This window comes from Nonomuraea sp. B10E15 (genome assembly GCF_039871615.1).
Taxonomy (GTDB): domain Bacteria; phylum Actinomycetota; class Actinomycetes; order Streptosporangiales; family Streptosporangiaceae; genus Nonomuraea.
Genome location: NZ_JBDPMB010000011.1, coordinates 1 through 228,787, shown reverse-complemented (window position 1 = coordinate 228,787; position 228,787 = coordinate 1). Strand labels below are relative to the sequence as shown.

Annotated in this window: 206 protein-coding genes, 1 other RNA gene and 1 riboswitch (1 of these 208 cut by a window edge); of the genes, 108 read left to right on the top strand and 99 right to left on the bottom strand. The window is 71.2% G+C overall.

Annotation, left to right across the window (positions count from 1 at the left end; translation table 11 throughout):
* Positions 1–68, top strand: the 3' end of a protein-coding gene (locus tag ABGB14_RS28685) for an excinuclease ABC subunit UvrA (protein ID WP_347646928.1). It extends 2,164 nt beyond the left edge of the window; 68 of the gene's 2,232 nt are visible here — the last part of the coding sequence; the start codon falls outside the window, past its left edge; the stop codon is at positions 66–68.
* A 242-nt stretch (positions 69–310) separates the two neighbouring features.
* Complete coding sequence (locus ABGB14_RS28680) at positions 311–856, top strand: hypothetical protein (RefSeq protein ID WP_347646927.1); 546 nt, start codon at positions 311–313, stop codon at positions 854–856.
* A 152-nt stretch (positions 857–1,008) separates the two neighbouring features.
* Here the strand turns inward: ABGB14_RS28680 and ABGB14_RS28675 are convergent, their stop codons facing one another.
* Positions 1,009–1,191 carry a hypothetical protein gene (locus ABGB14_RS28675; RefSeq protein WP_347646926.1) on the bottom strand — a complete coding sequence of 61 codons (183 nt, stop codon included), beginning with the start codon at positions 1,189–1,191 and terminating at the stop codon, positions 1,009–1,011.
* Between the two features lie 75 nt (positions 1,192–1,266).
* On the bottom strand, positions 1,267–2,244 hold the full coding sequence (locus tag ABGB14_RS28670) for an aldo/keto reductase (protein ID WP_347646925.1): 978 nt from the start codon (positions 2,242–2,244) through the stop codon (positions 1,267–1,269).
* 96 nt (positions 2,245–2,340) lie between these two features.
* Between ABGB14_RS28670 and ABGB14_RS28665 the strand changes: the two genes are divergently transcribed.
* Positions 2,341–2,817: a GNAT family N-acetyltransferase gene (locus ABGB14_RS28665; RefSeq protein WP_347646924.1), complete on the top strand. Its 477-nt coding sequence runs from the start codon at positions 2,341–2,343 to the stop codon at positions 2,815–2,817.
* 187 nt (positions 2,818–3,004) lie between these two features.
* Here the strand turns inward: ABGB14_RS28665 and ABGB14_RS28660 are convergent, their stop codons facing one another.
* Positions 3,005–3,292 (bottom strand): hypothetical protein, encoded by a 288-nt coding sequence (locus ABGB14_RS28660; RefSeq protein WP_347646923.1) that lies wholly within the window; start codon positions 3,290–3,292, stop codon positions 3,005–3,007.
* Positions 3,293–3,495: 203 nt separating this feature from the next.
* On the opposite strand from ABGB14_RS28660, the gene ABGB14_RS28655 reads away from it, so the two are divergent.
* From ABGB14_RS28655 to ABGB14_RS28625, 7 genes are all read left to right on the top strand, one after another.
* A complete protein-coding gene (locus ABGB14_RS28655; protein ID WP_347646922.1) occupies positions 3,496–4,806 on the top strand; it encodes an MFS transporter in 1,311 nt (436 codons plus the stop codon).
* Entirely contained in the window at positions 4,793–6,832 is a 2,040-nt protein-coding gene (locus tag ABGB14_RS28650) for a molybdopterin-dependent oxidoreductase (protein WP_347646921.1), read from the top strand. Before ABGB14_RS28655 ends, ABGB14_RS28650 begins: the two co-directional genes overlap by 14 nt.
* Positions 6,829–8,223: an FAD-dependent oxidoreductase gene (locus tag ABGB14_RS28645; protein WP_347646920.1), complete on the top strand. Its 1,395-nt coding sequence runs from the start codon at positions 6,829–6,831 to the stop codon at positions 8,221–8,223. The genes ABGB14_RS28650 and ABGB14_RS28645 overlap by 4 nt, the downstream gene beginning before the upstream one ends.
* Complete coding sequence (nirB, locus tag ABGB14_RS28640; protein WP_347646919.1) at positions 8,220–10,652, top strand: nitrite reductase large subunit NirB; 2,433 nt, start codon at positions 8,220–8,222, stop codon at positions 10,650–10,652. The genes ABGB14_RS28645 and nirB overlap by 4 nt, the downstream gene beginning before the upstream one ends.
* Entirely contained in the window at positions 10,649–10,969 is a 321-nt protein-coding gene (gene nirD / locus ABGB14_RS28635; RefSeq protein WP_347646918.1) for a nitrite reductase small subunit NirD, read from the top strand. Before nirB ends, nirD begins: the two co-directional genes overlap by 4 nt.
* 64 nt (positions 10,970–11,033) lie before the next feature.
* A complete protein-coding gene (locus tag ABGB14_RS28630) occupies positions 11,034–12,035 on the top strand; it encodes an iron-containing redox enzyme family protein (RefSeq protein ID WP_347646917.1) in 1,002 nt (333 codons plus the stop codon).
* Positions 12,032–13,249: a glycosyltransferase family 2 protein gene (locus tag ABGB14_RS28625; RefSeq protein WP_347646916.1), complete on the top strand. Its 1,218-nt coding sequence runs from the start codon at positions 12,032–12,034 to the stop codon at positions 13,247–13,249. The genes ABGB14_RS28630 and ABGB14_RS28625 overlap by 4 nt, the downstream gene beginning before the upstream one ends.
* Here ABGB14_RS28625 and ABGB14_RS28620 read toward each other — a convergent pair.
* On the bottom strand, positions 13,231–13,929 hold the full coding sequence (locus ABGB14_RS28620; RefSeq protein ID WP_347646915.1) for a response regulator transcription factor: 699 nt from the start codon (positions 13,927–13,929) through the stop codon (positions 13,231–13,233). The genes ABGB14_RS28625 and ABGB14_RS28620 overlap by 19 nt on opposite strands.
* On the bottom strand, positions 13,926–14,981 hold the full coding sequence (locus ABGB14_RS28615) for a histidine kinase (RefSeq protein WP_347646914.1): 1,056 nt from the start codon (positions 14,979–14,981) through the stop codon (positions 13,926–13,928). Before ABGB14_RS28615 ends, ABGB14_RS28620 begins: the two co-directional genes overlap by 4 nt.
* Positions 14,982–15,068: 87 nt before the next feature.
* Between ABGB14_RS28615 and ABGB14_RS28610 the strand changes: the two genes are divergently transcribed.
* Entirely contained in the window at positions 15,069–16,133 is a 1,065-nt protein-coding gene (locus tag ABGB14_RS28610; protein WP_347646913.1) for a hypothetical protein, read from the top strand.
* A 406-nt stretch (positions 16,134–16,539) separates the two neighbouring features.
* On the top strand, positions 16,540–17,184 hold the full coding sequence (locus tag ABGB14_RS28605) for a class I SAM-dependent methyltransferase (RefSeq protein ID WP_347646912.1): 645 nt from the start codon (positions 16,540–16,542) through the stop codon (positions 17,182–17,184).
* A 19-nt stretch (positions 17,185–17,203) separates the two neighbouring features.
* On the opposite strand, the gene ABGB14_RS28600 is transcribed toward ABGB14_RS28605, so the two are convergent.
* A complete protein-coding gene (locus ABGB14_RS28600) occupies positions 17,204–17,863 on the bottom strand; it encodes a FadR/GntR family transcriptional regulator (RefSeq protein WP_347646911.1) in 660 nt (219 codons plus the stop codon).
* Between the two features lie 283 nt (positions 17,864–18,146).
* On the opposite strand from ABGB14_RS28600, the gene ABGB14_RS28595 reads away from it, so the two are divergent.
* Complete coding sequence (locus ABGB14_RS28595; RefSeq protein ID WP_347646910.1) at positions 18,147–20,069, top strand: Xaa-Pro dipeptidyl-peptidase; 1,923 nt, start codon at positions 18,147–18,149, stop codon at positions 20,067–20,069.
* A 42-nt stretch (positions 20,070–20,111) separates the two neighbouring features.
* On the opposite strand, the gene ABGB14_RS28590 is transcribed toward ABGB14_RS28595, so the two are convergent.
* The 5 genes from ABGB14_RS28590 to ABGB14_RS28570 all read right to left on the bottom strand — a co-directional run bounded on the left by ABGB14_RS28590 (position 20,112) and on the right by ABGB14_RS28570 (position 25,303).
* Entirely contained in the window at positions 20,112–21,482 is a 1,371-nt protein-coding gene (locus ABGB14_RS28590; RefSeq protein ID WP_347646909.1) for a hypothetical protein, read from the bottom strand.
* Between the two features lie 55 nt (positions 21,483–21,537).
* A complete protein-coding gene (locus tag ABGB14_RS28585; protein WP_347646908.1) occupies positions 21,538–22,713 on the bottom strand; it encodes an NAD(P)/FAD-dependent oxidoreductase in 1,176 nt (391 codons plus the stop codon).
* A complete protein-coding gene (locus ABGB14_RS28580; RefSeq protein WP_347646907.1) occupies positions 22,710–23,501 on the bottom strand; it encodes a hypothetical protein in 792 nt (263 codons plus the stop codon). Before ABGB14_RS28580 ends, ABGB14_RS28585 begins: the two co-directional genes overlap by 4 nt.
* Before the next feature lie 79 nt (positions 23,502–23,580).
* A complete protein-coding gene (locus ABGB14_RS28575; RefSeq protein WP_347646906.1) occupies positions 23,581–23,796 on the bottom strand; it encodes a hypothetical protein in 216 nt (71 codons plus the stop codon).
* 766 nt (positions 23,797–24,562) lie between these two features.
* Positions 24,563–25,303, bottom strand: coding sequence for a hypothetical protein (locus tag ABGB14_RS28570; RefSeq protein WP_347646905.1), 741 nt, complete (start codon positions 25,301–25,303; stop codon positions 24,563–24,565).
* 221 nt (positions 25,304–25,524) lie between these two features.
* Between ABGB14_RS28570 and ABGB14_RS28565 the strand changes: the two genes are divergently transcribed.
* Together ABGB14_RS28565 and ABGB14_RS28560 are read left to right on the top strand one after the other, a co-directional pair.
* Positions 25,525–26,796 carry a Scr1 family TA system antitoxin-like transcriptional regulator gene (locus ABGB14_RS28565; RefSeq protein WP_347646904.1) on the top strand — a complete coding sequence of 424 codons (1,272 nt, stop codon included), beginning with the start codon at positions 25,525–25,527 and terminating at the stop codon, positions 26,794–26,796.
* 166 nt (positions 26,797–26,962) lie between these two features.
* A complete protein-coding gene (locus tag ABGB14_RS28560) occupies positions 26,963–27,796 on the top strand; it encodes an SAM-dependent methyltransferase (protein WP_132603089.1) in 834 nt (277 codons plus the stop codon).
* 221 nt (positions 27,797–28,017) lie between these two features.
* Here the strand turns inward: ABGB14_RS28560 and ABGB14_RS28555 are convergent, their stop codons facing one another.
* Complete coding sequence (locus tag ABGB14_RS28555; RefSeq protein WP_347646903.1) at positions 28,018–28,836, bottom strand: DUF4253 domain-containing protein; 819 nt, start codon at positions 28,834–28,836, stop codon at positions 28,018–28,020.
* Between the two features lie 128 nt (positions 28,837–28,964).
* On the opposite strand from ABGB14_RS28555, the gene ABGB14_RS28550 reads away from it, so the two are divergent.
* Positions 28,965–29,543, top strand: a complete 579-nt coding sequence (locus ABGB14_RS28550; RefSeq protein WP_347646902.1) for an HAD-IA family hydrolase — start codon at positions 28,965–28,967, stop codon at positions 29,541–29,543.
* 67 nt (positions 29,544–29,610) lie between these two features.
* On the opposite strand, the gene ABGB14_RS28545 is transcribed toward ABGB14_RS28550, so the two are convergent.
* Complete coding sequence (locus tag ABGB14_RS28545) at positions 29,611–30,732, bottom strand: TIGR03118 family protein (RefSeq protein WP_347646901.1); 1,122 nt, start codon at positions 30,730–30,732, stop codon at positions 29,611–29,613.
* A 119-nt stretch (positions 30,733–30,851) separates the two neighbouring features.
* On the opposite strand from ABGB14_RS28545, the gene ppgK reads away from it, so the two are divergent.
* From ppgK to ABGB14_RS28530, 3 genes are all read left to right on the top strand, one after another.
* Positions 30,852–31,571, top strand: a complete 720-nt coding sequence (gene ppgK, locus ABGB14_RS28540; protein WP_347646900.1) for a polyphosphate--glucose phosphotransferase — start codon at positions 30,852–30,854, stop codon at positions 31,569–31,571.
* Positions 31,572–31,686: 115 nt separating this feature from the next.
* Entirely contained in the window at positions 31,687–35,595 is a 3,909-nt protein-coding gene (gene hrpA / locus ABGB14_RS28535) for an ATP-dependent RNA helicase HrpA (protein ID WP_347646899.1), read from the top strand.
* Positions 35,592–36,245 (top strand): HAD family hydrolase, encoded by a 654-nt coding sequence (locus ABGB14_RS28530; protein ID WP_347646898.1) that lies wholly within the window; start codon positions 35,592–35,594, stop codon positions 36,243–36,245. The genes hrpA and ABGB14_RS28530 overlap by 4 nt, the downstream gene beginning before the upstream one ends.
* Before the next feature lie 49 nt (positions 36,246–36,294).
* Here the strand turns inward: ABGB14_RS28530 and ABGB14_RS28525 are convergent, their stop codons facing one another.
* The 5 genes from ABGB14_RS28525 to ABGB14_RS28505 all read right to left on the bottom strand — a co-directional run bounded on the left by ABGB14_RS28525 (position 36,295) and on the right by ABGB14_RS28505 (position 39,800).
* The gene (locus ABGB14_RS28525) at positions 36,295–36,618 is read right to left on the bottom strand and encodes a DUF5709 domain-containing protein (protein ID WP_347646897.1); all 324 of its coding nucleotides are present in this window, start codon (positions 36,616–36,618) and stop codon (positions 36,295–36,297) included.
* Between the two features lie 69 nt (positions 36,619–36,687).
* The gene (locus ABGB14_RS28520) at positions 36,688–37,005 is read right to left on the bottom strand and encodes a MerR family transcriptional regulator (RefSeq protein ID WP_347646896.1); all 318 of its coding nucleotides are present in this window, start codon (positions 37,003–37,005) and stop codon (positions 36,688–36,690) included.
* Positions 37,006–37,058: 53 nt separating this feature from the next.
* Positions 37,059–37,490: an Hsp20/alpha crystallin family protein gene (locus tag ABGB14_RS28515; RefSeq protein ID WP_347646895.1), complete on the bottom strand. Its 432-nt coding sequence runs from the start codon at positions 37,488–37,490 to the stop codon at positions 37,059–37,061.
* A gap of 102 nt (positions 37,491–37,592) precedes the next feature.
* Positions 37,593–38,567: an MFS transporter gene (locus tag ABGB14_RS28510; protein ID WP_347646894.1), complete on the bottom strand. Its 975-nt coding sequence runs from the start codon at positions 38,565–38,567 to the stop codon at positions 37,593–37,595.
* Positions 38,568–38,771: 204 nt separating this feature from the next.
* The gene (locus tag ABGB14_RS28505; RefSeq protein WP_347646893.1) at positions 38,772–39,800 is read right to left on the bottom strand and encodes an amidohydrolase family protein; all 1,029 of its coding nucleotides are present in this window, start codon (positions 39,798–39,800) and stop codon (positions 38,772–38,774) included.
* 158 nt (positions 39,801–39,958) lie between these two features.
* Here ABGB14_RS28505 and ABGB14_RS28500 point away from each other — a divergent pair, with 158 nt between their 5' ends.
* Entirely contained in the window at positions 39,959–42,064 is a 2,106-nt protein-coding gene (locus tag ABGB14_RS28500; protein WP_347646892.1) for a M6 family metalloprotease domain-containing protein, read from the top strand.
* Positions 42,065–42,159: 95 nt separating this feature from the next.
* Here ABGB14_RS28500 and ABGB14_RS28495 read toward each other — a convergent pair whose 3' ends face one another.
* Positions 42,160–43,032, bottom strand: coding sequence for a hypothetical protein (locus ABGB14_RS28495; protein ID WP_347646891.1), 873 nt, complete (start codon positions 43,030–43,032; stop codon positions 42,160–42,162).
* 72 nt (positions 43,033–43,104) lie between these two features.
* On the opposite strand from ABGB14_RS28495, the gene ABGB14_RS28490 reads away from it, so the two are divergent.
* Positions 43,105–43,887 carry a tyrosine-protein phosphatase gene (locus ABGB14_RS28490; RefSeq protein WP_347646890.1) on the top strand — a complete coding sequence of 261 codons (783 nt, stop codon included), beginning with the start codon at positions 43,105–43,107 and terminating at the stop codon, positions 43,885–43,887.
* Between the two features lie 74 nt (positions 43,888–43,961).
* Here the strand turns inward: ABGB14_RS28490 and ABGB14_RS28485 are convergent, their stop codons facing one another.
* Positions 43,962–45,002 carry a Gfo/Idh/MocA family oxidoreductase gene (locus tag ABGB14_RS28485; protein WP_347646889.1) on the bottom strand — a complete coding sequence of 347 codons (1,041 nt, stop codon included), beginning with the start codon at positions 45,000–45,002 and terminating at the stop codon, positions 43,962–43,964.
* A gap of 28 nt (positions 45,003–45,030) precedes the next feature.
* Positions 45,031–45,930, bottom strand: coding sequence for a PAC2 family protein (locus ABGB14_RS28480; protein ID WP_347646888.1), 900 nt, complete (start codon positions 45,928–45,930; stop codon positions 45,031–45,033).
* 664 nt (positions 45,931–46,594) lie between these two features.
* Between ABGB14_RS28480 and ABGB14_RS28475 the strand changes: the two genes are divergently transcribed.
* A complete protein-coding gene (locus ABGB14_RS28475; protein ID WP_347646887.1) occupies positions 46,595–47,494 on the top strand; it encodes a hypothetical protein in 900 nt (299 codons plus the stop codon).
* A gap of 10 nt (positions 47,495–47,504) precedes the next feature.
* On the opposite strand, the gene ABGB14_RS28470 is transcribed toward ABGB14_RS28475, so the two are convergent.
* Positions 47,505–49,625, bottom strand: a complete 2,121-nt coding sequence (locus tag ABGB14_RS28470) for an ATPase (RefSeq protein ID WP_347646886.1) — start codon at positions 49,623–49,625, stop codon at positions 47,505–47,507.
* Between the two features lie 241 nt (positions 49,626–49,866).
* On the opposite strand from ABGB14_RS28470, the gene ABGB14_RS28465 reads away from it, so the two are divergent.
* The 3 genes from ABGB14_RS28465 to glpK all read left to right on the top strand — a co-directional run bounded on the left by ABGB14_RS28465 (position 49,867) and on the right by glpK (position 52,810).
* Positions 49,867–50,325, top strand: a complete 459-nt coding sequence (locus tag ABGB14_RS28465) for a GNAT family N-acetyltransferase (RefSeq protein ID WP_347646885.1) — start codon at positions 49,867–49,869, stop codon at positions 50,323–50,325.
* Positions 50,326–50,463: 138 nt separating this feature from the next.
* The gene (locus tag ABGB14_RS28460; protein ID WP_347646884.1) at positions 50,464–51,291 is read left to right on the top strand and encodes an MIP/aquaporin family protein; all 828 of its coding nucleotides are present in this window, start codon (positions 50,464–50,466) and stop codon (positions 51,289–51,291) included.
* A 1-nt stretch (position 51,292) separates the two neighbouring features.
* Positions 51,293–52,810 (top strand): glycerol kinase GlpK, encoded by a 1,518-nt coding sequence (gene glpK / locus ABGB14_RS28455; protein WP_347646883.1) that lies wholly within the window; start codon positions 51,293–51,295, stop codon positions 52,808–52,810.
* A 26-nt stretch (positions 52,811–52,836) separates the two neighbouring features.
* Here the strand turns inward: glpK and ABGB14_RS28450 are convergent, their stop codons facing one another.
* Both ABGB14_RS28450 and ABGB14_RS28445 read right to left on the bottom strand, forming a co-directional pair.
* The gene (locus ABGB14_RS28450; RefSeq protein WP_347646882.1) at positions 52,837–53,682 is read right to left on the bottom strand and encodes an ABC transporter permease subunit; all 846 of its coding nucleotides are present in this window, start codon (positions 53,680–53,682) and stop codon (positions 52,837–52,839) included.
* The gene (locus ABGB14_RS28445) at positions 53,679–56,342 is read right to left on the bottom strand and encodes a CocE/NonD family hydrolase (RefSeq protein WP_347646881.1); all 2,664 of its coding nucleotides are present in this window, start codon (positions 56,340–56,342) and stop codon (positions 53,679–53,681) included. Before ABGB14_RS28445 ends, ABGB14_RS28450 begins: the two co-directional genes overlap by 4 nt.
* A 69-nt stretch (positions 56,343–56,411) precedes the next feature.
* Here ABGB14_RS28445 and ABGB14_RS28440 point away from each other — a divergent pair, with 69 nt between their 5' ends.
* Together ABGB14_RS28440 and ABGB14_RS28435 are read left to right on the top strand one after the other, a co-directional pair.
* Positions 56,412–57,206: a class I SAM-dependent methyltransferase gene (locus ABGB14_RS28440; protein ID WP_347646880.1), complete on the top strand. Its 795-nt coding sequence runs from the start codon at positions 56,412–56,414 to the stop codon at positions 57,204–57,206.
* Between the two features lie 54 nt (positions 57,207–57,260).
* Positions 57,261–58,445, top strand: coding sequence for a hypothetical protein (locus ABGB14_RS28435; RefSeq protein ID WP_347646879.1), 1,185 nt, complete (start codon positions 57,261–57,263; stop codon positions 58,443–58,445).
* A gap of 52 nt (positions 58,446–58,497) precedes the next feature.
* On the opposite strand, the gene ABGB14_RS28430 is transcribed toward ABGB14_RS28435, so the two are convergent.
* The gene (locus ABGB14_RS28430) at positions 58,498–59,538 is read right to left on the bottom strand and encodes a CopD family protein (protein WP_347646878.1); all 1,041 of its coding nucleotides are present in this window, start codon (positions 59,536–59,538) and stop codon (positions 58,498–58,500) included.
* Complete coding sequence (locus ABGB14_RS28425) at positions 59,535–60,305, bottom strand: copper resistance protein CopC (protein ID WP_347646877.1); 771 nt, start codon at positions 60,303–60,305, stop codon at positions 59,535–59,537. The genes ABGB14_RS28430 and ABGB14_RS28425 overlap by 4 nt, the downstream gene beginning before the upstream one ends.
* 49 nt (positions 60,306–60,354) lie before the next feature.
* Between ABGB14_RS28425 and ABGB14_RS28420 the strand changes: the two genes are divergently transcribed.
* Positions 60,355–61,119 (top strand): class I SAM-dependent methyltransferase, encoded by a 765-nt coding sequence (locus ABGB14_RS28420; RefSeq protein ID WP_347646876.1) that lies wholly within the window; start codon positions 60,355–60,357, stop codon positions 61,117–61,119.
* On the opposite strand, the gene ABGB14_RS28415 is transcribed toward ABGB14_RS28420, so the two are convergent.
* The 3 genes from ABGB14_RS28415 to ABGB14_RS28405 form a co-directional block, all read right to left on the bottom strand.
* Entirely contained in the window at positions 61,116–62,096 is a 981-nt protein-coding gene (locus ABGB14_RS28415) for a diiron oxygenase (RefSeq protein ID WP_347646875.1), read from the bottom strand. The genes ABGB14_RS28420 and ABGB14_RS28415 overlap by 4 nt on opposite strands.
* Positions 62,097–62,171: 75 nt before the next feature.
* A complete protein-coding gene (locus ABGB14_RS28410) occupies positions 62,172–62,771 on the bottom strand; it encodes a TetR family transcriptional regulator C-terminal domain-containing protein (RefSeq protein ID WP_347646874.1) in 600 nt (199 codons plus the stop codon).
* Between the two features lie 146 nt (positions 62,772–62,917).
* Positions 62,918–64,255 (bottom strand): HAMP domain-containing sensor histidine kinase, encoded by a 1,338-nt coding sequence (locus ABGB14_RS28405; protein WP_347646873.1) that lies wholly within the window; start codon positions 64,253–64,255, stop codon positions 62,918–62,920.
* Between the two features lie 157 nt (positions 64,256–64,412).
* Here ABGB14_RS28405 and ABGB14_RS28400 point away from each other — a divergent pair, with 157 nt between their 5' ends.
* The 3 genes from ABGB14_RS28400 to ABGB14_RS28390 are packed head-to-tail and all read left to right on the top strand — an operon-like array spanning position 64,413 to position 68,133.
* Entirely contained in the window at positions 64,413–65,600 is a 1,188-nt protein-coding gene (locus ABGB14_RS28400; RefSeq protein ID WP_347646872.1) for an acyl-CoA dehydrogenase family protein, read from the top strand.
* Entirely contained in the window at positions 65,597–66,625 is a 1,029-nt protein-coding gene (locus ABGB14_RS28395) for an acyl-CoA dehydrogenase family protein (RefSeq protein ID WP_347646871.1), read from the top strand. The genes ABGB14_RS28400 and ABGB14_RS28395 overlap by 4 nt, the downstream gene beginning before the upstream one ends.
* Positions 66,625–68,133, top strand: coding sequence for an AMP-binding protein (locus ABGB14_RS28390; RefSeq protein ID WP_347646870.1), 1,509 nt, complete (start codon positions 66,625–66,627; stop codon positions 68,131–68,133). The genes ABGB14_RS28395 and ABGB14_RS28390 overlap by 1 nt, the downstream gene beginning before the upstream one ends.
* Here ABGB14_RS28390 and ABGB14_RS28385 read toward each other — a convergent pair.
* The 6 genes from ABGB14_RS28385 to ABGB14_RS28360 form a co-directional block, all read right to left on the bottom strand.
* Positions 68,094–69,212: a C45 family peptidase gene (locus ABGB14_RS28385; RefSeq protein ID WP_347646869.1), complete on the bottom strand. Its 1,119-nt coding sequence runs from the start codon at positions 69,210–69,212 to the stop codon at positions 68,094–68,096. The genes ABGB14_RS28390 and ABGB14_RS28385 overlap by 40 nt on opposite strands.
* A gap of 45 nt (positions 69,213–69,257) precedes the next feature.
* Positions 69,258–70,217, bottom strand: coding sequence for a YafY family protein (locus ABGB14_RS28380; RefSeq protein WP_347646868.1), 960 nt, complete (start codon positions 70,215–70,217; stop codon positions 69,258–69,260).
* A 49-nt stretch (positions 70,218–70,266) separates the two neighbouring features.
* A complete protein-coding gene (locus ABGB14_RS28375; protein WP_347646867.1) occupies positions 70,267–71,700 on the bottom strand; it encodes an Nramp family divalent metal transporter in 1,434 nt (477 codons plus the stop codon).
* 34 nt (positions 71,701–71,734) lie between these two features.
* Complete coding sequence (locus tag ABGB14_RS28370; RefSeq protein WP_347646866.1) at positions 71,735–72,541, bottom strand: GNAT family N-acetyltransferase; 807 nt, start codon at positions 72,539–72,541, stop codon at positions 71,735–71,737.
* A 90-nt stretch (positions 72,542–72,631) separates the two neighbouring features.
* The gene (locus ABGB14_RS28365; RefSeq protein WP_347646865.1) at positions 72,632–73,693 is read right to left on the bottom strand and encodes a M20 family metallopeptidase; all 1,062 of its coding nucleotides are present in this window, start codon (positions 73,691–73,693) and stop codon (positions 72,632–72,634) included.
* Positions 73,690–74,718: a membrane dipeptidase gene (locus ABGB14_RS28360; protein ID WP_347646864.1), complete on the bottom strand. Its 1,029-nt coding sequence runs from the start codon at positions 74,716–74,718 to the stop codon at positions 73,690–73,692. The genes ABGB14_RS28365 and ABGB14_RS28360 overlap by 4 nt, the downstream gene beginning before the upstream one ends.
* A 187-nt stretch (positions 74,719–74,905) precedes the next feature.
* Between ABGB14_RS28360 and ABGB14_RS28355 the strand changes: the two genes are divergently transcribed.
* On the top strand, positions 74,906–75,673 hold the full coding sequence (locus tag ABGB14_RS28355) for a MerR family transcriptional regulator (RefSeq protein WP_347646863.1): 768 nt from the start codon (positions 74,906–74,908) through the stop codon (positions 75,671–75,673).
* Between the two features lie 80 nt (positions 75,674–75,753).
* On the opposite strand, the gene ABGB14_RS28350 is transcribed toward ABGB14_RS28355, so the two are convergent.
* Positions 75,754–77,208, bottom strand: coding sequence for an NAD(P)/FAD-dependent oxidoreductase (locus tag ABGB14_RS28350; protein ID WP_347646862.1), 1,455 nt, complete (start codon positions 77,206–77,208; stop codon positions 75,754–75,756).
* A 117-nt stretch (positions 77,209–77,325) separates the two neighbouring features.
* Between ABGB14_RS28350 and ABGB14_RS28345 the strand changes: the two genes are divergently transcribed.
* The 4 genes from ABGB14_RS28345 (at position 77,326) to rnpB (ending at position 80,687) form a co-directional block, all read left to right on the top strand.
* Positions 77,326–78,126: a Nif3-like dinuclear metal center hexameric protein gene (locus tag ABGB14_RS28345; RefSeq protein ID WP_347646861.1), complete on the top strand. Its 801-nt coding sequence runs from the start codon at positions 77,326–77,328 to the stop codon at positions 78,124–78,126.
* A gap of 2 nt (positions 78,127–78,128) precedes the next feature.
* Positions 78,129–78,869, top strand: a complete 741-nt coding sequence (locus ABGB14_RS28340; protein ID WP_347646860.1) for a C4-type zinc ribbon domain-containing protein — start codon at positions 78,129–78,131, stop codon at positions 78,867–78,869.
* On the top strand, positions 78,866–80,161 hold the full coding sequence (locus ABGB14_RS28335; RefSeq protein ID WP_347646859.1) for a bifunctional RNase H/acid phosphatase: 1,296 nt from the start codon (positions 78,866–78,868) through the stop codon (positions 80,159–80,161). Before ABGB14_RS28340 ends, ABGB14_RS28335 begins: the two co-directional genes overlap by 4 nt.
* 139 nt (positions 80,162–80,300) lie before the next feature.
* Positions 80,301–80,687: RNase P RNA component class A (gene rnpB / locus ABGB14_RS28330), an RNA gene on the top strand.
* 86 nt (positions 80,688–80,773) lie between these two features.
* Here rnpB and ABGB14_RS28325 read toward each other — a convergent pair.
* The 6 genes from ABGB14_RS28325 to ABGB14_RS28300 all read right to left on the bottom strand — a co-directional run bounded on the left by ABGB14_RS28325 (position 80,774) and on the right by ABGB14_RS28300 (position 88,452).
* Positions 80,774–81,310, bottom strand: a complete 537-nt coding sequence (locus ABGB14_RS28325) for a nuclear transport factor 2 family protein (RefSeq protein WP_347646858.1) — start codon at positions 81,308–81,310, stop codon at positions 80,774–80,776.
* 137 nt (positions 81,311–81,447) lie between these two features.
* Positions 81,448–82,425, bottom strand: coding sequence for a serine hydrolase (locus ABGB14_RS28320; protein ID WP_347646857.1), 978 nt, complete (start codon positions 82,423–82,425; stop codon positions 81,448–81,450).
* 233 nt (positions 82,426–82,658) lie between these two features.
* The gene (locus ABGB14_RS28315) at positions 82,659–83,672 is read right to left on the bottom strand and encodes an NAD-dependent epimerase/dehydratase family protein (protein ID WP_347646856.1); all 1,014 of its coding nucleotides are present in this window, start codon (positions 83,670–83,672) and stop codon (positions 82,659–82,661) included.
* A 4-nt stretch (positions 83,673–83,676) separates the two neighbouring features.
* Positions 83,677–85,917 carry a SulP family inorganic anion transporter gene (locus ABGB14_RS28310; protein ID WP_347646855.1) on the bottom strand — a complete coding sequence of 747 codons (2,241 nt, stop codon included), beginning with the start codon at positions 85,915–85,917 and terminating at the stop codon, positions 83,677–83,679.
* Between the two features lie 77 nt (positions 85,918–85,994).
* Entirely contained in the window at positions 85,995–87,740 is a 1,746-nt protein-coding gene (locus ABGB14_RS28305) for a PT domain-containing protein (RefSeq protein WP_347646854.1), read from the bottom strand.
* Between the two features lie 184 nt (positions 87,741–87,924).
* Positions 87,925–88,452, bottom strand: a complete 528-nt coding sequence (locus ABGB14_RS28300; RefSeq protein WP_347646853.1) for a YbhB/YbcL family Raf kinase inhibitor-like protein — start codon at positions 88,450–88,452, stop codon at positions 87,925–87,927.
* A gap of 621 nt (positions 88,453–89,073) precedes the next feature.
* Between ABGB14_RS28300 and ABGB14_RS28295 the strand changes: the two genes are divergently transcribed.
* Entirely contained in the window at positions 89,074–89,595 is a 522-nt protein-coding gene (locus ABGB14_RS28295) for a PH domain-containing protein (protein WP_347646852.1), read from the top strand.
* A 28-nt stretch (positions 89,596–89,623) separates the two neighbouring features.
* Complete coding sequence (locus ABGB14_RS28290; RefSeq protein WP_347646851.1) at positions 89,624–91,309, top strand: PH domain-containing protein; 1,686 nt, start codon at positions 89,624–89,626, stop codon at positions 91,307–91,309.
* A 49-nt stretch (positions 91,310–91,358) separates the two neighbouring features.
* Here the strand turns inward: ABGB14_RS28290 and sepH are convergent, their stop codons facing one another.
* Complete coding sequence (gene sepH, locus ABGB14_RS28285) at positions 91,359–94,445, bottom strand: septation protein SepH (RefSeq protein WP_347646850.1); 3,087 nt, start codon at positions 94,443–94,445, stop codon at positions 91,359–91,361.
* Positions 94,446–94,605: 160 nt separating this feature from the next.
* Positions 94,606–95,565 carry a protease inhibitor I9 family protein gene (locus ABGB14_RS28280; RefSeq protein WP_347646849.1) on the bottom strand — a complete coding sequence of 320 codons (960 nt, stop codon included), beginning with the start codon at positions 95,563–95,565 and terminating at the stop codon, positions 94,606–94,608.
* A 90-nt stretch (positions 95,566–95,655) separates the two neighbouring features.
* On the opposite strand from ABGB14_RS28280, the gene ABGB14_RS28275 reads away from it, so the two are divergent.
* A complete protein-coding gene (locus ABGB14_RS28275) occupies positions 95,656–96,492 on the top strand; it encodes a hypothetical protein (RefSeq protein WP_347646848.1) in 837 nt (278 codons plus the stop codon).
* Here the strand turns inward: ABGB14_RS28275 and ABGB14_RS28270 are convergent.
* Genes ABGB14_RS28270 through ABGB14_RS28260 form a run of 3 tightly spaced genes read right to left on the bottom strand, consistent with a single transcriptional unit; the run spans position 96,468 to position 99,775 of the window.
* Positions 96,468–97,745: a D-arabinono-1,4-lactone oxidase gene (locus ABGB14_RS28270; RefSeq protein ID WP_347646847.1), complete on the bottom strand. Its 1,278-nt coding sequence runs from the start codon at positions 97,743–97,745 to the stop codon at positions 96,468–96,470. The two genes, ABGB14_RS28275 and ABGB14_RS28270, sit on opposite strands and share 25 nt — an antisense overlap.
* Positions 97,746–97,788: 43 nt before the next feature.
* Positions 97,789–98,517 carry a polysaccharide deacetylase family protein gene (locus ABGB14_RS28265; protein WP_347646846.1) on the bottom strand — a complete coding sequence of 243 codons (729 nt, stop codon included), beginning with the start codon at positions 98,515–98,517 and terminating at the stop codon, positions 97,789–97,791.
* A 55-nt stretch (positions 98,518–98,572) separates the two neighbouring features.
* Entirely contained in the window at positions 98,573–99,775 is a 1,203-nt protein-coding gene (locus ABGB14_RS28260; RefSeq protein WP_347646845.1) for an MFS transporter, read from the bottom strand.
* Positions 99,776–99,868: 93 nt separating this feature from the next.
* On the opposite strand from ABGB14_RS28260, the gene ABGB14_RS28255 reads away from it, so the two are divergent.
* Positions 99,869–101,068, top strand: a complete 1,200-nt coding sequence (locus tag ABGB14_RS28255) for a lytic transglycosylase domain-containing protein (RefSeq protein ID WP_347646844.1) — start codon at positions 99,869–99,871, stop codon at positions 101,066–101,068.
* Here ABGB14_RS28255 and ABGB14_RS28250 read toward each other — a convergent pair.
* A complete protein-coding gene (locus ABGB14_RS28250; protein ID WP_347646843.1) occupies positions 101,059–102,018 on the bottom strand; it encodes a ferrochelatase in 960 nt (319 codons plus the stop codon). The two genes, ABGB14_RS28255 and ABGB14_RS28250, sit on opposite strands and share 10 nt — an antisense overlap.
* Positions 102,019–102,267: 249 nt before the next feature.
* On the opposite strand from ABGB14_RS28250, the gene ABGB14_RS28245 reads away from it, so the two are divergent.
* Both ABGB14_RS28245 and ABGB14_RS28240 read left to right on the top strand, forming a co-directional pair.
* Positions 102,268–104,220, top strand: a complete 1,953-nt coding sequence (locus ABGB14_RS28245) for a prolyl oligopeptidase family serine peptidase (RefSeq protein ID WP_347646842.1) — start codon at positions 102,268–102,270, stop codon at positions 104,218–104,220.
* Complete coding sequence (locus ABGB14_RS28240) at positions 104,220–105,008, top strand: inositol monophosphatase family protein (RefSeq protein WP_347646841.1); 789 nt, start codon at positions 104,220–104,222, stop codon at positions 105,006–105,008. The genes ABGB14_RS28245 and ABGB14_RS28240 overlap by 1 nt, the downstream gene beginning before the upstream one ends.
* Before the next feature lie 72 nt (positions 105,009–105,080).
* On the opposite strand, the gene ABGB14_RS28235 is transcribed toward ABGB14_RS28240, so the two are convergent.
* Positions 105,081–105,245 (bottom strand): hypothetical protein, encoded by a 165-nt coding sequence (locus ABGB14_RS28235; protein ID WP_165974805.1) that lies wholly within the window; start codon positions 105,243–105,245, stop codon positions 105,081–105,083.
* 234 nt (positions 105,246–105,479) lie between these two features.
* Here ABGB14_RS28235 and ABGB14_RS28230 point away from each other — a divergent pair, with 234 nt between their 5' ends.
* The 4 genes from ABGB14_RS28230 (at position 105,480) to ABGB14_RS28215 (ending at position 108,914) form a co-directional block, all read left to right on the top strand.
* Positions 105,480–106,133, top strand: coding sequence for a response regulator transcription factor (locus ABGB14_RS28230; protein WP_347646840.1), 654 nt, complete (start codon positions 105,480–105,482; stop codon positions 106,131–106,133).
* Positions 106,130–107,437, top strand: a complete 1,308-nt coding sequence (locus ABGB14_RS28225) for a HAMP domain-containing sensor histidine kinase (protein ID WP_347646839.1) — start codon at positions 106,130–106,132, stop codon at positions 107,435–107,437. Before ABGB14_RS28230 ends, ABGB14_RS28225 begins: the two co-directional genes overlap by 4 nt.
* Before the next feature lie 309 nt (positions 107,438–107,746).
* Positions 107,747–108,046, top strand: coding sequence for a DUF4193 domain-containing protein (locus ABGB14_RS28220; RefSeq protein WP_090929286.1), 300 nt, complete (start codon positions 107,747–107,749; stop codon positions 108,044–108,046).
* Between the two features lie 16 nt (positions 108,047–108,062).
* Positions 108,063–108,914 (top strand): hypothetical protein, encoded by an 852-nt coding sequence (locus tag ABGB14_RS28215; protein ID WP_347646838.1) that lies wholly within the window; start codon positions 108,063–108,065, stop codon positions 108,912–108,914.
* On the opposite strand, the gene ABGB14_RS28210 is transcribed toward ABGB14_RS28215, so the two are convergent.
* The 3 genes from ABGB14_RS28210 to paaI are packed head-to-tail and all read right to left on the bottom strand — an operon-like array spanning position 108,903 to position 111,173.
* Entirely contained in the window at positions 108,903–109,499 is a 597-nt protein-coding gene (locus ABGB14_RS28210; RefSeq protein WP_347646837.1) for a TetR/AcrR family transcriptional regulator, read from the bottom strand. The genes ABGB14_RS28215 and ABGB14_RS28210 overlap by 12 nt on opposite strands.
* Positions 109,500–109,503: 4 nt before the next feature.
* Positions 109,504–110,808, bottom strand: a complete 1,305-nt coding sequence (gene paaK, locus ABGB14_RS28205; RefSeq protein WP_347646836.1) for a phenylacetate--CoA ligase PaaK — start codon at positions 110,806–110,808, stop codon at positions 109,504–109,506.
* The gene (gene paaI, locus ABGB14_RS28200) at positions 110,805–111,173 is read right to left on the bottom strand and encodes a hydroxyphenylacetyl-CoA thioesterase PaaI (protein WP_347646996.1); all 369 of its coding nucleotides are present in this window, start codon (positions 111,171–111,173) and stop codon (positions 110,805–110,807) included. Before paaI ends, paaK begins: the two co-directional genes overlap by 4 nt.
* A 99-nt stretch (positions 111,174–111,272) precedes the next feature.
* Between paaI and paaN the strand changes: the two genes are divergently transcribed.
* Genes paaN through ABGB14_RS28170 form a run of 6 tightly spaced genes read left to right on the top strand, consistent with a single transcriptional unit; the run spans position 111,273 to position 118,965 of the window.
* Complete coding sequence (paaN, locus tag ABGB14_RS28195; protein ID WP_347646835.1) at positions 111,273–112,919, top strand: phenylacetic acid degradation protein PaaN; 1,647 nt, start codon at positions 111,273–111,275, stop codon at positions 112,917–112,919.
* Between the two features lie 21 nt (positions 112,920–112,940).
* Complete coding sequence (locus ABGB14_RS28190; protein WP_347646834.1) at positions 112,941–114,101, top strand: thiolase family protein; 1,161 nt, start codon at positions 112,941–112,943, stop codon at positions 114,099–114,101.
* The gene (locus tag ABGB14_RS28185; protein ID WP_347646833.1) at positions 114,098–114,910 is read left to right on the top strand and encodes a 3-hydroxyacyl-CoA dehydrogenase family protein; all 813 of its coding nucleotides are present in this window, start codon (positions 114,098–114,100) and stop codon (positions 114,908–114,910) included. Before ABGB14_RS28190 ends, ABGB14_RS28185 begins: the two co-directional genes overlap by 4 nt.
* 30 nt (positions 114,911–114,940) lie before the next feature.
* Positions 114,941–115,888, top strand: a complete 948-nt coding sequence (locus ABGB14_RS28180; RefSeq protein WP_347646832.1) for an MBL fold metallo-hydrolase — start codon at positions 114,941–114,943, stop codon at positions 115,886–115,888.
* 41 nt (positions 115,889–115,929) lie between these two features.
* On the top strand, positions 115,930–117,513 hold the full coding sequence (locus ABGB14_RS28175) for an FAD-dependent oxidoreductase (RefSeq protein WP_347646831.1): 1,584 nt from the start codon (positions 115,930–115,932) through the stop codon (positions 117,511–117,513).
* Between the two features lie 18 nt (positions 117,514–117,531).
* Positions 117,532–118,965 (top strand): trehalose-6-phosphate synthase, encoded by a 1,434-nt coding sequence (locus ABGB14_RS28170; RefSeq protein WP_347646830.1) that lies wholly within the window; start codon positions 117,532–117,534, stop codon positions 118,963–118,965.
* Here the strand turns inward: ABGB14_RS28170 and ABGB14_RS28165 are convergent.
* On the bottom strand, positions 118,898–119,182 hold the full coding sequence (locus ABGB14_RS28165; protein WP_347618039.1) for a DUF4235 domain-containing protein: 285 nt from the start codon (positions 119,180–119,182) through the stop codon (positions 118,898–118,900). The genes ABGB14_RS28170 and ABGB14_RS28165 overlap by 68 nt on opposite strands.
* A 107-nt stretch (positions 119,183–119,289) precedes the next feature.
* On the opposite strand from ABGB14_RS28165, the gene valS reads away from it, so the two are divergent.
* The 7 genes from valS (at position 119,290) to ABGB14_RS28130 (ending at position 126,013) form a co-directional block, all read left to right on the top strand.
* On the top strand, positions 119,290–121,770 hold the full coding sequence (gene valS / locus ABGB14_RS28160; RefSeq protein ID WP_347646995.1) for a valine--tRNA ligase: 2,481 nt from the start codon (positions 119,290–119,292) through the stop codon (positions 121,768–121,770).
* A gap of 210 nt (positions 121,771–121,980) precedes the next feature.
* Positions 121,981–123,294, top strand: coding sequence for an AI-2E family transporter (locus ABGB14_RS28155; protein WP_347646829.1), 1,314 nt, complete (start codon positions 121,981–121,983; stop codon positions 123,292–123,294).
* A 216-nt stretch (positions 123,295–123,510) separates the two neighbouring features.
* Positions 123,511–123,762, top strand: coding sequence for a hypothetical protein (locus ABGB14_RS28150; protein WP_347646828.1), 252 nt, complete (start codon positions 123,511–123,513; stop codon positions 123,760–123,762).
* Positions 123,759–124,211: a dUTP diphosphatase gene (dut, locus tag ABGB14_RS28145; RefSeq protein ID WP_347646827.1), complete on the top strand. Its 453-nt coding sequence runs from the start codon at positions 123,759–123,761 to the stop codon at positions 124,209–124,211. Before ABGB14_RS28150 ends, dut begins: the two co-directional genes overlap by 4 nt.
* 74 nt (positions 124,212–124,285) lie before the next feature.
* Entirely contained in the window at positions 124,286–124,924 is a 639-nt protein-coding gene (locus ABGB14_RS28140; RefSeq protein WP_347646826.1) for a DUF3710 domain-containing protein, read from the top strand.
* 29 nt (positions 124,925–124,953) lie between these two features.
* A complete protein-coding gene (locus tag ABGB14_RS28135) occupies positions 124,954–125,340 on the top strand; it encodes an OB-fold nucleic acid binding domain-containing protein (RefSeq protein WP_347646825.1) in 387 nt (128 codons plus the stop codon).
* Between the two features lie 4 nt (positions 125,341–125,344).
* Positions 125,345–126,013 (top strand): DUF3159 domain-containing protein, encoded by a 669-nt coding sequence (locus ABGB14_RS28130; RefSeq protein WP_347646824.1) that lies wholly within the window; start codon positions 125,345–125,347, stop codon positions 126,011–126,013.
* A gap of 54 nt (positions 126,014–126,067) precedes the next feature.
* On the opposite strand, the gene ABGB14_RS28125 is transcribed toward ABGB14_RS28130, so the two are convergent.
* Positions 126,068–127,798, bottom strand: coding sequence for an HAD-IIB family hydrolase (locus ABGB14_RS28125; RefSeq protein WP_347646823.1), 1,731 nt, complete (start codon positions 127,796–127,798; stop codon positions 126,068–126,070).
* A gap of 153 nt (positions 127,799–127,951) precedes the next feature.
* Here ABGB14_RS28125 and ABGB14_RS28120 point away from each other — a divergent pair, with 153 nt between their 5' ends.
* A complete protein-coding gene (locus tag ABGB14_RS28120; RefSeq protein WP_347646822.1) occupies positions 127,952–128,179 on the top strand; it encodes a hypothetical protein in 228 nt (75 codons plus the stop codon).
* 46 nt (positions 128,180–128,225) lie between these two features.
* Here ABGB14_RS28120 and ABGB14_RS28115 read toward each other — a convergent pair whose 3' ends face one another.
* Both ABGB14_RS28115 and ABGB14_RS28110 read right to left on the bottom strand, forming a co-directional pair.
* Positions 128,226–128,885: a TrkA family potassium uptake protein gene (locus tag ABGB14_RS28115; protein ID WP_347646821.1), complete on the bottom strand. Its 660-nt coding sequence runs from the start codon at positions 128,883–128,885 to the stop codon at positions 128,226–128,228.
* A complete protein-coding gene (locus tag ABGB14_RS28110) occupies positions 128,885–129,550 on the bottom strand; it encodes a TrkA family potassium uptake protein (protein WP_347646820.1) in 666 nt (221 codons plus the stop codon). The genes ABGB14_RS28115 and ABGB14_RS28110 overlap by 1 nt, the downstream gene beginning before the upstream one ends.
* A gap of 102 nt (positions 129,551–129,652) precedes the next feature.
* Between ABGB14_RS28110 and ABGB14_RS28105 the strand changes: the two genes are divergently transcribed.
* Positions 129,653–131,695 carry an APC family permease gene (locus ABGB14_RS28105; RefSeq protein WP_347646819.1) on the top strand — a complete coding sequence of 681 codons (2,043 nt, stop codon included), beginning with the start codon at positions 129,653–129,655 and terminating at the stop codon, positions 131,693–131,695.
* Here ABGB14_RS28105 and ABGB14_RS28100 read toward each other — a convergent pair.
* The gene (locus ABGB14_RS28100) at positions 131,682–133,319 is read right to left on the bottom strand and encodes an alpha/beta-hydrolase family protein (protein WP_347646818.1); all 1,638 of its coding nucleotides are present in this window, start codon (positions 133,317–133,319) and stop codon (positions 131,682–131,684) included. The two genes, ABGB14_RS28105 and ABGB14_RS28100, sit on opposite strands and share 14 nt — an antisense overlap.
* Before the next feature lie 109 nt (positions 133,320–133,428).
* Here ABGB14_RS28100 and ABGB14_RS28095 point away from each other — a divergent pair, with 109 nt between their 5' ends.
* Positions 133,429–134,658, top strand: coding sequence for a class I SAM-dependent RNA methyltransferase (locus ABGB14_RS28095; RefSeq protein WP_347646994.1), 1,230 nt, complete (start codon positions 133,429–133,431; stop codon positions 134,656–134,658).
* An 80-nt stretch (positions 134,659–134,738) separates the two neighbouring features.
* Here ABGB14_RS28095 and ABGB14_RS28090 read toward each other — a convergent pair whose 3' ends face one another.
* The 4 genes from ABGB14_RS28090 to ABGB14_RS28075 are packed head-to-tail and all read right to left on the bottom strand — an operon-like array spanning position 134,739 to position 138,594.
* Positions 134,739–135,338, bottom strand: coding sequence for a response regulator transcription factor (locus ABGB14_RS28090; protein WP_347646817.1), 600 nt, complete (start codon positions 135,336–135,338; stop codon positions 134,739–134,741).
* Positions 135,335–136,441: a histidine kinase gene (locus tag ABGB14_RS28085; protein ID WP_347646816.1), complete on the bottom strand. Its 1,107-nt coding sequence runs from the start codon at positions 136,439–136,441 to the stop codon at positions 135,335–135,337. Before ABGB14_RS28085 ends, ABGB14_RS28090 begins: the two co-directional genes overlap by 4 nt.
* Positions 136,438–137,553: a histidine kinase gene (locus tag ABGB14_RS28080; RefSeq protein WP_347646815.1), complete on the bottom strand. Its 1,116-nt coding sequence runs from the start codon at positions 137,551–137,553 to the stop codon at positions 136,438–136,440. Before ABGB14_RS28080 ends, ABGB14_RS28085 begins: the two co-directional genes overlap by 4 nt.
* A gap of 51 nt (positions 137,554–137,604) precedes the next feature.
* Complete coding sequence (locus ABGB14_RS28075; protein ID WP_347646814.1) at positions 137,605–138,594, bottom strand: hypothetical protein; 990 nt, start codon at positions 138,592–138,594, stop codon at positions 137,605–137,607.
* Positions 138,595–138,713: 119 nt separating this feature from the next.
* Between ABGB14_RS28075 and ABGB14_RS28070 the strand changes: the two genes are divergently transcribed.
* Genes ABGB14_RS28070 through ABGB14_RS28055 form a run of 4 tightly spaced genes read left to right on the top strand, consistent with a single transcriptional unit; the run spans position 138,714 to position 145,158 of the window.
* Positions 138,714–139,631 carry an LLM class F420-dependent oxidoreductase gene (locus ABGB14_RS28070; RefSeq protein ID WP_347646813.1) on the top strand — a complete coding sequence of 306 codons (918 nt, stop codon included), beginning with the start codon at positions 138,714–138,716 and terminating at the stop codon, positions 139,629–139,631.
* 42 nt (positions 139,632–139,673) lie between these two features.
* A complete protein-coding gene (locus tag ABGB14_RS28065; RefSeq protein ID WP_347646812.1) occupies positions 139,674–141,245 on the top strand; it encodes a 3' terminal RNA ribose 2'-O-methyltransferase Hen1 in 1,572 nt (523 codons plus the stop codon).
* Positions 141,229–143,703 (top strand): polynucleotide kinase-phosphatase, encoded by a 2,475-nt coding sequence (locus tag ABGB14_RS28060; RefSeq protein ID WP_347646811.1) that lies wholly within the window; start codon positions 141,229–141,231, stop codon positions 143,701–143,703. The genes ABGB14_RS28065 and ABGB14_RS28060 overlap by 17 nt, the downstream gene beginning before the upstream one ends.
* 54 nt (positions 143,704–143,757) lie before the next feature.
* Positions 143,758–145,158 carry a sugar porter family MFS transporter gene (locus ABGB14_RS28055; protein WP_347646810.1) on the top strand — a complete coding sequence of 467 codons (1,401 nt, stop codon included), beginning with the start codon at positions 143,758–143,760 and terminating at the stop codon, positions 145,156–145,158.
* 61 nt (positions 145,159–145,219) lie between these two features.
* Here the strand turns inward: ABGB14_RS28055 and ABGB14_RS28050 are convergent, their stop codons facing one another.
* Positions 145,220–146,017, bottom strand: coding sequence for a CAP domain-containing protein (locus ABGB14_RS28050; protein ID WP_347646809.1), 798 nt, complete (start codon positions 146,015–146,017; stop codon positions 145,220–145,222).
* A 509-nt stretch (positions 146,018–146,526) separates the two neighbouring features.
* Here ABGB14_RS28050 and ABGB14_RS28045 point away from each other — a divergent pair.
* The 5 genes from ABGB14_RS28045 to ABGB14_RS28025 all read left to right on the top strand — a co-directional run bounded on the left by ABGB14_RS28045 (position 146,527) and on the right by ABGB14_RS28025 (position 152,059).
* Positions 146,527–148,284, top strand: a complete 1,758-nt coding sequence (locus ABGB14_RS28045; RefSeq protein WP_347646808.1) for an ABC transporter substrate-binding protein — start codon at positions 146,527–146,529, stop codon at positions 148,282–148,284.
* Positions 148,285–148,357: 73 nt separating this feature from the next.
* Positions 148,358–149,353 carry an ABC transporter permease gene (locus ABGB14_RS28040; RefSeq protein WP_347646807.1) on the top strand — a complete coding sequence of 332 codons (996 nt, stop codon included), beginning with the start codon at positions 148,358–148,360 and terminating at the stop codon, positions 149,351–149,353.
* A complete protein-coding gene (locus ABGB14_RS28035) occupies positions 149,350–150,234 on the top strand; it encodes an ABC transporter permease (RefSeq protein ID WP_347646806.1) in 885 nt (294 codons plus the stop codon). The genes ABGB14_RS28040 and ABGB14_RS28035 overlap by 4 nt, the downstream gene beginning before the upstream one ends.
* Positions 150,231–151,172 carry an ABC transporter ATP-binding protein gene (locus ABGB14_RS28030; RefSeq protein ID WP_347646805.1) on the top strand — a complete coding sequence of 314 codons (942 nt, stop codon included), beginning with the start codon at positions 150,231–150,233 and terminating at the stop codon, positions 151,170–151,172. Before ABGB14_RS28035 ends, ABGB14_RS28030 begins: the two co-directional genes overlap by 4 nt.
* Positions 151,172–152,059: an ATP-binding cassette domain-containing protein gene (locus ABGB14_RS28025; RefSeq protein WP_347646804.1), complete on the top strand. Its 888-nt coding sequence runs from the start codon at positions 151,172–151,174 to the stop codon at positions 152,057–152,059. Before ABGB14_RS28030 ends, ABGB14_RS28025 begins: the two co-directional genes overlap by 1 nt.
* A 22-nt stretch (positions 152,060–152,081) precedes the next feature.
* Here the strand turns inward: ABGB14_RS28025 and ABGB14_RS28020 are convergent, their stop codons facing one another.
* From ABGB14_RS28020 to ABGB14_RS28010, 3 genes are all read right to left on the bottom strand, one after another.
* On the bottom strand, positions 152,082–153,023 hold the full coding sequence (locus tag ABGB14_RS28020) for an NAD(P)-dependent oxidoreductase (RefSeq protein WP_347646803.1): 942 nt from the start codon (positions 153,021–153,023) through the stop codon (positions 152,082–152,084).
* 192 nt (positions 153,024–153,215) lie between these two features.
* A complete protein-coding gene (locus ABGB14_RS28015) occupies positions 153,216–153,692 on the bottom strand; it encodes a DUF1707 domain-containing protein (RefSeq protein ID WP_347646802.1) in 477 nt (158 codons plus the stop codon).
* Positions 153,693–153,748: 56 nt separating this feature from the next.
* Positions 153,749–154,474 (bottom strand): PadR family transcriptional regulator, encoded by a 726-nt coding sequence (locus ABGB14_RS28010; protein ID WP_347646801.1) that lies wholly within the window; start codon positions 154,472–154,474, stop codon positions 153,749–153,751.
* Positions 154,475–154,785: 311 nt separating this feature from the next.
* Between ABGB14_RS28010 and ABGB14_RS28005 the strand changes: the two genes are divergently transcribed.
* Positions 154,786–155,514 (top strand): metal-dependent hydrolase, encoded by a 729-nt coding sequence (locus tag ABGB14_RS28005; protein ID WP_347646800.1) that lies wholly within the window; start codon positions 154,786–154,788, stop codon positions 155,512–155,514.
* 319 nt (positions 155,515–155,833) lie between these two features.
* On the top strand, positions 155,834–158,575 hold the full coding sequence (gene acnA / locus ABGB14_RS28000) for an aconitate hydratase AcnA (RefSeq protein ID WP_347646799.1): 2,742 nt from the start codon (positions 155,834–155,836) through the stop codon (positions 158,573–158,575).
* A gap of 308 nt (positions 158,576–158,883) precedes the next feature.
* On the opposite strand, the gene ABGB14_RS27995 is transcribed toward acnA, so the two are convergent.
* The 3 genes from ABGB14_RS27995 to ABGB14_RS27985 all read right to left on the bottom strand — a co-directional run bounded on the left by ABGB14_RS27995 (position 158,884) and on the right by ABGB14_RS27985 (position 160,284).
* Positions 158,884–159,657 (bottom strand): neutral zinc metallopeptidase, encoded by a 774-nt coding sequence (locus ABGB14_RS27995; RefSeq protein ID WP_347646798.1) that lies wholly within the window; start codon positions 159,655–159,657, stop codon positions 158,884–158,886.
* A gap of 83 nt (positions 159,658–159,740) precedes the next feature.
* Entirely contained in the window at positions 159,741–160,073 is a 333-nt protein-coding gene (locus tag ABGB14_RS27990) for a type II toxin-antitoxin system PemK/MazF family toxin (RefSeq protein ID WP_347646797.1), read from the bottom strand.
* On the bottom strand, positions 160,054–160,284 hold the full coding sequence (locus ABGB14_RS27985; protein WP_347646796.1) for a hypothetical protein: 231 nt from the start codon (positions 160,282–160,284) through the stop codon (positions 160,054–160,056). Before ABGB14_RS27985 ends, ABGB14_RS27990 begins: the two co-directional genes overlap by 20 nt.
* A gap of 192 nt (positions 160,285–160,476) precedes the next feature.
* On the opposite strand from ABGB14_RS27985, the gene ABGB14_RS27980 reads away from it, so the two are divergent.
* The gene (locus tag ABGB14_RS27980; protein ID WP_347646795.1) at positions 160,477–161,211 is read left to right on the top strand and encodes a sulfite exporter TauE/SafE family protein; all 735 of its coding nucleotides are present in this window, start codon (positions 160,477–160,479) and stop codon (positions 161,209–161,211) included.
* Positions 161,212–161,371: 160 nt separating this feature from the next.
* Here the strand turns inward: ABGB14_RS27980 and ABGB14_RS27975 are convergent, their stop codons facing one another.
* Positions 161,372–161,917, bottom strand: coding sequence for a GrpB family protein (locus tag ABGB14_RS27975; RefSeq protein WP_347646794.1), 546 nt, complete (start codon positions 161,915–161,917; stop codon positions 161,372–161,374).
* Positions 161,918–162,091: 174 nt separating this feature from the next.
* On the opposite strand from ABGB14_RS27975, the gene ABGB14_RS27970 reads away from it, so the two are divergent.
* Genes ABGB14_RS27970 through ABGB14_RS27955 form a run of 4 tightly spaced genes read left to right on the top strand, consistent with a single transcriptional unit; the run spans position 162,092 to position 166,523 of the window.
* Positions 162,092–163,204, top strand: coding sequence for a substrate-binding domain-containing protein (locus ABGB14_RS27970; RefSeq protein ID WP_347646793.1), 1,113 nt, complete (start codon positions 162,092–162,094; stop codon positions 163,202–163,204).
* A 57-nt stretch (positions 163,205–163,261) separates the two neighbouring features.
* Positions 163,262–164,026 carry an ATP-binding cassette domain-containing protein gene (locus ABGB14_RS27965; RefSeq protein ID WP_347646792.1) on the top strand — a complete coding sequence of 255 codons (765 nt, stop codon included), beginning with the start codon at positions 163,262–163,264 and terminating at the stop codon, positions 164,024–164,026.
* Positions 164,023–165,285, top strand: coding sequence for an ABC transporter permease (locus tag ABGB14_RS27960; protein ID WP_347646791.1), 1,263 nt, complete (start codon positions 164,023–164,025; stop codon positions 165,283–165,285). Before ABGB14_RS27965 ends, ABGB14_RS27960 begins: the two co-directional genes overlap by 4 nt.
* Positions 165,286–165,320: 35 nt before the next feature.
* Complete coding sequence (locus tag ABGB14_RS27955; RefSeq protein WP_347646790.1) at positions 165,321–166,523, top strand: ROK family transcriptional regulator; 1,203 nt, start codon at positions 165,321–165,323, stop codon at positions 166,521–166,523.
* Between the two features lie 21 nt (positions 166,524–166,544).
* Here the strand turns inward: ABGB14_RS27955 and ABGB14_RS27950 are convergent, their stop codons facing one another.
* The gene (locus ABGB14_RS27950) at positions 166,545–167,177 is read right to left on the bottom strand and encodes a neutral zinc metallopeptidase (protein ID WP_347646789.1); all 633 of its coding nucleotides are present in this window, start codon (positions 167,175–167,177) and stop codon (positions 166,545–166,547) included.
* Positions 167,178–167,310: 133 nt separating this feature from the next.
* Positions 167,311–168,162, bottom strand: a complete 852-nt coding sequence (locus ABGB14_RS27945) for a neutral zinc metallopeptidase (RefSeq protein ID WP_347646788.1) — start codon at positions 168,160–168,162, stop codon at positions 167,311–167,313.
* 169 nt (positions 168,163–168,331) lie between these two features.
* On the opposite strand from ABGB14_RS27945, the gene dxs reads away from it, so the two are divergent.
* Together dxs and ABGB14_RS27935 are read left to right on the top strand one after the other, a co-directional pair.
* A complete protein-coding gene (dxs, locus tag ABGB14_RS27940; RefSeq protein ID WP_347646993.1) occupies positions 168,332–170,236 on the top strand; it encodes a 1-deoxy-D-xylulose-5-phosphate synthase in 1,905 nt (634 codons plus the stop codon).
* Positions 170,237–170,297: 61 nt separating this feature from the next.
* On the top strand, positions 170,298–171,770 hold the full coding sequence (locus ABGB14_RS27935; RefSeq protein WP_347646787.1) for an amino acid permease: 1,473 nt from the start codon (positions 170,298–170,300) through the stop codon (positions 171,768–171,770).
* Positions 171,771–171,805: 35 nt separating this feature from the next.
* Here ABGB14_RS27935 and ABGB14_RS27930 read toward each other — a convergent pair whose 3' ends face one another.
* The 5 genes from ABGB14_RS27930 to ABGB14_RS27910 form a co-directional block, all read right to left on the bottom strand.
* Positions 171,806–172,189 carry an SSI family serine proteinase inhibitor gene (locus tag ABGB14_RS27930; RefSeq protein WP_347646786.1) on the bottom strand — a complete coding sequence of 128 codons (384 nt, stop codon included), beginning with the start codon at positions 172,187–172,189 and terminating at the stop codon, positions 171,806–171,808.
* A gap of 100 nt (positions 172,190–172,289) precedes the next feature.
* A complete protein-coding gene (locus tag ABGB14_RS27925) occupies positions 172,290–174,377 on the bottom strand; it encodes a 3-hydroxyacyl-CoA dehydrogenase NAD-binding domain-containing protein (RefSeq protein ID WP_347646785.1) in 2,088 nt (695 codons plus the stop codon).
* Positions 174,374–175,537, bottom strand: a complete 1,164-nt coding sequence (locus tag ABGB14_RS27920) for a thiolase family protein (RefSeq protein ID WP_347646992.1) — start codon at positions 175,535–175,537, stop codon at positions 174,374–174,376. The genes ABGB14_RS27925 and ABGB14_RS27920 overlap by 4 nt, the downstream gene beginning before the upstream one ends.
* Positions 175,538–175,598: 61 nt before the next feature.
* Positions 175,599–176,339, bottom strand: a complete 741-nt coding sequence (locus tag ABGB14_RS27915) for a hypothetical protein (protein ID WP_347646784.1) — start codon at positions 176,337–176,339, stop codon at positions 175,599–175,601.
* A gap of 170 nt (positions 176,340–176,509) precedes the next feature.
* Positions 176,510–177,241: an SDR family oxidoreductase gene (locus ABGB14_RS27910; protein WP_347646783.1), complete on the bottom strand. Its 732-nt coding sequence runs from the start codon at positions 177,239–177,241 to the stop codon at positions 176,510–176,512.
* A gap of 84 nt (positions 177,242–177,325) precedes the next feature.
* On the opposite strand from ABGB14_RS27910, the gene ABGB14_RS27905 reads away from it, so the two are divergent.
* The 6 genes from ABGB14_RS27905 to ABGB14_RS27880 all read left to right on the top strand — a co-directional run bounded on the left by ABGB14_RS27905 (position 177,326) and on the right by ABGB14_RS27880 (position 184,845).
* The gene (locus ABGB14_RS27905; RefSeq protein WP_347646782.1) at positions 177,326–177,889 is read left to right on the top strand and encodes a TetR/AcrR family transcriptional regulator; all 564 of its coding nucleotides are present in this window, start codon (positions 177,326–177,328) and stop codon (positions 177,887–177,889) included.
* Between the two features lie 156 nt (positions 177,890–178,045).
* Positions 178,046–179,323 carry a hypothetical protein gene (locus ABGB14_RS27900; protein ID WP_347646781.1) on the top strand — a complete coding sequence of 426 codons (1,278 nt, stop codon included), beginning with the start codon at positions 178,046–178,048 and terminating at the stop codon, positions 179,321–179,323.
* A gap of 150 nt (positions 179,324–179,473) precedes the next feature.
* Complete coding sequence (locus tag ABGB14_RS27895; protein WP_347646780.1) at positions 179,474–180,466, top strand: LacI family DNA-binding transcriptional regulator; 993 nt, start codon at positions 179,474–179,476, stop codon at positions 180,464–180,466.
* Positions 180,463–181,236: a sugar phosphate isomerase/epimerase gene (locus ABGB14_RS27890; protein WP_347646779.1), complete on the top strand. Its 774-nt coding sequence runs from the start codon at positions 180,463–180,465 to the stop codon at positions 181,234–181,236. Before ABGB14_RS27895 ends, ABGB14_RS27890 begins: the two co-directional genes overlap by 4 nt.
* 29 nt (positions 181,237–181,265) lie before the next feature.
* A complete protein-coding gene (locus tag ABGB14_RS27885) occupies positions 181,266–182,165 on the top strand; it encodes an alkaline phosphatase family protein (RefSeq protein WP_347646778.1) in 900 nt (299 codons plus the stop codon).
* A 79-nt stretch (positions 182,166–182,244) separates the two neighbouring features.
* On the top strand, positions 182,245–184,845 hold the full coding sequence (locus ABGB14_RS27880; protein ID WP_347646777.1) for a PEP/pyruvate-binding domain-containing protein: 2,601 nt from the start codon (positions 182,245–182,247) through the stop codon (positions 184,843–184,845).
* Between the two features lie 61 nt (positions 184,846–184,906).
* On the opposite strand, the gene ABGB14_RS27875 is transcribed toward ABGB14_RS27880, so the two are convergent.
* From ABGB14_RS27875 to ABGB14_RS27855, 5 genes are all read right to left on the bottom strand, one after another.
* Entirely contained in the window at positions 184,907–185,809 is a 903-nt protein-coding gene (locus ABGB14_RS27875; RefSeq protein WP_347646776.1) for a sugar phosphate isomerase/epimerase family protein, read from the bottom strand.
* Positions 185,806–186,972, bottom strand: a complete 1,167-nt coding sequence (locus ABGB14_RS27870; RefSeq protein WP_347646775.1) for a dihydrodipicolinate synthase family protein — start codon at positions 186,970–186,972, stop codon at positions 185,806–185,808. The genes ABGB14_RS27875 and ABGB14_RS27870 overlap by 4 nt, the downstream gene beginning before the upstream one ends.
* On the bottom strand, positions 186,969–188,114 hold the full coding sequence (locus ABGB14_RS27865) for a Gfo/Idh/MocA family oxidoreductase (RefSeq protein WP_347646774.1): 1,146 nt from the start codon (positions 188,112–188,114) through the stop codon (positions 186,969–186,971). The genes ABGB14_RS27870 and ABGB14_RS27865 overlap by 4 nt, the downstream gene beginning before the upstream one ends.
* A 140-nt stretch (positions 188,115–188,254) precedes the next feature.
* Positions 188,255–189,475, bottom strand: coding sequence for an HRDC domain-containing protein (locus ABGB14_RS27860; protein ID WP_347646773.1), 1,221 nt, complete (start codon positions 189,473–189,475; stop codon positions 188,255–188,257).
* A 111-nt stretch (positions 189,476–189,586) separates the two neighbouring features.
* The gene (locus tag ABGB14_RS27855) at positions 189,587–190,168 is read right to left on the bottom strand and encodes a DUF3000 domain-containing protein (protein ID WP_347646772.1); all 582 of its coding nucleotides are present in this window, start codon (positions 190,166–190,168) and stop codon (positions 189,587–189,589) included.
* 740 nt (positions 190,169–190,908) lie between these two features.
* On the opposite strand from ABGB14_RS27855, the gene hemE reads away from it, so the two are divergent.
* Positions 190,909–191,937: a uroporphyrinogen decarboxylase gene (gene hemE / locus ABGB14_RS27850; RefSeq protein WP_347646771.1), complete on the top strand. Its 1,029-nt coding sequence runs from the start codon at positions 190,909–190,911 to the stop codon at positions 191,935–191,937.
* A gap of 32 nt (positions 191,938–191,969) precedes the next feature.
* Here hemE and ABGB14_RS27845 read toward each other — a convergent pair whose 3' ends face one another.
* The gene (locus ABGB14_RS27845) at positions 191,970–192,944 is read right to left on the bottom strand and encodes a DUF4349 domain-containing protein (RefSeq protein WP_347646770.1); all 975 of its coding nucleotides are present in this window, start codon (positions 192,942–192,944) and stop codon (positions 191,970–191,972) included.
* Between the two features lie 151 nt (positions 192,945–193,095).
* Between ABGB14_RS27845 and hemG the strand changes: the two genes are divergently transcribed.
* The 3 genes from hemG to ABGB14_RS27830 all read left to right on the top strand — a co-directional run bounded on the left by hemG (position 193,096) and on the right by ABGB14_RS27830 (position 196,283).
* On the top strand, positions 193,096–194,499 hold the full coding sequence (gene hemG / locus ABGB14_RS27840) for a protoporphyrinogen oxidase (RefSeq protein ID WP_347646769.1): 1,404 nt from the start codon (positions 193,096–193,098) through the stop codon (positions 194,497–194,499).
* The gene (gene hemQ, locus ABGB14_RS27835; RefSeq protein WP_347646768.1) at positions 194,496–195,206 is read left to right on the top strand and encodes a hydrogen peroxide-dependent heme synthase; all 711 of its coding nucleotides are present in this window, start codon (positions 194,496–194,498) and stop codon (positions 195,204–195,206) included. Before hemG ends, hemQ begins: the two co-directional genes overlap by 4 nt.
* A gap of 105 nt (positions 195,207–195,311) precedes the next feature.
* Positions 195,312–196,283: a hypothetical protein gene (locus ABGB14_RS27830; RefSeq protein WP_347646767.1), complete on the top strand. Its 972-nt coding sequence runs from the start codon at positions 195,312–195,314 to the stop codon at positions 196,281–196,283.
* Between the two features lie 182 nt (positions 196,284–196,465).
* Here ABGB14_RS27830 and msrB read toward each other — a convergent pair whose 3' ends face one another.
* Positions 196,466–196,867, bottom strand: coding sequence for a peptide-methionine (R)-S-oxide reductase MsrB (msrB, locus tag ABGB14_RS27825; RefSeq protein WP_347646766.1), 402 nt, complete (start codon positions 196,865–196,867; stop codon positions 196,466–196,468).
* Positions 196,868–197,193: 326 nt separating this feature from the next.
* On the opposite strand from msrB, the gene ligD reads away from it, so the two are divergent.
* Positions 197,194–198,201: a non-homologous end-joining DNA ligase gene (gene ligD, locus ABGB14_RS27820; RefSeq protein ID WP_347646765.1), complete on the top strand. Its 1,008-nt coding sequence runs from the start codon at positions 197,194–197,196 to the stop codon at positions 198,199–198,201.
* Positions 198,202–198,282: 81 nt separating this feature from the next.
* Here the strand turns inward: ligD and ABGB14_RS27815 are convergent, their stop codons facing one another.
* Entirely contained in the window at positions 198,283–199,092 is an 810-nt protein-coding gene (locus ABGB14_RS27815; protein ID WP_347646764.1) for an MBL fold metallo-hydrolase, read from the bottom strand.
* A 179-nt stretch (positions 199,093–199,271) separates the two neighbouring features.
* Here ABGB14_RS27815 and ABGB14_RS27810 point away from each other — a divergent pair, with 179 nt between their 5' ends.
* Together ABGB14_RS27810 and ABGB14_RS27805 are read left to right on the top strand one after the other, a co-directional pair.
* Positions 199,272–199,730, top strand: a complete 459-nt coding sequence (locus ABGB14_RS27810; RefSeq protein WP_347646763.1) for a hypothetical protein — start codon at positions 199,272–199,274, stop codon at positions 199,728–199,730.
* 1 nt (position 199,731) lies between these two features.
* The gene (locus tag ABGB14_RS27805) at positions 199,732–200,418 is read left to right on the top strand and encodes a class F sortase (RefSeq protein WP_347646762.1); all 687 of its coding nucleotides are present in this window, start codon (positions 199,732–199,734) and stop codon (positions 200,416–200,418) included.
* On the opposite strand, the gene ABGB14_RS27800 is transcribed toward ABGB14_RS27805, so the two are convergent.
* Complete coding sequence (locus ABGB14_RS27800; protein ID WP_347646761.1) at positions 200,419–202,833, bottom strand: acyl-CoA dehydrogenase; 2,415 nt, start codon at positions 202,831–202,833, stop codon at positions 200,419–200,421.
* A gap of 292 nt (positions 202,834–203,125) precedes the next feature.
* On the opposite strand from ABGB14_RS27800, the gene ABGB14_RS27795 reads away from it, so the two are divergent.
* The 4 genes from ABGB14_RS27795 (at position 203,126) to ABGB14_RS27780 (ending at position 204,941) form a co-directional block, all read left to right on the top strand.
* Positions 203,126–203,485: an RNHCP domain-containing protein gene (locus ABGB14_RS27795; protein ID WP_347646760.1), complete on the top strand. Its 360-nt coding sequence runs from the start codon at positions 203,126–203,128 to the stop codon at positions 203,483–203,485.
* On the top strand, positions 203,485–203,883 hold the full coding sequence (locus ABGB14_RS27790; protein WP_347646759.1) for an RNHCP domain-containing protein: 399 nt from the start codon (positions 203,485–203,487) through the stop codon (positions 203,881–203,883). Before ABGB14_RS27795 ends, ABGB14_RS27790 begins: the two co-directional genes overlap by 1 nt.
* Positions 203,884–203,964: 81 nt before the next feature.
* Complete coding sequence (locus ABGB14_RS27785) at positions 203,965–204,531, top strand: alpha/beta hydrolase (RefSeq protein WP_347646758.1); 567 nt, start codon at positions 203,965–203,967, stop codon at positions 204,529–204,531.
* A 20-nt stretch (positions 204,532–204,551) separates the two neighbouring features.
* Positions 204,552–204,941, top strand: a complete 390-nt coding sequence (locus tag ABGB14_RS27780; protein WP_347646757.1) for a VOC family protein — start codon at positions 204,552–204,554, stop codon at positions 204,939–204,941.
* Positions 204,942–204,982: 41 nt separating this feature from the next.
* On the opposite strand, the gene ABGB14_RS27775 is transcribed toward ABGB14_RS27780, so the two are convergent.
* Both ABGB14_RS27775 and ABGB14_RS27770 read right to left on the bottom strand, forming a co-directional pair.
* A complete protein-coding gene (locus ABGB14_RS27775; protein ID WP_347646756.1) occupies positions 204,983–205,858 on the bottom strand; it encodes a tetratricopeptide repeat protein in 876 nt (291 codons plus the stop codon).
* A 19-nt stretch (positions 205,859–205,877) separates the two neighbouring features.
* Positions 205,878–207,311: an aldehyde dehydrogenase family protein gene (locus ABGB14_RS27770; RefSeq protein WP_347646755.1), complete on the bottom strand. Its 1,434-nt coding sequence runs from the start codon at positions 207,309–207,311 to the stop codon at positions 205,878–205,880.
* 167 nt (positions 207,312–207,478) lie between these two features.
* Between ABGB14_RS27770 and ABGB14_RS27765 the strand changes: the two genes are divergently transcribed.
* The gene (locus ABGB14_RS27765; RefSeq protein ID WP_347646754.1) at positions 207,479–208,522 is read left to right on the top strand and encodes a class I SAM-dependent methyltransferase; all 1,044 of its coding nucleotides are present in this window, start codon (positions 207,479–207,481) and stop codon (positions 208,520–208,522) included.
* 48 nt (positions 208,523–208,570) lie between these two features.
* Here the strand turns inward: ABGB14_RS27765 and ABGB14_RS27760 are convergent, their stop codons facing one another.
* Entirely contained in the window at positions 208,571–209,500 is a 930-nt protein-coding gene (locus tag ABGB14_RS27760; protein WP_347646753.1) for a U32 family peptidase, read from the bottom strand.
* A 205-nt stretch (positions 209,501–209,705) separates the two neighbouring features.
* Between ABGB14_RS27760 and pgeF the strand changes: the two genes are divergently transcribed.
* Positions 209,706–210,413 (top strand): peptidoglycan editing factor PgeF, encoded by a 708-nt coding sequence (gene pgeF, locus ABGB14_RS27755; protein ID WP_347646752.1) that lies wholly within the window; start codon positions 209,706–209,708, stop codon positions 210,411–210,413.
* On the opposite strand, the gene ABGB14_RS27750 is transcribed toward pgeF, so the two are convergent.
* The 5 genes from ABGB14_RS27750 to ABGB14_RS27730 all read right to left on the bottom strand — a co-directional run bounded on the left by ABGB14_RS27750 (position 210,410) and on the right by ABGB14_RS27730 (position 215,456).
* Positions 210,410–210,757 carry a hypothetical protein gene (locus tag ABGB14_RS27750; protein WP_347646751.1) on the bottom strand — a complete coding sequence of 116 codons (348 nt, stop codon included), beginning with the start codon at positions 210,755–210,757 and terminating at the stop codon, positions 210,410–210,412. The two genes, pgeF and ABGB14_RS27750, sit on opposite strands and share 4 nt — an antisense overlap.
* A gap of 26 nt (positions 210,758–210,783) precedes the next feature.
* The gene (locus ABGB14_RS27745; RefSeq protein WP_347646750.1) at positions 210,784–212,028 is read right to left on the bottom strand and encodes an ATP-dependent DNA ligase; all 1,245 of its coding nucleotides are present in this window, start codon (positions 212,026–212,028) and stop codon (positions 210,784–210,786) included.
* The gene (locus ABGB14_RS27740; protein ID WP_347646749.1) at positions 212,012–212,743 is read right to left on the bottom strand and encodes a pyrimidine reductase family protein; all 732 of its coding nucleotides are present in this window, start codon (positions 212,741–212,743) and stop codon (positions 212,012–212,014) included. Before ABGB14_RS27740 ends, ABGB14_RS27745 begins: the two co-directional genes overlap by 17 nt.
* A gap of 55 nt (positions 212,744–212,798) precedes the next feature.
* Entirely contained in the window at positions 212,799–214,919 is a 2,121-nt protein-coding gene (gene glgX, locus ABGB14_RS27735; protein WP_347646748.1) for a glycogen debranching protein GlgX, read from the bottom strand.
* A gap of 111 nt (positions 214,920–215,030) precedes the next feature.
* Positions 215,031–215,456, bottom strand: a complete 426-nt coding sequence (locus tag ABGB14_RS27730) for an OsmC family peroxiredoxin (RefSeq protein ID WP_347646747.1) — start codon at positions 215,454–215,456, stop codon at positions 215,031–215,033.
* A 179-nt stretch (positions 215,457–215,635) separates the two neighbouring features.
* Here ABGB14_RS27730 and ABGB14_RS27725 point away from each other — a divergent pair, with 179 nt between their 5' ends.
* The 4 genes from ABGB14_RS27725 to ABGB14_RS27710 all read left to right on the top strand — a co-directional run bounded on the left by ABGB14_RS27725 (position 215,636) and on the right by ABGB14_RS27710 (position 218,619).
* Positions 215,636–216,193, top strand: a complete 558-nt coding sequence (locus ABGB14_RS27725) for a sigma-70 family RNA polymerase sigma factor (RefSeq protein ID WP_347646746.1) — start codon at positions 215,636–215,638, stop codon at positions 216,191–216,193.
* The gene (locus tag ABGB14_RS27720) at positions 216,193–217,086 is read left to right on the top strand and encodes a maleylpyruvate isomerase family mycothiol-dependent enzyme (protein ID WP_347646745.1); all 894 of its coding nucleotides are present in this window, start codon (positions 216,193–216,195) and stop codon (positions 217,084–217,086) included. The genes ABGB14_RS27725 and ABGB14_RS27720 overlap by 1 nt, the downstream gene beginning before the upstream one ends.
* A gap of 302 nt (positions 217,087–217,388) precedes the next feature.
* Positions 217,389–217,784 carry a hypothetical protein gene (locus tag ABGB14_RS27715; RefSeq protein WP_347646744.1) on the top strand — a complete coding sequence of 132 codons (396 nt, stop codon included), beginning with the start codon at positions 217,389–217,391 and terminating at the stop codon, positions 217,782–217,784.
* Positions 217,785–218,031: 247 nt separating this feature from the next.
* The gene (locus tag ABGB14_RS27710; RefSeq protein WP_347618137.1) at positions 218,032–218,619 is read left to right on the top strand and encodes an HD domain-containing protein; all 588 of its coding nucleotides are present in this window, start codon (positions 218,032–218,034) and stop codon (positions 218,617–218,619) included.
* 6 nt (positions 218,620–218,625) lie between these two features.
* Here the strand turns inward: ABGB14_RS27710 and ABGB14_RS27705 are convergent, their stop codons facing one another.
* Positions 218,626–219,975: an ankyrin repeat domain-containing protein gene (locus ABGB14_RS27705; protein ID WP_347646743.1), complete on the bottom strand. Its 1,350-nt coding sequence runs from the start codon at positions 219,973–219,975 to the stop codon at positions 218,626–218,628.
* Positions 219,976–220,152: 177 nt separating this feature from the next.
* Between ABGB14_RS27705 and ABGB14_RS27700 the strand changes: the two genes are divergently transcribed.
* Entirely contained in the window at positions 220,153–220,872 is a 720-nt protein-coding gene (locus ABGB14_RS27700) for a DUF1707 domain-containing protein (protein WP_347646742.1), read from the top strand.
* 34 nt (positions 220,873–220,906) lie between these two features.
* On the opposite strand, the gene ABGB14_RS27695 is transcribed toward ABGB14_RS27700, so the two are convergent.
* The 5 genes from ABGB14_RS27695 to ABGB14_RS27675 all read right to left on the bottom strand — a co-directional run bounded on the left by ABGB14_RS27695 (position 220,907) and on the right by ABGB14_RS27675 (position 224,639).
* Complete coding sequence (locus ABGB14_RS27695) at positions 220,907–221,698, bottom strand: sirohydrochlorin chelatase (protein ID WP_347646741.1); 792 nt, start codon at positions 221,696–221,698, stop codon at positions 220,907–220,909.
* Positions 221,680–222,408 (bottom strand): phosphoadenylyl-sulfate reductase, encoded by a 729-nt coding sequence (locus ABGB14_RS27690; protein WP_347646740.1) that lies wholly within the window; start codon positions 222,406–222,408, stop codon positions 221,680–221,682. Before ABGB14_RS27690 ends, ABGB14_RS27695 begins: the two co-directional genes overlap by 19 nt.
* Positions 222,405–222,575 carry an Insertion element protein gene (locus ABGB14_RS27685; RefSeq protein WP_132595212.1) on the bottom strand — a complete coding sequence of 57 codons (171 nt, stop codon included), beginning with the start codon at positions 222,573–222,575 and terminating at the stop codon, positions 222,405–222,407. The genes ABGB14_RS27690 and ABGB14_RS27685 overlap by 4 nt, the downstream gene beginning before the upstream one ends.
* A complete protein-coding gene (locus tag ABGB14_RS27680) occupies positions 222,572–224,260 on the bottom strand; it encodes a nitrite/sulfite reductase (protein ID WP_347646739.1) in 1,689 nt (562 codons plus the stop codon). Before ABGB14_RS27680 ends, ABGB14_RS27685 begins: the two co-directional genes overlap by 4 nt.
* A gap of 253 nt (positions 224,261–224,513) precedes the next feature.
* Positions 224,514–224,639, bottom strand: a complete 126-nt coding sequence (locus ABGB14_RS27675; RefSeq protein ID WP_347646738.1) for a hypothetical protein — start codon at positions 224,637–224,639, stop codon at positions 224,514–224,516.
* A 55-nt stretch (positions 224,640–224,694) separates the two neighbouring features.
* Between ABGB14_RS27675 and ABGB14_RS27670 the strand changes: the two genes are divergently transcribed.
* The 4 genes from ABGB14_RS27670 (at position 224,695) to glyA (ending at position 228,515) form a co-directional block, all read left to right on the top strand.
* On the top strand, positions 224,695–225,471 hold the full coding sequence (locus ABGB14_RS27670) for a TIGR03084 family metal-binding protein (protein ID WP_347646991.1): 777 nt from the start codon (positions 224,695–224,697) through the stop codon (positions 225,469–225,471).
* 55 nt (positions 225,472–225,526) lie between these two features.
* Positions 225,527–225,901 carry a YccF domain-containing protein gene (locus tag ABGB14_RS27665; protein WP_347646737.1) on the top strand — a complete coding sequence of 125 codons (375 nt, stop codon included), beginning with the start codon at positions 225,527–225,529 and terminating at the stop codon, positions 225,899–225,901.
* Positions 225,902–226,042: 141 nt separating this feature from the next.
* Positions 226,043–226,981 (top strand): YihY/virulence factor BrkB family protein, encoded by a 939-nt coding sequence (locus ABGB14_RS27660; RefSeq protein WP_347646736.1) that lies wholly within the window; start codon positions 226,043–226,045, stop codon positions 226,979–226,981.
* 175 nt (positions 226,982–227,156) lie between these two features.
* Positions 227,157–227,239: riboswitch (ZMP/ZTP riboswitch) on the top strand.
* A gap of 25 nt (positions 227,240–227,264) precedes the next feature.
* Entirely contained in the window at positions 227,265–228,515 is a 1,251-nt protein-coding gene (glyA, locus tag ABGB14_RS27655; RefSeq protein WP_347646735.1) for a serine hydroxymethyltransferase, read from the top strand.
* Positions 228,516–228,787 lie beyond the last annotated feature (272 nt).

Sequence of the window (228,787 nt, the reverse complement as noted above, 5' to 3'; positions counted from 1 at the left end):
TCCTCTTCGAAGGCCGCGTCGCCGACCACACCGACCGGACCACCCCCACCGGCCGCGCCCTCGGCTGAACATTCCCTATCTCCGGAAAGTGCACCCACAAATTCAGGGGTTCGCCGCAGGAAGGCGGGATGTACGCCGCCCGTTATTTCGGCGCAAGTTGATCCTGGGGCGGTGTGTGGCTCCTGATGAACCAGCCAAGCTAACTCCTGGAAAATATCGGGAGCAAGGCTTTCGAAAGCTCCGGTCTGCGTCGATAGTGGGGAGGTCGGCCTCCGGTCATTGATTCCTGGACACAGGGGGAAGGAAGTCCATGCCCAATTACGAGGAGCTCAAAGGCAGGCTTTATTCGGAGATCCAAGCGCTGGAAGCTCGCACGCAGGCGGCGAAAGAGCTGCAAGATCACTTCGGTGAAGGTGGCTGGGACGAGAGCGTGACCGGCGTGCTCAGCGGCTATCACGATGGTGCCGCGGACTGGCAGGTCCGCCTGTCATCGGTGCTGCGCAGAGTGGAGCAGCGGGAAGAGGAAGAGCGGAGCAACCCTGGTTTCGTGTTCGCGCGGTTCGCCGCTGATCTCGACGATGCCGGCGAGCGCATGGCGAGCGTGCACGAAGAGGTGGCGAAGCAGATGACGATCGCCCAGGAGGAGCTGGCGAAGCGGCTGACCGCTGCCCAGCATGCGCTCGGACAAGAAAGCAGCCAGATCTTCCATGAACTAGCCGACCGTGCGCGGGACGCCGGATCGGCATTCGATGCGGACACTCATTCTGGATCCGAGCCGGAACAGAGTCCGGCCCAGCCCGACGATAACCGGGACGATGAACTGCCGGAAGGTCCGGACCCCTGGAGCAAAAGTTAGGAAGCCTGTCCGTCGGCGGTTGCCGAGGATCTGGAAAGCGCTCTTATTGGTTATGAAGAGCAAACGGCCAACCGGTCGCGTTCGCTAATCGCCGCGGTGAATCGTCCGCAACGTGATGGGCGTTGCGGACGATTCACAGCAACACCGGGACGTCATGCGGCCACGTGGTGCCGCTGGCCGGGGGCGCAGGGTGGCGCCGGATCGGGCTCGGCGGCCAGGGCACGGAGCTGGTCGGCGAAGGCGAGGGCCTGCTCGGCCGTCAGGCGCGGCTCGGCGCCGACATAGAAGACCACGATGTCACCCGCGGGCGATCGCACGGCGTTGAAAGGAGTCATGATGCCGACGATTCTGCCCGACGGGACCGACAGTTTCCGGGCGCGCGGGTTCAGGCAGGGACGGGACCGGATGTCCTACCAGCGGTGGTGCACCTGAGGGCGGATCAGGTCGTCGTAGACGGCGCGGACGGCCGCCAGGGTCGCGGCGTCCAGCGGGGGCAGGTCCGCGGCGGCGGCGTTCGCGGTGGCCTGGGCCGGGTTGCGGGCGCCGGGGATGACCACCGAGACGCCCTCCTGGTCGAGGATCCAGCGGAGCGCGAACTGGGCCATGCTCGCGCCCGGCGGCACCAGCGGAGCCAGGAGGCGGACCGCCTCCAGGCCGGTGGCGAAGTCGACGCCCGAGAAGGTCTCGCCGACGTCGAACGCCTCCCCGTGCCGGTTGAACGCGCGATGGTCGTCCGGGGAGAAGGTGGTGTGCTCGTCGTAGCGGCCCGACAGCAGGCCGCTGGCCAGCGGGACACGGGCGATGATCCCCACTCCGGCCGCGCGGGCGGCGGGCAGGACCCGTTCCAGGGGCTTGAGCCGGAAGGCGTTGAAAATGATCTGCACCGTCGCCACGCCCGGCCTGGCGATCGCGGTCAGCGCTTCCTCGCATGTCTCCACGCTCACGCCGTACGCGGCGATCTTCTTCTCGGCCACCAGCGTGTCGAGGGCGTCGAACACGGCGTCCGCCGAGTAGACGGGCGTCGGCGGGCAGTGCAGCTGCACCAGGTCGAGCGTGTCGACGCCGAGGTTGCGGCGGGAGCGTTCGTTCCAGGCGCGGAAGTTGGACATCACGTAGTTGGCGGGGATCTGCTCCACCCGCCGCCCCATCTTGGTGGCCACGGTCAGGCCAGGACGATCCTTGACGAAGCGGCCGATGATCTGCTCGCTGCGCCCGTCGCCGTAGACGTCCGCGGTGTCGATGAAGGTGACCCCGCTGTCCACGGCCGCCTCCAGGGTCGCGCGGGCCTCCTCCTCGCTGACCTCGCCCCAGTCGGCGCCGAGCTGCCATGCGCCGAGGCCGACCACGCCGACCTGCCGACCGGTACGTCCCAACACGCGGTGTTCCATGAACCGTCCTCCGTTACGGATGCCTGGGATCCAGTGTCCCGTATGGCGGCCACCCAGCGGGACGGGACGCCCATGCCCCCCGCTACGCTGAATGCCATGATTCGCCCCGCCATGCCCTCTGACGTGCCCGTCATCGCCATGCTGATCCGCGAACTGGCCACGTACGAGAAGGCCGAGCACGAGGTGCGGGTGACCGAGGAGCAGTTGCGTACGGCGCTGTTCGGCGCCGCGCCCGCCGTGTTCGCCCACATCGCCGAGCACGACGGCGAGGTGGCCGGGTTCGCCCTGTGGTTCCTGACCTTCTCGACGTGGAAGGGCGTGCACGGCATCTACATGGAGGACCTGTACGTACGCCCCGAGCACCGCGGCGGCGGCTACGGCCGGGCGCTGATGGGCGAGCTGGCCGGGATCTGCGCGGAACGCGGATACGAGCGGCTCGAATGGGCGGTGCTCGACTGGAACGAGCCGGCCATCGGCTTCTACGAGAACCTCGGCGCGGTGCGCCAGGAGGAGTGGCCGCACTACCGCCTGAGCGACGCTCCGCTGCGGCGCCTGGCCGACCGGCCCTCATGATCGGCCCTGCTGATCGGCCCTGCTGATCGGCCCTGCTGATCGGCCCTGCTGATCGGCCCTGCTGATCGGCTCTGCTGATCCGTCCCGGTGAGCGGCTCAGGTGATCGGGCTCTGTGACCGGCTCGGCCGGCCGGGGCGCGCGGCCACGCAGATCACGGGGCGTGATGTGACCTGCGTGACCTCCGCGTCACACGCCGGCGTGGGTCCTGGCCCGAGTCTCCGCCTGCTCGTACATCTCGGACTCCGGCCCTTCGAGCTCGCGGTGGGTCTCCTCGATGCGGAGCGCCACCCCCAGCGCGAAGAACGACGGCGCCCACTCGCCGATGAAGATGCCCCAGCGGTCGGCCCTGTCGATGCCCGCCGCCTCCATCTTCTTCGACATGAGCCAGGCCGCGAAGGAGACGGCGATCGACGCCATCCCCGCGGTGTACATGTGGCCCGACTTGATCCCCATATGGTGAAGCTTCTTGATCATGTTTCTCCCCCCTTGCTGGAGTGCTGTTACCCGGAGGGGCACGTGATAAGCGATCATTTCCAGCATGTTTCCGCCGTGACACATGTGCGTGGCTTGTTACCGAGGTGAATCACCCGTAACGCATGCACGGCGACGGACCGTCAACGTGCGTAACGCGCCCTTCCTAGCTTGGAGATCCCGGACGCCGAGCGTAGGAGAGGTCGATGGCGCGCTGGATCGCCGACTGGCACCCCGATGACCCAGCCTTCTGGGCGAGATCAGGCAGGCGGGTCGCGCGGCGCAACCTGATCTTCTCGATCGTCGCCGAGCATCTCGGCTTCACCGTGTGGACGTTGTGGAGCATCGTCGCCACGCGGATGGGGTCGTACGAGTTCTCCACCGACCAGCTGTTCTGGCTGGTGGCGCTGCCCAACCTGATCGGCTCGGTGTTGCGCGTCCCCTACACGTTCGGCCCCGCGAAGTTCGGCGGGCGCACCTTCACCGTGGTCAGCGCCCTGCTGCTGCTCATCCCCGCCGCGCTGCTCGGCGTGGCGGTCAACGACCCGGGCACGCCGTACTGGCTCTTCCTGGTGATCGCGGCGCTGGCCGGGTTCGGCGGCGGGAACTTCGCCTCCAGCATGGCCAACATCACCTACTTCTTTCCCCGCGACAAGCAGGGCGTCGCGCTCGGGCTGAACGCGGCGGGGGGCAACATCGGCGTCAGCTCGGTCCAGCTCGTCATGCCGCTGGTGATCGGCTCGCTCGGGCTGGCCGCCGCCGGGTGGTTCTGGATCCCGCTCATCGTCGTGTCGGCCGCCTGCGCCTGGTTCTTCATGGACAACCTCACCAGCGCCAGGGCCGAGCCGCGCGAGCAGCTCGCCGTCGCCGGCAGGGCACAGACCTGGATCATGTCGTTCCTGTACATCGGCACCTTCGGCTCGTTCATCGGCTACGCCACGGCCTTCCCGCTGCTGAGCGCGAACCTGTTCGCCGGCGCCCCGTACGCCGCGGTGGCCTTCATCGGGCCGCTGATCGGCTCGCTGGTCAGGCCGGCGGGCGGCTGGCTGGCCGACCGGTTCGGCGGAGCGCCCGTCACGTTGTGGAACTTCGCCGCGATGGGCGGCGGCGTGCTGCTGGTGTGGCTGGCCGGCACCTCCGGCGACTTCTGGCTGTTCTTCCTGGCCTTCCAGACGTTGTTCCTCACCTCCGGCATCGGCAACGGCTCCACGTACCGCATGATCCCGGCCATCTTCCAGGCCAAGGCCGTGGCCGAGCGCGGCGAGAGCGAGCAGGCCCTGCTGTACGGCAAGCGCCAGGCCTCCGCCGCCATCGGCATCATCTCGGCCGTCGGAGCGCTCGGCGGGTTCCTGATCAACCGGGCGTTCGGGATGTCGTTCGCCGCGGCCGGCACGCCCGGCCCCGCGTTCCTCGCCTTCGGCGCCTTCTACGTGTCCTGCGCCGCGCTGACCTGGTGGTGCTACACGCGCAAGGTCGGCGTCTCCGTGATCGCGAGCCTCGCCCATGCCCGGGTCTGACGTGACGAGGACGCACTGCCCGTACTGCGCGTTGCAGTGCGGCATGGCAGTCGGCCCAGGAACGGGCGGAGGCCTGGCCATCACCCCCAGGACCGACATCCCGGCCAACGCCTCGGGGGCGCTGTGCCAGAAGGGGTGGACGGCGGGCGAGCTGCTCACCAACGGCGAGCGCCTGACCGCCCCGCTCCTGTACGGCGAGCCCGTCGCATGGGAGACGGCGCTCGACTACGTGGCCGCGCGGCTGTCCGCCCTGCGTGCCGAACACGGCCCCGACGCCGTGGCCGTGTTCGGCGGCGGCGGCCTGACCAACGAGAAGGCGTACGCGCTGGGCAAGTTCGCCAGGGTCGCGCTCGGCACCAGCCAGATCGACTACAACGGCCGCTTCTGCATGTCCTCGGCGGCGGCCGCCTCGACGAGGGCGTTCGGCATGGACCGGGGGATGCCGTTCCCGATCACCGACCTGGCCGGGGCCGACGTGGTGCTGCTGGCCGGGGTGAACGTGGCCGAGACCATGCCGCCGTTCCTGCGGCACCTGTCAGGGGCGCGGCTGATCGTCATCGACCCGCGGCGGACCAGGACCGCCAAGGAGGCCTGGCTGCACCTGCAGCCCGCGCCCGGCACCGACCTGGCGCTCGCCCTGGGGATGTCGCATCTGGCCATCGCCGACGAGCTCGTGGACGAGACGTACGTCGCCGCGCGGACCGCGGGGTTCGAGGAGGTGCGCACGTCGCTGGCCGGCTGGTGGCCCGAGCGGGTCGAGCGGATCACCGGGGTGCCGGTTCACCAGATGCGGCAGGCGGTCAGGGCGCTGGCGGCCGCCGGCAACGCCTACGTCCTGACCGGGCGCGGCGCCGAGCAGCACGCCAAGGGCACCGACACGGTGAGCGCGTTCATCAACCTGGCGCTGGCGCTGGGCCTGCCCGGCACGTACGGCTCCGGGTACGGGTGCGTGACCGGGCAGGGCAACGGGCAGGGCGGGCGGGAGCACGGGCAGAAGGCCGACCAGCTCCCCGGTTACCGCAGGATCGACGACCCGGCCGCCCGCGAGCACGTCGCCGCGGTGTGGGGGGTGCGCCCCGGCGACCTTCCCGGGCCGGGACGGCCGGCGTACGAGCTGCTGGACGCGCTCGGCACGCCGGAAGGGCCGCGCGCGCTGCTGCTGTTCGGCTCCAACCCGGTCATCTCGGCGCCCGCCGCCGAGCGCGTGGCCGAGCGCATCGGCGCGCTCGACCTGCTCGTGGCCTGCGACGTCGTCATGTCCGAGACGGCGGTGCTGGCGGACGTGGTGTTCCCGGTCACGCAGTGGGCCGAGGAGAGCGGCACCATGACGAACCTCGAAGGCCGCGTGCTGCTGCGCCGCCGCGCCGTCGACCCGCCCGCGGGCGTCCGGAGCGACCTGGACGTCATCGCCGGGCTGGCCGCGCGGCTGGGCCACCGCTTCGACAACGAGCCGGCCGCCGTGTTCGACGAGCTGCGCCGGGCCAGCGCGGGCGGGCTCGCCGACTACTCCGGCATCACCTACGAGCGCATCGCCGCCGAGACGGGCGTGTTCTGGCCGTGCCCGTCGGAGGGGCATCCGGGCACGCCGAGGCCGTTCCTCGACTCCTTCGCCACGCCGGACGGCCGGGCCAGGTTCGTGCCCGTCCAGCACCGGCCGCCGGCCGAGGAGACCGACGAGGACCATCCCGTCTACCTGACCACCGGCCGGGTGCTGGCCCAGTACCAGAGCGGCGCGCAGACGCGCAGGATCGCGCCGCTCGTGCAGGCCGCTCCCGAGCCGTTCGCCGAGCTCCATCCCGACCTGGCCGAGCAGCTCGGCATCGCGCAGGGGGACGTCGTGCGGATCAGCAGCCGCCGGGGCGAGACCAAGGCCGTGGCCAGGATCAGCGAGGCCATCAGGAGCGACACCGTGTTCATGCCCTTCCACTGGGAGGGCGCCAACCGGCTGACCAACCCGGCCCTCGATCCGGTGTCCGGGATGCCGGAGTTCAAGGTCTGCGCGGTCAGAGTGGAGAGGGACTCATGAGACTCGTCGTCGTGGGCAACGGGATGGCCGGGTCGCGGCTGGTCAGCGAGGTGCGCGCCCGAGACCCCCACATGAGGATCACCGTTTTCGGCGCGGAGTCGTGCCGGCCGTACAACCGGGTGCTGCTGTCCAACGTGCTGGCCGGCAGCTCGCGCCCGGAACAGGTGCGGCTGGTGGACTCCTCCTGGTACGACGCGCACGACGTGGAGGCGGTCTTCGGCAGCACGGTCACCCGCATCGACCGGCAGGCCGGGTACGTCGTGACGGACGGCGGGCGGCGCGAGCCGTACGACGTGCTGGTCCTCGCCACCGGCAGCGACGCCGTCGTGCCGCCCGTCCCCGGCGTGGAGCGGGCCATCCCGTTCCGCACGCTCGGCGACTGCGAGCGCATCATGGCCGCCGCCGGGCACGCCCGCAGGGCCGTGGTCGTCGGCGGCGGCCTGCTCGGCGTCGAGGCCGCCCGCGGCCTGGCCGGGCGGGGCCTGCCGGTGACGCTGCTGCACCTGGCCGGGCACCTCATGGAGCGCCAGCTCGACGTGGAGGCCGGTGAGGTGCTCGGCGAGACGCTGGCCGGGCTGGGCGTGGAGATCCGCACCGGGGTCAGCGCCGAGGCGGTGCGCGAGGACGGCGTCCTGCTGGCCGGCGGCGAGCTGGTCGCGGCCGACCTGGTCGTGCTGGCCTGCGGCGTGCGCCCGGTGACCGGGCCGGCCGCGGAGGCGGGCCTGCGGGTGCGGCGCGGTGTGGTGGTGGACGACGAGCTGCGCACGGACGACCCGTCGATCTTCGCCGTCGGCGAGTGCGCCGAGCACGACGGCACCGTCTACGGCCTGGTCGCGCCCGCATGGGAGCAGGCCGCCGTGGCCGCGGACGTCATCACCGGCGGCAAGGCCCGCTACCGCGGTTCCCGGCTGGTCACCCGCCTCAAGGCGAGGAGCGTCGAGCTGGCCGCGATGGGCGAGACCCAGCTCGGCGAGGAGCACGCCGAGGTGGTGCGGTTCAGCCACCGGGCCCGCGGCACCTACCGCAAGCTCGTCATCCGTGACGGCCGGCTGGTCGGCGCGATCCTGCTGGGCGAGAGCGACGTCGTCGGCACGCTCACCCAGCTCTTCGACCGCGGCGGGCCGCTGCCCGGCGACCGGGCCGGCCTGCTGTTCCCAGGGGCGGCGGCGACGCCGGTCGCCGACAGCCCGACGCTGATGCCGGACGCGGCCAGGGTCTGCCAGTGCAACAACGTGACGAAGGGCGAGATCAGGGCGTGCTGGGAGGCGGGAGCGCGGGACGTGGCCGCGGTGGCGGCCGCGACCCGGGCCACGACCGGGTGCGGCACCTGCCGCGACGCCGTGGAGGGCATCGTCGGCTGGCTGTGCGAGCAGGAAGGGGTTTCGGTATGAACAGGATCGTCGTCGTGGGGTACGGGCCGGCCGCGCACCGGTTCGTGGAGACGCTCGCGGCCAAGGGCTTCGACGGCCGCATCACCGTGATCGGGGAGGAGCCGCGCCCGGCCTACGACCGGGTGGCGCTGACCTCATACCTGTCGGGCACCACCGCGGAGGACCTCACCTATCCCGTTCCCGGCGGGGTCGTGACCAGGCTGAACACCCGTGTCACCGCGATCGACCGGCAGGCCGGGCACGTCGTCACCGAGGACGGCGGCGCCGAGCCGTACGACGTGCTCGTGCTGGCCACGGGATCGGCGCCGTTCGTGCCGCCGGTGCCGGGGGCCGGGCACGCCTTCGTCTACCGCACCATCGAGGACCTCGACGCCATCAGGGTGGCCGCCAAGGACGCCGCGGAGGGCGTCGTGGTCGGCGGCGGCCTGCTCGGGCTGGAGGCCGCCGACGCGCTGCGGGCGCTCGGGCTGAAGGCGCACATCGTCGAGATGAGCCCCTGGCTGATGCCCCGGCAGGTGGACGAGGGCGGCGGCTCGGTACTGAAGTCCCACATCGAGCAGCTCGGGCTGAGCGTGCACGCCGGCGCGGGCGTCCAGGAGATCGTCGCCGACGGCGAGGGCCGGGTCACCGGGCTGCGCAAGCCCGACGGAACGCTGGTGGACGCGCAGATCGTGGTGTTCTCCGCGGGCATCAGGCCGCGCGACGAGCTGGCCAGGTCGGCCGGGCTGGCCGTGGGCGAGCGCGGCGGCATCGTGGTCGACTCCGCGATGCGCACCTCCGACCCCTCCATCTACGCCGTCGGCGAATGCGCCCTGGCCGGGGGCATGATCTACGGGCTCGTCGGGCCGTGCAACACGATGGCTGAGGTGGCGGCCGAGCAGATCATGGGCGGCCGGGCGGCGTTCGAGGGCGCAGACCTGTCGGCCAGGCTCAAGCTGCTGGGCGTCGAGGTGGCGCAGTTCGGGGCGATGGACGGCGCCCTCGACGTCACCTACATGGACCCGGTGGCCGGCGTCTACAAGAAGCTGTTCATCAGCGACGACGCCCGGACGCTGCTCGGCGGCATCTGCGTGGGCGACGCCTCGCCGTACACGACGCTGCGGCCGTTCGTCGGCAAGCCGCTGCCCGCCTCGCCGTCCGACCTGCTGTTCACCGGGTCGGGGGCGGCGAACCTGGACCTGCCCGACGAGGCGCAGGTCTGCTCGTGCAACAACGTGTGCGCGGGCGACGTCCGCACCGCCATCGCCGAGGGCGGCGCCACCGACGTGGCCGGCGTCAAGGCGTGCACCCGGGCCGGCACGACCTGCGGCAGCTGCGTGCCGATGCTCAAGCAGCTGCTGGAGAAGTCGGGCGTCGAGGTCAGCAAGAGCCTGTGCGAGCACTTCACGTATTCGCGGGCCGAGCTGTTCGACATCGTACGGGTGCGCGAGGTCAGCACGTTCTCCCAGCTCATCACCGAGCACGGGCAGGGCAGGGGCTGCGACATCTGCAAGCCGGCCGTGGCCTCGATCCTCGCCTCGCTGCACAACGGGCACGTCCTGGAGGGCGAGCGGGCCGCCCTGCAGGACACCAACGACGCCTTCCTCGCCAACATCCAGAAGAACGGCACGTACTCGGTCGTGCCGCGCATCCCGGGCGGTGAGATCACGCCGGACAAGCTGATCGTCATCGGTGAGGTGGCCCGCGACTTCGGCCTCTACACCAAGATCACCGGCGGGCAGCGCATCGACCTGTTCGGAGCCAGGGTCGAGCAGCTGCCGGAGATCTGGCGGCGGCTGGTCGACGCCGGGTTCGAGTCGGGCCACGCGTACGGCAAGGCGCTGCGCACCGTGAAGTCGTGCGTGGGCTCGACCTGGTGCCGCTACGGCGTGCAGGACTCCGTCGGCATGGCCATCGCCCTGGAGCTGCGCTACCGCGGGCTGCGCTCCCCGCACAAGATCAAGTCGGCCGTCTCCGGCTGCGCCCGCGAATGCGCCGAGGCCAGGTCGAAGGACTTCGGCGTCATCGCCACCGAGCAGGGCTGGAACCTCTACGTCGGCGGCAACGGCGGCTTCCGGCCCCGCCACGCCGACCTGCTCGCCAAGGACCTGAGCACCGACGAGCTGATCAGGACCATCGACCGTTACCTCATGTTCTACATCCGCACCGCCGACCGGCTGCAACGCACCGCCGCCTGGATCGAGTCGCTGGACGGCGGTCTCGACTACCTCCGTGAGGTGATCATGGAAGACTCGCTCGGCCTCTGCGCCGACCTCGACGCGCAGATGGAGCACCACATCGCCACGTACGCCGACGAGTGGCAGGCCACGCTGGACGACCCGGACAAGCTCAGCAGGTTCGTCAGCTTCGTCAACGCGCCCGGCGTCCCCGACCCGTCGATCGTGTTCGGCAGCGAGCGCGGCCAGATCAGGCCGGTGATGGCGCGATGAGCTGGACGCCGGTCTGCGACTTCGACGCCCTGCTGCCGGAACGCGGCGTCTGCGCCCTGGTCGGTGACGTGCAGGTGGCCGTCTTCCGCACCTACGACGGCGCCCTGCACGCGCTGGCCAACCGCGACCCGTTCAGCGGGGCGTACGTGCTCTCCCGCGGCATCGTCGGCACCAGGAAGGGCGAGCCGACCGTCGCCTCGCCGCTGCACAAGCAGGTGTTCAGCCTGGTGTCGGGGCGCTGCCTGGACGAGGACGCGGTGACGGTGCCGGTCTATCCCGTACGGGTGGCCGGCGGGAGCGTGGAGGTCAGCGTTTAGGGGTCCCGGTCACGGGCAGCCACCTGCTTGAACTGCGGGAGTACGGGGGATGCGGGGGTGCCTGATGCGGTTGCCGCCTGCGCGTGGCCTGATCACGTCGCTGCTGTTCGACCGGCTCGCCGGCCCGCCCGGGGCGCCGTTCCCTGACGCGCGCGCGACCGGCGGGCTGGACGACGACGATCTCCAGCTCGCCCTGTTCGCCTGCTACGAACTCCACTACCAGGGGTTCGACGAGGTCGACGACCGGTGGGAGTGGGACCCGGGGCTGCTGGGGTTCAGGGCAGGGCTGGAGCGGCGGTTCGAGGAGGCGCTGCGAGCCGCCGTGCCGGGCCCTGCGCCGGTTCCGCCGCGCGAGGTGCGCCAGGCGCTGACCGCGCTGACCTCCTCTGACGGCGGCTCTGACGGCGGGCCGTCGGTGGCCGCGTTCCTGCAGCGCGACGCGGACCTTCCGACCTTCCGCGAGTTCGTCGTCCACAGGTCGATCTACCATCTGAAGGAGGCCGACCCGCACACCTGGGGCATCCCGCGGCTCAGCGGCGGGCCCAAGGCGGCCCTGGTGGAGATCCAGGCCGACGAGTACGGCGGCGGCAGGCGCGAGCGCATGCACGCCGAACTGTTCCGCGCCACCCTGCGGGGCCTCGGCCTCGACGACTCCTACGGCGCCTACCTGCACCGCGTCCCCGGCGTGACGCTGGCCCTGTCCAACGTGATGTCGCTGTTCGGGCTGCACAGGAGGTTGCGCGGGGCGCTGCTCGGCCATCTGGCGGCGATCGAGATGACCTCGTCGCCGGCCAGCCGCCGCTGCGCCACGGGCCTGCGCCGGCTCGGCGCCGGCCAGGAGACCGCCCGCTTCTACGACGAGCACGTGCAGGCCGACGCTGTGCACGAGCAGATCGCGGCCCACGACATGTGCGGCGGCTTCGCGGCCGCCCACCCCGAGCTGGCGGGCGACATCCTGTACGGGGCCGCGTGCGCGCTGGAGCTCGAACGGCGGTGGGCCGAGCACGTGATGGGCCGCTGGCGGCGCGGGGCCGGCTCGCTGCTCGACGAACGGGTCCCGGCGTGAGCACCGCGCTCGACCTCGACTACGTGCTCCCGCTGCGCTGGGACGACGACCAGGGGCTCGGTGAGCTGACCGGCTACCTGGCCCGGCTCTCCCGGCACGCGCGGGTGATCGTCGTGGACGGCAGCCGCGACGATCTCTTCGCCCGCCACGCCGCCCGGTGGCGCGGCCTGGTCCGGCACGCGCGACCGGCGGCCGGCCTGCGCTACGCCAACGGCAAGGTCGCGGGCGTCACGACCGGGCTGCTGCTGGCCACGGGCGACCGCGTGGTGATCGCCGACGACGACGTGCGCTACGACCTCCCCGCCCTGACCGCGGTCCACGACCTGCTGGCCCGCGCCGACCTGGTGAGGCCGCAGAACTACTTCGACCCGCTGCCCTGGCACGCCCGCTGGGACACCGCCCGTACGCTGCTCAACCGCGCCTTCGGCGCCGACTACCCGGGCACCTTCGGCGTGCGGCGCGGCTTCTTCGTGCGCATGGGCGGTTACGACGGCGACGTCCTGTTCGAGAACCTGGAGCTTATCCGCACCGTGCGCGCCCACGGCGGCCGCGAGCTGCACGCGCCCGGCCTGTACGTCCGCCGCCTCCCGTGTAACGCGCGCAGGTTCTGGTCGCAGCGCGTCCGGCAGGCCTACGACGACCTGGCACAACCGGTGCGGATGGCCGCGTTCCTGCCGATGTTGCCCGCGCTGGCGGCCCTGGCCGTCCGGCGGCCACGTGGGCTGCCGGCGCCGGCCGGGCCGACTGTGCCGGCCGCGCTGACTGTGCTGACTGTGCTGGCCGTGGGGCTGGCCGAGGCGGGACGGCGGCGGGCGGGCGGGCGGCGGGTGTTCCCCGCGTCGGCGGCGCTGCCGGCGCCCGTCTGGGTGCTGGAGCGGGCCGCGTGCAGCTGGCTGGCGCTCGGGGCGGCGCTGACCGGCGGCGTGCCGTACGCGGGCGGCCGGATCCGGCGCTCCGCCCACTCGGTGCGCGCGCTACGGCGGCGGGTCCGGCTCGCTCGCGGCACGGAACCCGCCGGCCTTGTGCGAGCCGTCGCAGAACGGCTTGACCGAGGACAGGCCGCACCGGCACAGAGCGACGGTCGCCCGGCCGGCGTCGATGGGCTCGCCGTCCTGGGTGAGCAGCTCGAAGTCGCCCCTGATGAGCAGGGGACCGTCGGCGCAGGTGGTCACCGTGACCGGGTCTCGCATGCCCGTCACCTGCCCCAGGGCTGAGCGCTCTCACCCGCGAGCACGATTCCCAGCTCGTACGCGCGGACGACGGCCTGCGTGCGGTCCCGGGCGCCGAGCTTGTCCAGGACGTTCCCGACGTGCGTCTTGACCGTCTCCCTGGTGACGTACAGGGTGGCGGCGATCTCGGCGTTGTTCAGCCCTCTGGCCAGCAGGCGTACGACGTCGAGCTCTCTCGGGGTGAGGCCGGGCACGTGCGGCGCGTCCCGGCGCGGGGCGGCCAGCCGCCGCAGGGCGTCGGGGAACAGCACGGCGTCCCGGCCGTGGACCACCCGGATGGCGGTGACGAGGTCGGAGGCGGGAGAGCGCTTGAGCACGTAGCCGGCCGCCCCCGCGCGCAGGGCGGCCCAGACCAGCTGGTCGTTCTCGAACGTCGTGACCACGATGACCCGCGTGCCGGGCGCGTTGCGGGCCAGCTCGTCGGTGGCGCGCAGGCCGTCCATGCCGGGCATGCGGATGTCCATGAGCACCACGTCGGCCGTCCGGCCGTGCTCGACGGCGGCGTGGCCGTCGGCCGCCTCGGCGATCACCTCGATGTCGTCGTGCACGGAGAGCACGGTGGCCCAGCCCGAGCGGATGAGCGGCTCGTCGTCGGCCAGCACGACCCTGATCACGGGCCTGATCGCGTGCCTGATCTCGGGCCCGCTCGGCTGGGGGCCGCTCACCGGGGAAGCGTCGCCGTGATCCGCCACGTGCCGTCCACCTCCTCCTGCTCGAACGTCCCGCCGGCCAGGCGCGCCCGCATCCGCATGCCCACCAGCCCGCGCCCGGCCCCCGACGGGGAGCGCCCGGCGACCTCGTTCTCCACGGTGAGGACGACGTCCGCACCGACCGCCAGGTCCATCCTGACCGGCCCGCGCCCGTGCCTGAGCGCGTTGGTGACGGCCTCCCTGGCGATCGCGTACGCCGTCCGCGACGTCGCCTCCGGCACCCGGTCCACGGGGTCGGCCCGCAGCTCGACGGCCAGCCCGTCGACGAGAGCGTCCAGGGAGTCCAGCGCGGGCGTGCGGGCCTCGCTGCCCTCGTCGAGCACGCGAAGCAGCACGTCGAGCTCCTGCTGGGCGTCGCGGGCCGCGCCCATCAGGTGACCGAGCGACTGCTCCGCCACCAGGACCGTGTCCTGCCGCCGCAGCGCCGCCTGGGCCGCCATGGCCTGCACCAGGACGACGCTCAGCGCGTGCCCCACCGAGTCGTGCAACTCCAGGGCCAGGCTCTGGCGGCGGCCGAGCTCCTGGATCACCCGCGACGGGTCCGCGCGCAGCAGCCTGCGGGCGGCCCGCTGCTGCCCGAGCCCCGCGCCCGCCATCACCGCCAGCACCACGACGATCAGGAGCAGGACCTGCGCCACCGCGCCGGGATCCGCCCGCCAGCGGCCGGGCGAGAGCACCGCGGGGACACCGGGCACCAGCGCCAGCGCGCCCGCGCTCAGCGTGGCCCCAACGAACAGGTGCAGGGCGGTCAGAACTCCCAGGTAGACGCGGTCCGGATGCTCGGGAACCGCCACGCCGAGCAACTCCCGCAGCGCGACGACCTCCAGCCTCCCCACCAGCGGCACGCAGGCCACCAGACCCGACGCGGGCAGGCAGAGCACCCACAGCAGCAGCACCCGTGACAGTGACATCTCCGTCACCACGAGCAGCGCCAGGACCGCCGCCACCGGGGTCAGCAGCGCCGCCCCCAGCAGCTGGTAGAGCACCGCCCTCCAGTGAATGGTCACAGGTCAGAAGCTAGCCGACGGGCCGCGCGCGCACCTCCCTCACGTGGGGGAGGCGGCGGCCGGCCAGGCTTCCTAGCGTGAGCTGCCATGAAACCACTCGGAGTACTGCTGTCACTGGCCGTGACGGCCGTCGGCGCGCTGTGGTGGACGACTCCGGCGTCGTACCCCTTCGGCGCTCGCGACCGCGTCACGGTCTCGCTCTCGCACCTGTTCGAGCACGAGGCGGGTGGCGCGATGACGGTCGCCGCCGGTCTCGCGGGACTGGCCGTCGCGCTGCTTTCCGGCCGGCCGACCCCGCTGGTCAAGGCGGGCGCGATCGTCCAGGTGCTGTTCTTCGGCGTCGTGATGTCCGACGCCGGCGTCATGTCGGTCCTGGGCTACGTGACAGGGCTGTCCCTGCCGGTGGTGCTCGCCGCGGCCGTCGTCGTGCCCGCTGTCAGGGCCTGCGCCCGCGGCAGGATCTGGGGCTACGTCGCCCTCGCCGCTCTGGTCGTGGCCGGCGCCGCCGTGGCCGCGTTCCTCGGCGCGGCCCTGTTGGCGTACGCGGGAAACGTCACGGCCGGGCTGCGCTCGTACGCGGGCCGCATCGCCTGGACGCTCGCCGACATGGCGGCCTTCGCCGCCTGGGTGTGGATCACCTTCCGCCTGTTCGGCGGAGCGCTGCCCCGCTGGGCCGGGCCGGTGCGGGCGCGGCGGTGGGGCAGGGCGGCCACCATCGGGGCGGCTCTGTGCCCGCTGCCCTACGCCCTCTACCGGTTGACCTGGCTGACGCCGTGGCCGACGGACATCTCCGGGCCGATCGACCTGCCGCTCAGGCTGCAGGGACTGATGCTCGCCTTCGCGGCCGTGGGGGCAGCCGTGCTCACGCTGGGCCTGATCAGCAGATGGGGCGAGGTGTTCCCGCGCTGGATCCCCCTGCTGCGCGGGCGTCCCGTGCCCGTGCGGCTCCCCGTCGCCGTCGGGGGAGCGGTTGCGGGCGCCTGCTGCCTGGCGTCGCCGGGGCTGGCGGTCAACGCCGTCGAACGCGGGGAACTCTGGGCGCTGCTGCTGTGGCCGTATCCGCTGTGGGGGGTGCTGCTCGGCGCGGCCGTGCTCGCGTACTGGCTGCGGCGCAGGCCCGGCGGCTACACGGCGGCGCCCACGGGCGCGTAGACGTGCGGGCTCCGGTGCATGGCCGGAAGCACGCAACGCCGTCCTGACTCCATGTGGTCGCAGCGCTCGGCGTCCTCGCGCTGCGGAAGGGGCCCGGGATTCACCTCTGATAACGGCACTGAAGGGACGCTATAGGCGGCGCCCCGGGCGCTGGTTACGGAGTGGCAACGATCGCGGCTCTGAACGGTCTCATGAGTATCTGTGAGGCGTTACGGTGAGTGAGTCCCGGATGCGGCGCGGTGGCCATCAATCGATCTGGCCGGGTGGCGTTTGTGCTGGCCGCGAACCCGGACACCGGCCACCGCGCGAATGCGGCGAGCCTGGGTGGCGTGCCACGGGCCGATACGGAGCGTGTTCGATCGTTCGGGAGGCGTCAGCGGCGCGTCCGGGACCTAGCGTGGGGGCTATGCGGGATCTGTCGAAATTCCAGCGTCCGCGGTTCGCGCGCGCGTACGAACGGATGAGCGCCGAGTCGGAGCGGTCGGGCACGGCCGAGCACCGGCAGCGACTGCTGGCCGGGCTGGCCGGGCGGGTGGTGGAGATCGGCGCGGGCAACGGGATGAACTTTCGCCACTACCCTCCCGAGGTGCGCGAGGTGGTCGCGGTCGAGCCGGAGGACGTGCTGCGGTCGGCGGCGGAGCGGGCCGCGGGTGGGGTGACGGTGCCCGTGCGCGTGGTGGCCGGGCACGCCGGGGCGCTGCCCGTCGAAGACGGCGGGTTCGACGCGGCCGTGGTGTCGCTGGTGTTGTGCTCGGTGCCCGACGAGGCGGCCGCGCTGGCCGAGGTGCGCAGGGTGCTCAGGCCGGGCGGGGAGTTGCGGTTCTACGAGCACGTGCGCTCGCGCGGCACGGTGCTGGGCCTGCTGCAGGACCTCGTCACGCCGCTGTGGCGGGTGGTGGCCGGCGGGTGCCGCCCCAACCGCGACACCGCGCGGGCCATCAGGGAGAGCGGGCTGGTGATCGAGGAGCACGCGCGCTTCTCGCACAAGCCGGTGCCCTCCACTCCGGCGCTGCCGCACATTCTCGGGCGCGCGCGCAAGCCGGACGCGTGACTCCTGCCGCCGGAGGGCGCTAGAGGCCGCGTTCCTGCCGGTCGAGGATGGCGACGCAGACCGCGACCGCGCGCGCCGCGTCGCCGTCGGCGATCGCCTGCAGCAGGTCGGCATGGGAGCTGTCGGGGTCGAGCGCCGCCTGCTCCTGGTCTCTGACGCTGTCGCGCAGCGCGTCGCCCATGCTGCGGTAGAGGTCGCCGAGCAGCGCGTTGTGCGCGGCGTCGGCCACCCGCAGGTGGAAGTCGACGTCGGCGTCGGCGAACCCGTCGAGGTCGCCCTCCTTGCCGGCCGCGTCTCTGCGGGCCAGCGCCTCGCGCATCGCGGCGAGGTCCTGCTCGGTGCGCCGGCCGGCCGCGAGCCTGGCGGCCACGAGGTCGAGCCCGCGGCGCACGTCGATGATGTCCATGGCGGCGGCGGTGTCGAGCCGGCGGCGCAGGGCGATCTTGGACTCGTCGGTCGCGGTCACGTAGGTGCCGTCACCCTGCCGGGTGTGCAGCAGTCCCGCGTGCGCCAGCACGCGCACCGCCTCGCGTACGGACAGCCTGCTCATGCCCAGGCTCTGGGCGAGCTGGCTCTCGGACGGGATCTTGGTGCCGACCGGCCACACCCCGCTGGCGATCTCGCGGCGCAGCTCGTCGATGGCGGAGTCCACGAGCGAGGTCCGAGCGACGTTTCGCATGCACCTTCTCCTCACCGGCTGTTGACCATCCACCCTAGACGTTGCGCGGGCGGGGCCTGGTGGCGTGGCGTCGCGCGGGCGGATAACGATGTGATCGCTATCAGGCGGCGGGTCCGTCCTGCGGCGGGGCCGCTCGATCGCGCCGCCCGGCAGGCTGCCGCCGGACTCCGCTCCCAACCCGGCCTCGAATGCGGTCCCCGGCATCCAGATCTGGAATCTTGTCAGGTTCTCAGTCATCTGCGAGATTGCAGGGTATTTGGGTCAATTATCCCGGAGGTCACGCGTGTCACAATTACGCCCGGCCCTCGTCGCCGTCGCCCTCGCCCTGGCGATCGCGACCCCGGCCCAGGCGGCCGCCGCCCCTGCGATCACCGTCGAGAACGGTCGCACGCAACCGGTCTTCTCCTATGCGGACGCCGTCCGCGAGCACGTGTACGTCGAGTCCACCGTCGACAGCGACCAGGACGGCGCCCTCGACAAGGTTCGTGTGGACATCATCAGGCCCAAGGAGTCCGGCCCCGGGCTCAAGGTGCCGGTGATCATCGACGAGAGCCCGTACTACGACAATTCCGGCCGTGGCAACGAGGGAGAGCGCAAGGAATACGACGAAGCCGGAAATGTCGTCAAATTTCCGCTCTTCTACGACAACTACTTCGTCCCCCGCGGCTACGCCGTCCTCAACGTCGACATGCTGGGCACCACCCGGTCCGAGGGCTGCCCCGACATCGGCGGCAGAGCCGACGTGCTCGGCGGCAAGGCCGTCATCGACTGGCTGAACGGCCGCGCCAAGGCGGTCAGGGCCGACGGAACCCCGGCCGTGGCCGACTGGACGACGGGCAAAGCCGCCATGATCGGCAAGTCGTACGACGGCACCCTCGCCAACGCCGTCGCGGCCACCGGCGTGAAGGGCCTGGAGACGATCGTGCCCATCTCGGCGATCAGCTCCTGGTACAAGTACCAGCGCTCCAACGGCGTCATCTACAACTACGACTACGCCTCCTGGCTGGCCGGCTACATCGACACCGACCCCGCCGCCAAGTGCCAGGCCGTCCGCGACCGGATGGACGCCGAGGACGGCGACGACACCGGCAACCACAACCGGTTCTGGGCCGAGCGCGACTACATCGACGGCCTGCTCGGCGACGTCTCCAAGGTCAGGGCCAGCGTCTTCGTCGTCCACACGGTCAACGACCTCAACGTCAAACCCGACAACTTCTCCGCCTGGTGGAAGGCGCTGGCCGACAGGAACGTGCCGCGCAAGATCTGGGTCGGCCAGACCCAGCACGTGGACCCGTTCGACTTCGAGGGCCGCAGAACCCTGTGGGTGGAGACGCTGCACCGCTGGTTCGACCACTGGCTGCACGGCGTCCGCAACGGCATCACCCGCGAGCCCCGCGCCGACGTCGAGATCGGCCCGGCGCGGTGGATCACCCAGCGCGACTGGCCGGCGCCGTTCGCGGTCAAGGCGTCGCTACGGCCCGCGCCCGACGGCACGCTCGGGCTCAAGCCCGCCCCCAGGAAGAGCACCGCCTCCTTCACCGACGTCGCCATGAGCGAGAACGACATGGTGGCCGGGATCGGCACGGCGAACCCGGGGCGGGTGGCGTTCACCACCGGCCCGCTCCCGCTCGACCTGCGCCTGTCCGGCACGCCCACCGCCGACCTGCGGGTCAAGCTGGACAAGCCTACCTCCAACCTGACCGCCCTGCTCGTCGACTTCGGCGAGGCGACCCGCGTCGACTGGATGCGCGGCCAGGGCATCACCACGCTCACCGAGGAGGACTGCCACGGCGAGAGCACCGAGGCCGACGACGCCTGCTACCGCAAGGTCGTCACCAACGTGGCCACCCGGCCGCTCGAGATCGTCGCCCGCGGCTGGATCGACGTGCAGAACCGCCACTCGCTCAGCCACGCCAAGCCGCTGCCCCCCGGCGAGTACGGCACGGTGAAGTGGCTGACCCTGCCGCAGGACTACACGTTCAGGAAGGGGCACAGGATCGGCCTGGTGATCGCCGGCACCGACGCGACCTTCAGCGGGGAGACCGGCACCGGAGCCAACGTCACCGTCGACCTGGCGGGCAGCCGCGTCGTCGTGCCGTTCGTGCTCGGCACGCCGCTGACCGACGTGCCGAAGGACACCGCCAGGTTCCGCGGTCCCGAGCGGGTGGACCTGCCGGAGCCCGAGCCCGGGTTCCACTTCTTCTAGACACCTGAGCGGCCTTGGGCTCCGCCGGGAGCCCAAGGCCCCCTACGTCCCTGGGCCGTGCGGCTGAGCGAGCCGTACGTCCGACTGCGCGGCGGCCTTGGTGATCACCGCCTGCTGCCCGCCCGCGTTCATGAGCGCCCAGACCAGCCCCGCCGCCAGCAGTCCGACTCCGAGGAGCAGCGCGAGCCTGACCACGGTCCTGACCGGCGCGCCCGCATCGGGATCGTCGTCCTCAGGCCGGTCCCGCCAGAACTCCTGGGCGCCGTCCCCGCCAGGCCCGCCGCCGGAGCCGTTCGCATGACCGTTCACGTGACCGTTCGTACGGCCGTTCGCGCGTCCGTTCATGGGGCCGTGCACGGCGCCGTTCAAGGGGATCCCGCCGTACCTGACGATCGTGCCGTCGCCGTGCGACGACCCGTTGCTGTCGCCCCTGATGACGGCGCTGTAGACGAGCTTGTCGTCGCCCGCGCCGCCGCGGAAGGCCCGCGTGCGGCTCGGCGGCGTGAACGGGTGCCGCCCGCGCACGGCGGGCGCGGCGGGAGGCTCCTGGTCGGCGGCGGCCGCGCCCGCCGCCGACCAGGGCTTTCCCGAAGTCGCCGTCGTGGGGTCGGCGACTGGGACGGATGGCGTGGCGTCGGCGACCGGGGGAGGCGGCGCGGAGCCGGACTCCACCAGTGTGCGGGCCTGCACAGGAAAGCCGTCCGCCCGCCAGATGGGCCCCTCGCCAGGCAGTGGCTGCGCCGACGCCAGCCGGCTGGGAAGTGTGCCGGGCAGTGCCGCGATCGGCAGGCGGCGCAGCAGCGCCGCCGCCGTCACGGTCCTGGGCGCGGCCCGGCAGGTCGCACAGGACTGGATGTGGCGGCCGATCCTGGCCCTGGCGCGGCGGCCGGGCGCGCTGACCCAGTCCGCCACCCGTGACGTCAGATCGGGGCAGCCGTCGGGAGCGCGCGCGGCGATGATCGCGGCGAACCACTCCTCCAGGCCGGCCGCGGCCTCGGTGACGGTGGCGCGCACCTCACTCTGGCCCATCTCGAAGAGCACGGCCAGCTCGGTGTCCGACAGGCCGTGCCGTACGGACAGGTCCAGCAGCTCGCGCTGCGGCCGTTCCAGGGAGAGCAGCGCCTCGGGCAGCAGCTCGGACATGCGGCCGGGACGCGACCACGAGCCGATGCTGGCCGGCTTGGCGACCACCGCGCGGTGCGCGCGGGCCACCGCGTACAACCAGGGGCGGCGCAGGCCGGGATCGCCCACGCGGTCCGCGTACAGGTGCGCCGTCAGCGCCGCGCCCGCGACCGCCTGCTCGGCGTCGCCCGCGGCGAGCTCGGTGCGGCAGTAGTCGTAGAGACGGGCTCCGTGCTTGTCGCACAGGTCGCGAACGGCCTGGCGCGCGTCGTCAGACAGGGTTCGCCACATCCGGTGTCACACCTCCTCGGTCGGTACGCGGGAGCACGAGGTCGCAGGGGCCCGCTCATGTCCTCCCGGCGGAGTTGGGGACCGTGTCCAGCAGCGAGGCCTGCGCCAGGTAGGCGCGGGTCGCCTCCGGGTCGCCGGCGATGGCCCGCAGCCCCGCCATGGCCGCCTCGAGCCTGGCGCTGTCGTGCTCCCGCACGCCCGCCGGCCGGGTCTGCCCGCGGGGGACCACCCGCTGCAGCAGCACCGAGCGCCGCCGCCACGCCCACGCCTCCAGCGCGGCGGGCTGGGCGAAGCCGCCGATCACCGCCGCGATCACCTGGCCGAGCTCGACGGCGTCGTGGATGCCCGCGTTCATGTTGAGCCCGCCGACCGTCGAGGTCAGGTGCGCGGAGTCGCCCACGAACAACACCCGCCCGCACCGGTACGAGGTCAGCACCCCCCGCGACAGGGCGAACCGGTCGGCGCCCGTCACGCGGATGGGCTCGCCGGCGCCCGGCAGCGCCCGCCGGACCAGCAGGCCCAGGTTGGCCTGCGACAGCGGCTCGTGCGTGTCACAGGAGATCTTGAAGATGATCCGCCAGTGGTCGGGCAGCCCGAGCAGGGTGCACGACTGCTGCACATCGCGTACGTACGTCAGCGGCGCCAGGCTCGGCAGCAGCCGGTCGAGCGGCGAGTCGGTGAACACCCGCAGCGCCTGCGTCGGATAGGTGGACCGGGGGAACGGCAGCCCCAGCGAGCTGCGCACCGTGCTGTGCGCGCCGTCGGCGGCGATCATGTACCGGGCCCGCGCCCAGGTGTGGCCGACGCGGACCCGGATCCCTGTTCCGCCCTCCGCCACACCGTCCACGTGGGTGCCGAACCTCACGTCCACGTCCGGGTGGACGCTGAGCGCGGAGAGCAGCAACCGGGTCAGCGAAGCCTGGTCGGCGTGGATCCTGAAGGGGTGCCTGGTCAGGCCGTCCAGCCGGTTCATGCCCATTTCAGCCAGCACGATCCCGGACCGGTCGCGCCACTGCACGCGGTCGACGACGCGGCCCTCGGCGACCAGCCGGGAGGCCACGCCGAGCCCGTCGAGCAGGTCGAGCGTGGCCGGATGGAAGGTGCACGCCCGCGGTTGCCTGCTGAGCTCGTTCTGGCCCTCCAGCACGGTGACCGGGATGCCCGCCCGGGCCAGCGACAGGGCCGCGGTCAGCCCGGCGGGGCCCGCGCCGACCACGATGACGCCGTTCATGCCATGCCTCCCACGCGCGCCCCGTTCGAGGCGGCCATGTGGCGGCGGTAGGGCACGCGGCTGAGCGTCACCGGCCGGCCGATGGCCCGCGACAGCCCCCACCAGGCCGTGCAGAGGTTGGAGGTCAGCAGGACGCGGTCGTTGCCGGTGCTGAGCGGCCCCAGCACGGGCAGCGTGGCCGTTCCCGAGCCGGTGAACAGCAGCGCGGCGTCACCGGGCAGATCCGCCAGCTCGACCTGCCTGATCAGCTCGGCCGGTGTCACGGTGTACGGCGAGTAGCCGCCCGCCGCGCGGACCTGCACCACCCGGGTGACGGTGAGCCCGACCTTCTTCCAGAACCGCTCGGCCAGCTCCGTCAGCCACGGCTGGTACGGCGAGACCAGGACGATGTCGCTCACCATGAGGTGCTCCATCGCCTCCCGCGCCGCCAGCGTGGCGGAGGCGAACGGCACTCCCGTCCTGGCCGTCAGCTCGGCGCACTGCTCGCGGTCCCGGTCGGGGTCGAGCAGGTAGCGCGGCTCGCTGCAGGCCATGACCATCGCGCTCAGCGGCAGGCCGTCGAAGGCGTGCACCATGGCGGGCAGGGCTTCGTTGTAGCCCTCCAGCCGCTCGGCCAGGGCGGGTCCCGGGCGCCCCGCGGAAAGCGGGTGCCGGGCCGCCGGGATCGGATGGTGTACGGGGAAGCGGGTGACGTGCATGTCGGCACGCGACCCGAGCAGGCGGGTCAGCTCGGGCTCCGCGGAGGGGTTCGCGGGCGCCACGATCACCCCGACCCTGCCGCGGCTCACTGCACCCCCCCGCGACGTGCGGGTCGGGGGGTGAGGACGGTGCGCATGGGGTTCCTCCTGCGAGGGGAAGGCGGGAAGGTCACTGGGCGCGGTGCCTCAGCGCCTGGTCGATCTCGGTGATGGCCTGGACGGACACCTGCCGGATGCGGCGCAGCCGGTGCACGCTGCGCGCCGGTTCCGACGGTGCCGGAACGTCGTCCTGGTCCTCGCCCCAGGACGGCGGCGGCGCGCCGGGCCGTACGCCCCGGGCGTGCACCTCGTGCGGCTGCGGCCTGCGCAGTTCATCGGTGAGCATGATCGCTCCTGTCGGTCGCGGGTCGATGACCCTGTGAAGGGACATGCCGGGAACATCGGCGGCGGTAGGGCCGCCGGCCGGCGCTCCGTCCTCGCTCGGCGCGCGACCGGGTGAGGAGCCGGCGGCCCCTCTTCCGCCGCGCGTGGAGATCGAGGTTCGGTCTCACGGCCCGAAGCCACGGCGACCCGCACCAGCGCCGTGGCGGCGAGCAGGACGGCGGCCGGTGAAACGGCCACCCGCACGGAGGCGTGCCTGGGCGCCGGCCTCAGAAACGGCCGGTCGATCAGTACCGTGGCGCCCGTCACGCCGATCTCCCCACCCCGCACCGCCTCCGTGCCGGTGGCGGCGAGCGCGGAGGCTCGCCGGCGGGGCCCGGCGACCGGGGTCGCCGCCCTCGCCGGCAGGCCTGCCGCGTTCGCGCGGCCCCGGCGCGGGGTCGTGGGTGACCCCGCGCGCGGCACCGCGAACGCGCCCGCCTGGTCCGGCGGGAGCGACGTATACCGACCCCAGGCGCAACCCCTCGATTTGACCAGCACGCCAGCCGCTACCGCGCTGGTCAACAGCACCGCGCCGACTAGGTCGGGCACGTGCCGCACGATGCCGGAGGGGCGAGGAAGCGCCGGGGCCGGCGCACATGTGCCTCTGACCGGCCGCCCGCCGGTCGAGGCCTGCCGGGACGCGGTCGCGACGACCGTCGCCGCGTCCTGGCAGTGACGGGGCGTGCCGAGCGCTGCCGCGCCCGGCCCGCCGGAAGGGACGGCCCGCCTCATCGGGCCGTTCCCGCGCTCAGGGCCCCATCAGGGACGCTGTTGGGGACGCTGACGCCGACCATGCGCTCCGTCAGGCCCGCCGTGGAGGAGCCGGAGTCACCTGACTCCCGTTCGTGTGACCTGGCCGGCGCCGCACCGCCGGCCACCGTACGCGCGACCTTCGAGGCGAGCGCGAGATGCTCGCCGCAGCGCCGGGCCACCTTGGCCTCCAGCCCGGCCACCTGGGCCAGCCTGAGCCGCAGCGGTTCCAGCGACGAGCCGCGTTCGAGACCGTCGAGATCGGCCAGCCGGGCGGGCCAGCGCAGGGCGTCGCCGCAACGGGCCTCCACCTCGCCGGGAAGCTCGCCGGCCGGGAATCCCTCGTGACCGAGCCGGGTGGCGATCATGACGGCGGTGAACGCCGTCCTGTCGAAGTCGGCCAGCCGTCCCGCCAGGGCCGCCCTCAGCATCCTGGCCCGGTGGCTCAGGCAGACCGCACTCCACCCGAGCAACAGCAGCCGATCAGGGCCCGTCTCCGTGTGCCAGCCGGCCAGCCGCAGCTCGCGGGCCATCCGGTGGTAGAAGCGCCAGCGGTGACGGGGACTGTCGAGCCAGACCTGGACGCCGCCGAGCGGCAGGCTCGCGACGTGCACGCCGGAACCGGCGACGCGCGTGCAGATGCGCTGGACCACCTGCTCCTGCCTGCTCGGGGCCGGATCCTCCTGGAACCAGGAACTGCCCGAGGAATCCATGGTCACGTCCGGCCACCTCCTCGTCGAGGACTCTCTCCAGAACCCCTGGCTGTTAAGTGCCACTTTCCATACGCTGCGATAGTCTGCTGACAAAGGGGGGTGTGTCAACTGACAGTTTGCGCATATGTTAATACCTCCCCGCTGGGCAGAGCTTGCCCACATGGCAGGGGACAGGGAAGCACGCGTCCCTTACGCTGGATGAGTTCACGGGCGGTAGGAGGTGTGCCGTGGCGAACTTCGCCGAACGGCTCGATCTCGCGCTGACCAAGCGCGGCTTCACCGGCGCGCAGGTCGCCTCCACTCTGACGGAGGCGGGCATCCCGATCACGCGTGCCTATGTCAGCCAGTTGCGCACGGGCAAGCAGACCAACCCCACGCTCCAGGTGCTCAGGGCGCTGGCCTCCTGCCTGCAGGTGAGCGTCGGCTGGCTGGTCGGCGACGACTACCTCGAGTCGGGCAGCGCGGAGGAGCTCCAGTTGCGGGCCGCCACCATCGGCCGGTCCGTCTCGGGCCTGTCCGAGGGCTCCCTCGCCGTCCTGCACGGCGTGGTCGAGCTCGCCCGCAAGGCCGAGGGCCTGCCCGACGAGCCCGTGCCCGCCGCCGGCATCCCCGACGCGGCGGCGCCCCTGAGCGATCCGCAGCGCAGGGCGCTCGGCAGGCGGCTGCACGCCCTGCGCCAGGCCGCCAGGCTCTCCGTCGAGCAGGTGGAGACCGCGCTCGGCAAGGGCGCGGCCGCGATCCCCGCCATCGAGGAGGGCCGCATCGCGCCCGCGCCCATCACGGCCGAGCGCCTGCTCACCGTCTACGGCGTCACCGCCCCGCCCGTCCGCGACTACATGATGTCGCTGGCCAGGGGCGAGCGCGGAACCGCCTGGTACGACGCGCACTCGGTGCCCGTCTGGCTGGCCGCCGCCTACGCGCTCGAACAGCGGGCCACGGTCATCCGCACCTACCACAACCAGTTCGTCCCGCCGCTGCTGATGGCCGACGACTACGCCAGGGCCGCGATCGCCGCGACGGGGCCGGCGATCCTCGGGCAGCGGACGGTCGACGAGGCGCTCGCCCTCGTGCTGGCCCGCCAGGAGGCCATGGCCGGCGAGAGCGGCACCGTGTTGTGGGCGGTCATCGACGAGAGCGTGCTGGCCCGCTCCATCGCCGGGCCGCACGTCCAGCTCCGCCAGCTCGACGTGCTGCTCGACCACGCCAAGCGGCCCAACGTCTCGCTGCACGTCGTGCCGATGGACGACCCGGCCTACGTGCCGCGCACCGGACCGTTCACCATCTGGCGCTTCGCCGAGGAGTTCGAGGCCGACGTCGCGTGCGCCCACGGCATCGAGTCCGACGAGCTGGTCACCGAGGGCGGGGCGGTCGAGACGTACCACCAGGCCTTCACCAAGCTGTCGGTGACGACGACCACCCGCGAAGAGACCGTCGAGGTGCTCAATTCCCATCGCGAACGACTTTCGCGTTCGCTGGGAAACGATCTCTTTCCCGCGTAAATGATCATTATGCGCGAGGCGGGGTAACGCATATATACCGAAAACTAATGGCTTTTCGTGTTGTCATCTGCTCCGTAGCGAGGATCATATGGTGTGGGTCATCGAGTGGGGTCCGAAAGGACAGCTTTTCCCGAGATAGTGGGCGAGGGGAAAGGGGCAACACTCAATGCGTCAGCGTGCCATCCGAAACCTGGCGAAGCTGGAGCTGACCCAAGCAAGGATCACCCGTATTCTCGACGCCGCAGCAGGTGGAAAGAACAACTTCGTGGCGGACCGCGACGCGGTACGCCGGTACGACCAGGCAGCCCCGATCACGACGACGGCCGCACGGGCCGTGCTCCACTATCTGTGCCGTGTGGTCCGTCATCTGGCGAGCGTGGGTGTGGACCAGTTCGTGATCGTCGGGAGTGGTGTCCCCAGCGGCCTGCCGCCCGGCAGGCAACTGCACGACATCGCCCGCGATGCCCTGGACGGCTCGGCGCCGCGTGTGGTGTACGTCGAGAACGACCCGATGGTGCTCGCCGGAGCGAGGGCGACCATCGAGCCCGTCACCGACCTCGTACGCGTTGTAGAGGGCGACGTGCGTGAGATCGACGACATCCTCGATGACAGGGTCCTGCAGACGTTCCTCGACTGGGACCGGCCCATGGCCGTGCTGCTGCTGTCGACCCACAGCCTGAACGACGACGAGTTCTTCCACTACGTGATCAAGCGGATCCGGCAGGCCGTTCCGGAACGGAGCTACCTGTCGCTGCTGCAGACCACGTTCGACGCGATCCCCCCGGAGCTGCTGCCCGCCATACACGACCTGTTGGCGATGACGCTGCCCGGGCACGCGATTCGCACGAGGGAGGAGGTTGAGGCGCTGCTCGAAGGCCTGGTGCTGGTAGATCCGGGGCTGGTGTGGGTCCCGGAATGGCGGCCGGACGGCCACGAGAGCGCCTGCGTCGACCAACCGAGTTCGTCCGGCACCTACGGCGCCGTGGCGCGCATCCCGTGAGCCCGGCCGTGGAGACGGCTACGGCTCGGGGGCGGCCGTACAGGGCCCGGCTTCTTCGCCGGCCGGGCCCTTGGGAGGACCGGCGCCGGACGGGCGCGCTGAGGGCACGAAGGGCGCCGGCACGGGCCGCGCCGCCATGTCGCTCGAGAGGGCCGCCGCCCGCTCGGGGACGACCGTGACGCGGGTTGGGCGCGCGGCCCGGGGACGACCGTGACGCCGGTTCAGTCCCACCAGAAGGACCACGCGTGCCGGCCCGTGATCTGCTCGGCATAGCCCAGGAGGTCGCCCGGCCCCTGGACGACGTTGTCCGGGCAGAAGGCCCAGTGCTCCGCCGCCACGTGTAAGGCGTGCTCCGGGTCGTCCGGCGGCGCCGCCACGCTCAGGTCGAGCGTGTTGAACCCGACGCTGACCACGCGCGCCCCGAACCGGTCCTCCCAGCTGCGCACGACGGCAGCCAGCGGGACCATCCACTCGTTGTGGTGCAGCGCGCCCTGCCAGCCCATGACCGCCAGCGCGTCCGCTCCCCGGCCGGCGGCGACCAGGCCGAGCGGCATTTCCTTGGCCGCCAGCTCGCCCGCCAGCCAGTCGGCGACCGCCTCCGGCTCGGCCTTCAGCACGCCGGGCGCGGCGGGACCGGGGCAGATGGCGCCGTACGGCTCCAGCTCGGCCAGCGCGTCCTTCGGCATCTGCGCCACCCACTCCTCCCACACCTCGGTCATGAACCCCTCGGCGGTGAAGTGATCGATCTGGCGGGGATCGTCCGGCACGACCTGCCCGACCGCCCACGGCTGCGCCGACTCGTCCAGCAACACCGGCCACAGGCCGCTGTGCGCGTGCCAGGCGCGCAACAGCGCCCAGTCCTCGCCCACCGCCGGTTCGTCGCTCATCCAGAACGCCGGTCGCGCGGCCTCGCCCTGCCGGGTGTAGCCGGGGTCGGGCCAGACCACCTCGCCCGGCGGCAGCCCGGCCGGCAGCCGTCGTCCCCCGCCGCCGTCGGCGAACAGCCTGCACAGCTCGCGTGGCAGCCGGTGATCGTCCATGCCCTACCGTTCCGATACCGAATCCTGTCTCGGAGATGGTAGTCCCGACCGTTACCTGAGCACCTTCGGCGGCGCCGGAAAAGTCATGGCTACTGGCCAGGGTGGCGAACGCGGCACAATGAGGGACTGTGATCCCCTTCGCCGCTGTTCTGTCCGACCTCGACGGCGTGCTGCGCCACTTCGACCACGCCGCCCAGGCCGACATCGAAGCCCGTTACGGCCTGCCCCTGATGAAGACGGCTTTCGACCCCGAGCTGATCATGCCGCCGACGCTCGGCCACGTCACCGAGACGCAGTGGGCGGAGTCGATCGCCGTGGCGCTCGGCGGCGACGAGCGGGCCCGCCAGGCCGTCGGCGAGTTCATGAAGATCCGCTTCTGGGTGGACGAGGAGGTCAGGGCGCTGCTGTCCAGGGCGCGGCAGGAGGTGCCCCTGATCATCGTGACCAACGCCATGGACACCCTGGAACACCACCTCGACCTGCTGGGGCTCACCGGCTTCGCCGACGACGTGGTGAGCAGCGCCAGGGTCGGCGTGGCCAAACCCGACCGGCGGATCTACGAGATCGCCGCGGAGCGCGCCGGCGCCGAGCCCGCGCGCTGCCTGTTCGTCGACGACCGGCTGCAGAACGTGGAGGCCGCCAGGGCGCTCGGCATGACCGCCGTGCACTACCGCACGTACCAGGACCTCGCGGCGGTGCTGGGCTGAGGCGCCCCCACCCAGGCCGGGCGAGCCACGCGACCGGCCGGGCGGGGGCGGGAGAGGGAGCGCCCGGTCAGTACCCGCCGTACGGGCTCTTGGAGGACGGGGTGGAGGGCTTGCCCGACGAGCCCTTCGACGGGCCGCCCGAGGGAGCCGACGAGGACACCTTCGTGCCCTGCGGCGCGATCACGCCGATCAGGCCGTGCTTGGCCCCGTCGATGCCGGCGGAGAACCACAGAGCCTTCTCGCCGCCGGTGGCCGCGGTGCCGGGCTCGAGGTCCCACAGGCCGGGCAGCACGATCGGCTTGCCGTTCGCCAGGCGAAGGGAGCCCAGGTGACGGCCGCGCTTGTAGGCGTGTACGGTCCCGTCGCCGAAGTTGCCGACCAGCAGCGCTCCGGCGTACTGTCCCCAGCCCTTCGGCGCGGCGGTCAGCCCCCAGGGGGCGTTGAGCCCGACCCTGGAGATGCGCCCGGTGAGGCGCCCGTTGCCGTCGAAGCGGCTCACGAAGCCCTTCCCGTCGCCGAACACCGGCTTGCCCGTGGTCTTGTCGCGCAGGGCGTAGGCCACCCAGACGTTGCCGTTGACGACGGCGACGTTGTAGGGCTTGTAGGTCGAGGGGATCGCCTTGTCCCTGAACTGCCAGCGCGACAGCCGGATGCGCTCGAAGTCCTCGTCGAAGGCGTGGATGCGCCCGCCGGCGAAGTCGGCGGCCAGCAGGAAGGCGCCGTCGTCGGTCTCGACCAGCTCCAGCCCCTTGTAGTCGGCGCCGCGGGTGAAGGCCGCGATGATCGCGTTGCCCGGGTCGGCCTCCGCGTTCCAGCCGGTGATGGCGCCGCTCGGGCTGGAGAAGATGAACGTGGCCGGCCTGCCCTTCACGGTGAAGCCGTCGCCGGGGTTGAACACCTGGCCCGTCGGGGCTCCGCCCGGAATGGCCACCTCGGTCTTCTCCTTCTTGCCCGTGCCGGAATAGACGGTGGCGCTGCCGGTGCCGGTGTTGGACACCCACAGAGTCTTGCCCATGGCCAGGCCCCACGGGTTGACGACCTTGGGGTCGGTGACAGGGGCTTTGCCCTTGACGTCCGACACAAGGTTGATGACGTCGAAACGCGTCCTGGTGGTGGCGTGTGCGGGAGTGGTGAGAGTCGCTCCCAGAACGACCGCAACAGCGCAGAGTGTGATGATGCGTGGCCGCATCCGTTGCCTCCTAGTTAGCGCTTGTGACGCGAGATACGCGGGGGGCGGGGAGCGGGTTCAGTCAGGTCCGGAAATGGCGGCGCGGGAGTTTTCCCGCATCGCGCGGGGAGAGGAAAAGCATGGACGTGTTGGGCATCGATATCGGCGGTTCGGGAATCAAGGGCGCGCCCGTCGACACGAAAGCCGGCAAACTGACGGAGGAGCGCCTGCGCATTCCGACGCCGCAGCCCTCCAAGCCCGACGAGGTGGCCGAGGCGGTCGCGTCGATCATCAAGCATTTCGGCTGGAGCGGCCCTGTCGGCATCACCTTTCCCGGCGTGGTCGTGGACGGCGTCGTCCTGACGGCCGCCAACGTCGACCCTTCGTGGGAAGGGGTCGACGCGGCCGCGCTCTTCGGCGGGGCCACCGTGCTGAACGACGCCGACGCGGCGGGCATGGCGGAGATGACGTTCGGCAAGGCCAAGGGACAGCGGGGGACCGTGCTCGTGCTGACCTTCGGGACGGGCATCGGCAGCGCGCTGTTCACCGACGGGCGGCTCGTCCGCAACACCGAGTTCGGGCACCTGCGGCTGCGCGGCAAGGACGCCGAGCACCGGGCGTCGGCGCGGGTCAGGGAGGAACGGGACCTCAGCTGGAAGGCGTGGGCGGGGCGGGTGGAGGAATATCTCCGGTACGTCGAGATGCTGTTCACGCCCTCGCTGATCGTGATCGGCGGGGGAGTGAGCAAGAAGGCCGACAAGTTCCTTCCGCACATCCACCTCGACACCCCCGTGGTGCCCGCCGCCCTCCGCAACGAGGCGGGCATCGTCGGCGCCGCCCGCGCCGCCGCGTCCCGCTGACCGCACGGTCCACGATCGTGAGACGCCGGGATATTGGGATGCGCGGCCCGGCGCGGTCGGGCACCATGGGCGGTTGGCTCCGGGGCCGCGGGGCTCGAATATCCTCGACAGCAGTATGGGAACGTCTTCGTTGTCCTCTCCACTCGCCGACCTCCAGTCCCGCCTGCCCGACCTCATGCCCCGCGATCAGCGGCGGTTGCGGCGCAGGCTCGACGGCATGCGCCGGGTGCGCTCGCGAGAGGCCCGCGACAAGATCGTCGCGGAGATCCTCTCCGACGTGGAGCGAGCCGAGCAGCGGCTGGTACGCCGCCGCGACGCCGTACCGAAGGTCACCTATCCGGAGAACCTGCCTGTCTCCCAGCGCAAGGACGACATCCTCGCGGCCATCCGCGACCACCAGGTCGTGATCATCGCGGGGGAGACCGGCTCCGGCAAGACCACCCAGATCCCCAAGATCTGTCTCGAGCTGGGGCGGGGCGTGCGCGGGCTGATCGGCCACACCCAGCCCCGCCGCATCGCCGCCCGCACGGTCGCCGAGCGCATCGCCGAGGAGCTCGGCGCCGGCGACGGCCAGAAGCTCGGCGACGTGGTCGGCTACAAAGTCCGCTTCACCGACCAGGCCGGTGACCGCACCCTGGTCAAGCTGATGACCGACGGCATCCTGCTGGCCGAGCTGCAGCACGACCGCATGCTCGACCAGTACGACACCCTCATCATCGACGAGGCCCACGAACGCAGCCTCAACATCGACTTCATCCTCGGCTACCTGAAACAGCTGCTGCCCGAGCGCCCCGACCTCAAGGTCGTCATCACCAGCGCGACGATCGACCCCGAGCGGTTCTCCCGGCACTTCGACGACGCGCCGATCATCGAGGTCTCCGGCCGCACCTACCCGGTCGAGGTGCGCTACCGCCCGCTCGACGATGACGACGACCAGACGCAGGGCATCGTCGACGCCTGCAGAGAGCTGACCGGCGAGGGCCCCGGCGACATCCTGGTGTTCCTGTCGGGCGAGCGGGAGATCCGTGACGCCGCCGACGCCCTGGCCAAGGCGGAGTTCACGGGCACGGAGATCCTGCCGCTCTACGCCCGGCTGAGCGCCGCCGAGCAGCATCGTGTCTTCCAGCGCCACACCGGCCGCCGCGTCGTGCTGGCCACCAACGTGGCGGAGACCTCGCTCACGGTCCCCGGCATCAAGTACGTCGTCGACCCCGGCTACGCCCGCATCTCCCGCTACAGCCACCGCACCAAGGTGCAGCGCCTGCCGATCGAGGCCATCTCGCAGGCCAGCGCCAACCAGCGCAAGGGCCGCTCGGGCCGCACCTCCGACGGCATCTGCGTCCGCCTCTACGAGGAGGACGACTTCCTCAACCGGCCCGAGTTCACCGACCCCGAGATCCTGCGGACCAACCTCGCCTCGGTCATCCTGCAGATGACCTCGATCGGGCTGGGCGACATCGAGGCGTTCCCCTTTGTCGAGCCGCCCGACCGCCGCCAGGTGAAGGACGGCGTCAACCTGCTGCACGAGCTGGGCGCGTTCGACGTCCACGGCAAGCTCACGCCCGTCGGCCGCAAGCTGGCCGGCCTGCCCGTCGACCCCCGGCTGGGCCGCATGGTGCTGGAGGCGGAGAAGAACGGCTGCCTGCGCGAGGTCATGGTGATCGCCGCCGCCCTGTCGATCCAGGACCCGCGCGAGCGGCCCTCGGACAAGCAGCAGCAGGCCGACGAGAAGCACCGCCGCTTCGCCGACCCCGAGTCGGACTTCATGGCCTACCTCAACCTCTGGCACTACCTGCGCGACAAGCAGAAGGAGCTGTCGTCCAGCGCCTTCCGGCGGTTGTGCAAGGCGGAGTTCCTCAACTACCTGCGCGTGCGCGAGTGGCAGGACATCTACAGCCAGCTCCGCCAGGCGCTCGGCGCCCAGCCCGGCAGCCGGGCCGCCGACCCCCAGCAGGTGCACGCGTCGCTGCTCGTCGGGCTCCTGTCGCACATCGGCGTCAAGGACGTCATGGAGAAGCGCGGCCAGGACGGCCGCAGGCCGATCCAGGAATACCTCGGCGCCCGCAACGCCCGCTTCGCCATCTTCCCCGGGTCGGCACTGGCCAAAAAGCAGCCGCAGTGGCTCATGTCGGCCGAGCTGGTCGAGACCTCCCGCCTGTGGGCGCGCGTCAACGCCAAGATCGAGCCGGGCTGGGTCGAGCCGCTCGCCCAGCACCTCGTCAAGCGCACCTACTCCGAGCCCCACTGGGAGAAGAACCAGGGCGCCGTCATCGCCCTGGAGAAGGTCACGCTCTACGGTGTGCCGCTGGTCGTCGGCCGCAAGGTCAACTACGGCCGCATCGACCCCGACCTGTCGCGCGAGCTCTTCATCAGGCACGCGCTCGTCGAGGGCGACTGGGACACCCACCATCGTTTCCTGAAGGACAACCGCCGGCTGCTCGGAGAGGTCGAGGAGCTGGAGAACCGCGCCAGACGCCGCGACATCCTGGTGGACGACGAGGCGCTGTTCGACTTCTACGACCAGCGGGTGCCCGCGGACGTCGTGTCGGCCCGCCACTTCGACTCCTGGTGGAAGAAGGCCAGGCACGAGCAGCCCGACCTGCTCACGTTCTCGCCGGAGATGCTGGTCAACGAGGGCGCCGACGTCAGCACCCGCGACTATCCCGACACCTGGCGCCAGCTCGGCCAGCGCATGAAGCTGACCTATCGGTTCGCGCCGGGCCCGGATGAGGACGGCGCCGACGGCGTGACCGTGCACGTGCCGCTCCAGGTGCTCAACCAGGTCAGCTCCGACGGCTTCGACTGGCAGATCCCCGGCCTGCGCGAAGATCTGATCACCGCGCTGATCAGGTCGTTGCCGAAGAATCTGCGTCGCAACTTCGTGCCCGCCCCCAACTACGCCAGGCAGGTGCTGGAGGGCGTCAAGCCGGGCGGCGAGCCGCTGCTGGAGGCCGTGGAGCGCGAGTTGCTGCGCCTGACCGGCGTCCGGGTGCCGCGCGAGGCCTGGCAGCTCGACCAGGTGCCCGCCCATCTGCGCATCACCTACCGGGTGATCGACGAGCGCAGGCGCACGGTCGCCGAGGACAAAGACCTCGACGCGCTGAAGCGCCGCCTCGCGCCGCGCCTGCGCCAGACGCTCTCGGAGGCGGGCGACGACCTGGAGCAGACGGGCCTGCACACCTGGAGCTTCGGGACGTTGCCCAGGGTGTTCGAGCAGGGCCGGATGAAGGGTTATCCGGCGCTGGTAGACGCGGGCGACTCCGTCTCCATCAAGATCTTCGAGACGGAGGTGGAGCAGCGCCGCTCCCACTGGCCCGGGGTGCGCCGCCTGCTCCTGCTCAACGTCACCAACCCGGCCAGGTCGCTGCTCGGCGGCCTGTCCAACCAGGCGAAGCTGGCCCTGTCGCGCAGCCCGCACGGCGGGGCGGTGGCGTTGTTCGACGACGTGGTCGACGCGGCCGTCGACAGGCTCATGCTCGACGCGGGCGGACCGGCCTGGGACCCGGTGGCTTTCGACCGCCTCTACCAGCACGTGCGGGCTCACCTCTACGACACGTCGGCCGAGGTGCTGGGGAAGGTGGAGCAGATCCTGGGCGTCTGGCACGCGGCGGGCACCCGGCTCGACGCGCTGCAGCCGAGTGCGGCGACCGACGACGTGCGCGAACAGCTCGGCAGGCTCGTCCGTCCGGGGTTCGTCACCGCCACGGGCCACCGGCGTCTGCCTGACGTCCTGCGCTATCTCCGCGCGATCGACCGCCGGCTCACGAAGCTCCCCGAGGATCCGTGGCGTGACCGGGAGTGGATGGATCGGGTGCACAAGGTCGAGGACGACTACCACGACCTGCGGCAGAAGCTCCATCCGGCCCGGCGCGGAGACCCTGACGTGGTGGAGATCGGGTGGATGATCGAGGAACTGCGGGTGAGCTTCTTCGCCCAGACGCTCGGCACCCCCACCCCGGTGTCGGAGAAGCGCATCGCCAAGGCGATGGAGAAGCTCACAGCGGTGAAACAGGGAGATCGATGATCAGGACTGTGGTGTTCGACGTCGGTGAGACGCTGATCAGCGAGACGCGCATCTGGTCGCGCTGGGCCGAGCGGCTCGGCGTGAGCGCGTTCACGCTGATGGGAGCGCTCGGCGGGATGGCCGCGCTGGACCGTGCGCACAGTGACGCCTTCGAGCTCGTACGCCCCGGCGTCGACCTCGCCAGGGAGGAAGCCGAGTGGGAGCGCGACGACCCCCACGGCATGCGCAACACCTTCGACGCCGGCGACCTCTATCCCGACGTGCGCGACGCTCTGGCGGCCATCCGGGCGGCCGGGTACCAGGTGATCATCGCGGGCAACCAGCCGGAGCGGGCCTACGACGCGCTCGTCGCCATGGACCTGCCGGCCGATTCCGTGCACACCTCCGACGGGTGGGGCGTCTCCAAGCCCGAGCCCGGATTCTTCGCCAAGGTCGCGGCCGTCGCGGGCCACGAGCCCGCCGAGATCCTCTACGTGGGCGACCGGCTCGACAACGACGTGCTGCCTGCCAGGGCGGCCGGCATGCGGACCGCGCTGCTGAAGCGGGGCCCATGGGGCTACCTGCACGCCGAGCGACCTGAGGCCGGCGCGGCCGACGTGATCGCCGACGACCTGTACGCCCTGCTGCCCGCACTCGACGGTCTCGCCTGAAGGTCGGGCGGACGTGCGGCGGCTTTTCTCCCGACGCCGCCGGCGCCCTTCACGTGAGGTTCTCGTCGGGGTCGATGCGTACGGCCCGCTCCTCCGCCGAGAGGTCATCCGTGTCGCCGCCCTGGTCCACACCGAGTTCCTCGTCGTCCGTGTCGGGTTCGAGCCCCTCGTCCGGCTGGGTCAGCCGGTGCTTGGGCCGGGACTCGTGGAGCCGGGACGGCGCCTCCCGCCGCAGCCGCTCGTCGAGTGTGTCCCGGTGCCGGGGGTCGTCCTCGGCGACCTCGTGGTGGAGGCCGAGGTCGTCGGTCCACTCTGCGACCTCGATCTCCTGCTCATCGGCGTAGCCGTATCGGTCCGGAGGTTGTTCGGTCATACCGGCCCCCTACCCAGCGAGCGGTCCGGAATCCTCCTTGCCGGACCGGCGGGAGGGCGGATCACCGGGTCACTGCCGCTCGCCGTCCAGCCGGGCGCGGGCCTCGTCGAGCTCCCTGCGCACGTCGGCGAGCTCGCGTTCGAGCTGCAGGATCCGGCGGATGGCGATGAGCGTCATGCCTTCTTCCGTCATGCGGGTGACGTGCCGGACGATGAGGATGTCGCGGCGGGAATAGCGCCGCTGCCCGCCGTTCGAACGGCTCGGGCTGATGACGTCGTGCTGGTCGAGCCGCCGCAGGAAGGCGTGCTGGACCTGCAGCATCTCCGCCACCTGGCCGAGGGAGTAGAGAGGCGCGTGTTCGTCGTCAAGGGGGAGTTCTGGCGTCATGGCTCTCCTCGTGATCCGGGAGCGGGCCGGGGAGCCCGCCCCCGGACCGCGCGTCAGGCCTTGATGGCCCTGGTCTCGCCTCGCCGGATCTCCACCTTGCGCGGCCGGGCCCGCTCGAGCACCGGGATGCGGACGGTGAGCACGCCGTTGGCGTAACCCGCGTCGATCTGCTCGCTGTCGAGGTGCTCGGACAGGTAGACCCGGCGGGTGAAGGCACCCATCGGGCGCTCGCGGACGAACAGCCGCTCGTTGTCCGCGACCTCCTCCTCGCGGCGGGCGCTCACGCTCAGCACGCCGCGGTCGACCGTGACCTCGATGGAGTCGGGGTCGATGCCGGGGAGGTCGAAGCGGAGCAGCACGTCGTCGTCGCGGCGCAGCCCGTCCATGGGCATCACGGCGCTGCCGTTGTCGAAGGTCTGGCGTGCCAGGCGGCTGAACTGCCGCTCGAACTCCTGGATGAACGGGTCAATTGAGGTCAAGAGCATTTTCTAACCTCCTTGCTGCTTCTCCTGATGGAGCTAACCTCCAAGTGCATTTACAGGTTAGCTCCATCAACGGCTACAGGCAAGTGGTGTTTCCGTGGACGGTCAGGCGTTCCCCAGACGTGGCCTCAGCCTGGCGGCCTGCCTGATCGTCCTGCCTGACAGCCGGGCCAGCACCACCGCCGCGAGCAGGGCCGCCGCCACGCAGGCCACCCCGCCGATCTCCAGGGCGGCCCTGGGTCCCATGGCGTCGCTGAGCCAGCCCAGCAGCGGCCCGCCGAGCGCGCCCGCCCCGGCGCTGACGATGGACAGCGCCGCGATGATCCGGCCGCGCATCGGCTCCGGGCTGTCGAGCTGCGCCCGTGCCGAGACGGTGGTGTCGACGGTCACCGCTCCCGCCGCGATCGGCAACATCAGGGCCGCGAACGTCCACAACCCCGGCATCAGCCCGCTCACCGCCTGGGCGACCCCGGTCACGAACGCCGTGAGCAGCAGCAGCCGGATCGTCAGGTGAGGCCGGGAGGCGGCCACGAACCCGCCGAGCACCGTTCCGACGGCGAACACGGTGGACAGCAGCCCGTAGCCGCCGGCACCCGCGTCCAGAGGGCCGGCGCTCATGGCGGCCATGGTGACCTGGAAGTTACGGCCGACGCTGCCCGAGACGAACCAGAGCGCCAGCACCACGAGCAACCACGGCGTGCGCAGCACGTACCGCAGGCCGTCGCGTACGGCGCCGGGCTGCCGCTCGGCGGTGGCCAGCGGGTGCAGCTCCGCGCGGCGCATGGCCGCCACCGCCGCGATCACCACGAAGAAGCTGGCCGCATTGATCACGAAGAGCCCGCCGTTGCCGGTGAACGGGAGCAGCGCGCCCGCCAGGCTCATGCCCAGGATGCGGCCGGCGGAGCTGAGGATCGAGCCGAGCGCCATCGCGTTCGGCAGGTCGGCCGGCGGCACCACCTGGGCGCCGAAACGGCTGCAAGAGGGTCGGCAGCGTCTGCATGACCGAGGCTCAGCCCGACGCTCGTCGCCGAGCCCGTCAGCGTGAGGACGAGCCAGTTGACGCCGAGCACCTGCATCCACGTGCCGGTCACGGAGACGATGTCGGCTCCCGCCCAGAGCCGGTAGTTGTGATGACGCAGAGCCCTGAACGTGGGGGAGGAGGGAGACACAACCGATCCTTGCCTTGACGATGCACCGGGGGATCAAACACGGCTCTCGAGGAAGCGGATTCCGATCAGCCCGGAATGTGAGGCAGGACACGGGGGGTGAGGCGGTGGCAGCGCGTCAGCTCTCGCGGGTGAGCACGCCGCCGACGACGGTGGCGAGGCAGGGCGGCTGGGAGAGCAGTGCCGCGTACGGATAACGTCCGCGGGCGTCGAAGACGGCGAAGTCGGCACGGGCGCCGGCGGCCAGCGACCCGATCCTGCCCCTGCCGCGGTCCATGCCCAGCGCTCTGGCGCCGCCCAGCGTGGCGGCCTCGACCAGCCGGCGGTCGAGTTCCCTGGGCCGCAGCCTCAGCTCCCGCGCGCGGCGCCTGATCGCCCCGGCCAGCCCCAGCGGGCCGGTCGGTGGCGTGCCGGCCGGGCCGCGGCTGCCGAAGGCGACGGTGTTGCCCTCGTCCAGCAGGGCCAGCGCGTCCTGCGCCTGTGACGGCTCAGGCGGGCAGAGCGCCACGGCGGTCCTGCGCAGCCGCAGCAGCTTGCGCTCGCCCGGGTCCAGCGACCTGCCGCTCGCGACGTGGCACAGCGGGCCGAGCACCCCGTTCTCATCCAGCTCCACGGGGGAGTGGCGGTCCAGGCGGACCATCAGCCGCAGCCCGAACGTCCTGGCCAGCACGGCCACGTCCTCCAGCACGTGCGGGTCGCGCGCGTGGGCGGCGATCCCCACCACGCGGGGCCGCTCCGCCTCGCGGATGGCGGTGATGACCGCGTCCCGGTCGTGTTCCTCCCACTCCTCCTCGCCGGCGCTGGTCACCTCGACGTACGAGATGCCGGGGAGAGCCGGACCGTCGGCCAGGTCGGAGAGCACGCCACCCCGCGCGGTCACCCCCGGGGCGGGTGCCGGTGCGGCGGAACACGCGTCGACCAGCCCTGCCACGATCATCCCCGGCCACCGGAGCTCCTGCGCGGAGGGGTACGCGGGGAGCAGTTCCGCTCGCGGGCCGACCGCGAGCACCCGCTCGCCCCCGATCGCCACGGCGCCGCCGCGGATGGGGACGGTGCAGACGGGCACGACGAGCGGGGCGGAATGGAGGATGACGGGCCCGGGCGGGCGCCTGCCCGGAGCTGGACCGGCAAGCTTCGCAGACGGCATCAGGACTCCCGTCGAGACTTCCCCTCTAGGCATTAAACGTGAAGGCAGGATATGCCCGCAATCGGGACAAACCGGGCGAATCGCTAAGCCGGCGAAGTTGTCCTGCTTCCCGCCGTCTGATCGTTGATCTCCGACAATTACCTCTATACCGTCAATCCGTGAACGCCCTGAAGAAGCTGCTGAAGGGTTTACCCGCGGTCATCGTGATGATCCCGGTGAGCCTCATGGCGACCCCTGCTTCCGCAGCGCCCCCCACCGATCCCGAGCATCCCTGGCGGCAGGACCACTGGCCGCAGACGCAGCCCTGGCAGGTCGACGCACCCGACGACGCCCAGGCCCTGCGCACCCGCCTCCCCGGCGGCCTCAAGCCCATCGACCCGCAGAACTGGAAGAACCCCGACCACATGACGTGGGCGGACTACAAGAAGCCGCCCGGCACCAACTGGGCCGACCCCTCCGTCAAGGGGTCGAAGCGCACCTTCAAGGGCGCGCTCGTGCTGCTCGACTACCCCAACCAGCCGTTCGTGGCGACGCAGCCCCAAGGCTCGACGATCTTCGGGAACCCGAGCGCCGAGGCCCACGACGTCCCCCGTGACGAGGTGGCCACGTTCTACCGGGACTTCCTCAACACCCCCAACAAGCTCAACAGGGGACACACCATCCACGAGTACTGGATGGAGGACTCGGGCGGCAGGTACGGCGTGGAGCTCACCGGGTTCGGGCCCTACATGATGGCGGGCAAGGACCACGAGTACGCCATGGAGTTCCAGGGCGGCAACGGGTGCCCCGCCGGCGACTCGTGCGACAGGAACCTGCGCACCGAGGGCAACGCCGCCTGGCTCGCCGACGTCGGCCAGGAGGTGGCCGAGCAGTTCGACTTCGTCTTCTACCTGAGCGCCGGCCAGGACGAGTCGTCCACCTGGCAGGAATTCGGGATGATGAAATTCCCGGCAAAGGAGGACGTGCCCGACGAGTGGGGTCCGCCGGACGCCGCGCTGCCCAACTGGGTCGACACCCGCTACGTCGACTGGACCTCGTGGCAGGCCGGCTCCACCTTCTGGCCCAACGCCCGCTTCGGCATCGACTCGGTGCAGGCCGAGAGCTCCGGCATGGCCGTCTACGCCCACGAGCTCAGCCACATCATGGGCATCGCCGACAACTACAACAACCCGTACGGCGTGCCGCCGCGCAGGGCGTACACAGGCGTGTGGGAGATGCTCAGCCGCGGCAGCTTCAACGGGCCCGGCGGCCCGCACTCCCGCTGGCTCATCCCGCCGACCGCCGGCGCGTCCATGGGCGCCCAGCACATGCTCCGCAACAAGATCAAGCTGGAAATGGTCGACGAGCGGAACGTGCTGCGCCTGTCACGCGAGGCGCTCGACGAGTCAGGCCTGGTCACCGTCGAGATCCTGGCGCGCGCGGTCCAGCCGGGCAAGAAGGAGCTGTCGGGCGTCAACCTCTCCTTCGACACCGGCGACAAGAGCCCGGCCTGCGACCCGCGCACCGACCCGCTCTGCGACGGCGGCGGCTACCAGAACTACACGGTCGAGGTCGTGGACCGCATGGGCTCCGACTCGTTCACCCCCGACTCCGGCGTTCTGCTGGCCAAGACCAAGAACGAGGACCGGGCGCCGTTCGAGTGGGTGATCGACGCCAACCCGCAGGACATCGGCATGACCGACTACGTCATGCCCGACGGGACCAAGGTGCCCATCACGATCGGCGACTACCGCCAGCTCTCCGACGCCCTCTTCCACGCCGGCACCGACTCCAGCAGCGAGTACGAGTACGTCGACGAGGCCAACCGCCTGCACTTCTACGTCACCGACCGCAAGCGCGGCCGCGACGGCACCCTGTCGTACACGGTCGCGATCCGCTCGCTCGACGGCCCGGGGCCGCAGCGGCGCGGCGTCAAGGTGCTGCCCGCGGCCGGCGTGCCCAGCGGCAGGAACCTGTCCACCTGCACGTTCCCGCTGTTCAACACCGGCAGGGCCGCCCCGGTGCAGGGACAGCACCCCGAGGACGTCAGCGCCTACCTGAACGCCGACGTCTACCGGCTCAAGGCCGAGGTGCAGGGCAAGGGCTGGACCGTCCAGCTGCCGAACGCCCTGGCCTCCGTCGGGTTCGGCAAGCACGAGCTCGTCACCGTGAACGCGGCGCGCGACTCCGGCGGCGCCCGGCTGGCCAAGGTCAAGCTCACCGCCACCTCGGAGAGCGATCCCGGCAAGACGGTGACGGCCACCTGCCACGTGATCGGCCTCTAGAACCACGATGGGTACGGCCGGACGCCGTACCCCATCGGCCTGAAGCACCCGCGAGGGAGCCCGCTCGAACCCGCACAGCTCGCCCCGGCCCGGGCTCAGGCGAGCGGGCTCCTGATCAGCTCGCCGGCCGCCTGCCTCGCCTGCAGGATGCTCTCCTCGAACATCTTGCGCACGTGCGCCGCATGGTCGGTCAGCTCCCTGATGCGTTCGTGCGCCATCTCGTCGCGCACGGTGTCGGCGATCAGCGCCTGGTATTCGTGGGTCCTGGCGGCCAGGGCCTCCAGCCGCCGATGGGCGGAGTAGGCCTTGTCGGCCTTGCGCACCTGCTTGGCGTACTTCTCCAGGTGGCGTACGCGCCGTGACAGCGACGTCCACGCGGCGTCGAGCGCCTTGGTGTAGGGCTTGAACGCGTCCTCCATGCCCGACGGCAGCTCGCGGGGGATGATCCTGCCCTGCTCGGCGTGCATGGACGACAGCCGCCGCAGCCGGTGCGCGATCTGCCAGACCTCCTCCGGAAGCGACACCTGGTTGTCGACCGTGTCGATCAGGCCCGCCGCGTGGACCCGCGAGTTGAGGACGGACTCGGCGGCGTGCTGCGCCCTGCGCAGCAGCATCTGGCACGGATAGTCGAGGTCCTCCGGCAGGACGTAGTGGTCGGCGTGGCTCTGGGCGACACGGAGCTTCCGCCGCGCCGACCTGTTGGAGGTGTCCTGCGCCATCCAGCGGAACAACACGATCATCCCCACGCCGGAGCCTGCCAGGAACAACAACGGAGACCTGGTCAGCAGGGAGAGCAGCAGCAGGAGGCCGGGCAGCAGGAAGATCAGGGCGGGATGGCGCGTGGTGTCCAGCTGCCGGCCGGATCGAGCCATCCGGAGAAGGTGCGGGCTCGACCGCAGCTCGCTCGAGATCGCCGGGGGCAGCGTTGGATCGATCACCAGCCGTGGAGGCAGAGCTCGTGGATCCATATGTTCATGCTGCGTTATGAACGGCGATTCTGCTCACCATGGTGGACATATAGGGTCGCGATAATGGACGAGATGACGAGGTGGATAGACCTGGAAGGCGCGGTCAACGCGCGTGACCTGGGCGGACTGCCCACCCGCGACGGCGGGCGCACCCGCCGCGGGCGAATCTTCCGTGCCGACAACCTGCAGGGGCTCACGCCCGGCGACGTGACGCTGCTCGTGGGCGAGCTGGGCCTGCGGCACGTGGTCGATCTCCGCTCGAACGCGGAGGTTTCGCTGGAGGGCCCCGGGCCGCTGACGCGGGTGCGCGAGGTGCGGCACCACCATCTGACCCTGTTCGCCGAGGGAGGCCGGCACACCGACGTCGAGGCCGACGCCATCGACGGGGAGCGGGTGCTGCCGTGGGCGGAGCGCGGCCTGGACGAGGAGTTGCGGGTGACCGGCTTCTACTTCGGCTACCTGCGCGACCGGCCGGACGCCGTGGTCGACGCGCTGCGCGCGATGGCGCTCGACGACGGCGCGTCGCTGGTGCACTGCGCGGCGGGCAAGGACCGCACCGGCGTGCTGTCGGCGCTCGCCCTGGAGGTGGCCGGGGCGACCAGGGAGGCGATCGTCGAGGACTACGTGGCCACGGGGGAGCGGCTTGAGCTCATACTCAAGCGGCTGCGGGGCAGCGACACCTACCGTGGCGACCTCGACTCGCGCCCCGCCGACGACCACATGCCGCGGGCCGGGTACATCGAGCAGTTCCTCGGCGTGCTCGACGACCGTTTCGGCGGGCCGCTCGAGTGGCTGGCCGGGCACGGCTGGACCGGCGCCGACACCGAGGCCATGCGCTCCCGCCTGCGCGACTGACGGCGCCGGCCGCCGCAGGCACAGATGGACGATCCCCTGCGCCCGCCGGCCCAGGGGACGACGTACCCCGGCCGTCAGCTCAGGTGGACGACGATCCCCCGCGTGGCCGACAGGCGGGCCGCCTCGATGACGGCCAGCGCGTCGACCGCGCTCTCCGGATCGACGGGCGGCGCCGCGCCCTCGCGCAGCGCCGCCTCCACACCTCGGTAGAAGTCGAGGTAGGCGCCCGGCTCGGTCAGCACGGTGCGGCGGTCGTGCTCGGTGCCGAGCCGGCCCCAGCGTGACTCCTCGTCGTCCCCGAATCCGGGCGTGCCGGGCGCGGCGCCGGCCCGCAGCCGCTCCTCCTGGACGTCCATCCCGTACTTGACGAAGGCGCCCGCCGAACCCAGCACCCGGAACCGGGGCCCCGACATGGCGGCCATCGAGCTCATCCAGAGGTGCGAGCGGGCCCCTCCGGCATGCGCCAGCGCCACGAACGTGTCGTCGTCGGCGGCCACCCCGGCGCGCCGGACGTCGCTCTCGCAGTAGACCTGCGTGGCCGGGCCGAGCAGTTGCAGGGCCTGGTCGACGAGGTGGCTGCCCAGGTCGTAGAGGAGGCCGCCCACCTCGCCGGGCCCGCCGGACTCCCGCCAGCCGCCCTTGGGCTCCGGCCGCCACCGCTCGAACCTCGACTCGAACCGCAGCACCTCGCCCAGCCGTCCCTCGCCGGCCAGCCGGCGCACGGTGCGGTAGTCGCCGTCCCAGCGGCGGTTGTGGAACACGGTCAGCATGAGGCCGCGCTCCCTGGCCAGGCGCACCAGCTCCCGCCCTTCCTCGGCGGTCCTGGCCAGCGGCTTGTCGACGACGACGGGCAGGCCGTGGGCGAGCGCGGCGGTTGCCGCGGACACGTGGGTCCTGTTGGGGGAGGCGACCACCACCAGATCGCACCGCTCCCACAACGCGTCCACGTCGTTCACGCCCGTCGCGCCGTACTTCGCGGCCACCTCCGCCTGCCGGCCGGGGTTTCGCGTGACGACGGCCGCCAGTGCCAGGCCGGGGGTGGCGTGGATCAGCGGGGCGTGGAAGAAGGCCCCGGCGGGGCCGTAGCCGACCAGCCCGACCTGGATGTCGCTCATCGTCCCACCGTATCGCCGCGGGCGCGGGTCACTCGTCGTCGCGCTCGGCCAGGAAACGCTCGAACTGGGCGGCGAGCTCGTCACCCGTGGGCATGGGCGTCGTCTCGGCCATGAGGTTCTCCCGCTCGGTGCCCTCCGAGAACGCGTCGTACTGCTGCTCCAGGCCCTTGATGGCGGTGGACAGCTCGGCCGAGGCCTGGATCTGCTCCTCGATCTCGGTGTTCGTACGGCGGGCCGCCTCGCGCAGCGACTCCGTCGGGAACACCAGCCCCGTCCCCTTCGTCACGGCTTCCAGCGCGGCGACGGCGGCGGTCGGATATTCGGCCTGCGCCAGATAGTGCGGCACGTGCACCGCGTACCCCAGCGCGTCGTTGCCCTGCGCGCCCAGCCGCAGCTCCAGCAGCGCGGCGACGCTGCCGGGCACCTGGACGCGCCCGAACGCGCTCGTCTGCGCGTTGATCAGCTCGGGGCGGCTGGCATGCATCGTGACGCCCAGCGGGCGTGTGTGCGGAACCGCCATCGGGATGCCGTGCATGGTCACCAGCTTGCTCACCTTCAGCCGCGCCACCAGGTCCCCCACCGCCTTGGTGAAGAGCTCCCACTCCCTGTCGGGCTCAGGCCCGCTCATCACCAGGAACTGCGTCCCCGTCGAGTCTTTCGCCGCATGAACGGCCAGCTCGGGGTTCTCGCACTCGACCCAGCGGTCGGTGTCGAAGGTCATGATGGGCCGCCGCGACCGGTAGTCGAGCAGACGGTCGACGTCGAACGTCGCCACGACCCGGTGCTCCAGCTCGGCCAGCAGGTGGCCCAGCGCGAGACGTCCGGCACCGCCAGCGTCGACGAAACCGTCGAAGTGGTACAGCAACACCGGATCGGGCAGCTCGGGCGCGTCGTCTGCGAGCTTGTAGAGATCCTTCGGGTCGAACACGGTTGGACAGCCTTTCCCTAGGTACTCTCTCCAGAACCTACGGCGGGACAGAACGATTCCGCGCACGGCACCCTATCGAGGCAGAAAGGCATGCACGGACGGGGAACCGAAGGCCCAGGCGTCCGCCACGAAGCTGTTCGACCTGGCCAGGGCGTGCGACACGGAGCCCCCGCGCGCGAACGTAGAGGCTGGGGCACCGGTCGACCTGACCAACGGCAAAGGTGACACTTTCCTGATGCCGACGGCTTATTACGGTCACGCCCAGACCGTCGCGATGCTCGTCAGAAGAGGCTCCGACAGCGACCACACCAATGATCGCGGCCGGACACCGCTCGCGGGCGCCGGATGAGATGAAGGAATCGGCCGTGGTCAGAGCGCTCCGCGACACGGGCGCCGATCCGCATGCTGGTCAACCCCGCGCGCTGGACACCGCATGGACCTTCGCGAATGAACAGGGTCTTCGCTGGTTTTAGCAAAGCGGGACATAGCATGAAATATGCAGAAAAGGTCCAAACGTTACTAACTGTGGCCTTTTCAGTAGTCCATCGTCATGCTGGATGGCGTGGATACTTCTGCGCATTCCTCCAGCAGGCGACCCCTCCACATCCCCCCGTTGCCATGTCCGTTCCCCAGTGAGATCAACGTGCATGTGGCGGAGATCGGCTTGGAGAGCCATGCATGGGTGGTCGCCTCCAACATGCTCCCCAACGCCGAGACCGCCGAGCACTTCAGACGCTCCGAACTCGGCCTTCTCCCCGCGCGGACCAACCCCACGGTGCCGCGCGAGAGTCTCCGGTTGGTCACCGACTGGTACTTCTGGCTCTGGGCCTTCGACGACGGGTTCTGCGAGAGCGAGCTCACGGGGCACCGGGCCGCAGCCGTAGCCCGCGCGCTGCCGTCGCTCTTGGAGAGCCTCGACGAGGAGCGTACGCCGGAGCCCGGCGAGCCGTTCGGCCTCGCCCTCAGAGAACTCCTGGACCGGATCTCCGCCATGGCCACTCCGGAACAGGTGGAACGGTGGCGGAGCGCGGTGAAGGAATACCTGTTCGCCCAGATCTGGGAGGCTGCGAACCGCGAAGCCGATCTGATCCCGACCCCCGCGGATTACCTCCTGATGCGCCGTACCACCGGTGCCACGTACACCTGCTTCGCGCTCATCGACATCGGGGGCGGCTATCGGATCGAGACCGAGGACTGGTACCACCCCGACGTGCGCGCGCTCTCGGACTTGGCCTGCGACCTCGTCGGCTGGGACAACGACCTGCTGTCCTATGCCAAGGAACACCGCGCCGACAAGGCGCGGCACAACCTCGTGACCGTCCTGGCCGCCCACAAGTCGCTCCACCTTCAGGACGCGCTGCTGGAGGTCGCCCGGATGCACGACGAGGCCGTCGCGGCGTTCGTCGACCGGCGGATGGCGCTGGAGAGGTGGGCTCCGCGGCCAGTGCTCGACTACGTGCGCGGTCTCGAACACTGGGTCCGCGGCCACATCGAGTTCTCGTTCGGCAGCGCACGGTTCGTGAACGCCTGGCCAGACGACACCCGCTGGCCGCAGGCCGTCTGAGCCAACGATGTCAGCCTTCATCGAGGGCGACCAACTCGCCCAGCGCCATTGATGCTGCCTCATCGAGGTCGAGTCGGGCGCCCTCTTCGAAGGCGTTCTTGTAGGCGAGCTCACCCATACGGCGTGAGCACTCCCTGACGCACGCGTTGTGGTCAGCGGACAAGAACGGTGCGCCCAACTGCGGCAGTCCGGCCGCCCTCCAGTTCTGCTGCAGCGCACCCAGCAGGTGTGCGGCCAGCGGCAACCGGTCGAGGGCCACGAAGATCCGCGCCGATGACTCCAGAGCCAGCAGAGTGCCGAGGGTGTCGTGGAAGTGCAGCTTGATGCGCAGCCCTTCTCTCACATTGTGCAGGGCCTCCTGAGGGCGGTTGCTGGCGAGCCTGGCGCCCGCCAGCGCCCACTGCGCATGAGAGCTCACCCAGAGCTCCCCGCGCTCCTTGCAGACCTGCAGGCAGTCCTGCAGCAGGGACTCGGCCTCGTAGAACTCGCCCTGCGCGGTCAGGACGATGGACAACTCGACGATGGCGGGCAGCAGGCCCGGGTTGAGCTCCTTGTTGTCGGTGTTGAACTCGATCGCCACGCCCAGGAGCGCGCTGGCTTTCGGCATGTCGCCCTGGAGCATCGCCGCGGTGCCCTGCATCTTGGAGGCCAGGATCACCGCTCTGGAGTCGCCCACCCGGATGGCCTCGGTGCTGCACGTCTCCGCGGCCGACTGTCCGCCGACGCTGTCGCCCTGGGAATTGCGCACGTACGAGAGCACCCAGAGTGCCTTGCACCGTTCCTTGCTGGGGCTGGGGTTGGCCTCGAGCGCCCGCTCCAAATACAGGCGCCCTTCGCGGGCGAACCCGCAGCAGACCCACATGAACCACAACGACGACAGCAGGACCAGCGCCAGCGGCTCCTTGCCCGGGGTCTTGAGCGCGTATTCCAGGGCCACCCTGACGTTGTCGTGCTCCTGGCGCATGCGGACGAACCAGTAGATCTGCCGTGGCCCTGACCAGGCGTCCTCGCCGCGCTGGGCCAGGCTCAGGTAGTAGTCGAGATGGCGTTGCCGCATCTGTTCGGCCTGCCCGAGTTTGTCGAGCCATTCCTCGCCGTATTCGGCCAGGGTGTCGATCAGCTTGTAGCGGACGCCGGCGTGGTTGCTCCTGATCAGCAGGATCGACTTCTCGACCAGCCCGGTGACCAGGTCCGTGATGTCCTCCGACGGCAGCCGCTCGTCGGAGCAGACGAACCGGGCCGCGTCGAGCTCGAAGTCGCCGGCGAAGACCGACAGCCGCGCCCACAGCAGGCGCTCGGCCGGCTCGCACAGCTCGTGGCTCCAGCCGATGGCCGCCCGCAGGGTCTGGTGGCGGGGCAGGGCCGTGCGGCTCGCCCCGGCCAGCAGGCTGAAGCGGTCGGTCAGCAGGCCGAGGATCTGCTTCACCGAGAGGGCGCGCAGCCGTACCGCGGCCAGCTCGATGGCCAGCGGGATGCCGTCGAGCCGCCGGCAGAGCTCGGCCACGGCTTCGATGTTGTCCTCGTCGAGCTGGAAGTCGGGCACGCTGGCCCCGGCCCTGACCGCGAACAGCTGCACCGACTCGTTGGTGAACAGGCTCTCGGCCGGGTCGTCGCCGGGCACCTGAAGCGGCGGCACGGGCACCACGTGCTCGTACGGCAGGTGCAGCGACTGCCGGCTGGTGGCCAGCACCTTCAGGTTGGGAGCGGCCTCCAGCAGCTCGTGCACCAGCTCGGCGCACCCCTGCACCAGATGCTCGCACGTGTCGATGATGAGCAGCATGTCGCGCTCGCCCACCCATTCCGACAGCGACTCCGACTCCGCCCGCGAGGACTGGTCGGCGATGCCGAGGGCGGAGGAGATCGTGTGCTTGACCATGCCCGCGTCCTGCAGCCTGGCCAGGTCGGCGAACCACACTCCGTCGGGATAGTGGGCGCGCACCTGGTGCGCCAGCCGCAGCACCGTGCGCGACTTGCCGACACCCCCGATGCCCGTGACGGTCACCAGGCGCGACTCGGCGAGGTGCCGTTTGAGGTTGGCAAGCAGGCGCGTGCGGCCGATGAAGCTGGTGAGCTCCGCCGGCAGATTGCCTTCTCGCCGCCATCCTGTCGGGGTGGCCATGGGCAGCCTCACGGGGGGTAGGCGACACCTGCACTGGCATCGTACCGCCGTGCCTGCGGCCTGTCCTGGAGCCGGTGGACACGTCGGGTAAGGCTTTGTATGCCTAGGTAGCATGTTGGGCGTGAAAGATTTCCTACCTGAGCAGACGGCGGACGACACGGACGAGGGCTGGGGCGAGTGGCGCTCCGACGACCCCGACGCGTTCTATCTCGACAACAGGCCGCCGCACTGGGGCTAGCCTCCGGATCAGCACATGACAGGACACGCGCTGCGCGCCGCGACCCCCGGCGACTACGACGCCATCGCGGCCGTCGTCGATGACTGGTGGGGGCGGCCCGTCCTGCCCTCGTTGCCCAGGTTGTTCCTCGACCATTTCCACGGGACGAGCCTGATCGCCGAGGGCCCCGAGGGCCCCGGAGACATGGCGGGGTTCCTGATCGGCTTCGTCTCGCCGTCGCAGCCCGGCGAGGCGTACATCCACTTCGTCGGCGTCGCGCCCGGCGCCAGAGAGAGCGGGGTCGCCCGCTCGATGTACGAACGCTTCTTCGGCATCGCCCGCGACCACGGCCGGCACGTCGTCAGGGCCATCACCGCGCCGGTCAACGAGCGCTCCATCGCCTTCCACCGCCGGATGGGCTTCGAGGCCGGCGATCCCGTCCCCGGCTACAACGGCCCGGGCACGAGCCTGGTCACCTTCGTACGCACGCTCTGATCCGAGACGGCGCCCACCGCGCGTCCGTCCAGGCCGCCGCCCGTTCCTCACTTAATGTTATGTGTCATATACAGCCCGTATGCATTGCCTGATTACGGGAATGGCACACAACGGGTACGCGAGAGGAAGGGGATGGCCGTGGCCGGGCGTCTCGACCGCAGAGGGCTGGCCGGCGAGCTGCTCGCCGAGTTCGCCGGGACAGCGGTGCTCATTCTGTTCGGCTGCGGCGTGGTCGCCTCGGTCGTCGCCGCGGAGGTCGGCGATCACGACAGCATCGCCTGGGCCTGGGGGCTCGGGGTGGTGCTCGGCGTCTACACCGCGGCCAGGACCTCGGGCGCGCACATCAACCCCGCGGTCACGCTGGGGTTCGCCGCCTTCCAGGGCTTTCCGTGGTGGAAGGTCCTGCCGTACGTCCTGGCGCAGACCGTGGGGGCCTTCGTCGCCGCACTGATCGTGCGCTGGAACTTCACCGAGATCCTGGCGATGGCGGACCCGGGGCACACGCTCAAGACCCAGATCGTCTTCTCGACCCTGCCGGGCAACGGCACCCTGCCGGTGGGCTTGTGGGGCGGGTTCCGCGACCAGGTCATCGGCACCGCGATCCTGCTCTTCCTCGTCTTCGCGCTGATCGACACGAGAAACATGGCGCCCGACGCCAACATGGGGCCCTTCGTCATCGGCCTGATCGTCGTCGCGATCGGCATGGCGTTCGGCACCAACGCCGGTTACGCGATCAACCCCGCGCGCGACTTCGGGCCGCGCCTGGCGAGCTGGCTCACCGGATACCACGACGCGTGGCGAGATCAGTACGGCAATCTCTACTTCTGGGTGCCCATCGTCGGCCCCCTGATCGGCGGCCTCATCGGCGCGGGGCTCTACCAGGCGCTCATCTCCAGGTTCCTGCCGAGGCCCGAAGATCGTGACATCGTCAGACCGGCGGACCCTGACAAACGCGAAGGAGAATGACATGCCCGATTTCGTCGGCGCGGTGGACCAGGGCACGACGAGCACCCGCTTCATGGTCTTCGATCACGACGGTGGCGAGGTCGCCAAGTTCCAGCTCGAACACGAGCAGATCCTGCCCAGGGCGGGCTGGGTCGAGCACAACCCCATCGAGATCAGGACGCGGACCGCGGCCGTCATCCAGAGCACCCTTCAGCGCGCCGGGCTGCAGCCCACCGACCTCGCCGCGATCGGCATCACGAACCAGCGCGAGACCACGGTCGTGTGGAACCGGCGCACCGGCCGTCCCTACCACAACGCGATCGTCTGGCAGGACACGCGCACCGACAAGATCGCCGCCGCGCTGGAGCGCGACGGCCGCGGCCAGGTCATCCGCGACCGGACGGGGCTGCACCCGGACGCGTACTTCTCCGGCGGCAAGATCCAGTGGATCCTGGAGAACGTGGACGGCGTCCGCGAGGCGGTCGACCGGGGTGAGGCCGTCTTCGGCACCACCGACACCTGGACCCTGTGGAACCTGACCGGGGGCGTCGACGGCGGCGTGCACGCCACCGACGTGACCAACGCCAGCCGTACGATGCTCATGGACCTGGACACCCTCGACTGGGACGACGAGCTCCTGTCCTTCTTCGGCATCCCGCGCCAGATGTTGCCGGAGATCCGGCCGTCGTCCGATCCCGCCGCCTACGGCGTCACGACCCCGTTCGGACCGGCCGCGGGGGAGGTGCCGATCGCCGCGATCCTGGGCGACCAGCAGGCCGCCACCGTCGGGCAGGTCTGCTTCTCACCGGGCGAGGCCAAGAACACCTACGGCACCGGCAACTTCCTGCTGCTCAACACCGGCACCGAACGGGTGCGCTCGCAGAGCGGGCTGCTCACCACGGTCGCCTACAAGTTCGGCGACCAGCCCGCCGTGTTCGCGCTCGAAGGCTCGATCGCCGTGACGGGCTCGGCGGTGCAGTGGCTGCGCGACCAGCTGCACATCATCACCTCCGCGCCGCAGAGCGAGACCCTGGCCAGGCAGGTGGACGACTCGGGAGGCATGTACTTCGTGCCCGCCTTCTCCGGCCTGTTCGCCCCCTACTGGCGGGCCGACGCCCGCGGCGCCATCGTCGGCATGTCGCGCTTCAACACCGACGCCCACCTCGCCCGCGCCACGCTGGAGGCCATCTGCTACCAGAGCAGGGACGTGGTGGAGGCCATGCAGCAGGACTCCGGCGTGGTCCTCGACGTGCTGCGGGTGGACGGCGGCGTCACGGCCAACGACCTGTGCATGCAGCTCCAGTCGGACATCCTCGGCGTGCCGGTCAGCCGGCCGGTCGTCGCCGAGACCACCGCGCTCGGCGCCGCCTACGCCGCGGGGCTCGCGGTGGGCTTCTGGCAGGACACCGACGAGCTGCGCGCCCACTGGGCGGAGGACCGCCGCTGGGAGCCCGGCTGGAACGAGGAGAAGCGCGAGAAGGGGTACGCGGGCTGGAAGAAGGCCGTGACCAAGGCGTTCGACTGGGCGGAGACCGGCTGACGCCCGAGCCCGCGACCGGCTGACGCTCAGCTGACGACGTCCTTGCGGCGGAACCGGCGGAAGGCCACGGCGATGAGGATCGCCGCGTACGTGATCGACACCGAGGCGCCCTTGATCATGCCGCTCCATTCGAGCTCGGGCGCGAGCGCGTCGAGCCAGGCGTTGTTCCAGAACGTCGGCAGGAACTCGCGCAGCACGCCCAGCGCCTCGACGGCCTGCAGGATGGTGCAGACGATCCACAGGCCGACCGCCCCGCCGACCGCTCCGAGCGGGGAGTCGGTCATGGTGGAGACGAGGAAGGCCAGGGCGGCCACGACGAGCTGGCTGACCAGCGCGTACGCGATCACGATGCCGAAGCGCGGCAACACGTCGAGCGCCGGGATGGTCTCGCCCGTGCCGGGCACCTGGATGTCGTTCCAGCCGAACGCCAGCGTGCCCGCCACCAGCGCCATCACGGGCAGGCAGATCACGGCCGCCGCCGAGTAGCCCAGCGCCACGATCAGCTTCTGCCGCAGCAGCCGGTCGCGGGGCACCGGCGCGGCCAGCAGGTAGCGCAGGGAGGACCAGTTGGCCTCGCTGGCCACGGTGTCGCCGCAGAACAGCGCCACCGCGACCACCAGCAGGAAGCTGGCCGACACGGACAGCGCGAAGGCGGCGAAGTTGAGGCCGCTCTCCGTCGCCAGGTCGGAGATGCGCAGCGACTGGTCACGGTCGCCGCCCTGCGGCCCGAACTGGAACGCGATCACGAGGATCCACGGCAGCGCCAGCAGCAGCCCGAACATCGCGATCGTGCGGCGCCGCTTGAACTGCCGGACGATCTCCACCCGCAGCGGCAGCGTACGGCGGGGCGCGTAGCCAGGCGCGGCGGTCATGCCTTGTCTCCGATGAGGTCGAGGAACACGTCTTCCAGGCGCGTGCCGTTCCCGTTGCCGGCGCGGGCCGCCCGGGGAGCCGAGCTGAGCAGCAGCGACACCGGGCCGGCGGAGACCAGCTTGCCGCGGTGCATGACCACGACGTGGCTGCAGGTCTGCTCGACCTCGGCCAGCAGGTGGCTCGAGACGATCACGGTACGGCCGTCGCGCGCGTAGCGCTTGAGCACCTCGCGCATCTCCCGGATCTGGGGCGGGTCGAGCCCGTTCGTGGGCTCGTCGAGCACGAGCAGGTCGGGCAGCCCGAGCATGGCCTGGGCGATGGCGAGCCGCTGGCGCATGCCCTGGGAGTAGGTGCGTACGGCACGTTCGAGGGCCTTGCCGAGGCCGGCGATCTCCAGCGCCTCGTCGAAATGGGCGTCGGCGACGGGCCGTCCGGTGGCGGCCCAGTAGAGCTCGATGTTGTCCCGGCCTGACAGGTGCGGAAGGAATCCCGGCCCTTCGACGAACGACCCGAGCCTGGACAGCACGGGGGCGCCCGGCGTCACCCGTTCGCCGAAGATGCGGATCTCGCCGCCGTCGGGCTGGATGAGGCCCATCATCATCCGCATGGTGGTCGTCTTTCCGGCGCCGTTCGGCCCGAGCAGGCCCAGCACCTGGCCCTGCTCGACGCGGAACGACAGGTTGTCGACGGCGAGCTCGCCGTTCCTGTAGGCCTTGGCCAGCCCGCTGATCTCCAGCGGCACGGCCGGATCGGGCGCGGGCGCCTCGGCCGCGGTCCCGTCGGCGGTGAGGGGGGCGGCGGGTTCGGGGCCGGGGCGGGTGCCCGTACGGCGGCGGTCCCGGGCGCGGCCGGTCACCAGCAGCGCGGCCGCGACCACCACGGCGGCCAGCGGCATCGCCCACACCCACCACGCCACCCCGCCCGGGGCGGCGGCAAGCGTGCCGACCGTCGGGACGGTCAGCGTGGGGGAGACGAGCGAGACCTGGTACGTGGCGGGCTCGGCGGGCGTCGCGAACCCCATGTCCGTCGTCGTCAGCACCAGCCGCAGCCGGTGGCCGGCGGCGAAGGCGTGGTCGACGGCGGGCAGCGTGATCGTGGCCTCCGCGCTGGTCGCGCCCTCGGGGATGGCCACCCGGATCGGCGCCACCAGCCCGGCGGGCAGGGTGGGCGGCTGCATGCTGTCGGCCACGTCGTAGAGCTTGGCGAACAGGGTGGCCTCGGTCCCGCCCTGGCCCGACACCCTGATCGTGGCCGTCGAGCTGCCGGTGAGCTGCAGCGGGGCGGTGAGCGGCCGGGACTCGAACGCGGCGCTCTGGCCCGGCATGTCGATCGCGACGCCGGGGCTGTTCTGGCCGCCGAGCAGGCCGCCGATGCCGGGCACCGACGAGATCGAGGCGGGCGCGCCGCCGGGCGGGTTGGCGATGTTCTGGGCGGGGCCCGCCAACTCGACGGTGCTGGTGGCGGTGCCTCCGAGGCCCGGGTAGGAGCCGGTCTCGGGGTGCAGGCGGATGCGCTGGCGGGTGCCGGGGTCGCGACCGCCGTCGCGGGTCACCGTGAACGCGCTGACCGGCGGCGCCGTCTCCCCGTCACCCTCGCCCTTCAGATAGCGGGCGAACCAGGCCGACGACTGCTCGAACACCCAGTCGCTCTCGCCGTCGCCGCCGTCGTGCCCGCCGTCGAACCAGGCGAGGCTGACGGGCGTGCCCCCGGCGGCGATGGCCCTGGCGTTGGCGTCGGCGTGGCTGAGCGGGAACAGCGAGTCGCGCTGGCCCTGGATGAGCAGGGTCGGCGCCTTGATCTGGCCCGCCACGGTGATCGGGCTCGACTTGCGCAGCAGGTCGACGGCCTGCTGGGTGGGCCTGCCCGTCTTGGCGACCTCTTCGTAGACGGCGCAGATCTCGGGACGGAACCTGCCGCACCTGGCCTGCTGCGGCGTGAGCGGCCGGGCGGCCTCGGGCCGTCCCCGCAGCGCGAGGCTGTCGAGCGAGACGCCCTGGCCGAAGAAGATGCCCGCCCACATGCGCTTGAACACGCCGTTCTCCGCCTCGGGCAGGCTGCCCGCGGCGGAGCTCTGGCCGGCGTCGCCGACCGCGGAGAGCGGGGCAACCGTGTTGGGGAAGAGCGCGTCGGCCAGGTCCGACCAGGTGATCCGCGGGACGATGGCGTCGACACGCTGGTCATGCGCCGCCGTCATCAGCGCGATGGCGCCGCCGTACGAGCCGCCCGCGATGCCCACGCGCGGGTCGTCGGAGGCGTCGAGCAGGACCTCGGGACGCTTGGCCAGCCAGTCGATGAGCTGCTTGACGTCCTTGACCTCGTAGTCGGGCGAGTTGAGCGCGATCTCGCCCGTCGAGCGGCCGAACCCGCGCGCCGACCAGGTCAGCACGGCGTAGCCGTCCTGGGCGATGCGGATCGCCTCGTCCCTGACGCTCTGCTTGCTGCCGCCGAAACCGTGGCCGAGCAGCACGGCAGGCGCCTTCCCTCCGCCCGGCGGCGGGAAGAACGTCGTGTCGAGCTCGACCCGCTGATCGCCGGCCGGCCCGTCCACGACGGTGATGGTCTGGTCCTGTCCCCGCACCTCGGCACCCGACGGCCACACCAGCCACGTCGTCACGGTGAGGAGGGCGAGCGCCGCCGCCGACGCGGCCACACGCTTCATGGCGGTGAGCCTACTGACCGCACCTGAGAGATCGCTGAGACGCGCCGCCCGTGCCTAGGCTCTGACACCATGGACTATCTGGAGATCAACAGGGCCAACTGGAACTCCCGCGTGCCCATCCATGTCGGCAGCGACTTCTACGACGTCGACGGCTTCGTCGCGGGCCGGAGCCCGCTGCGGCCGTTCGAGCTGGAGGAGGTCGGCGACGTGTCCGGCCGCCGCCTGGCCCACCTCCAGTGCCACATCGGCCTCGACACCCTCGCCTGGGCCCGGCTCGGGGCGGAGGTGACCGGCCTCGACTTCTCCGGCGCCGCCGTCGCCCAGGCGGAGACCATCGCCGCCGCGTGCGGCCTGCCGGCGAGGTTCGTCACGGCCGACGTGTACGACGCGGCCGAGGCGCTGGGCCGGGCCGCGTACGACATCGTCTACACCGGCGTGGGGGCGCTGGTCTGGCTGCCCGACCTGACGCGGTGGGCGCGGACGGTCGCCGCGCTGCTCAAGCCGGGCGGCTTCCTCTATCTCGCCGAGTTCCATCCCTTCCCCGACATCCTGGACGAGGCCACGGGCACCACCGTCACCCACGACTACTTCGACCGCGAGCCGCAGGTCTGGGTCGAGCCGCACACCTACACCGGCGGGGAGGCCCTCGAACACCAGACGTCCGTGCAGTTCCTGCACGGCCTCGGCGAGGTCGTCAGCGCGGTGGGCGCGGCGGGGTTGCGGGTGGAGTTCCTCCACGAGCACGACTTCACCCTCTTCCAGCGCTTCGCCACGCTGGAGGTCGCCGACGGCCGCTACCGTGTCCGCGGCGGCGCCCCCAAGCTCCCCCTCATGTACTCCCTGCGCGCCTCGGCCGGCGGGTGACCGGCGCCCACTCCCGGCGGACGTCCTGGAGGGGTGACCGTAAGATTCTCTTCCGTGAAGTCTCCAGCATCGATCAAGAAGGCCGCCGAGTGGGCCTTGCCGTACTGGACCAGAGGCCAGGCGGGGCGCGAGACGCCGCACGACCTGTTCAGGGTGCTCTATTTCGGATGGCTGGTGGCGTTCACGCTCAAGCTGCTCGGCTCGGCGTGGGACGTCTCGTGGCACTTCAAGTGGCTGCGTGACGACCTCGCCCCGCCCCACCTGCTCAACTCCGCGGGCACGGCACTCGCCCTGGCCCTGACCGTCATCCACGGCTACACCGGCTACGGGGTCGACAAGGCCGCGCTGCGGCTGATCCAGTGGGGCACCGGGATCTTCCTCGTCGCGGTCCCGCTCGACCTGATCAACCACCGCGTCAACGGGCTCGACATCACCTCGTGGAGCCCGTCGCACATCATGCTCTACCTTGGAACGTTCTTCATGATCGCGGGCGTGGTCAGGGGCTGGTTCATGGGCGCGCCGCCCGGCAGGGAGCGGGTGGTCGTGCTCGGCGCGTTCCTCGCGTTCTTCCTGGAGAACGTGCACTTCCCCGAGCAGCACCAGGAATACGGCATCCTGTCGATCGGCGCCTGGGACAACGGCGTCGTCTACGCCGAGCCGATCCTGCTGCAGTTCGCGGCCGACCAGATGGGGCGGCCGATCGACCGTACGATGATGACCGGGTTCGCGCTGCCCGTGCCCGACTTCCTCTACCCCGTCTACGCGGTGGTCGTCGGCGTGGCGGTGCTGGTGGTGGCCAGGATGCTGATCGGCAGGTTCGGCGCGGCCACGCTGGTGGCGGCCTCTTACGTGGGGGTCCGCACGCTGATCTGGCCGCTGCTGACGTACACCGGGTTCCCGCCGTCGGCGGTGCCGTTCTTCCTGGTGGCCGCCGGGCTGCTGGTGGACGTCGCGTTCCTGGTACGGATCCCCGCTGTACGCGCCCTGCTGGGGGCCGCGGGTGCCACGGCCGGCGCGTACGCCGCGCTGACGGCCCAGAACGCGGTCATGGGCGGCGTGTACGACCTGCTCAAGGGCCAGGAGGGGCTGCTCGGCGCGCCCCCGCCGGTCATGTCGTCGGCCGTCTGGGCCGGGCTCGGCCTGCTGGCCGCCTGGCTGGCGGTGGAGTGGGTCGCCGGCAGGCGCCGCCCGCGACCGGCCACGGCCACCGCGCCCGTGATCGCGCCCGCCACCCCGTAGCGCCGGCCGGCCCCACCCGTTCCCGTGGCCCGGGGGCGCCTCGGCGCGGCCGTCAGACGATCGAGGCGCGGGTGATCGCCACCGCCACGCCGTACGCCAGCCCCATCACGCCGACCTCGGCCGCCGCCCATCCCACGAGGGCGGTGGCCCGGCCCTTGCGGACGGCGGGCAGCAGGCGGAAGCGGATGTGCGCCGCCAGCGGCAACAGCAGGGTCACCAGCGTCGCCTTGGCCACGACCAGGAGCCCGTAGTCGCTGGTCAGGAGCGCGTCGGGCAGTGTCACCCCGGGGGTGAGCGCCATCGTGCCGAGCCCTGTGATCAGCCCGGACAGCGCCACCGTGAGGAGGCACACCGAGGCGATCCTGGAGAACTTGGGCAGCGCCATGGCCAGCAGGCCCGGGTGGGGCGCGACGAAGATCGCGGTCACCAGCAGCCCGCCCGCCCACGCCGCCGCCCCCATCACGTGGATCTCCATCGAGATCATGATCGGGTCGTGCCAGACGGAGTTGACCGCGTGCCCGGTGACCGGGATGGGGAGCAGCCCGAAGAGCGCGACGATCACGCGCAGCTCCGCCGGCACCTTTTCGCCGAACCGCACCGCCATCAGCCCGATGCCCGCCGCCGCCAGCGCGCACGCCGCGCTGAACAGCAGCCCCTGGCCCGTGCCGACGGTCCCGACATAGTCCGCGATCATCCCGAACGTCGGCACGGCCCCTGGGTTGAGCTCGGCCGCCTGGAACACGATCGTGAGCAGCGCGCAGATCGCCCACGCCCAGGCCGCGATCACCGCAAGGGGCCGGACGCGGACCATCACCGGCTCGGTGTACTCGGGCCGGTCGAACCCGAGCAGCTTGGCCACCAGGCTGAGCCCCACCAGGGCGACGGCGGACACGTCGAGCAGGGCCCGCACGACGGGCAGCCCGACCGACACCAGCGGCCCCGGCATGGGGATGCCGGGCACGGCCTCCTGCTCGGCGAACGAGCTGGCGGCCACGGCGGCGACGACGGCGCACACGGGGAACGCGCCGGCGACGAGCCGTCCGCCGACGCGTCGCCCGGAGAGAGGGGGAGCAGGGGGAGCGGTGACGGTCACGCCTTCGTCTCCTCGGCCGCGGAACCCGCCACCCCGCCGCCCGCGGGACCCGCCGCGGGACCCGTGGTGGCGCCGGGCGCGGGGTCCGTGGTGGGGTCGGGCGTGGTGCCGGGCGAGGGGTCGGGCGTGGTGCCGGTGGCGGGTGCGGGATCGGTTGGGGTGCCGGGCGTGGCGGTGGCGGGCGGGCTGGTCAGGGCGGTTTCCTCAGCGGGTTTCGCGCGGCGGAGGGCCACGGCGGTGCCCAGGGCGAGGAGCACCAGCGCCCCCACGATCCACACCACGGCCATCCCGGCCCCGCCGTTGGCCGCGGCCTCGGCGGCATCGGGGTCGGCCGCGGCCTCGGCGGCATCAGGGTCGGCCGCGGCCTCGGCGGGGTCGGCGTTCGTGCCCTGGTCGGCGGTGGCGTCCGCGGCCAGGCTGAAGCCGATCTTCCCGGTGACCGGGTGCCCGTCGGCCGACAGGATGCGGTAGCCCACGACGTACGAGCCGCCCGCCGCCAGCGGCTTGACCTTGACCGACACCCGTTCGGCGGCGATCTCGGCGGCCCCGTCGGCCCAGGCTGACCCGTCGGCCCCGGTGACGCCCACCTGCGCGTATCCCTGGCGTACCGGCTGGTCGAACACCAGGGTCACCCGCGCGGGGGAGGACGTCAGCGTGGCTCCGTCCTCGGGGTCGCTGCCGATCAGCACGTTGTGCGCCTCGGCTGGGGAGAGGGCGATCCCGGCCGCCGCGAAGGCGAGCAGCAGGACCGTGAGTAGCCGCCTCACAGGGGAAACCTTCCATCGTCGCGTCTCGAACCTGTATATGGTCCCATCCATGGCGGACCTGTTCGGCGGCGCGGCTCCCTACTACGCCAGATACCGGGCCGGTCACGGTGAGCCGGCCATCGAGCACCTGGCGATGACGTTCGGTGACGACTGCACGGTGCTGGACCTCGGCTGCGGTCCCGGCACGGTGGCGATCCCCCTCGCGCGGCGCGTGCGGGGGGTCCTGGCCGTCGATCCCGACGCGGAGATGCTGGCGGAGGGCCGCCGGCTGGCGGCGGGGGCGGGCAACATCCGCTGGTTGAGCGGTGATTCGACGCGGTTGCGGGAGTTGCCCGGGTTCGACCATGTCGTCATGGGCAGGTCGTTCCACTGGATGGACCGCCGCGCGGTGCTGCTGGAACTGGACGGGCTGCTGCCTCCGCACGGCGTCGTGGCGCTCGTCGGACCGTCCCGCGCGGGTGAGGAGCTGCCGTGGGAGCCGGCCATGCGGCGGGTGCGCGACGAGTTCGGCGTCAACACCTTCACGGCCACCAACTCCTACCAGGCCACGGGGGAGCACCACGACGACGTGCTCGCCGCCTCGCCGTTCAGCGACCTCGACGCGACCGCGTACGAACACCGCCAGGTGTACGACCTGGAGGCGGTGATCGGCCTGCAACTGTCCTACTCCTACACCTCTCCCGCCAGGCTCGGCGACCGGGTGGAGTCCTTCACCCGGTCGGCCAGGCGCGCCCTGCTCGCGCACAACCCGCGGGGCACGTGGGAGCAGGTGACGGTGACCGAGGTCCTGGTCGCCAGGCGGCCGCCCGCCTAGGCGCGCCCTGGCTCCGCCCAGATGCCCATGAGCCGCCAGATCCGCCGGGTCAGCGGGTTGACCAGGCCGATCTCGGCGCACAGCTCCCGCGTCTTGCCGATGGAGTCGCGGATCTCCTGCCTGGCCGCCGGGTTGCGCAGGTAGATCTCCGACACGACGCTGAGGGGGATCTTGAAGTGCCTGATGAGCGCTCCGGGGGGCGCCAGCATGATGCGGGCCATCACGCCGAGGATGATCGGGGAGGCGATGCCGAGCAGGAGCCGCCGGTGCGCCGGCATCCGCGGCACCCGGTTGCGCAGGTAGTGGCGGGCGAAGGAGATGTGCCTGGCCTCTTCCGCGATGTGGATCCGCATGATCGTCTCTTCGAGCGGATGGTGCGCCCTGTCGTCCTTGAGCACCTTGCGCTGCACGTGGTCGATCGGGTCCTCGCCGCCCAGCACGAACACGAAGAACAGCTCGGTCGAGATCAGCGGGATCAGGGGCGCCGCCTGCGCGATCGCCGAGAGCGGGCCGGGCATGCCACGCACGGGCAGCTTTGTACGGTTCACGAACTCCTGGAACATCATCCCGTGATGTCCCTCTTCGATGGTCTCGTGGTAGACGTACCGGAACTCGGGGGCGCCGTTCGGCAGCCGGTAGGCGTAGTTGAGCAGCCCGCGCTTGAGCAGGTTCTCGAACTGCAGGCCGATCTTCATGGCGGTGGCCACCCGCCACAGCCCGATCGCCGCCCGCGTCTCCGGGGGCAGGCCGCGGTACCACGGGTGGCCGCCCAGCTTGTCGACCGTGGGCAGCTCCCAGCGCGGGTCGGCCGGGTCCACCTGGAACTCGGGGTCGTCCCAGGGAATGTCTCGATAGGGCTCCCAGTGCTTGTCGACCGACGCCTTCGAGAGGCGTTCGATGACCGCTTCGTAGGCCTTCCTGTTCGCGACCTGCTCGTCGCGTTCCCTGGCGGCGGTAGAGCTCGGTGCCTGTGTCATCGCGTGCGCTCCTCTCCTCGCCCGTTATTGTACGAAGCATCCAATAGCGCGGGAAGGTCAGGACCGCAGGTTTCGTCACAGCTTTTCCGGGGCGACTCCGATCTCGTTGGCGGCGGCCGTGCGGATGAGCGTGCCGGCCCGGCGCCGCGACAGGGCCCTGGGGTGCACGTGCATCTGGACCGCGAGCCCGTCGACCAGCGCCAGGATCCGCCACGTCGCCCCTTCGGGGTCGGCACACGTGAACTCGCCGGATGCCACGCCGGCCTCGATGATCTCGCGGAGGAGGAGCCGGCCCTGGGCGTCGATGCGGCGCGAGATGTCCTCCAGCTGGGAGCTGCGCATCGCCTCGGACCACGCGTCGATCCACAACCTCCAGCCCTCGGTGGGGACCGCGGGGGAGCAGAGCCGCAGGAGGGTGCGCAGCCGTTCGAGCGGCGTGCCGGGGGATCGCCCGATGTCGTTCAGCGCGTCGAGGTGCAGGCGGGCCACGTAGGTGAAGGCCTGCGCGAACAGCTGGTCCTTGGTCTCGAAGTGGTAGAAGAGCAGCGCCTGGCTGACACCGGCGGCCCGGGCGATGTCGATGGTCCTGGTATGCCCGAACCCCTGTTCGGCGATCACCTCGCAGGCCGTCTTCAGAAGATCCTCGCGCCGTAATCGGCTGAAACCTGATGCCACAGCAGGTAACTCTAATTTCTCGCTATAAGGGTTTTTATTGGACAAACTGGGCGCGCGCCGTCTGTTCTGTCATCTCGCGGTGATCATGGTACTGGTGGATCTCCGGGCGTTCTAGGCAGGGGGTCGAAAACCATTACTACCCACCTTTACTCCTCCCTTACCGGCATCCGTAGGACGAATCGGGCACCGGCGTGGGAATCCTCGATCCTCAGCGTGCCGCCGTGCGTGCGCGCGATCTCGCGGGCGATCGGCAGGCCGAGCCCTGTCCCGCCCGCGTCGCGGCTGCGCGAGGCGTCCAGCCGGGTGAAGCGCCTGAAGACCATCTCGCGGTGCTCGGGCGCGATGCCCGCCCCGTCATCGAGCACCTCCAGCACGGCCTCGCCGTCGCGGCGCACGATCACGGCGACCGCACGCTCCGCGTGGCGCTCGGCGTTGTCCAGCAGGTTGGTCAGCAGGCGGGCCAGCCTCAGCCGGTCGCCCGTCACGACCACGCCGGGTTGCACCGAGACCCGGACGTCCTTCGTGCGCGGCCTGGCGACCTCGGCCGTGACCAGTTCGCTCAGGTCGACCGGTCCGAGCCGGGCGGGGGCGCCCGCGTCGAGCTTGGCCAGCGTGAGCAGGTCGGTGACGATGTTCTGCAGCCGGTCGAGGCTGGTGAGCAGCTTGCCGCCGACCTCCTGCCAGTCGGACTCGCCGGGGGCGAGCAGGGCCTCCTCGACCTCGGCGCGCATCGCCGTGATCGGGCTGCGCAGATCGTGCGAGGCGTCGGAGGCGAACCTGCGCTGCTGCTCCATCGCCTCCTCCAGCCGCGCGAGCGTGCGGTTCGCGGTCTCCGCGAGCGCCCGGATCTCGTCGGCGTTCTCGGGCACGGGAACGCGCATCCCCCCGCCGCCGGCGGTGATCTCGGCCAGCTTGCCCGTGATGCGGTTGACGGGTGCGAGCGTCTTGGCCACCACGTGCGAGACGCCGTACCAGGTCAGCACGACCAGTGCCCCGGAAGCGAGGACGAGGAAGGCGATCGCGCCGGGCGAGGCGTACCAGGGCGGACGGGGGCGGAAGGCGTAGACGAGCCAGTCGCCGTCCGGCTGGTACACGCGGTAGATCGCCACGATGTGGCAGCCGCTGGAGAGGTACGGCAGGTCGCAGGCGTGGACGACGCGGTTCATGGTGCCCGGCGGAGGTGCCGCGGTGGTGAGCCGCGGCCCGCCCGCCAGATCGGCCGTGGCGGACACCACCTGCCCGTGCGGGTCGACGACCTGGACGCCTCGCACGTCGAGATGTGCCAGGAGCGCCAGCTCGGATTCCCTGACCAGGTGGGCCACCGTCAGGGTGGTGCCGGCCGCGTCCTGGGTGTGGATGTCGACGGTCGTGTTGTAGACCATCCACAGCAGCGCGGAACTCGTCGTCAGGCAGAGCAGGGCCATGGCGACACTGGCGAACAATGCCAGCCGCGCGCGTATGGAACGGCCCAGCCGTGCGATCACACCTTCCCCCCGTAGTCAGGTGATCACACCAAGTGCCTCCTACTCTAATTTACGGAGATTCCGCCGTTGATTCGAGTTGGGCCCGTACAGAGCAATGCTCTGTACGGGCTCCGGCGCCCTGGCTAGAGTAAGTGAACACTGATGCCAAGGAGTCGATGTGAACCTCGCTGACTACCGGCGTGCCGCCAGGGCGTGGCTGCAGGAGAACGCCCCCCACAACGACGCGCAGGACGACTCTCAGGAAACGGACTCGGTCACCCGGGCCAAGGACTTCATGGCCAGGCTTCACGACGCCGGCTACTCCGGCATCACGTGGCCGCGCCAGTGGGGCGGCCAGGGGCTGACCCAGGCGGAGGAGCGCGCGTTCGCCGAGGAGGCGCGCGACTACGCCCTGCCCACCTACGTCTTCTCGATCGGCCTCGGCATGACCGGCCCGACCCTGGTCGACCGGGGCACCGACGCGCAGCGCGAGCGCTTCGTCCGGCCCCTGCTGCGCGGCGAGGAGATCTGGTGCCAGCTCTTCTCCGAGCCCGGCGCCGGCAGCGACGTGGCCAGCCTGCAGACCAGGGCGGTGCGCGACGGAGCCCGCGGTGACCAGTGGATCGTCAACGGGCAGAAGGTCTGGACCTCGGTCGCCCACCACGCCGACTGGGGCCTGCTGCTGGCCCGCACCGACGTCGACGTGCCCAAGCACCAGGGCCTGACCATGTTCGTGGTCGACATGCACCACCCGGGCGTGACGGTCAGGCCGCTGAAGGACATGTCGGGCAGGGCCAACTTCAACGAGATCTTCTTCGACGACGTGACCATCCCCGACGAGCACCGCGTGGGCGAGGTCAACGACGGCTGGAGCGTGGCCGTCACGACGCTGCTGCACGAGCGGCTGTCGATCTCGGCGGGCGTCGGCATGGGTGGCCGGCGCGACCACCCCGCCTCGGTCGAGGCGCTGCGCCGGTCCGTCGACACCGGTGACCCGCTGGTCCGCGACCAGCTCGTCGAGCTGCACATCCGCACCCGCGCGCTGGCGCTGTTCAACCAGCGGCTGGCCCAGGAGACCAGGGCCGGCATCTTCCCCGGGGCGCGGGGCAGCGCGGCCAAGCTGCTGCTCGCCGAGCTGACGATGTTCCAGGCCGACCTCGCCACGCAGCTGGTCGGCCCCGAGGCCGCGCTGGCCGGCCACCCGCTGGCGCAGGCGATCTCGATGGCCCCGGGCATGGCGCTGGGCGGCGGCACGAACGAGATCATGCGCAACATCGTCGGGGAGCGCGTGCTCGGCCTGCCGCCCGAGCCCCGCGTGGACAAGACCGTGCCGTTCAAGGATCTGAAGGTGGGGACCCAGGCGTGAAACTCGTACTCAGCGAGGAGCAACAGCAGCTGCGCGAGGCCGTACGCGCCTTCCTGCGCGCCGCGTCCCCGCTGCCCAAGGTCCGCGAGGGTTACGACCCGCAGGTGTACGCCCGGCTCAACGGCGAGCTCGGCCTGTCCGGGCTGATCGTCCCCGAGGAGTACGGCGGCGCGGGCGCCGGCATGACCGAGCTGGCCGTCGTGCTGGAGGAGACGGGCGCGGCCCTGCTGCCGGGGCCGTTCCTGGCCACGGCCTTCACCACCGTCGCGCTGGCGCGGGTGCCCGACAAGGAGCTGCTGACCGGCATCGCCGAAGGCCGCGTCCTGGCGGCGCTCGCAGAGCCGGCCGGCGAGACCGTGCTGGCCTACGACGGTTCGGCGGTGCGCGGCACGCTGGCGCAGGTGATCAGCGGCATGGAGGCCGGCGTGCTGGTGGCGCCCGCGCAGGGCGGGGACGGCGTGGTCCTCGTCGCCGTCGACCTGGCGGGGCCCGGCGTGACCAGGACCCCGCTGGACACGCTCGACCTCACCCGCGGCCAGGCCCGCGTGGAGCTGGACGGCGCGCCCGCGCGGGTGCTGGGGCCGCGCCAGGACGTCGGCGACCTGCTGTGCGTGGCGCTGGCGGCCGAGCAGCTGGGCGTGATGCGGGCCGCGCTGGACAACATCGTCGCCTACGCCAAGGTCCGCGTCGCCTTCGGCCGCTACATCGGCTCCTACCAAGGGGTCAAGCACAAGCTCGCCGACATGCACGCCAAGCTCGAACAGGCCGAGTCCATCGTCCGCTACGCCGCCTGGGCGGCCGACGAGTCGCCGGACGAGCTGCCGGAGGCCGCCGCCCTCGCCCAGGCGTACGTCGGCCGCGCCTGCTTCGAGGTGGCCCGCGACCACCTGCTGCTGCACGGCGGCATCGGCTACACCTGGGAGCACGACGCCCACCTGTTCTACAAGCGGGCCAAGGCGGACGAAGTGCTGATGGGGCCCCCGCGCATCCACCGTGCCCGCCTCGCCGCACTGCTGGAGTTGTGATGGACGTCAGCACGATGCCCGGCTTCTACACCATCGCCGCCGCCGACCCCGGCCGCCTGGCGCTGATCGACGCCGACGGCACCCGCACGTCGTACGGCGAGCTGCTCGCCCTGGTCAACCAGGTGTCCCACGGGCTGCGGGCCCGCGGCCTGCGCGCCGGCGACGTGGTCGCGGGCGTGCTGCCCAACGGGATCGACCAGGTCGTCATGGTCATGGCCACCTGGCAGATCGGGCTCTACTACGTGCCGATCAACTGGCATCTGACCGCGTCCGAGGTGGCGTACATCCTGGCCGACTGCGACGCCAAGGTGGTCGTCACCGGGCCCGCGCACGCCGTGCCCGGCGGGGAGATCGGCGCGGCGGGACTGGCCGAAGGGCAGCCGGCCGGCGCGCCCGCTGAGCGGACCGCCGGGGCGGTGATGTGGTACACGTCCGGCACCACCGGCGTCCCCAAGGGCGTGCAGCGGCCGCTGCCCGGCGCCGAGCCGGAGGCCATCGTGCCGCTGTACGTGTGGTTCCTCGGCGAGGTCGTCGACCTCCGGCCGGGCGCGGAGACCCATCTCGTGACCTCGCCGATGTACCACTCCGCGCCGTGCGCGCACACGCAGTTCGCGCTGCACCTGGGGCACACCCTGGTGATCGCGCCCAAGTTCGGCCCCGAGGTCATCCTCGAGCTCATCGACCGGCACCGGGTCTCCAACGCGATGATGGTGCCGACCATGTTCCACCGCATGCTGCGCCTGCCCGAGGAGGTCAGGGGCCGCTATGACCTGTCGAGCCTGCGCCAGGTCATCCACACCGCCGCCGCCTGCCCCGTCGCGGTCAAGCAGCAGATCATGGACTGGTGGGGGCCGGTGCTCTACGAGTACTACGGCTCCACGGAGTCCACGATCGCCTTCTCCGTCAAACCGCACGACTGGCTGGCCAGGCCGGGCACCGTGGGCCGGCCCGCGCCCACGTTCGAAGCCAAGATCTTCGACGACAAGGGCGTGGAGCTGCCGCCGGGCGAGCCGGGCCTGGTCTACGTCAAGTCCGCCATGGGCTCCTTCGAATACCGCAAGGACCCGGCGAAGACGGCCGCCAGCATGCTGGGGGAGTGGTACGCGCCGGGCGACATCGGGTTCATGGACGATGACGGCTACCTGTTCCTGTGCGACCGGCGTACCGACCTGATCGTCTCCGGCGGGGTGAACATCTACCCCGCCGAGATCGAGGCCGCCCTGCTCGACCATCCGGCGGTGGCCGACGTGGCCGTCATCGGGGTGCCCGACGAGGAGTGGGGTCACAGCGTGGTGGCCCTGGTCCAGCCGTCCGACGGGGCCACGCCCGGCCCCGGGCTCACCGCCGAGCTGCTGGCGCACTGCGGGCCGCGCATCGCCAGGTTCAAGCATCCGAAGGTGATCGAATACCGTTCCGAGCTGCCGCGCACTCCCACGGGGAAGTTGTCGCGGTCGAAGGTGCGCGAGGCCTATCTCGCCGCGGCGGGGAACACCAGCTCCTCCGAATAGCGGCCGTCGCCCAGGTAGAAGCGGGTCGACAACGTCCGGTCCGCGGTGTCGAAGACGGTGCTCCACAACGTGCGGAACGGCACGGCCGGATCCTCGGCCGGCCGGACCGCCCGCAGGCTGTCGCGCAGATCCTGCGGTGACAGGGTGACGCCCTTGCTGCGCTCGTACAACGTGCGCAGCCGCTCGTACGTGCCGAAGCTGGCCTCGGTGTCGCCGGGCAGGTTCATCGGGTCGGGGTTGCGGTGCAGCAGGTGGTTGGTGACGCAGAGCGGCCCGTCACCGAACTCGATGATGTGCTCCCTGCCGTCCAGGCCCCGCTCCCACACGAACGCCTGCCCGTGGGCGTCGGCCACCAGGTAGTGCAGGGGCGTGCCGTGGTCGTACTGCTTGGCCAGCAGCAGCGCCTGCTTGGCCTGGTCGGCGTTCTCGCAGGTGTCGACCAGGAACCGGGGCAGCTGCACGCTGCCCACCCCGACCTGCGGCGAGACGTGCTCCGGCGGCTCGGCGCTCTCGAAGTCGGCGATCAGCAGCATGACCGCGAGCCCCGCCGAATTGATGGCGTCCATGCAGCCGTCGAGGTCCGACATGGTGATGACGGTCGAGGACAGCCCTTCGTCGGGGATCGTGGTGATCACGTAGGGGCGCGAGGCCATGGGCAGCTCGCCGGGCTCCGGCGCCGAGCCCATGACCTCGCTGGTGGTGAGGCGGAAGAAGTCGTAGTTGCGGCCCACCCGGCCGTGACCGTCGGTGGATGCCTGCGGCGGTACCCACAGGGCCGAGCAGCCGGAGCCCGCGGGGACCACGTCGAGGCCGTCGAGGGCCAGCTCGTCCTGGTCGGGGTCGAGGCCGAGGGCGGCCGCGGCGCCGTCCATGCGGGCGTTGTGCTGCGGCCAGTGCCGCTCGAACCAGATCCTGCGGGCCCGGTTGACCTCCGGCGCGGCCGGCGTGGGGGACCAGCCGAGCCTGCGGGCCTCCTCGGTGAGGGCTCTGCCGATCTCGAACTGGCTGCCTGTGAGTGTGAGGTGGCGGACCAGCTGGAAGTCGCCGGCGCCGCCCGCGACCTGCGTCAAGTTCTTCATGACGGCAGCCTCGCCGCGCCTTCTGACGGCCCGCTGACCGCGACCTTACCGACCGCTGACGGCCCGCCCGTAGCGCTCGGACAACCGCAGCACCTGCTCGGCCAGCTCGGGCGGGTCGAGCACCTCGAAGTCCACCCCGAGGAACCCGATCCACGCCGCCATCCCCTGCGGGTCGTCGCCGCGCAACTCGACCCTGCAGGTCGTCTCGCCGACCGGCTCGACTTCCACGCCAAGCCGCATGGCCTCGATCTGCCCGGCGGGCGCGTGCAGCAGCACCGTCGCGCGGAAGCGCGCCATGGCCGTGCTGACGCCCTTCTCCACGTACGCCGCCACGTCGCCGCCCTCCGGCATCTCGCGCGGGGTGAACCGGGGCCCGCCTGGCGTGCGCGGGCGCATCCGGTCGACCCGGAACGTACGCCAGTCCTGCCGCTCGACGTCGTAGGCCACGAGATACCAGCGGCCCCGCCGGTGCACCAGGCGGTGCGGCTCCACGTCGCGCACGCTGGAGGAGCCGTCGTGCCCGGTGTAGTCGAAACGCAGCCGCTCGTGGTCGCGGGCCGCGCCGGCGATCGTGGTGAGCACCTCGGGGGAGACCATCGCCCGCGTGACGCCGGGAATCTGCACGGTGTAGGCGTTGAGGGTGCCGACCCGGCGGCGCAGCCGGGACGGCAGCACCTGCTCCAGCTTGGCGAGGGCGCGCACCGAGCTCTCCTCGATGCCCTCCACGCCGCCGCCGGCCGCCCTGCCGAGCCCCACCGCGACGGCCACGGCCTCGTCGTCGTCGAGCAGCAGCGGCGGCAGCGCGGCCCCCGCGCCCAGCCGGTAGCCGCCGGCCACCCCGGGCCGGGCGTGCACCGGGTAGCCGAGCGTGCGCAGGCGCTCGATGTCGTTGCGGATCGTTCTGGTCGAGACCCCGAGCCTGGCGGACAACTCGGGGCCCGACCACTCCTTGTGCGCCTGGAGCAGGGACAGGAGCCTGAGCAGCCGCGCCGAGGTTTCCAGCATGCGCCCAGTGTGCCCGCCATCGCGGAAGGCCCGCTTCCGCGATGGCTCCCTAACCGCCGAAGATCTTCTGCGCCTGCTGGATGACGACCAGCACGGTCAGCGTCCCGAAGAAGGCGACCGACCAGATCAGCGCCCCCAGCCGGTAGGAGCGGACCTTGATGGCGTCGGGCAGCGCCCGCCGGTTGAGCACGATCAGCAGGATGGAGTAGACGAACATCATCACGGCGGCGAAGCAGGCCGAGAACACCAGCAGAATGAGCGGCTGGTCGAAGCCCAGCAGCAGGATGACGGTGCCGATCAGCGCGATCGCCCAGACGGTGATGAAGTAGACCTTGTTCTCCGAGATGGACGACTTTTTCAGGTAGACGGTCTTGAGCGTGTCGGACGCCAGCCGCGAGGTGTAGTCGACGATTCCCATCGCCGCCGCGAACAGGGCCAGCGCCCCGATCACCCAGAACAGCACGCCGAACCAGGTGCCCACGGTCTCCTGCAGCACCTGACCCTCGACGCGCAGGAACTCGATGCTGTTCTCCAGGCCCGACCGCCCGAAGACGGTGGAGTAGGCCAGCATCGACATGAGCGCGATCGTCACGAACGTCACCAGGCCGAACGTCCACGCCTGCTCGAGGTTGGCGAACCGCCACCACCGCTGCCACCGCGCGAGGTTCTCCTTGGTGGGCGCGAACTGGAAGCCCGTCGACGCGGCCGCCTCCTCCTGCCCGGTGACCGGGCTGACCAGGCGGGGCACGTAGAGGCCCATGCCGAAGCCCTTGTCGCGGATCCAGTTGCTCTGGCACAGGTTCTGGCCGCCGCCGGCGCCGGCGTAGGCGATGGCGCCCATCAGGACGGCGAAGTCGAGCGGGGGCACCGGGAACTGGGCGCCGACGGTCAGGCCCTTGCCCAGCTGCAGCCAGCTGTCGGCGGTGATCGCGACCACGATCGCCACCACGATCAGGATCGCCACCAGGGCGACCTTCACGAAGATCACCCGTTCGAGCGCGATGTAGATCACCGGGGCCAGCGTCAGCCCGAAGGCGATCAGGAGCAGCATGCCGATGGCGATCCAGCGTACGGACCCCTCGCCGGCTCCGGTCAGATAGGTCACCATGGTCGCGGACGTGGTGACCCAGCCCGGCCAGAGGTTCGAGGCGAGCGTCATCAGCACGAACACCAGGCCCCAGTGTCTCCACATCCGGCTGAATCCGGTCAGCGCGGTCTCGCCGGTGGCCAGGGTGTAGCGCTCGATCTCCATGTTCAGGAACCACTGCGTGATGATCCCGATGGCCGCTCCCCAGATGAAGACGAGCCCGACCTGGGAGGCGATGTACGGCCAGAGGATGAACTCGCCCGATGCCAGCCCGACTCCGGCGCCGACCAGTCCCGGGCCGATGAAACGCCAGGTCGCTCGGGGAGGCTCGGGCAGGTCGCGGACGGTGACGGGTGGTAGGACTCGCGCAGGAACGGTGGGGGTGAATTCCGTCATGCGGATCTCCTTTTCGGCGTGCTTACGTGCCACATTACAGAGCGGCGAAACCCCGGTGGAATAGCCGACGAACAGTCACCACATACTTTCCATGATTCGTCAATGTCACGACATGCCCGCCTGCCTCCATCAGCCCGCCGAGCACCTCGCGCATGGCCGCCCGCCAGGTCCGTGCCGCCGCCGGATCCTCCCGTCGCAACCGTTCGATGTCGGGTGGTGTGCCCACCAGAACGACGTCGCCCTCGGCCTTCCTGACGACGGGCCACCCGTCATCGCCCGCCTCCAGCAACACGGGGAGGTTCGCGAGACCGGGTACGGGGGAGGCGGTGACGGATTCTCGTATGCGCCAGACGGCCAGCACACGGTCGGAGGCGTCCCCCTCGTTGATGGCGTCGGCCATTTCCCCGTAAAAGTCAGGCAAATATTTTTCAGGCAGCGCACCTAGCTTTAGCAGGTTGAAGCGCGCATTTCGCCGTACGAGCGGATCGAACGTCCAGGTGATCGTGTCGAGACCGTTCCTCCTGCACCATTCCCGCTGATGGGTCTTGAGCGCGTAGCCGATGCCCCGACCCGGCACGGCGGCGCCGGTCACGTGCGAGTGCAGCGACCGCCCACCGCCGCGGAACCCCACGGAGGCGCCCACCAGCCGCTCTCCCTCGAACGCCCCGGCCACGTAGTTGCCGGTGTGCGCGAAGCCGATCATCAGCTCCACGGGCATGGGCACGTTACGCGGCCCGGGGTGCCAGATGCCCTCGAAGAGCGCGTAGACCTGCTCGAACTCCGGGACCTCGCGCAGCTCTCTGATCACCACGCCGGTCCTCGCCTCGCCGTGTCCGGTCACCTCCCCATTCAGCCACGACGCCCCCGCGCCGCGGCAAGCCGGGGTCCATCGCCGGGCGCCGAGGCGTCGAGCTGCTGGCGGGGCCGCGGGCTAGCGGACCGCCTCGATCAGCGCCCGCAGCAGCGCGGCACGCCGGGGCATCTCGGCGACGGCGACGTGCTCGTGGTCGGCGTGCGCCCCGCCGCCCACCGCGCCCAGCCCGTCGAGCGTGGGACAGCCCACACCCGCCGTGAAGTTGCCGTCGGAGGCGCCGCCCACCGACGCCGAGCTCAGCGGGCCCACCCCGAGGTCCGCCGCCAGCTTCTGGGCCAGCGCGTAGAGCGAGGCCGACATCGCGCTCTCGAGAGGTGGCCGGTTGGGCCCGCCGAGGATCTCCAGGCGGGTGCCGGGCACGGCCGGCGCGAGCGCGCGTACGGCGGCGTCGACCCGCTCCTGCTCGGCGACCTCGGCCACCCGTACGTCCACCCCGACGGAGGCCTGCGCCGGGACGGTGTTGAGTGACGTGCCGCCCGACAGCACCGTCGGCGTGACCGTGGTGGCGCCCGCGCCCATACCGGCGACGGCCAGGATCTGGTGGGCGAGCTCGATTCCGGCGTTCGCCCCCTTCTCCGGCTCCAGCCCGGCGTGCGCCGCCCTGCCGTGCACGTGCACGGTGTAGAGCGAGGTGCCCTTGCGGGCGGTCTTCAGCGCCCCTCCGTCGGCGCTGGCCTCCATGACGAAGGTGGCGGCCAGGCCGCGCGCGGTCTCCTCGATCAGCCGGGACGAGGTGAGCGAGCCGACCTCCTCGTCCCCGGTGACCAGCAGCGTGACGCCGTCGAGCGAGCCGAGCCCGGCCAGCGCGTGGAACGTCTGCACCAGCCCCGCCTTCATGTCGAACACCCCGGGCCCGCGTGCCACGCCGTCCACCACCGACCACGGGTGGGTGGCGAGCGAGCCGATCGGCCAGACGGTGTCGTGGTGGCCAAGGAGCAGCACCTTGGGGGTGCCGAACGTCCAGCGCAGGTGTGTGACGCCGTCGATGACCAGGAACTCCGGCTCGGCGCCGAGGTGGCGGGTCCCCATGGCGGCCACGACCTCGGCGCTGCGGGCGACGGCGGCCAGGTCGCTGGAGAACGACTCGCACAGGACGAGCTCCTCGAGGTCCGCGATCATGCCAGCAGCTCCCCGAGGAACCGGTGCACGTTGCCACCGATGATCTTCGTGACGTCCTTCTCCGGCAGGCCGCGGGCGAGCAGGCCCTCGGTGACCATGGGCAGCCCCGACGGCCCCTCCAGACCGGGGATCGCGGACTTGGGGTCGACGCCGCGGTAGTTGAGGCCCTCGCAGCACGGCCGCGTCAGGTCGGACATGACCTCGTGGATGAAGTCGGGCCCGAGGCCGACGTGGTCGACGCCGGCGACCGCCGCGATGTGCTCGACGTGGTCGAGCAGGCGGTCGAGCGTCATGTCCCCGGGGCGTTCCGCCAGGAAGGGCGCGAAGAAGTTGACGCAGATCACGCCGCCGGTGGCGGCCACGGCGCGAAGCTGGTCGTCGGTGAGGTTGCGGTGGTGGTCGCGCAGGGCGCGGGCGGAGGAATGGGTGGCGAGCAGGGGCTTGGTGGCCAGCTCCAGCACGTGCGCGACGCCGGAGGCCCCGAGATGGGAGACGTCGAAGACCATGCCGAGCCGCTCCATCTCGCGCAGGGCGGCGACGCCGTGGGAGGTCAGCCCGCTGCCGGTGGCGTCCTCGCCGCTGCCGTCGGCCAGGGGCGTGCGGCCGAAGTGCGCGATCGAGGCCACCCGCACGCCCAGGCGGTGCATGGTCGAGATCAGCTCGACGTCGTCGTCGAGGCCGGGCATGCTCTCCAGCGCGAGCACGAGGGCGATCGTGCCGTCGTCGAGCGCCCGGTCGATCTCGGCAGCGTCACGACATATCCGTACATGCTGTTGGTTGCCCTCGGCCAGCACGTGCGCACACTCGATCATCCGCAACGTCTGGCGCAGCGCGCCCTCAGGACGGTAGTCGTCCTCGATGAAGACCGGCAGGATCTGCAGGTTGACGCCGCCCTTGATCAGCTGCGGCAACCACCGCTCGCGGAAGAAGGCCGCCCACTGCTCGGGCGGGCGGGCCGCGACGGCCATGAGCAGGTCGTTGTGCGTGTCGGCCACGACAGCGCGCTGGTGCAGGGAAGACGTCATATTCCGGACGCTATCGTGCGAGCCGGGCCGCTCCAATGTGCCAGTGTCCGAACGGCGAGCTCGTCGTTCGTGCGTCACCATCATGCGCAGGCCCGCTTCTTGACCTTCTCGTTACGTCAACTTCTACCGTGGTGAACGAGCCGGGAAAGCACCGGCTCGGCGATGGGTGAGGACGGGTGGGCCGGTCATGGCATGGTCGATCGCACAGGTGGCCCGGATGTCGGGAGTGACGTCCCGGACGCTGCGCCACTACGACGAGATCGGGCTGCTGCCGCCCGCACACGTCGGCGCGAACGGCTACCGCTACTACGAGGAGAGCCAACTGCTGCGCCTGCAGCAGGTCCTGGTACTGCGTGAGCTGGGCCTCGGCCTGCCCGAGGTCAAGGAGATCGTCGAGCGGCACACCGACCCCGTCGCAGCGCTGCGGGAGCACCACCAGCGGCTGCTGACGGAGCGTGACCGGCTGAACGAGGTCGCCCGCATGGTCGAGCGCACCATCGCCGAACTGCAGGAGAACGAAGGGAAGACGACCATGTCCAAGATCAGCAGACCGGAGAACCTGTTCGAGGGTTTCGACAGCGCACGCTACGAGGCCGACGCCCGCGAGCGGTGGCAGGAGCACTGGCAGCGAAGCGGGCAGCAGGAGGTGCTGGCCGGTCGCACTCCACAGGAACTGGAGCAGATGCAGCGGGAGGCGACCGCGGGGATGATACGGATGGCCGAGCACATGCTCGCCGGCGTCCCCGTCGACGCTCCGCAGGTCTTCGCCGAGCTCGACCTCCACTACCGGCATCTGAACGAGTCCTGGGCGCCGACCAAGGCGCTGTATCTCCATCTCGCCCGGATGCAGGCGCAGGAGGAGCAGTTCCGGACGAACTACGAGCAGGTCGCCGAAGGCCTGGCCGAGTACATGCGCGACGCCATGATCGCCTACGCGCACGCCCGGCTGAGCTGAACGTGTGATCGCGATTTCCGGGGGGCAGGAGGGCCGCACCTGGCCGGCGGGCAGGCGCAGGCCGGTGACGGCCCGTGGCCCTAGGGCGATCCGGCGGGCCGGTAGGCGGGGATCGGGGGTCTCGCCGTCAGCCTGCGGTAGAGCGTTGTGGGGCCGGGCCAGTTGTTCGTGACGCGGCCTTCGGCGGTTTTGTACCAGCTCTGGCAGCCGCCGCCCCACACCATCCGCTCCATCGCCGCGTCGAGCCGCCCCCGCCACGCGGCCATCGCCTCGGGCCGCACCTCGATCGGGCCGTTCAGCGAGAGGTGCGCCAGGCAGGCCATGATGTGCTCCACCTGGCACTCGAGCATGAAGACGATGGAGTTGTGCCCGAGATTGGTGTTGGGGCCGTACAGGAGGAACATGTTCGGGAAGTTCGGCACGGAGATGCCCAGATACGCTTCTGCGCCGTTCTTCCACTGCTCCTCCAGCGAACGCCCGTCGCGCCCGCTGATCTCCATCGGCGCAAGGAACTCGGTGCTTGCGAAGCCGGTGGCGTAGACGATGGTGTCGGCCTCGCGCAGACCCTCGGCGGTCTCGACGCCCTTCGGCGTGACCCGGACGATCGTGTCCGTCACCACGTCGACGTTCGGCCTGGTCAGCGCCGGATAGAAGGAGCTGTCGATGATCACCCGCTTGCAGCCGGGAGGGTAGGCGGGGGTCAGCTTGGCGCGCAGCGCCGGGTCGGGCACCTGGTCGCGCAGGTGGCGCAGCGCCCGCTTCCTGAGCAGGTCGGCGCTCCAGCCCTGGGCGAGCGCCGGGTAGAGGGTGGCCTCGGCGTAGCGGTAGATCCACTCGCGGTAGGCCCGCTGCAGGCCCGGGACCAGGCGGAAGGCCAGCCGGGCAGGCGGGCCGAACGCGGCGTCCGGCTTGGGGATCACCCAGTTGGGCGTGCGCTGGAAGACGTCGAGGTGCTCGGCCTGCTCGGCCACGCGCGGGATGAGCTGGGCGGCCGACGAGCCGTTGCCGATGACCGCGACCCGCCGGCCGGTGAGATCGTGGTCGTGGTTCCAGCGGGCGGAGTGGAAGGAGACACCTTCGAAGTCCGCCATGCCGGGAAGGCCGGGCAAGCGCGGGCGGTTGAGCTGGCCGACGCTGACGACGACCACGTCGAACGCCTCGGTGTGCTCGCCGCCCTCCGGGAGGGCCGTGGTGACCTGCCATCTCGCGTCGTCGAAGGTGGCTCTGCGGACCTCGCTGTTGAAGCGGATTTTTCGCCTGACGTCGTACTTATCGGCGCAATGCTCTAAATAGGCGAGGATTTCGGGTTGTTCGGGGTAGCGGCGGGTCCAGCTCGCGTACTTCTCGAACGAGTACGAATACAGGTGCGAGGGGATGTCGCAGCCCGCACCCGGATAGGTGTTGTCCCGCCAGGTGCCGCCCAGGCCGGCGGCCTTTTCGAAGACCGTGTAGGAGCGGATGCCGGCCCGTTCGAGCTGGATGGCCATGCACAGTCCGCCGAAGCCCGCCCCTATGATCGCGACGCTTGGTGCCATGCCGTCCTCCGCAGGTCAGGATTCACTTACATTACGCCCGGCCTGCGTTCCCGCAACAGCCCTTGTCACGTGCGCCGCCACCCCGCCGGTCACCGGTAGTCTGCGCAGGTGGCTGCTGTGACGTTGACGAACGTGATCGAGGTGCTCGAGGCGGCCTACCCGCCCGCCCGAGCCGAATCCTGGGACGCGGTGGGGCTGGTCAGCGGCGACCCGGCCCAGCCGGTGCGGCGGGTGCTGCTCGCGGTCGATCCCGTCGCCGCCGTGGCCGAGGAGGCCCTGGAGTGGCAGGCCGACCTGATCGTCACCCACCACCCGCTCTACCTGCGCGGCACCACCAGCGTGGCCACGACCACGCCGAAGGGCCGCCTGATCCACACCCTGATCAAGAACGACATCGCCCTCTACACCGCGCACACCAACGCCGACGTCGCCAACCCCGGCGTGTCCGACGCTCTGGCCAGAGCCGTCGGGCTCACCGGCGACCTGGTGCCGCTCCAGCCGTTCCCCGACGACCCCTGGCGCGGGCTGGGCCGCATCGGCGAGACGGCGGAGGAGACGACGCTGGAGGACTTCGCGGCGGGGGCGGCCAAGGGCCTGCCGCGCACGTCGTGGGGGATCCGGGTCGCGGGCGATCCGTCGCGCCGGGTCAAGCGCGTGGCGGTCAGCGGGGGAGCGGGCGACTCCCTCCTCGGCGCGGCGAGGGCCGCGGGCGTCGACGTGTTCCTGACGGCGGATCTACGCCACCATCCGGCCAGCGAGTTCATGGAGACGGGCGGCCCCGCGCTCATCGACGCCGCGCACTGGGCTACCGAGTGGCCCTGGCTCGACAGCGCGGCGTCCATCCTGCACGCGAGTGGCGTTACCGTTGAAACACGTGTCTCCGCCACGGTCACCGATGCTTGGACAAGAGGATATTGATCATGAAAGCAGCCCCTGAGGCCCAGAAGCGACTGCTCGACCTGGCAGAGCTCGACTCCGTGATCGACCGGCTGGCGCACCGCCGGCGCACCCTGCCCGAGCTCGCCGAGATCGACGAGCGTTCCAAGCTGTACGCCCGGCTCTCGACCCAGGTGATCGAGGCCGAGACCGAGGCGGGCGACCTGACCCGCGAGCAGACCAAGGCGGAGGCCGACGTCGACGCCGTGCGCACGCGTGCCGAGCGCGACCAGAAGCGTCTCGACTCCGGCGCCGTCTCCTCGCCGCGCGATCTGGCCGGCCTCCAGTCCGAGATCGCCTCGCTGCAGAAGCGCCAGGGTGACCTCGAGGAGATCGTGCTGGAGATCATGGAGCGCAAGGAGGCCGCCGACACCAAGGTCGCCGACCTGGTGAGGCAGCGCGACGAGGTCGCCGCCGAGCTCTCTGCCGCCGAGGGCCGCCGCGACAGCGCGCTCGGTGAGATCGACAAGGAGGCGGCCGAGGTCCAGGGCCGCCGCGCCGCCGCCTCCGGCGAGATCCCCGCCGACCTGCTGGCCCTCTACGAGAAGCTGAAGGACCAATACTCCGTGGGCGCGGCCATGCTGCGCGGCGGCCGGTGCCAGGGATGCAAGGTAGCCCTGTCCATCGCCGAGATGAACAGCATCAAGGCCGCCCCGCACGACGAGGTGATCCGCTGCGACGAGTGCCGCCGCATCCTCGTCCGCACACCAGAGTCCGGCCTGTGACGTCCTACATCGTCGAGGCCGACGGCGGCTCGCGCGGCAACCCGGGACCGGCGGGCTACGGCGCGGTCGTCAAGGACGCCTCCGACGGCCAGGTGCTGGCGGAGGCGGCAGAAGCGATCGGCGTCGCCACCAACAACGTCGCCGAATACCGCGGATTGATCGCCGGGCTCACGGCGGTGCTGGAGTTGGCCGGCGACGGGGCCTCGGTGGCCGTGCGCATGGACTCGAAGCTGGTCATCGAGCAGATGGCGGGCCGCTGGAAGATCAAGAACGAAGGGCTGCGCCCGCTGGCCCTTGAGGCGGGGGCGCTGGTCAGGCGGCTGCGGGTGTCGGAGTGGACCTGGATCCCCCGCGAACGCAACAAACACGCCGACCGCCTGGCCAACGAGGCCATGGACGCCGCAGCCAAGGGCCTGACCTGGAAGGCGGGCGGCACCACCCCACCGGAGCCGTCCTCCGGGTGGCGGGAGCCGGACGGCGCGGACCTGACGGACGCGGGAGATCCTTCCGACGCGAGCCGGAAGGCGGGCTCGCGGGCTCGGGCCTCGGCGCCGCCGGTGGCGAGGCAGACGGATCTCCTCGACGTCAGCGACATCTCCGAAATGTCGGCCCCCACTGCCTCCATCGCCACCGCCCAGCGGCTCGGCAAGAACGCCGGTTGGGTCTCGTCCACCAAGGTGGCGACCTCGCTGCTCCTCCTCCGGCACGGCGAGACCGAAATGTCCCTGGAGCGCAGGTTCTCAGGCCGCGGCGACGCCGAGCTCACACCCAACGGCCTGGCCCAGGCGTCGGCGGCGGCCGACCGGCTGTCGCGCGAGCCGTACCGGCTGGACGTGATCGTCACCTCCCCGCTCAAGCGCGCCAGGCAGACCGCGGAGGTGGTCGCCCAGCGCACCGGCCGCGATGTCGAGGTGGACGAAGACCTCAGGGAAGCCGATTTCGGCGTCTGGGAGGGGCACACGTTCACCGAGGTGCAGCGCCGCTGGCCCGCCGAGCTGGCCGCCTGGCTCGCCGACCCCACGGTCGCCCCGCCCGGCGGCGAGAGCTTCGCCGTGGCCGCGCTCCGCGTGCAGGCGGCGGGTGAACGCCTGGTCGAACGGTACGAAGGCAAGACCGTGCTGGCGGTCTCGCACGTCACCCCGATCAAGATGCTCCTGCGACTCGCCCTCATGGCGCCGCTGGAGTCCCTCTACCGCATGCATCTCGACCTGGCCTGCCTGTCGCTCATCGACTACTACGCGGACGGGCCCGCCGTGGTGAAGTCGTTCAACGACATCTCCCACCTGCGCTGATGAGCGCGTGCCGGGCCGGATGCCGCCAGAACGCCCGGCACGGCACGTCACCTCCGCACGGGCGACGACCAGCCTCGTTCCACCGGGACGATCTCGCCACGGGGCTGGGAACGCGGGAGATTTGGTAACCTCATTCCGACGAGTCGGCCGGGCGGCCGCGTCGGGCTTTCGGGCCCGCCGAGGAAGGTCCGGGCTCCACAGGGCAGGGTGGTCGGTAACGCCGACCCGGGGTGACCCGCGGGAAAGTGCCACAGAAAGCAGACCGCCTCCCGGTCAGCCGGGAGGTAAGGGTGAAAGGGTGGTGTAAGAGACCACCAGCGCCCACGGTGACGTGGGCGGCTCGGTAAACCCCACCCGGAGCAAGGTCAAGAAGGGCGCTCCCCGGAGCGCCCGCGCGCGACGTTCGAGGGCTGTCCGCCCGAGCCGCGCGGGTAGACCGCTTGAGGCCGCCGGCAACGGCGGTCCTAGATGGATGGCCGCCCCTTCGCACGAAGGACAGAACCCGGCCTACAGGCCGGCTCGTCACTCTCCGCCCCCGTGACCAGGGGCCGGACCATGGTGGGAGCGACGTCAAGGAGCTCTCGGAGTCCGGGACGAGGTTGGCCGTACAGGTCAGGGGTGGGCAGTGCTGCCGGCGTTCGAGGCGTGCTCGGGCCCCGGGTGCCGGACAGGCGTGGTCGCGGCGGCGATGGCGGCGGGATCCCAGTAGAACGGCCGGCATTCGAGCATGCGCCCGTGCCGTACCCGGATCAGCTGCATGATCTGCGTGTCGATCTCCTGGCCGGTCGCGCGAGAGCGGAACCGTACGCGGTTTCGCACCACCACCGTGTCCCTGTCGCCCCAGTGTTCCTGCTCCAGGAACTCCATGGATGCCCAGGTCTGGCTGAAAGCGGCCAGGAACCGCTCCATCCCGTCATGTCCTCGCCACGTGCCGGTCCCCGTGAAGGGCAGGCCGGGAGCCTGGTACAGGACGACGTCGGGGTCCAGATACGCGGCTACCTCGTCATAACGGGCGTTGCCGAACCCGCCCGCGGCGACGTACGCGGCCTCGGCCCGGTAGAAGTTCTCCATGACCGCCCAGGCGTCCTGCGATCGCTCCTCCGAGGGGGAGCGGTCAGTCTGCCTCTCGGTCGTGTTCGCTGTGCTCATGACTCCAGTGTCACGGAGGGTGAAGGGACGCGCTGGCGGTCATCGGACGACGCGGCGAGAGCGGTGGTGTCCGAGCTGGCGACATCGGGTTGCCCGCCGGAAGTTCGGCGATCATGGCAGGCCCGTGAGGCGTGACGTCACCGCCGGGCGGAGGCTCTGGCGAGGGCCTGGGTGACGAGCCTGCTCACCCGCTCGATCGCCTTGATCCCCACCCCCATCGAGCTGTTACGCCGGGAGATGACCGCGATGAGAAAGGTGTGACCGCGATCCCGCACCCTGCCGATGCTGTTGACCGTCCACCGCCCTCCGTCCCGTTGCCTGGGCAGCCAGCCGTTCTTCAGCGCGACGTCGGCCTCGCCGCGCCCGGCCGCGCTGACGCCCCACGCCTGCTCCGGAACCACGTTCCGCATCAGGCCCAGCACGTAGCGGCGGTGTTTAGCGGACAAGGGGCTGGTGGTGGACGAGAGCGCCTTGAGCAGCCGGACCTGGTCGGCGGCGCTGGTCGTGGTCGAGCCCCATGCGCCGCCAGGACCGGGACGGGTGTGGCGCAGGCCGAGTTCCTTGTTGGCGGCGGCCAGCCCGGACGACCCGCCGATGGCCGCCCAGAGCGCGGACGCGGCGGCGTTGTCGCTGACCTTGATGGCCTGAGCCGCCGAGCGCCGCTCCCAGGCCGTCAGGCCGCGTCCCTGGCGCTGGGCCCTGAGGAGGAGCGCGATCACGATGTCCACCTTGACGATGCTGGCCGCGGCCGCCCTGAGCCCCCGGTTGTAGGAGTAGGACAGGCCGGTCGGAAGATCCAGTACGGACACCGCGAGCTCACCCGAGACGTCGTCCAGGTAACGGTCCAGCGACCTGGTGAGCGGCTTCCGGTTGGCCGTCGGCGACGGTTCCCTGTCCGGCGCTTCGCTCTCCGGGCGGTCCCTGTCCGGAGGTTCCCTTTCCGGGTGGTTCTGCTCCGGAGCTTCGGCAGGCGGCGACCCCACCGTCACGGAGGCGGGCGTGAGGGTGACGGGCGTGGCGCGTACGCCGCTCGCCGTGAGCACGGCCGGCAGGGCGAGCGCGGCGAGGAGGGGGAGGACGCGGCGGCGCGGCGACGCCCCGGGCTTCGCGGGCACGGCTGCCTACGCGAGAACCGGCGGAAACGACGGTGGGGAAGGGGAAGCGCGGAGAACCATGAGAGGCAGCGTCCCGGAGCAGGTGTTTCCACCGCGTTTGCGATCCGGTCACAGCCTGACAGGCAGGGAACCTCCCGTCCGGGGAGCCAGGGCCGGTGCCGCAAGGCCCGGTGCGAACCTCGCCGGCACCGCCGCGACCCCTGACCCCGGCAGGCCGTCCCGTCAGCGCGGGATCACGCAGAACGGGCCGCCCACGCGGCGAGGATGGCGGCCTCCTTCTCCGGCGCCATCCCGTGCGGGGTCATCTTGCCGTAGGTGCGCTGGTCCTCGGGGATCTCGCGCAACCACGCCCACGTGTCCCGCACGGTCTCGGCCACGGGACGCGTACGCAGCCCGGCCGCCTCCGCCTTGGCCGTCGGCACGGTCCAGAAGTGGCTCGTCTCCGGCGACGGCGGCCCGACCCACAGCGGGAGCTCCACGAACACCCCCGCCCCCTGCTCCACCAGGAATTCGCTGTCCACCCAGACGAACTCCGCGTCGGACCCCGTCGCCTCCTTGCACAACCCCAGCCACTCGCCGAAGGTGGTGTTGCCCGCCGGCCCCGTCACCGTGAACAGAGCCGGCGCGCCGGCCTCGGCCCGGTCGAGGGTGAACGCCGCCACGTCGCGAGCGTCCACCAGCTGCATCGGCGACCCGGGGTCGCCGGGGGCGAGGACCCGCCCGCCGTGCGAGATCCTGGTCAGCCACCACGGCAGCCTGGCCACGTCTTCGTGCGGCCCCAGGATCAGACCCGGCCTGATGATCAGCACGGCGCCGTCGAAGCCCTGCTCGACCGCCCGCTCGCAGCCCGCCTTCAGCTCGCCGTACTCGCCGTCGTCGGGCCCGGCGCCGGGCTCGCACGGCCATCTCGCGGAGTCTTCGGCCGGCCCTGCGGGAAAGCCCTCGGCGGCCGAGATCGTGGACACGAACACGTACGTCCCCGCCCGTCCCGACAGCGCCCGGACCGACTCGCCCACGACCCGCGGCACGTAGCCGGACGTGTCGATGACGGCGTCCCACGACCGTCCGCTCGTCAGCCGTTCGAGGTCGGCGCCCACATCCCTGTCGCCGTGCACGGCCTCGACGCCGGGCACGTCGGCCCCGCTGCGGCCTCTGTTGAACGTCGTGACCTGATGTCCACGGGCCAGCGCCGCCTCCACGACGGCCCGCCCGAGGAACTTCGAACCACCCAGGACCAGAAGTTTCATGGGGTCAATCTTCGCGCGCCATCACCACGTCGCCGGACGTCTTCACGGAGAGCGCAGGACGCAGCGGCGGCACCATGTGCACCCTGGCCGAGCCGATGTCGAAGAAGAGCCCCACCAGTTCGAGTTTCCCGGCCCGCACCTGCTCGTCGACCTTCCGGTACGTCCGCAGGTTCTCCAGCTGCTGCTGCACGTTGACCCGGCACAAGACGTCCAGCGCCCCGCTGTGCAGCCGGTCTCCCTCTCGTTCGATGAACGCGGCCAGGCTGTGGTTGCCGTGCCGCAGCCACCTGCGCAGCCCGGGCAGGCTGCCCGCCTGTACGCCGCCGCTCAGCAGTCCCGCCATCGCGCCGCAGCCCGAATGGCCGCACACCGTGATCGTGTGCACTCCCAGCACCTGCGTGGCGTACTCGATGGCGGCCACCACCGAGTCGTCGTGCGGCTCCGTGCCCCTGCGCGGCACCAGGTTGCCGATGTTGCGCACCGTGAACAGGTCTCCTGGGCCGCTCGCCGTGATCAGCGAGGGCACGATCCTGGAGTCGGCGCACGTGATGAACAGGTGCGACGGCTGCTGCTTGCGGGCCAGCTCGGTGAAGATGGGCCGCACCAGCGGAGCCGTACGCCGGTGGTACTCGCGCGCGCCCTCCGTGAGCCGGCACTCCGACGGTTCGGACGCGTCGGACGGCGACACGGTGGGCAGCCCGGGACGGCTCCGGTGCGCCCATGGCAGCCACCACCGGTCAGGCGCCTTGGGGGGCGACTTGACGGGGAACATCCGCGCGCCGCTGGCCGCCAGCGCGTACCACTCGTCGTGCAGCTCGTCGATGTGGACCGTGCCGCCCATGCGCTCGTGGTCGAGCCGCCAGGAGTGGATGGCCTCGAAGGCTCCGTTGTCCATGAAGTCGATGTTCAGGTCGAGGTCGACGTCCGTGCCCGCGGGGATCGCCCGCAGCTCGTGCGTCAGCCTGGGGACGCCGAGGAACGTGAGCGAGCCCGAGATCGTCACGTGCAGCCGCCCCGGGCGATCCTCGCGCTTGAGCACGGTGACCCATGTCAGCCGGCGCAGCGCTAGCAGCGCGGCCAGCGCGAGCCCTGCCAGCACGCCCTCGGCCAGGCCGAGCAGGATCACCGCGACCATGGTCACGAGGTAGACCGGCACCTCGCCGTGGCCGTGCACCTTCTTGATGTGACCGAGGTTCACCATCTGCACGCCGATGAACACCAGCAGCGCCGCCAGCGCCTCCAGCGGGATCAGCCGGATCGACCAGCCGAACCCGAGCGCGAAGACGAGCACCCACACCCCGTGCAGGATCGTCGAGCAGCGAGTACGCGCGCCCGCCCGCACGTTGGTGGTGCTGCGCACGATCACCCCGGCGACGGGCAGGCCGCCGAGCGCGCCCGTGACCATGTTGGCCACGCCCTGGCCGGTCAGCTCCTGGTCGAGGTCGGCGCGCTTGCCTCCGTGCATCTTGTCGGCCGCGACGGAGCACAGCAGCGACTCGCAGCCGGCCAGCAGCGCCACCAGCAGCACCGCCGCCACGACCAGGTGCCAGTCGCCCTGCGGCAGCACGGGGAAGGCCCACTCGCCGACGCTCTCGGACAGGTCGACGCGGGTGACGTCCCAGCCGAAGGCCCAGGCGGTGCCCGCCGCCGCGAGCAGCGCGGCCAGCGGCGCGGGGACCGCCTTGACCGGCCCCGGCAGACGGGTCCACAACGCCAGCACCGTGATGGTGAGCAGGCCGACCGCCACCTTGTGCCCGTGCAGGTCGGCGATCTGGCCGGGCAACTCGATGATGTTGGCCACGGCCGAGCTCTGTGACGTGCCGCCCAGCACCACGTGGAGCTGGGCGAGGGCGATGATCACGCCGACCGCCGCCAGCATGCCGTGGATGACGGCCGGTGACACCGCCAGCGCGGCCCTGGCCGCCTTGAAGATGCCGAGCACGAGCTGGACGGCGCCCGCCAGCAGAGTGATCATGCAGGTGGCCCGCCATCCGTACGTGTGCACGAGATCGAGGACCACCAGGGACAGGCCGGCGGCGGGCCCGCTGACCTGTACGGAGGAGCCGCCCAGTGTGCCTCCCACGATCCCGCCCACCACGGCGGCGATCAGCCCGGAGACCAGGGGGGCTCCGGAGGCCATCGCGATGCCCAGCGAGAGGGGCACCGCGACGAGGAAGACCACGAGCGACGCCGGCACGTCATGCCGGAGCGTGCTCAGCCGGATACGGTGCGTGTCGCGGATCATGGAGCAAACCCTATTGCTCCGTCGACCGCGCTTTAGGCGTGTCTCACGTGGGTTTTACCCATTAATGAGGGCTGCCATCACCGGTAATAGTCGTGCGGGTAGTCCTGTTCCGGGCTCTTCCTGCGGTGGCTGCCTCGGCCGTTGCCCGGGGTGGCCTGGGGTCGCGCTTGCGCGTCGCCGCCGAACGCCTGCCACGTGGTGTCGGAGCCGGCGGCGCCGCCCGCCGGCGGCTCCGGCCATGCCCCTGCGGCGGGGCTCGTGGTGATGTCGCCCGTCTCGTACGCGAACGAGGACGGCTGCGGAGCAGGGGCGGGTGTCGGCGTGGGAGCGGCGAGCACGTCGTCGTAGGCCGAGACCGTCCTGCCGGGCGCCGTCGGGGTGCCGGTGGCGGGGGAGGGACCGGTGAGGGGGGCGGAGTCGTCGGCCACGGCCCAGCCCGCGCTCACTTCGTAGGAGGCGGGGTAGGCGGCACGCTCGGCGGGCTGATCGAACGCCGGCCACGAGCCGACAGCGCCGAACGAGGTCGCCGGTGAGGGGCCGTCGAGGACGTCGGGCGTGGACGCCGGCCACGAGCCCGACGACGAGCCGGACGACGGGCCGGTCGCGAGCGGGTCGGCCACGCCGTTGTAGGCGGGGAACGGGTCGCTCGTCGGCGCGCCGTGGATGGGGGTGGGCTGCGCGGCCGGGAAGTTGCCGCTCGAGGTGGGGCTGACGGCGGGGAACGAGCCGCTGCCACCGGCCGGGGTCGCGGGGAACGAGCCGCTGCCACCGGCCGGGGTCGCGGGGAACGAGCCGCTGCCCAGGGGGCCGCCGCTGTTGGTGGAGAGCGAGCCGTTGCCGCCGGTCGCGGGGAACGAGCCGCTGGTGGTGGGCGCCGGATAGGTGGTGTTGGACGACACCGGGACCGGGGACGTGGAGGGAGCGGGGTCGGCGGGCCGGGCGGGGGGAGGCACCGGCTGGGCGCCCGGGGCGAGGATGCTCATCACGTCGCCTGGAGGCGCCGAGAAGGTCACGGTGCGCTGGTCGGCCAGCTCGGACTGCGCAGGGACGGCTGGCTTGGCCGGTTCGACCAGGTCGGCGAGGCCGGAGGGGTGATGGGAGGAGTGGTTGGAGGCGGCCGGCTGGCGCTGCGGCAGCGGGCCCTGGACGGTGGTCGCGTCGGGGTCGACGGAGGCCGCCACGGGCCGCGGCTTGGCGGCGCGCTTGCCTGGACGCTCCGAGCGGCGCTCGGCGGGTCGGCTCGCCTGCCGCTCCGCGGGACGCTCGCCCCCGGACGCGGCGGGACGCTCGGCGCGGCGCTCTGCCCGGCGCCCGGTGGAACGCCCGGTTGGATGCTCAGCTGGATGCCCGGTGGGGTGCTCGGTGGGGTGCCCGGTGGGGTGCCCGGTGGGGTGCTCGGTGGGACGCTCGCGTTCGACGGGGCGGGAGGCGCCCTTCCTGGCCGCCACGGTGCCACCCGCGCCGAAGCCGCCCTCCTCCGCGTCGCTGCGGATGTTGGCCCAGAACTCCTCGTCCTCGTCGTCGGAGGTCGGGTTGCCCCATTCGTCGACGCCACGCCGGCCACGCTGACCGGTGCGCACCGGTTTCGGCGCCTTCGGCTGGTCGATCGGGCTGAAGTCGGGGCTGAAGTTGTTCATCCGCGGTTCGTGCGCGGCGAACTCGTCCGTGGACCGAGCGTGGGTCGACTCCTCCTTCTCGGCCATCTCCTTCAGCCGTTCCGGAGGAAGCGAGCTCTCCCGGCGGTTCATCGAACGCATGCCCAGTGCCACGACGACGAGCACGAGGAGCACGACAGCGACCAAGCTCACTACGACCGCGATCATTGCACCACCCTCAAAGCCATGGCCTCCCTTTGGCACCGATGAGATCGCGCGGCCATCGACGCGATCTGCCCCCTTTGATCACCAGTGCCTAACGATTGGATCTGATTCTGTCGGACCACTATGAGCGTTGTCACACCCTACGTGAAGAATTGGTACATCAGTGCTACACGTCGTGTTCGACCCCTTACTGAAGGTCGACCGCGGTGAGCCGCCCCCGGGCTATGGTCTGGTCCGCGATCTGCTTCAAGATCTCGGGAAGGTCGAGGGGAGGGGCTCCCTCCCGCCTTTTGACCTTGCCGTTCAGCGTGTAGACGGTGAAGCGGTAGCTGCCCGCATCGCAGGGGGGATCGTAGCCCGCCTTCCCACTCGGCAAGGGCGCCTGCCCGACCCCTTCCGGGGGCTCTTCGGCGGCGTTGGGGCCCAGCTCCGTCGTGGTCGCCGGGATGTTGTAGAGCACCCAGTGCACGGTGGACGTCGATGATGTATGGCTGTCGACCACGATCGCGATCGACTTCGCCTTGGACAGCGGCTGGCTCGACCAGCGCAGCGGCGGGCTGCCCTGGGTGCCCTTGCAGGAGTAATCGCGCGGCAGCGGCTCGCCCTCGCGCAACTCCGGGCTCGAGACATTGACCTCCGCGATGTCCTCGGCCTGTGATCTGCCGATGAGGCTGCTGCAGCCCGACAGCGCGAACGCGACGGTCACCGCTGTCACACTGACAACGATGCGGCGCACGCGTGTCGCCGTGTTACACAGCCCCATGACGGACGATGCTACGCGGGTCTCGGCGGTGTGCAGACCGTTTCCCGATGGTCGGTGGCCGGTAAAGGATCCGAAACCGGTCAGAATCACGGCATCCCGGCCGTGAGGTTGGACACAAGGACGCCCCTCCACTTCTGGAGGGAACCGAATCGGGCTACCCTGCGGGACCCTTTCTGGCCTGCTGGTTCACTGTGACGGGACTTGGGGTGCGATCTCGTACGGTGATCCGACAAGACGGACATCGTGCCGGTTGCCGCCCACGTGGAAAAATCAGGTGCGCCAGATCGTTCCTGACGGTAAAGAGAAGGGCGATCAGGCGTCGCGGTGCGGGCGCGAACGGCGGCCGCCACGTGCGTGAGGGCGCTCGCGCTGAGGTGCGGTCCTGCGCTCGCCGGACCTGGCTGGCACGTACGTGGCGCCGCCGACGTGGCCAGGCTCGACAGCCTGCGGCCGGCCGCCACCGAGCATGGCACCTGCCCATGAAGGCCGTCGGCAGACACGCCGGGACGGCCGGTCGATCTTTACCGCCCGCGAGCCGATCTCCATGCCTGATTCGCGCCCTAAGCTGGTCTTGTGACCTCATCAGGCCCGATCCGCGATCCGGCGAATCGCGTTTCGCCCAAGGCCATCCGCCTGTGGCTGTTCGAGTCGTTGATCGCGTTCGTGTTCTTCCTCGGCGGCTCGCTCCTGGTGTCCGGGTGGCTCGACGGCAGCCAGTGGTGGTGGGTCCCCGGCTGGTACGCCGACAACTCCTGGCTGCTGCCCGCCGCGGTGGTGGTGCTGCTCCTGCCGTTCCTGGTGGCCGAGCCGTTCGTACGGTACGCCGTGCACCGCTGGGAGCTCTCAGACGACGTCGTCTACGCCAGGTCGGGTTTCCTGACCAGGGAGTGGGTGTTCGTGCCCGTGAGCCGCATCCAGACGGTCGACAAGGGGCAAGGGTGGCTGGAGCGGATGCTCGGTCTGGCCACGCTGGAGATCCGCACCGCGTCCCATGCCGGCTCCTCGACGATCAAGGGTCTCGACCACGGCGTGGCGGCCGGGCTCGCGGAGCAGCTCGCGCACCGGGCGGAGCAGCTCAGGGACGACGCCACATGACCGTGCCCGGACGGCCAGAGGAGATGCGATGACCGGCCACGGCGCGCCTCACGACGGTCCCGAGCCCTCGCCCGGCGGCCCGCCTCCGCCGGACGAGGCCACTGCGCCGGACGCGCAGGGCCGGCCCGCGCCCGAAAGCGGCGTCCACCCCCGACCGGCGTCCTCACGGCCCTGGGCCGAGGGGCCGCACCCGGAAGACGGTCCTCCCGCCGCCTCTGGCGGCGGTCCTCGGCCCCCGGCCCGCGCGCCGCTGCGGCTGAGCCCCAAGGTGCTGCTCATCGATCCGGTGCGCATGCTGCCCTCCCTCCTGCTCCCCCTGGTCGGCGTCCTGTTCGTGGGCGGCTTCTCGGCCCGCTCGTACGGATGGGCGGCAATGGGCGTGGTCGGCACCGTGGTGTTCGCGATCATCAGGTGGGCCACCTTCACGTACGAGATCGTCGGTGACCGCCTGGAAACGAAACGTGCATTGATCAGCCGGTCCGTCCGTACCATCCCGCTGGAGCGGATCCGCGGCGTCGACGTGTCCACACCGCCCATGCACCGGCTGCTCGGCCTGTCCGTACTGAAGATCGACACAGGGGCGAGCGGCGGCGACGAGGAGGCCGAGCTCAACGGGGTCTCCCTGGCGGAGGCCGAACGGCTCAAAGCGGTTCTCCTGCGCCGCGCGGCCCGTCCCGTCGGCCGCGAGCCCGGCGTCCAGGAGGCGGAGCAGGCCGAACGGGAGATCATCCGCATCCCGCGCAGGTGGCTGCTGTACGGGCCGCTGTCCGGCGCGTACCTGCTCACGCCCTTCGCGCTCCTCGGCGGTGCGGTGGGGCTGGCGTTCCAGTGGGGGGACGACCTGGGATTCGGCCGGGACGCCGCCCTGACCGTCGGGGAGTGGTTCTGGCAACGCCCCTACCTGCTGCTCGTCGCGGCGCTGCTGCTGGTGCTGGCGATGCCGTTCGTGGGCGGGCTGATGTACGCCGTCTTCAACTGGGACTTCTCCCTCAAACGGCGCGGTCGCCACCTCGTGGCCGAGCGAGGGCTGATCAACCGGCGGAGCGTGTCGCTGGAGTCGGCGCGCGTACGCGGCTACGAGATCGTCGACGGCCTCGCCGAGCGGTGGGCCCGCGTCGTACGCGCCTGGGCCATCGTGACCGGGCTCGGCGACTCGGAGACCCGCGGGCAGCTCCTGCCCGACGTTCCCCGCGCCGTGGCCTTCCAGGTGACCGGCGACGCGATCGGCCCCTTCCGCGCCCGGCTGCGCCCCCACCCGCCCGTGGCCCGCCGGCGGCGCCTCTTCCGCGCCGTCGCCCCCTGGCTCCTGCTGGTGGCGGTGAGCCTCGCAGGCATCTGGGCGACCGGCTCGATGGTGTGGCAGATCCTTCTGGTGCTGGCGTTGCTGCTGGCCGCCGCGGGGGTTCCCCTCGGGCTCGACCGGTACGCGTCGCTCGGGCACGGCTACGACGGGGCGCGCCTGTCGGTGCGTTCAGGATCGCTGCGGCGCTCCCAGGCCGTGGTCGAACGCCGGGCGGTGGTGGGCTGGCGGCTGCGCCAGACGTGGTTCCAGCGGCGAGCCGGCGTCCTCACGCTGATCGCCGGGGTGGGAGCGGGCAAGGGCGGTTACTCGGCGCTCGACGTGTCGGAGGCGCAAGGGGCCGGTTTCCCCGCCGAGGTGACGCCGGAATGGCTCGCGCCCTTCCTCGAACCACCACCCCCACCCACCCGCTGACCGCCACCTGCTCGCTGGCCGCCGGCGTGCCCACCCGCGCGCGGCCTGATCAGTCCTGGCGGCGGGCGCCGAACATGATCTCGTCCCAGCTCGGGACCGAAGCCCTGCGGCCCCTGGAGCCCTTACGCGCCGGGCGGGCGGCCGGAGCCGGGGGCGGGGACGGTACCGGCACGGCCGGCTCGTCCTTGCCCTTGCCCTTGTCGGTGTCCTTGCCCGCGCGGGCCGCCGGCACCGACGGCTTCGGCTTGGGGCTCGGAGCGGGTTTCGGCTTGGGCGCCGGAGGCTTCGCCTCCCTGGCTGCCTCCTCGGCCTCGTCCGTCCTTCCCTCGGCCTCCTCGGTCCGGGCCTCGGCCTCGGTCGCGGTCCCGGTCTCAGGGGCGGCGGGCTGAGCACTCGACGAGCGAGCATCCGCCGACCCCGATTCCTCGACCTCCGCCTGGGCGTCGGCCTGGGCCCTCGCCTCAGTGCCGGCCTGGGTCTCCGGCCGGGTGCCGCTCTGCGGGTCGGCGGCCTTGGCGCCGGTGGCTTCGGTGGTGGTGGGCTCAGTGGTGGTGGGCTCGGTTGTGGTGGGCTCGGCGTCTCCGCTGCCGGGCGTCTCGGTCTCGGCGACCGCCGCCCCTTGGGCATCCGAGGTCGTGGTGTCGGTCGTGCCGGGCGTCGCGGTCGTGTCGGCGTTCGATGTTGTGGCAGCGGTGGCGCCGGAGGTCGTGGCTTCCGTGGTGTCAGGCGTCTCGGCTTCCGCGACGCGCGGCGTCTCAGCCATCGTGGTGGCGCGCGTCCCGGCTTCCGTGGTGCCTGGTGTCTCAGCCTCCGCGGTGCGGGGCGTCTCGGTCTCCGTAACGGCCTTCGCGGCGTCGGTGGGCGTCGCGTCCGAGCCGCTGGGTGTTTCAGCCGGGGTTTCGGCAGGCTCCGCGGCGTCCGCGGCGGTCGCCCTGTCCGCGGCGGTGGTCGCCGCGGCCGGGCCTGCCGGGATCGTCGGGTCGGCCGGGCCCGCCGGGCTCGTCGGGATCGTCGGGTCCGCCGGGATCGTCGGGTCCGCCGGGATCGTCGTATCCGTGGCGGCCGTCGGGTCGGCCGGGTCCGTCAGGTTGGTCGTGTCCGTGGCGGTCGGTGCGGACGTCGTGTCCGCGCCGGACGGTGCCGTTTCGGCAGGTGCGGGAGCCTCCTCGGCGGCGACGGACGGTGCTGTGGCCGTTGCCGCCACGGTGCTCGGCTGGACGGTTTCCTCTGTGAGGGCCGACTTGTCGGACCCGGCGGCCGGTGAAGGCGTGGCGCCGGACTCCACGGTGGCGGCCGGTGCGGTGCCCGGCTCCGTCGTGGCGGCCGGCGCGGCGCTCGGCTCCGGCGCGGCGGCCGGTGCCGTGGCCGAACCCGGTGCGGTGGCCGAACCCGGAGTCGGTGCGCTGGCCGGCGGGGATGCCGGTTCGGCGGCCCGCTCTGGCGCAGGGACGTGCGTGACGGCCCCGTCCTGGGCCGCTGCGGGCCGGTCGGCAACCGTCGTCTCGCCGGGCCCGGCAGGAGACGCCGTCTCCGCCTCCTGAACCGCCGTCTCCGCCTCCTGAACCGGCGTCGCCGTCTCCGCCGGCGGAACCGCCGCTTCCTGGGCGGCCTGCGGGAACGCTTCCTGGGTGGGCTGCGGGGCCGCTTCTGGGCGGGCACTCCGCTCCGGGGAGGTCTCGGCCTCGACGGAGGCAACCGTCTCCGCGGAGGGCCGGGTCTCCGCAACCGGCTGGGCGGACGGTTGCGCCTCCCAGGTCGGCTGGGTGGCGGGCTCGTCCGGGGAGACCGGCTGGGCCGTCGCCTCTTCGGCGACCTCCGGGTGCGGGGACGCCGGTGGTGGCGTGGCGGAAGCGGGCGCGGCGGGTGCGTAGATGGCGTCGGTGTCACGCTCACCCGCGCGCCCGGGGCCGAAGTCGGGCAGCCACGTCGAAGACCCGCCGCGGCGGGAGGAGGTGTCGCCGGGGCGGGTGTGGCCGGTCTCGCGAGCGGGAGGCTCGGGACGGAAGGACTCCCGAGACGGGGGCTCCTGGCGGTGGCCTGGGTCCCGCAACGGAGGACGGCCGGGCTCGGGCGACGGCTCCCGCCGAGGGCTCGCCTGCCCGGCGGGGTCGTGGCCGAAGGCGGGCTCGCGCGAGGGCGGGGCCTGGCGGTGGCCGGGGTCGTGGGCCGGTTCGTGGCGATGGGCCGTCCCGCCCGGCGGATCGTGACGGGAGGAGGAGCCGTGGGTGTCGGACGGCTCCCACACCGGGGCAGGCTCGCGCGGAGGAGCGGCCCGGTCGAAGGGCGTCCCGCGCGGGGGCGCCTCACGGGACGCGGCGTCGCGCGACGTCGTGCCACGGGAAGGCGTCTCGCGGGACTGCGGCTCCGAAGGCCGCGCGTACGCCGTCTCGGACGACCTCGGCGGCGGGTTGTAGCCGACCGCGGGCTCCTCCGGCTCGCGCCGCGACACCGGGGGGAACGGCAGCGCGTCGGAGGACAGTGGCGGCACCGGCTGCAGCTTGGCCACCCGCGGCGCGAACGGCGTCACCGTGGTGTCCTCGACCACGGTCGGCTCGGGGTCGAAGTCGGCGGACGACAGGCGCAGGGCCTCGTCGTCGTGGGGGGTCACGTGGCGCTTGCGCGGGTCGAAGAGCCATTCGGCGTGACGGGTGTGACCGTTCCACACGTAGCCGAGCTTGACCCGCCACAGGCCGTCGTCGCGCTTGGCGGAATCCCAGTCGATCTCGTCGGTGGGCACGCCGCGCCTGGTCAGGCGCTCGGCGACGAGGTCGCCGAGGGTCGGGCCGGGCGAGGACTCGCCGGGCATGCGCACGGACACCCGCTGCGCCTGCTGGGCGACGTATTCGCGCTCCTGCAGCACCGGCCCCTCGAACCAGCGGACTCGCTCGACCGGGATCCCGGCGGTCGCGGCTATCTCCTCCGCCGTCTCTCCGGCGCGGATGCGGGCCTGGATCTCCTTGGGGCGCAACGGACTCTCCACTTCGATCTCGTACTGGCCGAGACGGGAGAAGTTGCCGCGGACGGCAGCACGGAGCCGGTCGTCCACGGGAAGCGTGAAGCGCGTACCCCGCCCGGCAGTAGCCAGCACGAGATAGGTGCCGTCCTCACTCACCGCGACGAGTCGGAGCTCCTGCATGCGAGTCCTTTCGTCAGCGTCGCCATTCTTCCCCCGGACCCTTGAGTCTCTCGCGTGTGCCGGTTGCCTGCCAGCACCGTACCCGGCATGTCCGAACATCGCCTTCCTGGGATAGTCCCGAGGCGATGTGACGCCGGTCACATTCGTGGAATCCATCCCTCTAGAACCCGCCGTCGCGCATGAGGAGGTTAGAGGCCCTCGAGGGATTCTGGCGAATCTCGCCGCGCGCCGGAGCGCACTTGAGCCAAGAGGCCACAACGGACGGGTGGGCGGCCGGATGGACGTGCAGGTGCCGGGCGGCGGCTCCGGCGATGTACGGAGCGTAGGCGGAGTACGCGACTCCGGCCTTGGTGACCTGACAGGTCCGGGAATGCCCTGTTCCGACGACGAACACGCCCGATCGCACCAGAGCGCGTACGGCGGCGCGGAGAGCGGGGGAGTCGGCGCCGTCGATGGACAGGTTCGCGACGGAGGGCCCGCGCGCGTGCCTGCGGATCCAGTCGAGCCCCGCCAGCGCGTCGGCCAGCGTGCCCGAGCCGCCGCAGCCGAGTACGCGTACGGAGGCGATGCGGGCCCTGGGGGCGACGGCGTGGACGCGGCCCGCGGTGCGCGTGCCGTTGCCGGCGCAGTCGTGCCCGGTGCCGCCGGTGGCGTCGAAGGCCCGCCAGGTCCGGTCGCCGAACTCGGGCCGTCCGGGGTCGAGGCCGCTGTCCACGACGTACACGGTGGTGCCCGCGCCGGTGGCCGCTGCGACTGCCGGGCCGGCCGGCGGGGGCTCGGCTCTCCTGCTCGTCATGGGATGGATCTGCCGGTCGGCCTCGATCGCGCGTACCCGCGGGTCGGCCCGGAGCCCGGCCAGTTCGGCGGCGGTGAGGAACGTGGCGAATCCCGGCAGCGCCGCGGTGTAGTAGCGGCGCACCCGCCACCGCGCCTCGCCGACGAGGGCGCGGGCGGCGCCTCGGCCGCGGGCGGTGACGATGTAGGGCCGGACGGGTTCGGTCACGGCGGGGCGCAGGGCGGTTCCCGAGGCGGGCGTCATGGCCAGCGGGATGGCGGTCGCGGCGGCCGTGGCCACAGCCGCGGCGAGGTAAACGGAGGGCAGGCCGAGTCGTCGGGGCACGAGCTACGAGGGTGCCTGTCGCGCACGTCACAAGAACATCGGGACACGCCGTCGCGTCTATTCCCGGGAAAGTTTTTACCGAACAACAACATGAGGGGACTGATCCGGGGGATGAGCGGCGAGCAGCGGACTTTTGAGCTGACCGTCCCACAGATCATGGGGAGCGCCCTGGCCGCGGTGACCGCGGCCGTGGCCGCCTCCTATCTCGGCGTCGCAGGGACAGTGATCGGCGCCGCGGTCGTCAGCGTGGCCAGCACGATCGCGGGCGCCGTCTACACGCACTATCTCGCGCGTACGTCAGACCGGGTCAGGCAGCGCACGCTGGTCGGGCGGAGGGTCGAGGGCGAGCCCGCAGGAGACGGGCCCGCCGGGCACGAGCCCGCGCAAGAGGCGGGCGACGAGGGGTCCACGCTCGTCATGCCGGCCGTCGGACCGGTCTGGCGCCTGCCGTCGTGGACGCGGTTAGGGGCGGCCTCGGCCGTGGTGTTCGCCCTCAGCATGGGCGGCATCCTGGTCTATCAGGCGGTGACCCGGCAGACGGTGCACGAACAGGTCACGGGCAAGCACCCGAAGGGCGCGGACGAACGCCACGCGCCGATCGACCAGCGAGAGGAGGAGGACCGGCCCACCCGGGAGCCCGCGTACCAGCGCAGCAGGGTGACCCGCGAGCCCGCCACGCCGACGCCCACGCGGACACCCACGAGAACCCCGTCCCGGCGGCCCGAGCCCACGAAGACGGTCACGGTGAAGCCGTCCCCCACGGCCTCCACCACCACGCCGCCCGCGGTGGACGACCAGCCCGGCGTGGAGGCGCCGTCCGACGAGCCGCCGCTGACCCCGCCGGCGCTGGAAGAGCGCCCGGAACGCCCCGATCAGGCCGACCAGGTGGACACGCCCTCCGGCTATCCGAGCACGACGTCCAGGTAGGCGTTGCCGAACAGGCGCCGCGGGTCGAGCCGGTCGCGCAGCGCCTGGAAGTCCGCGAAGCGGGGGTAGGCCCCGGCCAGGGAGGCGGCGTCCCTGGTGTGCAGCTTGCCCCAGTGCGGCCGCCCGTCCAGCCGGGTCATGATCTCTTCGACGCCCGCGAAGTACGCCGGGTTGGGCGTCGGACGGTAGACGTGGCAGGCGACGTACGCCGACGGGCGGCCGTACGCGGTGGACAGCCAGGCGTCGCTGGGCGGCGTGACCCGCACCTCCACCGGGAAGGTGATCTTCCAGTCCATGCGTTCGACGAGGTCACGCGTCTCGCGCAGGGCCTGGGCCAGGCGCTCGCGGGGCACCGCGTACTCCATCTCGAGGAAGCGCACGTCGCGCCGCGCGGTGAAGATCTTGTACGACGCGTCCACCGACTCCGAGTCGCCCAGGACGGCCGCGCTGACCTCGTTGATGCGCGGGATGAGACGGGGGACACGGGCCCCGAGCGCGCAGGCCGCGCCGAAGACGGTGTTCTCCAGGAACACGTTGTCCAGCCACCACCTGACGGCGCCGGGCGGCCGGGCCGGGCCCGCGTCCCTGTTGCCCGTCTTGACCAGGCAGGCGTCGGTGTGCGGCAGCCAGAAGAAGTCGAGGTGCTCGTTCGCGGAGGTGAGCGCGTCGAGCGAGCCGAGGATCTCGCTGAGCGGTAGCTTGCGCCGCCGGTGGCGCAGCAGGAACGCGGGCTCCGCCCGGAAGGTCACGGCGGTCAGCACCCCGAGGGCGCCCAGCCCCACCCGGGCGGCGTCGAACAGGTCGTCGCCGGGCGAGACGGTCGCGACCGAGCCGTCGGCGAGCACCAGCTCCAGCTCGGCGACCTGGTCGGCGAGCCCGCCGCTGTCACGTCCCGTGCCGTGGGTGCCGGTCTGGATGGCGCCCGCGACGGTCTGCTCGGTGATGTCGCCCATGTTCGCGAGGGCGAGGCCGCGTTCGTCGAGGAGTTCGTTCAGCACCCGCAGCGGCGTGCCCGCCAGCACGGTGACGCGGTCGCCCGCGCATGACCTGATCCCGGTCAGCGCGGCCGGGCGCAGCATGATGCCGTCGGTGAGGGCCACTCCGGTGAAGGAGTGGCCCGTGCCGACCATGCGGACCCGCCGCCCGGAGGCGGCGGCGTCACGCACCGCGCGTACGACGTCCGCGACGGAGGCCGGCGTACGCACTTCCGCGGGGGTGCCCGACTGGTTGCGCGCCCAGTTCACGAAGGTCACGAGCACCCCTTCACCGTCTCGCCGGGTCAGTCGCGGGCGGGACTCACTTGTTCTCCCATCCCGCGGGGACGGGGAAGACGTCGCCGGGCTCGAGCTTCACGTCCTGGCCCTTGAGCACCTCGGACACCGTCACGAGATGGTAGCCCTTCTTCTGCAGCGACTTGACGATCGCCGGCATCGAGTCGACGGTCTGCTTCACCCAGTCGTGCATGAGGACGATGCTGCCCGGCTTGGCCACCTCCATCGACTTCTTCTTGATGGCGGTCGCGTTCTTGGAGCTCCAGTCCTCGTTGCCGCCGGTCCACAGGATGATCGGCATGCCGAACTCGACGGCCACGTCGGAGACCGTCAGGTCGACCATGCCGTACGGCGGCCGCAGCAGCTTGGGCTCGACGCCCGCCGCCTTCTTCACCGCCTCCTGGGTCTTCTTGATCTCGGCCCTGACGTCCCACTTCTCGACCTTGCGGAAGTCGGGGTGGGTGTAGCTGTGGTTGCCGAGCTCATGGCCCTCGGCGACCATGCGCTTGACGTAGGACGGGCGGCTCTTCACGTATTGGCCCTCAAGGAAGAACGTCGCCTTCGCGTCGTACTTCTTGAGCGTGTCGAGCAGCTTGCCCGCGTACTTGCCCGGTCCGTCGTCGAAGGTCAGGGCGACGCATTTGACCTGCGAGCAGTCGACCTCCTTCTTGGGGGCCTGGGCCAGTGCGGGCGTCGGTGCGAGGGTGACGCAGACAGCCGCGATAGCTAGCAGTGAACTGATTTGTCGGGACATAACTCGTAGCTTCCAGTGTGATGGGTGTTGCGAGGGATGTCCCGACGGTAGCGGATCAGCTCTTCGCGGGTGAAGGAGCCTCGGGAATTCTCAGCAGACCCGAACCTCCCATTCCCACGAGCGCGGCCAGAGCCGCCGCCCCCAGGGCGAAGCCGTAGGCGTTGGACGCGCCGTACGCCTCGGTGAGGCGCCCGCCCGCCCACGCGCCGACCGCCACGCCGAACCCGATGGAGGTCGAGACCCACGCCATACCCTCGGTGAGCAGCGACGGAGGCACCAGCCGTTGGGTGAGCGAGAAACCAGTGATGATCGTCGGCGAGATGGCGAAGCCGGCCAGGAACAGCGCGACCCCCATGATCCACGCGTTGCCGATGAACATGATCGGTGTCAGGCCCAGCACCAGCAGCCCGAGGGCGCTCACGAACCGTCCGCGCAGCGAGATCCTCCAGCTGCGCGACCCGAACCAGAGCGCCGACACCATCGACCCGCCCGCGAACGCCCCGACCAGGAACCCCGCGGCCGCCTTCACCCCGTGCTCCTCCGCGAAGGCCACCGTGACCAGGTCGACCGACCCGAACACCGCGCCCATCCCCAGGTAGACGCAGGACAGCAGGGCGATGCCGGGGATCAGGATGGGCGTGCCCGACGATGACGCGAGCCGCTGCACGGGCGGCTGGGTGTGCCGCTGCGCCGCCAGCGCCAGGCAGCCGAAGAGCATGCAGAGCAGGGCCACGGTCAGCCCGGCGAACGGGTTGACGCCCGTGGCGAGCATCGTGACGAGCACGGGGCCCGTGACGAACGTGACCTCGTCGACGACGGACTCGAACGCGAACGCGGTGTGCAGCTTGCCGGAGCCGCCGTGGATCAACGACCAGCGGGCCCGCACCATCGAGCCGATGGACAGCGAGGTGGCCCCGACCAGCAGGCCCGTGACGTAGAGGGTCCAGTGGGGCAGCCCGTAACCGGCGCACACCATGAGGCCGGCCAGCGCGAGGGCGTTGACGAGGGCGAACGGCGGGATCACCCGGTTCTGGCCGAACCTGTCGACGAGGCGGCCGGACAGCGGGGCGGCGATCGCGAACGACACGTTGGTGGTGGCGGCCACGGCGCCCGCGACGGCGTACGAGCCTGTCAGGGTCTGGACCAGCAGCACGACCCCGATGCCGAGCATCGACATCGGCATCCGCCCGACGAACCCCGCCAGCACGAACCCTGCGGTGCCGGGCCTCTCGAACAATCCTCTGTAAGGCCCGACCACGCCGTTTCCCCCTTACTTCAAGGACCTAACCATTGCGCACCGAGTGTCCGGACGGCAAGTGATATTTCCGGCGGGTGGGTTAACGTGTGCCGAGTGTCCGGTCTTCCCTCGTTCCGCGCGGTCATGCTCATGGTCATCGCCGTGCTCGTGGTCACCGTCGCGGCCGGTGGAGTCGTGGTGATCCTCGGCGACGACCTCGTCAGCACCAGTGGTCCGGCCGGCGAGCCCGGACGCGGCCCGCGCCCGCAGCAGCCCCGCCCCACATCCTCGCCCACGCCCCGCCTCGACCAGATCGTGCCCTCGGCCGAGCCGGTCAAGGACTTCGGCGAGGGAGGCCCGAGCGTCACGCCGACCCCGCCGCGCGTGCTGGCGATCACCCCGGCCGCCGTGCCCAAGCAGACGCGGTTCCGCCTCGGCGAGCTCGCGCACGTGCAGAAGGTGATCGTGGTGGACGCCGGCGCGGTCAAGGTGTCGGGCACCGGGCTGAACCTGCTCGCCGTCGACCCCTCCCACTTCCGCTCGTGGACGCCGGAGCCCGTCGCCGACCAGCCGGGCGTCTGGAGCGCGCTGACCAGGGGAGAGCTGGTGGCCGACGCCGGCACGATGCGCAAGTACGGGATGGTCCTCGGCGCCATGTACCAGGTGGACGGCGGCCCGAGGCTGCGCGTCGCCGCCTCGGCCACGCTCGGGCTCAAGGGCGTGGACGGGCTGGTGAGCGCCGATCTGGGCAGGTCGCTGGGATTCGCGCCCGGCGTGGCCGTGCTGCTGCACGGCAAGCCGGGCAAGATCAGAGAGTCGGGCGTGCGCAGGCTGCTCGGCAAGGACGCCCAGATCGTCCTGCTGGACGCCGCCGACCGCACCGCGAAGAAGCGGGCCCCCGAGCAGCAGCAGCCGAAGAGCGTCAACGTGGGCAGGCCCGGCAGCTACCTCGAGCTCTACAAGGCCTCCGCCACCCGCTGCCCCGGCCTGTCCTGGACGGTGCTGGCCGCGATCGGCCAGGTGGAGAGCAGCCACGGCCGCAACAACGGCCCGTCGAGCGCGGGCGCGCTCGGGCCCATGCAGTTCATGCCCGCCACCTGGAAGCACTACGGCGTCGACGGCGACGGCGACGGCAAGGCCGACATCTGGAGCCCGTACGACGCGGTGCCCGGCGCCGCCAACTACCTGTGCGCCAACGGGGCGGGCAAGGGCGGCGAGAAGTTGCGCAAGGCGATCTGGTTCTACAACCACTCGTGGGACTACGTGAACAAGGTCATGGGCATCGCCGAGGCCTACGCCCGCACCTACGCCTGAGGCCTGCGGCGGGGCGGCGGGCAGCAGGTCAGGGGACAGGGCTGCGGCTCCGGCTCGTCCATCAGCTCGCGCACCATCCGTACGAACCGCGGATGCGTGCCGGCCGTCGCCGCCCGCTCCATCGGCAGGCCCCGCTCGGCGGCCACCTGCCTGGCCTCCGTGTCGAGGTCGTAGACGACCTCCATGTGGTCGGAGACGAACCCGATCGGCACGAGCACCACGGCCGGCGCGTCGGTCTTGCGCAGGAAGTCGCAGACGTCCGGCTCCAGCCACGGCACCTGCGGCGGGCCGCTGCGCGACTGCCACACCAGGTCCCACGGCTGGGCGCGGCCGAGCGCCTGGCTGACCAGCTCGGCGCTCCTGCGCAGCTGCGCTTCGTACAGGCCGCCGGACGGGCCGGCGGTCTCGGCCATCGAGACCGGGATGCTGTGGGCGGTGAACACCAGCCTGGCGTCGTCGTGGCCGCGGAGCCCGAGCCGCTCCAGCGCCGCGCGCGTGTGGTCGGCCATCGCGGCCACGAACCCCGGGTGCTCGCCGTAGTGGCGCATCTTGACCAGCTCGGGGCCGCCGTCGACGGAGATCCTGGCGATGTCCTCGTAGTATTGGCGGCAGCTCGAATAACCCGCGAACGCCGACGTGGCGAAGACCGCCGCCTTCTCGACCCCGTCGGCCTTCATCTGCCGCACGACGTCCTCGCCGAAGGGGCGCCAGTTGCGGTTGCCCCAGTAGACCGGCACGCCGGCGACCGGGCGCAGCGCCTCGACCAGGTCGCGGTTCTGCTGGTTGATCGGGCTGATGCCGCCGAAGCTCTGGTAGTGCTCGGCCACCTCGAGCAGCCGCTCGCGCGGCACGCCGCGCCCGCGCACCACGTTCTCCAGGAACGGCAGCACGTCGTCAGGACCTTCTGGACCGCCGAACGACAGGACCAGCAGGGCGTCGTAGTCTCCCACGAGACAACCCTATGAGGAGATGCCGCCGGTCCCCTCTTCAGCCCGCGAGGGCGCGCCGTTGCCTGGACTGAGGAGCGGCGGGAGCGCAGCGACCAGAGCGACGAGGGAAGGCAACGGATATCAGCGACCGAGCCGCCTCACGCAGTGAGGCCATGGAAACGGACATCGGCGAGCGAGCCGCCTCACGCGGTGAGGCCATGGACAGGTAGGTTCGATCGGGTGAGCGCATTTAACGACATACGTGACTATGTGGCTATCCCTCGGGTTCTCTCGCTGCGGCTCTCGCCCGACGGCTCCAGGCTGATCTCCGCGGTCCAGTCCCTGAACGCCGACGGCAAGTCGTACGGCACCGCGCTCTGGGCGATCCCCGTCGACGGGGAGCCGCACCGCCTGACCCGCTCCGCGAAGGGCGAGTCCGGCGCCGTCTTCACCGACGCGGGCGACGTGCTGTTCACCTCGGCCCGCCCCGACCCCACCGTCAAGGACTCCACCGACGAGGTCGCCTCGTTGTGGCTGCTGCCCCGCGCGGGCGGCGAGGCCCGCCAGGTCGCCACCCGGCCCGGCGGCATCGGCGCGGTGCGCACGGCGGGCGACGTCGTCGTGTTCGCCGCCGACGTGCTGGACGGCGAGGCGGCCACCGAGGAGGAGCGGCGCAAGGCCCGCAAGGACGCCGGGATCAGCGCCGTCCTGTTCGAGAGCTACCCGGTCCGCTACTGGGACCACGACCTCGGCCCCGGGCGCACGCGCCTGTTCGCGGCCCGGCTCGGCGACGACCGGCTGGAGGACGTACGCGACCTGACCCCCGACGCGGGCGAGGCGCTGCGCGAGTGCGGCTTCGAGCTGACCCCCGACGGCGCCACCGTGATCTCCACCTGGCGCACCTACCTGCCGAAGGGCGAGTGGCGCACCGACCTCGTGGCCATCGATGTCGCCACAGGTGAGCGGCGGGTGCTGGTCAGCGAGGACCGTCACGACTTCGCCGGCCCGCTCGCGATCTCGCCCGACGGCCGCCGGATCGCCTGCTCCCGCGAGCGGTTCACCGGCCTGGAGGTCTCGGCGCGCAGCGAGTTGTGGATCGCCGACCTCGCCACCGGGCAGGGCCGCGCGTACGCGCCCGACCTGTTCCCCTCGGCCGTCGAGTGGGCGCCCGACTCCTCGGCCGTCTACCTCGCCGCCGACCACCAGGGACGCCGGCCGGTCTTCCGCGTCCCCGCGGCCGAGCCCGGTGCCGTGGTCAGGCTGACCGAGGACGACGCCTCCTACTCGAATCTGACCGTCTCCGCCGACGGCCACGCCGTCTACGCGCTGCGCAGCGGCGTCGGCATCGCGCCCGGCCCTGCCAGGATCGACGTGGCCACCGGCGAGATCGCCGACCTGCCCTCGCCCGCGCCGCGCCCCGAGGTGCCCGGCACGCTGACCGAGATCTCCGCCACCGCCGACGACGGCAGCACGATCCGCGGCTGGCTCGTGCTGCCGGAGGGCGCCTCGGCCGACGCGCCCGCGCCGTTCCTGCTGTGGATCCACGGCGGTCCGGTCGCCTCGTGGAACGACTGGCAGTGGCGCTGGCAGGCGTGGATCATGGCCGCGCACGGATACGCCGTCCTCATGCCGGACCCGTGCCTGTCCACCGGCTACGGCCAGGAGATGATCGACCGCGGCTGGGGCAACTGGGGACCGCGCACCCAGGCCGACCTCGACGCGATCGTCGACGTGGCCCTGGCCAGGGACGACATCGACGCCGAGCGCATCGGCGCGATGGGCGGCTCGTACGGCGGCTACATGGCCAACTGGCTGGCCGGCCACAGCGACCGCTACCAGGCCATCGTCACCCACGCCTCCCTCTGGAACCTCGACCAGTTCGCCGGCACCACCGACGCCGCCATGTACTGGCAGCGCGAGTTCGGCGAGCCCGGCTCCGAGCGTTACTCGCTGCTGTCGCCGCACAACTCGCTCGACAAGATCACCACTCCGCTGCTCGTCATCCACGGCGACAAGGACTACCGCGTGCCCATCGGAGAGGGCCTGCGGCTCTGGTGGGACCTGCGGCGTACGGAGGTGGACGCGAAGTTCCTGTACTTCCCCGACGAGAACCACTGGATCCTCAAGCCGGGCAACGCCGTCGCCTGGTACGAGACGGTGCTCGCCTTCCTGTCCCAGCACGTGCTGGGACAGGAGTGGAAGCGTCCGGACTCGGTGGCCTGATGACCGACTTCCTGCGGCTGGCCGAGGACATCGCCCGCGAGGCGGGCGACATGCTCCTCGCCAAACGGCCCACCATGTCCGGAGAGATCGAGACCAAGTCCAGCCCCACCGATGTCGTCACCATCCTGGACAAGGCCTCGGAAGAGCTCATCCGCGAGCGCGTCCTGGCCGCCAGGCCGGACGACCGCATCCTGGGGGAGGAGGGCGGCGAGGCGCCCGGGGAGTCCGACGTGCGCTGGATCGTCGACCCGATCGACGGCACCGTCAACTTCCTGTACGGGCTGCCCGACTGGGCGGTGTCGATCGCCGTCGAGGTCAACGGCCAGGTCGTGGCCGGGGTCGTCAACGCGGCGCAGCGCGGCGAGGTCTACACCGCCGCGCTCGGCGAGGGCGCCTGGCTCGGCGGCGAGCGGCTGCGCTGCACCACGGGGGTGCCGCTCGCGCAGGCGCTGGTGGCGACCGGCTTCGGCTACTCGGTGAGCAGGCGCGCCGTCCAGGGCGAGGTGGTGGCCGCGGTGCTGCCGCGCGTGCGTGACATCAGGCGCGGCGGCTCGTGCGCGATCGACCTGTGCTCGCTGGCCGCCGGCCGCCTCGACGCGTACTACGAGCGCGGCATCAACCACTGGGACTTCGCCGCGGCCGGCCTGGTGGCGACGGAGTCGGGGGCCAGGCTCGGCGGGCTGCACGGCAGGCCCGTGAGCCCGGACTTCGCGCTGTGCGCCGCGCCCGGCCTGTTCGAGGAGTTGCACGACCTGCTCGCGCCGCTCGACCCCGAGCGGGATGCCTGAACGACAGGGGCGGGACGGGCCAGGGAACGACGAAACGGCCGGAGCGAAAGGCTCCGGCCGTTTTCGATCGGGTCAACGGGGCAAGGGAATGCCATGATCGTCGGCCAGCCGGCGCAGATCCTCGATCTCGGCGGTGAGCGTGTCGGCGAGGTAGTCGTCGCCGACGCTGCGGGCCTCACGGAGGCCCTTGTAAGCCTGGTCGAGGCGGTGTTCGATCGTGGTCGTGAACTCGCCCATCTCACCTACTCTCTAGGGGTTCGACTCGTGTGGGAGCGACGCACGCCCATTGCCGGTTGATGTCCGGGCGATGGGTGTCCCGCAGGCATACCCCGGGTCATCCTCCCCCGAAACATGAATTTCGCCGTGCTCTGCCTCACCCTGGCGTCACCAACCCCTTGACATGCCTTACCGTGCGCTTATCGACGCTGTGGACAGAATGTGGGACCGGATCCGGAAAGAGGTGTGCCAGGCGTGCGGGTGCTGGTGGTTGAGGACGAGCGTGTGCTCGCCGACGCGATCGCGACAGGGCTCAGGCGCGAGGCCATGGCGGTGGACGTGGCCTATGACGGCGGGGGCGCGCTGGAACGCACCTCGTACATCGACTACGACGTGATCGTGCTCGACCGTGACCTGCCGGTCGTGCACGGTGACGAGGTGTGCCGGCGGCTGGTGGAGCAGCGGAGCGCCTCGCGCATCCTCATGCTGACCGCGTCGGGCGACGTGGACGACAAGGTGGAGGGGCTCGGCCTGGGGGCCGACGACTACCTCGCCAAGCCGTTCGTGTTCGTCGAGCTGGTCGCCAGGGTGCGCGCGCTCGGCCGCCGCTCCGCGCCCGCGCTGCCGCCCGTCCTCGATCGGGCCGGGATCCGGCTCGACCCGGGCAAGCGGCTCGTGCAGCGCGACGGCAAGGAGATCGTGCTGACCAAGAAGGAGTTCGCGGTCCTCGAGGAGCTGATGCGCGCCGAGGGCGCCGTGGTCAGCCAGGAGGACCTGCTGGACAAGGCATGGGACGAGAACATCGACCCGTTCACCAACGTGGTCCGCGTGACCATGATGACGTTGAGGAAGAAGCTGGGCGAGCCTCAGGTGATCGAGACCGTCCCAGGGGTGGGGTACAAGTTGTGACTGAACGGCCAGAGCGGCAGGCGGGGCCGACGCATCCGATGATCAGCCCGCACTCCGCCAGGAAGGCGACACGCGTGCAGGAGGCGCCGCCGCCCAGCGGGCCGCCGTCCTGGGACGGCCCGCCCCCGCCGGCGCAGAGACCGGTGCAGCGCACGCCGATGGAGCGGATGAGGGACCTGCCGGGCAGGGTCAGCATCCGGTGGCGGCTGACGCTCACCTACGGCGCGCTCGTCTTCGTGGCCGCCGCCGTGCTGCTGCTCTCGGTCTATGTCATCGTCGGCTCGGCGATCGACTACGCCTGGCCCTCCATCGAATGGGGGCTCAATCCCGTCCAGAACGCCCAGCTCGACGCCGCGTGGCAGGAGTCACAGCGGCAGGCGGTGCAGGACGCCCGCGACGCCCTGTTCGGCAGCGCCTTCCTCGCGCTGCTCGGCGTCGGCATCCTCGCGCTCATCATCGGCTATTTCGTCGCCGACCGGGCGCTGCGGCCGGTGGCGCAGATGACCGGCACGGCGCGCAAGCTCTCCGAGAGCACCCTGGCCCACCAGCGCATCGCCCTGGAGGGCCCCAACGACGAGCTGAAGGAGCTGGCCGACACCTTCGACGCCATGCTCACCAGGCTCAACATCGCCTTCGACACCCAGCGCAGATTCGTGGCCAACGCCTCCCACGAACTGCGCACGCCCCTCACGATCAACCGGACGGTCCTGGAGATCGCCCTGTCGGATCCCGAGGCGTCGGAGGACCTCAAAGCGCTCGGCCGTACCCTCCTCGAAGTCAACGCGCGTAACGAGAAGCTCATCGAAGGCCTCCTGCTGCTCGCCAGGAGCGAGCGGGAGCTCGCGGTGCGCAAGCCGCTGGACGTTCAGGAAGTCGCTCAGACGGCCGTGGAACAGGTCGTGCCCTTCGCCCAGGAACACGGGGTCACCGTGACGACCGAACTGGTCAGCGCGCCTACCATAGGCGACCCGGTGCTGCTGGAACGCTCCGTCAGCAACCTGCTCGAGAACGCCGTGAAGTACAACATTCCCGAAAACGGAAAAGTATGGATCCGGACGGGAATGGCGGACGGTGGCTTGGTTGTTCAGGTGGCCAACACGGGACAGCACGTCCCGGCGTACGAGGTGAACAGCCTGTTCGAGCCGTTCAGGAGGCTCCACTCCGACCGGGTGGATTCGGCCAAGGGATCGGGTCTCGGGCTGTCCATCGTCCGTGCGGTCGTACAGGCCCACGGCGGAAACGTGACCGCCGTGCCGCGTGATGGTGGAGGGCTGGTCGTGACCATTCGGCTTCCGAGACGCTGACCCGCGCGTCGCCGCGTCGCGTTCGTGCGCGTGTTGAGGAGCGGGGGGCGTCTCATTGGTGCCGCACATGTGGTTGGATGTGCCGTCGAACACGGTGGTGCATGACGCCAAGGCTGTGGGTTTCGCCATATTTGGCTAACCATTGCCCTCGGCAGCAGGCCCTGACGTGTTGGGAGGTTCGTTGTCCGTTTCCTCGGGGTACCGATGGGAAATCTCTCCGGCGGAACGGGCACAAGACGGGCCTCCCGGACGTTAGAAGACGCGCGACGAGCGCGAAGACATATGGATGAGGGGGATGGAGTAAGCACAATGGCTACCGACTACGACAGCCCGCGCAAGACAGACGACGACCTGGGGGAGGACAGCCTCCAGGAGCTCCAGGCGCGGCGCACCGACAAGTCGTCCGGCAGCATCGACATCGACGAGACCGACCTGGCCGAGTCGCTGGAACTGCCCGGTGCCGACCTGTCGAACGAAGAGCTGTCCCTGAGGGTGATCCCCCGCCAGGCGGACGAGTTCACCTGCTCGCGCTGCTTCCTGGTGCACCACCGAAGCCAGCTGGCCTCCGAGAGGAACGGCCAGCAGGTCTGCCGGGAGTGCGCCGCCTAGTCAGAGGAGGCATCGCGTGGCCGAGACCGAGAGAGAACATCATGAGGGCAACGAGATCGCCGACCCCGATCGCGAGGTCGGCGAGCTCGTAGGCAAGCTCACCAGGCCGGGTGAGCTCGAGCCGGCCGAGCGGCGCAGGTTGCTCGGCCGTCTAGCCCAGGCCCTGTCCTCCGGGGCGAAGCGGGCACGCGTGACCGGCGCGGGCCGTGGCCGCTGGCTGGCGGACGTCTTCCTCAACATCGCGCCCCGCATCCCGATCAGAGACCTGCACACCCTCTCCGACCACCACCACGGCCTCACCGGCGAGGAACTCGCCGACGACCTCGTACGCACCGCCCAGAAGGCCACGATGACCGTCGGCGCCATCGGCGGGGCGCTCGCGGCGGCCGAGTTCGCAGCACCACCTCTCCTGCTCTCCGCCCCCGCCCAGCTCGTCGCCGAGACCATCGTCGTCGCCGCCGTCGAGGTCAAGCTCCTGGCCGAGCTGCACGAGGTCTACGGCGTTCACGTCCAGGGCACAGGAGCACAGCGCGCGGTCGCCTTCACGGCCGCCTGGGCCAAGCAGCGTGGCATCGACCCCCTCACTCCCGCCTCCGTCTCGATCGCCCTCGGCGCCGCCACGAAGACCGCCCTGCGCAACCGCCTGCTCCGCACGCTCGGCCGCCACCTGACCACGCTGGGCCCGTTCCTCACCGGAGCGGTCGCCGGCGGCGCGCTCAACCGGATGGCGACCAAGAAACTCGGCCAAGCCGTACGCGACGACCTGCGCGTCAAGCGGACGTTACCCGCAGGCGAGCAGCCCGAGCTCCGCAAACCCCACGAGCTCCGCGAGCTCGGCCACGGCAAGCGCGACGAGCTAGACCCTTAACCCGGTGAACGCCATCGTGAGCAGGGCGTCGGCCACGTCGTCCGACGAGGCCCCGCGCGACGGCTGATACCAGTCGGCGATCGAGTTGACCGTCCCGAACAACAGCCGCGTCACGAGCCCCGGATCCAGGTCCGGCCTGATGCTCCCCTCCGCCGCCGCCTCCTTGACCAGGCGGCTGATGAAGGCGTCGAACTCCCGCCGCCGCTCCAGCGCCACCTGCTCCGTCCGGCTGTTGCCGCGCACCCTCAGCAGCAGCGTCACGTAGGGCAGCCGGTCAACCAGGATGCGCACGCTCTGCCGCACGACCCACTCCAGGCGCTCGATCGCGGGGCCGGAGGCGGCCCGCTCGTCGGCGACCATCTCGGACAGCCCGTCGAGCGCCCGGTCGAGAGCCCGGCCGAGCAGCTGCTCCTTGCCGGGCACGTGGTGATAGATGGCCGACTTGGTGACGCCGAGCGCTCTGGCCAGATCTTCCATGCTCGTCCCGTCGTAGCCGCGCTCGTTGAAGACGCTCACGGCGATGGAGAGCACGGACTCGGGGTCGTGCCCCCGCCGGCGCTGGCGGGTGGGGGTCGGGATGGCCATGTCGTTAATTATCGCTGGTTATCCGCTGGTCGATGACGCGTTTGAGTTTGCCGGCCGACCGCTCCAGCGTCTCAGGGTCCACCACCTCGACCTCCACGCTCACGCCAACGGTCGCCTTGACCAGGTGGCGCAGCGCCTCGCCCGCCTCCGGCCCGCCCGCGAAACCGGGGCGGGCCTCGACCCTGACCGTCATCACGTCGAGCCGTCCCGGGCGGGTCAGGTGGAGCTGGAAGTGCGGGGACAGGCCGGGCGTGCGCAGCACCAGCTCCTCGATCTGGGTGGGGAACACGTTCACGCCCCGCAGGATGATCAGGTCGTCGGTGCGTCCGGTCACCTTCTCCATGCGGCGGAAGGCCGGCCGGGCGGTGCCCGGCAGCAGCCTGGTCAGGTCCCGGGTGCGGTAGCGGATGACGGGCATGGCCTCCTTGGTCAGGCTGGTGAGGACCAGCTCGCCCGACTCGGCCTGCTCGCCGGTGAGGGGATCGACCGTCTCGGGGTAGAAGTGGTCCTCCCAGACGTGCAGGCCGTCCTTGCTCTCCACGCACTCGTTGGCCACGCCGGGCCCCATCACCTCCGACAGCCCGTAGATGTCGACGGCGTGCAGGTCGAAGCGGTCCTCGATCTCCTCGCGCATCCGCTCGGTCCACGGCTCGGCGCCGAAGATCCCGATCCGCAGGGAGGACTCGCGCGGGTCCAGCCCTCGCGCCTCGAACTCGTCCAGCAGGGCCAGCATGTACGACGGCGTGACCATGACGATGCCGGGCCGGAAGTCGGTGATGAGCTGGACCTGCCGCGCCGTCATCCCGCCGGAGACCGGTACCACGGTGCAGCCCAGCCGCTCGGCGCCGTAGTGCGCGCCCAGGCCTCCGGTGAACAGGCCGTACCCGTAGGCCACGTGCACGATGTCACCGGGCCGCCCGCCGGAGGCGCGGATCGAACGGGCCATGACCTCGGCCCACACGTCGATGTCGTTCCTGGTGTAGCCCACCACGGTCGGCCGGCCGGTGGTGCCGCTGGAGGCGTGGATCCTGACCACCTGCTCCCGCGGCACGGCGAACATGCCGAACGGGTAGCAGTCGCGCAGGTCCTGCTTCGTGGTGAAGGGAAACCGGGCCAGGTCGGCGAGCTCCACGCAGTCGTCGGGGTGCACGCCCGCCTCGTCGAACTTCCTCCGGTAGAGGGGGACGTTGCGGTAGGCGTGGTGGAGGGCGCCGCGCAGCCGTTCGAGCTGGAGCGCCATGAGCTCGTCGCGCGAGACCCGCTCGACAGGGTCGAGCTCGTCCTGGCCGGGGGGATCTCCTCGTCTCACGTCAACTCCCGGCTCCGGCCGCGGAACTCCGCGACCACCTGACCGTCCGGCCTGCTCACGGTGATGTCGTAGATGCCGCTGCGGCCGTAGCGGGTGCGTTCCGCGGCCGCGGCCACCAGCTCGTCGCCCGCGCGGGCGGGGGAGACGAACGTGATCTCCGCGCCCGCCGCCACCGTCACCGGGCCGTGGCTGTTGCACGCGCAGGCGAACGCCGTGTCGGCGAGCAGGAACACGTATCCGCCGTGGCACAGGTCGTGCCCGTTGATCATCTGGCCGGTCACGGTCATGCGGCACACCGCGCGTCCCTCGCCCAGCTCCATCAGCTCGATGCCCAGGGCGGCGGAGGCGGTGTCGGCGTCCATCATGCGACGCGCGCTCTCCAACGCAGGTCTCCCTTGTCAACTGACCGAATGTTCGGTAAACACTTCACCGTCCGGACGATCGCTGTCAAGAGGGTGAGCACCATGTTCGAACAGCACCGCGAGACCCTGGAGAAGGCCCTTTCCGCGATCGCCGGACGCGGTTACTGGAGTGCCTACCCCGAGTCGCCCAGTCCGCGCGTCTACGGCGAGGGCGCGGCCGAGCGCGGCAAGGAGGCCTTCGAGTCGTACCTCGGCAAACCCTTCCCCCTCGGCCAGCCGGGCACCGGGGCCTGGATCGGCGCGGAACGTTCGCCGTACGGGATCGACCTCGGCGTCACCTACCCGGAGCCGGTCGCCGGCGATCTGATCGAGGCCGCGAAGGCGGCGCTGCCCGCCTGGCGCGACGCCGGGCCCGAGGCGCGTGCGCTGGCCTGCGTCGAGATCGTCGACCGGATCAACAAGCGCGGGTTCGAGCTGGCCAACGCGGTGCAGCACACCACCGGGCAGGCGTTCGTGATGGCCTTCCAGGCGGGCGGGCCGCACGCGCAGGACCGCGCGCTTGAGGCCGTCGCCTACGCCTACGCCGCCATGACCTCCTCGGCCGCCGCCGCCCGGTGGGAGAAGCCCGCCAAGGGCGAGCCGCTGGTGATGGAGAAGCGCTTCACCGTCGTGCCCAGGGGCGTCGCGCTCGTGATCGGCTGCAACACGTTCCCGACGTGGAACGCCTACCCGGGGCTGTTCGCCTCGCTCGCCACCGGCAACCCGGTGATCGTCAAGCCGCACCCGCGCGCCGTGCTGCCGCTCGCGATCACGGTCCAGATCGCCCGCGAGGTGCTGGCCGAGGCCGGGTACGACCCCGCGCTCGTCACGCTGGCCGCCGAGGAGGGCAACGGCCTGGCCAGGACGCTGGCGACGCACCCCGACATCCGCATCGTGGACTTCACCGGGTCGACGGAGTTCGGCGACTGGCTGGAGCGGAACGCCACGCAGGCGCTCGTGCACACGGAGAAGGCCGGGGTCAACACGGTGGTCATCGACTCCACCGATTCCTGGAAGGGCATGCTGGGCAACCTGGCGTTCTCGTTGTCGCTCTACAGCGGCCAGATGTGCACGGCGCCCCAGAACATCCTCGTCCCCTCGGGAGGCATCGAGACCGACGAGGGGCACAAGAGCTTCGACGAGGTCGCCGCCGGGCTCGCCGCCGCCGTCGGGAGGCTGCTCGGCGACGACGCCCGCGCGGTCGAGCTGACCGGCGCGCTCGTCAACCCCGACGTGCTGGCCAGGGTGGAGGCGGCGCCGTCGCTCGGCGAGGTGGTGCTGGAGTCGCGGGCGCCCGCGCATCCCGCGTTCCCCGACGCCGTGATCAGGACGCCGGTGATCGTCCGGGTCGATCCCGATCGGCCGGACGTCTACGGGCACGAGCACTTCGGCCCCGTCTCGTTCGTCATCCCCACGGGCTCGACGCGGGAGAGCCTCGACGTGCTGCGCCGCACGATCAAGGCCCGCGGCGCGCTCACCGCCTCCGCCTACTCCACCTCCTCCGACGTGCTCGACCAGGCCGAGCGCGCGGCCCTCGACGCCGGCGTCAACCTGTCGTGCAACCTGACCGGCGGCGTCTTCGTCAACCAGTCGGCCGCGTTCAGCGACTACCACGGCAGCGGCGCCAACCCGGCGGCCACGGCCTCGCTCACCGACCCCGGTTACGTCGCGGGCCGCTTCCATGTGGTGCAATCCAGGCGACCGGCATAATCCCCGTGCGCGAGGAGTGACATGACTGAGGTGTACCTGGTCGGTGGCGTGCGCACCCCCATGGGAAGGTACGGCGGCGCGCTGGCCGGCGTCCGCCCCGACGACCTGGCGGCGCTGGTCGTCGGCGAGGCGGTGCGCCGCAGCGGCGCCGATCCCGAGGCGTTCGACGAGGTGATCCTGGGCGCCGCCAACCAGGCGGGCGAGGACAACAGGAACGTCGCCCGCATGGCCACCCTGCTGGCCGGGCTGCCCGCGACGACGCCCGCGTACACCGTCAACCGGCTCTGCGCCAGCGGCCTGACCGCGATCGTCTCGGCCGCGCAGGCCGTGCGCGCGGGCGAGGCGGACCTCGTGGTGGCCGGCGGCGTCGAGTCCATGACCCGGGCTCCCTGGGTGATGGCCAAGCCGGGCACCCCCTGGGCGAAACCGGGCGAGGTGGCCGACACCTCGCTCGGGTGGCGCTTCGCCAACCCGCACTTCGACACGCGCGTCACGATGTCGATGGGCGAGACCGCCGAGGAGGTGGCCGCGCTCGACGGCATCACGAGGGAGGAGTCCGACGCCTGGGCGCTGCGCAGCCACACCCGGGCGGTGGCGGCAGCCAAGGAGGGCCGCTTCGCCGCCGACGTCGTCCCCGTCGGCGAGGTCACCGCCGACGAGGGCCCGCGCCCCGACACCTCGATGGAGCGCCTGGCGAAACTCAGGACGATCTTCCGTGCGGGCGGCGTCGTCACGGCGGGCTCGTCGTCCCCGCTCTCCGACGGCGCGGCGGCCGTGGTGGTCGCCGGCGAGGAGGCCGTACGCCGGCACGGACTGACGCCGCGGGCGAGGATCGTCGCCGGCGCGTCCGCGGGCGTGGAGCCACACCTGATGGGGCTGGGCCCGGTCCCGTCGACGAAGAAGGCCCTGGCCCGCGCCGGCTGGGAGTCCGCCGACACCGTCGAGATCAACGAGGCGTTCGCGCCGCAACTGCTCGCCTGCGTCCGCCGGCTCGGCCTGGACCCCGAGACGGTCAACGCCGACGGCGGCGCCATCGCGCTCGGCCATCCTCTGGGCTGCTCGGGCGCCCGCCTGGTCGTCACGCTGCTCGGCCGGATGGAGCGCGAGTCCGGCCGGCGCGGGCTGGCCAGCCTCTGCGTGGGCGTGGGCCAGGGCGTCGCGATGCTGGTGGAGGCCCCGTGAACGTGGCCGTGATCGGCGGCGGGCGGATGGGCGCGGGCATCGCGCAGGTCTTCCTGGCCGCGGGCGACCACGTCACCGTACGGGAGCCGCAGGCCGAGGCGGCCAGGCGGCGCATCGCCGAGGGCCTGGCCATCGCCGAGTCCAAGGGTTCGGTGGAGGACAAGGACGAGGCGCTGGCCCGCCTGGCCATGGCCGAGGTGCCCGCGGACGCCGACCTGGTGATCGAGGCGGTGCCCGAGGACGCGGCGCTCAAGGTCGAGGTGCTGGCCGAGGCCGAGGCCAAGGCCGGGGACGACGCCGTGCTGGCCACCAACACCAGCTCGCTGTCCATCGCCGAGCTCGCCGCCGCCCTCGACCGCCCCGAACGCCTGATCGGCCTGCACTTCTTCAACCCCGTCCCGGTCCAGCGGCTGGTCGAGATCGTCGTCACCGGATCCACCCCGGCCGCCGTGCTCGGCCGGGCGAGGGGGCACGTCGAGCGCATCGGCAAGACCGGCGTGGTGGTCAACGACTCGCCGGGGTTCGCCACCAGCAGGCTGGGGGTGCTGCTCGGGCTGGAGGCCATCCGCATGGTGGAGGAGGGCGTCGCCTCGGCCGAGGACATCGACACCGCGATGACGCTCGGCTACGGCCATCCGATGGGGCCGCTCAGGCTGAGCGACCTGGTGGGCCTGGACGTGCGGCTGGCCATCGCCGGCTATCTGCACGCCCGGCTCGGACCCCGCTTCGAGCCGCCCGCGCTGCTGCGGGAGAAGGTGGCCGCCGGTGAGCTGGGCCGCAAGACCGGGAAGGGCTTCTACCAGTGGTGATGTGATCGCGGAGAGTCAGGAGGGTGCGCGATGGCCAAGCCGTTCGCCTCGTCGGCGGATCTCGGTGAGAAGCGGCAGTCCCTGGAGACCCTGGCCGAGGGCGTCTACGCGCTCACGGCCGAGGGCGACCCCAACGTGGGCGCCGTCGAGGGAGAGGACTTCCTGGTCTGCTTCGAGGCCCTCGCGACGCCGGTGGCGGCCCGCGCGTGGCTGGCAAGGCTGCGCGAGCACACGGACAAGCCGATCCGCTACCTGGTGCTGTCGCACTACCACGCGGTGAGGGTGCTGGGCGCCTCCGCGTTCGGCGCCGACGTGATCGTGACGCACGAGAAGACCCGCGAGCTGATCGCCGAGCGCGGCGAGCAGGACTGGGCCAGCGAGTACGCCAGGATGCCCCGCCTGTTCAAGGAACCGGCCTCGATCCCGGGGCTGACCTGGCCGACGGCGACGTTCAGCGACAGGTTCACCATCGACCTGGGCGGCGACCGCGGCGACCTGGTGCTGCACTACTGCGGCCGCGGCCACACCGAGGGAGACCTGGTGGCGTGGCTGCCCCGGCAGCGCATCCTGTTCGCGGGCGACCTGGTCGAGTCGCAGGCGGCCCTCTACACCGGCGACGCCTTCCACCGCGACTGGGCGTCGTCCACCCTCGACCGCGTGGCGTCGTTCGGGGCCGAGACGCTGGTCGGAGGCAGGGGAGCGGTGGCGCGCGGCGCGGGGGAGGTCGAGGCGGCCGTCGGCCAGACGCGCGACTTCCTCGCCGTCATGCTGCGCGAGGTGAGCGCGGCGGGCACGCTGAAGGAGGCGTTCGAGCATGCCCACCGGGCCCTGGAGCCCCGCTACGGCTCCTGGCCGATCTTCGAGCACTGCCTGCCGTTCAACGTCTCCAGGCTCTGGGACGAGCTGCACGGCGTCGAGCGCCCGCGCGTGTGGACCGCGGAGCGCGACCGCGAGGTCTGGGACGAGCTCCAGTCATGAACGCCGGAAGGTCGCCGGGACGCGAAGCGTCCCCGCAGGTCGTGGGATCTCTTCCTCTGTCCGGGGTGTGCGGGGCGTCCCCGCAGGACGAGGCGGCCCCGCAGGTGATCGTCATCGGGGCGGGTCCGGTCGGGCTGAGCGCCGCGCTGCTGCTGGCCCGCTGGGGTGTCCGGGTGCTCGTGCTCGACCAGCGCGCGGAGCGGGGGCGGGGCGGATCGAAGTCGATCTGCCAGCAGCGCGACGTGCTGGACATCTGGTGCGCCGCCGGCGCGGGCCAGGTGGCCGAGGAGGGCCTGGCCTGGACCACCGCCCGCACCTACTACCGGGGCCGCGAGCTGTTCTCGTGGTCGTTCGAGCGCGAGGGCCCGCTGCCGGCCTGCGTGAACATCTCCCAGACCCGCACCGAGCAGATCCTCGACGCGGCGGTGGCCGCGCAGCCGCTCATCGAGGTGCGCTGGAACCACGAGGTCACCGGCATCACCCAGGACGCCTGCGGCGTCACCGTGCACTGCGGAGGACGGCTGCTGCGCGCGCCCTACGCGGTGGCCTGCGCGGGCGCCAGGGCGCAGCGGGTACGCGAGGCGCTCGGGGTCACGTTCGACGGGGAGACGTACGACGACCAGTTCCTGATCTGCGACATCAGGGCCGACCTGCCCGGCTGGGAGAACGAGCGCCGCTTCTACTTCGACCCCGCGTGGAACCCGGGCCGGCAGGTGCTGATCCATCCGTGCCCCGGCGGGACGTTCAGGATCGACTGGCAGATCGCGCCCGACTTCATCCCGACGGACGAGGACAGGGCGCGGAACATCAGGAAGGTCGTGGGGGACCGGCCGTACGAGTTGTTGTGGCACAGCACGTACCGCTTCCACTCGCGGCTGGCCTCCCGCATGCGCGCGGGCCGCGTGCTGCTGGCGGGCGACTGCGCCCACCTGGTGGCGCCGTTCGGGGCGCGCGGGCTCAACTCCGGCGTTCCCGACGCCGAGAACGCGGCCTGGAAACTGGCGTTCGTGCTCAACGGCTGGGCAGGGGAGGAGCTGCTGGAGACGTACCACACCGAGCGGCACGCGGCCGCGCTGGAGAACCTGGAGGTGACCGCCGCCACCATGCGGTTCATCGCGCCGAGGACCGTGGAGGAGCGGATGCGCCGGCGGGCCGCGCTGGAGGGCGGGCTGGTCGCGGAGATCGACTCGGGCCGGTTCGCGGAGCCCTTCTGGTACGTGGATTCGCCGCTCACGACGCCGGATTCGGCCAGGCCGTTTCCCGGCAGGCCGCCCAAGGGTTCACGCTGCGTGCCCGCGCCAGGGGTGATTCTTCCTGACGTGCCGTTGCCGGCGGGCAGGCTGCGGGAGTTCTGCCGGGACGGATTCCTGCTCCTCCTGGGTGAAATGTGCGATTCGCGTTTGTTTGTGCAGGTTATGGGCAAGGTCATTAAGGCACCGCTCGCCGTACGTGGGTTCGCGGAGATGGACGGGACAGGCTCGCTCGCCGAGAAGCTCGGCGCCGGGCCCGATGAGGCATGGCTCATCAGGCCCGATTCCCACATCGCCGCGATCATCCCCCATGCGGGTCCGGAGTCGGTGGCGGTCGCTCTGAGTCGCGCTCTTGGCGACTTTCCCGACATTTGACCCCTAGAGGAGGACTGCGTGACTGGCCGTAGCTCGTTTCTGATCGTCGCGAACCGGTTGCCGGTGGACCGCACGATCGAGCCTGACGGAACGGCCTCGTGGCGCAGGAGTCCTGGCGGGCTCGTCACCGCGATCGCACCGGTGATGAAACGCCGCCACGGAGCCTGGGCCGGCTGGCACGGGGCGCCCGACGAGAAGCTGGAGCCGTTCGAGCAGGACGGCATGAACCTCGTCCCGATCCCGCTGTCCGCCAGCGAAGTCGAGCTGTACTACGAGGGCTTCTCCAACGCCACCCTGTGGCCGCTGTACCACGACGTCGTGGCGCCGCCGGTCTACCACCGGGAGATGTGGGAGGCCTACCGCTCGGTCAACGAGCGGTTCGCCGCCGCTGCCGCCGACGCCGCCGAGCAGGGCGCGGTCGTGTGGGTGCAGGACTACCAGTTGCAACTGGTGCCCGCGATGCTCCGCAGACTGCGGCCCGACCTGCGGATCGGGTTCTTCCTGCACATCCCGTTCCCGCCGACGGAGCTGTTCTGGCGGCTGCCGTGGCGCAAGGAACTGGTCGAAGGGCTGCTCGGGGCCGATCTGGTGGGCTTCCAGCTGCCCGGTGGCGCCTCCAACTTCCGCAGGTTGTGCCGGCGGCTGCTCGGGCTGCCGTACAAGGGGAACGAGATCTTCCTCGACGACCGCATCGTGACCACCCAGGCGTTCCCGATCTCCGTGGACTTCGCGCACCTCGACTCGCTCGTGCGCGAGCCGCACATCGCGGCGCGGGCCAAGGAGATCAGGGTCGAGCTGGGCGACCCCGAGCACGTGCTGCTCGGCGTCGACCGCCTCGACTACACCAAGGGCATCGGACAGCGGCTGGAAGCGTTCGGCGAGCTGCTCAAGGACGGGCGGCTGCGGCCGAACGAGGCGGTGTTCGTGCAGATCGCCACGCCGAGCAGGGAACGGGTGGAGGAATATCGGCGCCTGCGTGACGACATCGAACTGCAGGTGGGCCGGATCAACGGCGAGCACGCGCAGCTCGGCTACCAGCCCGTGCAGTATTTCCACCAGTCGTACGACCAGGAGGAGCTGGCCGCGCTCTATCTCGCCGCCGACGTCATGGTCGTCACCCCGCTGCGTGACGGGATGAACCTGGTGGCCAAGGAGTACGTCTCCTGCCACCACGACCTGAACGGCGCGCTGGTGCTCAGCGAGTTCACCGGGGCGGCGGACGAGCTGCGCCAGGCGTACCTGGTCAACCCGTACGACGTGGAGGACGTCAAGCGCCAGATGATGGCGGCGATGCGGGCCACGCCGCACGAGCTGGCCCGGCGGATGCGCACCATGCGCCGCCGGGTGGCCACCTACGACGTGGACCGCTGGGCGAACGAGTTTCTCAATGCCCTGGAGTCACCTGCTTCACAGCCTTCCACGCGTCGTAACGCTTCTTGGCGGTCCGGTTGACCACGATCTGGGCCACGGACATGCCGACGCCCATCAGGACGGCGTAGCCGATGGCCTCGCCCAGGCTGACCTCGGGTGAGTCGGTGTCGACAGGAGGCTCCTTACCGGTCGCCTTCACCCAGACGAACCCGAGGAGCTTCCTGGCCGCCCAGGCCGTCACGAGCCCCACCAAGCCGCCGATGACCCGCCAGGCCACGTCTGGCTTGTCCTCCGCCATACCGATCTCCCTTCCCGTTGGTAACGAACACTAGTCTGTACCGCTTGCCGTGCGCCGAAGCCGTAGCATAAGGAGGCATGACTCAACAGCGACCAGGCCATGCCTCCATGCCGGAAAAGCCGACTCTCGATGGCTTGGAGCAGGTATGGGTAGCTCGCTGGGACGCTGAGGGCACCTACCGCTTCGACAGGTCCGTGCCGCGTGAGCGGGTATACTCCATCGACACGCCGCCGCCGACCGTGTCGGGCTCGCTGCACATCGGGCACGTCTTCTCCTACACCCACGCCGACATCATGGCCCGCTACCAGCGGATGACCGGAAAATCGGTGTTCTACCCCATCGGCTGGGACGACAACGGCCTGCCCACCGAGCGCCGGGTGCAGAACGTCTACGGCGTGCGCTGCGACCCGTCGCTGCCCTACGACCCTGACTTCGTCCCGCCGGACAAGCCGGGCAAGCGCGAACTCCCCGTCTCGCGGCGCAACTTCGTGGAGCTGTGCCACAAGCTGACCGCACTCGACGAGCGGGCGTTCGAGGAGGTGTGGCGGCGGGTCGGCCTGTCGGTCGACTGGTCGCTGCTCTACACCACGATCAGCGACGAGTCCCGGGCGGTCTCCCAGCGGGCGTTCCTGCGCAACCTGAGGCGCGGCGAGGCCTACCTCGCCGAGGCGCCCACGCTGTGGGACGTCACCTTCCGCACCGCCGTCGCGCAGGCCGAGCTGGAAGACCGCGAATGGCCCGGCGCCTTTCACCGGATCTCCTTCTACGGCGAGCGGGGTCCGGTCTGGATCGAGACGACCAGGCCCGAGCTGATCCCGGCGTGCGTGGCGCTGGTCGCGCACCCCGACGACGAGCGTTACCAGCCGCTGTTCGGCACGTCGGTGCTGACGCCGCTGTTCGGCGTCGAGGTGCCGGTGCTGGCACACCGCCTGGCCGAGCCCGACAAGGGCACCGGCATCGCGATGATCTGCACGTTCGGCGACGTCACCGACGTGACCTGGTGGCGCGAGCTGCGGCTGCCGACCCGGCCGGTCATCGGCTGGGACGGCCGGCTGCTGCCGGAGCCGCCCGAGGGCGTCGACGCCGAGCCGTACAAGGAGCTGGCGGGCAAGACCGTCCACAGCGCGCGCGAGCGCATCGTGGAGCTGCTGCGCGAGTCCGGCGACCTGGAGGGCGAGCCCCGTCCTGTGCAGCGCACGGTGAAGTTCTACGAGCGCGGCGACAGGCCGCTGGAGATCGTCACCACCCGCCAGTGGTACATCCGCAACGGCGGCCGCGACGAGGAACTGCGCGAGCGGCTGCTGCAGCGGGGCGGCGAGCTGGCGTGGCACCCGCCGCACATGCGCGTGCGCTACGACAACTGGGTGCAGGGGCTCACCAGCGACTGGCTGATCTCCCGCCAGCGCTTCTTCGGCGTGCCCTTCCCGGTCTGGTATCCGGTCGACGAGTCCGGGCAGCCCGTCCACGACGCGCCGATCCTGCCGGCCGAGGACGCCCTGCCGGTCGACCCGTCCTCCGACGTTCCGCCCGGCTACACCGAGGACCGGCGCGGCGCGCCCGGCGGGTTCGTGGCCGACCCCGACGTCATGGACACCTGGGCCACCTCGTCGCTGACACCGCAGATCGCCGGCCGCTGGGAGAGCGACGACGACCTGTTCAGGCGGGTCTTCCCGGCCGACCTGCGGCCGCAGGCGCACGAGATCATCCGCACCTGGCTGTTCTCGACCGTGGTCAGGTCGCACTACGAGTTCGGCGGGCTGCCGTGGAGCGACGTGGCGATCTCGGGGTGGATCCTCGACCCCGACCGCAAGAAGATGTCCAAGTCCAAGGGCAACGCCGTCGTCACCCCGCTCGACCTGCTGGACAAGCACGGCTCCGACGCCGTGCGCTACTGGGCGGCCAACGGGCGCTACGGCGTCGACACCGCCTTCGACGCCGGGCAGCTCAAGATCGGCCGGCGGCTGGCGATCAAGATCCTCAACGCCTCGAAGTTCGTGCTCGGGCTGGCCGGCAGCGAGGGCGACGTCACCGAGCCGCTCGACCTGTCGATGCTGGCGGCCCTGTCCGACGCCGTACGCGAGGCGGGGCAAGGGCTCGCCGCCTACGACCACACCAGGGCGCTGGAGGCCGTCGAGCGCTTCTTCTGGGCGTTCTGCGACGACTACCTCGAGCTGGTCAAGGCCCGCGCCTACGAGTCCGGCCCCGCCGCGGCCTCCGCGCACGCGGCGCTGCGGCAGGCCCTCGACGTGCTGCTGCGGCTGTTCGCGCCGTTCCTCCCCTTCGTGACCGAGGAGGTGTGGTCGTGGTGGCGCGAGGGCTCGGTCCACCGCGCGCCGTGGCCCCAGGCCGAACGCGGCGACGGTGACCCGGCGGTGCTGGCCGTGGCCTCAGAGGTGCTCGGGCGGGTGCGCAAGGCCAAGTCGGAGGCCAGGCTGTCGATGCGGGCCGAGGTCAGCAGGCTGACCGTCACGGGCCCTGAGACCGCGCTCGTGCGGCAGGCCCAGGACGACCTGTGCGCGGCGGGCAACGTCGAGGAGTTCGTCCTGGAGCACGGTGACGCGCTGCGAGTCGAGGTCCGTCTCGGCTGACGCCCGCACGCCGGGCGCCCCATGGCGGGCGCCCGGCGTCAGCGGCCCCTGCTGACGTCCTTGCGCAGGGCGAAGAAGAGCGAGTTCCGGCGCCGGCCGGGCACGACCAGCGGCGCGCGCCGGGCACGACGGCGTCAGGGCAGCCCGCGGGCGATCACGCCGGGGTGATAACCGCGCGCATCCGCCGCCGGGACGTGCCAGTCTTGAACCGTGCTTCCCGACCGCCCAACCAATCTCGTGCCGCCCGTCCTGGCCAAGATGGCCGCATGGTGCGGGTGCCTGATCCTCGTCGGCGTGGTCGTCTACTACTTCGTCCAGGTCATCGCCGGGCTCACGTTCGTGGCGCTGCCCGTGGCGATCGCGCTGCTGCTGACCGCGCTGCTGTTCCCGCTGACCAACGCCCTGCGCCGCGCCGGCATGCGGCCCATCTACGCCACCTGGCTCACCATGCTGGTGGCGCTGGCCGTGCTGGCCGGCACCGGCTGGCTGGTCGGGGCGCGGGCCAGCGAGGAGTTCCCCAACCTCGTCCGGCAGGTCCAGGAGACCGCCAGGTCCGTGCAGGAATGGCTGATCAGCGGCCCGCTGCAGCTGGAAGAGGCGCAGATCATCGGCTACGTCGACGAGGTCGTCGACATGGTCAACGCGCAGCGCACGGCCATCACCGGCACCGTCCTGTCGGCCGGCGCGGTGGCCTTCGAGGTGCTCGCGTCCATCGTGCTGCTGCTCTTCGTGACGTTCTTCCTGCTCAAGGACGGCGACCGCATCTGGGCGTGGTTCCTCAAGGCGTTCGGCGGCGTGGCTCCGCGCGTCGACCGTGCGGGGCGGGCCGCGTGGACCACGCTCTCCCACTACGTTCAGGGCACCGTGGCCGTGGCCGCCGTACACGGCCTGATCATGGGGTTCGTGCTGGCCGGCATGGGGGTGCCGCTGTGGGCGCCGCTTGCCGTGCTGATCTTCTTCGCCAGTTTCATCCCCATCGTCGGCATCTTCTTCGCGGGCACCGTCGCCACGCTCGTCACGCTGGGCGCCAAGGGCCTCATCTTCGCGCTGATCTTCCTCGGCATCCTCGTCATCGAGCAGCAGCTCGAGAACCACGTGCTCCAGCCGCTGATCGTGGGCCGGGCGCTCAACTTCCACCCGCTCGCCATCATCCTGGTGCTGGCCGTCGGGGGCATCCTCGCGGGCATCGCGGGGGCCGCCGTGGCGGTGCCGGTGGCGGCGGTGATCTACCGGGCGCTCCCGGAGCTGCGTCCGAGCCGTCCCGCTCTGCCACCACCGGACCACACGTCCCCCGCCCCCGCCGAACCCGAGCCGGCCACGCCCGGTGACATCCCCGGCCCTCGTCCGGCCGCCGGCTCGGGTGAGACCGGAGACGTCCCCCGGCCCAGGGACGGCGACGCCGGTGAGCACACGGACGGCACGGAGGCGCGCTCCGAGGCCGCCGCTCCGCAGGATCGCACCGCCGCCAGTCCGCGGGGTGACGGTCCCGAGCAGGGCGGGGACGACGCCGATCCACGTCCATAGGCCGCTTGACCGCCGAGAAGCTCGGGCACCCCGCCGCGTCGTGTGAACAGTGCGGCGACGACGGGCGGCCAGGCTGGGCGGGTGGCGAAACGGGGTGAGTGGGGCTGGAAGGTGCGTGGTCGGCTGGCCGGGAAGGTGTGCGGTCGAAGGGCCGGTGGGAGGTGGGAGGGGGAAGACGGACGGCGGGTGCGCGGACACGGAGTAACCTCGTCACCCGTGACGCGTTCCTCCGTGACCGGCCCGCGCCTCCCCGTCCCCGTGGGCACGACACTCCACCTGCGTGCCTGGTGCAACGGCAACGCGGGCAGGAAGGCGTACCTTGAGGCTGAGGGGCGAATCGGCGCCATCGGCGGCTCGGTCGCCGTCCGCGCGGCGGCCCCGTGCATCGAGGTGAACATGGAACACTTCGCCAAGCACGGCGATCGGTCAGGCATCGCCGCCGAACACGACTACGAGGTGAACCCTTGACCAACGCAGGTGCGGGCCCCGAGGTCCTCATCCAGCGGCTCGACGCCGAGCTGCCGATGCCGTCCTACGCCCACCCCGGTGACGCGGGCGCCGACCTCTACGCGGTCGAGGACGTCGAGCTGATGCCCGGCGAGCGGACCGTCGTCGGCACGGGAGTGGCGATCGCCCTTCCCGACGGCTACGCCGCGTTCGTGCACCCGAGGTCGGGGCTGGCATCCCGGCACGGTGTCACCCTGGTCAACGCGCCCGGCACGGTCGACGCCGGATACCGCGGCGAGATCAGGGTGACGCTGATCAACACCGACGCCAAGGAGCCGTTCCGCCTCCGGCGGGGCGACCGGATGGCGCAGCTCGTGGTCCAGCGGGTGGAGCGCGCGGCCTTCTACGAGGTCCAGCGCCTGCCCGGTTCGGTGCGCGGCGCCAACGGATTCGGATCTACAGGACGCTGACCAGCGGGCCGCGCCCGCGGCCCTTCGACATGGCGGGCCGCCAGGCGGCCCGGTGAGCAAGGAGAGTGAGGAACGTGTTCCGACGTCGTCGTCGTGAGCAGCCGGAACAGGCGATCGAGCAGGAGTCTGCCGCGCCCACCCGAGAGTCCGGCCCGTGGGACGCCGACGAGCCCCACCCCGGCACCGACAGGATCGACCTCGGCGGCCTGCGGCTGCCGCACAATCCCGACTTCGACGTACGGCTGGCGTCGGTCGGCGACCAGCACGTCGGCGTCGTGGCTCTGTACGAAGACAGCTCGCTGCAGTTGCAGGCCCTGGCCGCGCCGCGCAGCTCGGGGTTGTGGGACGAGGTCAAGGCCAAGATCCTGGCCCAGGCCAAGCACCTGGAGGAGCGGGAGGGCCCGTTCGGCAGCGAGTTGGCCGGCGAGATGAAGGCCGACGGCAACAGCAGGCCCGCCCGCTACCTCGGCATCGACGGGCCGCGCTGGTTCCTGCTCGCGGTGATCTCCGGCAAGGCGGCCGTCGACGAGACGGTCGCGACGGCGTACATCGACTTCATCAAGGACGTCGTGGTGGTGCGGGGCGACGAGCCGATGGCGCGCGAGGAGCCGATCCCGCTGCGCCGCCCCAACGAGCCGGGAGCCGAGCAGCAGCAGGAGCAGCAGGGGTTCAACCCGTTCAGGAGAGGGCCGGAGATCAGTGAGATTCGCTGACGGCTGACATCACATAGGCTGGCTCCATCATGAGTACGGCAGAGCCCCAGAAACGCAGGGGATTGCGCGGGTTCTTGAGTCGGCTGGCATCTTCCCAGTCCGAGATCGAGGCCCAGGAGCTGAGGGAAGACGCCGATGAGGTCGGCGCCACCCCGATCGCCTCGTGTGGCGGGCGCCGGCGCTTCTGCGTGGCGGGTACGCTACGTACAGTGACATTGCGCCCGAGGGGTGGTGCTCCCGCGCTTGAGGCCGAGCTCTATGACGGGTCAGACGTGATCGACCTGGTCTGGCTCGGCCGACGCAAGATCGTGGGCATCGAGCCCGGCCGCACGGTCAAGGCCGAGGGCCTGGTCAGCATGCAGGACGGGCGCAAGGTGATGTTCAATCCGCGTTACGAGCTGCGCCCAGGGAGTTGATCGAGTGAGTGCCGAGGCAGAAGAGGCCGCCCACGACACGGTTGAGGCGGCGGTGCGGGCCCAGCTCGCCAAGGCCTTCGGCGGCGTGCGCGGCATCATCGAGGCGGCGGTCCCCACGATCGCCTTCACGGTGTCCTGGATCACCACAGAGGACCTGAAGCTGTCCTTGATCATCAGTGTCGCCCTGTCGGTGGTGCTGCTGGCGGTCAGGATCGTGCAGCGGTCCACGCCGCAGTTCGTGATCAACAGCCTGATCGGCATCGCGATCGGCGCGTTCTTCGCCAGCCGCACGGGCGACGCGAAAGACTATTTCCTGCCCGGCATCCTCTGGAACGCCGCCTACATGCTCGCCATGCTGGTGTCGATCGTCACGCGCTGGCCGGTCGTCGGATTCCTGATCGGCTCGGTCACGGGCGATCCGACGGCCTGGCACAAGGACCAGGGCATCGTGCGGCTCTGCACCCGGCTGACGTGGCTGCTCCTGTTGCCGTGCGCGGTGCGGGTGGCCGTGCAGGGGCCCGTCTACCTGTTCGGAGGCGGCGACCAGGCGGTGGCGGCGCTCGGATTCGCCAAGATCGTGATGGGCTGGCCGCTCCAGGTGGCCGCGTTCGCCGCGATGTTGTGGGTGCTCGGCCGCGGCCGCACCCCCGCCAATCCGGCCGCGCCGGTCTGACCGTTCCGCGACGACGCCCGCCCCGCCCTTGCGCGTCCTGCGGCGGCGGAGGGCTCAGCGGTCGTCGTGGTCCGGGTCGAAGGCGGTGGGCTCGGCGGGAAGGGTGTAGCGCCTGCCGATGAGGTCCGCCACCCGCTGCCTGCTCTCCGCGGGCTGCGGCTCGTCCGCCCGCTCCAGCTCCGCCACCTCGTCGGCGAGGCCGGCGTCCCCGAGGCAGTCGCGGATCCACTGCGAGTAGTCGCCCCTGTGCAGGTGGTGCAGCCAGGTGTCGTCGTCCACGCCCTCGGCCAGCTCGACGAAGGTGTGCAGGTTGCGCGCCCGCAACCGCAGCCGCTCGCCGGGTCCGGTGAAGTAGAAGCTCTTGTCCTTGGCCATGGTGCCCGCCGCGTACTTGCGGCGGTGCCGGGTGCGTTCGACGGTCGCGGGCGTGAGGGTGAGGTGCCGGGCCGTCTCGTCCCCGCGCTGCCACAGCGCGATGTCGCCATCGGCGACCGGGTCGAGCGAGGGCGTCTCCTGGCCGAGGGCGCCGGCGAACGCGGCGAGCGTGCTTTCGGGCTCTTTGCCCACCGCGATCGTGGTCGTCACCAGGCGCAGCGCCTCGGTGCTCACCGCCTCGGGATGCACGGTGATCATCAGCAACGATCCGAGGTCGGCGGCCTCGCCCAGCGGCACCCGCCGCACCTCGGCGGGCAGCAGGTGGTGGGCCTCGTCGACGACCACCCAGTGCGGGTGGCCGAGCTTGGCGCGCACGCCGGTCAGCCGGGGCAGCAGCTCGGCGAAGTACGTGGGGCGGTCGCGCAGCTGCAGGCCGATCAGGTTGACCACGACGCTCTGCCGCGGCTGCTCCAGCACGTGCGCGACCTCCTCCACGCCGGGCACCCGGTCCGGGTCGCCGAGCACGGTGATACCCGGGTAGTCGGCGTAGTCGCCCTCAGGGTCCACGATCACGCACTGGTAGCCGTCGCCGACGAGCCGCTCCAGCAGCGCCGTCGTCACCGTGGACTTGCCGCTGCCCGAGGGGCCCGCCACCAGGAGCCCGGAGCCGTACGGCCGCAGCCGCACCTCCTCGTTGCCGCGATGGCCGAGCAGGACGTGACGGCGCGGCACGTCCACCGCGTCCAGGTCGCCCGAGAGCATCATCCCGGCCAGTTCGCCCACCCCGTCGCCGGCCTCACCCGCCAGGGGCAGGTCGCACGAGTCCCTGAGCGCGGGCAGCGCGTTGGCGACGGCGGCGCCGCACTCGGCGGCGGTCAGGAACGCGTGGTCGTTCTCCCCGTCGCCGACCGCGACCGTGCTGTGCGCCGACAGCGACAGCCGGTCGAGGGCGGCGGCCAGGCCGCTCGCCTTGTTCACGCCCGGCGGCAGCACCATGACGGCGCCCTTGTTGTAGATCACCTGCAGCTCCAGCCCGAGGTCCCGGATGGCCGCCAGGACGCGCACGTCGTGCGGTTCGCGCGTGGCGACCACCACCTGCCCCACGCCGAGCGGGCTGACCCCTTCGCCGCGCAGCCGGTCGGCCAGCGCGGCGGGCGGAGGCGTGGCCAGGGCGTCGCGGGTGCGCTGCCCCGGGTCGTACAGCAGGCCGCCGTTCTCGGCGACGATCAGGTCGAACAGGCCGGGGTGCGGGAACACGGTGAGCAGGTCGTCGAGCTCGCGCCCGGTGACCAGCACGAGTTTGATGCCGGCGCGGGAGAGCCGTTCCAGGGCCTCGATCGTCGTCTCGGTCACGTGGCCCGCGCGGGCCAGGGTCCCGTCATAGTCACAAGCCAGCACGTTGTGGCGCATGGGCTCCCCCTACCCGCCGATCGCGGGACATCCAGCCGGGGCGCCGAAAGTCGCAGACGTTAAAGACCTCGGGAAGTAACCCTTAAGTACGCGATCCGCAACGGAGGGTAAGAAAGCCGGTGGAACTGCCCGCTCACTCGTACGGGAGCCATCATGCTCAGAAGCGTTGTCGCCGCCCTTGCCCTGACCACCACGGCCCTGCTGCTCGCGGCCGTGCCCGCCATCGCCGATGACGACACCGACCCGCAGAACCTGACGTGCGGCAAGAACATCAGCAGCGAGACATACGTCGACATTCCCTACCAGTCGCCGCGTAGCCACAGATTCTGCGCCGACAAGGACGACCCCAACCGGTTCAACGAGTTCGTCTGGGAGTCCTGAAAGGCGGCGCGACCCCCTCGCACGCCGCTCGCGAGGGGGCCTTCCGTCAGTGCTGCGACAGCAGGTGGGCCAGCTCCTGCTCGACCTCCTGGTTGGCCACGAAGAGCAACTCGTCGCCCGCCTCCAGCGGATCGTCGGCCGTGGGGACGAGCACCCTCCCCTCGCGCAGGATCGCCACCAGGGCGGCGTCCACGGGCCACGGCACCGAGCCGGCCCGATGGCCCACAACGGGGGCGTCGTCGGCGAGGGTGAGCTCGACCAGGTTGGCCTGCCCCTGGCGGAACGTCATCAGGCGCACCAGATCACCGACGCTCACCGCCTCCTCCACCAGCGCGCTCAGCAGGCGCGGGGTCGAGACGGCCACGTCGACGCCCCACGACTCGTTGAACAGCCACTCGTTGTTGGGGTGGTTGATGCGGGCGACCACGCGCGGCACGCCGTATTCGGTCTTGGCCAGCAGCGACACCACCAGGTTGACCTTGTCGTCGCCGGTGGAGGCCACCACGACGTGGCAGTTGTTGAGCCCGGCCTCGTCGAGGGAGGCGATCTCGCAGGCGTCGGCGAGCAGCCACTCCGCGCGCGGCACGCTGTCGATCTTGATGGCGCCGGGGTCGACGTCGATGAGCAGCACGTCGTGGCCGTTCTCCAGGAGCTCGGCCGCGATGGAGCGGCCCACGGCGCCCGCTCCGGCGATGGCGACGCGCATCAGTCTTCCTCTTCCGGTGCCGCGGCCAGCACCTTGTTGATCCGGTCCATGTCGCTCTCGGCGGCGATGACGTGCAGCACGTCGCCCTCCTGCACCACCGTGTCGGGCCCGATGGTCACGGCCTCGCCCATGCGGTTGATGAAGGCGACGCGAGCCCGCGCCCGCTCCTCGAGCTCGACGACGCGGGTGCCGATCCAGGCCGGGTGCGCGGCCGTCTCGGCCAGGACGACGGTGCCGGTGGGGTCGCGCCAGAGCGGCTCGGCGCCCTCGGGGAGGATGCGGCGCATGATCTGGTCGGCGGTCCAGCGTACGGTCGCCACCGTCGGGATGCCCAGCCGCTGGTAGACCTCGGCCCGGCGGGGGTCGTAGATGCGGGCCACCACGTTGTCGACGCCGAACGTCTCACGCGCCACGCGGGCGGAGATGATGTTGGAGTTGTCGCCGCTGGAGACCGCCACGAACGCGGTCGCGGACTCGACGCCCGCCTCGGTGAGCACGTCGCGATCGAAGCCCACACCCGTCACCCGCCGCCCGCGGAACCCGGCCCGCAGCCGCCGGAACGCCTGCGGGTCGCGGTCGATGATGGCGACGGAATGACCGCCGTCTTCGAGGATGTGCGCGAGGGTCGAACCCACCCGGCCACATCCCATGATCACAATATGCATTTCCCCCCGCATGTTCGCGGTCGGCAGGTTGCTCGACACCAGTATGGCCCGATGGGGGCTGCCGCGTTCGATCCCCCTGGCAGAGGACTAGCATCTCGTTACGTGTCGAAGGTGACGGATCTCGTCAAACGCGTGCTCGTGGGACGTGCCTTGCGTAGCGGGCAGCTCCACGAGCAGCTCCTGCGAAAACGCATCGCCCTGCCCGTCTTCGCGAGTGACGCCCTCTCGTCCGTGGCGTACGCGCCCCAGGAGATCCTCGTCATCCTCTCGCTCGCGGGAGCCTCCTTCTACGCCTACAGCCCGTGGGTGGCGCTCGCCGTCGTGGTCGTCATGCTCACGGTCGTGGCGTCGTACCGGCAGAACGTGCACGCCTACCCCAGCGGCGGCGGCGACTACGAGATCGCGACCACCAACCTCGGCAGCAACGCCGGGCTCACCGTGGCCAGCGCTCTCATGGTCGACTACGTGCTGACCGTCGCGGTGTCCGTCGCCAACGGCGTCGACTACGTCGGCGCCACGATCCCGTTCGTCGGCCAGCACAAGACCGCCGTCGCCGTCGTCATCGTCGTCCTGCTGACCGTGGTCAACCTGCGCGGCATCCGCGAGTCGGGCGCCGCGTTCGCCGTCCCGACGTACGCGTTCATGGTCGCCGTCCTGGGGCTGATCGCCTGGGGCGGGTTCCGGCTGCTGATCCTGGACGAGCAGATCCAGGCGCCCAGCGCCCACTTCACCATCGAGCCCGAGCAGACCAACCTCACGGCCTTCGCCGCGGCGTTCCTGATCCTGCGCGCGTTCTCCTCCGGCTGCGCGGCCCTGACCGGCGTCGAGGCAATCAGCAACGGCGTGCCCGCGTTCAGGAAGCCCAAGAGCAAGAACGCCGCCACCACGCTGCTGATGATGGGGCTGGTGGCGATCAGCATGTTCAGCGGCATCATCGCCCTCGGCCTCGCGTCAGGGGTGAAGGTGGCCGAGCCGTCGGTGGTCGCCGAGGATCTGCTCAGGCCGGACGGCACCCCCGTCGGCCCCGGCTACTACCAGCAGCCGATCATCTCCCAGGTGGCCGACGCGGTGTTCGGGGGCGGGTCGATGCCGTTCATCGTCGTCTCGGCGGTGACGGCGCTGATCCTCTTCCTGGCCGCCAACACGGCCTTCAACGGCTTCCCCGTGCTCGGCTCGATCCTGGCCCAGGACCGCTACCTGCCGCGCCAGCTGCACACCCGCGGCGACCGGCTGGCCTTCTCCAACGGCATCGTCATTCTGGCGCTCGGCGCGTGCCTGCTCCTCTGGGGGTTCGACGCGGACGTCAGCCGCCTGCTCAACCTCTACATCGTCGGGGTCTTCGTCTCGTTCACGCTGAGCCAGACCGGCATGGTCATCCACTGGACCCGCCATCTGAAGACCGAGACCGAGCCCAGGATCCGGCACCAGATGTACCGCTCCCGCGCGATCAACTTCTTCGGGGCGATCATGACGGGGCTGGTGCTCATCGTGGTGCTGCTGACGAAGTTCCTGGTCGGGGCGTGGATCGTGGTGATCGTGATGCCGATCCTGTTCCTCATGATGAAAGGCATCAGGCGCCACTACGACAACGTGGCGGCCGAGCTGGAGATCACCGAGGACTACGAGCCGGCCATGCTGCCCGCGCGCAACCACGCGATCGTGCTGGTCTCGAAGATCCACAAGCCGACCATGCGCGCCCTCGCGTACGCCCGCGTCACCCGGCCGTCCACGCTGGAGGCCGTCACCGTGGGCGTCGAAGGGGAGGACGCGCGCAGGCTGCAGGAGGAGTGGGAGCGCCTCGGCATCCCGGTGCCGCTCAAGATGCTCGACTCGCCCTACCGCGAGATCACCCAGCCCGTCCTCGACTACGTCAAGACGCTGCGCAGGCGCTCACCGCGCGACGTGGTGACCGTGTTCATCCCCGAATACGTGGTCGGCCACTGGTGGGAGCACCTGCTGCACAACCAGAGCGCGCTCCGGCTGAAGGCGCGCCTGCTGTTCAAACCGGGAGTCATGGTGACCAGCGTGCCCTGGCAGCTGCACTCCTCCGACCGGCTCAAGGGCAGGCCCGAGCCGTTCGCGCCCGGCGCGGTACGGCGTCCCGCGCAGCAGAGCGACGACGAGGGGCGGGTCAGTTCCCGCTGATCAGCGCGCGCAACCTGCCGGTGTCGTCGGCGCTCCAACCCGGCGGCGGGGCCACGGCGGCCCACCCGTCCACGATGTCGGAGTTGTAGCGGTGCCCGTGCCCGGGCGGCACCGACAGCGCGGCCGTCATGTCCACCAGCACCTGCCAGAACGTCACCAGCGGGAACCAGTTCATTTGCGGGTTCATGCCCGGCGCCCGCGGCTCCTCCAGCCAGGCCGGCCTGCGGTAGATCAGCTCCGGCGTCCACCACACCACCGGGTCGGAGGCGTTCTGCAGGTAGACCACGCGAGGGTGCGGCCACGGGCCGGGCGGGCGGCTCAGGTCGGCGGGGCGCTGGGCGAACCTGGCCGTCCTGCCGCCGTCGTAGACCGGCCGCCACACGGGGCTGCCGGGCTCGCGGCCCTCGGTGAGCCGCCGCCAGATCGGGTCGGCGTTCGGCGGCCCGACGAACAGCGCACCGTCCGTCCTGGCCGCCATGTCGTCCAGGTCGCTGAACGCCCGCTCCAGCTCGTACGAGCCCAGGCTCTCCCCCGACACCACCAGCCGCGGCCGGTCGTCGGGCGGCAGCAGGGCCAGCCGGGCGTGCACCGCCTCGAACAACGCCTTGCCCGCGGCCGCCGCCCTGCCCCTGTCGACCAGGAACGACACCCAGCTCGGCAGGTAGGAGTACTGCACCGCCACCATGGCGGAGCGGCCGTTGTACATGTACTCGAGCGCGTCGGCGACGTGCTCGTCCACCCAGCCGGTGCCGGTCGTGCCGAGCACGGCGATGATCGACCGGTCGAACGCGCCGGTGCGCTCCAGCTCGCGCACGGCAAGCGCCGCCTGCGCCTCGGGGGTGGCCGCGGCTTCGAGGCCGACGTACACCCTGATGGGCTCGGCGGCCGGACGGCCGGAGAAGGCGGTCAGCAGGGAGGGGGTGACGGCGCTGCCGGCGAAACTGCGGCCCTCCCTGCCCAGCGACTCCCAGCTCACCAGCGAGCCCGGGCCGCCCGACAGGGAACGCGACACGGGCGGGCGCACGCCCGGATCGGTGCCCTTGTTGGCGACCGACGAGACGTCGCTCACCCTGGCCACGAACCCGGAGAACAGCACGTCGTTCGCCAGCACCCCCACCAGGACGGCGATGACCAGCACGCCGATGGCGTGCCCCGCGAACGACGGCACGTACCGGTCCAGCCAGCCGATCAGCTTGCGGCCGCCCAGGCGTACCAGCCTGCACAGGAACAGGATCACGGCGAACAGGCCGAGGGCCACGGCGAGGATCACCGGAGGGAACCAGGTGATCCGCGTGTCCATGCCCATGAGGGCCCGCAGGTCGCGCTGCCAGTCGTAGCTGTACCAGAGCGTGATCGCGCCCACCGCGGCGCAGCCCGCGATCAGGACCTGCCAGGCGATCCACCGTGCCCGCTCGGACGGCCGGTAGCGGATCATCGAACGCGCCAGCGCGCCCAGCGCCGCTCCTGCCGCGTAGCCGATGATCCCGGTGACGGCGCCCATGACCCCCTGCAGGAGCCACGTGCGGGGCAACAACGACGGCGTCAGCGAGGCGCAGGCGAACAGCACGGCCAGCAGCGTCCCCCCGAATCCGAGCCGCCGCCGCACCACCCGCCCCTCGTTCACGATCACCTAGGGTAACGGCCCGCCCGTAGCGGACGGCGCCTCCCCCGCCCGTGACAGCCCGCCGCGCCCGCGCACATAGGGTGTCGGTGTGGAACAGGCATCTCTCGAGTTGACGGTAGGTCCGGTCGCCCATGGCGGCTGGTGCGTGGCACGCCACGAAGGGCGCGTGGTCTTCGTCCGCCACGCCTTGCCCGGCGAGCGGGTGATCGCCGACGTCACCGAGGAGACCACCCGGTTCCTGCGGGCCGACGCCGTGGAGATCCTCGAGCCGTCGCCCGACCGCGTCGTCCCGCCCTGCCCCTACGCCGGTCCGGGGCGCTGCGGCGGCTGCGACTGGCAGCACGCCACGCCCGAGGCGCAGCGGCGGCTCAAGGCGCAGGTCGTGACCGAGCAACTGGAGCGGCTGGCGGGCATCCGGCGCGAGGTCGTGGTGGAGGAGGTGCCGGGGGCCGAAGACGGTCTCGGCTGGCGCACGCGGGTGCAGTTCGCCGCGCTGCCCTCCGGCGAGCTGGGCTTCCGCCGCCACCGCTCCCACCAGATCGAGGTCGTCGACGCCTGCCTGATCGCCCACCCCGAGGTCGAGGCGGTCGCCGCAGAGGAGCACACCTGGCCTGGCGCGTCGAGCATCGAGGTCATCGCCTCGTCCGGCGGCGACCGGGCCGTGGTCGTCACGCCCAGGCCCCGGCGCAGCGTCATGGTGCCCGACCTCGAAGCGCCCGCCTCCGTCCTGCTCGACCAGGGCAAGGGCCGCACGGTGCCGCGGCGCGGTTCAGGCGTGCTGCACGAGCGGGCGGGCGAGCGCCGGTTCCGGGTGGCGGGCAGCGGCTTCTGGCAGGTGCACCCCGGGGCCGCCGAGACGCTGCTGGACGCGGTGCTGGCGTACGCCGCCCCCGAACCGGGGGAGTGGGCGCTCGACCTCTACTGCGGCGTGGGCCTGTTCGCGGCCGGCCTGGCGGAGGCCGTGGGGCCCGAGGGCGCGGTGTTCGGGGTGGAGTCGGAGGAGTCCGCGGTCCGTGACGCCCGCGCCAACCTCCGCGACCTGCCGCAGGCGCGGGTGGAGAGGGGGCGCGTCGAGGACGCCCTCGACCGGCACCAGATCGAGCGGGCCGACCTCGTCGTGGTCGACCCGCCGAGGGCGGGGCTGGGGCGCGAGGTGGTGACGCGCATCGCGTCGCTGGACGCCCTGCGGATCGTGTACGTGTCGTGCGACCCGGCCACCCTCGCCCGCGACCTGGCCTGGCTGGCGGAGCGCGGCTACACCCTGTCGGAGCTGCGGGCGTTCGACGCGTTCCCGATGACCCATCACGTGGAGTGCGTCGCGCTGCTCGTCCGGGCGTAGACCGGGCCCTGCTTAGACCGGGCGGCCCTGCGTAGACCGGGTGGTGTGCGCGGGCCGGGTGGTGCCGTGGCGGGCGGACCTCAGAGCCAGCCCATGCGCTGCGCCGTGCGGATGGCCTCCAGGCGGTTCTGCGCGTTGAGCTTGGTCATGGCGCTGGACAGATAGTTGCGTACGGTGCCCTCGGTCAGGTGCAGCTCTCCGGCGATCCTCGAGATCGTGGCCCCGTCGCCGGCCAGGCGGAGCGCGTCGCGCTCGCGCTCGGTCAGCGGGCTGTCGCCGGCGGCCATCGCAGCGGCGGCCAGTTCGGCGTCGAGGTAGCGCCCGCCCGACTGGACCTTGCGGATGGCCATCGCCAGCTCCTCCGCGGAGGCGTCCTTGCCGAGGAAGCCGCTCACGCCCGCCGCCATGGCCCGGCGCAGGTAGCCGGGACGGCCCAGGCTGGTCAGGATGACGATCTTGCATTGGGAGCTGATCTGCTCGGCCGCGCTCAGGCCGTCCATGCCCGGCATCTCGATGTCGAGGACGGCCACGTCGGGCCGGTGCTCGGCCACCGCGGGCACGACCTCGTCGCCCCGGCCCACCTGGGCCACGACCTCGATGCCGTCCTCCAGGTCGAGCAGGGCCGCGATGGCGCCCCTGACGAGGTGCTCGTCGTCGGCGAGCAGCACGCGTGTGGTCATGCGGGCACCGCCGCGCGCAGGAGGTAGCGGCCCTCGCGGGTCGGCTCGGCCTCCAGGATGCCGCCCGCCGCACGCACGCGCTGGGCCAGCCCCGCCAGGCCGTTCGGCGCGTGCTCGCCCACCGGCCCGTTCACCCCGTCGTTGGACATCTCCAGCACTCCGTCCTGGATCGTGATCGTGCAGCGTTCGGCCTTGCTGTGCTTGAGCACGTTCGTCGCGCCCTCGCGCACGACCGTGGCCAGCAGCGTGCGCGTCTCGGGCGACAGCGAGGCGGTCTCCGCGCGCACGGTGCAGCGCACGTTCGCCGCCTCCAGCACCGCCCGGACGCTGGCGAGGACCTCGTCGAGATCGATCGCCCGGTAGTTCTGGACGACGTTGCGCACCTCGCGCAGCGACTGCCTGGCCAGGTCGCGCACCTCGAACATCTCGGCCGCCGCCGCCTCCTGCCCGGAGCGCAGGGTCTGCTCGGCGCGGGCGGTCCTGGACGCGATGTCGGTGAGGCTCTGCCCGAGCAGGTCGTTGAGGTCGCGGGCGAAGCGCAGCCGCTCCTCCGACACCGTCAGCCTGGACAGCGCCTCCTGCCCTTCGTGCGCCTCCTTGGTCAGGTGCCAGAGCCGCAGGTTGGCCCACACCGCGCCGACGGTGATGGTGGTCATCACCGTCTGTACGAGCACCAGCTCGGGAGCGAAGGAGCTGACCAGCGTCACGTACACGTTGATGACCACGATCGACGCGACCGACAGGGCGATGACGGTCGTTCTCCGGGCGAACGCCGTGATCAGCCCCAGCCACACCGGGATCACCCAGATGAGCGGGAACACGGCCAGGAGGAGGACGATCACCCCGGTGACCGCAAGGAGCGCCGTGGGCCGTTTCCCGCCCCTGACGGCGATCCTGAACGGCCGCGTGCTCAGCACGGCGAAGACCAGCAGCAACGCCGCGGCGGTCGCGACCACCGGCCAGGGCATGCCCAGCTGCCAGCGGACGTACAGGTCGAAGAATCCGACGGTGGACAGCAGCAGGAGAAGGTCCGCGGACCAGACGATCAGCCAGCGGGCCTTGTCGAACTTCGTCGCGTTCCGTACGCGGGAGATCAGCCTCACGGCGGCACCCCCGCGCGCAGCAGGAACTCACCCGACCTGGTGGGCGCCGCGGAGAACGAGCCGCCCGCAGCGACCAGCCGCTCCGACAGCCCGCGCAGGCCGTTGCCGGGCGTGCCCGGCTGCCCGTTCACGCCGTCGTTGACCATTTCGAGCACGCCCCCGTCGATGGTGATGGCGCAGCGGGTGGCCCTGCTGTGCTTGAGCACGTTGGTGCCGCCCTCGCGCACCGCCCACGCCAGCAGCGTCCGCGACTCCGGCGGCAGCCCGTCGGCCCTGGCCTCGATCACGCAGCGGGCGCCCGTGGCCTCCAGCGCGACGCGTACGCCGTCGAGCTCCTCCTCCAGGTCGAGCATCTGGTAGCCGTGAACGGCCTGCTGCACCTCGGTCAGCGACTCGCCGGCCAGCTCGCGTACGGCGGCCATCTCGGCGGCCGCCCTCGCGGTGTCCTTGGTGGCCAGCTTGGCGGCCAGCTCGCTCTTCAGCGTGATCACCGCGAGGCTGTGGCCGAGCAGGTCGTGCAGGTCACGGGCGAAGCGCAGCCGCTCCTCCGCGACGGCCAATCTGGCCTTCGCCTCCCGGCTCTTGTGCGCGTCCCTGATCATCCACCAGAGCCAGCGCCACAGCAGCATGGCTCCGATCATGACGACGGCCGCGGCCGACTCGCTGAGCAGCACGCTCGGCCACGTCTGGCCGCTCACGCGGACGACGAACACGGTGGACAGGGCGATCGTGACCGCGGTCAGGCAGGCCGTCGCCCGCAGCGACAGGTAGAGGGCGGCGGCCGACAACCACAGAGGGATGCTCTCCCAGCGCAGGCCGGCGATGTTGCCGCTGTGCGGCATGAGCAGCAGCACGCCCGCCGCCAGGACCGCCGCGAGCGCGAGTTTCGGCGTGGGCTTCGGCTGGTGGTCGAAGGCCTGCCTGAGGAGGAAGGGGTAGAGCCCGAAGAAGCCGAGCAGGCACGCGAGGACGGCCGCCGTGCGGGGTGCGGAGATCGTGCCGGCCGCCATTTCCGCGACGGTGACCCCGGCGAACATCAGGGCCATGAGGGCCGTCGCGGCGTCCATCCAGTAGATGAGGAGCTTTCTGGCCGTGTCGGGACGTGCCATCATCACGCCCTCCCCATGCCGACAGAAACCTCACCGCTCCCCGGAATCCTATATTCAGGACAGCGCCCGCCAGAGAATCCGTGAGACGCCCTGCGGTGGATCGGCTCCACGCAGCGACAGCCAGGCCAGCCGGTGGCGGGTGGCGTACGCGGCCAGCGTGCGCGCGTCCGACGCGCCCAGATCGGAGCCGCCGGCCAGCACCGGGGTCAGCGCGATGCGCTCCCACGCCTCTTCGGGATCGTCCAGGCCCTGCGCCCGCGCGACCTGGGCGCGGGCCGCCCGCACGGCCGTCGCCACCCTGCCCAGCCGGCTGCGGTGTGCCGTGCGCGGCCCGAGAGCGGCCAGCAGGTTGACGGTCTCGATGTCCGCGCCCGCCCGGCGGGTGGTCCGCAACATCGCCGCGTCGGCCGGGCTCAGCCCGCCGGGTCTCAACGGCAGGGTGAAGCTCACGCGCAGGTCGCGCTCCTGCTGCAGGGCGTGGATGGCGCGCGCCCTGCGCAGCACGGCGGTCCTGTCGGCGCTGTCGCGGACCTCGAAGTCGACGGCGGTGGCGCCGTAGGCTCCGACGATCCGGCGGTAGGCGGTGGCGAGCTCGCCGGGCCGGGTGCACGTCGTGGCCAGCGCGCGCCCGCCCCGCCCGCCGAACACGAGTACGGCGTCGCCGCCCAGCGCCCTGAGCCGGCCGATCGGCTCGCCGGGAGCGGGGGAGCCCGTCCAGGCCGGCACGCAGCCGTCGCCGCCCGCGACGAGGTGGCCGAGCGCGTACCGGCGGACGCCGGTGCGGCGGTACCGCGCGGGGAGGTCGAACGCGGGCTCGCGGGCGGAGTCGACGAACGTCACGTACGCCGTCGGCGGAGGCTCCTCGGAGACCACGGGCGAGAGCGAAGGCGAGGGCCGCGCGAGCGGTGGGGGCGCCGCCGGCGCAGGCCGGCCGTCCGCCGGGAGCAGGCGGATCGCCGTGCCGGTGCCCGCGACGAGCGCGAGCGCGCCCAGGATCGCCAGAGGACGTGGGAGCAGGCCGGGCTCCCTGGTGTGCCGCGGCATGGGCCACCCCATGTGTTCGGTCGGCTACGTACAGCGCTGGCTGGTGCACGCTACCAACCGCGGGCGGCACGGCGCGGCCCTTTGCAGGTTCGCGTCCGTTGTGTGCGGATAATGTGGGCATGAAGCTGCGGATCTTCACTGAGCCCCAGCAGGGCGCGACATATGACGACCTGCTCTCCGTCGCACAGGCTGCCGAACGCCTGGGTTTCGACGCTTTCTTCCGGTCTGACCACTACCAGCGCATCGGCGCCGGCGACCCGGGCCCCGGCTCGACCGACGCCTGGATCACGCTTGCCGGCCTGGCCAGGGAGACCTCAAGGATCCGGCTGGGTACGCTGGTGAGCCCGGCCACGTTCCGGCTGCCGGGGCCGCTGGCGATCAGCGTGGCCCAGGTCGACCAGATGAGCGGCGGCCGGGCCGAGCTGGGCTTCGGCACCGGCTGGTACGACGGAGAGCACGCCGCGTACGGAATCCCCTTCCCGCCGACGGGCGAGCGTTTCGCGCGCTTCGAGGAGCAGCTCGAGATCATCACGGGCCTGTGGACGGCGGAGAAGGGCTACTCCTTCGAGGGCAGCTACTATCGGCTCGCCGACTCGCCCGCCCTGCCCAAGCCCGTCCAGCGGCCCAGGCCGCCGGTCATCATCGGCGGGTTCGGCGCGAAGCGCACGCCCCGGCTGGCGGCGACGTACGCGGACGAGTACAACGTGCCGTTCCGCACCCTGCCGGAGGTCGGGGAGGCCTTCGGCCGGGTGCGCGCGGCGTGCGAGAGCACCGGGCGCACCGTGCTGCTGTCGACGGCGCACACCACGGTCGTGGGAGCCGACCGGGCGGAGGTCGAGCGGCGTGCGGCGGCCGTCGGCGAGAACCCGGACACCCTGCGCGAGCGGGGCCTGGCCGGCACCCCCGCCGAGGTGACCGAGAAGCTCGCCGAGCTCGCCGAGCTCGGCGCGGAGCATGTCTACCTGCAGATCCTCGACCTGGCCGACCTGGAACACCTGGAGCTGATCGCCGCCGAGGTGCTTCCGCACGTGGCGTAATCGATTGGCGGCGCTTCGCGTGGTTACGGCACACTTGTGCGGGTGCTGTTGACGATCACGACCACCGCGCGGCCCGCCACCGATCTCGGCTTTCTCCTGCACAAGCATCCCGAGCGTGTGCAGGAGTTCGGCCAGTCGTTCGGCACGGCCACGGTGTTCTACCCCGAGGCCGGCGACGAGCGCTGCACGGCGGCGCTCATGCTCGAGGTCGACCCGATCGCGCTGGTCAGGTCGCGTGGCAAGGGCTCGCCCGACTTCAGCCTGTCGCAGTACGTCAACGACCGCCCCTACGCCGCCTCCTCGCTGCTGGCCGTGGCGCTGGCCGACGTGTTCCGCACCGCGCGGGCCGGCCGGTGCAGGGCCAGGCCCGAGCTGCCGGGCACGCCGCTGCCGCTGGAGCTGCGGCTGCCCGCGCTGCCCTGCCGGGGCGGGCCCGACCTGGCGCGGCGGCTGTTCGAGCCGCTCGGCTGGGAGGTGGCCGCGCAGCCGATCGTGCTCGACGACGGCTTCCCTGAGTGGGGGGAGTCGCGCTACGTCCGGCTCACCCTGAGCGGGTCCGCCCGCCTGGCCGACGCGCTCAACCACCTGTACGTGCTGCTGCCGGTGCTCGACGACGGCAAGCACTACTGGATCGCGCCCGACGAGGTCGACAAGCTCATCAGGGCGGGGGAGGGATGGCTGCACGGCCACCCGGAGCGCGGCCTGATCACCCGGCGCTACCTGGGGCGGCGCTCGAAGCTGGCCCGCACCGCGCTGGCGCGCCTGGCGGAGCTGGGCGACGAGACCGAGGAGCAGCTGGAGCCCGCGGTCGAGGAGGACGCGCCCGCCGACGAGGCCGCCACGGAGGCGGAGACCGCAGAGCCGGAGGCCACGGGGGCCGGCGCCACGACCGGCGAAACCGCAGAACCACCGACAGACCTCGAACCGGCACGGAACGCCGCAGCCCAGGACGCCGCAGCTCAGGACGCCGAGGCGCGCGAGGGCGCGGGCGGTGGCGCGCCCAAGGGCAGGTCGCTCAGCGTGCGGCGGCGCGAGACCGTGCTCGCCAAGCTGGAACAGCTCGGCGCGGCCAGCGTGATCGACCTTGGGTGCGGTCAGGGCGAGCTGGTCGGCGCGCTGCTCGCCAGGCCCCGGTTCGCCAGGGTCGGCGGCATGGACGTCTCGTCGATGGCCCTCACCATCGCCGCCCGCAAGCTGCGTCTCGACCGCATGCCGGACACCAAGCGGGCCCGGCTCACCCTGTTCCAGGGCGCGCTCACCTACACGGACAAGCGGCTGTCCGGCTACGACGCCGCCGTGCTCATGGAGGTGATCGAGCACGTCGACCCGCCCCGGCTGGCCGCGCTCGAACGGGTCGTGTTCGCCCACGCCAGACCCGGGCACGTGCTCGTCACCACGCCCAACATCGAGCACAACGTCCGCTACGAGTTCCTGACCGGGCTGCGCCACCCCGACCACCGTTTCGAGTGGACCCGCGCCGAGTTCGCCGCCTGGGCCACCCGGGTGGCCGGGCAGCACGGCTACCAGGTGGCGTTCGAACCGGTCGGCGACGACGACCCCGAGGTCGGCCCGCCCACCCAGATGGGAGTGTTCACCCGTGATCAGCGTTCCTGAGCTCTCCCTCGTGGTGCTCGTCGGGGTCTCCGGCAGCGGCAAGTCCACGTTCGCGGCCCGGCACTTCGGGCCCACGCAGGTCATCTCCTCCGACTTCTGCCGGGGCCTGGTCTCCGACGACGAGAACGACCAGTCGGCCACGCCGGCGGCGTTCGACCTGCTGCACCACATCGTCGGCGTGCGCCTGGCCAGGGGGCTGCTCACCGTCGTCGACGCCACCAACGTCCAGTACGCCGCCCGCAAGAGCCTCATCGACCTGGCCAGGAAGCACGACGTGCTGGCCGACGCGATCGTGCTCGACGTGCCGGAGGAGGTGGCGATCGAGCGCAACGCCGCCCGCCCCGACCGCGACTTCGGCCCCGGCGTGGTGATCAGGCAGCGCAAGGACCTGCGCCGCTCCCTCGGCAAGATCTCGCGCGACGGCTTCAGGAAGGTCCACGTGCTGAGGGGCCTGGACGAGATCGACGCCGCCACGGTCGGCTACGAGAAGGCGTGGTCGGACAAGACGGAGCTGACCGGGCCGTTCGACATCATCGGCGACGTCCACGGCTGCCGTTCGGAGCTGGAGACCCTGCTCGGGAAGCTCGGCTGGCAGCGCGGCCCGCGGGGGCACACGCACCCGGAGGGCCGTACCGCGGTGTTCGTCGGCGACCTGGTGGACCGCGGGCCCGACACGCCGGGCGTGCTGCGCCTGGTCATGGACATGGTCGAGGCCGGCACGGCGGTCTGCGTGATGGGCAACCACGAGCAGAAGCTGGTGCGCGCGCTCAACGGACGCAAGGTCAGGGTCGCGCACGGCCTGCAGGAGTCGCTCGACCAGCTCGCCGCGCAGCCGCCCGGGTTCGCCGAGCGGGCCAGGACGTTCATGGACGGCCTGCTCAGCCACTACCGCCTCGACGGCGGCCGGCTCGTCGTCGCGCACGCGGGGCTGAAGGAGGCCTACCACGGCCGCGCCTCGGGCCGGGTGCGCGCGTTCGCCCTGTACGGCGACACGACCGGCGAGACCGACGAGTACGGCCTGCCGGTCCGCTACCCGTGGGCCGACGAGTACCGGGGCCGGGCCATGGTCGTCTACGGTCACACGCCCACGGTCGCCCCCGAGTGGGTGAACAACACGATCTGCCTCGACACGGGCTGCGTGTTCGGCGGCCACCTGACCGCGCTGCGCTATCCGGAGCGCGAACTCGTCCAGGTTCCCGCCGAGAAGGTGTGGTACGAGCCGGCGAAGCCGCTCGGCGCCGCCCAGGTGCGCGATCCCGGCATGCTCGACATCAACGATGTGATCGGCACCCGGCACGTCGAGACCAGGTTCGGCGCCCGCGTCAAGGTCATGGAGGAGAACGCGGCCGCCGCGCTGGAGGTCATGAGCCGGTTCGCGGTCGATCCGCGCTGGCTGGTCTACCTGCCGCCCACCATGGCGCCGCCGGAGACCTCCACGCTCGACGGCTACCTGGAGCACCCGCACGAGGCGTTCGAGGAGTTCGCCGCCGCCGGGGTGCGCGAGGTGGTGTGCGAGGAGAAGCACATGGGCTCGCGGGCCGTCGCCGTGCTGGCCAGGACGCCGGAGGTGGCCGCCGCCCGGTTCGGCGTGAGCGACGGCGGCGCGGGCGCGGTGTTCACGCGCACCGGGCGGCCGTTCTTCGCCGACACCGCGCCCCTGGTGGCACGGCTGCGCGAGGCCTGCGAGCCGCTCTGGGCGGAGCTGGGCTCCGACTGGGTGGTGCTCGACTGCGAGCTGCTGCCCTGGTCGGCGAAGGCGGGTGAGCTGATCAGGTCGCAGTACGCCTCCGTCGGGGCGGCCGCCCGCGCCGCGCTGCCCGAGGCGATCGCGGCCCTGGAGGCGGCGGCCGGTCGCGGGCTGGAGGTCGGCGACCTGCTCGGCCGCACCCGGCGCCGCTCCGGCAACGCCGCCCTGTTCCGCGACGCGTACGCGCGGTACTGCTGGCCCGTCGACGGGCTGGAGGGGATCCGGGTGGCGCCGTTCCAGATCCTGGCCTGCGAGGGGAGGGCCACGGCGCTGGAGCCGCACGCCTGGCACCTGTCCACGTTGGGGCTGCTGGAATCCCCGCTGATCGCCAGGACCGAGCACGTCTTCGTGACGCTCGGCTCGCCCGGGTCCAGGGCCGCGGCCACCGCCTGGTGGGAGTCGATGACGGCGGCGGGCGGCGAGGGCATGGTGGTCAAGCCGGCCGCCTACGCGCCGGGCCGCGTGCAGCCGGGGGTCAAGGTGCGGGGGCGCGAATACCTGCGGATCATCTACGGCCCCGACTACACCGAGTCGCTCGACGTGCTGCGCAGGCGCTTCCTCGGCAAGAAGCGCTCGCTGGCGCTGCGCGAGTACGCGCTGGGGCTGGAGGCGCTGTCGCGGCTGGCCGACGGCGAGCCGGGATGGCGCGTCCACGAGCCGGTCTTCGCGGTGCTGGCCCTCGAGTCGGAGCCGGTCGACCCCCGCCTGTGACGGGCATACGTGCGTGATCCGCGGGTAGTTCCCCGGCCTGGGGGAAGGACCTGCATGGCTACTCAGCACACCCATAAAGAGCACTTGAGTCACGTCGTGTTCATCACGGCGGCGGCGGCTGTCGGCGGGTTCCTGTTCGGCTACGACAGCTCCGTCATCAACGGCGCGGTCGTCGGGATCCAGAACCACTTCCGCGTGGGGCCGGTGGTGATCGGGTTCGTGGTGGCGATCGCGTTGCTCGGGTCCGCCCTGGGAGCCTGGATGGGCGGCCGGCTGGCCGACCGGCTGGGCCGCACCCGGTCCATGCAGGTGGCGGCGGCGCTGTTCGCGGTCAGCTCGATCGGGCAGATGTTGCCGTTCGCCGTCTGGGATCTGGGGTTCTGGCGGGTGGTCGCGGGTTTCGCCATCGGCATGGCGTCGGTGCTCGGGCCCGCCTACATCGCCGAGGTGGCGCCGCCCGCCTACCGGGGGCGGCTGGGCTCGTTCCAGCAGCTGGCCATCGTGCTCGGCATCGCGGTCTCCCAGCTGGTCAACTATGTGATCGCCAGCATCGCCGGTGGCAACGTCAACTATCACCTGGGGCCGCTGCAGGCCTGGCAGTGGATGCTCGGGGCGTGCGTCGTGCCCGCCCTGCTCTATCTGCTGTTCGCCTCGGTCATCCCGGAGTCCCCGCGTTACCTGATCATGTCGGGGCGGAGCAGGAAGGCCCGCGAGGTGCTGGCCGAGGTCGAGGGCGAGGACATCGACCTCGACGCACGGGTGGCGGAGATCCAGCACGTGCTGCGCACCGAGAAGGTGCCGGGGCTGAAGGACCTGCGCGGCCCCGCGCTCGGGTTGCTGCCGATCGTCTGGATCGGCATCGTCCTGTCGGCCTTCCAGCAACTCGTCGGCATCAATGTGATCTTCTACTACTCGTCCGTGTTGTGGCAGTCGGTCGGCATCAACCAGGCCGACTCGTTGCTGATCAGCTTCTCCAGCTCGATCATCAACATCATCGGCACGTTCATCGCCATCTCGCTGGTGGACAAGATCGGCCGGCGGCCACTGCTCATGATCGGGTCGGCCGGGATGGCGGTCTCGCTGGCCACCGCGGCGTGGGCGTTCAGCGCGGCGCGGATGGTGGAGGGGACGGTGTCCCTGCCCAACCCGCAAGGGGCGATCGCGCTCGTGGCGGCGAACGTGTTCGTGTTGTTCTTCGCGCTGTCCTGGGGTGTGGTGGTCTGGGTGCTGCTCGGCGAGATGTTCCCCAACCGCCTCCGCGCCGCCGCCCTGGGCGTCGCAGCGGGGGCGCAGTGGATCGCCAACTGGCTGATCACGGTGTCGTTCCCGGCGCTGTCGGAGTGGAACCTGTCGCTCACGTACGCCGCGTACGCGGGCTTCGCCGTCCTTTCCTTCCTGTTCGTCGCCAAGTGGGTCAGGGAGACCAAGGGGCGCAAGCTTGAGGAGATGGGCTGAGACGGCCGGGGTGGCCGGGGCGTACGCCCCGGCCACCGTCGCCCGTGCGTCCCGGAGGTGATCACTTCGTGACGAAGTCCTGGGTCCAGTAGATCCGGCCCTGGCCGTCCTTCTTCGCGCCGACACCGATGAGGTTGTAGCGGCAGTTCAAGATGTTGGCCCGGTGGCCGGAGCTGTTCATCCAGGCCCGCACCACGGAGGCCGCGGAGGGCTGGCCCCAGGCGACGTTCTCTCCCCATGCCCGGAACCCGGTGAGGCCGGCCGCCTCGAGGCGCTGCCGGAGGTCGGGGCGGCCGGGGAGCTTGTGCGCCATCTTGTTCTGCTCCGCCATGTCGGAGGAGTGGCCGACGGCGGCGGCGCGGAGTTTCCTGTCGTGCTTGAGCGGCCCGCAGCCCTTCTTGGCGCGTTCGGCGTTGGTCAGCTTGACGACCTCGTTCTCCACGGCCGTGCCCGCCCCGCCCGAGGAGGGAGGACGAGCGGCGTCGCCCGGCTCGCACGTCAGCTTGGCGGCCTTGGACGTGACGGTGTGGCCGCGGTAGTCGGTGGCGAACGCGTAATAGGTGCCCGGCCGGCAGTCGATCTTCAGGGTGATGCGGCCGTTCCTGGTCGCGCCGCTCTTGACGACCGGGTCCCGTCCCTCCACGGCGCGCTTGATGCGGATGCGGAGGAGCGCGGGGCCGAAGCACCCGCGGCGGACGGCGAATGACGTGATCTTCTGTGCCTCGTCGTCGAGCCGGGGCTTGGCCACGCTCACCCGGCACGCGGCCTCGGATGTGGTGGCGGCCTGCGCCGTGCCGAGCGGCGCGCCCAGCGCCGCCACGGTCACGAGTCCGGCGAGTACCCCAAGGGGTCTACGCATAAGGGTGTGCCTCCAGTTGCGATAGACGCTGGTTGGGACCGCATTCTGTCGGGAAAGCTATCGATTTGTCATCGAATCGCGATAAAAGCCGGTAAACCAGAGTGGCTCCAGAGGCGACGTCGCGATCAAGGCGGGCTCCCCGCCGCCGCCCGTGCCGGGTCGCTGATTGAACCGGTTAGGCCGTACCCACCGATGTGGTCGTTTCATGCCTCGGCGCGTGGCAGGTCCGCAGTGAGAGCGTTTGCAGGACCACGTCTCGAAAGCGTCACGGCCCTTGACGTACGCGTCACCAGGAATTTACGTTCGCGGTACTTATCCGGTTCAGCAGGCCGTCGCCGGCCTACGACTACTGAAGAAGTGATCGCTCACCGGCCAGCGGACGGGGGAGTGTGCTCGCCATCCTGATGGGAGCGCTCCCAAGCGCATGCGGGCCCGTTCGAAGCCGCTCATCGGGGTTGTCTAGCAGACATGCGAACCTTCGCGCCTGGCGCGGAGGAAGGAGAGAAGAGATGCGTATCCGGGCTCGGATCCTCATCCCGGTCGTGGCGGCGGGCCTGCTGGCCACGGCCTGCACCGGCGGCGGAACCACGCCGAACCCGCCGGCGTCACAGGCGCAGGGCCAGCCCGGCGCCGCCAGCGCCGACCCCAACCAGCTGCCGCGCAACGAGACCCTGTACACCACCGGCACCCAGTGGGGCCCGCCGCTCAACTACAACCCCATCCGGGAGTGGGACTCCGCCGTGGGCACCAAGGGCCTGGTGTACGAGACGCTGTTCCACTACGACACCAACGCGGCCAAGCTCGTCCCGTGGCTGGCCGAGAGCGGCTCGTGGACCGATGACACCACCTACGTGCTCAAGCTCCGCCAGGGCGTCAAGTGGTCCGACGGCCAGCCGTTCGCCGCCAAGGACGTCGTCTACACCTTCGAGCTCGGCAAGATGGAGACGATCCCGTTCCACAACCTCTGGGAGTGGCTGGAGAAGGTCGAGGCGACCGACGACCAGACCGTGACGTTCACCTTCTCCGAGGCCAACTACCAGCAGTGGGACTACATGCTCTACAGCCGGGCGATCGTCCCCGAGCACGTCTGGAAGGACCGCTCGGAGAAGGAGGTGCTCGACGGGACCAACGACAACCCGGTCTCCACGGGCGCGTACACGTTCATGAGCAAGGACCAGGACCGCGTGGTCCTGCAGCGGCGTGACGACTGGTGGGGCAAGACGGCGCTCGACATGGAGCCCAGGCCCCGCTACATCGTCGACATCGCCACGCCGAGCAACGAGGTCGCGATGGGCATGCTGCTGCAGAAGGGCCTCGACCTCAGCAACAACTTCCTGCCCGGCGTGGCCAACCTGGTGCAGGGCAACTTCGGCCTGACCACCTACTACAAAGAGCCGCCGTACATGTTGTCGGCCAACACCGCCTGGCTGGTGCCCAACACCACGAAGAAGCCGATGGACGACCCCGCCTTCCGCAAGGCGCTGGCCTCGTCGATCGACGTCAAGAAGATCGTCGAGAGCGTGTACGGCAACCTCGTCAAGGCGGCCAGCCCGACGGGCCTGCTCCCGCAGTGGGACACGTTCGTGGACAAGAACGTGGTGTCCGCGTCCGGCTTCGCCTTCGACACGGGCAAGGCGAAGAAGCTGCTGGCCGACGCCGGCTACAAGGACGGCGACGGCGACGGGTTCGTGGAGAACAAGGACGGCTCCAAGATCAGCCTGACGCTCATCGTGCCGTCGGGCTGGACCGACTGGATGGAGTCGGCCCGGTCGATCGCGACCAGCGCCAAGGCCGCCGGCATCCAGATCACGCCCGACTTCCCCGACTTCAACGCTCTGGTGGAGAAGCGCACCGAGGGCGACTTCGACCTGCTCATCAACAACGAGCGCCAGCTGTCCAACTCGCCGTACACCTACTACGAGTACATGTTCCAGCTGCCGGTCAGGAAGCAGCAGAACACGGTCAACTTCGCCCGCTACGAGAACGAGAAGGCCTGGGACCTCGTGCAGCAGCTCGACCAGGTCAGGACCGACGACATCGCCGGCATGCAGAAGATCACCTCGCAGCTCCAGCAGATCCACTTCGACGACATGCCGGTCATCCCGCTCTGGTACAACGGCCTGTGGGCGCAGCACAGCACCAGCACGTGGAAGAACTGGCCGGCCGCGGAGGGCAGCGCACCCAAGACCGGCGCCGTCATGTGGCGCAACTGGTTCGAGCTGGGCGGCTTCGAGACGCTCGCCCAGCTCCAGCCGGCCGGCTCCTGACCTCTGACCGTTCACCCCTCCGCCCCGCGCGGCTCGGGCCGCCGGGGCCGGAGGGCCCTCTCGGAGAACACGCGTGCGTCGCTACTTCAGCAGGAAACTGCTCATCTACGGACTGACCTTCTTCGTCGCCGTCACGGTCAACTGGCTGATCCCGCGCTTCATGCCGGGCGACCCGGTGGCCGGCATGGTGGCGCGGGCGAACGTCGCCCAGCCCGAGGCCGTCGAGGCGATGCGGGCCTACTACAACGACCTCTTCGGCTTCGACCAGCCGCTCTGGCAGCAGTACGTGAACTTCTGGGGCGCGATGTTCCAGGGTGACTTCGGGATCAGCATCTGGTTGTTCCCGACGCCGGTCAGCACCGTGATCAACGGAGCGGTGCCGTACACGCTGGGCCTGATCATCCCGTCGGTGCTGCTGAGCTGGGTGGTGGGCAACCGGTTCGGCGCCTACGCCGCCCGGCGCAAGCTGCTCGACAACACCGTGCTGCCCGTCGGCTACGTGCTGACGGCCATGCCGTACATGTGGCTGGCGGTGCTGCTGGCCTGGGCGCTCGGCGTGATCGCGGGCCTCTTCCCCGTCGCGGGCGGCTACAGCTTCTCGATGCGGCCCAACTGGTCGTGGACGTTCGTGCTGGACCTGCTGCACCACTGGACGCTGCCGTTCCTGTCGTTGTTCCTGGTGGCGCTGGGCGGCTGGGCGATCGGCATGCGCAACATGATCATCTATGAGCTGGAGTCCGACTACTCCAACTACCTGTCGGCGCTCGGCGCGCCCGCCCGGCTCATCCGCAGGTACGCCTTCCGCAACGCCGTCCTGCCCCAGATCACCGGCCTGGCCCTGCAACTGGGCGTGCTCGTGGCGGGAGCGCTCGTCACCGAGATCGTCTTCGCCTACCCGGGCCTGGGCAGCCTGATCCTCAAGGCGATCCAGAACCAGGACTTCTTCCTGCTCCAGGGCACGTTCCTGTTCATCGTGCTCGGAGTGCTGATCGCCAACTTCATCATCGACATCGTCTATGTCGTGGTCGATCCGCGGACCAGGGCGGGAATGGCGGGTGCGCAGGCATGACGACACTCCAGGAGACCGAGCCCCGCGAGCGGGAAGGGGTGCGCCGCGAGGCGCTGCACTTCGCCGTGCGCAACGGCAAGCTGATGGCCGGGTTCGGCATCGTGGTCGTCCTGCTCGTGCTGGGCATGGTGGGGCCGCTGCTGGTGAGCGGCACGCCCAACGACTACGGCACCCGCCCCATGAGCCCGCCCTCGGCCGAGCACTGGCTCGGCACCACCACGTTCGGCCAGGACATCTTCCTCCAGTTCGTGCACGGCCTGCGCGCCACCTTCCTCGTGGGCGTCATCGGCGGCGGCATCGCGGCGGTCATCGGCATGCTCGTGGGGTTCGTGGCCGGCTACCGGGGCGGCGTGGTCGACGAGGTGCTCAACATGCTGACCAACGTCATCCTGGTCATCCCCACGCTGGCCGTGCTGCTGATCATCAACGCCTACCTGGGCATCCGGAGCGTGGCGGTGCAGGGCCTGTTCATCGGGCTGACGCAGTGGCCGTGGGCGGCGCGGGCGATCAGGGCGCAGACGTTCTCGCTGCGTACCCGGGAGTTCGTGGACCTGGCGCGGATGAGCGGAGCCGGCACCTGGCGGATCATCTCCAGGGAGATCGCGCCGAACATGAGCTCCTACCTGTTCATGACGTTCATCCTGCTGTTCGGCGGCGCGATCCTCATCGCCTCCTCGCTCGACTTCATCGGCCTCGGCCCGACCGAGGGCGTCTCGCTCGGCCTGATGTTGCAGAACGCCAACCAGTGGAGCGCGCTCCAGCTCGGCATGTGGTGGTGGTTCGTGCCGCCGGGCGCCGGCATCACGGCGATCGTGGGCGCCCTCTACGTCGCCAACGTCGGGCTCGACGAGGTCTTCAACCCGAAACTGAGGGAGACATGAGTCTGCAGGTCAGCGAGCTCCGGGTATACTACAGGACGCTCAAGGGCGAGGTGCGCGCGCTCGACGGCATGACCTTCGAGCTCGGCGACGGCGAGATCCTCGGCCTGGTCGGCGAGTCCGGCTGCGGCAAGAGCACCCTGGGCAAGAGCCTCATCCGCATGGACGGGCGCATGCGCCACGTCGGCGGCACGGTCGTGCTCGACGGCCAGGAGCTGCCGATCGGCGACGACCGCGCGATGAACGACTTCCGCTTCCGCGAGGTCTCCCTCATCCCGCAGTACGCCATGAGCGCGCTCAACCCGACCCGCAGACTGCGCAAGATGGTCACCGAACTGCTCAGGTCCAGGGGCTCGGCGGTGGACACCACCGAGCTGGAGCGCCGGATGGACCAGGTCGGCCTGCCCCGCGAGGTGCTCGACCGCTACCCGATCGAGCTGTCGGGCGGCATGAAGCAGCGCATGGTGATGGTGATCTCCACGCTGCTCGACCCGTCGCTGCTGATCGCCGACGAGGTCACCTCGGCGCTCGACGTCTCCACGCAGAAGGCCGTCGCCCGCGCTCTGCTCGGCTTCCGCGAGAGCGGCTACGTCAAGAGCATGATCTTCGTCACGCACGACATCGCGCTCACCCACCACATCGCCGACACGATCATGGTCATGTACGCGGGCCGGCTCGCCGAGAAGGCCCCGGCCGACGTGATCGTCAAGGCGCCCCGCCACCCGTACACGAAGCTGCTGCTCGACTCCCTGCCCGAGGTCGGCGTGCGCTACGCCGACCGCCGGCTCGAGGGCATCCCCGGAAGCCCGCCCTCGCTGCTCGACCCGCCCACCGGCTGCCGCTTCCGCGCCCGCTGCCCGATCGCGGGGGACGAGTGCGCGCAGGACCCGCCGGTGGCCGAGCTCGCCCCCGACCACCACGTCGCTTGCTGGAAGGCCTGATGCTCAGACTCGACGACGTCACCAAGGAATTCAGGATCGGCGCCTTCGGCGGCAAGAGCGTCACGGCCGTGCGGGAGGTGAGCTTCGAGGTCGTCCCCGGCGAGGTCGTCTCGCTGATCGGGGAGAGCGGCAGCGGCAAGAGCACGATCGGGCGGATGATCCTCGGGCTGAACCCGGTCACCCGCGGCTCGATCACCTTCGACGGGCGGCCCGTCCGGGCGGGCAAGGAGTACTACCGCCACATCCAGGGCATCTTCCAGGACCCGTTCAGCTCGTTCAACCCGGTGTTCAAGGCCGACCGCGTCTACAACATGATCAAGGAGGCGTACTACCCGGCCGTCCCCCAGGCCGAGTGGGCGGAGCGCGTCGAGGTGGCGCTGCGCGACGTGCGGCTCAACCCCGGCCAGGTGCTCGGCAAGTATCCCCACCAGCTCAGCGGCGGCCAGCTGCAGCGCCTGCTCATCGCCCGCGCGCTGCTGCTGGACATCAAGCTGCTGGTCGCCGACGAGATCACCAGCATGCTCGACGCCTCCACCCGCATCGACGTGCTCAACCTGCTGGCCGAGCTGAAGGCCAGAGGGCTGGGCGTGCTCTACATCACCCACGACCTGTCGCTCGGCACCTACCTCGCCGAGCGCACCGTGGTGCTGCGCCGGGGGAGCGTCGTGGAGATGGGGCTGACCGGCCGCGTCTTCGGGGATCCGCTGCACCCGTACACGCGCGAGCTGCTGTCGGCCGTGCCACGCATGAACCAGGCCTGGGACGACGCCACACCCGTGGACTCCTGCGTGTACCACGAGCGCGGCGCCGCCGGCGCCCTGATCGAGGCCGAGCCGGGGCACTTCGTGGCGTGCGCCCGGCTGGACACCTGCCCCCTAGGAGGCTGAGCCGGGGAGCGCGGGGCGGCGCTCAGAGCTCGTTGCCCGCGCGCAGCCAGGTGAGGTAGTCGGCGGCGGCGCGCTCGGGGTCGTAGGCGGGCGCGTAGCCGGTGTCCTGCCGGAGCCGGGTGATGTCGAGGTGGGTCTGCCCGTCGGTTCCGCCGGTGGGCAGGTCGATCCGGGCGTCGGGGACCACCTTCCTGATCGCCGCGATGACCTCGGCGTTGGACGTCGCGCGCCCGGACGCGACGTTGTAGGTGCGGTGGCTGAGCCGGTCGGCGAGCTGGAGGAGCGCGATGGCGCGGGCGGTGTCCTTCACGTAGCACAGGTCGATCGAGTCCTCGGCGTACGGCGGCGCGGCGAGGGTCGACAGGTCCGGCTCGGTCCCGCGGGCGGCGGCATGGACCAGCTCGGGGGCGGCGAAGAACAGCGCGCCGTGGGGGTCACGTGGTCCCCAGGTGGCCGAGATGCGGTAGTTGACGACCTCGACGCCGGTGGCGCCGGCCAGGTGCTCGTTGAGCAGCTCACCGATCTTCTTGAAGGTCGGGATCAGGTGGAAGGACGCCATGGGCAGGGGCATGTCCTCGCGGAGCGCGCCGGTCAGGCCGGAGTAGACGCCGATCGTGCTCGCGACGCCGACACGCTTCACCTCCCACTCCTGCGCGGCCTGCACGACGTTGAGCAGGCCGCCGATCGCCCTACGCGCTGCTTCGACGGGCCGGTCGGCGTCGGGGGGCCAGGGCATGGACCCGGCGAGGTGCACGATGCCGGTCACCTTGTGGCGTTCGCCGACGTCGAGCAGGGCGGGCAGGTCGGTGATGTCGGCCTGCTCCATCGCCACCTTCGCGCCGGCGAGGTAGGCCGGTGCCTCGGCCTTGCGGCGCTGGAGCAGCACGCACTCCTCACCTGTGTCGAGGAGCGCCTGAACGGTGTGAGAGCCGATGAAACCGAGACCGCCGGTGACCAAGATCATGCTGAATCTCCCGTCCGAATGTTTCCGGGTCGCGCCGCGCACGCGGGGGAACGCTCACGCCGCGGCGGGCTCCGCGCGAAACGGAGCACTGTTCCGAAAGATACGGATCAGCGTTCCGTTTGTCAACGGCCGCGGAGCGGTGCCGCCCGTGCGCGTGACCGCCAGGACGGGGACGGGGAGGTGGGCGGCCGGTCAGCGGCGGTGGTGGATCCGGCGGCGCACCATGCTGGCGACCACGGCCACGACCCACACCACGAGCAGCACCTTGAAGACGCCGAACCCGCCGAAGAACAGCCCGAGCATCATGGCCACGAACAGCAGGGGCACGATCGGGTGCGGGCCGCCGTGCCGCCGCCGCGGGTGGTGGTGGCGCCAGGCGTGGCGCATGTCGCGGTGCGCGTGGCGCATCTCCTGCATCTGCTGCCGGTGCGCGTGCATCGCCGCCCGCCAGTCGCCCATGTCGGGCTGCGGCGCCGGCGTGCGGTAGCCGGGGCCGGGGAGGTCGGCCGTGATGCTCGCCAGGTCGCGGGCCGTCTTGGCGGCCAGCGTCCGGTCGAGGCGCTCTTCGAGCTCCTCGTGGTTGAGGCGGCCCTGGGCGAAGTGCTCGCGCAGGGCGGCCATCGTCTGCTCGCGCTCGGCGTCGCCGATGCGGAGGTCGTTGTGGTCCATGTGCGGCTCCTCGCTTCCTCCGAACCGGCCTTCGCGTGCACCGGCCATCAGTGGGGTCACTCCTCGCCCGGCTCGTCGTCGGCCAGGATCTGGTACAGCTTGCGCCGGGTCTCCACTAGAGTCTTACGCGCTTCGCGGACCTGCGCGTCGCTTCCGGTCTGCAGAATCTGCATCATGGCGAAGGCCGACTGCCGAGCGATATGCCAGAGATCGGCGGTGTTGTCGTCGATGTCCGGGCGCATCTCGTCCCAAGGGGCCCTGACCTCGTCGGCGTGCGTCTCGACGTACGCGCTGCCTTCCTGGGTGAGACGGTAGGCCTTGCGGCCCTCGTGCTCCTCCGAGATCACCAGACCCTCGTCGGTGAGCTGCTGCAACGCCGGATAGACGGCGCCGGGGCTGGGTTTCCAGCCGCCCTCGCTGCGCTCGGCGATCTCCTGGATGATCTGGTAGCCGTTGCGCGGCTCCTCGGAGAGCAGGGCCAGGATCGCGGCGCGTACGTCGCCCCGCTTGGCCTTGCGGCCTCTGCCGCCCCAGCCGCGGTGCCCGCCGCCCCACGGGCCGCCGGGGCCGCCGGGGCCGCCCCACGGGCCGCGCCCGAAGTCGAACGGGAATCCGGGTCCGCCTCTCCTGCCGCGGTGGCGGTGCTCGTGCGGGCCGCCGCGATGGTGGTGGCCGCCCATCTGCTCGAACGCGTCGCTCATGGCCCGGAACGCCTCCCGGGCCGCTCGCTTGTATTCGCGGGCGCCGGGCCAGGGCGCGCCTGCTGCCTGTGCTGAACTCATTTTTCCCCCTATATCGCGATCTGTTCTCGATGCGTCAAAGATATATCGATGAAATGTCGTTTCGCAAGTCACGAAAAGGTGTGATCCAGATCACGAAAAAGTTGCGGAATCCGGGAACAGGTCGGTGGAGCCGGGCGTTGTTCCCATCAGACGAGGTCGTTCCGCGTCGGCAGGGCTGGGGGGTGCTGTCGCCGCGGAGACGACCTCGTCTGCGTTTGCGGGTGTTCGGCGCGATGTCGCCGGCCTGCACAGCCCGTTCGCCCCGGCATGCCTCGCCGCGCAAAGAACCTCTTTGCCGTACAGTCCGGATCATGATGGGGCACACGCATGCGATGACCGGGGCCATCGCCTGGCTGGGGCTGGCGCCGCCCCTTGCCGCACTGCCGCTGGTGAACGAGTCCACCCGGTTCGTGGAAACCGGAATCATGGCCGCCGCGCTCAGTCCCGCCGAGTTGATCGCCGGCGCCATCATCTGCGCGGGCGCCGCGATGCTGCCCGACCTCGACCATCCACACGCGACGATCGCGCAGACGTTCGGGCCGGTCACGTGGGCGCTCAGCAAGCTCGTGTCCTGGCTCGGCGGCGGCCACCGCGGCGCCACCCACTCGCTCGTCTTCGCCGTGGCCATCGGGTTCGGGGCGCACTGGCTGGCCAACACCTATCCGATCGGGCGCGACGTCATGGTCGTGCTGCTCATCGGCCTGGCGTTGCGCGCCATCGGCGTCGGCATACCGGGGAACAAGCTCGGTTCAATCATGATCAACATCGGCATGACCGCCGGGCTCTACGCCGTCTTCCTCTCCCTCGAGGTGGGCTACGCCTGGCTCGGGCTGGCCGTGGGGGTCGGAAGTTTCATCCACGTCGTCGGCGACTGCATGACCGAACGCGGCTGCCCCGTGTTGTGGCCCTTGGGGGCGAAGTTCGTCCTGCCGTGGAAGATCGGCATCAAGACGGGCAGGAAGTTCGAGCAGAAGATCCTCGCGCCGATCCTGTCCGTGGCCATCGTCGGGCTGCTGTACTGGCGCCTGGCGCCCGTTTAACTTGATGTCGAGATACTTTTCCCGATATCTTGATGTCGAGACACCTGCTGCGCGGACGCGAATTAGGTTCACCTAACGTGCTTACTTGTTCGCGCGTGCGGCAGGATTTGGGGAGTGAACCCGACGCGGCGAGCGGAGTGGGGCCCGACGAAGGAGGGACCCCGCGAAGCGAGTGAGGAGGGTGAACGACCCATGAGCAGGAGTGAACCCGACGCAGCGAGCGGAGTGGAGACCCGGCACCACGGGAGCCGCGAAGCGCGTGAGGAGCGGGGAGCCACCCGCAAGCCTGAAAGATGTCTGATGGAGGAGGCGAACCACCGTGTCCGCGAACAGCTTCGGCAGCCGTGACACGCTACGCGTCGGCGACGCGTCATATGAGATCTTCCGGCTGGACGCCGTCGAAGGCGCCGCGCGCCTCCCGTACAGCCTGAAGATCCTGCTGGAAAACCTCCTCCGCACCGAGGACGGCGCGAACATCACCGCCGACCACATCCGGGCGCTCGGAGGATGGGACCCGAAGGCGGCGCCGAGCGTGGAGATCCAGTTCACGCCCGCGCGCGTCATCATGCAGGACTTCACGGGCGTGCCCTGCGTGGTCGACCTGGCCACGATGCGCGAGGCCGTGCGCGACCTCGGCGGCGACCCGGCCAGGATCAACCCGCTCGCGCCCGCCGAGATGGTCATCGACCACTCGGTCATCGTCGACTACTTCGGCCACCCCGACGCCTTCCAGCGCAACGTGGAGCGCGAATACGAGCGCAACCACGAGCGCTACCAGTTCCTGCGCTGGGGCCAGACCGCCTTCGACGAGTTCAAGGTGGTGCCGCCCGGCACCGGCATCGTCCACCAGGTCAACATCGAGCACCTGGCCCGCGTGGTCATGACCCGCTCCGACGGCGACATCAACAGGGCCTACCCCGACACCTGCGTCGGCACCGACTCCCACACCACGATGGAGAACGGCATCGGCGTGCTCGGCTGGGGCGTCGGCGGCATCGAGGCCGAGGCCGCGATGCTCGGCCAGCCGATCTCCATGCTCATCCCGCGCGTGGTCGGCTTCAAGCTCAACGGCAAGCTGCCCGCCGGGGCCACGGCCACCGACCTGGTCCTGACGATCACCGAGATACTGCGCAAGCACGGCGTGGTCGGCAAGTTCGTCGAGTTCTACGGCGAGGGCGTGGCGTCCGTGCCGCTGGCCGACCGGGCCACGATCGGCAACATGAGCCCCGAGTTCGGCTCCACCTGCGCGATCTTCCCGATCGACGGCCAGACCGTCGACTACCTCCGCCTGACCGGGCGCTCCGAGGAGCAGATCGCCCTCGTCGAGGCGTACGCCAAGACCCAGGGCCTCTGGCTCGACCCGGCCGCGCCCGAGCCGGAGTTCTCCGAGTACATCGAGCTCGACCTCGCCACGGTCGTGCCGTCCATCGCCGGCCCCAAGCGCCCGCAGGACCGCATCGCCCTGTCGGCGGCCAAGGACACCTGGCGTTACGACGTCCAGAACTACGTGGAGGACGGCGTCGACGAGGCGTCGAAGGAGTCCTTCCCGGCCTCCGACTCGCCCGCCTCCAACTCCACGGCCGACGGCGGGCGGCCGCACAAGCCGGTGCCCGTCACGCTGGCCGACGGCACCTCGTTCGAGATCGACCACGGCATCGTCTCGATCGCCGCGATCACCTCGTGCACGAACACCTCCAACCCGTACGTCATGCTCGGCGCGGCGCTGCTGGCCCGCAACGCCGTGGAGAAGGGCCTGACCCGCAAGCCGTGGGTCAAGACCTCGCTGGCCCCCGGGTCGCAGGTCGTCACCGGCTACTTCGAGCGCTCCGGGCTCCAGCCGTACCTCGACAAGATCGGCTTCAACCTCGTCGGCTACGGCTGCACCACCTGCATCGGCAACTCGGGGCCGCTCCTGCCGGAGATCTCCGAGGCCGTCCAGGCCAACGACCTGGCCGTCACCGCCGTGCTGTCGGGCAACCGCAACTTCGAGGGCCGGATCAACCCCGACGTCAAGATGAACTACCTGGCCTCGCCGCCGCTGGTGGTCGCGTACGCGCTGGCCGGCACCATGGACCTCGACCTCGCGACCGAGCCGCTCGGCGTCGGCAGCGACGGCGAGCCGGTCTACCTGCGCGACATCTGGCCCGCGCCGGAGGAGATCGCCGCCGTGGTCAACTCCTCGATCGGGCGCGACATGTTCGAGCGCGACTACGCCGACGTCTTCACGGGCGACGACCACTGGCGCTCGCTGCCCATCCCGACCGGCGACACCTTCGAGTGGGACTCCGACTCGACCTACGTCCGCAAGGCCCCCTACTTCGACGGCATGCCGGAGAAGCCGGAGCCGGTGACCGACATCGCCGGCGCCCGCGTGCTGGTCAAGGTCGGCGACTCGGTCACCACCGACCACATCTCGCCCGCCGGCTCGATCAAGGTGGGCACCCCCGCCGCCCAGTACCTGAAGGCCAACGGGGTCGAGGTGAAGGACTTCAACTCCTACGGCTCGCGTCGTGGCAACCACGAGGTGATGATCAGGGGCACGTTCGCCAACATCCGCCTGCGCAACCAGATCGCCCCCGGAACCGAGGGCGGCTACACCCGCGACTTCACCCAGTCCGACGGCCCGGTGTCGTTCATCTACGACGCCTCGGTCAACTACGCCGCCGCGGGCACGCCGCTGGTGGTGCTGGCGGGCAAGGAGTACGGCTCCGGATCCTCGCGCGACTGGGCGGCCAAGGGCACGGCGCTGCTGGGCGTCCGCGCGGTCATCGCCGAGTCGTACGAGCGCATCCACCGCTCCAACCTGATCGGCATGGGCGTGCTCCCGCTGCAGTTCCCGGAGGGCGCCTCGGCGGCGGCCCTCGGCCTGACGGGCGAGGAGACGTTCGACATCACGGGAGTCGAAGAGCTCAACAAGGGCGGCATCCCGCAGACGGTGCACGTCAGGGCGGGCGACGTCGAGTTCGACGCTGTGGTGCGCATCGACACGCCCGGCGAGGCCGACTACTACCGGCACGGCGGCATCATGCAGTACGTTCTGCGGTCGTTGCTCGCCAAGTGAACTTCCCGAGCTCCCGGCCGGTCATGAGCAGGCCGGGAGCGACGGAGCCCGGCTCGTCGCCGGGGTTGGGCGTGATCCTCACGCGCTCGTTTCGGGGGAACCACCCGACACACTGAGAGCCGCCCGGCGGACACCCTCCGCCGGGCGGCTCCTCGCTTCCCAGGCGGCCTTCGCCACCGATCACGGAGCCGGCGGCCAGTGGTTCGTGTCTGCGTCGCGGGCCCGCGACGCACCCGCCGCCGTCTCACCGCGCAGGTCACCTCACCGCTTCACCGGTCAGCTCACCGGTCAGGTCAAGAGGCTTGCGGTCAGGCGACTTTGGCGGCGGGTGCCGACCAGGTGTCGCAGGCGGCGGGGGAGACGGCGCCGTAGCCGCGTTTGAGCCAGTAGGCCCGGCTGGACCCCTTGCCGTGGGTGCGGTGGCCGTCATCGTCGTCGCCGCTTGCCCGGGTCGCGTCCAGCAGCGCCGCCCAGTCGAGCTCGGAGCGGGCCAGGGAGCGCCAGACGCTGCCCAGGAACACTCCGGACAGGCAGTCGGCCTGGAGTTCGTAGCGGCGCTTCAACCGGTCCGCGTGGGTACGGTCGGCGCGTGCCCTGGCCTCGTAGGAGCGGCGGATGCCGAGCAGGCTCTGCAGGTGGTGACCGTACTCATGGGCGGCCACCTTGAACGGGAAGAGGTCGGTCCTGTTCTCGATCCACCGGCCGGTCAGCGGGAAGACCACGGTGGAGCGCTCGGTGCAGTAGAAGGCGTCGGCGTACGCGGGCCAGCGCATCCCGCACACGGTGCTCGCCGGCTCCTCGAAGTAGCGGACGACGGGCTTGCGGAACGTACGCCCTGCCCGCTCAACATACGCACCCCACGACTTGTCCAGACATTTCACGACCGTCTGGAGGTACTCCCGGGTGCGCGGAACGCCGCCGGAGACGATCGGCGTCTCGGGGCATGAGGTCGCGGCCAGCTTGCCCGCCTTCTTGGAGAACGGGCTGCGTACGGGCGCCGCCTGCGCGGGCGGGGCGGTCAGGCAGACGGACGCCAGAACCGCGGCGAGGGTCAGGACACGCGTCAACGGGAGGGATCGCACGATCGCCAGCTTATTGATCTGCAAAGTGTGACACGATGAGAGAGCCACCCGGCGAAGCTCTTTTTCGCCGGGCGGCGAATCTTCTAGAGCATCCGTTTGAGCACGGTGACCGCTTCCTCGACGACCTCCTCGGGGGCGGTGCCGACGAAGAAGTCGAACCTGTCCGGCGAGATGGCGCGGATCTGCTCGATCATCGCCCAGCTTGTCTTGGCCAACCCGGTCCCGTCACGGCCTATCCGGACATGGGTGAGATATCCGCGCTCCCGAGTGGTCAGAGGCGCGGCAAAGACGAGCCCGAGCCTCGACCGGTTGAGGTTGTCGTTGCTGACGATCAGGGAGGGACGGTCGAAACCCTGCTCGCGACCGGTCGGACTGCTGAACCTGGTGAACCAGATATCACCTTGCGTCAGTTTCATCTTTCTCCTCGGGAAATGTGAGTAGACCGTCCCATTCAGGCGCGATCCGGCGGGAGGTGGGGCGTGGACCGAGCACCAGTTCGCGTTCGGTCAGGTAGTCGGCCCAGCCTTCTGGGTCTTCGCGCTGCGTCTGCTCGACCTGCTCGTTCACGGTCTGCCAGAACTGCTTCTGCTCGTAGTCGGCGATGGCGTTGTGCAGCACCTCGGTCATGGTTCGACCCTCCTGGCGGGCGATTCGGGCTAGGCGGTCTCGGGTTGTGACGCTGACGCGTATCGTCGTCGCGGCTTTAGACTTCATGCTCATACTCCAGAGGCTACGTCTGCGTCGTGGAAAAGAATACACAAGCCGTTCACTCTAGGGGCAGGAGCGGCAACAGAGAGTAAAGCGGGTTGACTCTCCTGCATGACTGATACGGCATTGCTGCTCATCGTGGGTGGTCTGGCGGTTTTTGCGGGCGCGATCGTGCAGGGTGGGGTGGGTTTCGGGCTGGGGCTGGTGGCCGTGCCCGTGCTGACGATGATCGAGCCCGGCCTGATGCCGGGCGCCGTGCAGATGGTCAACCTGGCGATGCCGCTGTTCACGCTGGCCTCGGAGTGGCGGCGGGTGGAGTGGCGTGGAGTGGGGTTCGCACTGCTGGGCAGACTGCCGGGCAGTGTCATTGGTGCAGTTATTGTTGTCTACACATCCATCTACGCCAGGAGCGTCTTCGTGGCGGGCATGGTGGTGATCGCCGTGCTGCTGACCGCCAGGGCGATGAGCGTGCCGCGCACCGGCGTGACACTCACCTCCGCCGGTTTCGTCTCCGGCATCACCGGCACCGCGACGGGCATCGGCGGGCCGCCCATCGCGCTGGTGTACCAGAGCGCCAAGGGCCCGCAGATCAGGGCGACGCTCGCGATGTTCTTCTGCCTGAGCGCGCTGCAGTCGCTGGGAATCCTGGCACTGGTGGGCGAACTGCCCGTGCAGGCAGTGGCGGCGGGGGCGACGCTGGTCGTGCCCATGGCCCTCGGGTTCCTGGCGTCGGGGCCGCTGCGGCGCCACCTCGACGGCGGCAGGGCCCGGACGGCCGTGCTGGTGGTGGCGACCGCCTCGGCGCTCGCCCTGATCGTGCAGAACGTCGTCATCGGGCCGCCGTGACGACGCGACGGCCCGGGTCGGTCGCTGTGGCGATGGCGCGGCTCAGGCGGGTCGTCGTGACGGTGCGACGGCTCAGGTCGGTCGCTGTGGCGATGGCGCGGCTCAGGCGGGTCGTCGTGACGGTGCGGCGCTCGGTGGGTCGCTGTGGTGGTGTGGCGGTTCAGGCGTCGCTCGGGCCGGGGCGCCAGCCGGTGCGCTGGGCCCAGGCGTCGGCGCGTCGCACGATGTCCCACACGTACGGCTCCTTGGCCGCGACGTACTCCTCCCGCGCGTCCCGGAACCGGTCGGCGCACCGCCGTTTGGCCTCGGCGAACTCGCTCGCGGCGGCGGGGTGGGCGCGCAGGTGGTCGCGGAACAGCAGCGGCAGTTGCTGGGAGAAGCTGCCGTGCTCGCGTACGTGGACGTGGGTCCTGCGATGTCCTGGCGCCTCGCGGAAGTAGCGTTTGGTCAGCTCGGGGTTGCCCGCCCGGTGGACCAGGCCGACGAGCTCCAGCGGACGCTTGAACGCCTCGAGCGGTTCGAGCGAGCGCACCGCGACCTGCACGTCGATCACGGGCTTGGCGGCCAGGCCGGGCACCGACGTCGAGCCGATGTGGTCGATCCGCACCGCGACGGAGCCGAGCGCCGCGCGCATCGTCCGGCCGAGCGCGGCGAAGCCGGCGGGCCAGCCCGGGTCGTGGTCGACGATCTCGACCGGATCTGCCATGTCCTGATTGTCGCCGATCCCGCCCCCGGCGCGCGTCGAGGCCTCCGTGTTTCCTGATTGTTACTAGAAACAACAAACTACCGCGCCACTGGGTCTTCCCATGCAGGCGATCCCGGAATACGTTGCCGCAAACAACATTCATCCGGGCCCCTCCGGAAGAAAGGACCCTGCACCATGCGCAAGGGGATCCTCAGCCTGACCGCCGCGGCAGCCGCGCTCGCTCTCGGTCTCACCGCCTGCGGGGGCGAAAGCGGTCAGACCACTTCGACGACGGCATCCGCCACCGCCTCAGCGGCGGCGGCGGGCAAGATCGGCGTCATCCTGCCGGACAGCAAGTCCTCGGCCCGGTGGGAGACGGCGGACCGTAAGTACCTCGAAGAGGCGTTCAAAGCCGCCGGCGTCCAGTACGACATCCAGAACGCCCAGAACGACAAGACGGCGTTCCAGACCATCGCCGACCAGATGATCACCAACGGTGCCACCGTCCTGATGATCGTCAATCTGGACAGCGGCACCGGCAAGCAGGTCATCGAGAAGGCCAGGTCGCAGGGCGTGGCCACCATCGACTACGACCGGCTGACGCTCGGCGGCGGCGCCGCGTACTACGTCAGCTTCGACAACACCAAGGTGGGCCAGCTCCAGGGCGAGGGCCTGGCCAAGTGCCTGACCGACAAGAAGGCGGACAAGCCGATCGTCGCCTACCTCAACGGCTCGCCGACGGACAACAACGCCACCCTGTTCAAGGCCGGGTACGACGGGGTGCTCAAGCCCAAGTTCGACGCCGGCGAGTACGTCAAGGGACCGGAGCAGTCGGTGCCCGAATGGGACAACACCCAGGCCGGGACGATCTTCGAGCAGATGCTGACCCAGCAGCCGAAGATCGCCGGAGTGCTGGCCGCCAACGACGGTCTCGGCAACGCCGCCATCACCGTGCTGAAGAAGAACAACCTCAACGGCAAGGTGCCGGTCACCGGCCAGGACGCCACCGTCCAGGGTCTGCAGAACATCCTCGCCGGCGACCAGTGCATGACCGTCTACAAGGCCGTCAAGAAGGAGGCCGACGCCGCGGCCAAGCTCGCGGTGGCGCTGGCCAAGGGCGAGAAGCCCACGGCGAGCAGCAGCGTCAAGGACCCGGAGAGCGGCCAGGACGTGCCCGCCGAGCTCATGGAGCCGCAGGCCATCTACTTCGACAACGTCAAGGACGTGGTGGCCGACGGCTTCGTGACCAAGGAGGAGCTGTGCACGGGTGACTTCGCCGAGAAGTGCACCGAGGCAGGAATCGAATAAGAACAGGGGGTACGGCCCGTGTCACGCGCGCGGCCGTACCCTCCCTTAGGGAGCCCCATGACCCCCCTCCTTGAAGTGCGCGGGATAGACAAGAGCTTCGGCCCGGTGAAGGTCCTGCACGAGGTCGAGCTCTCGGCGTACGCCGGCGAGGTCACGGCGCTGGTGGGCGACAACGGCGCCGGCAAGTCGACGCTCGTCAAGTGCGTCGGCGGGACCTACCCGATCGACGACGGCGAGATCCGCTTCGACGGCCGCCCGGTCCAGGTCCACAGCCCGCGCGACGCGGGCGAGCTGGGCATCGAGATCGTGTACCAGGACCTCGCCCTGTGCGACAACCTCGACATCGTCCAGAACATGTTCCTCGGCAGGGAGCGCAGGCGCGGCCCCCTGCTCGACGAGGACAGCATGGAGGAACTGGCCGAGCGCACCCTCAGCAGCCTGTCCGTGCGCACGGTGAAGTCCATCAGGCAGCAGGTCTCCAGCCTGTCCGGCGGGCAGCGGCAGACCGTGGCCATCGCCAAGGCCGTGCTGTGGAACAGCAAGGTCGTCATCCTCGACGAGCCGACCGCGGCCCTGGGCGTGGCCCAGACCGCGCAGGTGCTCGAACTGGTGCGCAGGCTGGCCGACACCGGGCTGGCCGTCGTGCTCATCTCGCACAACATGAACGACGTGTTCGCCGTCTCCGACCGGATCGCGGCGCTCTACCTCGGCAGGATGGCCGCCCAGGTCAAGACCGCCGACGTGACGCACGCCCAGGTCGTCGAACTGATCACCTCCGGCCGCAGCGGCGATCTCGGCCTCAAGAACGGGGTCACGCCATGAACAAGGTCAAGGAACTACCCGGCGAGGCGATCGTCGCGGCGTCGCAGTCACCGTCGATCGGCAACAGTTTCCTCGCCTACGTCCAGCGGGTGCGCGGCGGTGACATGGGCGCGCTGCCGGCCGTGCTCGGCCTGGTGGTGCTCTGCGCGGTCTTCGCGGTCGCGCGGCCCTCGTTCGTCACCGCGATCAACTTCGCCAACCTGTTCACCCAGGGCGCCGCGATCACGCTGATCGCGATGGGGCTGGTGTTCGTGCTGCTGCTCGGCGAGATCGACCTGTCGGCCGGTTTCGCCAGCGGTGTGTGCGCGGCGGTGCTCGCCGTCACGCTGACCAGCGCGGGCCTGCCCTGGTACGTGTGCGTGGTGGCCGCCATCGTCACCGGCGTGCTCATCGGCATGGTGCTCGGCACCCTGGTCGCCAAGGTGGGCATACCGTCGTTCGTGGTGACGCTGGCGGCGTTCCTCGCCTTCCAGGGCCTGGTCCTGGTGCTGGTCGACGAGGGCACGAACATCTCCATCAGGGACGGCGTGATCGTCGCCATCGCGAACAGGAACCTGCCGCCGTGGCTGGGCTGGGCGCTCTACGCGTTCTGCGTGGCGGTCTTCGCGGGCGTGCAGCTCAGGCGGGCCAGGACCCGTGCCAAGCGCGGCCTGACCGCCGACCCGATGTCGTTGGTCGCGTTCCGCGTGGGCATGCTGGCGCTGTTCGCCGGGCTCGCGGTCTTCGCGCTCAACCTGGAGCGCAGCCGCAACCCCGAGCTCGTCTCGCTCACGGGCGTGCCGATCGTGGTGCCGCTCATCCTGGTGCTGCTGGTCGTCTGGACCGTGGTGCTGCGCCGCACCGCGTTCGGCCGGCACCTGTACGCGGTCGGCGGCAACGCGGAGGCCGCGAGGAGAGCGGGCATCCCGGTCGACCGGCTCAAGATCAGCGCATTCGTGATCTGCTCCTCGATGGCGGCGATCGGCGGGATCGTGGCCGCGTCCAGGGCCAGCTCCGTCGACCCGAACACGGGTGGCAGCTCCGTCCTGCTGTACGCCGTCGGCGCGGCCGTCATCGGCGGCACGAGCCTGTTCGGAGGCAAGGGCAGGGTGCTGGACGCCGTGATGGGCGGCGCCGTGGTGGCCGTGATCGAGAACGGCATGGGCCTGATGGGGTATGGAGCCAGTGTCAAATACCTGGTCACCGGGTCCGTCCTGCTGCTCGCCGCGGGTGTCGACGCCATGGCGCGCAAGCGGGCGGCCGCCGCTGGTTTAAGGTGATCAGCGACTCGCAGCCCCTGAAGGAACCCCAGACCATGCGTGCCGGACCCTCTCAAGAGGACATCAGACGCCACAATCTCGGCGCGCTGCTCCGGCATGTTCATCTGGGCGGGCCGATCTCGCGCGCCGAACTCACCTCGAGGATGGGGCTCAACCGGAGCACCATCATGGCTCTGACCTCCGACCTCACCGCCGCCGGGCTGGTACGCGAGGAGCTGCCGCGCGAGACGGGCCGTGCCGGGCGGCCCTCGCTCGTCGTGCGGCCCGAGTCGGCACGGGTCTACGTGTTCGCCTTCGACGTGGGCCCCGACCGGCTCGCGGCGGCCCGCGTCGGGCTGGGCGGGGTCATCCTCGACCGCAGGGAGGTTCCGCGCGACCGCGGCCGGTTCAAGCTTGACGAGCTGGCCGCGACGCTGTCCGGGTTCGCCCGGCAGATGCGGCGCAAGACCAGGGCCGACACCGTGTGCGTCGGAGCGGCGGCGGCCGTCTCCGGCGGCGTGCGCAAGGCCGACGGCGTGGTCACGTTCGGCCCCAACCTCATGGACGGGGAGGTGCCGTTCGGCGAGGAGCTGGGCCGCAGGCTGGGCCTGGGATTGCCGGTCAGCGTGGGCAACGACGCCAACCTGGGCGCCCTCGCCGAGCACAGCCGCGGGGTCGGCGAGGCCGTCAAGGACCTGATCTACCTGCACGGCGACGTCGGCATCGGCGGCGGGATCATCGCGGGCGGCCACCTGCTGGGCGGCCACGACGGCTACGGCGGGGAGGTCGGCCACATGGTCGTCAACCCGGGCGGTCGCGCCTGCGGCTGCGGCTCCAGCGGTTGCCTGGAGGCGGAGGTGGGAGAGCGGGCGCTGCTGGAGTCGGCCGGCCGGTTCGGCGCGCAGCAGGGCAGGGACGCGGTCAGGGCCGTGGTGGACGCCGCCGACCGGGGCGACATCGGGGCGCAGGAGGGCCTGAAGCGGGTCGGCGAATGGCTCGGTCTCGGCGTCGCGAATCTGGTGAACATCTTCAACCCGGAAATGGTGATCTTCGGCGGGATGTTGCGGGAGATCTATCTCGGCTCGGCGGCGCAGGTGCGCACGCAGCTGACGCTGCACGCGATGGCGCCGCAGCGTGATCGGCTGCGGCTGCGCACGTCGGCTCTGGGCGACGCCGCCACCCTGGTGGGGGCGGCCGAGCTCGCCTTCGCCCACGTCCTGTCCGACCCGCTGGAGGTGCTGGCCCGCGCCAACGCCTGAGGACCGCCGCGGGCCGCAGGGTCAGGTGACCTGGGAGTCGCCCGCCGTCCAGGTGTCGCAGAAGCCGGTCGCCCCGCCGCGGAAGCCGCGGTCCTGCCAGAGCGCCAGGTTGCCCGGCTTGCCGTGGGTCTCGCTCTCGTCCGCTGCGCTCACCGCCTCGGTCCACGTCTTCCACTCGATGCCGGGGTCGATCGAGTCCAGCGCGGCGTTGTAGAAGACGCCCGCGTAACACTCGGCCTGCATCTCCAGCCGGTGGCTCAGCAACGTCCGCGCGCTCGCCGAGGCCGGCTTGTAGAGCGCCTCGTGCGCGCCGAGCACGCCGGTGAGCTGCTGCACGTGGTGTCCCCACTCGTGGGCGATGGAGTGGGCGATGTTCATCCTGAACGGGTCACGCAGCTCGTGCGGCATGATCCGGACGGCGATCGTCCGCTGCTCGGGGCAGTACTGCGCCCCGTTACCGGTGATCTTGCCGCACACCGAGCCGGGTCCCGTCGTGATCGTGACCGTGGGCGGGGTGTAGGCCAGGCCGGCCACGGCGAACGTGACGGCCCAGAACCGGTCGGCGCAGTCGGCCATCGCGCGGTGGAACGACCTGAGCGAGGCCACGCTGCCCGGCCGGATCGCCGGGATGTCGCACTCCAGCGGCATCGTCATTCCGCTCATCTGGCCGGAGAGCCCGGCGTGCGCGGTTCGTCGCGCCGCGCTGGCGGGGCTCGGAAGGAGCAGGGCCGCGACCATGCACATGGCTACCGCTAAGTGGGATAAGCGCACGATGGCGGATCATAGATCATCGTACGTTGCGTGACGCGGAGGCCCAGGTGTTGCACGCGCCGGGCGTGCCGCGTTCGAACCCGCGGGACATCCAGGCCGCCTGCGTGGGCCCCCTGCCGTGGTCGTTCTGGGGCCAGCCCTTGGCGCCGTTCTTCCTGAACCACTCCACGGTGTAGGCCCAGTCGGCGTCGGAGACCAGGTCCGAGCCCCGCATCGTGCTCATGAAGGCGGCGGAGAAGCACTCCGCCTGGAGTTCGGACTTGCGCGAGAGCTGCAGCCGTCCGGCCTTGCCCGCCAGGGTCCTGGCCGTCCAGTAGTAGGTCCAGATGCCGGAGATCTGCTGGACGTGGTGGCCGTACTCGTGGGCGATCAACCGGGTGATCCCGAGCGGGAACGGGTTGCGCAGCTGGTCCTTGGTGATCATCAGGTACATGGTGCGGTCGGTGGAGCAGTAGACGCCGTCGGCGCCGGCGTTCCACACCCCGCAGGGCGTCTTGACTTTCCGGGTGATGATGCGCAGACGCGGTTTGGTGAAGGTCATCTCCGCCTTGCGGAACTGCGCGCCCCACACCCGGTTCAGGCACGCGGTCACGCGGGTCAGAAAGCGCCGGTACGCGGTGATGCTCCTGGCAGGCAGGCTGCCGGGCCGGCAGTTCACGTCGGTGAGCCGCCCGGTCCTGTAGAGCGGATTCCGCGTCGCCGACGCCCGGTCGAGGTCGGGCGCCCCTCCCTCCCGGTCCGAGGCCCGGGACGGCGGGGCGGCGAGCTGCTGGGCCCCGTTGCGTAACCCGTCCTCCGTCATGGTCACGTCCACCAGAACGAGCACCAGACCGGCGGCTGCCAGGGCAAGAGCGAGCGCGGCCGCCACAAGTGCTGCGAGTTTAGTTTTGGGGACGGAGTTCATAGGTACCGAAAGAGTAGGTCAAGATCGGACATACCGGGGTGGGTTTGACTCGATGGAGTCAGTGAGGCGTCCGCGAACTACACTCGGGGAATCGGCGGACAAGAGCATGAGGGGAGTCGGATCCGTGAGCGGGTTGCTGGGCTCGGTAAAGGGACCGCAGGACGTCAAACGGCTCACTGTGGAGGAGTTGCCGCGGCTCGCGGGAGAGATCCGTGACCTGCTCGTCGACTCATGCGCGAAGTACGGCGGCCACCTCGGCCCCAACCTCGGCGTGGTCGAGCTGACCATCGCCGTGCACCGGGTCTTCGACTCGCCGGACGACCCCGTCGTCTGGGACACCGGCCACCAGGCGTACGTGCACAAGCTCCTCACCGGCCGCGCGTCCGGGTTCGACGCGCTCAAGCAGGAGGGCGGCCTGTCGGGCTATCCGAGCAGGGCCGAGTCCGACCACGACTTCGTCGAGAACTCCCACGCCTCGACCGCGCTGTCCTACGCCGACGGCCTGGCCAAGGCGTTCAAGCTGCGCGGCGAGCGCGACCGCACGGTCGTCGCGGTGATCGGCGACGGCGCGCTGACCGGCGGCATGGCCTGGGAGGCGCTCAACAACATCGCCGGCGCCAAGGACCTGCCCGTCGTCATCGTGGTCAACGACAACGGCCGCTCCTACTCGCCCACCATCGGCGGCCTGGCCTCCCACCTGTCCTCGCTGCGCGTCAACCGCCACTACGAGGACGTCCTCGAATACGTCAAAGACAAGATCGGCAACGTTCCCGTCCTCTACGACGCGCTCCACGGCTTCAAGAAGGGCGTCAAGGACGTCATCGCGCCGCAGGTGATGTTCGAGGACCTCGGCCTGAAATACGTCGGGCCCATCGACGGCCACGACGAGCAGGCCATGGAGGCCGCCCTGCGCAAGGCCCGCGGCTTCCGCGGCCCGGTCATCGTGCACGCGCTCACCCAGAAGGGCCGCGGCTACGCGCCCGCGGAAGACCACGACGAGGACCAGTTCCACTCGCCCGGCGCCTTCGACCGGCTCACCGGCGCGGAGAAGCCCAAGGGCCGCATCTGGACCAACGTGTTCAGCGAGGAGCTCGTCCGGCTCGGCAAGGAGCGCGACGACCTGGTCGCGATCACCGCGGCCATGCTCCACCCGACGGGCCTCAACGCGTTCGCCGAGGCCTACCCCGACCGCATCTACGACGTCGGCATCGCCGAGCAGCACGCGCTCACCAGCGCCGCAGGGCTCGCCCTCGGCGGCATGCACCCGGTGGTGGCCGTCTACGCCACCTTCCTCAACCGCGCGTTCGACCAGCTCCTCATGGACGTCGCCCTGCACCGGCTCCCGGTCACCGTCGTGCTCGACCGGGCGGGCGTCACGGGCGACGACGGCGCCAGCCACAACGGCATGTGGGACCTGTCCATCCTCCAGGTGGTGCCCGGGCTCAGGGTCGCGGTGCCGCGCGACGGCGACCGGCTGACCGAGCTGCTGCGCGAGGCCGTGGAGGTCTCCGACGGCCCGACCGTGCTGCGTTTCCCCAAGGGCCCGGTCGCCGAGGCGCTCGACGCGGTGGGCCGGCTGGGCGAGATGGACGTGCTGCGCGCCCCGAAGGGCGACCCGGAGGGCGATGCCGCGGCCGGGCCCGACGTGCTGCTGGTCGGCGTGGGCCCGATGGCGCAGGTCTGCATGGACGCGGCGGTCCTGCTCGACGCCCAGGGCATCGCGACGACCGTGGTGGACCCCCGCTGGGTCAAGCCTCTCGACGAGGCGCTCGTCCCCGCGGCGAAGGAGCACAAACTGGTGGCCGTCGTCGAGGACAACGGCCGGGTGGGCGCGGTGGGTGACGCCGTGGCCCGGCTCCTGCGCGACGCCGACGTCGACGTGCCCATCCGCACCTTCGGCATCCCGCAGGAGTTCCTCGACCACGCCAAGCGGGCCGCGATCCTCGGCCGGATCGGCCTCACCGGTCAAGACCTCGCCCGCCAGATCACCGAGGCGGTCGCCAGGCGCGCCCAGGCCGCCGAGCCCGCCCGCCACTGAGCACCTCGGGGGCTGACCTCGGCGGCGCATGACAGCCGAGGGCGTGGGCAGATCGCTGAGCGTGGACATCTTTCGCACGAAGAGCGTCGAGCAGTCGATCCGCGACACCGAGGCCCCCGAGCACCAGTTGCGCAAGCGCCTGACCGCCACGGACCTGACGGTCTTCGGCATCGGCGTGATCGTCGGTACGGGGATCTTCGTGCTCACGGGACAGGTCGCCAAGGAACTGGCCGGCCCGGCGGTGGCGATCTCCTTCGTCGTCGCCGCCGTCGTGTGCACCCTGGCGGCGTTGTGCTACGCCGAGTTCGCCTCCACGATCCCGGTGGCCGGCTCCGCCTACACCTTCTCCTTCGCCACCCTGGGGGAGTTCCCCGCCTGGGTGATCGGCTGGGACCTGGTCCTGGAGCTGGCGCTGGCCGCCGCCGTGGTGTCGGTGGGCTGGTCGGGCTATTTCGCCTCGATGCTGGCGTCCGCCGGCCTCGAGCTGCCCGCCACGATCGCCGGCGACGACCCCGTGATCAACGTGCCCGCCGTCGTCATCGTCGCCGTCCTCACGACGATCCTGGCGGTCGGCATCAAGCTGTCCTCGCGGGTCAACCTCATCCTCGTGATCACGAAGGTCGCCGTGGTGCTGCTGGTCATCGTGGCCGGGCTGTTCTTCGTCAAGGGGGCCAACTACACGCCGTTCATCCCCGACCCGGTGGCCACGCCGCGCGTGGAAGGGCTGAAAGCGCCGCTCATCCAGGTGCTGTTCGGCATCACGCCGGTCGCGTTCGGCGTGATCGGCATCTTCTCGGCCGCGGCGATCGTGTTCTTCGCGTTCATCGGATTCGACATCGTGGCCACCGCCGCGGAGGAGACCGTCACGCCGCAGCGCGACGTGCCGCGCGGCATCATCGGCTCGCTGGCGATCTGCACGATCCTGTACGTCGCCGTCTCCCTCGTCGTCGTCGGCATGCAGCGCTACAGCGAGCTGAGCACGTCGGCGCCGCTGTCGGACGCCTTCATCGCGGTCGGCCACCCCTGGCTGGCCGGGATCATCAGCGTGGGCGCGCTGGCCGGCCTGACGACCGTGGTCCTCGTGCTGCTTCTTGGCCAGACCCGGGTGCTGTTCGCGATGTCCCGCGACGGGCTGCTGCCGCGCACGATGGCCAAGGTCAATCCGCAGTTCGGCACGCCGGTCCGGCTCACGATCCTCATCGGGCTGGTGACGATGGCGCTGGCCGGGTTCGTGTCGTTCGGCGAGCTGGCCGAGCTGGTGAACATCGGCACGCTCTTCGCGTTCGTCGTGGTGTCGATCGGCGTGATAGTGCTCAGGCGCACCAGGCCGGACCTGCCGCGGGCCTTCAGGGCGCCGCTGGTGCCGGTCCTGCCGATCCTGTCGGTGCTGGCCTGCGTCTACCTGATGCTCAACCTGCCGGTGCAGACGTGGCTGCGGTTCGTCATCTGGATGCTGATCGGCATCGTGCTCTACTTCACCTACGGCTACTGGCACAGCAGGACGGCGATGCCGTGGCAGAAGCGCGGCCGCTGAGCGGGGGTGGGGCGCGGGCCACCCCCGTGCCGGGGTCAGAGCGCGGCCACGGCCCCGGTCGCGGCCTTGGCCTGGCAGCCGTTGGCGTAGACCTTCCCCCACTTCACCGTCTTGCCGTACCACCGGCCGACGACCGCGATCACGTGCGGCTGGAACTCCTTCGTGCACGCGGCGTTGGGCGAGACGTTGAGCTTGGCCGGGTCGCCCCCGACCCGGCGCAGCTGGCGGCAGGCCGTGCGGGCGTCGGGGTGGGAGCCCCCGGTGGGCGCGCAGTGGAGCCAGGCGGTCTTCGTGGCTCCGCCCTTGACCGAATTGACGATCTTGAGCTGCACCTTGGGGTCGCGCGCCGCCACGGCGGGCGACGACGCGCCCGCCAGGAGGGCTCCGCAGAGCGCGATGGTGCCGGCTGCTCTCAACATGGTTACTCTCCGTTCGTAGGACGGCACCAAACGCTACGGCGGAGGAGGGCCCGGCGCGCGGAGGCCCGCCGAGCGGGCCCCCGCAAAATCACGCGTGAGCTCACGCGGGCATCGAGGCCACGCCCGGGGCGAGGAAGCGGGGCTGCGCGATGCCGGACCTGTCCAGGTACGGCGTGATGCCGCCCAGATGGAACGGCCAGCCGGCGCCGAGGATCATGCACAGGTCGATGTCCTGGGCCGCCGCGACGACGCCCTCGTCCAGCATGATCCGGATCTCCTCGGCCAGCGCCCCCAGCACCCGCTCGCGCACCTGCTCGGCGGTGGACGCCTGGGAGCCGCCCGCGAAGAGCGCCACCGCCTCCTCGTCGAGCGTGAGGTCCGGCAGGTAGACGCCCGGCTTGCCGGCGGCGACCAGCTTGGCCAGGTTCGCCGAGACGCCGAACCGTCCGGGGAACGCCTCGCGCAGCGTCTCCGCCACGTGCAGGCCGACGGCGGGCCCGACCAGCTGCAGCAGCGCGAACGGCGTCATCGGCAGGCCCAGCCCGTCGAGCGCGTGCTCGGCCGTCTCCAGCGGCGTGCCCTCGTCCACGGCCGCCACGACCTCGCCCATGAAGCGGGTCAGCAGCCGGTTGACCACGAACGCCGGAGCGTCCTTGACGAGAACCGACGACTTCTTCAGCGTCCTGCCCACCGCGAACGCCGTGGCCAGCGTGGCGTCGTCCGTGGCGGCGCCCCTGACGATCTCCAGCAGCGGCATGACCGCGACCGGGTTGAAGAAGTGGAACCCGACCAGCCGCTCGGGGTGCGCGAGGTCGGCGGCCATCGCGGTCAGCGACAGCGAGGAGGTGTTCGTGGCCAGCACGCATTCGGCCGGGACCATCGCCTCCACCTCGGCGAGGACCTGCTTCTTGACCGCCAGGTCCTCGAAGACGGCCTCGATCACGAAGTCGGCGTCGGCGAAGGCGTCCTTGGCCGGCGAGCCGGTCACCAGCGACGTGAGCCGGTTGGCCTGGTCCTGCGAGACGCGGCCCCTGGCCAGCAGCTTGCCGATCTCGTCCCGTACGTACGCCACGCCCTTGTCGAGCCTGGCCTGGTCGAGGTCGGTCAGCACGACCGGCACCTCGAGCCGGCGTGCGAACAGCAGCGCCATCTGCGAGGCCATCAGGCCCGCGCCGACGATGCCGACCTTGGTGACCTTGCGGGCCAGGGAGGGGTCCGGCGCGCCCGCCGGCTGCTTGGCGCGCCGCTGCACCAGGTCGAACGCGTAGAGCCCGGCCCGCAGCTCGTCGCCCGTCAGCAGGTCGGCCAGCGCCTCGTCCTCGGCGGCGAACCCCTCGTCGCGGGTGGCCGTGCGGGCCCGCGCGATCAGGTCGAGCGCCCGGTAGGGGGCGGGGGAGGCGCCGCGCAGCTTCATGTCGACCAGGAACCGCGCGTCGCCGACCGCCTTGTCCCAGCCGTCGTGCTCGGGCCGCTCCACGACCACCTCGCCGTTGATCACCCGGGCGGCCCAGCGCAGCGACTCCTCCAGGAAGTCGGCCGGCTCGAACACGGCGTCGGCGACGCCCAGCTCGTACGCCTCCCTGCCCCTGGTCAGGCGGTTCTGCGCCAGCGGGTTCTCGATGATCAGCTTGACCGCGTTCGCCGGGCCGATCAGGCGCGGCAGCAGTTGCGTGCCGCCCCAGCCGGGCACCAGGCCGAGGAAACACTCCGGCAGCGCCACCGCGGTCACGCCCGAGGAGATCGTCCGGTACGTGCAGTGCAGCGCGACCTCGAGCCCACCTCCCATGGCGGCGCCGTTCACGAACGCGAACGACGGGATCGGCAGCTCGCCGAGCCGGCGGAACACGTGGTGGCCGAGCGCGGCGACGGCCAGCGCCTCCTCGCGGGTGGCCAGCGCCGCCGCGCCCTTCAGGTCGGCGCCGACGGCGAAGATGAACGGCTTGCCCGTCACGCCCACCGCGGCCAGGTCGGTGCGCTCGGCGATCTCCGACAGGGCGCCGTTCAGCGCGAACAGGCCGTGCGGGCCGAACGTGTTCGGCCTGGTGTGGTCGAAGCCGTTGTCCAGGGTGATCAGCGCCATGGTGCCCGCGCCGCCGGGCAGGCGCACGTCGCGTACCAGTGCCTTGGTGACGACCTCGTCGGCGGCGCGCTCGCTCAGCAGCGCACGCCAGTTCTCCAGCTCGCTCATGCCAGGTTCTCCCAGATCACAGTGCCGCCCATGCCCAGGCCGACGCACATCGTGGTGATGCCGTAACGCACGTCAGGACGTTCGCCGAACTGCCGCGCGAGCTGCGTCATCAGCCGCACGCCCGAGGAGGCCAGCGGGTGGCCGTAGGCGATCGCGCCGCCGTAGGGGTTCACGCGGGGGTCGTCGTCGGCGATGCCGAAGTGCTCGAGAAACGCCAGCACCTGCACGGCGAACGCCTCGTTGATCTCGAACAGCCCGATGTCGGAGATGTCCAGGCCGGCCAGGCGCAGCGCCCGCTCCGTGGACGGGATCGGCCCCACGCCCATGACCTCGGGGTCCACGCCCGCGAACGCGTACGACACGAGCCGCATCCTCGGCGCCAGCCCCAGCTCGTCCGCGGCCTCCCTGGCGGCCACGACGCAGCCGGTGGCGCCGTCGTTGACGCCGGAGGAGTTGCCCGCCGTGACGTTGCCGTGCGGACGGAACGGCGTCCTGAGCGTGCTCAGGCCCTCCATGGTCGTGCCCGGCCTGGGCGCCTCGTCCTCGACCGCCAGGCCCCAGCCCTTCTCCGCCGTCCTGGTCGCGGCCGGCACCAGGTCGGGCTGGATCCTGCCGTCGGCGTAGGCCTTGGCCGCCCGCTCCTGCGACAACACCGCGTACGCGTCGGCGCGCTCCTTGGTGATCGACGGATAGCGGTCGTGCAGGTTCTCCGCGGTCATGCCCATCACCAGGGCGCTCGGGTCGACCAGCTTCTCCGACAGGAAGCGCGGGTTCGGGTCGACGCCCTCGCCCATCGGGTGGCGGCCCATGTGCTCGACGCCGCCGGCGATGGCGACGTCGTACGCGCCGAACGCGATGCCGCCCGCGACCGTGGTGACCGCGGTCATCGCGCCCGCGCACATGCGGTCGATCGCGTAGCCGGGCACGGTCTTCGGCAGCCCCGCCAGCACCGCCGCCGAGCGGCCGATGGTCAGGCCCTGGTCGCCGATCTGCGTGGTCGCGGCGATGGCGACCTCGTCGACGCGCTCGGGCGGCAGGCCGGGGTTGCGCCTGATGAGCTCGCGGATGACGCGGACGACCAGGTCGTCGGCGCGGGTCTCCGCGTACAGCCCTTTCGGGCCTGACCGGCCGAAGGGCGTGCGCACGCCGTCGACGAACACGACGTCACGAGAGGAAGGCACGGATTCGCTCCTCGTTGGCTGAATGGGTTCCGCGCCTATGCTACTCGTCGGTAACTACTCCGAGGACGAGGGCGGCCGTCAGCAGCGCGTACACCGCCGCCGTCGCCGGCTCCCAGAGATGGGCGCGGGCCGCGAGCAGGGCGGCCACCGCCACGGCCGCCCCCGCCCAGAGCACGCGCGTCCGGAGCGCTGCCGCGCGCCGGCGCGTGCAATGACCCGGATCCCACGGATCGCCGGGGGAGGAGCCCGATCGCCTGGCGCGCGCCAGCAGCAGCAGCGCGTCACGGGACCACCACAGCAGGAACAGCACCCCCGCCCCGCAACTCGTCACCGCCAGCGCCTCGACCGCCCAGCTCAGGTCGTCCGCGACGGCGTACAGGGCGGCCTGGTCGAAGAAGGCCGGCGTGGTGCCGCCGAGGAGCAGCGTCACGGCCCAGCCCGCGGCGACGGCGAGCCGGCTGAACGGTCGTGTCCCGCCCGAGCGCGCGGCGCCGTACAACTCCTGCTCGCGCCACCGGACCAGGCGGGCCTGCACGCCCCAGGCGTACTGGGTGGCGGTCATCGCGGGCAGCGCCGCCGCGAGGGCCACCAGGGACAACACCGCGAGCGGCACCGTCTGCTCCCTGGTCGGCGCCCGGTCGGCGAGCAACTGGGCGGTGGTCAGCACCGCGATCGAGGCGGACAGCGCGACGAAGGCGCGGTGGCGGGCGGCCCTGGCGCGGGCCCGTAGCCCGGCTACCTGCTCGGCGCCTGGAGGGGGCGCCATCTCGGTCAACAGCATGACCGTCATGATGGCGTCACCCCGCGTAGCGACGCCCGTGATTCGCGTCAATCACAGCATCCTGAGGGGACCGTCGCCTTCAGGCGATGGGTGACTCGGGAGCGGAGGGCCGTCAAGGCTCGAGCGCGCAGTGGCAGTGGCCGGGGCTCCGGGGGCGAGCCGCTGCCGCGTCAGGCCGTGACGCCGGCGTCCACGGGGATGGCGGCGCCCGTGATGGCACGCCCGCCGTCGCCGGCGAGGTGGGCGACGGTGGCGGCGATGTCGTCGGGCGAGCAGTACACGCCGAGCGCCGTGTAGCCGCGTTCCTCGTCGGCCTCCGGGCTGTCCGCGGGGTTCATCTCGGTGTCGGTGGAGCCGGGCTGCACGACGTTCGCGGTGATGCGGCGCGGGCCGAGGTCTCTGGCCAGGCCTTTGACGAGCCCGGCCAGCGCGGACTTGCTCATGGCGTACGCCGTCCAGCCCGCGTACGGTACCCGCTCGGCCAGGCTGCTGCCGATGAAGACGATGCGGCCGCCGTCCGGCAGGCGCCGGGCCGCCGCCTGCGCCAGCACGAACGACGCGCGCGTGTGCACGGCCAGCACCTCGTCCAGCTGGGCGAGCGTCACCTCCTCCAGCGGCCCGTACGGTGCGATGCCGGCGCTGCCCACCACCACGTCGAGCCGGCCCAGCTCGCGCACCGTCCGCTCGACCGCCTCGACCAGCTCCCGCGGGTCGGCGGCCTCGGCGCGCAGGGCGAGCCCGCGCACGCCGGCCGCCTCGACCTCCTTGAGCACGGCGGCGGCCCGGTCGCTCGCTCTTCGGTAGGTGATGGCGACGTCGAAACCGTCGCCGGCCAGGCGCCGCGCGATAGCTGCGCCGATGCCCCTGCTGCCGCCGGTGACGAGGGCGACCTTGTGTTCCATGACTCCTCCTTCAAGCGGAATTCGTTCCGCTTTAGACATTAAGCGGAATGGATTCCGGATGCAAGCGGTGCAAGGATGGTGATCGTGAGACGCGAGCGCAGTGACGCGGCCCGCAACCGCGCGAAGATCCTCTCCGCGGCTGAGCGCATCGTGGCCGCGCACGGGGTGGAGGGCCTGTCCATGGCGGAGGTGGCGGCGGCGGCCGGAGTGGGTGTCGGCACGCTTTACCGGCGCTTCGGTGACCGGTCAGGGCTCGCGTACGCGCTCATCGACCGGCGGGAGAAGGCGTTCCAGGCGGCGTTCCTCGAGGGCCCGCCGCCGCTCGGTCCAGGGGCCGAGCCGGCCGAGCGCGTCAGGGCGTTCCTGCGGGCACTGGCGGACCGGACGGTCGAGCAGCTCGACCTGCTGCTCATGGCCGAGACGGCGAGCCCGCTGGCCCGCTTCGGCGGCGCGTACGACGCCTACCACGGCCATCTGGTCATGCTGATCGGCCGGATGCGCCCGGAGGCCGAGGCCCACGGTCTGGCCGACGTGCTGCTGGCGCCGCTGTCCGCCGAGTTGCTCGCCCACCGGCTCAGGAGGTGCGGGGTGAGCGTCGAGCGGATCACGTCGGCGCTCGACGAACTCGTGTCCGGTCTGGCCCGCTGACGCGCTCCCTGGAGGGGTTGGTTGTCCACCCGTGCGCGGGCTCTGGGACGCATGTTACACAGCGTGTTTTTAGGGAAACATGTGAAATTTCCGGACAAGTGATGGTCGTGTCTGCTAGGAAAGGGCGGGTCGTATTCGTATGAGAGAGGTTCCATCGTGGCGCGCGACGAGAACGACAGGCCATACGAGGATGGGCAGGGCAGGCCGCTGAACCCGGAGATGACGGGTGATGTGCTGTCCCCGCGGTGGAGCACTGAAGACACCGACGAGCAACCCGCCATCCAGGTGGTCGGCAACGAGACCTACATCCTCCCGCTGGAAAAGGGCGCCGAGCCCCAGTTGATAGAGCGGCGTGACGTCCTTGACGACCCCGGTCATCACGACGTGCTCGGCGGGACGACCTCGGCGTACGACGCCGGCGGCTCGCATGACGTGCTCGACGGGGGGAGCGGCCCGCGTGACGTGCTGGGTGGCGGCGATCCCCATGACGTGCTGGGCGGCGGGAGCGACTCCCACCGTGACGTGTTGAGCGGCTCCAGCGGGCACGAGTTCGCCGGGTCCGGTGACGGGTACAGCAGTGGGCACGAGTTCGGCGGCCCGAGCGGTCCGCATGATTTCGGCGGCCCGAGCGGCTCGCATGATTTCGGTGGTCCGAGTGGCCCGCACGACTTCGGCGGGCCCAGCGGCCCGCACGAGGTGCTCCGCGAGCCCGGTGGCTCCCGTCACGCCGACGACGAGCCCTCCTACCTCCCGCTCGACCGGGGCTACGAGACGGACGACCGCGACGACGACAAGCCCAAGCGCGGCTTCCTCGGCTCCGGCTGGACCGACGAATCCGGCGAGCGGCGTTCCTCCCGCGGCGGTGACGACGACGCCGGCGGCGGCGGCGAGGGCGAGGTGCGGCACCGCACGCGGGTCCTGCTGGTGGCGGCCGCCGCGGTGGTGCTGGTCGGCGTCGGTGTGGGCTGGATGGTCACCGGTACGTCCTCCGACGACCCGTGCGCGGGCGGCAGGTGTGCCAGCGCCGGCGAGGTGACCGCGCCCTCCGACTCGGCCGTCCCCTCGGAGGAGGAGCAGACGCCGGTGGAGGAGGAGACCGACACCGAGCCCTCCGACCCGGCCGCCGACGAGCCCACCGACTCGGATCGGGCGCGCCCGGAGCGCCAGCAGGGGCAGACCCAGCCCACGCGTGAGCCGCAGAGCCGCCCGTCGCCCACGCGCGACATCGGCGACCCGACCACCAAGGCCAGCCCAAGGAACACCCGGGCCCCGCAGGACGAGATGCGGGACACCGACGTCTCGAGCGAGACGCGGGTGAACAACAGGGAGCCGAGGACCACCAGTCAGGAGTCGCAGGATCAGCCTCCCGCGACGCAGCCGACGCAGGCCCCGGTGCCCGAGCTCGGGCACCGAGCCTACCGAGGAGGAGCGTAAGGGGCTTCTCGACATCCTGTTCCCCTGGGCCTAGGGCCCGGGCGCAGGACAGACCACTCTCCGGGTGGGCCGACGACCGCGGTCCACCCGTAGGATGCGGATCCAGGTCCTGGTCTGGCAGACTTGGAAACCGCTTTCCTGGGAGGTCTCGTGGTCACGCTTGAAGACGTCGCCAAGCAGGCGGGCGTCTCGCTGGCGACCGCCTCGCGGGTGCTCAACGGCAGCACCCGCCAGGTCGGCGCGGCCCTGCGGGCGCGGGTCGAGCAGGCCGCCGACGAGCTGGGCTACCGCGCCAACATCGCGGCCCAGACGCTGGCCCGCGGCGCGAGCAACGTCATCGGCATCGTCGTCCACGACCTGACCGACCCCTATTTCGCGGCCCTGGCCGACGGTGCCATGCGGGCTGCGGCCACCGAAGGCCTGCTCGTCATGGTGGGCACCACGCATCGTGATCCCGAGCAGGAGATCGCCTACGTGGCGACGCTCAACGCCCAGCGCGTCAGGGCGGTCCTGCTCGTCGGCTCGCGCGTGGCCGACCCGGCGGTCACCGGACGCCTGCGCGACGAGCTGGCCCGATACCAGGCGGGCGGCGGGCGGGCGGCCTGCGTGGGCCAGGACCTGCTCGGCGTCGACACGGTCGCGCCGGCCAACCGGCGGGGCGCGGCCGAGCTGGCCCGCGCCCTGGCCGAGCTGGGGCACAAGCGGTTCGCGGTGCTGGCAGGGCCCCCGCACCTGGTGACGGCGGCCGACCGCTGCGCCGGGTTCGTCGAGGCGCTGGAGGAGCTGGGGCTGCCCGCGCCGCAGGTGATCCACGGGCCGTTCGACCGCGACGGCGGCTACGTCGCGGCCTCGCAGGCAGGCGACGTGACCTGCGTGTTCGCGGTCAACGACGTGATGGCGGTCGGGGCGCTCGCGGCCTATCGGGAGCGCGGCGTCCGGGTGCCCGACGACGTCTCTGTGGCCGGGTTCGACGACATCGTCACGCTGCGTGATCACGTGCCCGCTCTGACGACCGTGCGCCTGCCGCTGAAGGACATGGGGGCACGGGCGCTGGAGCTGGCGCTGGGTGAAGGAGATCCGGTCGTGGTCGAGCAGGTCGCGGGCGAGGTCGTGCTGCGGGAGAGCGTGCGGAGGATGACGTGAGGCTGGCGGTCAGCACGCTGGGCATGCCCGGCGAGGGGCTCGACAGGGCGATCGAGATCGCGGCCGGAGGCGGCTGCCAGGGGCTCGAGTTGCGGCTGCACCCCGAGACCGGCGTGTATGCCGGCCTGGACGCCGCGGAGCGGCGGTCGGTGCGGGAGCGGGTGGAGCGGGCGGGCCTGGAAATCTCGGCCCTTGCTGGCTATGTCGGTGTTTGTGAGCCGGGCCCGGACGAACCCGTCGTCGCGGCGCTCCTCGCCGACCTGCGGCTCGCCGCCGACCTGGGCGCTCCCGGCGTGCGCGTCTTCCCTCGTGGCGACGATCCGGCCGTCGGCGCCCGCAGGCTCCGAGCGGTCTCCGGTACGGCGGGCGCCCTCGGCTGCCGCGTACTCGTCGAGACGCACGACGACATGGCCACCGGCGCCGCCGTGGCCGCCCTGCTCGCCGAGACGGGCTGCCCCGGGACCACCGGCGCGCTGTGGGACCTGCTGCACCCCTGGCGCAACGGCGAGCCGCCGGCCGACTCGCTCGCCGCGTTCGGGCCCCACCTCGCGTACGTCCAGGTCAAGGACGCGGTCTCGGCCCGCGACACCACGCCGGTGCCCCTGTGGACCGGGTCCGTGCCGCTCGACGAGGCCGGCGGGCTGCTGCGCGGCGCGGGCTACGGCGGCTGGGTGTCGCTGGAGTGGGAGCGCACGTGGTATCCGCAGGTGGCTCCGGTCGAGGAGATCCTGCCGGGCGCGGCCGACTGGGTGCGACGTTTCACCGCTTAGATAGGGGGATGTCCCCTTCTCAGAACAAAGTGCTTGTCGTCGGGATGGACGGCCTGCGCTTCGACCGGCTCCAGGCCGTGGGCGCGCCGGTGCTGGCCGGGCTGATGGCCTCCGGCGCGTACGGCACCAGCATGCTCCCCTACGGTGAGGCCGGCACGCCGCGTACGGAGTCGCCCGGCGAGGTCGTGCCCAAAGCCCCCGAGCCGGCGGCCGGCGACCGGGTGATCAGGTCGCGTACGGACTCGGGGCCCGGCTGGTCGTCCATCGCCACCGGGGCCTGGCCCGACAAGCACGGCGTCGTAGACAACAGCTTCACCGCACCCCAATTCCGGAAATTTCCGGACTTTCTGACTCGTGCGAAGAAGGCCCGCCCCGAACTGGACACCGCGGCCTTCTTCTCCTGGGCGGCGCTCGCCGAGCACGGCGCGTTCGGCCCGGCGGTCGACCACCGGTTCGTGCTCGACGGCTACGCGATCGGCTGGGCCGAGGCCGACGGGCGGGTCGCCGCCGCGGCCGAGCGGCACCTGGCGGAGACCGACCCTGACGCCGTGTTCGTCTACCTCGGCGACACCGACGACGTGGCCCACGATCTCGGCCCGCACTGTCCCGAGTACACCGCCGCCCTCCAGATCCAGGACGCCTACCTGGGGCGCCTGCTCGACACCGTCCGCGCCCGGCCCTCGTACGCGCGCGAGCGCTGGACCGTGCTCGTCACCACTGACCACGGTCACGTGGACGAGGGCGGTCACGGCGGTGTCTCGGAGGAGGAACGCAGGGTGTTCGTGATCGCCAACCGGCTGGGGGAGCGCCTTGCCCATCGTGGCCTGGCCGGTCCCCGGCTGGTGGACGTGGCTCCTACGGTGCTCGCCTCGCTCGGCGTGGCCGTCGATTCCGCGTGGAACCTGGACGGTGAGCCGCTGGAATTATGACGCCTTTCATCAAGTGTTGAATTTCTGCCGGGAAAGCGTGACACTCGTGTCAGGATGCTGAAGGGCAGGGATGAAGCTGATGAACACGGCACTCGACTTCTCCGAGATCGACGCGGGAATGCTCGCCGTGGTGGGCGGAAAGGCCGCCAACCTCGGCGAGCTGACCCGGGCGGGGCTGCCCGTACCACCCGGCTGGGTGCTGACCACGCAGGCCTACCGCCAGGTCGCCGAGGGCCTGGAGACCAGCGGCGACGGGCTCGCCGAGCGCGCCAGGAGCCACCTGCTGCGGGCCCCGGTGCCCGGCGCCGTGCGCGAGACGATCGTGAAGGCGTACGCCGCGCTCGGCGACGACGTGCCGGTGGCCGTGCGCTCCTCCGCCACGGCCGAGGACCTGCCGTTCGCCAGCTTCGCCGGGCAGCAGGACACCTTCCTCAACGTGGTGGGCGCGGACGCGGTGGTCGACGCCGTACGCCGCTGCTGGGCCTCGCTCTGGACCGACCGCGCCGTCGCCTACCGCGAGTCGAACGGCATCGACCACGCCGCCGTGCGGCTCGCCGTGGTCGTCCAGACCATGGTGGACGCGCGCGTTTCCGGCGTCATGTTCACCGCCAACCCGGTGACGGGCCGGCGGCGCGAGGCCGTCATCGACGCGGCCCCCGGGCTCGGCGAGGCCGTCGTCTCCGGCGCCGTGAACCCCGACCGCTTCGTCGTCCACGGGGGCGAGATCCTCGACCGCCGCGCGGGCGACAAGCGGCTGGCCGTCCGCGCGCTGCCCGGGGGCGGCACCGAACGCGTCGAGACCACCGGCGACGCTCCGGACGGGGAACGCGGGAGAGAACTCTGCCTGACCGACGCCGAGGTGCTCGCCCTGGCCGAGCTGGGCACGCGCGTCGAGGACCACTACGGCGCCCCCCAGGACACCGAGTGGGCCATCGGCCACGACGGCGGGCTCTGGCTCACCCAGGCGCGCCCGATCACCACGCTCTACCCGCTGCCGGACAACCCCGGACCGGGGCTGCGGGCGTACTTCTCCTTCAACGTCGCCCAGGGCGTCATGGGGCCGATCACGCCCATGGGACGGTCGGCGCTCAAGCTGGTCGCCTCGGGAGCGGCCGGGCTGTTCGGCTACGGCTCCGCCGACCCCCTCGACGGCCCTCCGCTGATGACCGAGTCGGGGCAGCGGTTGTGGATGGACGTCACCACCGCCGTACGCAGCAGGGCCGGCCGCGCCATCATGCCGCGCGTGCTGCAACTCGGCGAGGCGCGCACAGGACCGGTCATCGAGCAGCTGGTGACGGATCCCCGGCTGTCGCTGGCGTACACCTCCCGCCGCCCGGTGATCCGCGGCCTGCGCCGCTTCGCCCGCCGCGTCCACGCCCCCTCGCGGGTGCTGCTCGCGCTGACCAGGCCGGGCGGGGCCCTGGCGTACGCCGCCCGCGTGGGCGAGGCGATCGACCGGCGCCTGCCGCCGCCGTCGGAGGCCACCCCGGAGCAGCGCCTCGACCACGCCCAGCGCGTGCTCTCCCGCGCGTTCCCCCTCATCGTCTCGATCATGCCGATCGCGATCACGGGCTACGGCCTGTTCGCGTTGTCGTCCAGGCTCTCCGGCGTGCCGATCGGCGACATGCAGGACGTCCTGCGCAGCGTGGCGCACAACCCGACCACGGAGATGGACCTGGAACTGTGGGACCTGTCCACCCGCGTCGAGCCCGAGCCGTTCGTGACGGAGCCGGTGGAGGAACTGGTCCGCCGCTACCGAGCGGGGACGCTCCCGCCCATCGCCCAGCGAGAGATCACCAGATTCCTGGACACGTACGGCCATCGCGGCGTCGCCGAGATCGACCTCGGCGTCCCCCGCTGGTCGGAGGAGCCCGCGCACATCCTCGGCGTGATCGCCAACTACCTGCGCATGGACGGCGACACCGCCCTCGCGCCCGGCGCCCTGTTCGCCAAGGGCGCGCGGGAGGCGCAGGCGGAGATCGCCCGGGTGGCCGCCGAGGCCGGACGCGAGGGCCGGTGGCGGGCCGCCGTGGTGCGGTTCGCGCTCGGGCGCACGCGCATGTACGCGGGGCTGCGCGAGCTGCCCAAGTTCTACGTGGTCAAGATCCTCGCCGGGGTGCGGCAAAGCCTGCTGCAGGTGGGGGAGCACCTGGTCGGCCTCGGGGTGCTGGACGCGGCGCGGGACGTGTTCTTCCTCGACCTGAGAGAGGCCAGGACCGCTCTGGGCGGCGGCGACCTGCGCGGGCTCGTGGCGGAGCGGCGGGAGGCGTACGAACGGGAGTCGCGCCGCAGGCACGTGCCCAGGGTGCTGCTCTCCGACGGCACCGAGCCCGAGGCGCTCGCCACCCCCGCCGCGTCCAGCGGCGCGCTGACCGGCACGGCCGCGTCGGCGGGCACCGTCACGGGCGTGGCGAGGGTGGTGATGGACCCGATCGGCGCGCACCTGGAGCCGGGCGAGATCCTGGTCTGCCCCTCGACGGACCCCGGCTGGACGCCGCTGTTCCTGACGGCGAGCGGGCTCGTCATGGAGATGGGCGGCTCGATGTCGCACGGCGCGGTGGTGGCCAGGGAATACGGCATCCCGGCCGTCGTCGGCGTCGCCGACGCCACCCACCGCGTCACCACCGGTCAGAAGATCACCGTGAACGGCGCCGCGGGCACCGTGACGCTCTCGTCCTGACGCCTCCGTACGAGCGGGAGCCGTGCCGTCCCCCGCGAGGAGCGGCACGCCCCCCCACGGCTCAGCCGGTGGCCTGCACCACGTCCTCGTAGCGCGCCTTCATCGTGGCCACCACCTCGTCGGGGTCCGCGGCCCAGATGTCGGCGTTGAAGATCTCCACCTCGACGTCGCCGGTGTATCCGGCGGCCAGGACGGCCCGCGTGATCGGCGGGAAGTCGATCACGCCGTCGCCCATCATGCCCCGGCCGAGCAGCACGTCCGCGGGCAGCGGGTGCAGGTAGTCGCACACCTGGTACGACACGATCCTGCGGCCCGCGCGGGCGATGTCGTCGAACAACCTCGGGTCCCACCAGACGTGGAAGGTGTCCACCACCACGCCGACCTGCTCCTCCGGGTAGGCCAGGCTCAGGTCGAGCGCCTGACCGAGAGTGGACAGGACGGCCCGGTCGGGACAGTAGACGGGATGGAGGGGCTCGAGAGCCAGCTTGACCCCCCGCTCCCCGGCGTAGGGGGCCAGCTCCGCCAGCGCCTCGGCCACCCGCTCCCGCGCCCCGGCCAGATCCCGCGAGAACCCCCCCGCCGCCACACCGCGCGCGCCCGCGCGGCCGGGTGGCAACGGCTCGCCCGGTGTCACCCCCGGCAGGCCGCCCACCACCATCACCAGGCAGGCCGCCCCCAGTTCCGCCGCCTCGTCGATGGCCCGCCGGTTGTCGTCGAGCGCGCGGGCGAAGGCACGGCGGCCCTCGTCGCCCGGCAGCCCGCCGGCCGTCATGAAGCCGCCCCGGCACAACGACGACACGCGCAGCCCGGCCGCCCGTACCAGCTTCACGCTCTCCGCGAGGCCCTGCTCGGCGACGTTCTCCCGCCACAGCCCGACAGCCTCCAGGCCGTGCCGTACGCATCCGTCCACGGCTTCGGCCACGGTCCAGCGCTGCGTCGTCCGCTGGTTGAGTGAGAGGCTCACAGCCCGTTCACCGCCAGCAGCGCCTTCATGCGGCGCACGGCGAGCTCCTGGTCGGCCAGCAGCCCGGCCTGGTCGGCCAGGCGGAACACCTCCGACAGGTGGAGCAGCGAGCGGGCCGACTGGGCGCCGTTCACCATGGCGAACGCGTCCTGGTGACCGTTCAGCCAGGCCAGGAAGACGATGCCGGTCTTGTAGTGGTACGTCGGCGTCTCGAAGATCTTCCTGGACAGGGGGACGGTCGGGGCCAGGATCTCGTCGTACGACGCCAGCAGCCGGTCGCGGCCCGCGTCGTCGCCGGCGGCCTCGGCCGCGTCGAGCACCCGCAGCGCGGCGGCCGCCGCCGGGGCGATGGCGTCGAAGATGCCGAGCAGCGCGTGCGAGCCCGACCTGATCAGCGACGGGTAGTTGAAGTCGTCGCCGGTGTAGAGCTTGACCCCGTCGGGGAGCGCGGCGCGCAGCCCCACCTCGTGCTCCTCGTCCAGCAGCGACACCTTCACCCCGTCCACCATGGGCGCGTGGGCGTGGACGAGCTCCAGGAACGACTCGGTCGCCGCCGCCACGTCAGGGGCGCCCCAGTAGCCGGCCAGGTGCGGGTCGAACATCTCGCCCAGCCAGTGCAGGATCACCGGCCGGTCCACCAGGCCGAACAGCTTGCCGTACACCTGGTGGTAGTCCTTGGGGCCGGTCGCGGCTCTCGCGAGCTGGCGGGAGGCCATGATGATGACGCCGGCGCCGGCGGACTGCACGGTCTCGATCTGCTCGGCGTACGCGGCCGTGATCGTGTTCAGGTCGGCGGCCCGGGGCGCGTGGTCGGTGCCCGCGCCGCAGGACACCAGCGTCGCGGGGTCGCCGACCATACGCGCCTCGGCCGCGCTGCGCCGGATGAGCTCCTTGGTCGCGGCCCAGTCCAGGCCCATGTTGCGCTGGGCGGTGTCCATGGCGTCCGCGACGCGCAGGCCGTACGACCACAGGTGGCGGCGGAAACGCAGGGTGGCGTCCCAGTCGACGGCCGCGGGGGAGCCGGGCGTGTTGTCGCGCAGCGGGTCGGCCACCACGTGTGCGGCGGCGTACACGACGCGGCTGGTGGCCGGGGCGTCCGGCACCGGCCAGGCCGTCCGCTCGTTCAGCGTGTACGCCCCGGTGCCGGGCAGGTCGATCCTCACGGCTGCGGCACCTCGATCCTGCGGCCCTCGGCGTTGGAACGCAGCCCCAGCTCGGCGAGCTGCACGCCGCGGGCGCCCGAGGCGAAGTCGTTGGGGAAGGGCGCGTCCTCCACCACGTGACGGACGAACGCCTCCCACTGGACCTTGAACCCGTTGTCGAACTCGGCGTTGTCCGGCACCTCCTGCCAGCCGTCGCGGAAGCGCGCCGTGGCCGGCAGGTCGGGGTTCCAGACGGGCTTGGGGGTGGCGGAGCGGTGCTGCACGCGGCAGTTGCGCAGGCCCGCCACGGCGCTGCCGTGCGTGCCGTCCACCTGGAACTCCACTAGTTCGTCCCGGTTCACCCGGACTGCCCACGAGGAGTTGATCTGCGCGATGACGCCGCCTTCAAGCTCGAAGATCCCGTACGCGGCGTCGTCCGCGGTGGCCTGGTACGTGGCGCCCTGCTCGTCCACGCGGGCGGGGATGTGCGTCACCGCCCTGGCGTAGACCGACTGGACCCTGCCGAACAGGTTCTCCATGACGTAGTGCCAGTGCGGGAACATGTCGAGCACGATGCCGCCGCCGTCCTCGGCCCGGTAGTTCCACGACGGCCGCTGCGCCTCCTGCCAGTCTCCCTCGAACACCCAGTAGCCGAACTCGCCGCGCACCGACAGGATCCGGCCGAAGAAGCCGCCGTCGATCAGCCGCTTCAGCTTGAGCAGGCCGGGGAGGAACAGCTTGTCCTGCACGACGCCGTTCTTGACGCCCTTGGCCGCGGCGGCCTCGGCCAGCGCGACCGCCTCCTGCGTGGACTCGGCCGTCGGCTTCTCCGCGTAGATGTGCTTGCCCGCCTCGATGGCCTTGAGCACGGATTTGACGCGGGCGCTGGTGACCTGGGCGTCGAAGTAAATGAGGTTGCCGTCGTCGGCGAGGGCCGCGTCCAGTTCTGTAGTGAAATCCGAAATGTTGTGCTTAGTAGCAATATCTGCAAGTTTGTCGGCATTACGTCCGACCAGGATGGGCTTGAGCTTGACCTTTCCGCCGTCCGAGAGCGCGACGCCGCCCTGCTCGTTGATGGCCAGAACGGAACGGACCAAATGCTGGCGATAGCCCATCCGTCCGGTGACGCCGTTCATCACGACGCCTATGGTGCGCACGCTCATGAAGATCCCTTCAGGACAAACGGATGGAAAGCGCTTTCCCGAACCGTACGGCCGTGCGGCCCAGGGCGTCAAGTGGCGCGGGCCGTCAGGAGGCCCGCACACCGGGTGGCGGCCCCGCGCGGAGGCCGCCGTGCTCGGCGCTAGCCGCGCGGCTCCAGCCTGGCCAGCGCCTTGGCGATGGGGTGGGCGGCGAGCGACAGCTGCCACTCGCGAGCCCCGAGCTCGCGCAACCGCGCGGTCACGCTCTCGTCGGTGATCTCGGCCGGCGGCTCCCAGGTCAGTCTGCGGACGGCGTCGGGTTGCAGCAGGTTCTCCGTCGGCATGTGGAACTCGTCGGCCAGCGCGGACACCACCGCCCGTGCCGCCGCCAGCCGCTTGGCGGCGGCCGGGTCACGGTCGGCCCACCGGTTGGGCGGTGGCGGCCCGTCGCCTGGTGTGCTCGGCTGGGGGAGCTGGCTGTCGGGCAGCGCGCGGGCCCTGGCCACCGCGGCGAGCCAGTCGCTCATGTGTCGTCGCGCGCTTCGCCCGGTGAATGCCGAAATTTCGGTCAATGCCTTCTTGGTACGGGGCCCTTCGAGCGCCGCGGTGACGATGGCGGTATCGGGCAGCACCCTGCCGGGCGCCAGGTCGGCCTCGCGCGCGATGCGATCGCGCATGGTCCACAACTCGCGCACGATGGCCAGCGCGCGTACGTTGCGCACCTTGTGGATGCCCGACGTGCGGCGCCACGGGTCGGACCGCGGCACCGGCGGCGGGGTGTTGAGCACGGCGGCGAACTCCTCGCGCGCCCACTCCAGCTTCCCGCTCTCCGCCAGCTGCTCGTGGAGCACGTCGCGGAGCTCGACCAGCACCTCCACGTCGAGCGCGGCGTAGCGCAGCCAGTCTTCCGGCAACGGCCTGGTGGACCAGTCGGCCGCCGAGTGGCCCTTCTCCAGCCGCAGCCCGAGCACGGTCTCGACCATCGTGCCGAGGCCCACCCGCTCGTAGCCGAGCAGCCGCCCGGCCAGCTCGGTGTCGAACATCTCCCGCGGCCTGAACCCCAGCTCCATGAGGCACGGCAGGTCCTGGGAGGCGGCGTGCAGCACGATCTCCGCGTCGGCCACGGCCTGGTCGAGGGCGGAAAGATCGGGGCAGCCGACCGGGTCGATCAGCGCGGAGCCGGCGCCGGCCCTGCGCAGCTGCACCAGGTAGGCGCGGTTGCCGTAGCGGTAGCCGGAGGCCCGCTCGGCGTCGACGGCGACGGGGCCGCCTCCCGCGGCGAACCGCGCCACGACCGTGGCCAGCCCGGCCGCGTCCGCGATGACCGGCGGGATGCCCTCGCGGGGTTCGAGCAGCGGCTCGACTGTGCGTTCTTCTGTCATTCGACCTTTTCCGTGGCTACTCCGACCCACAGCCGGAGAGGAAACGCATTCCAGCGTAGCGAGACAGGGAAACGTTCCGCGTACCCGGGCGGATCGGCGTCGGAGTACGCATCACGTCTGGTCGTCATGTCGGCGCGGCAGCGCGGCCACGTCGGGCGGGAGCGGCGGCATCCCCGCAGCCAGGCACATCAGGTCACACCAGGCGGCGACATGGCCGGAGAGATCCTCCTGGGCGGGAGACCAGGACGCCCGCAGCTCGAGCTCGGTCGTGACCGGGTCGTCGGCCTTGTTGCCGAACCCCTCGGACACGGCTCTCGTCACCGTGCCGCCGGCGGCGGAATAGCCGGCCTGGTGCGCGTCGAGGGCCTCGGTCAGCCAGCTCCAGGCCACTGGCCCGAGCAGCGGGTCGGAGGTGATCTCGGGCTCCATGTCGGCCCTGACGTAGGCGACCAGGCGGAACGGGCCCTCCCAGCCGCGCTGGCCGTCGGGGTCGTAGAGGAGGATCAGCCGGCCGACCGCGAGCTCGTCGTCGTCGCGGTAGACGGAGGCGCCGATGGCGGCGGAATAGGGGGCCAGCCGCTGCGGCGCGGGCAGGTCCTCCAGCTCGATCTCCGGCCGGACCTCGGACAACCGCAGACTCTCCGCCGCACGGGTGAACTCGGCGGGAGGCGGTGGCTGGTCACCGAGTGTCATAGCCGAAGCGTAGGACGAAGACGGACGGAAGGGGACCACGGGGGTGCTCATCTTTGGTGATCAAGCCGCCGCCGTAACGAGCTGGCGAACGGGCCGGGTGGACTCGGCGGAGCCGAGAAGGATCGCGTGGCCGCACTCGGCGCAGGCCCACTCGGGGCACTCGCCCTGCTCGTGCCCGTCGGCACACGGAGGCTGCTCGAACGGGCGCACACCGGCACAGGACGGGCAACACTCACTGCGGCGCTCTGGGAAACTCCACAACGCGGGCATCGCACGAGTCATCGAAGCGGGGCCTTTCTTCGGGTTGTGGCTCCGACGTTGGCACGAGCCGATGACAATTCCCCGCAACGCGCTCGGCGTGTCCCGAAAGTGGTCGCTGAATCGATGCCGCGCGGTTGCTTGGCGAACATTTAACTCAGTCGAGACCGGCTCTCTGGGCGGGCATGGGGTGTGTTCGACCCGTGTGGGACGCCGACGCCGAGCAGACGGGTAAACCTTCATCCGGCCATCTGATCATGATTTGCTAGGTCCAATGGATGTTTTTCCCGACACGGCCGCTTCGTGTCGCCGCGGAATCCGCCGCCGGACACCGTTCCGCCTCCATCGCCCGGCACGGATCCGCTTCCGCCCCGGACGCCTGTCCGCCTCCGTCACATGACGCGGCCCCGCCTGCGGCCATGGCCCGCCGCAGGACCCCGTCCGCTGGCGGGACCGGTGCCCCGGCGTGGCACGCTTGTGGGGTGAACCTCGCCGACTCAGCGTTCCTGCGTGCCTGCCGCCGCCAGCCCGTCCCGCACACCCCGGTCTGGTACATGCGCCAGGCCGGGCGCTCGCTGCCGGAATACCTCAAGGTCCGCGAGGGCGTGCCCATGCTCACCGCGTGCGCGACGCCCGAGCTGATCGTCGAGATCACCATGCAGCCGGTCCGCCGTTACGGCGTGGACGCGGCCATCTTCTTCAGCGACATCGTCGTCCCCCTCAAGGCCATCGGCATCGACCTCGACATCAAGCCGGGCGTCGGCCCGGTCGTGGCCGACCCGATCCGCGACGCCAAGGGCCTCGACGCGCTGCGCCCGCTGGAGCCCGGCGACGTGCCGTACGTCACCGAGGCCATCCAGGCGCTCACCGGAGAGCTGGGCGGCACGCCGCTGATCGGCTTCGCGGGCGCGCCGTTCACCCTCGGCTCCTACCTGATCGAGGGCGGCCCGTCGAAGAACCACGACAGGACCAAGGCCATGATGTACGGCGCGCCCGAGCTGTGGCACGCCCTCATGGAGCGCCTGTCCGCCATCGTCCTGGAACACCTGCGCATCCAGGTCGCGGCCGGCGCCTCCGCCGTGCAGCTCTTCGACTCCTGGGTGGGGGCGGTGGCGCCGGACGACTACCGCGAGTTCGTCCTGCCCCACACCCGGCGCATCCTCGAAGGCGTCCAGGACGTGCCGCGCATCCACTTCGGTGTGGGCACGGGCGAGCTGCTGGGCGTGCTGGGCGAGGCGGGCGCCGACGTGGTCGGGGTCGACTGGAGGGTGCCGCTCGACGAGGCGGCCCGCCGGGTCGGCCCCGGCAAGGCGCTGCAGGGCAACCTCGACCCGGCCGTCCTGCTGGCGCCGTGGGACGTGACCGAACGCAGGGCCCGCGACGTGCTGCGGCGCGGCCGGGCGGCCGAGGGGCACGTCTTCAACCTCGGCCACGGCGTCCTGCCCTCGACCGACCCCGACCAGCTCAAGCGCCTGACCGACCTCGTCCACGAAGCCGGCGCCCCGGCCTGACTCCTGGCCCGCGCATCGCCCTGTGCCGGTGCTCAGACGGTTGTGGGGCCCGGGCCGCCCGGTTTCCGGCCCGGGGGAGCAGACGCGACCAGGGAACGGGCGGCGCGGTCACGGCGTACCAGATAGATCACCAGGGCGAGCAGCGGCAGCGAGACGACCACCCACGGCAGCACCGCACCGAGCATCGTGAGCGCCACCTTCACGAACGACACCAGCGCGCCCCACCCGGCCTTCAGCCCGCCGAAGAAGCCCGCCGGCTCCTCGTCGGGGTCGCTCACCGTAGCCACCGGCCCCACCAGCCGGAGCGTCAACGTCGCCATCGCGACCTGCGCGGCCAGCTCCTTCTGCTGGGCCTGCAGCGACTCCAGGTCCGCCTCGCGATCGGAGATCTCCCGCTCGACCTGCAGCACCTGGCCGATCGTCTCGGCCTTCTTCAGCAGCGTACGCAGCGACTCCAGCGACTGCTCCGCCGACTTGAGCCGGCTCTCCACGTCAGCCACCTGGAGCGTGACGTCCTGGGTGGCCTGGTTCATGGACAGCTGCCTGCCCAGGTCCTTGCCGAGCCGGCCGGTCACCTCGGCGTACCTCGCCGGCGGGATCTTGAACTCCAGCGTGGCCGAGTCCTTGGTGGCGCCGGCCGAGTTGCTCTCCTCCCTGGACAGGTGGCCGCCGGCCGCGGTGACGATCTGCTTGGCCTGCCGCACGGCGGTGGAGACCCGCTCAGCGCGCACGGTCATGCTCCCGGTGTAGATGACCTGCCGCTCCTGCCGGGTCACCTTGACGCCGGAGACGACGCCGTCCCCGCCGCCCCCGTCCGCCTTCGCGCGGGGCTGTTCGGTGGACTGCGCCTCGGGCCTGGGCTGCCCGACGCCGTACTGCTCGGACCGCGCCTGCGTGGTGTCCATGGCCGGCTCGCCTGCCGACAGGCGGCCGCCGCCGGCGCAGCCTCCCAGGAGCGTGACGGCGCAGGCCGCCGATAACGCGATGCCGTACCGCATTCGTCTCATGCCCTTATGACGGCTCCCGGATCACCCCGGTTTGACGGCGCAAATCACGGTCCGGCATCGAGCTCATCGCCTCCACTGCGTGGAGGCGGGCTCGGTCAGGTGGGCGACCCGGGCGGGTGGGCGGCGTTGTGAGGCGGTAGCGTCGGGAGGCGTGGAAGGGAATCGGGCGCACGTGGTGGTGGTCGGCGGCGGGATCTCCGGTCTGGCCGCCGCGTGGCACCTCCGCCAGGGCGCGGGCGAGCGGGTGAAGGTGACGGTCCTCGAGGGTTCACCGCGCATCGGCGGCAAGCTGTACGCCTCGGAGGTCGCCGGGGTGAGCGTCGACGCGGGAGCGGAGGCCATGCTGGCCCGCCGGCCCGAGGGCGCCGAGCTGGCCAGGGCGGTCGGGCTCGGGGAGGAGCTGGTGTTCCCCGGCACGACGCGTTCGGCCGTCTACACCAGGGGCACGCTCCGTCACCTGCCGAAGGGCCAGGTCATGGGCGTGCCGTCCGACCTGACCGAGCTGGCGAGGTCCGGCATCGTCTCGCCCGGCGGGCTGCTGCGCGTGCCGCTCGACCAGTTCCTGCCGCCCACCCTGGTGCGCACCGACGTGTCGGTCGCCGCCTACATCCGCGCCAGGATGGGTTCGGAGGTCGTGGAGCGGCTGGTCGAGCCGCTGCTCGGCGGCGTCTACGCGGGCCGTTCCGACATGTTGTCGCTGGAGGCCACGATGCCGCGCGTGGCGGCCGTGGCACGCTCTGAGCGCTCGCTGCTGTCCGCGGCCCGGCAGCTCGTCGAGGACGCGCCGAAGGACGCGGGCCCCGTCTTCACCTCGCTCAAGAACGGTGTCGGCGGCCTGCCCGAGGCGGTCGCCAAGGCGTCCGGCGCCGACGTCAGGACCGGAGTGACCGCCCGCGAGCTGCACAGGACAGAGCACGGCTGGCGGCTCGTGACGGGCCCCGTGCCGAGGCCCGAGACCATCGAGGCGGACGCGGTGATCGTGGCCGTGCCCGGGCCCGCCGCGAGCCGGCTGCTCAAGGACGAGGCGCCCAAGGCGGCGACCGAGCTGGCCAGGATCGACTACGCCAGCATGGCCATCGTCACGCTCGCCTACCCGGTCGACGCCTTTCCCGAGACGCCCGCCGTCAGCGGCTATCTGGTGCCGCCCGCGGAGGGCCGGCCGGTCAAGGCGGTCACGTTCAGCTCGGTGAAGTGGCCTCACCTGGCCAGAGACCTGGTGATCCTGCGCTGCTCGATCGGCAGGATCGGCGAGGAGCACCTGCTTCACCGCGAGGACGCCGAGCTGGTGTCGCTGGCCATGGCCGAGATGGGCGAGGTGATGGGCGTGCGCGGGCTGCCCGTGGACAGCCGGGTGACGCGCTGGGGCGGGGCGCTGCCGCAGTACAACGTGGGCCACCTCGACCGGGTGGCCAAGGTGCGTTCCGCGGTGGCCGGGCAGCCGGGGCTGGCCGTGTGCGGCGCGGCCTACGACGGCATCGGCATCCCGGCATGCATCGGCGCCGCGCGTACGGCGGCCGCCCAGATTCTGGACCACCTGTCGCTACGAGGAGAATGAACACCATGACAGAGGGCGCCGCGCGGCTCAAGGCCCGCGATCTCAACCAGGTGATCCGTTACACGATGTGGTCGGTCTTCCAGGCGGCCGAACCGTGCCCGAGCGACCGCGACGGCCTCGCGCGGGAGGTCACCGAGCTGCTCGACCAGGCAGCCGGGAAGGACGTCGTGACCAGGGGGGTCTACGACGTGGCGGGGTTCAGGGCCGACGCCGACTACATGTTCTGGTGGCACGCGCCCACGCCCGAGGACCTCCAGGACGTCTACGCCCGGTTCCGCCGCACCACGCTGGGCCGGCACAGCAGGCCCGTCTGGTCGGCGATGGCGCTGCACCGGCCGGCCGAGTTCAACAAGTCGCACATCCCGGCCTTCCTCGCCGAGGAGGAGCCGCGCGCCTACGTGAGCGTCTACCCGTTCGTCCGCTCCTACGAGTGGTACCTCCTCGAAGACTCCGAGCGCCGGGCGATGCTGGCCGAGCACGGCAGGATGGCGCGCGACTACCCCGACGTGCGGGCCAACACGGTGGCGTGCTTCTCGCTCAACGACTACGAGTGGATGCTGGCGTTCGAGGCCGACGAGCTGCACAGGATCGTCGACCTGATGCGGACGCTGCGCGGCGCGCAGGCCCGCCGGCACACCCGGGTCGAGATCCCGTTCTACACCGGCGCCCGCAAGCCGGTGCAGGAACTCGTCACCGCCCTCCCCTGACGCGCGCCGCCGTCCCGCTGCAAAAGATCAAGACCCGAGTCGGCGATCCAACTGTTTTGATCGGCCCGCCTTGTCACAATCAGGGAAATCCCTAGTTCGTCGGGCGTGCGCGGCCCCGTACAGGGCTGGCACGTTCCAACCGCGGGCCCGTACGGGTCCGGGCAGGGAGGCGGGGTGGACGAGTCGGGCAGGCCCGGCCGGCGCGCGACCGGTCGTCATGCGGCGGGTGGTCATGCGGCGGGTGGTCAGGCGGCGGGTGGTCATGCGCTGGGGCGCGGGCGGCGGGTTCGCGGGCGGGCGGCGGCCCGCCGGCGAGGGCTGCGCGGACGGCGCGGCACCCGCAGGCGCGGGCTGCTGGTGGGTGCGATCGCGCTGGCCGGGGCGGCGGCGGTGCTCGGCGTCAACGGGACCGTCGGCGGCGTGCTGACCGCCGCCACCACCGCCGGGCGTCCCGCCGCGGCGGGAGCCGGGCCGGCCCTGCCCAGCGGCGGCGCGCGCGTGAACGGCTCGCCGGAGTCGCCCGGCAGGGCCGGCGCGGAGGAGAGGGCGGACGCCGGTGCGCGGGCCAGGGCGCGCGAGGTGCGCAGGCCCGCGCCGCCCAGAACCACCGGCGGCGGGCCGGCGCCGGAGGCGGGCGCGACCGGCGCGAGCTCTGGGGCCGAGCCCGGGCAGGTGTCGGGCGCCACCGACCCGGATGACCTGCCGGCGGGCGGTCCCGACCCCGGTGACGTCGCCGGTTACCGGGCCGACGGGCCGTCGCGGCACACGGACCGCGAGGCGGCGGAGTTCTTCCGTACGCGCTGGGGAGCCGGCGACAAGGCGCTGAAGCGGCTCAAGGACATCCGCACGGTCGGCGGATATCTGCGGATCTACACGGATCTGCCGGAGTCAGCCGGCAACTCCGCCACCGCACTGACGCTCTGCGAACGCGGCCTCGACTACCTGCGCGCCCGCGGGGTGGCCCGTCCCGTGGTGTTCGTGCAGGCGGAGTTCGGAGAGAACGGCAACCCGGTGCTGGCCAACATCCTGGGGCCGTCCGACACCAGCTGCCGGGTCACGCATCCGGCACCGGGCTGAGCCGGGCGCGGGCCGGCGCCCGGTCTAGCGCACGCGCACCCGCGTCTTGGCGCACCGCTCGCACCGCTGCGTCACCACGCGTCCTATGGTCTCGATCGTCACCCAGCGGTGGCGAAGATGGACACCACGCACACGATTCTCCTACCCGGTGCGGGCGATCAGCACGCGGTGTCGTTATGTGATCACCCCTTGGGTTCAAGGGTAAGGGAGATCGAGTTGATGCAGTACCGATCATCGGTCGGCGTCGCATAGCCCTCGCCGTGGAACACGTGCCCCAGGTGCGAGTCGCACCGGGCGCAGCGCACCTCCGTGCGCACCATCCCGAGGCTGCGGTCCTCGATGAGCTTCACCGCCTCGGAGGCGGACGGTTCGAAGAAGCTCGGCCAGCCGCAGTGCGACTCGAACTTCGTGTCGGACCGGAAGAGCTCGGCGCCGCAGGCGCGGCACGAGTAGACCCCTTCGGTCTTGGTGTCGACGTACTCCCCCGTGAACGGGCGCTCGGTGCCGGACTCCCTGAGGACCTGGTACTCCTCGGGGGACAACTGGGCCCGCCACTCGGCCTCGCTCTTGACGACCTTGTCCATGTCTCCAGAGTACGACTTCCGGCAAAAAGAGATCTCCGCCGGGGAAGCATCCTTTCTGGTGCGAATTCGCGTCTTTGTCGGCAAGGGGGTGTTCATCGCCTCCTGCCAAGGGGTGAGATCGTCCGCGGATCCCACCGAGCGGCACAGCCCACGCCCGTGCTGGCGCCGCCGGGGGATCGCCACGGCCGGCCGGGTGGCGCGCCAGCGCCCGGAACGGCGGCGGACGGTCTGGCGGCCCGTCCCGTCGAGCCCTCGGTCCCGCCACCGAGGAGGCTCCGGGACGGGCCCACCCCGCCTTGTCGGAGGAGGGGAGTAGGTTCTGTGGCATGGCATCGCCGTACATAGAACTCGAGGTGGGGGAGCGGACCGTCAAGGTCACCAACCCCGACAAGGTCTATTTTCCTGGGATCGGCGCCACCAAGCGGGAGCTGGTGGAATATTACGTGAGCGTCGGGGAGGGAGCGCTGCGGGCGCTCAAGGACCGGCCCACCAACCTGAAGCGCCACCCCGACGGCGTGCAGACCGACGCGATCTACCAGAAGCGCATGCCGCCCCGGCATCCCGACTGGCTCCAGCCGGTCACGGTGACGTTCCCGAGCGGGCGCACGGCTCAGTCGCTGCGGGTCACCGAGGTGGCCGCCATCGCCTACTGCGCCAACCTCGGCACCATCGACTTCCACCCGTGGCAGGTGCGCGCCGCCGACACCGAACACCCCGACGAGCTGCGCATCGACCTCGACCCACAGCCCGGGCTGGAGTTCGACGCGGCACGCGAGGCCGCGCTCCTCACCCGCGAGGTGCTGGCCGACCTGGGGATGGACGGGTTCGTCAAGACGTCGGGCAACCGCGGCGCCCACATCGCCGTGCGCATCGAGCCGCGCTGGGACTTCATCCAGGTGCGCCACGCCGGCATCGCCCTGGCCAGGGCCGTGGAGGAGCGTGATCCCGGCCTGGTGACCACGGCGTGGTGGAAGGAGGAGCGCGGCGAGCGGGTGTTCATCGACTACAACCAGAACGCCAGAGACCGCACGGTGGCCAGCGCCTACTCCGTCAGGGCCCGGCCGCACGCGCCCGTCTCGACGCCGCTCACCTGGGACGAGCTGGCCGACGCCGACCCGCGCGACTTCGACATCCGCACGGTGCCCGCCCGCTTCGCCGAGCTGGGCGACGTGCACGCGGGCATCGACGACCGCGCCTACTCCCTCGCGCCCCTGCTCGACCTCTACGCCCAGGACGACCGCGGCGACATGCCCTACCCGCCCAACTACCCCAAGATGCCCGGCGAGCCGATGCGGGTGCAGCCGAGCCGGGCCAGGTCCGGCAAGGAGGAATAGAGCACGCGCCCAGGCCGTGCGGCCGGCTCGTGGAGGGGAACGTCGGCCGGCTGCGGCGCCCGGCCGGTGTGTCGTGACCGATCAGCGTACGAGGTGGTGCGGGACCAGCTCGCGCACCTCGCCCCTCTCCAGGTAGACGACCTTGCCGGACAGTCCGGCCTGCTCGATGTGGTGGCGGAAGTCGTCCAGCGGCGAGCTGAACACGGTGTAGTCGTCGTAGTGCACGGGCACGACGGTGTGCGGACGGATCAGGTCCACCCAGGCTGCACCCTGCTCGCCGTCCATGGTGACCAGCATCGTGCCGAGCAGCTTCGTGCCGCCCAGGTGCACGACGGCCAGGTCGATGTCGGGGAAGCGGCGCGGGATGGCGTCGAGGCGGCGGTCGAGCAGGGTGTCGCCGCTGATGTGCATGGTCAGCTCCACCCGCTCGTCCCGGTTGCAGAACTCCAGCATCGTGCCGATCACCGGCGGCAGCAGAGCCTCGGCCGGGCCCGGCGCGTGTCTGGCCGGCAGGGCGGTGATCTTCACCAGGCCGCCGGGGCCGTGCAGCTCGTGCTGCTGCCAATGCTCCAGCCCCACGCTCGCGCGGAAGCCGCCGCGACGCAGCCGACCGGCCGCCGCGGTCGTCGTGATGATCGGCGTCGCCTTGTCCAGGCCCTTGCGAGCCACCCGGTCCCAGTGGTCGCCGTGCATGTGGGACAGCACCACCGCGTCGAGCGGCGGCAGATCCTCGATCTCGACGGCGGGGTCGGTGAGGCGGCGCGAGGCCAGACCGTAGCCGAGGTAGGCGAGCTGTCCCCGGTGCAGGAAGTTGGGATCCGTCAGCAGCGTGAAGCCGTTGTAGCGGATCAGCACGGTCGCGTTGCCGATGAACTGCAGGCTGCCCTTCACGGCGGCTCACCCCTGACCTTCGTCCCCTTTACGACCTTTTCTCCTGCCACCTCAGAAAGATCCCAAACCCTCCGTGTCCGGTCGGTTTCACTTCGATCACATAACTTGACTCCCGATCTAATAGTTCGCAAGGCTCTCTTGTGCATCGGGGGACGTCCAACCGATCTTGGAGCCTTCACATGGCAAGAGCGCGACGTCTCGTGGCCGGCGCGATGGCCGCCTTCGCGATCGCGGGCGCGAGCCTGGCAGCAGGCCTCAGCCCTGCCTCCGCCTCCGCCTCGTCCGATGATCTGCTGCCGGTCGAGCTGCCCACCTGCCTCCTCCCGCTGCCGATCCTCTGCGACGAGCCCTCCGGCGATCCCGTGCCCGAGCCGGGGCCGGACGAGCACGGGTCCGAGGAGTCCTGGTCGCACGAGCCGAAACCGGCCGATTCCTGGCCGGGAACGGTGGAGTCCGGCGACCCCTGGCGTCCGGCCGCCGAACACGAGCACCGGGTTCCCGAGGGGCATCCGGAGACCGGTGGCGGCGCGCTCGCGCCGGGCGGGCCGGTGTGGCCGTTCGCCCTGGGCGGGACGGCGCTGCTGGCCGGGGCCGGGCTGGCCGGGCTCGCCATCCGGCGCCGCAGGGGTGTCGCCTAGGGTGGCCGGACCCGCGGAGGGCCGCGCGCCGGGACAGCGGTCGATCGTGCTGGTCGCGACGGTCGTGTCGCTGGCCGGAGTGCTGCTGATCGGGCTCGGGCTCAGCGGCATCGTGGGCGACCGGCCGGAGCCCGCCGCCGTACGTCACGAGTCGCCGGCACCGACCAGCGGCGTGCTCCTCAAGGACGTGCCGCTGTCCGAGGTGGCCGAGCCCATGCGGGCCGCCCGGCCCACGGCCGTCTACATCCCGTCCATCGGTGTGGCAGCCCCGCTCATGGAGTTGGGCCTGGACGCCGGCGGCGCCATCGAGAACCCGCCGTTCGACCCGCCGAACCGGGCCGGCTGGTACCGCTACGGGCCCGTCCCCGGCCAGCGCGGCGCAGCCGTGATCACCGGCCACCTGGACACCAGGACCGGCCCCGCCGTCTTCGCGAGCCTGAAGAAGGTCAAGCGCGGCGACCAGGTGCAGGTGCTGCGCGCCGACCGCTCGGTGGCCGTCTTCGTCGTCGACAAGGTCGAGCACACCCCGAAGCGCCGCTTCCCCGCGAAGAAGGTCTACGCCAGGCTCTCCTACCCGGGGTTGCGGCTGGTGACCTGTGGTGGGGCGTTCGACCGGCGGGCGCACAGCTATGAGGACAACACGATCGTGTACGCGCACCTGGCGGCGCCGTACTATCCCGGAAGCTGATCACGGGTCGCGCGGCAGGCCGAGCGCGCGCTCGGCGACGATGTTGAGCTGCACCTCCGTCGTGCCGCCGCCGATCGTGAACGCGCGGGTGGCGAGGATCATGCGGTTCCAGTGCCGGTCCGCCGGGGCCAGCGACCAGCAGAACTCCGAGATCGCCTGCGCGTGCCGCATGCCGAGCAGCTTGCGCACGCTGGACGCGGTCCCCGGATCCCCGCCGGGCACGCGGCGGCTCGATCCGGCCCCGTCGCGGCCGGCGGCGGACAACTTCTGGAGGGTGGCGCGCAGGCCGAGCGCCGAGATGGCCTGGCCCTCCGCCCACAGCCGGCCGGCCTGCTCCCGCTGCGACTGCCGGAGCGGGGGCAGCCTCGTGATGAGCTCGGCCATGTCGGTGTGCTGGGAACCCGGGCCCCACGAGTCGCCCAGCGCGACGCGTTCGTGGGAGAGCGTGTCGCGGGCCACCCGCCAGCCCGCGTCCACCTCGCCGACGACAAGGTCGTCCGGTACGAACACGCCGTCGAGGAAGACCTCGTTGAAGACCTCCGCACCGTTGATCTCCTTGAGCGGTCGTACGGTGATGCCCGGCGAAGCCATGTCCACCAGAAAGCACGTGATGCCGTCATGTTTTGATTTGTCGGGAGAAGTCCGGGCCAGGCAGATGCCCCAGTGGGCGTGCTGCGCGAGGGACGTCCAGATCTTCTGACCGTTCAGCGCCCAGCCGCCCTCCACCCGGGCGGCCTTCGTGGACAGCCCGGCCAGGTCGGATCCCGCGCCCGGCTCGCTGAAGAGCTGGCACCACACGATCTCTCCGGCGAACGTGCCCGGCAGGAAACGTTCCTGCTGCTCGCGGCTGCCGTACCGGACGACGGAAGGGACCGCCCAGGCGGCGATGCCCAGGTTCGGCCGCCCGAGGTCGCGGAACTCCTGGTGGATGATCACCTGTTCGAGCGGTGTGGCGTCCCTGCCCCACGGCCGGGGGAGGTGCGGCATCATCCAGCCTTCTCGCGCGAGCCGGTCGCGCCGTTCCGCCGGGCTCGCCGCGCGCAGCGACCGGGCCTGCGCCCTGATGGTGTCCCTGACGGCGGCGGCCTCCTCGGGCAGGTCCGGCTCCATCCGGCGACGTGCCCCCGACACCGCGAGCCCGGCCACCTCCTCGGCCCACGGCCCGGGATCTCCCGCCAGCATCCGGCCGGACAGGGCTCGGCGGTAGTAGCGGTGCGCGTCGTGCTCGAAGGTGTAGCCGATGCCGCCCAGCACCTGGATCGTGTCCGCCGTGCACCGTACCGCCGCATCCGGCCCGAGCACGGCCGCCACCCCTACCGCCAGCCTGACCTCGCCCCCAAGGGCAGGCACCCCACCGTCCCCTCTCGCGTCGGCCCTGCTCGCGTCGTCGCGGTTCGTGTCACTGCGGGCCGCGCCGTCCATGGTCCGGGCGCCGTCCATGGCTCTGGCGGCATCCCACACGGCGGCACGGGCCTGCTCCAGAGCCACCAGGGCGGCGGCCACCCGGTGTTTGACTCCTTGGAACTGCCCGATGGGCCGCCCGAACTGCTCGCGCACCTTGGCGTGCTCGGCCGCCGTCGTGACCGCCCACGCGGCGACGCCGCACGCGTCGGCCCCGAGCAGCACCGCCGCGATCTCCCGTACCGGTACGCCGTCCAGCACCCGCCCGGCAGCCATCCGGTCCGCGGGCATGGAACGGCCCGCCGGCCGGTCGTTCGCCGTCGGGACGGAGGGGACCGGGCCGTCGACCGTACGGCCGGCGGGTGCGGCCCGCACGGTGACGGAACAGTGCTCCCTGTCGAGATCCACGCCGTCCACGGGCTCGGCGACGACGCCGGCGCGGTCCAGCACCGCCCATGTGCCTCCGCCGGCCGGGACGAGGAAGAGGTCGGCCGTCGCCGGCCCCAGCGCGAGAAGGCCACTGCCGGAGGCCGGCCCCGAGGTCGGCCCCGAGGTCGGCCCCGCGGCCGGTCGGTCAGGCGTCGCGGCGGCGGTCGGCCGGGTGGGTGAGACGGCTGCGGGCGGCGTGGTGGAGGGCGGTGTGATGGGGGGCCCTGAAATGGGAGGCCCTGTGATGGGGGGCAGGGTGGGCAGCACGACGGTGGCGGTCGAGGAGCCGTCGGCGAGTGCCCGGAGCAGGTCCTGTCCTTCGCCGTACCCGCCGGCGCCCGCCCAGGCGAGCGCCGCCGACACCACGACCGTCGGCAGGTAGGCGCCGGTGACCCGCTGTTCGCCCAGCGCTTCGAGGGCGACGCACAACTCCAGCAGCCCGTATCCCTGTCCGCCCACCTCCTCGGGCAGGTGCAGGCCCAGCAGGCCCTGACCGGCCAGCGCGGCGTGGCCGGACGACCGCCCGGCGAACCCTCGTACGGAGTCGGCGAGCGCCTGGTGTTCCTCGGTCAGCCCGATGCCCATGCGCACGAATCTAGAACGTTATTCGGCCGGCGAAAACCATTCGCGGCCGCCGGGCCACGACCGTTACTCTCGCTGCTGTCCTGACAGTGACGTCTGTGGGCCGCCGTGCCCAGGAAACGGGGGGATGAATGCCTGCCGTCGCGCCACGCGCGCCTCGCCGTACCACGGGCGGCTCCTGCTTCTGAGGTCTGCTCTGACCTGCCGGACCGCCTGCCGTATCCAGCGTGCCCGCGAGGCCCGCTTGGCGCACCTTGCTGCTCTTTCGTGATCCACTCGGCAAGGAGTTCCCAGGTTGTCCACCCATCGTTCCGTTACGACCACTGAGACGTTCCCATGCGTGCGCTGCGGCCTGACCGTGGCCGCGAACGCGCCCGACGGCACCCGGCGCAACCACTGCCCGAGCTGCCTGCACTCGCAGCACGTGCTCGACCACGTGGAAGGCGGCCCGTCGGAGTGCGGGTCGCGGATGATCCCGATCTCGATCGCCGTCCTGCGCACCGGCGACTGGATGCTCATCCACCGCTGCACCAGGTGCGGTGAGCTGACGTCCAACCCCATCTGCGGGGACGACAACCAGCTCATCCTCATGCGCATGGCCGTACGCCCGCTGGCGCAGCCGCCGTTCCCGCTCGAAGCGTTCGGCGACCTCTGATGCCGCGCAGGAGAACGGAGCGTGAACGGCCGCAACGGCGCAAGGCACACCATCGGGCACCCGGCGACGCGTTCCGCTGCGTCGGGTGCCGCCTCGACGTGCCGGTGATCGCGCCGGGCACCGCGCACCGCAACCACTGCCCGCACTGCCTGACCAGCCTGCACGTCGACCACCGGGTCCCCGGCGACAGGCGGGCCGCCTGCCGGGGCCGGATGGCGGCGCTGAGCGTCAGCGTCCGCCAGGACGGGGAGTGGCTGATCATCCATCACTGCCAGTCCTGCGGCGAGCTCAGCGCCAACCGCATCGCGGGCGACGACAACGCGCTGGCGCTGCTGCGCATCGCCATCCGCCCGCTGTACGACACCCGCCTGCCGGTCAGCGCCCTGCTGGCCCTCTGACGGGTCCGCGACCAGGGCCTCCGTACCTCGCCCTTACGGAGGCCCCCGCGTCCTGCCGGCCCGTGGCATCAGGCTTCCCGCGTGGTCAGCGAACACGATCTGAACCTCGGCGACGGCCGCACCCTCCACGTGTATGACACGGGCCCGGCAGCGGCCGGCGATGGGCCGGTCGCCGACGAGCTGGGCATCGGCAGGTTCGCGGTGATGGGCCATTCCGGGGGCGGCTCGCACGCTCTGGCCTGCGCGGCCCTGCTGCCCGATCGGGTACGGGCCGTGGTCGACGTGTCAGGGCCGGCCCCGTACGGCGCGCAGGGTCTCGACTGGTTCGCGGGCATGTCGGTTTCCGGCCGGGCGTCCCTGCGCGCCGCCGTCATGGGCCGCGCGGCGAAGGAACGGCACGAGGCGGCGGCCGCATACGACCCGGAGATGTTCACCCGGCGGATCACGACGCGCTGGGCGGCGACTGGTCGTGGTTCGGCAGCGTGGTCGGGCCGGCGGTGGAGCTCTGGCTGCTTTCCGGTGAAGGTCACATCTCCGCCCTGCGCACCGGCGAGGCCGCCCTGGGATGGCCGGCCGCGCACGCCGCGTGACCCCGGCGCGGCTCCCCCGGCAAGCCGGGCTACCCGGAGACGGGGCTTCCGGCGGTGAGGGCGGGTAGAGGCAGGGGCATGGAGGTGCTGAGCAGCCGGATCCTGCTGCGGCCGAACGATCTCGACCGCAGCCGCCGCTTCTACGCCGAGACGCTCGGGCTGGCCGTCTACCGCGAGTTCGGCCCGCCCGACCATCCGGGTGTCGTGTTCTTCCTCGGCCAGGGGTTCCTGGAGCTGTCCGGCAGTGGCAGTGGCAGTGGCGGAGGTCCGGGGATGTCGCTCTGGTTGCAGGTGCGCGACGTGGCGGCCGAGGAGGAGCGGTTGCGGCGGGCGGGAGTGACCGTCCTGCGCGAGGCCCGCACCGAGCCGTGGGGGCTCATCGAGACGTGGATCGCCGACCCCGACGGTCATCGCATCGTGCTGGTGCAGGTGCCGCCCGGCCATCCCCTGCGCCGCGACCCCCGCTGACCAGGTCCGGTCGCCGAAGCCGCCGAACTCAGTCGCCGAACTCAGTCGCCGAACTCCAGGTGCAGGGCCTGGGAGAAGTCGGCCACCGCCTCCTCGTGGCGGTCCAGCTCCTGCAGGATCTCGCCCCGCACCCGGTAGGCCCAGATGTAGTCGGCGTCCAGCTCGATCGCCCGGTTCAGGTCCTTCAACGCCGCCTCGTCGTCGCCCATCTCGCTCAGCACGGCGCCCCGGCTGCCGTAGGCGCGGTCGTTCTCCGGGTCCAGCTCCAGCGCGCGGTTGAGGTCGGCCAGCGCCTCGTCGTACCGGTCGGTCATGCGGTACGCCTCGCCCCTCCTGCTCAGCGCGCGCACGTACTCGGGGTCGGCCTCCAGCGCCTTCGTGTAGTCGTCGATGGCCTCGGCGTACAGGTTGATCCGCTGGTACAGGTCGCCGCGGGCCACCCAGGAGTAGGCCAGGTCCTCGTCCAAGGCGATGATCTTCGCGTGCTCGGCCAGGGCCTCGTCGATCCGGTCCAGGCCCACTAGGGCGTCCGCCTTCGCCTCCAGGATCCACAACGAGCCGGGGGAGAGGGTGAGCGCGTGCTCGAAGTCGGCCATGGCGTCGTCCAGGCGGTCGAGCGCGGCGTAGGTCTGGCCCCGCGAGCCGAGGGCGTACGCGCTGTCCGGCTCCAGCTTCAGCGCCTCGTCGAAGTCCTCCAGCGCGGCGTCGTACCGTTCGATGATGCGGTGGCTCTCGCCGCGCAGCCGCCAGGCGCGGGCGTTGTCCGGCGCCAGCGTGATCGCCTCGGTCAGGTCCGCGATCGCGGCGTCGTGCCGCGACAGGGCGATGTACGACTCCGCGCGGCTGCGCAGCACCGACGCGCGCGACTGGGCGGCCGCCTCCGACAGCCCGGACTCTTCCTTGATCCCCTCGCTCATGGGAGGTAAATCTATCCGACTAGATCTGGATAATGGCCGCCTTCTCGCGGGTGAACTCGAGCACCGAGTCGTGGCCGTACCCGCTGTCCTTCACGCCGCCGAACGGGAGCCCCGGCGGCATCTGGCGGAAGGTGTTCACCCACACCGTGCCGCTGCGCAGATCGCGCACGAAGCGGTGCGCGCGGCCGAGGTCGCGCGTCCACACGCCGGCCGCCAGCCCGTACGGAGAGTCGTTCGCGATGGCCAGCGCCTCCTCGTCCGACCCGAACGGGATGGCCACCGCCACCGGCCCGAAGATCTCCTCCTGGCAGACGCGCAGCGCGTTGTCCGTGGTGGTGTAGAGGGTGGGCTCGACCCAGTAGCCGCCGGGCAGGCCGGGCACCACGTCGGCGCCGGTCCGGCCGCCGAAGACGCGTTCGGCGCCCTCCTTCTCGGCCAGTTCGAGGTACGACGTCACGCGCTCGTACTGGCCGGCGGAGACGATCGGCCCCATCGTGGTCCGCAGGTCGAGCGGGTCGTCCAGGACGAGGCCCGCGCAGATGTGCTTGATGCGGCCGAGCATCTCGTCCCAGATCGAGTGGTGGACGAGGATGCGCGAGCCGGCCACGCACACCTGGCCGGCGTTGCCGGTGTACACGGAGTTCACGGTCACGCCCTGGGCGGCCGCGTCCAGGTCGGCGTCGGGGAAGACGATGTTGGGCGACTTCCCGCCCAGCTCGAACGTCATCGGCTTCAGCGCGTCGGCGGAGGCGCGCGTGATCGCCTGGCCGGTCGCGGTCGATCCGGTGAGGCTGACCTTGCCGACGCCGCGGTGGCGCACGAGGGCGTCTCCGACGTCCTCGCCCAGGCCGCTGACGATGTTCAGCACGCCGGGCGGGAACACGTCCGCGAGCAGCTCGCCGAGTCGCAGCACGGAGGCGCTCGCCTGCTCCGCGGGTTTGACGATGACCGTGTTGCCGGCGGCCAGCGCGTAGGCGGCCTTGGCCGAGAAGGTCGAGATGGGGGAGTTCCACGGGATGATGCAGACCACCACGCCGTAGGGCTCGCGCCGGGTCAGCCCGAACGTGTCGGGGCCGAGCAGGACGGTGTCGCCCTTGACCGCGTCGAGGCACTGCCCGGCGGCGAGCTGCCACAGGTACGCCATGCCCGGCAGGTCCCGTTTGAGGGTGTCGCGCAGGATCCTGCCGTTGTCGCGGGTCTCCAGCCGGGCCAGATCCCCGGCGTGGCGGCCGAACAGCTCGGAGACCTTGCGCAGGACGTGTGCCCTGGCCGCGGCGGGCAGGCTCGACCAGGCGGGCGACGCCTGCTCGGCCGCAGCCACGGCGGCCTGCGCCTCGGCGGCGCCGCCGGCCGGGATGCGGGCCCACACCTCGCCGGTGGCCGGGTTGACCGAGTCGATCGTCCGGGTGGCGGCCACCAGCTCGCCCCCGATGAGATTCCGATAGTCAGCCACGCGCCCAAGCATATGCTTGCTTGGATAGGGAGGCCAGCGCGACGGACGGAAGGCACGTACGCCAAAGATCACGTAAAGCGCTCGAACCTGGACGCATTAGGTCGTCTCCGTTAGGGCAGAACGCCCGCAGGGTGGTGGAGATGACAAAAAAATTGCTAGGCCGACTGATGTACGGCAAACGGTACAACCGCGTTCCCTGGGGCCAGCGGGTCTACGTCCGGCCCGGTGAGCGGCTGATCAGGGAGGTGCAGTGGAAGCGGCTGATCAGGAACGCCCCGATCATGCCGCTGGCCGACTATGAGCGCAGCAGGCCGCTGGGCGAGATCGAGGAATTCCTGACCTGCATGATGTGCGGCGAGTCCCGCCAGCAACCGCTCTTCGAGCCCACCGGAGGCAACGGCTGGCGCTATCACGTCGTCCGCTGCCCCTCCTGCGGCTTCCTCTACCGCAACCCGAACGTCCGCCCCGAACGCCTCGGCGACCTGTACGCCACCGGCTACAACTCGTTCCTGACCGGCAAGTACGCCGCCAACCGGCAGCGCCGCTACGACCTGACCATGAAGGCGTTCTCGCCGGTCTTCGACGAGGGCAAGGAGCGGCGGCTGCTCGACTTCGGCTCGGGGGTCGGCCTGTTCCTCGAACTGGCCGAGCAGCGCGGGTTCGAGGCCTTCGGGGTGGACCTGTCGCCCGAGTCCGTCGCCCAGGCGAACGAGCGGCTCAGCAAGGCGAGAACCTTCCACGGCGCGCCCGAGGACGTGCCGGAGATCGCCGCAGGCGGGTTCGACGTGATCACCCTCTGGTCGGTGCTCGCGCACCTGCCCAGGCCGCTGGACGACTTCGCGAAGTTCCGCAGCCTGCTCGCACCCGGCGGGGTGCTGCTCATCCTGACCGTCAACGCCCGGTCGCTGCTGCTCAAGGCGTACGGGAACGGGTGGAGCGGCTTCACCAAGAACCACCTGATGTTCTACTCCTCCGAGACCGTGCCCACGCTGCTGCGCCGCACCGGCTTCGCGGGCGTCGCCTTCGCCCCGCACTACGGCGACACGATCGAGGCGGGCACCACCGCCCTGCCGGAGGACCTGCGCCGGCGGCTGCGCCGCAACGTGGAGCTCAGCGACGGCGGCAACATGATGCGCGTGCTGGCCTTCGCCGACGAGGAGGCGATCGGCCGCTGGGGCGGCGGCCCGCTCACGGTCCACCGGTTCGGCTGAACCGCCGCCGCACGGCCATGGGCTCGGGACGTGCCGCACTGGGGCCGCTCAGACCACCGGCACGCCCAGGTCGGCCGCGGGCCCGCCGGCCGGCCGCTGCAGCTCGGGGTCGAGCTGCTCGATCAGCCGCCGCACCAGCGCCGCCCGGCGCACCCGCTCGCGGCCCAGCTCCTTCGGCACCACGCCGAGGTGCCCGCCCGACGGGTAGATGTTCGGTGCGTTCCGCAGCCCCATCTTGAGATAGACAGGGGCCGCGGCGCGTACGATCTCGACCGCCTCGTAGAAGCGTACGAACCCGCCCTGGTCGTCGGGCACCTCCAGGTAGAGGTCGATCGGCAGCCGGGTGGCGGCCCTGATCTCGGCCAGGTGCGGCACGGTCAGGTCGGTGCCGACGTTGACCGTGGTCGCGCCCAGGCGCTCGTAGACCGCCGCGGTGGGCGCGTTGGTGAGCGGCATCAGCACGGACGTCTTCAGCACCAGGCCGGCCGGCAGCGTGCCGTCCTCCTTGAGCTCCCGCAGCACCTCCAGCACGCCCAGGTCGCCGACGAGCAGGCTGCGGATGCCGAGCGAGCAGGCCCGCAGGGCGTCGGCCACGCACGCCGCCACCATGGCGTTCCCGCGCGCCGCCGCGCTCACGGCCTGCGTCAGCTTGGCCTGCCCGCCCGTGTCCCAGGCGGCCCTCGGGCCGAGGAACAGGTTCACCTCCATGCCGCGCTCGGCGCCGATCAGCGCCATCCGCGCGATCTCGGCGTCGGTCAGCATCATCACGCCGCTGCCCTGCGAGGTCCTGGCGACCGGCACGCCGAGCCTGTCGGCCTCCGCGACGACCGCCTCCAGCACCTCAGGCCCCTCGACGCTGGGGATCTCGAACCGGTAGGGGGCGCCGTCCGCGAACCGGGCCGCCGAGGGGACGGCGGCCCGCACCACCGGGTGCCCGAGCCCGGCCATCAGCGCGTGCAGGTCGGCGAGGCTGGTCATCGGGGTCTCCTCCCGCGTAGCTCCGCGCCCGGCCGGTGCCGCCCTGGCCGGTCCGCGGGTCCATGTGGCCGGCCGCTCCACGCACGGGCGGCCGGTGCGCCGTGCCGGGGGGAATCCCAGGTCCGTACGCGCTGCCACGGTAGCTCACCTGCCGCGCGGGCGGCCGGAGCGTCCCGCCGCCCGGCCCTGCCTCTAAGATCGAGGCATGCTGCTGGCCCCTGGAGTGCATGTCGCCGTCACCGATCGGCACGGAGGGGTCAGCGCCCCGCCCTACGGTTCGCGCAATCTCGGCGGGATGGTCGGCGACGATCCGGCGGCCGTGCGGGCCAACCGCGCGGCCCTGGCGGCCGAGCTGCGGGTGCGCGCCGTGGTCTTCATGCGCCAGGTTCACGGCACCGACGTCGCCTTCGTGAGCGAGCCGTTCGGCGACGAGCCGCCCGCGCTCGACGGGGTGTTCACCACCGAGCCGGGGCTGGCGCTGGCCTCGCTCGGGGCGGACTGCCCGGCGGTGCTGGTGGCCGACCCGGTGGCGCGGCTGGTCGGCGCCGCGCATTCGGGCCGCCCGGGCACCGAGGCGGGCATCGCGACCGCCCTGGTGGAGGCGATGGCGGGCAAGGGCGCCGACCCGGCGCGGATGGTCGCGCTGGTCGGGCCGGGCGCCTGCGGCCGCTGCTACGAGGTGCCGGCCGAGCTGCGCGAGCGGGTGGCGGGGAAGGTGCCGCAGACGTGGTCGACGACGTCGTGGCAGACGCCCGCGCTCGACCTGCGCGCCGGGATCGAGGCCCAGCTGCGGGCGGCGGGGGTGGCGGACGTGCGCCATGACGCGCGCTGCACGATCGAGTCGGAGGAGCTCTATTCCCACCGCCGGGAGGCGCCCGGCGGCAGGTTCGCCGGGCTCATCTGGCTGGCCTAGCCCTTCTTGCGGGAGCCGTTGAAGAGCGCGTTCACGATGATGATGCCGAGCCAGACCGGGATCAGATAGGACGCGCGGGCGTCTCCGAGCAGCACGAACACGAGGGTGAGCAGCGTGCCCAGGCTGAGCGAGACGATCGCCAGGGCCAGCCGCTGCGCGTCGCTGGGGCCCGAGGCGGGGGCCGGCTGCCGGCCCTGCGGCGACGCGGCCAGGCGCTCGTCCACCCTCCGGTCGATCTCCTGGCCCATCTTGTCGAGGAACGACTCCACGACGGCGTCTTCGAAGTCAGGCCCGAGATCGCGGCGGGCGGACACGGCTGCCTTCAGCTCATCGCCAGTAGTCATGTATCGAGATATAACGGGATATTCGATTAGCGGGCAAGGATAGCGTCAAGGTTGTAACTAACTGGACGCTCAAGCTGCTCGTACGTGCACGAATCGGGCGTGCGATCGGGCCGCCACCGCCGCCACTGCGCGGTGTGCCGGAACCGGTCGCCCTCCATCTGGTCGTAGGCCACCTCGATCACCAGCTCCGGTCGCAACGGGATGAAGGACAGATCCTTCTTGGCGTTCCACCGCGACACCGCGCCGGGCACCCGCTGCCCGCCCGTCGCGGGCCCGGCGGCCGGCTGGCCGGCGTTGGCCGCCGCCTGCTCGGCCCAGTGGCCCCACGGATGCTCGCTCAACTCCGCGATGTACGGTTTGAGCTCCTCGACCAGCTCGGCCCTGCGCGCCATGGGGAACGACGCCGCCACGCCCACGTGGTGCAGCCGGCCGTCCGCGGCGTAGAGGCCGAGCAGCAGCGAGCCCACGATCGGACCCGACTTGTGCTCGCGGTAGCCGCAGATGACGACGTCGGCCGTGCGCTCGTGCTTGACCTTGAACATCGTGCGCTTGTCGGGGATGTAGGGCTGGTCACCCGGCTTGACGATGATGCCGTCGAGACCCGCGCCCTCGAACGTCTCGAACCACTCGTGCGCCTGCTCGTCGCTCGTCGTGACGGGGGTCAGCCGGATCGATCCGCCCTTCGCGGGGAAGAGGCCCTCCAGCCGGGCGCGGCGCTCGGAGAACGGCGCCTCCATCAGCGACTCGTCGCCCAGGGCCAGCAGGTCGAACGCGACGAACTGGGCCGGCGTGCGCTCCGACAACATCGTCACCCGCGACTTGGCGGGATGGATGCGCTGCTGCAGCGCGTCGAAGTCGAGCTGGGAGCCCATCGGCAGGACGATCTCGCCGTCGACCACGCACCGGTCGGGCAGCTCGGCCCTGGCCGCCTCGACCAGCTCGGGAAAGTAGCGGGTGAACGGCCGCTCCTTGCGGCTGCCCAGATAGACCTCGTCGCCGTCGCGGAAGATGATGCAGCGGAAGCCGTCCCACTTCGGCTCGTAGAACAGCGTGCCGTCCTGCTTCGGCATGGTCTTGACCGGCTTGGCCAGCATCGGCGGCACCGGCGGGCGCACCGGCAGGTTGGGCACCGGCTCCGGCTCCTCGGCCGCGACGGCGCCGGTGGCCGGCCCGGTGGTCGGCTCAGTGGTCGGCTCAGTGGTCGGCCCGGTGGTCGGCCCGGTGGTCGGCCCGGTGGTCGGCCCGGTGGTCGGCTCAGTGGGCTCGCTCATCAGTGCTCCTCGTGTACGTGCAGAAGAGAACGCCCTCCTCCTCCAGCACCTGGCTGAGATCGAGGGAAACCTCCGCGGGCTCGCCGTTGAGTATGCGGGCCGCGCCGCCTCCGACCAGCATCGGGCTGATCGACAGGCACAGCTCGTCGATCAGCCGGCAGGCCGAGAGCTGGGCGTTGACGCGGGGGCCGCCCTCGCACAGGATCCTGGTCAGCCCGCGCTGGTGCAGCTCGGCCATGGCCAGTGGCAGGTCGACCTCGTCGTCGCCGGCGACGACGAGGTCGCAGTGCCGGGCCGCCGCCTTGCGCCGCTCGCGGGGCGCGGCCTCGCAGGTGATCACGATCGTCCGGCTGGGCGCGTCGGTGAACAACTCGGCGTCGAGGTCGAAGCCGAGGCCGCGGGTGATGACGGCGATCGGCGGCACCTCGGGCCGGCCCTCGCGGAGCTCGGCCCACCAGTCGCGCGGCGGCACCGGGCCGTAGCCTTCGGTGCGGACGGTCGCGGCGCCCGCGACGATCACGTCGGCCAGCCCGCGCAGGGTCTGGAAGATCCGCCGGTCGCCCTTGCTCGACAACCCCCGTGAGCGGCCCTTCAGCCAGGCCGCGCCGTCGGTGCTGGCGACCATGTTGACGCGCAGCCACGGCCGGTCACCGGGGTAGGCGTACGCCTGCGCGATGTCCGGGTTGTCCTGTATGTCGGGATAGATGCGCCGCACTCCTCTACCTTGGCACACCCCACCGACAATCGGCTCGCGGAGGTTTCCGCCCTCGTCAGGCGTGCCGGCGCGGCTGGCGGAGCACCTGGAGCGAGCGTGCCGTGACCGCCACCAGGTCGCCGGCCCGCCACTCGTCGGCGAACGTGTCCTCCACCGTGTCGTGGTTGGTGTCGAGCACCGGCAGCCATCCGCCGCCGAACTCCTCGCCGGGCAGCGTGAACGACATGTTCTCGTGGTGGGCGTTGATCAGCAGAAGGAACGAGTCGTCCACGATCCGCTCGCCGCGCGGCCCGGGCTCGGTGATCGCCTCGCCGTTGAGATAGACCATCAGCGACTTGGCGTAGCTGATGTGCCAGTCGCCCGCCGTCATCTCGCGGCCGCCGGGGGTGAGCCAGACCAGGTCGCGCTTGCCGTTGTCGGGGTGGCGGCCGTGGAAGAACCTGCGGCGCTGGAAGACCGGGTGCTCGCGGCGCAGCTTGGACAGCGCCCTGACGAAGTCGAGCAGCTCGTGCTCGGTCTGCAACATCGACCAGTCGACCCAGGCCAGCTCGTTGTCCTGGCAGTAGGCGTTGTTGTTGCCGCGCTGGGTGCGGCCCATCTCGTCGCCGTGGGACAACATCGGCACGCCCTGCGACAGGAACAGGGTGGCCAGGAAGTTGCGCCGCTGGCGGCGGCGGAGCGTGACGATCTCCGGATCCTCGACCGGCCCCTCCGCCCCGCAGTTCCACGAGCGGTTGTCGTTGGTGCCGTCGCGGTTGTCCTCGCCGTTGTCGGCGTTGTGCTTGTGGTCGTACGAGACCAGGTCGGTGAGGGTGAAGCCGTCGTGGCAGGTGACGAAGTTGATCGAGGCGACCGGGCGGCGGCCGGAGGACTCGTAGAGGTCGGCGGAGCCGGTCAGCCGGGAGGCGAACTCCGGTAGCGCGGAATGTGTGCCCCTCCAGAAATCCCGTACGATGTCGCGGTATTTGCCGTTCCACTCCGTCCACAGCGGCGGGAAGTTCCCGACCTGGTAGCCCCCCGGCCCCACGTCCCACGGCTCGGCGATCAGCTTGACCTGCGAGATCACCGGATCCTGCTGGATCAGGTCGAAGAAGGCGCTCAGCCGGTCGACGTCGTGCAGTTCCCTGGCCAGCGCGGAGGCCAGGTCGAAGCGGAACCCGTCGACGTGCATCTCCAGCACCCAGTAGCGCAGGGAGTCCATGATCAGCTGCAGGGCGTGCGGCGAGCGCACGTTGAGGGAGTTTCCGCAGCCGGTGTAGTCGAGGTAGTAGCGCCGGTCACCGTCGTGCAGCCGGTAGTAGGCGGCGTTGTCGATGCCCCTGAACCCCAGGGTGGGGCCCATGTGGTCGCCCTCGGCGGTGTGGTTGTAGACCACGTCGAGAATGACCTCGATGCCCGCCTCGTGCAGCGCCCGCACCATCGCCTTGAACTCCAGCACCTGCTCCCCGCGCGTGCCGCCGCAGGAGTAGCGGCCGTGCGGCGCGAGGTAGGCCATGGTGTTGTAGCCCCAGTAGTTCGTCAGCCCGCGCGCCACCAGGAAGTGCTCGGGGATGTAGTGGTGCACGGGCATCAGCTCGACCGCCGTCACCCCGATCGACAGCAGGTGCTCGATGACCGCCGGATGCCCCACAGCCGCGTACGTGCCCCGCAGGTCCGGCGGCACGCCGGGGTGCCGCATGGTGAGCCCCCGCACGTGGGCTTCGTAGATCACGGTCTCGTGGTACGGCGTGCGCGGCGGCCGGTCGTTGCCCCACTCGAAGAACGGGTTGATCACGACGTTCTTCGGGAGGTAGGGGCCGCTGTCCTCGGTGTTGCGCCGGGAGGGATCGGTGAAGTAGTAGGGGAACAGCGCCTGGTTCCAGGTCAGCTCGCCGTCGATGGCCTTGGCGTAGGGGTCGAGCAGCAGCTTGGCGGGGTTGCACCGGTGACCCTGCGACGGTTCGTACGGCCCGTGCACGCGGTAGCCGTAGCGCTGCCCCGGCTGGACGCCCGGCAGGTAGCCATGCCAGACGAACCCGTCGACCTCGGGCAGGTCGACCCGCTCCTCGGTGCCGTCGTCGTGAAAAAGGCATAGCTCGACCCGGTCGGCGACCTCTGAGAACAGCGAAAAGCTGGTGCCAACGCCGTCCCAGGTGGCGCCGAGTGGATAGGGCTCGCCCGGCCAGACCTCGCGCATGTGAACTGATTGTCGCACGTTGAAGCGGTTTTGGTCCTGCACTGAGCCGATCGCCCTTCGTACCGGGCCGGCCGCGCGCGTGGGCGCGGCCAGGCCGACCCGGGGCGGAGGCTAGAGGAGCTCGGCGTTGAGCGAGATGGTGGTGCCCGCCAGGGCCTTGCTGACCGGGCAGCCGGCCTTGGCCGTCTCGGCGGCCTGCTGGAACTGCTCGGCCGTGATGCCGGGGACGTGCCCCTTCACCGTGAGCACGATGCCCGTGATGCCCTCGCCGGGCTGGAACGTCACGTCGGCGCTGGTCCGCAGCGACGTGGGGGGCGTGCCGGCGCCGGCCAGCCCGTGGGAGAGCGCCATCGAGAAGCAGGACGAGTGGGCGGCCGCGATGAGCTCCTCGGGAGACGTCTTGCCGCCCGCCGCCTCGGCCCTGGACGGCCAGGAAATCTCGAAGGCGCCGGCGCCCGACGAGTCGAGCGAGACGCTGCCCGAGCCGTCGAGCAGAGCGCCCTCCCACTGGGTGGTGGCGGTGCGCGTGGTGGCCATGGTGGTGCTCCCTCCGTCGTGGATCTCCGAAGCTACCGCGCGCCGGATCGAGCCCCGAGGAGGCGCGCACCGGCACGGGGGACATTCGCTGGTCATCCAGCTCTACATTTCTCGCGAATAGTGACATGCTCGGGTCGCGGCGCACGTGCCGCCTTGATCCGGATTTATACGGGAGTGTGGTGCCAGTGGAGGCACCGTACGACGACCGCGTGCTGCACCAGCGGGTGGTCGGCGGCGACGAGTCCGCTCTGGGGGAGATCTACGACCGGCTCTCCTCGCTGATCTTCGGTCTCTCCCTCCGGGTCACCAGGGATCGGGTGATCGCCGAGGACATCACGCAGGAGGTGTTCCTGGTCTTCTGGGAACGTCCGCTGGCCTACGATCCGGAGCGCGGGCCCCTGCGTGCCTGGCTGGCCACGATCGCGCACCGGCGCGCGGTCGATCACGTGCGCGCGGAGGAACGGCGCCGGGTGTCGGCGCTGGGGCCGCGGTTGTTCGAACGCGAGCCCGCCAGGCCGGAGGACACCGTGCTCGCCGCCGACGAGGCCGAGCGGGTGCGGCAGGCCGTGACGTCGTTACCCGGCAGCCTGCGGGAGGCACTCGAGCTCGCCTATTTCGGCGGCAGGACCTACCGGCAGGTCGGCGAGGAACTCGGCATGCCCGAGGGCACGGCGAAATCGCGCATCCGGCTGGCGTTACGGCGCCTGGCGGACGCGCTCGCGGAGGAAGAGGTGTGATGGACCCCGTCGAGCGTCTTTACCTGGACGCGCTGATGGCGGACCCGGCGGTGCCGGCCCACTCGTTGCGTCCCCAACTCCTGGCCGGCGCGAGGGCCCGGCGCAGGCCCGCGGCGCCCACCGCGGCCTGGGCGGAGCCGTACGCGGGCCGGGTCGCCGCCATGGACGCCCTGCTGGCCGAGGCGGCCGGCGACGACTGGTCGCGCGTGATCGTCGAGGGCTGGACCCTGCAGGAACTCGTCGCCCACCTGGCCGCCAAGGACGGTCTGCTGGCCGCCTCCGTCGGCGCTCCCGTGCTCGGACCGCCCATCGGCACGGCCGACGCGCCGGCCCGTACGCGTGATCTGCAGGCCTACGAGCGGTCACGCAGCCCCGAGCAGACGCGCAGGGACTGGCGCGCCCAGGCGGACGCGCTCTGCCGGCACCTGGCGGGCCTGGATCCCGCGACGGCGGCCACGCTCGACGGCCTGGAGACAGGGCTGGGCGACCACGTCCTCGGCCGGAGCCTGGAGACCTGGATCCACACCGCCGACGCCGCGGCGACGGCCGGGGTCCGCCTGCCCGACCCGATCGCGGAGCACATCCACCCGACCGCCGACCTGTGCGCCCGCCTGCTGCCCTGGACGATGCTCCTCTCGGGGGCGGACGGCGGCGCGGGACACACCCTGCACCTCACCTTGACGGGCGACGGCGGCGGCGAGTGGCGCATCCCCCTGGGCGTGGAGGAGACTGCCCCGGGCGCTCCCGACGTCAGCATCACGGCGGACGTGGTGGCGTTCTGCTTCCTGCTCGGGGGCAGGGGAGACCCGGCCGCCTTCCCGGCGGAGCTGGGCGGTGACCTCGCCCTGGCCAGGGACGTCCTGACCGCCGCACCCGCTCTGTCCGGCCCGTAGCCCGGCTCGTCCCGGCGGACGCGGCCGTGGGGCTCAGGAGATCATCCTCGTGCCATGCCCACCGGCGGGCAAACAACGGCGAAAACCTTGTTGAACGATCTCTCCTCCGGAGTCCTTTGATTTGACGCGTTGTTTGGGTTCATGGGGTTAAACGAGAATCCGTTCCTGGGTAAGTCTGCCTCTGTCCGGGCACTCGATCATGATGGGTACCGGATTTTCTGGGTCGAACTACCCATGGACGGAAAAGAATGCACGAGAATACAGAAAGTCGGCAACCGAGCGCGCCGAGAAAAAGGCGCATCATGTCAGTGGCTCTGGCCGGCGCGGCCGCCAGCGTCATGCTCCTTCCCGTGAGTCAGGGGATCGCCGGCGCGAGCGCAGGCGCTGCCGTCGCCTCGGCCGGGGTCGGGGCCGTCGCGGGAGAGAAGCCGGTGCTCGGGTGCAAGCGTCACTGCAACCGCTGGCCCAGGGGTCCCTGGTGGGGCGGTCGCCATCACCACCACCACGACGATCACCACCACCACCATCGCAAGTTCCGTCACAAGCGCCACCATGACGACCGGCCGGTCCGGCCGCGGATCGTCGTGGTGACGCCGACGCCTACACCGTCCCCGACGCCTACGAAGACGGACAGGCCGCGCTACGACGACAACGAGGGCGGGTTCGACTTCTTCGACTGGTGGCCGGTCGACCAGTAGCGCCCGCGGTGGGCGGTGTCATCACCGCCTCCGAAGGAAAGGACGAATGCCGTGGCCGGATGGCCAGCCGCGGCATTCGTCTATTTATTCAATGAAAAGTGCGGATAATGCGGGCGTGGGGTGAAATATGGCCAGAGGTTGTTGCGAATCTGGTCGGACTCCATCATCCTGATTAATCCTTGGCGGACGGCTCAGATCCAGGCCTGCTGGCCGGCCGGGCCCGCCGCGCACGACGAGAGGGGGCCACATGACTGACGACGTGATGGGAGACGTGACGGGCCTGGCCGGGCTGCTGTACGAGTTCGGGCTGCTCAAGCGCTACAAGAGGACCGGGTGGCTGGTCGCGGGCGTACGCGACCCCGAGAGCATCGCCGAGCACTCGTTCCGCGCCGCCGTCATCGCGGGCATGATCGCCAAACTGGAGGGCGCGAATCCGGAGCGGGCCGCGTTCATGAGCCTGTTCCATGACACGCAGGAGACCCGCATCACCGACATCCCCTACATCGGCAAGCGCTACCTCAAGGCGGCCTCCAACGAGGACGTCACCGCCGACCAGGTGCGGGGCGTGTCGGCGGAGGTGGCGGACATGGTGGGCGACGCGGTCGCCGAGTACGAGGAGAAGGCGAGCCTCGAGGCCGTCTGCGCACGCGACGCCGACAAACTGGAGTGCCTCATCCAGGCGGTCGAATATCGGGAGCAGGGGCACCAGAACGTGCAGGGCTGGATCGACAGCTCGCTCGCGGCGATCAAGACCACGACGGGGAAGCGCCTGGCGGAGGAGGCGTTGAGCACGGGGACCCTGGAATGGGTGACCCGCGTGCTCAACGGCGACTGACCGCGCTCACCCGGCTGCCGGCGGCTCGGTGACGAGGTCTCTGGCGTATTCGTCGTCGCTCTCGGCCAGCACCCGCTCCGCCCCCTGCGCCGCCCGCTCGTCGCCGCGGGTCGCGAGCCCGCGCGTGGCCTCGGCCACCGCACGCAGGTTCGTGTCGGTGAGCCGGGCCGCCAGCGCCTCCCGGATGGCGGGCGTGTCGGCCGACAGGCCCGCGAGCCCGGCCGTGGCCCAGTCGCGGATGCCCGGGTCGTCGTCCTGGGTCATCTCGATGAGCAGCGCGAGACCCTCCTCGTGCTCCGGCGGCAGCACGTCGGCCAGCGCGATCGCGTCGGTGATCGTCCGCGTGTGCCCGGGACGCCCGAGGATGTCCAGCACGTACGGCAGCGCCCTCGGATCGCCCTGGTGGCCGAGCGCGGCCAGGACCGAGCGCAGCACCTGCGGGTTGCCCTCCGTGGTGACCATCTTCTCCAGCAACGGCAGCGTCCTGTCGGCGTAGGGCTTCTCGTCCTCGGTGACGCCGAACTGGGCGATGGCGTCCACGCCGAACTCGCGCTCCCTGGCGTCCTCGCTCACGCACAGCCGGGACAGCGCCTCGTAGGTCTCCTCGTCGCCGCGCTTGGCCAGCGAGTCGGCGACGATCCACCACGTCTCGGCGTCGTCGTCGAGGTCGCGGTGCGCCACGGCCCGCGTCACGAGCCGGTCGACCGGCTCGTGGACGCCCGTCGCCTCCTCCAGCAGGGTCGCGACGGCCGCGTGCCCGCGCTGCGCCTGCACCTGCTCCGTCTGCGTGCCGTCGGGCGAGCGGCCGGTCACGGTGACCAGCTCGGTGCCGTCCCTGGTGTGCTGGCGGGTCACGGTGTGCTCCCAGCCCTCCTGCTCGATCTGGTCGAGCAGGGCGCTCTCCAGGTGCACGCCCACCCAGTCGGCCGCGATGTCGAGCGGCGTGTCGCCGTCGCCGTCGTACTTCTCGGCGTCGGCGTCCGCCGCCAGCAGGACCTGCACCACGCCCAGCGCGCCGCGCCTGGCGGCCAGCGACAGCGGGGTGTCGCCGTCGTCGTTGGTCGCGTCGACCGCGGCGCCCGCCTCGATCAGCACCCGGGCGGTGGCGGCATGCCCGTTGGCGGCGGCCCACAGCAGCGCCGTCCAGCCGCCGGTCTCCCTGCCGTCGACCTCGGCCCCGGCCGTCAGCAGCGTCGTGGCCACCTCGGCGCGATCCCAGGCCGCGGCCGCGCACAGCGGCAGGCCCTCCTCCTCGCCCTCGCTGGGCGTGTTGGGGTCGGCGCCGCCGGCCAGCAGCTTGCCCACGGTCTCGGAATCGCCGTTCAACGCCGCGCGGTAGAGCTGTTCCTCATGCATGACAGGGACCCTAGCCTGGTCCGGCCGCGCCCCGGACCATGCCAGGGCCCCGTGTCATGGCGTGGTACGCGTCCCGGCCTCCGGAGGTTCGGACTCCAGGGCAACGTGCATGGTCAGTGGCGAGACAGTTTCCTCCCGGAGAGCGCGACGGTGGACAAGTCGCGATATGTTGCGAGTATGACTGATCCGGGTGAGGTCCGCGCGTCGGACGCCGAGCGCGAGGCCGTCGTCGAACAACTCCGTATCGCCTCGGTGGAGGGCAGGCTCACGCTCGCCGAGCTGACCGACCGCACGGAGGCCGCGTACACCGCGGCCACGCACGCGGAGCTGGCCCTGCTCACCCAGGACCTGCCCGCGGGCGGCGCGCCCGCGCCCGCGTCGCCGGCCCCGACGGGACGCAAGCGGCGCTGGTTCGTGGGCATCATGGGCGACTCCAAGCGGCGCGGCACCTGGCGGATCGACAAGGAGCTCGGCGCGGTCGCCGTGATGGGGGACGTGGTGCTCGACCTGCGCGAGGCGGAGGTGCGTACGAACTCGGTCGACATCATGGCCGTCTCCGTGATGGGCGACGTGAAGATCATCGTGCCGGACGGGGTGAACGTGGACCTCGACGGCGTCGCCATCATGGGCGACAAGAAGGTGGACGTCCTGGAGGGCGCCCAGGGAGCGAACGTGCCCGTCGTGCGCGTGCAGGCGTACGCCGTGATGGGCGACGTCAAGGTGGTCGGCGACTCGCGCGCGAAGCCGATCAAGCGCAAGCTGTCGGCCTGGCGGGAGCACTGGCGGATGTTGCACGGAGAGGACTGGCGCGAGCTGGGCAGGCAGCTCCGCCACGAGACCCGCGAGCTGAACCGGCAGGTGCGCGACATGAACCGCGACCTCGGCCGGGGCTACTGACCCCGCTGCTTGATCGGCTGCTCAGCCGGGCTGCTCAGCCGGCGATGGGCACCGGACGCCGCTGGGCCGCTTCGTACCGTTCCAGCAGCACGCCGACCAGCTCGGGAGCGGGCCCGAGCACGTCGGCCACGACCTCGGCGCCGGCCTCCAGCGCGGCCTGCCGCACCTTGTCGGCGAAGTAGCCGGGAGCCAGCAGATAGGGGGCGACGGCGACCCGCGGCGCGCCGGAGCGCAGCAGCGCGGAGACCGCCTCGGCAGGCGACGGGTCGGCCGCGGAGGCGTAGGCGGCCGACACCGACCACCAGCCGGAGCGCCGCCACCGCCGGGCCATGCCCGAGACCACCGCGTTGGCCCTGGCGTCGCTCGAACCGGCCGACACCAGCACCACCGCCGTGTCCGGGTCGCCCGCGGGCACGCCCGCCCCGGCCAGCCGCCGCTCCAGCGCGGTCCGCAGCAGCGGGTGCGGACCGAGCGTGGTGCCGTAGTGCACGCGCAGGCGCGGATGGCGCGCCCTGACCTCGTTGAGCGCCGCGGGCAGATCGACCCGGCTGTGGTACGCCTCGGTGAGCAGCAGCGGCAGCACCACGGCCTCGTCGAGCCCGGCCAGCGCCTGCCCGAGCGCGGGAGCGCAGTGGTCGAGATAGGCCACGCGTACGGGCACGTCGGGGCGTTCCAGGCGCACCCTGTCGAGCAGCGCGGCCACGGTGGCGGCGGCGCGCGGGTCGCGTGACCCGTGCGCCACCGCCACCAGTGGCACGCGGCCGGGGGCCGTCCCGCCTGCCAACGGGACGGAGCCCCTGTCGGGGATCACAGGTGAATGCCGCATTCGACCTTCCCCAGGCCCGCCCAGCGACCGCTGCGCGGATCCTCACCATCCGCGACCTGCCGCGTGCAGGGCGCGCAGCCGATCGAGGGGTAGTTGTCGTAGTGCAACGGGTTGATCAGCACCCCGTTGTCGGCGATGTAGTTGTCGACGTCATCCTGCGTCCAGGCGGCGATCGGATTGACCTTGACCATCTGCCGCTTGGCGTCCCACTCGACGACCCTGGTGTTCGTCCGGCTCGGCGACTCGTCGCGGCGGATGCCGGAGATCCACGCGAGGTACGGCTCCAGCGCCCGGTTGAGCGGCTCCACCTTGCGCAGGTAGCAGCAGAGGTCGGGGTTGCGGCCGAACAGGCGCGGGCCGAGGTCGCGATCCTGCTCATCGACCGTCCGCGACGGCTTGATGTCGATCACATTGACGTCATAGACCTGCCGCACGGCGTCCCGCGTGCCGATCGTCTCGGCGAAGTGGTAGCCGGTGTCGATGAACAACACGTCAACGCCGGGTTTGACCCGGCTCACCAGATCGATGAGCAGCGCGTCGCTCATGGAGGAGGTCAGGCACAAACGCTCGCCGAAGGTCGCCGCCGCCCAACGGATGATCTCGCGCGCGGGGGCGCCCTCCAGAGCGGTCGCGGCCGACTCGACGATGTCCGGCAGGTCGAGCGAGCCACGTTGATCTCTTAAGACGACCTCGAGGTCGACCAGCGTCATATCCTCACTCCGATCCCGAGAAACTTCAGCTTGAAAGCACGAGCGCAGGCGCGGCAGTACCAGCTGCCGCCCGTGCCGTGCCCGGCGTCGTCGAGCTCGCCCTCGTAGGGTTCGAGGTCCTCGTCGCCGCAGTACGGGCAGTGGAAGGGAACCGCTCGTGTGGTCATTTCAGGTCGGCCTCGTCCGCTCGCTGCACCCAGTCGGCGAACGACTCGCCTTCCTTCTTCTGGTCGTCGTAGTGGGACACGACCCGCGCGACGTAGTCGGGCAGCGCCTTGGCGGTGGTCTTCAGTCCCCTGACCTTGCGGCCGAAGCCGGAGTCGACGCCCAGCGAGCCGCCCAGGTGGATCTGGAAGCCCTCGACCTGCTCGCCGTTCTCGTCGACCACGAGCTGGCCCTTCAGGCCGATGTCGGCGGTCTGGGTGCGGGCGCACGCGTTGGGGCAGCCGTTGACGTTGATGGTCAGCGGCTCGTCGAACGACGGCAGCCGGCGCTCCAGCTCGTCGATCAGGCCGGCCGCCGCCGACTTGGTCTCGACGATGGCCAGCTTGCAGAACTCGATGCCGGTGCAGGCCATCGTCTGGCGGCGGAACGTGGACGGCCTGACCCGCAGGTCGGCGGCCTCCAGCTCGGCCACGAGGGAGTCGACCTGGTCGGGTGCGACGTCGAGGATGACCATCTTCTGCTCGATCGTCGTGCGGACCCTGCCGGAGCCGTGCCGCTCGGCGATGTCGGCGATCTGATGGAGCTTGTCGCCGTCGACCCGGCCCACCTTGGGGGCGAAGCCGACGTAGAAGGCGCCGTCCTTCTGCGGGAAGACGCCGACGTGGTCGCGCCGGCTGCCGCGGGGCGGCTCGGGGGCGGGCCCGTCGGGCAGCGGCTCCTTGAGGTATTCCTGCTCGAGCACCTCACGGAACTTCTCCACGCCCCAGTCGTTGACCAGGAACTTGAGCCTCGCCCTGTGCCGCAGCCGCCGGTAGCCGTAGTCGCGGAAGATCCCGGTGACGCCCTCGTGCACGTCGCCCACCTGGTCGGGCCGGACGAACACGCCCAGCCGCTTGGCCAGCATCGGGTTGGTCGACAGGCCGCCGCCGACCCACAGGTCGTAGCCGGCCTCGCCGCGCTCGTTGACCACCCCGACGAACGCCACGTCGTTGATCTCGTGGACCGTGCAGTGGGCGGGGCAGCCGCTCAGCGCCGTCTTGAACTTGCGCGGCAGGTTGGAGTAGGCCGGGTTGCCGATGACCCGCTCCTTCAGCTCACGGATCTGCTCCGTGGCGTCCAGCACCTCGTCGGTGTCGATGCCGGCCAGCGGGCACCCGAGGATCACGCGCGGGGTGTCGCCGCAGGCCTCCGTGGTGGACAGGCCCACGGCCTCCAGGCGCTCCCAGATGTCCGGCACCGACTCGATCTCGATCCAGTGGAGCTGGATGTTCTGGCGGTCGGTCAGGTCGGCGGTGCCGCGGGCATATTCGTTGGCGATGTCGGCGATCGTGCGCAGCTGGGCCAGGTCGAGCTGCCCGCCGTCGATGCGCACGCGCATCATGAAGTAGCGGTCGTCGAGCTCCTCGGGCTCGAGGATCGCCGTCTTGCCGCCGTCGATGCCGGGCCTGCGCTGGGTGTAGAGGCCGTACCAGCGCATGCGTCCGCGCAGGTCGGCCGGGTCGATGGAGTCGAAGCCCCGCTTGGAGTAGATGTCGATGATGCGCTGGCGGACGTTGAGGCCGTCGTCGTTCTTCTTGTTCTCTTCGTTCTTGTTGAGCGGCTCGCGGTAACCGAGAGCCCACTGGCCTTCGCCGCGCGGGCGCCGGTGATGGCGGCTGGCGGGAGTGCGGCTGGCAGGAGTGCTCATTGCGCGTCCTTCGGATCATGGGCGCGCGCTATGGTCCTCCCGCCTCGTCATCGAGGGCAGGAATGCAGGAGGGAATGCGACGCGCTCAGCGGCAAAAGAAAGATGGCGGTTAGCGGGCGTCGCAACAGATGGCACTGCGGACACGCAGCAGGTCGACGTGGCGTCGACCGACGAGCATGGGGTCCGCTGGCATACAACGAAGATACCCCGGCCGTCCGGGATGTCCAAGAAGGGGTCCAGAGTGTGGGATCGTTCAGCCCTGGCGCGGCCAGTCCAGCTCCGACTCCCTGGCCTGCTCCGCGGTCTGGTGCTGGCAGTCGCACCACGAGCCGCCGCGGCAGTCGTCGTGGCGCTTGTCCTTGCAGCTCTCGCAGATCACACCTGCATTATTCTCCTAGAAGGTTGTTCCGGTTAGGCTGGCGCGCGTGAACCTCATGGCCGAGTTGCTCGACGACCTGCGTGCCGAGACCGCGTCCTTCGAGGCGCTGCTGCGGCCCATGAGCGACGACGCCTGGGAACGCCCCACGCCCGCCGAGGGGTGGGCGATCCGCGACCAGGTGAGCCACCTGGCCTGGTTCGACGACGCGGCCGCCCGGGCGGTCACCGACCCCGACGGCCACCGCGCCTCCCTCACGGGTCCCGGCCCGGTCGACGGATGGGTCGACGACCTGGTGCTGCGGGCGCGCGGAAGGACTCCCGCCGACCTGCTCGCCTGGTTCCGTACGGCGCGGGCCCGCAGCGTCGAGGTGTTCACCACGCTCGGCGCCCGCGACCGGGTGCCGTGGTACGGGCCCGACATGTCGGCGGCCTCGTTCGTCACCGCGCGGCTGATGGAGACGTGGGCCCACGGCCAGGACGTGGCCGACGCGCTCGGCGTCACCAGGCCGCCCACGGCCCGGCTCAGGCACGTGGCCTCGATCGGCTTCATGGCCAGGCCGTACAGCTTCGCCGTACGCGGCCTCCCCGTGCCCGCCGAGCCGGTGCGCGCGGAGCTCACCATGCCGGACGGCGCCACGTGGACGGCGGGCCCCGGCGACGCGGAGAGCGTCGTACGCGGGCCGGTGCTCGACTTCTGCCTGGCCGTCACCCAGCGCATCCACCTGTCGGACACCGCGCTGGAGATGGCGGGGAGCCCGGCGAGGGAGTGGATGGAGATCGCGCAGGCGTTCGCGGGGCCTCCAGGAAGGGGCCGCGCGCCCGTCTCGGGGTGATCTCAGGGTCGATGCCGGATGACGCGAACGGCAGGACCAGTGACATGCTGTGAGTATGCGCACAATCTTGAACGTCATCTGGCTCGTGTTCGCCGGAATCTGGCTGGCCATGGGCTACGCACTGGCCGGGATCATCTGCTGCATCCTGATCATCACGATTCCGTTCGGCATCGCCTCGTTCAGGATCGCCGCGTACGCGCTGTGGCCGTTCGGCAGGACCGTCGTGCGCGACCCCGACGCGGGGGTGTTCTCGTTGCTCGGCAACATCATCTGGTGCGTCGTCGCGGGGATCTGGCTGGCCATCGGCCACGTCATCACCTCGATCCCGCTGTTCATCTCCATCATCGGCATCCCGATGGGCGTGGCGAACATCAAGATGATCCCCGTCTCCCTCCTCCCGCTGGGCGCGCGCATCGTCGACAACGACTAGCCACGGGCGGGGTGCGCGGCGTCTAATGGGGGCAACCGCCACCACGGTTTCGACCAGGCACTCTGGTAGGGCGGCGGGCCGATGGGCAGTGACCATTGGCTAGGCTGTGCCGAAGAGTAACTGCGAATACCGTTGGGTGCCATGACGTCCACCGAAGCGCCTTCCCGGCCGAAAAGGGGCCTCGCCTCCAACGCCCGGGCCAGGCTGAGCTGGGTGCTCGACACCAAGTCGTGGGCGATCGTCCGTGCGTCGACCAACGCCGGGGTCAACTACCGGGTGACCGGCCTCGCGGGTGAGGCGGCCTTCTTCGCGCTGCTGTCGCTGCCGCCTTTCGTGCTGGGCCTGATCGGCGTCATCGGCAAGCTCGGCACCTGGCTGGGGCCGGGAGTGGTCGGCCAGGTCAAGGCCTGGGTGATCGCCCAGGCCGGCCTGCTGTTCACCGACGACGCCGTCACCAAGGTCGTCAACCCGCTCATCACCGACGTGCTCAGCGACGACGCCGGCAAGGTGTCGATCATCTCGCTGGGTTTCCTGGTGTCCCTGTGGTCCGGCTCCAGGGCCCTCTACGTCTACGTCGACCTCATCTCCGTCGCCTACGGGCTGGGCGAGGAGCGCGGCATCATCCGCACCAGGCTGATGTCGTTCGGCCTCTACGTCATCGGCCTGGTCATCGGCATCATCGTCATGCCGATCCTGGTCGTCGGCCCGACCCTGCTCAGGGACACGCTGCCCGGCGAATACGGCATCCTCATCGACGTGCTCTACTGGCCGGTCGTGATCGTCGGCTCGGTGCTGTTCCTGACCGTGCTCTACCACGTGAGCGTCCCGGTGCGCACGAAGTGGTACCGCGAGCTGCCCGGCGCCATCCTGGCGTTGTTCCTGTGGATCGTCTGCGCGGCGGTGCTGAGGGCCGTGCTGGCCGCGTGGTTCTCGCCCGTCTCCGTCTACGGCTCCCTGGCCGCGCCCATCGCCCTGCTGCTGTGGTTGTACATCACCGCGCTGGCCGTGCTCATCGGAGCCATCCTGAACGCCGAGGTCGACCGGCTCTGGCCGGGCATGGGCCGGACGAACAACGCGTGATCCGACCTGGGGCGCGGGCGACCAGATCCGTGCCGGCGAGTCGAAACGGTTGTTCGCCGTGTTCCGCGGCGTCCGGAAGACGATCAAGGCCGTCGACCTGGACTTCCTGACGTTCGGCCTGTTCAGGAACGTGAAGATCACGCAGAAGTGAGAGCCCGCCGCATCCGCTATCGTCTAGACGAGACGCGACTGGCGCATTGGGTGGGAACGACCACCGGGGAGCGAAAGGAGCGGAGGCCGTGCGCCTGGGTCTTCGCAGATTGTCAACGATGACAGGAGAATCATGAGTTCTCTCTCTAGCGTCGACCCGCAGCTCGCCGAGCTCATCCATGCGGAGGAGCGGCGGCAGGCCGACACCGTCAAGCTCATCGCGTCCGAAAACTACGTGTCCAAGGCCGTGCTCGAGGCCACCGGCACCGTCCTGACGAACAAGTACAGCGAAGGCTACGCGGGCAAGCGCTACTACGAGGGCCAGCAGGTCATCGACCAGATCGAGACCCTCGCCATCGAGCGCGCCAAGGCGGTCTTCGGCGTCGGCCACGCCAACGTCCAGCCCTACTCCGGCTCGCCCGCCAACCTCGCCGTCTACATGGCGTTCCTGCAGCCCGGCGACACCGTGATGGGCATGGGCCTGCCGTTCGGCGGCCACCTCACCCACGGCTGGTCCGTCTCGGCCACCGGCAAGTGGTTCAACCCGGTCCGCTACGGCGTGCGCAAGGACACCGGCCGCATCGACCTCGACGAGGTGCGCCAGCTCGCCCTGGAGCACCGTCCGAAGCTCATCTTCTGCGGCGGCACCGCGATCCCGCGCACGATCGACTTCGAGGGTTTCGCCTCGATCGCCCGTGAGGTCGGCGCCGTGCTGGCCGCCGACATCGCCCACATCGCGGGCCTGGTCGCGGGCGGCGCGCACCCGTCGCCGGCGGGCCACGCCGACGTGATCTCCACGACCACGCACAAGACGCTGCGCGGCCCGCGCGGCGCCATGCTCATGGCCGACTCGGAAGAGCACGCCAAGGCGCTCAACAAGGCCGTCTTCCCCGGCCTGCAGGGCGGCCCGCACAACCACACCACGGCCGCCATCGCCGTCGCGCTGCACGAGGCCGCCCAGCCGGCCTTCCGCGACTACGCCCACCAGGTCGTCGCCAACGCCAAGACCCTGGCCGACGAGCTCGCCTCGCGCGGGTTCGACCTCGTCTCCGGCGGCACCGACAACCACCTGATCCTGCTCGACCTCACGCCCAAGGGCATCGGCGGCAAGCCGGCCGCGCAGGCGCTCGACCGCGCGGGGCTGGAGACCAACTACAACACGGTGCCGTTCGACACGCGAAAGCCGTTCGACCCGTCGGGCATCCGCATCGGCACGCCGTCGGTCACCTCGCGCGGCATGGGTGAGGCGGAGATGCGCCAGATCGGCGCCTGGATGGACGAGGTCGTCACCGCCCTCGCCAAGGGCGACGCCGACGACGTCATCACGCGCGTCCACCACGAGGTGAGCGAGCTCACCGCGCAGTTCCCCGCGCCCGGTCTCTAGAAGCGAGCTCCGCCCGACCGGCTCCTGGAGCCGCGGCGGAGCCAGGCGGGCGCGCCGCGCGCCCGCCTCCGGTTCGCGAAGATCCTTTCGTTACGGCGGTGCCGGCGGCACGCCTTCCGCCGCACCTGGCGAGGGCCTCCAGGGTGACGCCCGCTGACAGAGATGATGTAGGGGAGCACCTCCCGCCAGTCCTGACCCACCCTCTGACTGACCTCGGGTCTTCAACGGGATCTGTCGGTCTGAGCGGGAAGTGCTCGCCTGCACCCACCGGA

Coding starts and splice junctions, on each gene's coding strand:
- ABGB14_RS28680 (WP_347646927.1), top strand. CDS start 311: ATGCCCAATTACGAGGAGCTCAAAGGCAGGCTTTATTCGGAGATCCAA.
- ABGB14_RS28675 (WP_347646926.1), bottom strand. CDS start 1,191: ATGACTCCTTTCAACGCCGTGCGATCGCCCGCGGGTGACATCGTGGTC.
- ABGB14_RS28670 (WP_347646925.1), bottom strand. CDS start 2,244: ATGGAACACCGCGTGTTGGGACGTACCGGTCGGCAGGTCGGCGTGGTC.
- ABGB14_RS28665 (WP_347646924.1), top strand. CDS start 2,341: ATGATTCGCCCCGCCATGCCCTCTGACGTGCCCGTCATCGCCATGCTG.
- ABGB14_RS28660 (WP_347646923.1), bottom strand. CDS start 3,292: ATGATCAAGAAGCTTCACCATATGGGGATCAAGTCGGGCCACATGTAC.
- ABGB14_RS28655 (WP_347646922.1), top strand. CDS start 3,496: ATGGCGCGCTGGATCGCCGACTGGCACCCCGATGACCCAGCCTTCTGG.
- ABGB14_RS28650 (WP_347646921.1), top strand. CDS start 4,793: ATGCCCGGGTCTGACGTGACGAGGACGCACTGCCCGTACTGCGCGTTG.
- ABGB14_RS28645 (WP_347646920.1), top strand. CDS start 6,829: ATGAGACTCGTCGTCGTGGGCAACGGGATGGCCGGGTCGCGGCTGGTC.
- nirB (WP_347646919.1), top strand. CDS start 8,220: ATGAACAGGATCGTCGTCGTGGGGTACGGGCCGGCCGCGCACCGGTTC.
- nirD (WP_347646918.1), top strand. CDS start 10,649: ATGAGCTGGACGCCGGTCTGCGACTTCGACGCCCTGCTGCCGGAACGC.
- ABGB14_RS28630 (WP_347646917.1), top strand. CDS start 11,034: ATGCGGTTGCCGCCTGCGCGTGGCCTGATCACGTCGCTGCTGTTCGAC.
- ABGB14_RS28610 (WP_347646913.1), top strand. CDS start 15,069: ATGAAACCACTCGGAGTACTGCTGTCACTGGCCGTGACGGCCGTCGGC.
- ABGB14_RS28605 (WP_347646912.1), top strand. CDS start 16,540: ATGCGGGATCTGTCGAAATTCCAGCGTCCGCGGTTCGCGCGCGCGTAC.
- ABGB14_RS28600 (WP_347646911.1), bottom strand. CDS start 17,863: ATGCGAAACGTCGCTCGGACCTCGCTCGTGGACTCCGCCATCGACGAG.
- ABGB14_RS28590 (WP_347646909.1), bottom strand. CDS start 21,482: ATGTGGCGAACCCTGTCTGACGACGCGCGCCAGGCCGTTCGCGACCTG.
- ABGB14_RS28585 (WP_347646908.1), bottom strand. CDS start 22,713: ATGAACGGCGTCATCGTGGTCGGCGCGGGCCCCGCCGGGCTGACCGCG.
- ABGB14_RS28575 (WP_347646906.1), bottom strand. CDS start 23,796: ATGCTCACCGATGAACTGCGCAGGCCGCAGCCGCACGAGGTGCACGCC.
- ABGB14_RS28560 (WP_132603089.1), top strand. CDS start 26,963: ATGCGTCAGCGTGCCATCCGAAACCTGGCGAAGCTGGAGCTGACCCAA.
- ABGB14_RS28555 (WP_347646903.1), bottom strand. CDS start 28,836: ATGGACGATCACCGGCTGCCACGCGAGCTGTGCAGGCTGTTCGCCGAC.
- ABGB14_RS28545 (WP_347646901.1), bottom strand. CDS start 30,732: ATGCGGCCACGCATCATCACACTCTGCGCTGTTGCGGTCGTTCTGGGA.
- ppgK (WP_347646900.1), top strand. CDS start 30,852: ATGGACGTGTTGGGCATCGATATCGGCGGTTCGGGAATCAAGGGCGCG.
- hrpA (WP_347646899.1), top strand. CDS start 31,687: ATGGGAACGTCTTCGTTGTCCTCTCCACTCGCCGACCTCCAGTCCCGC.
- ABGB14_RS28530 (WP_347646898.1), top strand. CDS start 35,592: ATGATCAGGACTGTGGTGTTCGACGTCGGTGAGACGCTGATCAGCGAG.
- ABGB14_RS28525 (WP_347646897.1), bottom strand. CDS start 36,618: ATGACCGAACAACCTCCGGACCGATACGGCTACGCCGATGAGCAGGAG.
- ABGB14_RS28520 (WP_347646896.1), bottom strand. CDS start 37,005: ATGACGCCAGAACTCCCCCTTGACGACGAACACGCGCCTCTCTACTCC.
- ABGB14_RS28515 (WP_347646895.1), bottom strand. CDS start 37,490: ATGCTCTTGACCTCAATTGACCCGTTCATCCAGGAGTTCGAGCGGCAG.
- ABGB14_RS28505 (WP_347646893.1), bottom strand. CDS start 39,800: ATGCCGTCTGCGAAGCTTGCCGGTCCAGCTCCGGGCAGGCGCCCGCCC.
- ABGB14_RS28495 (WP_347646891.1), bottom strand. CDS start 43,032: ATGGATCCACGAGCTCTGCCTCCACGGCTGGTGATCGATCCAACGCTG.
- ABGB14_RS28490 (WP_347646890.1), top strand. CDS start 43,105: ATGACGAGGTGGATAGACCTGGAAGGCGCGGTCAACGCGCGTGACCTG.
- ABGB14_RS28485 (WP_347646889.1), bottom strand. CDS start 45,002: ATGAGCGACATCCAGGTCGGGCTGGTCGGCTACGGCCCCGCCGGGGCC.
- ABGB14_RS28465 (WP_347646885.1), top strand. CDS start 49,867: ATGACAGGACACGCGCTGCGCGCCGCGACCCCCGGCGACTACGACGCC.
- glpK (WP_347646883.1), top strand. CDS start 51,293: ATGCCCGATTTCGTCGGCGCGGTGGACCAGGGCACGACGAGCACCCGC.
- ABGB14_RS28450 (WP_347646882.1), bottom strand. CDS start 53,682: ATGACCGCCGCGCCTGGCTACGCGCCCCGCCGTACGCTGCCGCTGCGG.
- ABGB14_RS28445 (WP_347646881.1), bottom strand. CDS start 56,342: ATGAAGCGTGTGGCCGCGTCGGCGGCGGCGCTCGCCCTCCTCACCGTG.
- ABGB14_RS28440 (WP_347646880.1), top strand. CDS start 56,412: ATGGACTATCTGGAGATCAACAGGGCCAACTGGAACTCCCGCGTGCCC.
- ABGB14_RS28420 (WP_347646876.1), top strand. CDS start 60,355: ATGGCGGACCTGTTCGGCGGCGCGGCTCCCTACTACGCCAGATACCGG.
- ABGB14_RS28415 (WP_347646875.1), bottom strand. CDS start 62,096: ATGACACAGGCACCGAGCTCTACCGCCGCCAGGGAACGCGACGAGCAG.
- ABGB14_RS28390 (WP_347646870.1), top strand. CDS start 66,625: ATGGACGTCAGCACGATGCCCGGCTTCTACACCATCGCCGCCGCCGAC.
- ABGB14_RS28385 (WP_347646869.1), bottom strand. CDS start 69,212: ATGAAGAACTTGACGCAGGTCGCGGGCGGCGCCGGCGACTTCCAGCTG.
- ABGB14_RS28380 (WP_347646868.1), bottom strand. CDS start 70,217: ATGCTGGAAACCTCGGCGCGGCTGCTCAGGCTCCTGTCCCTGCTCCAG.
- ABGB14_RS28375 (WP_347646867.1), bottom strand. CDS start 71,700: ATGACGGAATTCACCCCCACCGTTCCTGCGCGAGTCCTACCACCCGTC.
- ABGB14_RS28365 (WP_347646865.1), bottom strand. CDS start 73,693: ATGATCGCGGACCTCGAGGAGCTCGTCCTGTGCGAGTCGTTCTCCAGC.
- ABGB14_RS28360 (WP_347646864.1), bottom strand. CDS start 74,718: ATGACGTCTTCCCTGCACCAGCGCGCTGTCGTGGCCGACACGCACAAC.
- ABGB14_RS28355 (WP_347646863.1), top strand. CDS start 74,906: ATGGCATGGTCGATCGCACAGGTGGCCCGGATGTCGGGAGTGACGTCC.
- ABGB14_RS28350 (WP_347646862.1), bottom strand. CDS start 77,208: ATGGCACCAAGCGTCGCGATCATAGGGGCGGGCTTCGGCGGACTGTGC.
- ABGB14_RS28340 (WP_347646860.1), top strand. CDS start 78,129: ATGAAAGCAGCCCCTGAGGCCCAGAAGCGACTGCTCGACCTGGCAGAG.
- ABGB14_RS28325 (WP_347646858.1), bottom strand. CDS start 81,310: ATGAGCACAGCGAACACGACCGAGAGGCAGACTGACCGCTCCCCCTCG.
- ABGB14_RS28315 (WP_347646856.1), bottom strand. CDS start 83,672: ATGAAACTTCTGGTCCTGGGTGGTTCGAAGTTCCTCGGGCGGGCCGTC.
- ABGB14_RS28310 (WP_347646855.1), bottom strand. CDS start 85,917: ATGATCCGCGACACGCACCGTATCCGGCTGAGCACGCTCCGGCATGAC.
- ABGB14_RS28305 (WP_347646854.1), bottom strand. CDS start 87,740: ATGATCGCGGTCGTAGTGAGCTTGGTCGCTGTCGTGCTCCTCGTGCTC.
- ABGB14_RS28290 (WP_347646851.1), top strand. CDS start 89,624: ATGACCGGCCACGGCGCGCCTCACGACGGTCCCGAGCCCTCGCCCGGC.
- sepH (WP_347646850.1), bottom strand. CDS start 94,445: ATGCAGGAGCTCCGACTCGTCGCGGTGAGTGAGGACGGCACCTATCTC.
- ABGB14_RS28275 (WP_347646848.1), top strand. CDS start 95,656: ATGAGGGGACTGATCCGGGGGATGAGCGGCGAGCAGCGGACTTTTGAG.
- ABGB14_RS28265 (WP_347646846.1), bottom strand. CDS start 98,517: ATGTCCCGACAAATCAGTTCACTGCTAGCTATCGCGGCTGTCTGCGTC.
- ABGB14_RS28240 (WP_347646841.1), top strand. CDS start 104,220: ATGACCGACTTCCTGCGGCTGGCCGAGGACATCGCCCGCGAGGCGGGC.
- ABGB14_RS28235 (WP_165974805.1), bottom strand. CDS start 105,245: ATGGGCGAGTTCACGACCACGATCGAACACCGCCTCGACCAGGCTTAC.
- ABGB14_RS28220 (WP_090929286.1), top strand. CDS start 107,747: ATGGCTACCGACTACGACAGCCCGCGCAAGACAGACGACGACCTGGGG.
- ABGB14_RS28210 (WP_347646837.1), bottom strand. CDS start 109,499: ATGGCCATCCCGACCCCCACCCGCCAGCGCCGGCGGGGGCACGACCCC.
- paaI (WP_347646996.1), bottom strand. CDS start 111,173: ATGATGGACGCCGACACCGCCTCCGCCGCCCTGGGCATCGAGCTGATG.
- paaN (WP_347646835.1), top strand. CDS start 111,273: ATGTTCGAACAGCACCGCGAGACCCTGGAGAAGGCCCTTTCCGCGATC.
- ABGB14_RS28190 (WP_347646834.1), top strand. CDS start 112,941: ATGACTGAGGTGTACCTGGTCGGTGGCGTGCGCACCCCCATGGGAAGG.
- ABGB14_RS28180 (WP_347646832.1), top strand. CDS start 114,941: ATGGCCAAGCCGTTCGCCTCGTCGGCGGATCTCGGTGAGAAGCGGCAG.
- ABGB14_RS28165 (WP_347618039.1), bottom strand. CDS start 119,182: ATGGCGGAGGACAAGCCAGACGTGGCCTGGCGGGTCATCGGCGGCTTG.
- valS (WP_347646995.1), top strand. CDS start 119,290: ATGCCGGAAAAGCCGACTCTCGATGGCTTGGAGCAGGTATGGGTAGCT.
- ABGB14_RS28135 (WP_347646825.1), top strand. CDS start 124,954: ATGAGTACGGCAGAGCCCCAGAAACGCAGGGGATTGCGCGGGTTCTTG.
- ABGB14_RS28125 (WP_347646823.1), bottom strand. CDS start 127,798: ATGCGCCACAACGTGCTGGCTTGTGACTATGACGGGACCCTGGCCCGC.
- ABGB14_RS28120 (WP_347646822.1), top strand. CDS start 127,952: ATGCTCAGAAGCGTTGTCGCCGCCCTTGCCCTGACCACCACGGCCCTG.
- ABGB14_RS28115 (WP_347646821.1), bottom strand. CDS start 128,885: ATGCGCGTCGCCATCGCCGGAGCGGGCGCCGTGGGCCGCTCCATCGCG.
- ABGB14_RS28110 (WP_347646820.1), bottom strand. CDS start 129,550: ATGCATATTGTGATCATGGGATGTGGCCGGGTGGGTTCGACCCTCGCG.
- ABGB14_RS28090 (WP_347646817.1), bottom strand. CDS start 135,338: ATGACCACACGCGTGCTGCTCGCCGACGACGAGCACCTCGTCAGGGGC.
- ABGB14_RS28080 (WP_347646815.1), bottom strand. CDS start 137,553: ATGATGGCACGTCCCGACACGGCCAGAAAGCTCCTCATCTACTGGATG.
- ABGB14_RS28075 (WP_347646814.1), bottom strand. CDS start 138,594: ATGCCGCGGCACACCAGGGAGCCCGGCCTGCTCCCACGTCCTCTGGCG.
- ABGB14_RS28070 (WP_347646813.1), top strand. CDS start 138,714: ATGAAGCTGCGGATCTTCACTGAGCCCCAGCAGGGCGCGACATATGAC.
- ABGB14_RS28055 (WP_347646810.1), top strand. CDS start 143,758: ATGGCTACTCAGCACACCCATAAAGAGCACTTGAGTCACGTCGTGTTC.
- ABGB14_RS28050 (WP_347646809.1), bottom strand. CDS start 146,017: ATGCGTAGACCCCTTGGGGTACTCGCCGGACTCGTGACCGTGGCGGCG.
- ABGB14_RS28045 (WP_347646808.1), top strand. CDS start 146,527: ATGCGTATCCGGGCTCGGATCCTCATCCCGGTCGTGGCGGCGGGCCTG.
- ABGB14_RS28035 (WP_347646806.1), top strand. CDS start 149,350: ATGACGACACTCCAGGAGACCGAGCCCCGCGAGCGGGAAGGGGTGCGC.
- ABGB14_RS28030 (WP_347646805.1), top strand. CDS start 150,231: ATGAGTCTGCAGGTCAGCGAGCTCCGGGTATACTACAGGACGCTCAAG.
- ABGB14_RS28025 (WP_347646804.1), top strand. CDS start 151,172: ATGCTCAGACTCGACGACGTCACCAAGGAATTCAGGATCGGCGCCTTC.
- ABGB14_RS28020 (WP_347646803.1), bottom strand. CDS start 153,023: ATGATCTTGGTCACCGGCGGTCTCGGTTTCATCGGCTCTCACACCGTT.
- ABGB14_RS28015 (WP_347646802.1), bottom strand. CDS start 153,692: ATGGACCACAACGACCTCCGCATCGGCGACGCCGAGCGCGAGCAGACG.
- ABGB14_RS28010 (WP_347646801.1), bottom strand. CDS start 154,474: ATGAGTTCAGCACAGGCAGCAGGCGCGCCCTGGCCCGGCGCCCGCGAA.
- ABGB14_RS28005 (WP_347646800.1), top strand. CDS start 154,786: ATGATGGGGCACACGCATGCGATGACCGGGGCCATCGCCTGGCTGGGG.
- ABGB14_RS27990 (WP_347646797.1), bottom strand. CDS start 160,073: ATGAAACTGACGCAAGGTGATATCTGGTTCACCAGGTTCAGCAGTCCG.
- ABGB14_RS27985 (WP_347646796.1), bottom strand. CDS start 160,284: ATGACCGAGGTGCTGCACAACGCCATCGCCGACTACGAGCAGAAGCAG.
- ABGB14_RS27980 (WP_347646795.1), top strand. CDS start 160,477: ATGACTGATACGGCATTGCTGCTCATCGTGGGTGGTCTGGCGGTTTTT.
- ABGB14_RS27975 (WP_347646794.1), bottom strand. CDS start 161,917: ATGGCAGATCCGGTCGAGATCGTCGACCACGACCCGGGCTGGCCCGCC.
- ABGB14_RS27970 (WP_347646793.1), top strand. CDS start 162,092: ATGCGCAAGGGGATCCTCAGCCTGACCGCCGCGGCAGCCGCGCTCGCT.
- ABGB14_RS27965 (WP_347646792.1), top strand. CDS start 163,262: ATGACCCCCCTCCTTGAAGTGCGCGGGATAGACAAGAGCTTCGGCCCG.
- ABGB14_RS27960 (WP_347646791.1), top strand. CDS start 164,023: ATGAACAAGGTCAAGGAACTACCCGGCGAGGCGATCGTCGCGGCGTCG.
- ABGB14_RS27955 (WP_347646790.1), top strand. CDS start 165,321: ATGCGTGCCGGACCCTCTCAAGAGGACATCAGACGCCACAATCTCGGC.
- ABGB14_RS27950 (WP_347646789.1), bottom strand. CDS start 167,177: ATGACGATGCCGCTGGAGTGCGACATCCCGGCGATCCGGCCGGGCAGC.
- ABGB14_RS27930 (WP_347646786.1), bottom strand. CDS start 172,189: ATGTTGAGAGCAGCCGGCACCATCGCGCTCTGCGGAGCCCTCCTGGCG.
- ABGB14_RS27925 (WP_347646785.1), bottom strand. CDS start 174,377: ATGAGCGAGCTGGAGAACTGGCGTGCGCTGCTGAGCGAGCGCGCCGCC.
- ABGB14_RS27915 (WP_347646784.1), bottom strand. CDS start 176,339: ATGCTGTTGACCGAGATGGCGCCCCCTCCAGGCGCCGAGCAGGTAGCC.
- ABGB14_RS27910 (WP_347646783.1), bottom strand. CDS start 177,241: ATGGAACACAAGGTCGCCCTCGTCACCGGCGGCAGCAGGGGCATCGGC.
- ABGB14_RS27880 (WP_347646777.1), top strand. CDS start 182,245: ATGAACACGGCACTCGACTTCTCCGAGATCGACGCGGGAATGCTCGCC.
- ABGB14_RS27865 (WP_347646774.1), bottom strand. CDS start 188,114: ATGAGCGTGCGCACCATAGGCGTCGTGATGAACGGCGTCACCGGACGG.
- ABGB14_RS27860 (WP_347646773.1), bottom strand. CDS start 189,475: ATGACAGAAGAACGCACAGTCGAGCCGCTGCTCGAACCCCGCGAGGGC.
- ABGB14_RS27855 (WP_347646772.1), bottom strand. CDS start 190,168: ATGACACTCGGTGACCAGCCACCGCCTCCCGCCGAGTTCACCCGTGCG.
- ABGB14_RS27845 (WP_347646770.1), bottom strand. CDS start 192,944: ATGAGACGAATGCGGTACGGCATCGCGTTATCGGCGGCCTGCGCCGTC.
- hemQ (WP_347646768.1), top strand. CDS start 194,496: ATGAACACCATGACAGAGGGCGCCGCGCGGCTCAAGGCCCGCGATCTC.
- msrB (WP_347646766.1), bottom strand. CDS start 196,867: ATGGACAAGGTCGTCAAGAGCGAGGCCGAGTGGCGGGCCCAGTTGTCC.
- ligD (WP_347646765.1), top strand. CDS start 197,194: ATGGCATCGCCGTACATAGAACTCGAGGTGGGGGAGCGGACCGTCAAG.
- ABGB14_RS27810 (WP_347646763.1), top strand. CDS start 199,272: ATGGCAAGAGCGCGACGTCTCGTGGCCGGCGCGATGGCCGCCTTCGCG.
- ABGB14_RS27800 (WP_347646761.1), bottom strand. CDS start 202,833: ATGGGCATCGGGCTGACCGAGGAACACCAGGCGCTCGCCGACTCCGTA.
- ABGB14_RS27790 (WP_347646759.1), top strand. CDS start 203,485: ATGCCGCGCAGGAGAACGGAGCGTGAACGGCCGCAACGGCGCAAGGCA.
- ABGB14_RS27780 (WP_347646757.1), top strand. CDS start 204,552: ATGGAGGTGCTGAGCAGCCGGATCCTGCTGCGGCCGAACGATCTCGAC.
- ABGB14_RS27775 (WP_347646756.1), bottom strand. CDS start 205,858: ATGAGCGAGGGGATCAAGGAAGAGTCCGGGCTGTCGGAGGCGGCCGCC.
- ABGB14_RS27765 (WP_347646754.1), top strand. CDS start 207,479: ATGTACGGCAAACGGTACAACCGCGTTCCCTGGGGCCAGCGGGTCTAC.
- ABGB14_RS27760 (WP_347646753.1), bottom strand. CDS start 209,500: ATGACCAGCCTCGCCGACCTGCACGCGCTGATGGCCGGGCTCGGGCAC.
- pgeF (WP_347646752.1), top strand. CDS start 209,706: ATGCTGCTGGCCCCTGGAGTGCATGTCGCCGTCACCGATCGGCACGGA.
- ABGB14_RS27750 (WP_347646751.1), bottom strand. CDS start 210,757: ATGACTACTGGCGATGAGCTGAAGGCAGCCGTGTCCGCCCGCCGCGAT.
- ABGB14_RS27745 (WP_347646750.1), bottom strand. CDS start 212,028: ATGAGCGAGCCCACTGAGCCGACCACCGGGCCGACCACCGGGCCGACC.
- glgX (WP_347646748.1), bottom strand. CDS start 214,919: ATGCGCGAGGTCTGGCCGGGCGAGCCCTATCCACTCGGCGCCACCTGG.
- ABGB14_RS27730 (WP_347646747.1), bottom strand. CDS start 215,456: ATGGCCACCACGCGCACCGCCACCACCCAGTGGGAGGGCGCTCTGCTC.
- ABGB14_RS27720 (WP_347646745.1), top strand. CDS start 216,193: ATGGACCCCGTCGAGCGTCTTTACCTGGACGCGCTGATGGCGGACCCG.
- ABGB14_RS27715 (WP_347646744.1), top strand. CDS start 217,389: ATGTCAGTGGCTCTGGCCGGCGCGGCCGCCAGCGTCATGCTCCTTCCC.
- ABGB14_RS27710 (WP_347618137.1), top strand. CDS start 218,032: ATGACTGACGACGTGATGGGAGACGTGACGGGCCTGGCCGGGCTGCTG.
- ABGB14_RS27705 (WP_347646743.1), bottom strand. CDS start 219,975: ATGCATGAGGAACAGCTCTACCGCGCGGCGTTGAACGGCGATTCCGAG.
- ABGB14_RS27700 (WP_347646742.1), top strand. CDS start 220,153: ATGACTGATCCGGGTGAGGTCCGCGCGTCGGACGCCGAGCGCGAGGCC.
- ABGB14_RS27695 (WP_347646741.1), bottom strand. CDS start 221,698: ATGCGGCATTCACCTGTGATCCCCGACAGGGGCTCCGTCCCGTTGGCA.
- ABGB14_RS27690 (WP_347646740.1), bottom strand. CDS start 222,408: ATGACGCTGGTCGACCTCGAGGTCGTCTTAAGAGATCAACGTGGCTCG.
- ABGB14_RS27685 (WP_132595212.1), bottom strand. CDS start 222,575: ATGACCACACGAGCGGTTCCCTTCCACTGCCCGTACTGCGGCGACGAG.
- ABGB14_RS27680 (WP_347646739.1), bottom strand. CDS start 224,260: ATGAGCACTCCTGCCAGCCGCACTCCCGCCAGCCGCCATCACCGGCGC.
- ABGB14_RS27670 (WP_347646991.1), top strand. CDS start 224,695: ATGGCCGAGTTGCTCGACGACCTGCGTGCCGAGACCGCGTCCTTCGAG.
- ABGB14_RS27665 (WP_347646737.1), top strand. CDS start 225,527: ATGCGCACAATCTTGAACGTCATCTGGCTCGTGTTCGCCGGAATCTGG.
- ABGB14_RS27660 (WP_347646736.1), top strand. CDS start 226,043: ATGACGTCCACCGAAGCGCCTTCCCGGCCGAAAAGGGGCCTCGCCTCC.
- glyA (WP_347646735.1), top strand. CDS start 227,265: ATGAGTTCTCTCTCTAGCGTCGACCCGCAGCTCGCCGAGCTCATCCAT.